Annotated in this window: 221 protein-coding genes, 4 tRNA genes, 3 pseudogenes and 1 riboswitch (1 of these 229 running past the window's edge); of the genes and pseudogenes, 113 read left to right on the top strand and 115 right to left on the bottom strand. The window is 57.8% G+C overall.

Features of this window, described 5'->3' with window-relative positions; all coding sequences use genetic code 11:
* From ACR0B5_RS07580 to ACR0B5_RS07560, 5 genes are all read right to left on the bottom strand, one after another.
* Nucleotides 1–616: the 5' portion of a DMT family transporter gene (locus ACR0B5_RS07580; RefSeq protein ID WP_475217778.1), read on the bottom strand. Its footprint begins 272 nt before the window's first position; the window shows 616 of its 888 coding nt (coding positions 1–616); its start codon is at nt 614–616; the stop codon falls past the left edge of the window.
* Between the two features lie 12 nt (nt 617–628).
* The gene (locus ACR0B5_RS07575; protein WP_170457942.1) at nt 629–898 is read right to left on the bottom strand and encodes a DksA/TraR family C4-type zinc finger protein; all 270 of its coding nucleotides are present in this window, start codon (nt 896–898) and stop codon (nt 629–631) included.
* A gap of 59 nt (nt 899–957) precedes the next feature.
* Complete coding sequence (locus ACR0B5_RS07570) at nt 958–1,932, bottom strand: Gfo/Idh/MocA family protein (protein WP_480539628.1); 975 nt, start codon at nt 1,930–1,932, stop codon at nt 958–960.
* Between the two features lie 166 nt (nt 1,933–2,098).
* Nucleotides 2,099–2,995: an RNA polymerase sigma factor RpoH gene (rpoH, locus tag ACR0B5_RS07565; protein ID WP_480539626.1), complete on the bottom strand. Its 897-nt coding sequence runs from the start codon at nt 2,993–2,995 to the stop codon at nt 2,099–2,101.
* 145 nt (nt 2,996–3,140) lie between these two features.
* Entirely contained in the window at nt 3,141–4,175 is a 1,035-nt protein-coding gene (locus ACR0B5_RS07560; RefSeq protein WP_480539624.1) for an RluA family pseudouridine synthase, read from the bottom strand.
* Between ACR0B5_RS07560 and ACR0B5_RS07555 the strand changes: the two genes are divergently transcribed.
* Nucleotides 4,174–4,482, top strand: coding sequence for a DUF6476 family protein (locus tag ACR0B5_RS07555; protein ID WP_170551447.1), 309 nt, complete (start codon nt 4,174–4,176; stop codon nt 4,480–4,482). The two genes, ACR0B5_RS07560 and ACR0B5_RS07555, sit on opposite strands and share 2 nt — an antisense overlap.
* Here ACR0B5_RS07555 and lipB read toward each other — a convergent pair.
* Both lipB and ACR0B5_RS07545 read right to left on the bottom strand, forming a co-directional pair.
* On the bottom strand, nt 4,479–5,135 hold the full coding sequence (gene lipB / locus ACR0B5_RS07550; protein ID WP_170642200.1) for a lipoyl(octanoyl) transferase LipB: 657 nt from the start codon (nt 5,133–5,135) through the stop codon (nt 4,479–4,481). The two genes, ACR0B5_RS07555 and lipB, sit on opposite strands and share 4 nt — an antisense overlap.
* A 39-nt stretch (nt 5,136–5,174) precedes the next feature.
* Nucleotides 5,175–5,834, bottom strand: a complete 660-nt coding sequence (locus ACR0B5_RS07545) for a DsbA family oxidoreductase (RefSeq protein WP_480539622.1) — start codon at nt 5,832–5,834, stop codon at nt 5,175–5,177.
* Nucleotides 5,835–5,964: 130 nt separating this feature from the next.
* Here ACR0B5_RS07545 and ACR0B5_RS07540 point away from each other — a divergent pair.
* Nucleotides 5,965–6,051: transfer RNA gene (locus ACR0B5_RS07540), tRNA-Leu, on the top strand.
* A 680-nt stretch (nt 6,052–6,731) separates the two neighbouring features.
* Here the strand turns inward: ACR0B5_RS07540 and ACR0B5_RS07535 are convergent.
* Nucleotides 6,732–7,148: an HIT family protein gene (locus ACR0B5_RS07535; RefSeq protein ID WP_480524535.1), complete on the bottom strand. Its 417-nt coding sequence runs from the start codon at nt 7,146–7,148 to the stop codon at nt 6,732–6,734.
* Between the two features lie 307 nt (nt 7,149–7,455).
* On the opposite strand from ACR0B5_RS07535, the gene ctaD reads away from it, so the two are divergent.
* From ctaD to ACR0B5_RS07520, 3 genes are all read left to right on the top strand, one after another.
* Entirely contained in the window at nt 7,456–9,114 is a 1,659-nt protein-coding gene (ctaD, locus tag ACR0B5_RS07530; protein ID WP_170470015.1) for a cytochrome c oxidase subunit I, read from the top strand.
* Between the two features lie 145 nt (nt 9,115–9,259).
* Nucleotides 9,260–9,859 carry a DsbA family protein gene (locus ACR0B5_RS07525; protein WP_480539620.1) on the top strand — a complete coding sequence of 200 codons (600 nt, stop codon included), beginning with the start codon at nt 9,260–9,262 and terminating at the stop codon, nt 9,857–9,859.
* Between the two features lie 44 nt (nt 9,860–9,903).
* Nucleotides 9,904–10,395, top strand: a complete 492-nt coding sequence (locus tag ACR0B5_RS07520; RefSeq protein ID WP_480539618.1) for a DUF2244 domain-containing protein — start codon at nt 9,904–9,906, stop codon at nt 10,393–10,395.
* A gap of 10 nt (nt 10,396–10,405) precedes the next feature.
* Here the strand turns inward: ACR0B5_RS07520 and ACR0B5_RS07515 are convergent, their stop codons facing one another.
* Complete coding sequence (locus tag ACR0B5_RS07515) at nt 10,406–10,891, bottom strand: GatB/YqeY domain-containing protein (RefSeq protein ID WP_480539616.1); 486 nt, start codon at nt 10,889–10,891, stop codon at nt 10,406–10,408.
* A 182-nt stretch (nt 10,892–11,073) separates the two neighbouring features.
* Between ACR0B5_RS07515 and carA the strand changes: the two genes are divergently transcribed.
* Together carA and ACR0B5_RS07505 are read left to right on the top strand one after the other, a co-directional pair.
* Nucleotides 11,074–12,240 carry a glutamine-hydrolyzing carbamoyl-phosphate synthase small subunit gene (gene carA / locus ACR0B5_RS07510; protein WP_480539614.1) on the top strand — a complete coding sequence of 389 codons (1,167 nt, stop codon included), beginning with the start codon at nt 11,074–11,076 and terminating at the stop codon, nt 12,238–12,240.
* 94 nt (nt 12,241–12,334) lie between these two features.
* On the top strand, nt 12,335–14,218 hold the full coding sequence (locus ACR0B5_RS07505; protein WP_480539612.1) for a glycosyltransferase: 1,884 nt from the start codon (nt 12,335–12,337) through the stop codon (nt 14,216–14,218).
* A 95-nt stretch (nt 14,219–14,313) separates the two neighbouring features.
* Here ACR0B5_RS07505 and ACR0B5_RS07500 read toward each other — a convergent pair whose 3' ends face one another.
* Nucleotides 14,314–14,961 carry a GntR family transcriptional regulator gene (locus ACR0B5_RS07500; protein ID WP_170470033.1) on the bottom strand — a complete coding sequence of 216 codons (648 nt, stop codon included), beginning with the start codon at nt 14,959–14,961 and terminating at the stop codon, nt 14,314–14,316.
* 100 nt (nt 14,962–15,061) lie between these two features.
* On the opposite strand from ACR0B5_RS07500, the gene ACR0B5_RS07495 reads away from it, so the two are divergent.
* From ACR0B5_RS07495 to ACR0B5_RS07485, 3 genes are all read left to right on the top strand, one after another.
* Nucleotides 15,062–15,706: a pyrimidine 5'-nucleotidase gene (locus ACR0B5_RS07495; RefSeq protein WP_170642214.1), complete on the top strand. Its 645-nt coding sequence runs from the start codon at nt 15,062–15,064 to the stop codon at nt 15,704–15,706.
* Between the two features lie 86 nt (nt 15,707–15,792).
* A complete protein-coding gene (locus tag ACR0B5_RS07490; RefSeq protein WP_170470040.1) occupies nt 15,793–16,041 on the top strand; it encodes a hypothetical protein in 249 nt (82 codons plus the stop codon).
* Between the two features lie 73 nt (nt 16,042–16,114).
* The gene (locus tag ACR0B5_RS07485) at nt 16,115–17,311 is read left to right on the top strand and encodes a UbiH/UbiF family hydroxylase (protein WP_480539610.1); all 1,197 of its coding nucleotides are present in this window, start codon (nt 16,115–16,117) and stop codon (nt 17,309–17,311) included.
* Nucleotides 17,312–17,322: 11 nt separating this feature from the next.
* On the opposite strand, the gene ACR0B5_RS07480 is transcribed toward ACR0B5_RS07485, so the two are convergent.
* The gene (locus tag ACR0B5_RS07480) at nt 17,323–18,450 is read right to left on the bottom strand and encodes an aminotransferase class V-fold PLP-dependent enzyme (protein WP_480539608.1); all 1,128 of its coding nucleotides are present in this window, start codon (nt 18,448–18,450) and stop codon (nt 17,323–17,325) included.
* Between the two features lie 231 nt (nt 18,451–18,681).
* On the opposite strand from ACR0B5_RS07480, the gene ACR0B5_RS07475 reads away from it, so the two are divergent.
* Nucleotides 18,682–19,383, top strand: a complete 702-nt coding sequence (locus tag ACR0B5_RS07475; protein WP_170470049.1) for a GntR family transcriptional regulator — start codon at nt 18,682–18,684, stop codon at nt 19,381–19,383.
* A 6-nt stretch (nt 19,384–19,389) separates the two neighbouring features.
* Here ACR0B5_RS07475 and ACR0B5_RS07470 read toward each other — a convergent pair whose 3' ends face one another.
* Both ACR0B5_RS07470 and ACR0B5_RS07465 read right to left on the bottom strand, forming a co-directional pair.
* Complete coding sequence (locus tag ACR0B5_RS07470) at nt 19,390–19,848, bottom strand: Lrp/AsnC family transcriptional regulator (RefSeq protein WP_170376412.1); 459 nt, start codon at nt 19,846–19,848, stop codon at nt 19,390–19,392.
* On the bottom strand, nt 19,845–20,300 hold the full coding sequence (locus ACR0B5_RS07465) for an Lrp/AsnC family transcriptional regulator (protein WP_480539606.1): 456 nt from the start codon (nt 20,298–20,300) through the stop codon (nt 19,845–19,847). Before ACR0B5_RS07465 ends, ACR0B5_RS07470 begins: the two co-directional genes overlap by 4 nt.
* A gap of 131 nt (nt 20,301–20,431) precedes the next feature.
* On the opposite strand from ACR0B5_RS07465, the gene ilvC reads away from it, so the two are divergent.
* Together ilvC and ACR0B5_RS07455 are read left to right on the top strand one after the other, a co-directional pair.
* The gene (gene ilvC, locus ACR0B5_RS07460; protein WP_170457922.1) at nt 20,432–21,454 is read left to right on the top strand and encodes a ketol-acid reductoisomerase; all 1,023 of its coding nucleotides are present in this window, start codon (nt 20,432–20,434) and stop codon (nt 21,452–21,454) included.
* Nucleotides 21,455–21,575: 121 nt separating this feature from the next.
* Nucleotides 21,576–22,478 carry a DMT family transporter gene (locus ACR0B5_RS07455; protein ID WP_480539604.1) on the top strand — a complete coding sequence of 301 codons (903 nt, stop codon included), beginning with the start codon at nt 21,576–21,578 and terminating at the stop codon, nt 22,476–22,478.
* Here ACR0B5_RS07455 and glmM read toward each other — a convergent pair.
* From glmM to ACR0B5_RS07415, 8 genes are all read right to left on the bottom strand, one after another.
* Nucleotides 22,475–23,818 carry a phosphoglucosamine mutase gene (gene glmM, locus ACR0B5_RS07450; RefSeq protein ID WP_480539602.1) on the bottom strand — a complete coding sequence of 448 codons (1,344 nt, stop codon included), beginning with the start codon at nt 23,816–23,818 and terminating at the stop codon, nt 22,475–22,477. The two genes, ACR0B5_RS07455 and glmM, sit on opposite strands and share 4 nt — an antisense overlap.
* Before the next feature lie 34 nt (nt 23,819–23,852).
* Entirely contained in the window at nt 23,853–24,851 is a 999-nt protein-coding gene (gene folP, locus ACR0B5_RS07445) for a dihydropteroate synthase (protein ID WP_480539600.1), read from the bottom strand.
* The gene (locus ACR0B5_RS07440; protein WP_480539598.1) at nt 24,848–25,768 is read right to left on the bottom strand and encodes a dihydroneopterin aldolase; all 921 of its coding nucleotides are present in this window, start codon (nt 25,766–25,768) and stop codon (nt 24,848–24,850) included. Before ACR0B5_RS07440 ends, folP begins: the two co-directional genes overlap by 4 nt.
* 163 nt (nt 25,769–25,931) lie before the next feature.
* Nucleotides 25,932–26,573, bottom strand: coding sequence for a cell wall hydrolase (locus tag ACR0B5_RS07435; RefSeq protein ID WP_480539596.1), 642 nt, complete (start codon nt 26,571–26,573; stop codon nt 25,932–25,934).
* Between the two features lie 186 nt (nt 26,574–26,759).
* Complete coding sequence (locus tag ACR0B5_RS07430) at nt 26,760–29,321, bottom strand: putative PEP-binding protein (protein ID WP_480539594.1); 2,562 nt, start codon at nt 29,319–29,321, stop codon at nt 26,760–26,762.
* Nucleotides 29,322–29,389: 68 nt separating this feature from the next.
* Nucleotides 29,390–31,609 carry a glycine--tRNA ligase subunit beta gene (gene glyS, locus ACR0B5_RS07425; RefSeq protein ID WP_480539592.1) on the bottom strand — a complete coding sequence of 740 codons (2,220 nt, stop codon included), beginning with the start codon at nt 31,607–31,609 and terminating at the stop codon, nt 29,390–29,392.
* Nucleotides 31,610–31,618: 9 nt separating this feature from the next.
* Complete coding sequence (gene gltS, locus ACR0B5_RS07420; protein WP_480539590.1) at nt 31,619–32,830, bottom strand: sodium/glutamate symporter; 1,212 nt, start codon at nt 32,828–32,830, stop codon at nt 31,619–31,621.
* 10 nt (nt 32,831–32,840) lie between these two features.
* Entirely contained in the window at nt 32,841–33,362 is a 522-nt protein-coding gene (locus ACR0B5_RS07415; protein WP_480539588.1) for a DUF6446 family protein, read from the bottom strand.
* Between the two features lie 79 nt (nt 33,363–33,441).
* Between ACR0B5_RS07415 and ACR0B5_RS07410 the strand changes: the two genes are divergently transcribed.
* On the top strand, nt 33,442–34,074 hold the full coding sequence (locus ACR0B5_RS07410; RefSeq protein WP_480539586.1) for a MarC family protein: 633 nt from the start codon (nt 33,442–33,444) through the stop codon (nt 34,072–34,074).
* An 8-nt stretch (nt 34,075–34,082) separates the two neighbouring features.
* Here the strand turns inward: ACR0B5_RS07410 and ACR0B5_RS07405 are convergent, their stop codons facing one another.
* Nucleotides 34,083–35,012 carry a glycine--tRNA ligase subunit alpha gene (locus ACR0B5_RS07405; RefSeq protein ID WP_480539584.1) on the bottom strand — a complete coding sequence of 310 codons (930 nt, stop codon included), beginning with the start codon at nt 35,010–35,012 and terminating at the stop codon, nt 34,083–34,085.
* A gap of 205 nt (nt 35,013–35,217) precedes the next feature.
* Between ACR0B5_RS07405 and ACR0B5_RS07400 the strand changes: the two genes are divergently transcribed.
* On the top strand, nt 35,218–36,957 hold the full coding sequence (locus tag ACR0B5_RS07400) for a serine protease (RefSeq protein ID WP_480539582.1): 1,740 nt from the start codon (nt 35,218–35,220) through the stop codon (nt 36,955–36,957).
* Nucleotides 36,958–37,017: 60 nt separating this feature from the next.
* Here ACR0B5_RS07400 and ACR0B5_RS07395 read toward each other — a convergent pair whose 3' ends face one another.
* The 5 genes from ACR0B5_RS07395 to metZ form a co-directional block, all read right to left on the bottom strand.
* Nucleotides 37,018–38,592, bottom strand: coding sequence for a 5-guanidino-2-oxopentanoate decarboxylase (locus tag ACR0B5_RS07395; protein ID WP_170642234.1), 1,575 nt, complete (start codon nt 38,590–38,592; stop codon nt 37,018–37,020).
* Nucleotides 38,592–40,040: a TrkH family potassium uptake protein gene (locus ACR0B5_RS07390; protein ID WP_480539580.1), complete on the bottom strand. Its 1,449-nt coding sequence runs from the start codon at nt 40,038–40,040 to the stop codon at nt 38,592–38,594. The genes ACR0B5_RS07395 and ACR0B5_RS07390 overlap by 1 nt, the downstream gene beginning before the upstream one ends.
* Before the next feature lie 51 nt (nt 40,041–40,091).
* Nucleotides 40,092–40,862, bottom strand: coding sequence for a hypothetical protein (locus ACR0B5_RS07385; protein WP_480539578.1), 771 nt, complete (start codon nt 40,860–40,862; stop codon nt 40,092–40,094).
* Between the two features lie 282 nt (nt 40,863–41,144).
* Nucleotides 41,145–42,248 (bottom strand): GTP cyclohydrolase FolE2, encoded by a 1,104-nt coding sequence (gene folE2 / locus ACR0B5_RS07380; protein ID WP_480539576.1) that lies wholly within the window; start codon nt 42,246–42,248, stop codon nt 41,145–41,147.
* Nucleotides 42,249–42,466: 218 nt separating this feature from the next.
* Nucleotides 42,467–43,660 carry an O-succinylhomoserine sulfhydrylase gene (metZ, locus tag ACR0B5_RS07375; protein ID WP_480539574.1) on the bottom strand — a complete coding sequence of 398 codons (1,194 nt, stop codon included), beginning with the start codon at nt 43,658–43,660 and terminating at the stop codon, nt 42,467–42,469.
* Between the two features lie 65 nt (nt 43,661–43,725).
* Nucleotides 43,726–43,803, bottom strand: a riboswitch (SAM riboswitch).
* Between the two features lie 132 nt (nt 43,804–43,935).
* On the opposite strand from metZ, the gene ACR0B5_RS07370 reads away from it, so the two are divergent.
* The 3 genes from ACR0B5_RS07370 to ACR0B5_RS07360 are packed head-to-tail and all read left to right on the top strand — an operon-like array spanning nt 43,936 to nt 46,465.
* Nucleotides 43,936–44,871: a DUF726 domain-containing protein gene (locus ACR0B5_RS07370; RefSeq protein ID WP_480539572.1), complete on the top strand. Its 936-nt coding sequence runs from the start codon at nt 43,936–43,938 to the stop codon at nt 44,869–44,871.
* Nucleotides 44,872–44,894: 23 nt separating this feature from the next.
* The gene (locus ACR0B5_RS07365) at nt 44,895–45,584 is read left to right on the top strand and encodes a glutathione S-transferase N-terminal domain-containing protein (protein WP_480539571.1); all 690 of its coding nucleotides are present in this window, start codon (nt 44,895–44,897) and stop codon (nt 45,582–45,584) included.
* A gap of 47 nt (nt 45,585–45,631) precedes the next feature.
* Nucleotides 45,632–46,465: a TPM domain-containing protein gene (locus ACR0B5_RS07360; protein WP_480539569.1), complete on the top strand. Its 834-nt coding sequence runs from the start codon at nt 45,632–45,634 to the stop codon at nt 46,463–46,465.
* Between the two features lie 30 nt (nt 46,466–46,495).
* Here ACR0B5_RS07360 and ACR0B5_RS07355 read toward each other — a convergent pair whose 3' ends face one another.
* Nucleotides 46,496–46,867 (bottom strand): OB-fold nucleic acid binding domain-containing protein, encoded by a 372-nt coding sequence (locus ACR0B5_RS07355; RefSeq protein ID WP_480539567.1) that lies wholly within the window; start codon nt 46,865–46,867, stop codon nt 46,496–46,498.
* 127 nt (nt 46,868–46,994) lie between these two features.
* Between ACR0B5_RS07355 and ACR0B5_RS07350 the strand changes: the two genes are divergently transcribed.
* Together ACR0B5_RS07350 and ACR0B5_RS07345 are read left to right on the top strand one after the other, a co-directional pair.
* Nucleotides 46,995–47,318 carry a 2Fe-2S iron-sulfur cluster-binding protein gene (locus tag ACR0B5_RS07350; protein ID WP_170376365.1) on the top strand — a complete coding sequence of 108 codons (324 nt, stop codon included), beginning with the start codon at nt 46,995–46,997 and terminating at the stop codon, nt 47,316–47,318.
* Nucleotides 47,319–47,383: 65 nt separating this feature from the next.
* On the top strand, nt 47,384–48,085 hold the full coding sequence (locus ACR0B5_RS07345; RefSeq protein ID WP_480539565.1) for an FG-GAP repeat domain-containing protein: 702 nt from the start codon (nt 47,384–47,386) through the stop codon (nt 48,083–48,085).
* 80 nt (nt 48,086–48,165) lie between these two features.
* On the opposite strand, the gene purD is transcribed toward ACR0B5_RS07345, so the two are convergent.
* On the bottom strand, nt 48,166–49,428 hold the full coding sequence (gene purD, locus ACR0B5_RS07340) for a phosphoribosylamine--glycine ligase (RefSeq protein WP_480539563.1): 1,263 nt from the start codon (nt 49,426–49,428) through the stop codon (nt 48,166–48,168).
* Between the two features lie 76 nt (nt 49,429–49,504).
* Here purD and xseA point away from each other — a divergent pair, with 76 nt between their 5' ends.
* Nucleotides 49,505–50,989, top strand: a complete 1,485-nt coding sequence (gene xseA, locus ACR0B5_RS07335; RefSeq protein WP_480539561.1) for an exodeoxyribonuclease VII large subunit — start codon at nt 49,505–49,507, stop codon at nt 50,987–50,989.
* Between the two features lie 3 nt (nt 50,990–50,992).
* On the opposite strand, the gene ACR0B5_RS07330 is transcribed toward xseA, so the two are convergent.
* A complete protein-coding gene (locus tag ACR0B5_RS07330) occupies nt 50,993–51,388 on the bottom strand; it encodes a hypothetical protein (RefSeq protein WP_480539559.1) in 396 nt (131 codons plus the stop codon).
* A 129-nt stretch (nt 51,389–51,517) separates the two neighbouring features.
* Between ACR0B5_RS07330 and ACR0B5_RS07325 the strand changes: the two genes are divergently transcribed.
* The 5 genes from ACR0B5_RS07325 to ACR0B5_RS07305 all read left to right on the top strand — a co-directional run bounded on the left by ACR0B5_RS07325 (nt 51,518) and on the right by ACR0B5_RS07305 (nt 55,731).
* Nucleotides 51,518–52,156: a lysoplasmalogenase gene (locus tag ACR0B5_RS07325; RefSeq protein ID WP_480539557.1), complete on the top strand. Its 639-nt coding sequence runs from the start codon at nt 51,518–51,520 to the stop codon at nt 52,154–52,156.
* A gap of 59 nt (nt 52,157–52,215) precedes the next feature.
* Nucleotides 52,216–53,331 carry a signal recognition particle-docking protein FtsY gene (ftsY, locus tag ACR0B5_RS07320; RefSeq protein WP_480539554.1) on the top strand — a complete coding sequence of 372 codons (1,116 nt, stop codon included), beginning with the start codon at nt 52,216–52,218 and terminating at the stop codon, nt 53,329–53,331.
* An 85-nt stretch (nt 53,332–53,416) separates the two neighbouring features.
* Entirely contained in the window at nt 53,417–54,319 is a 903-nt protein-coding gene (locus ACR0B5_RS07315) for an EamA family transporter (RefSeq protein ID WP_480539552.1), read from the top strand.
* 16 nt (nt 54,320–54,335) lie between these two features.
* Nucleotides 54,336–54,941: an inner membrane-spanning protein YciB gene (locus ACR0B5_RS07310; protein ID WP_170376332.1), complete on the top strand. Its 606-nt coding sequence runs from the start codon at nt 54,336–54,338 to the stop codon at nt 54,939–54,941.
* Between the two features lie 121 nt (nt 54,942–55,062).
* Complete coding sequence (locus ACR0B5_RS07305) at nt 55,063–55,731, top strand: Crp/Fnr family transcriptional regulator (RefSeq protein ID WP_170376330.1); 669 nt, start codon at nt 55,063–55,065, stop codon at nt 55,729–55,731.
* 222 nt (nt 55,732–55,953) lie between these two features.
* Here ACR0B5_RS07305 and ACR0B5_RS07300 read toward each other — a convergent pair whose 3' ends face one another.
* The 6 genes from ACR0B5_RS07300 to rpiA all read right to left on the bottom strand — a co-directional run bounded on the left by ACR0B5_RS07300 (nt 55,954) and on the right by rpiA (nt 62,137).
* Nucleotides 55,954–57,390: a Do family serine endopeptidase gene (locus ACR0B5_RS07300; RefSeq protein ID WP_170376863.1), complete on the bottom strand. Its 1,437-nt coding sequence runs from the start codon at nt 57,388–57,390 to the stop codon at nt 55,954–55,956.
* 185 nt (nt 57,391–57,575) lie between these two features.
* The gene (locus tag ACR0B5_RS07295; protein WP_170551592.1) at nt 57,576–57,770 is read right to left on the bottom strand and encodes a DUF2065 domain-containing protein; all 195 of its coding nucleotides are present in this window, start codon (nt 57,768–57,770) and stop codon (nt 57,576–57,578) included.
* Complete coding sequence (gene hflC, locus ACR0B5_RS07290) at nt 57,770–58,648, bottom strand: protease modulator HflC (RefSeq protein ID WP_170470136.1); 879 nt, start codon at nt 58,646–58,648, stop codon at nt 57,770–57,772. The genes ACR0B5_RS07295 and hflC overlap by 1 nt, the downstream gene beginning before the upstream one ends.
* A complete protein-coding gene (gene hflK, locus ACR0B5_RS07285; protein ID WP_170376323.1) occupies nt 58,648–59,793 on the bottom strand; it encodes an FtsH protease activity modulator HflK in 1,146 nt (381 codons plus the stop codon). Before hflK ends, hflC begins: the two co-directional genes overlap by 1 nt.
* A 72-nt stretch (nt 59,794–59,865) precedes the next feature.
* Entirely contained in the window at nt 59,866–61,224 is a 1,359-nt protein-coding gene (gene gor, locus ACR0B5_RS07280; RefSeq protein WP_480539853.1) for a glutathione-disulfide reductase, read from the bottom strand.
* Between the two features lie 124 nt (nt 61,225–61,348).
* The gene (gene rpiA, locus ACR0B5_RS07275; RefSeq protein WP_170457893.1) at nt 61,349–62,137 is read right to left on the bottom strand and encodes a ribose-5-phosphate isomerase RpiA; all 789 of its coding nucleotides are present in this window, start codon (nt 62,135–62,137) and stop codon (nt 61,349–61,351) included.
* A gap of 169 nt (nt 62,138–62,306) precedes the next feature.
* Here rpiA and ACR0B5_RS07270 point away from each other — a divergent pair, with 169 nt between their 5' ends.
* The 4 genes from ACR0B5_RS07270 to ACR0B5_RS07255 are packed head-to-tail and all read left to right on the top strand — an operon-like array spanning nt 62,307 to nt 65,781.
* Nucleotides 62,307–63,008, top strand: a complete 702-nt coding sequence (locus tag ACR0B5_RS07270; RefSeq protein WP_480539851.1) for a glutathione S-transferase family protein — start codon at nt 62,307–62,309, stop codon at nt 63,006–63,008.
* Between the two features lies 1 nt (nt 63,009).
* Complete coding sequence (locus tag ACR0B5_RS07265; RefSeq protein WP_480539548.1) at nt 63,010–64,383, top strand: L-serine ammonia-lyase; 1,374 nt, start codon at nt 63,010–63,012, stop codon at nt 64,381–64,383.
* Between the two features lie 21 nt (nt 64,384–64,404).
* The gene (locus tag ACR0B5_RS07260; protein ID WP_480539546.1) at nt 64,405–64,821 is read left to right on the top strand and encodes a GFA family protein; all 417 of its coding nucleotides are present in this window, start codon (nt 64,405–64,407) and stop codon (nt 64,819–64,821) included.
* 45 nt (nt 64,822–64,866) lie between these two features.
* Nucleotides 64,867–65,781 carry a DMT family transporter gene (locus ACR0B5_RS07255; protein ID WP_480539544.1) on the top strand — a complete coding sequence of 305 codons (915 nt, stop codon included), beginning with the start codon at nt 64,867–64,869 and terminating at the stop codon, nt 65,779–65,781.
* Here ACR0B5_RS07255 and ACR0B5_RS07250 read toward each other — a convergent pair.
* The gene (locus tag ACR0B5_RS07250) at nt 65,726–66,433 is read right to left on the bottom strand and encodes a thiamine diphosphokinase (protein ID WP_480539542.1); all 708 of its coding nucleotides are present in this window, start codon (nt 66,431–66,433) and stop codon (nt 65,726–65,728) included. The two genes, ACR0B5_RS07255 and ACR0B5_RS07250, sit on opposite strands and share 56 nt — an antisense overlap.
* Nucleotides 66,434–66,556: 123 nt before the next feature.
* Here ACR0B5_RS07250 and ACR0B5_RS07245 point away from each other — a divergent pair, with 123 nt between their 5' ends.
* The gene (locus tag ACR0B5_RS07245; protein WP_480539540.1) at nt 66,557–68,155 is read left to right on the top strand and encodes a hypothetical protein; all 1,599 of its coding nucleotides are present in this window, start codon (nt 66,557–66,559) and stop codon (nt 68,153–68,155) included.
* 178 nt (nt 68,156–68,333) lie between these two features.
* Nucleotides 68,334–68,894, top strand: coding sequence for a GNAT family N-acetyltransferase (locus ACR0B5_RS07240; RefSeq protein WP_170765697.1), 561 nt, complete (start codon nt 68,334–68,336; stop codon nt 68,892–68,894).
* A 291-nt stretch (nt 68,895–69,185) separates the two neighbouring features.
* Here ACR0B5_RS07240 and ACR0B5_RS07235 read toward each other — a convergent pair whose 3' ends face one another.
* From ACR0B5_RS07235 to nthA, 6 genes are all read right to left on the bottom strand, one after another.
* Nucleotides 69,186–69,944 carry a porin family protein gene (locus ACR0B5_RS07235; RefSeq protein ID WP_480539538.1) on the bottom strand — a complete coding sequence of 253 codons (759 nt, stop codon included), beginning with the start codon at nt 69,942–69,944 and terminating at the stop codon, nt 69,186–69,188.
* A 32-nt stretch (nt 69,945–69,976) separates the two neighbouring features.
* Entirely contained in the window at nt 69,977–70,213 is a 237-nt protein-coding gene (locus ACR0B5_RS07230) for a DUF2842 domain-containing protein (protein WP_480539535.1), read from the bottom strand.
* Nucleotides 70,213–71,508 (bottom strand): adenylosuccinate synthase, encoded by a 1,296-nt coding sequence (locus ACR0B5_RS07225; RefSeq protein WP_480539534.1) that lies wholly within the window; start codon nt 71,506–71,508, stop codon nt 70,213–70,215. Before ACR0B5_RS07225 ends, ACR0B5_RS07230 begins: the two co-directional genes overlap by 1 nt.
* 219 nt (nt 71,509–71,727) lie before the next feature.
* A complete protein-coding gene (locus ACR0B5_RS07220; protein WP_480539532.1) occupies nt 71,728–72,057 on the bottom strand; it encodes a nitrile hydratase accessory protein in 330 nt (109 codons plus the stop codon).
* The gene (nthB, locus tag ACR0B5_RS07215) at nt 72,054–72,731 is read right to left on the bottom strand and encodes a nitrile hydratase subunit beta (RefSeq protein WP_480539530.1); all 678 of its coding nucleotides are present in this window, start codon (nt 72,729–72,731) and stop codon (nt 72,054–72,056) included. Before nthB ends, ACR0B5_RS07220 begins: the two co-directional genes overlap by 4 nt.
* Nucleotides 72,728–73,342: a nitrile hydratase subunit alpha gene (gene nthA, locus ACR0B5_RS07210; protein WP_480539528.1), complete on the bottom strand. Its 615-nt coding sequence runs from the start codon at nt 73,340–73,342 to the stop codon at nt 72,728–72,730. The genes nthB and nthA overlap by 4 nt, the downstream gene beginning before the upstream one ends.
* Nucleotides 73,343–73,492: 150 nt before the next feature.
* Between nthA and secG the strand changes: the two genes are divergently transcribed.
* From secG to ACR0B5_RS07155, 11 genes are all read left to right on the top strand, one after another.
* On the top strand, nt 73,493–73,858 hold the full coding sequence (secG, locus tag ACR0B5_RS07205; protein WP_170376300.1) for a preprotein translocase subunit SecG: 366 nt from the start codon (nt 73,493–73,495) through the stop codon (nt 73,856–73,858).
* A gap of 160 nt (nt 73,859–74,018) precedes the next feature.
* Entirely contained in the window at nt 74,019–75,662 is a 1,644-nt protein-coding gene (locus ACR0B5_RS07200; RefSeq protein ID WP_170638994.1) for a CTP synthase, read from the top strand.
* Nucleotides 75,663–75,759: 97 nt separating this feature from the next.
* Nucleotides 75,760–76,536 carry an isocitrate lyase/PEP mutase family protein gene (locus ACR0B5_RS07195; protein ID WP_480539526.1) on the top strand — a complete coding sequence of 259 codons (777 nt, stop codon included), beginning with the start codon at nt 75,760–75,762 and terminating at the stop codon, nt 76,534–76,536.
* Between the two features lie 62 nt (nt 76,537–76,598).
* Nucleotides 76,599–76,892, top strand: coding sequence for a DUF1330 domain-containing protein (locus tag ACR0B5_RS07190; RefSeq protein WP_170642280.1), 294 nt, complete (start codon nt 76,599–76,601; stop codon nt 76,890–76,892).
* A gap of 42 nt (nt 76,893–76,934) precedes the next feature.
* The gene (locus tag ACR0B5_RS07185; RefSeq protein ID WP_170457878.1) at nt 76,935–77,384 is read left to right on the top strand and encodes a tellurite resistance TerB family protein; all 450 of its coding nucleotides are present in this window, start codon (nt 76,935–76,937) and stop codon (nt 77,382–77,384) included.
* 20 nt (nt 77,385–77,404) lie between these two features.
* Nucleotides 77,405–77,842 (top strand): tellurite resistance TerB family protein, encoded by a 438-nt coding sequence (locus tag ACR0B5_RS07180; protein ID WP_170487737.1) that lies wholly within the window; start codon nt 77,405–77,407, stop codon nt 77,840–77,842.
* A 5-nt stretch (nt 77,843–77,847) separates the two neighbouring features.
* On the top strand, nt 77,848–78,591 hold the full coding sequence (locus tag ACR0B5_RS07175; RefSeq protein ID WP_480539849.1) for a phosphate/phosphite/phosphonate ABC transporter substrate-binding protein: 744 nt from the start codon (nt 77,848–77,850) through the stop codon (nt 78,589–78,591).
* Nucleotides 78,592–78,701: 110 nt separating this feature from the next.
* Nucleotides 78,702–79,493, top strand: coding sequence for an ABC transporter ATP-binding protein (locus ACR0B5_RS07170; RefSeq protein ID WP_170376287.1), 792 nt, complete (start codon nt 78,702–78,704; stop codon nt 79,491–79,493).
* A 34-nt stretch (nt 79,494–79,527) separates the two neighbouring features.
* The gene (locus ACR0B5_RS07165) at nt 79,528–80,277 is read left to right on the top strand and encodes a transporter substrate-binding domain-containing protein (RefSeq protein ID WP_480539523.1); all 750 of its coding nucleotides are present in this window, start codon (nt 79,528–79,530) and stop codon (nt 80,275–80,277) included.
* An 81-nt stretch (nt 80,278–80,358) separates the two neighbouring features.
* A complete protein-coding gene (locus tag ACR0B5_RS07160; RefSeq protein WP_170376284.1) occupies nt 80,359–81,246 on the top strand; it encodes an ABC transporter permease in 888 nt (295 codons plus the stop codon).
* Nucleotides 81,243–82,049, top strand: a complete 807-nt coding sequence (locus ACR0B5_RS07155; RefSeq protein WP_480539521.1) for an ABC transporter permease — start codon at nt 81,243–81,245, stop codon at nt 82,047–82,049. Before ACR0B5_RS07160 ends, ACR0B5_RS07155 begins: the two co-directional genes overlap by 4 nt.
* A gap of 80 nt (nt 82,050–82,129) precedes the next feature.
* Here ACR0B5_RS07155 and ACR0B5_RS07150 read toward each other — a convergent pair.
* Together ACR0B5_RS07150 and ACR0B5_RS07145 are read right to left on the bottom strand one after the other, a co-directional pair.
* Nucleotides 82,130–82,206: transfer RNA gene (locus ACR0B5_RS07150), tRNA-His, on the bottom strand.
* 47 nt (nt 82,207–82,253) lie between these two features.
* Nucleotides 82,254–82,736, bottom strand: a complete 483-nt coding sequence (locus ACR0B5_RS07145) for a GNAT family N-acetyltransferase (protein ID WP_480539519.1) — start codon at nt 82,734–82,736, stop codon at nt 82,254–82,256.
* A gap of 78 nt (nt 82,737–82,814) precedes the next feature.
* Between ACR0B5_RS07145 and ACR0B5_RS07140 the strand changes: the two genes are divergently transcribed.
* Complete coding sequence (locus ACR0B5_RS07140) at nt 82,815–83,003, top strand: DUF6324 family protein (protein ID WP_170376278.1); 189 nt, start codon at nt 82,815–82,817, stop codon at nt 83,001–83,003.
* Nucleotides 83,004–83,009: 6 nt separating this feature from the next.
* Here the strand turns inward: ACR0B5_RS07140 and ACR0B5_RS07135 are convergent, their stop codons facing one another.
* Entirely contained in the window at nt 83,010–83,441 is a 432-nt protein-coding gene (locus ACR0B5_RS07135; protein ID WP_480539517.1) for an MmcB family DNA repair protein, read from the bottom strand.
* A 115-nt stretch (nt 83,442–83,556) separates the two neighbouring features.
* Between ACR0B5_RS07135 and ACR0B5_RS07130 the strand changes: the two genes are divergently transcribed.
* Both ACR0B5_RS07130 and ACR0B5_RS07125 read left to right on the top strand, forming a co-directional pair.
* On the top strand, nt 83,557–83,877 hold the full coding sequence (locus tag ACR0B5_RS07130; RefSeq protein ID WP_170677532.1) for an ArsR/SmtB family transcription factor: 321 nt from the start codon (nt 83,557–83,559) through the stop codon (nt 83,875–83,877).
* Nucleotides 83,874–84,299, top strand: a complete 426-nt coding sequence (locus ACR0B5_RS07125; protein WP_170677530.1) for an SRPBCC family protein — start codon at nt 83,874–83,876, stop codon at nt 84,297–84,299. Before ACR0B5_RS07130 ends, ACR0B5_RS07125 begins: the two co-directional genes overlap by 4 nt.
* A 213-nt stretch (nt 84,300–84,512) precedes the next feature.
* On the opposite strand, the gene ACR0B5_RS07120 is transcribed toward ACR0B5_RS07125, so the two are convergent.
* From ACR0B5_RS07120 to ACR0B5_RS07100, 5 genes are all read right to left on the bottom strand, one after another.
* On the bottom strand, nt 84,513–84,818 hold the full coding sequence (locus ACR0B5_RS07120; protein WP_170470220.1) for a hypothetical protein: 306 nt from the start codon (nt 84,816–84,818) through the stop codon (nt 84,513–84,515).
* Between the two features lie 59 nt (nt 84,819–84,877).
* Nucleotides 84,878–85,360: a transcription antitermination factor NusB gene (gene nusB / locus ACR0B5_RS07115; RefSeq protein WP_170677528.1), complete on the bottom strand. Its 483-nt coding sequence runs from the start codon at nt 85,358–85,360 to the stop codon at nt 84,878–84,880.
* The gene (locus ACR0B5_RS07110) at nt 85,357–85,908 is read right to left on the bottom strand and encodes a 6,7-dimethyl-8-ribityllumazine synthase (protein ID WP_170376267.1); all 552 of its coding nucleotides are present in this window, start codon (nt 85,906–85,908) and stop codon (nt 85,357–85,359) included. The genes nusB and ACR0B5_RS07110 overlap by 4 nt, the downstream gene beginning before the upstream one ends.
* A gap of 2 nt (nt 85,909–85,910) precedes the next feature.
* Nucleotides 85,911–87,032, bottom strand: coding sequence for a 3,4-dihydroxy-2-butanone-4-phosphate synthase (ribB, locus tag ACR0B5_RS07105; RefSeq protein WP_170665386.1), 1,122 nt, complete (start codon nt 87,030–87,032; stop codon nt 85,911–85,913).
* Nucleotides 87,033–87,141: 109 nt separating this feature from the next.
* Entirely contained in the window at nt 87,142–87,729 is a 588-nt protein-coding gene (locus tag ACR0B5_RS07100) for a riboflavin synthase (RefSeq protein WP_480539513.1), read from the bottom strand.
* A gap of 140 nt (nt 87,730–87,869) precedes the next feature.
* Between ACR0B5_RS07100 and ACR0B5_RS07095 the strand changes: the two genes are divergently transcribed.
* The 3 genes from ACR0B5_RS07095 to ACR0B5_RS07085 all read left to right on the top strand — a co-directional run bounded on the left by ACR0B5_RS07095 (nt 87,870) and on the right by ACR0B5_RS07085 (nt 92,388).
* Nucleotides 87,870–89,168 (top strand): capsule biosynthesis protein, encoded by a 1,299-nt coding sequence (locus tag ACR0B5_RS07095; RefSeq protein ID WP_480539511.1) that lies wholly within the window; start codon nt 87,870–87,872, stop codon nt 89,166–89,168.
* 79 nt (nt 89,169–89,247) lie between these two features.
* Entirely contained in the window at nt 89,248–90,381 is a 1,134-nt protein-coding gene (locus tag ACR0B5_RS07090; RefSeq protein ID WP_480539509.1) for a polysaccharide biosynthesis/export family protein, read from the top strand.
* A gap of 3 nt (nt 90,382–90,384) precedes the next feature.
* Nucleotides 90,385–92,388: a capsular polysaccharide biosynthesis protein gene (locus tag ACR0B5_RS07085; RefSeq protein WP_480539507.1), complete on the top strand. Its 2,004-nt coding sequence runs from the start codon at nt 90,385–90,387 to the stop codon at nt 92,386–92,388.
* On the opposite strand, the gene ribD is transcribed toward ACR0B5_RS07085, so the two are convergent.
* The 6 genes from ribD to ACR0B5_RS07055 all read right to left on the bottom strand — a co-directional run bounded on the left by ribD (nt 92,385) and on the right by ACR0B5_RS07055 (nt 95,970).
* Nucleotides 92,385–93,485 (bottom strand): bifunctional diaminohydroxyphosphoribosylaminopyrimidine deaminase/5-amino-6-(5-phosphoribosylamino)uracil reductase RibD, encoded by a 1,101-nt coding sequence (ribD, locus tag ACR0B5_RS07080; RefSeq protein ID WP_480539505.1) that lies wholly within the window; start codon nt 93,483–93,485, stop codon nt 92,385–92,387. The two genes, ACR0B5_RS07085 and ribD, sit on opposite strands and share 4 nt — an antisense overlap.
* Nucleotides 93,482–93,952: a transcriptional regulator NrdR gene (gene nrdR / locus ACR0B5_RS07075; protein WP_170376254.1), complete on the bottom strand. Its 471-nt coding sequence runs from the start codon at nt 93,950–93,952 to the stop codon at nt 93,482–93,484. Before nrdR ends, ribD begins: the two co-directional genes overlap by 4 nt.
* 118 nt (nt 93,953–94,070) lie before the next feature.
* Nucleotides 94,071–94,484, bottom strand: coding sequence for a secondary thiamine-phosphate synthase enzyme YjbQ (locus tag ACR0B5_RS07070; RefSeq protein WP_170639009.1), 414 nt, complete (start codon nt 94,482–94,484; stop codon nt 94,071–94,073).
* Between the two features lie 25 nt (nt 94,485–94,509).
* Entirely contained in the window at nt 94,510–94,908 is a 399-nt protein-coding gene (locus ACR0B5_RS07065) for a hypothetical protein (RefSeq protein WP_170639010.1), read from the bottom strand.
* A gap of 76 nt (nt 94,909–94,984) precedes the next feature.
* Entirely contained in the window at nt 94,985–95,530 is a 546-nt protein-coding gene (locus ACR0B5_RS07060; RefSeq protein WP_480539502.1) for a DUF4166 domain-containing protein, read from the bottom strand.
* Complete coding sequence (locus tag ACR0B5_RS07055) at nt 95,527–95,970, bottom strand: thiol-disulfide oxidoreductase DCC family protein (protein ID WP_480539500.1); 444 nt, start codon at nt 95,968–95,970, stop codon at nt 95,527–95,529. The genes ACR0B5_RS07060 and ACR0B5_RS07055 overlap by 4 nt, the downstream gene beginning before the upstream one ends.
* Nucleotides 95,971–96,253: 283 nt before the next feature.
* Here ACR0B5_RS07055 and ACR0B5_RS07050 point away from each other — a divergent pair, with 283 nt between their 5' ends.
* Nucleotides 96,254–97,291, top strand: coding sequence for a helix-turn-helix domain-containing protein (locus tag ACR0B5_RS07050; protein ID WP_480539498.1), 1,038 nt, complete (start codon nt 96,254–96,256; stop codon nt 97,289–97,291).
* Nucleotides 97,292–97,444: 153 nt separating this feature from the next.
* Here ACR0B5_RS07050 and rpoD read toward each other — a convergent pair whose 3' ends face one another.
* The 4 genes from rpoD to ACR0B5_RS07030 form a co-directional block, all read right to left on the bottom strand.
* Nucleotides 97,445–99,433, bottom strand: a complete 1,989-nt coding sequence (gene rpoD / locus ACR0B5_RS07045) for an RNA polymerase sigma factor RpoD (protein WP_480539496.1) — start codon at nt 99,431–99,433, stop codon at nt 97,445–97,447.
* Between the two features lie 114 nt (nt 99,434–99,547).
* Complete coding sequence (gene dnaG / locus ACR0B5_RS07040) at nt 99,548–101,497, bottom strand: DNA primase (protein ID WP_480539494.1); 1,950 nt, start codon at nt 101,495–101,497, stop codon at nt 99,548–99,550.
* Between the two features lie 80 nt (nt 101,498–101,577).
* Nucleotides 101,578–101,874 (bottom strand): hypothetical protein, encoded by a 297-nt coding sequence (locus tag ACR0B5_RS07035; RefSeq protein WP_170376237.1) that lies wholly within the window; start codon nt 101,872–101,874, stop codon nt 101,578–101,580.
* A gap of 117 nt (nt 101,875–101,991) precedes the next feature.
* Nucleotides 101,992–103,422, bottom strand: a complete 1,431-nt coding sequence (locus tag ACR0B5_RS07030) for a Glu/Leu/Phe/Val family dehydrogenase (protein WP_170376235.1) — start codon at nt 103,420–103,422, stop codon at nt 101,992–101,994.
* A 425-nt stretch (nt 103,423–103,847) separates the two neighbouring features.
* On the opposite strand from ACR0B5_RS07030, the gene ACR0B5_RS07025 reads away from it, so the two are divergent.
* The 3 genes from ACR0B5_RS07025 to ACR0B5_RS07015 are packed head-to-tail and all read left to right on the top strand — an operon-like array spanning nt 103,848 to nt 106,784.
* A complete protein-coding gene (locus ACR0B5_RS07025; RefSeq protein ID WP_480539492.1) occupies nt 103,848–105,536 on the top strand; it encodes a Tad domain-containing protein in 1,689 nt (562 codons plus the stop codon).
* Nucleotides 105,533–106,102: a TadE/TadG family type IV pilus assembly protein gene (locus ACR0B5_RS07020; RefSeq protein WP_480539490.1), complete on the top strand. Its 570-nt coding sequence runs from the start codon at nt 105,533–105,535 to the stop codon at nt 106,100–106,102. The genes ACR0B5_RS07025 and ACR0B5_RS07020 overlap by 4 nt, the downstream gene beginning before the upstream one ends.
* Complete coding sequence (locus tag ACR0B5_RS07015; RefSeq protein WP_480539488.1) at nt 106,092–106,784, top strand: TadE/TadG family type IV pilus assembly protein; 693 nt, start codon at nt 106,092–106,094, stop codon at nt 106,782–106,784. Before ACR0B5_RS07020 ends, ACR0B5_RS07015 begins: the two co-directional genes overlap by 11 nt.
* Here the strand turns inward: ACR0B5_RS07015 and ACR0B5_RS07010 are convergent.
* Entirely contained in the window at nt 106,773–107,240 is a 468-nt protein-coding gene (locus ACR0B5_RS07010; RefSeq protein WP_480539486.1) for a hypothetical protein, read from the bottom strand. The two genes, ACR0B5_RS07015 and ACR0B5_RS07010, sit on opposite strands and share 12 nt — an antisense overlap.
* 158 nt (nt 107,241–107,398) lie before the next feature.
* On the opposite strand from ACR0B5_RS07010, the gene ACR0B5_RS07005 reads away from it, so the two are divergent.
* Entirely contained in the window at nt 107,399–108,310 is a 912-nt protein-coding gene (locus ACR0B5_RS07005) for a pirin family protein (RefSeq protein ID WP_480539483.1), read from the top strand.
* Between the two features lie 24 nt (nt 108,311–108,334).
* Here the strand turns inward: ACR0B5_RS07005 and ACR0B5_RS07000 are convergent, their stop codons facing one another.
* Complete coding sequence (locus tag ACR0B5_RS07000) at nt 108,335–108,922, bottom strand: TetR/AcrR family transcriptional regulator (protein ID WP_480539481.1); 588 nt, start codon at nt 108,920–108,922, stop codon at nt 108,335–108,337.
* A gap of 99 nt (nt 108,923–109,021) precedes the next feature.
* Here ACR0B5_RS07000 and ACR0B5_RS06995 point away from each other — a divergent pair, with 99 nt between their 5' ends.
* The 6 genes from ACR0B5_RS06995 (at nt 109,022) to ACR0B5_RS06970 (ending at nt 113,857) form a co-directional block, all read left to right on the top strand.
* Nucleotides 109,022–109,270: a hypothetical protein gene (locus ACR0B5_RS06995; protein WP_170677845.1), complete on the top strand. Its 249-nt coding sequence runs from the start codon at nt 109,022–109,024 to the stop codon at nt 109,268–109,270.
* Nucleotides 109,271–109,396: 126 nt separating this feature from the next.
* Nucleotides 109,397–110,683 carry a homoserine dehydrogenase gene (locus ACR0B5_RS06990; protein WP_480539479.1) on the top strand — a complete coding sequence of 429 codons (1,287 nt, stop codon included), beginning with the start codon at nt 109,397–109,399 and terminating at the stop codon, nt 110,681–110,683.
* 71 nt (nt 110,684–110,754) lie between these two features.
* Nucleotides 110,755–111,738: a class II fructose-bisphosphatase gene (gene glpX / locus ACR0B5_RS06985; RefSeq protein ID WP_480539477.1), complete on the top strand. Its 984-nt coding sequence runs from the start codon at nt 110,755–110,757 to the stop codon at nt 111,736–111,738.
* Nucleotides 111,739–111,830: 92 nt separating this feature from the next.
* On the top strand, nt 111,831–113,573 hold the full coding sequence (recJ, locus tag ACR0B5_RS06980; protein ID WP_480539475.1) for a single-stranded-DNA-specific exonuclease RecJ: 1,743 nt from the start codon (nt 111,831–111,833) through the stop codon (nt 113,571–113,573).
* Between the two features lie 108 nt (nt 113,574–113,681).
* A tRNA-Glu gene (locus tag ACR0B5_RS06975) sits at nt 113,682–113,756 on the top strand.
* Between the two features lie 26 nt (nt 113,757–113,782).
* A tRNA-Glu gene (locus ACR0B5_RS06970) sits at nt 113,783–113,857 on the top strand.
* A 271-nt stretch (nt 113,858–114,128) separates the two neighbouring features.
* Here ACR0B5_RS06970 and ACR0B5_RS06965 read toward each other — a convergent pair.
* Complete coding sequence (locus ACR0B5_RS06965) at nt 114,129–115,532, bottom strand: MATE family efflux transporter (protein ID WP_480539473.1); 1,404 nt, start codon at nt 115,530–115,532, stop codon at nt 114,129–114,131.
* Nucleotides 115,533–115,846: 314 nt separating this feature from the next.
* Between ACR0B5_RS06965 and ACR0B5_RS06960 the strand changes: the two genes are divergently transcribed.
* The 4 genes from ACR0B5_RS06960 to ACR0B5_RS06945 all read left to right on the top strand — a co-directional run bounded on the left by ACR0B5_RS06960 (nt 115,847) and on the right by ACR0B5_RS06945 (nt 119,372).
* Nucleotides 115,847–116,407, top strand: coding sequence for a TRAP transporter small permease subunit (locus ACR0B5_RS06960; RefSeq protein ID WP_480539846.1), 561 nt, complete (start codon nt 115,847–115,849; stop codon nt 116,405–116,407).
* A complete protein-coding gene (locus tag ACR0B5_RS06955; protein ID WP_480539471.1) occupies nt 116,404–117,732 on the top strand; it encodes a TRAP transporter large permease in 1,329 nt (442 codons plus the stop codon). Before ACR0B5_RS06960 ends, ACR0B5_RS06955 begins: the two co-directional genes overlap by 4 nt.
* 65 nt (nt 117,733–117,797) lie before the next feature.
* Nucleotides 117,798–118,838: a TRAP transporter substrate-binding protein gene (locus ACR0B5_RS06950; RefSeq protein ID WP_170376212.1), complete on the top strand. Its 1,041-nt coding sequence runs from the start codon at nt 117,798–117,800 to the stop codon at nt 118,836–118,838.
* A 111-nt stretch (nt 118,839–118,949) separates the two neighbouring features.
* The gene (locus tag ACR0B5_RS06945) at nt 118,950–119,372 is read left to right on the top strand and encodes a VOC family protein (protein ID WP_170665402.1); all 423 of its coding nucleotides are present in this window, start codon (nt 118,950–118,952) and stop codon (nt 119,370–119,372) included.
* A gap of 86 nt (nt 119,373–119,458) precedes the next feature.
* Here the strand turns inward: ACR0B5_RS06945 and xylA are convergent, their stop codons facing one another.
* The 4 genes from xylA to xylF all read right to left on the bottom strand — a co-directional run bounded on the left by xylA (nt 119,459) and on the right by xylF (nt 123,957).
* Nucleotides 119,459–120,766 carry a xylose isomerase gene (gene xylA / locus ACR0B5_RS06940; RefSeq protein WP_480539468.1) on the bottom strand — a complete coding sequence of 436 codons (1,308 nt, stop codon included), beginning with the start codon at nt 120,764–120,766 and terminating at the stop codon, nt 119,459–119,461.
* Nucleotides 120,767–120,775: 9 nt separating this feature from the next.
* Nucleotides 120,776–121,573 (bottom strand): ATP-binding cassette domain-containing protein, encoded by a 798-nt coding sequence (locus ACR0B5_RS06935; protein ID WP_170551730.1) that lies wholly within the window; start codon nt 121,571–121,573, stop codon nt 120,776–120,778.
* Nucleotides 121,573–122,871, bottom strand: a complete 1,299-nt coding sequence (locus tag ACR0B5_RS06930; protein WP_170376204.1) for a sugar ABC transporter permease — start codon at nt 122,869–122,871, stop codon at nt 121,573–121,575. Before ACR0B5_RS06930 ends, ACR0B5_RS06935 begins: the two co-directional genes overlap by 1 nt.
* Before the next feature lie 66 nt (nt 122,872–122,937).
* Nucleotides 122,938–123,957, bottom strand: coding sequence for a D-xylose ABC transporter substrate-binding protein (gene xylF / locus ACR0B5_RS06925; RefSeq protein WP_170677484.1), 1,020 nt, complete (start codon nt 123,955–123,957; stop codon nt 122,938–122,940).
* Between the two features lie 153 nt (nt 123,958–124,110).
* Between xylF and ACR0B5_RS06920 the strand changes: the two genes are divergently transcribed.
* Nucleotides 124,111–125,328, top strand: a complete 1,218-nt coding sequence (locus ACR0B5_RS06920; RefSeq protein ID WP_480539466.1) for an ROK family protein — start codon at nt 124,111–124,113, stop codon at nt 125,326–125,328.
* Nucleotides 125,318–126,829, top strand: a complete 1,512-nt coding sequence (locus ACR0B5_RS06915) for a CRTAC1 family protein (protein ID WP_170677480.1) — start codon at nt 125,318–125,320, stop codon at nt 126,827–126,829. The genes ACR0B5_RS06920 and ACR0B5_RS06915 overlap by 11 nt, the downstream gene beginning before the upstream one ends.
* Here ACR0B5_RS06915 and ACR0B5_RS06910 read toward each other — a convergent pair.
* The 4 genes from ACR0B5_RS06910 to ACR0B5_RS06895 all read right to left on the bottom strand — a co-directional run bounded on the left by ACR0B5_RS06910 (nt 126,823) and on the right by ACR0B5_RS06895 (nt 130,993).
* Nucleotides 126,823–128,106 carry a cytochrome-c peroxidase gene (locus tag ACR0B5_RS06910; protein WP_480539464.1) on the bottom strand — a complete coding sequence of 428 codons (1,284 nt, stop codon included), beginning with the start codon at nt 128,104–128,106 and terminating at the stop codon, nt 126,823–126,825. The two genes, ACR0B5_RS06915 and ACR0B5_RS06910, sit on opposite strands and share 7 nt — an antisense overlap.
* A gap of 2 nt (nt 128,107–128,108) precedes the next feature.
* Nucleotides 128,109–129,035, bottom strand: coding sequence for an aldose epimerase family protein (locus ACR0B5_RS06905; protein ID WP_480539462.1), 927 nt, complete (start codon nt 129,033–129,035; stop codon nt 128,109–128,111).
* A gap of 303 nt (nt 129,036–129,338) precedes the next feature.
* Nucleotides 129,339–130,265, bottom strand: a complete 927-nt coding sequence (locus ACR0B5_RS06900) for an aminotransferase class IV (RefSeq protein ID WP_480539460.1) — start codon at nt 130,263–130,265, stop codon at nt 129,339–129,341.
* On the bottom strand, nt 130,262–130,993 hold the full coding sequence (locus ACR0B5_RS06895; protein WP_480539458.1) for a sulfotransferase-like domain-containing protein: 732 nt from the start codon (nt 130,991–130,993) through the stop codon (nt 130,262–130,264). The genes ACR0B5_RS06900 and ACR0B5_RS06895 overlap by 4 nt, the downstream gene beginning before the upstream one ends.
* Nucleotides 130,994–131,148: 155 nt before the next feature.
* On the opposite strand from ACR0B5_RS06895, the gene ACR0B5_RS06890 reads away from it, so the two are divergent.
* The 16 genes from ACR0B5_RS06890 to ACR0B5_RS06815 all read left to right on the top strand — a co-directional run bounded on the left by ACR0B5_RS06890 (nt 131,149) and on the right by ACR0B5_RS06815 (nt 148,519).
* Nucleotides 131,149–131,592 carry a glutathione S-transferase N-terminal domain-containing protein gene (locus ACR0B5_RS06890; protein ID WP_480539456.1) on the top strand — a complete coding sequence of 148 codons (444 nt, stop codon included), beginning with the start codon at nt 131,149–131,151 and terminating at the stop codon, nt 131,590–131,592.
* A gap of 5 nt (nt 131,593–131,597) precedes the next feature.
* Nucleotides 131,598–131,894 (top strand): glutathione S-transferase family protein, encoded by a 297-nt coding sequence (locus ACR0B5_RS06885; RefSeq protein WP_480539454.1) that lies wholly within the window; start codon nt 131,598–131,600, stop codon nt 131,892–131,894.
* A 153-nt stretch (nt 131,895–132,047) separates the two neighbouring features.
* Nucleotides 132,048–132,875 (top strand): AfsR/SARP family transcriptional regulator, encoded by an 828-nt coding sequence (locus tag ACR0B5_RS06880; RefSeq protein WP_480539452.1) that lies wholly within the window; start codon nt 132,048–132,050, stop codon nt 132,873–132,875.
* Nucleotides 132,876–133,023: 148 nt separating this feature from the next.
* Entirely contained in the window at nt 133,024–133,251 is a 228-nt protein-coding gene (locus ACR0B5_RS06875) for a hypothetical protein (RefSeq protein ID WP_480539450.1), read from the top strand.
* Nucleotides 133,248–135,707, top strand: a complete 2,460-nt coding sequence (locus tag ACR0B5_RS06870) for a trypsin-like serine peptidase (RefSeq protein WP_480539448.1) — start codon at nt 133,248–133,250, stop codon at nt 135,705–135,707. The genes ACR0B5_RS06875 and ACR0B5_RS06870 overlap by 4 nt, the downstream gene beginning before the upstream one ends.
* Before the next feature lie 4 nt (nt 135,708–135,711).
* Complete coding sequence (locus ACR0B5_RS06865) at nt 135,712–136,668, top strand: hypothetical protein (protein WP_480539446.1); 957 nt, start codon at nt 135,712–135,714, stop codon at nt 136,666–136,668.
* On the top strand, nt 136,668–137,873 hold the full coding sequence (locus ACR0B5_RS06860; protein ID WP_480539444.1) for a hypothetical protein: 1,206 nt from the start codon (nt 136,668–136,670) through the stop codon (nt 137,871–137,873). The genes ACR0B5_RS06865 and ACR0B5_RS06860 overlap by 1 nt, the downstream gene beginning before the upstream one ends.
* On the top strand, nt 137,870–138,121 hold the full coding sequence (locus ACR0B5_RS06855; RefSeq protein ID WP_209250349.1) for a hypothetical protein: 252 nt from the start codon (nt 137,870–137,872) through the stop codon (nt 138,119–138,121). Before ACR0B5_RS06860 ends, ACR0B5_RS06855 begins: the two co-directional genes overlap by 4 nt.
* A complete protein-coding gene (locus ACR0B5_RS06850) occupies nt 138,114–138,839 on the top strand; it encodes a hypothetical protein (RefSeq protein WP_480539442.1) in 726 nt (241 codons plus the stop codon). Before ACR0B5_RS06855 ends, ACR0B5_RS06850 begins: the two co-directional genes overlap by 8 nt.
* Nucleotides 138,836–140,245, top strand: a complete 1,410-nt coding sequence (locus ACR0B5_RS06845; protein WP_480539440.1) for a S8 family peptidase — start codon at nt 138,836–138,838, stop codon at nt 140,243–140,245. The genes ACR0B5_RS06850 and ACR0B5_RS06845 overlap by 4 nt, the downstream gene beginning before the upstream one ends.
* Before the next feature lie 11 nt (nt 140,246–140,256).
* Nucleotides 140,257–142,419: a DUF2853 family protein gene (locus ACR0B5_RS06840; RefSeq protein ID WP_480539438.1), complete on the top strand. Its 2,163-nt coding sequence runs from the start codon at nt 140,257–140,259 to the stop codon at nt 142,417–142,419.
* 29 nt (nt 142,420–142,448) lie between these two features.
* Complete coding sequence (locus tag ACR0B5_RS06835; protein WP_480539436.1) at nt 142,449–143,465, top strand: hypothetical protein; 1,017 nt, start codon at nt 142,449–142,451, stop codon at nt 143,463–143,465.
* Between the two features lie 44 nt (nt 143,466–143,509).
* Complete coding sequence (locus ACR0B5_RS06830; RefSeq protein WP_480539434.1) at nt 143,510–144,883, top strand: hypothetical protein; 1,374 nt, start codon at nt 143,510–143,512, stop codon at nt 144,881–144,883.
* 12 nt (nt 144,884–144,895) lie between these two features.
* Entirely contained in the window at nt 144,896–146,134 is a 1,239-nt protein-coding gene (locus tag ACR0B5_RS06825; protein ID WP_480539432.1) for a hypothetical protein, read from the top strand.
* An 8-nt stretch (nt 146,135–146,142) separates the two neighbouring features.
* Nucleotides 146,143–147,102 carry a hypothetical protein gene (locus tag ACR0B5_RS06820; protein WP_480539430.1) on the top strand — a complete coding sequence of 320 codons (960 nt, stop codon included), beginning with the start codon at nt 146,143–146,145 and terminating at the stop codon, nt 147,100–147,102.
* Nucleotides 147,092–148,519, top strand: coding sequence for a hypothetical protein (locus tag ACR0B5_RS06815; RefSeq protein WP_480539428.1), 1,428 nt, complete (start codon nt 147,092–147,094; stop codon nt 148,517–148,519). The genes ACR0B5_RS06820 and ACR0B5_RS06815 overlap by 11 nt, the downstream gene beginning before the upstream one ends.
* Nucleotides 148,520–148,742: 223 nt before the next feature.
* Here the strand turns inward: ACR0B5_RS06815 and ACR0B5_RS06810 are convergent.
* The 3 genes and pseudogenes from ACR0B5_RS06810 to ACR0B5_RS06800 form a co-directional block, all read right to left on the bottom strand.
* A pseudogene (locus tag ACR0B5_RS06810) lies at nt 148,743–148,951 on the bottom strand (IS6 family transposase); the annotation flags it as partial.
* Between the two features lie 135 nt (nt 148,952–149,086).
* Nucleotides 149,087–149,494, bottom strand: a complete 408-nt coding sequence (locus tag ACR0B5_RS06805; RefSeq protein WP_480539426.1) for a universal stress protein — start codon at nt 149,492–149,494, stop codon at nt 149,087–149,089.
* A 57-nt stretch (nt 149,495–149,551) separates the two neighbouring features.
* Nucleotides 149,552–150,001, bottom strand: a complete 450-nt coding sequence (locus ACR0B5_RS06800; RefSeq protein WP_480539424.1) for a phasin family protein — start codon at nt 149,999–150,001, stop codon at nt 149,552–149,554.
* Between the two features lie 200 nt (nt 150,002–150,201).
* On the opposite strand from ACR0B5_RS06800, the gene ACR0B5_RS06795 reads away from it, so the two are divergent.
* Nucleotides 150,202–151,359: a cation:proton antiporter gene (locus tag ACR0B5_RS06795; protein ID WP_480539422.1), complete on the top strand. Its 1,158-nt coding sequence runs from the start codon at nt 150,202–150,204 to the stop codon at nt 151,357–151,359.
* Nucleotides 151,360–151,374: 15 nt separating this feature from the next.
* Here the strand turns inward: ACR0B5_RS06795 and ACR0B5_RS06790 are convergent, their stop codons facing one another.
* Together ACR0B5_RS06790 and ACR0B5_RS06785 are read right to left on the bottom strand one after the other, a co-directional pair.
* Complete coding sequence (locus ACR0B5_RS06790) at nt 151,375–151,782, bottom strand: c-type cytochrome (protein ID WP_480539420.1); 408 nt, start codon at nt 151,780–151,782, stop codon at nt 151,375–151,377.
* Between the two features lie 160 nt (nt 151,783–151,942).
* Nucleotides 151,943–153,547 (bottom strand): Na/Pi cotransporter family protein, encoded by a 1,605-nt coding sequence (locus tag ACR0B5_RS06785; RefSeq protein ID WP_480539418.1) that lies wholly within the window; start codon nt 153,545–153,547, stop codon nt 151,943–151,945.
* Nucleotides 153,548–153,963: 416 nt separating this feature from the next.
* On the opposite strand from ACR0B5_RS06785, the gene ACR0B5_RS06780 reads away from it, so the two are divergent.
* Together ACR0B5_RS06780 and ACR0B5_RS06775 are read left to right on the top strand one after the other, a co-directional pair.
* A complete protein-coding gene (locus tag ACR0B5_RS06780) occupies nt 153,964–155,208 on the top strand; it encodes an APC family permease (RefSeq protein ID WP_480539416.1) in 1,245 nt (414 codons plus the stop codon).
* Between the two features lie 43 nt (nt 155,209–155,251).
* Complete coding sequence (locus ACR0B5_RS06775) at nt 155,252–156,868, top strand: MFS transporter (RefSeq protein WP_480539414.1); 1,617 nt, start codon at nt 155,252–155,254, stop codon at nt 156,866–156,868.
* Here the strand turns inward: ACR0B5_RS06775 and ACR0B5_RS06770 are convergent, their stop codons facing one another.
* Both ACR0B5_RS06770 and ACR0B5_RS06765 read right to left on the bottom strand, forming a co-directional pair.
* A complete protein-coding gene (locus tag ACR0B5_RS06770; RefSeq protein ID WP_480539412.1) occupies nt 156,869–158,461 on the bottom strand; it encodes a trypsin-like peptidase domain-containing protein in 1,593 nt (530 codons plus the stop codon).
* Between the two features lie 219 nt (nt 158,462–158,680).
* Complete coding sequence (locus ACR0B5_RS06765; RefSeq protein WP_480539410.1) at nt 158,681–159,184, bottom strand: Hsp20/alpha crystallin family protein; 504 nt, start codon at nt 159,182–159,184, stop codon at nt 158,681–158,683.
* A 278-nt stretch (nt 159,185–159,462) separates the two neighbouring features.
* On the opposite strand from ACR0B5_RS06765, the gene ACR0B5_RS06760 reads away from it, so the two are divergent.
* Nucleotides 159,463–160,767 carry a ferredoxin reductase family protein gene (locus ACR0B5_RS06760; RefSeq protein WP_480539408.1) on the top strand — a complete coding sequence of 435 codons (1,305 nt, stop codon included), beginning with the start codon at nt 159,463–159,465 and terminating at the stop codon, nt 160,765–160,767.
* Nucleotides 160,768–161,102: 335 nt separating this feature from the next.
* A complete protein-coding gene (locus tag ACR0B5_RS06755) occupies nt 161,103–161,666 on the top strand; it encodes a flavodoxin domain-containing protein (protein ID WP_480539406.1) in 564 nt (187 codons plus the stop codon).
* Between the two features lie 78 nt (nt 161,667–161,744).
* On the opposite strand, the gene ACR0B5_RS06750 is transcribed toward ACR0B5_RS06755, so the two are convergent.
* From ACR0B5_RS06750 to ACR0B5_RS06655, 20 genes and pseudogenes are all read right to left on the bottom strand, one after another.
* Nucleotides 161,745–162,590: a universal stress protein gene (locus tag ACR0B5_RS06750; RefSeq protein WP_480539404.1), complete on the bottom strand. Its 846-nt coding sequence runs from the start codon at nt 162,588–162,590 to the stop codon at nt 161,745–161,747.
* A gap of 88 nt (nt 162,591–162,678) precedes the next feature.
* Nucleotides 162,679–163,056: a SnoaL-like domain-containing protein gene (locus tag ACR0B5_RS06745; protein ID WP_170376164.1), complete on the bottom strand. Its 378-nt coding sequence runs from the start codon at nt 163,054–163,056 to the stop codon at nt 162,679–162,681.
* 88 nt (nt 163,057–163,144) lie between these two features.
* Nucleotides 163,145–163,261: pseudogene (locus tag ACR0B5_RS06740) on the bottom strand (IS6 family transposase); the annotation flags it as partial.
* Between the two features lie 87 nt (nt 163,262–163,348).
* Nucleotides 163,349–164,356 (bottom strand): LacI family DNA-binding transcriptional regulator, encoded by a 1,008-nt coding sequence (locus tag ACR0B5_RS06735; protein ID WP_480539402.1) that lies wholly within the window; start codon nt 164,354–164,356, stop codon nt 163,349–163,351.
* Nucleotides 164,357–164,361: 5 nt separating this feature from the next.
* Nucleotides 164,362–165,531 carry a dihydrodipicolinate synthase family protein gene (locus ACR0B5_RS06730; RefSeq protein ID WP_480539401.1) on the bottom strand — a complete coding sequence of 390 codons (1,170 nt, stop codon included), beginning with the start codon at nt 165,529–165,531 and terminating at the stop codon, nt 164,362–164,364.
* 4 nt (nt 165,532–165,535) lie between these two features.
* The gene (locus tag ACR0B5_RS06725; RefSeq protein ID WP_480539399.1) at nt 165,536–165,844 is read right to left on the bottom strand and encodes a Dabb family protein; all 309 of its coding nucleotides are present in this window, start codon (nt 165,842–165,844) and stop codon (nt 165,536–165,538) included.
* A gap of 2 nt (nt 165,845–165,846) precedes the next feature.
* Complete coding sequence (locus tag ACR0B5_RS06720) at nt 165,847–167,433, bottom strand: GMC family oxidoreductase (protein WP_480539397.1); 1,587 nt, start codon at nt 167,431–167,433, stop codon at nt 165,847–165,849.
* A 16-nt stretch (nt 167,434–167,449) separates the two neighbouring features.
* Nucleotides 167,450–168,208: a 3-ketoacyl-ACP reductase gene (locus ACR0B5_RS06715; RefSeq protein WP_480539395.1), complete on the bottom strand. Its 759-nt coding sequence runs from the start codon at nt 168,206–168,208 to the stop codon at nt 167,450–167,452.
* Nucleotides 168,205–169,695, bottom strand: coding sequence for a GMC oxidoreductase (locus ACR0B5_RS06710; RefSeq protein WP_480539394.1), 1,491 nt, complete (start codon nt 169,693–169,695; stop codon nt 168,205–168,207). The genes ACR0B5_RS06715 and ACR0B5_RS06710 overlap by 4 nt, the downstream gene beginning before the upstream one ends.
* A complete protein-coding gene (locus ACR0B5_RS06705) occupies nt 169,692–170,804 on the bottom strand; it encodes a sn-glycerol-3-phosphate ABC transporter ATP-binding protein UgpC (RefSeq protein WP_170470396.1) in 1,113 nt (370 codons plus the stop codon). Before ACR0B5_RS06705 ends, ACR0B5_RS06710 begins: the two co-directional genes overlap by 4 nt.
* 6 nt (nt 170,805–170,810) lie before the next feature.
* The gene (locus tag ACR0B5_RS06700; RefSeq protein WP_068340098.1) at nt 170,811–171,692 is read right to left on the bottom strand and encodes a carbohydrate ABC transporter permease; all 882 of its coding nucleotides are present in this window, start codon (nt 171,690–171,692) and stop codon (nt 170,811–170,813) included.
* Nucleotides 171,692–172,585, bottom strand: a complete 894-nt coding sequence (locus ACR0B5_RS06695) for a carbohydrate ABC transporter permease (RefSeq protein WP_170376146.1) — start codon at nt 172,583–172,585, stop codon at nt 171,692–171,694. Before ACR0B5_RS06695 ends, ACR0B5_RS06700 begins: the two co-directional genes overlap by 1 nt.
* A gap of 101 nt (nt 172,586–172,686) precedes the next feature.
* Nucleotides 172,687–173,925: an ABC transporter substrate-binding protein gene (locus ACR0B5_RS06690; protein ID WP_480539844.1), complete on the bottom strand. Its 1,239-nt coding sequence runs from the start codon at nt 173,923–173,925 to the stop codon at nt 172,687–172,689.
* Between the two features lie 68 nt (nt 173,926–173,993).
* A complete protein-coding gene (locus tag ACR0B5_RS06685) occupies nt 173,994–175,517 on the bottom strand; it encodes an aldehyde dehydrogenase family protein (protein ID WP_480539391.1) in 1,524 nt (507 codons plus the stop codon).
* 4 nt (nt 175,518–175,521) lie between these two features.
* Nucleotides 175,522–176,289 carry an enoyl-CoA hydratase/isomerase family protein gene (locus tag ACR0B5_RS06680; protein ID WP_480539389.1) on the bottom strand — a complete coding sequence of 256 codons (768 nt, stop codon included), beginning with the start codon at nt 176,287–176,289 and terminating at the stop codon, nt 175,522–175,524.
* Nucleotides 176,286–177,857, bottom strand: coding sequence for an acyl CoA:acetate/3-ketoacid CoA transferase (locus ACR0B5_RS06675; protein ID WP_480539387.1), 1,572 nt, complete (start codon nt 177,855–177,857; stop codon nt 176,286–176,288). Before ACR0B5_RS06675 ends, ACR0B5_RS06680 begins: the two co-directional genes overlap by 4 nt.
* On the bottom strand, nt 177,857–178,858 hold the full coding sequence (locus tag ACR0B5_RS06670; RefSeq protein ID WP_480539385.1) for a Gfo/Idh/MocA family protein: 1,002 nt from the start codon (nt 178,856–178,858) through the stop codon (nt 177,857–177,859). Before ACR0B5_RS06670 ends, ACR0B5_RS06675 begins: the two co-directional genes overlap by 1 nt.
* A 212-nt stretch (nt 178,859–179,070) precedes the next feature.
* On the bottom strand, nt 179,071–179,895 hold the full coding sequence (locus ACR0B5_RS06665) for a TauD/TfdA dioxygenase family protein (RefSeq protein WP_480539383.1): 825 nt from the start codon (nt 179,893–179,895) through the stop codon (nt 179,071–179,073).
* A 43-nt stretch (nt 179,896–179,938) separates the two neighbouring features.
* The gene (gene gloA2 / locus ACR0B5_RS06660) at nt 179,939–180,346 is read right to left on the bottom strand and encodes an SMU1112c/YaeR family gloxylase I-like metalloprotein (protein WP_480539381.1); all 408 of its coding nucleotides are present in this window, start codon (nt 180,344–180,346) and stop codon (nt 179,939–179,941) included.
* 609 nt (nt 180,347–180,955) lie between these two features.
* Complete coding sequence (locus ACR0B5_RS06655) at nt 180,956–181,933, bottom strand: serine hydrolase domain-containing protein (RefSeq protein WP_480539379.1); 978 nt, start codon at nt 181,931–181,933, stop codon at nt 180,956–180,958.
* 289 nt (nt 181,934–182,222) lie between these two features.
* Between ACR0B5_RS06655 and ACR0B5_RS06650 the strand changes: the two genes are divergently transcribed.
* Nucleotides 182,223–183,119 carry a hypothetical protein gene (locus ACR0B5_RS06650; RefSeq protein WP_480539377.1) on the top strand — a complete coding sequence of 299 codons (897 nt, stop codon included), beginning with the start codon at nt 182,223–182,225 and terminating at the stop codon, nt 183,117–183,119.
* Nucleotides 183,120–183,325: 206 nt separating this feature from the next.
* Here ACR0B5_RS06650 and ACR0B5_RS06645 read toward each other — a convergent pair whose 3' ends face one another.
* On the bottom strand, nt 183,326–184,030 hold the full coding sequence (locus tag ACR0B5_RS06645) for a helix-turn-helix transcriptional regulator (protein WP_480539375.1): 705 nt from the start codon (nt 184,028–184,030) through the stop codon (nt 183,326–183,328).
* A gap of 106 nt (nt 184,031–184,136) precedes the next feature.
* Between ACR0B5_RS06645 and ACR0B5_RS06640 the strand changes: the two genes are divergently transcribed.
* Together ACR0B5_RS06640 and ACR0B5_RS06635 are read left to right on the top strand one after the other, a co-directional pair.
* A complete protein-coding gene (locus ACR0B5_RS06640; RefSeq protein WP_480539373.1) occupies nt 184,137–184,574 on the top strand; it encodes a VOC family protein in 438 nt (145 codons plus the stop codon).
* 40 nt (nt 184,575–184,614) lie between these two features.
* Complete coding sequence (locus tag ACR0B5_RS06635) at nt 184,615–184,971, top strand: VOC family protein (protein WP_480539372.1); 357 nt, start codon at nt 184,615–184,617, stop codon at nt 184,969–184,971.
* Between the two features lie 878 nt (nt 184,972–185,849).
* Here the strand turns inward: ACR0B5_RS06635 and ACR0B5_RS06630 are convergent.
* From ACR0B5_RS06630 to ACR0B5_RS06620, 3 genes are read right to left on the bottom strand one after another with little or no spacing between them, the layout of a single operon-like run.
* Entirely contained in the window at nt 185,850–186,014 is a 165-nt protein-coding gene (locus ACR0B5_RS06630; RefSeq protein WP_480539371.1) for a hypothetical protein, read from the bottom strand.
* A 47-nt stretch (nt 186,015–186,061) separates the two neighbouring features.
* Entirely contained in the window at nt 186,062–186,373 is a 312-nt protein-coding gene (locus ACR0B5_RS06625; RefSeq protein WP_480539370.1) for a hypothetical protein, read from the bottom strand.
* Nucleotides 186,374–186,413: 40 nt separating this feature from the next.
* Complete coding sequence (locus ACR0B5_RS06620; RefSeq protein ID WP_480539368.1) at nt 186,414–186,857, bottom strand: hypothetical protein; 444 nt, start codon at nt 186,855–186,857, stop codon at nt 186,414–186,416.
* A gap of 781 nt (nt 186,858–187,638) precedes the next feature.
* Here ACR0B5_RS06620 and ACR0B5_RS06615 point away from each other — a divergent pair.
* Complete coding sequence (locus ACR0B5_RS06615; protein ID WP_480539366.1) at nt 187,639–191,238, top strand: adenylate/guanylate cyclase domain-containing protein; 3,600 nt, start codon at nt 187,639–187,641, stop codon at nt 191,236–191,238.
* 27 nt (nt 191,239–191,265) lie between these two features.
* The gene (locus ACR0B5_RS06610; protein ID WP_170376838.1) at nt 191,266–191,523 is read left to right on the top strand and encodes a DUF4242 domain-containing protein; all 258 of its coding nucleotides are present in this window, start codon (nt 191,266–191,268) and stop codon (nt 191,521–191,523) included.
* A gap of 96 nt (nt 191,524–191,619) precedes the next feature.
* Here ACR0B5_RS06610 and ACR0B5_RS06605 read toward each other — a convergent pair.
* Nucleotides 191,620–192,327: pseudogene (locus ACR0B5_RS06605) on the bottom strand (IS6 family transposase).
* Between the two features lie 137 nt (nt 192,328–192,464).
* Here ACR0B5_RS06605 and ACR0B5_RS06600 point away from each other — a divergent pair.
* Nucleotides 192,465–193,154 (top strand): GntR family transcriptional regulator, encoded by a 690-nt coding sequence (locus tag ACR0B5_RS06600; protein ID WP_480539364.1) that lies wholly within the window; start codon nt 192,465–192,467, stop codon nt 193,152–193,154.
* Nucleotides 193,155–193,348: 194 nt separating this feature from the next.
* On the opposite strand, the gene ACR0B5_RS06595 is transcribed toward ACR0B5_RS06600, so the two are convergent.
* Together ACR0B5_RS06595 and ACR0B5_RS06590 are read right to left on the bottom strand one after the other, a co-directional pair.
* Nucleotides 193,349–194,170: a phytanoyl-CoA dioxygenase family protein gene (locus ACR0B5_RS06595; protein ID WP_480539362.1), complete on the bottom strand. Its 822-nt coding sequence runs from the start codon at nt 194,168–194,170 to the stop codon at nt 193,349–193,351.
* Nucleotides 194,163–195,221, bottom strand: a complete 1,059-nt coding sequence (locus ACR0B5_RS06590) for an L-idonate 5-dehydrogenase (RefSeq protein WP_480539360.1) — start codon at nt 195,219–195,221, stop codon at nt 194,163–194,165. Before ACR0B5_RS06590 ends, ACR0B5_RS06595 begins: the two co-directional genes overlap by 8 nt.
* 69 nt (nt 195,222–195,290) lie before the next feature.
* Between ACR0B5_RS06590 and ACR0B5_RS06585 the strand changes: the two genes are divergently transcribed.
* The gene (locus ACR0B5_RS06585; protein WP_480539358.1) at nt 195,291–196,058 is read left to right on the top strand and encodes an SDR family oxidoreductase; all 768 of its coding nucleotides are present in this window, start codon (nt 195,291–195,293) and stop codon (nt 196,056–196,058) included.
* Nucleotides 196,059–196,106: 48 nt separating this feature from the next.
* On the opposite strand, the gene ACR0B5_RS06580 is transcribed toward ACR0B5_RS06585, so the two are convergent.
* From ACR0B5_RS06580 to ACR0B5_RS06560, 5 genes are read right to left on the bottom strand one after another with little or no spacing between them, the layout of a single operon-like run.
* The gene (locus ACR0B5_RS06580; protein WP_480539356.1) at nt 196,107–196,697 is read right to left on the bottom strand and encodes a LysE family translocator; all 591 of its coding nucleotides are present in this window, start codon (nt 196,695–196,697) and stop codon (nt 196,107–196,109) included.
* A gap of 16 nt (nt 196,698–196,713) precedes the next feature.
* Complete coding sequence (locus ACR0B5_RS06575) at nt 196,714–197,673, bottom strand: 2-hydroxyacid dehydrogenase (protein ID WP_480539354.1); 960 nt, start codon at nt 197,671–197,673, stop codon at nt 196,714–196,716.
* Entirely contained in the window at nt 197,630–198,478 is an 849-nt protein-coding gene (locus tag ACR0B5_RS06570; RefSeq protein WP_480539352.1) for a fumarylacetoacetate hydrolase family protein, read from the bottom strand. The genes ACR0B5_RS06575 and ACR0B5_RS06570 overlap by 44 nt, the downstream gene beginning before the upstream one ends.
* Before the next feature lie 11 nt (nt 198,479–198,489).
* The gene (locus ACR0B5_RS06565; protein ID WP_480539350.1) at nt 198,490–200,286 is read right to left on the bottom strand and encodes an IlvD/Edd family dehydratase; all 1,797 of its coding nucleotides are present in this window, start codon (nt 200,284–200,286) and stop codon (nt 198,490–198,492) included.
* Nucleotides 200,283–200,966: an SDR family oxidoreductase gene (locus ACR0B5_RS06560; protein ID WP_480539348.1), complete on the bottom strand. Its 684-nt coding sequence runs from the start codon at nt 200,964–200,966 to the stop codon at nt 200,283–200,285. The genes ACR0B5_RS06565 and ACR0B5_RS06560 overlap by 4 nt, the downstream gene beginning before the upstream one ends.
* 154 nt (nt 200,967–201,120) lie before the next feature.
* Here ACR0B5_RS06560 and ACR0B5_RS06555 point away from each other — a divergent pair, with 154 nt between their 5' ends.
* Together ACR0B5_RS06555 and denD are read left to right on the top strand one after the other, a co-directional pair.
* Nucleotides 201,121–202,005: an NAD(P)-dependent oxidoreductase gene (locus ACR0B5_RS06555; protein ID WP_480539346.1), complete on the top strand. Its 885-nt coding sequence runs from the start codon at nt 201,121–201,123 to the stop codon at nt 202,003–202,005.
* A complete protein-coding gene (denD, locus tag ACR0B5_RS06550; protein ID WP_480539344.1) occupies nt 202,002–202,970 on the top strand; it encodes a D-erythronate dehydrogenase in 969 nt (322 codons plus the stop codon). The genes ACR0B5_RS06555 and denD overlap by 4 nt, the downstream gene beginning before the upstream one ends.
* Here denD and ACR0B5_RS06545 read toward each other — a convergent pair.
* Nucleotides 202,967–203,617 carry a GntR family transcriptional regulator gene (locus tag ACR0B5_RS06545; protein ID WP_170376101.1) on the bottom strand — a complete coding sequence of 217 codons (651 nt, stop codon included), beginning with the start codon at nt 203,615–203,617 and terminating at the stop codon, nt 202,967–202,969. The genes denD and ACR0B5_RS06545 overlap by 4 nt on opposite strands.
* A gap of 198 nt (nt 203,618–203,815) precedes the next feature.
* Here ACR0B5_RS06545 and ACR0B5_RS06540 point away from each other — a divergent pair, with 198 nt between their 5' ends.
* From ACR0B5_RS06540 to ACR0B5_RS06495, 10 genes are all read left to right on the top strand, one after another.
* Complete coding sequence (locus ACR0B5_RS06540; protein WP_152458529.1) at nt 203,816–204,829, top strand: TRAP transporter substrate-binding protein; 1,014 nt, start codon at nt 203,816–203,818, stop codon at nt 204,827–204,829.
* 79 nt (nt 204,830–204,908) lie between these two features.
* On the top strand, nt 204,909–206,078 hold the full coding sequence (locus ACR0B5_RS06535; protein WP_480539342.1) for a mandelate racemase/muconate lactonizing enzyme family protein: 1,170 nt from the start codon (nt 204,909–204,911) through the stop codon (nt 206,076–206,078).
* A 16-nt stretch (nt 206,079–206,094) separates the two neighbouring features.
* Nucleotides 206,095–206,937: a TRAP transporter small permease subunit gene (locus tag ACR0B5_RS06530; protein ID WP_170558357.1), complete on the top strand. Its 843-nt coding sequence runs from the start codon at nt 206,095–206,097 to the stop codon at nt 206,935–206,937.
* Nucleotides 206,937–208,559, top strand: a complete 1,623-nt coding sequence (locus tag ACR0B5_RS06525) for a TRAP transporter large permease (protein ID WP_142634770.1) — start codon at nt 206,937–206,939, stop codon at nt 208,557–208,559. The genes ACR0B5_RS06530 and ACR0B5_RS06525 overlap by 1 nt, the downstream gene beginning before the upstream one ends.
* A 10-nt stretch (nt 208,560–208,569) precedes the next feature.
* Entirely contained in the window at nt 208,570–209,520 is a 951-nt protein-coding gene (locus ACR0B5_RS06520) for a phytanoyl-CoA dioxygenase family protein (protein ID WP_480539340.1), read from the top strand.
* A gap of 21 nt (nt 209,521–209,541) precedes the next feature.
* Entirely contained in the window at nt 209,542–211,044 is a 1,503-nt protein-coding gene (locus tag ACR0B5_RS06515) for a UxaA family hydrolase (RefSeq protein ID WP_480539338.1), read from the top strand.
* Nucleotides 211,041–212,045 carry a Gfo/Idh/MocA family protein gene (locus tag ACR0B5_RS06510; RefSeq protein ID WP_480539336.1) on the top strand — a complete coding sequence of 335 codons (1,005 nt, stop codon included), beginning with the start codon at nt 211,041–211,043 and terminating at the stop codon, nt 212,043–212,045. The genes ACR0B5_RS06515 and ACR0B5_RS06510 overlap by 4 nt, the downstream gene beginning before the upstream one ends.
* A gap of 91 nt (nt 212,046–212,136) precedes the next feature.
* Nucleotides 212,137–213,072, top strand: a complete 936-nt coding sequence (locus ACR0B5_RS06505; protein WP_480539842.1) for an NAD(P)-dependent oxidoreductase — start codon at nt 212,137–212,139, stop codon at nt 213,070–213,072.
* A 3-nt stretch (nt 213,073–213,075) separates the two neighbouring features.
* On the top strand, nt 213,076–213,957 hold the full coding sequence (locus tag ACR0B5_RS06500) for a DMT family transporter (protein ID WP_480539334.1): 882 nt from the start codon (nt 213,076–213,078) through the stop codon (nt 213,955–213,957).
* Nucleotides 213,954–214,817 (top strand): sugar kinase, encoded by an 864-nt coding sequence (locus tag ACR0B5_RS06495; protein WP_480539332.1) that lies wholly within the window; start codon nt 213,954–213,956, stop codon nt 214,815–214,817. The genes ACR0B5_RS06500 and ACR0B5_RS06495 overlap by 4 nt, the downstream gene beginning before the upstream one ends.
* On the opposite strand, the gene ACR0B5_RS06490 is transcribed toward ACR0B5_RS06495, so the two are convergent.
* Together ACR0B5_RS06490 and uxaC are read right to left on the bottom strand one after the other, a co-directional pair.
* Nucleotides 214,804–216,000, bottom strand: a complete 1,197-nt coding sequence (locus ACR0B5_RS06490; protein ID WP_480539330.1) for a mannitol dehydrogenase family protein — start codon at nt 215,998–216,000, stop codon at nt 214,804–214,806. The genes ACR0B5_RS06495 and ACR0B5_RS06490 overlap by 14 nt on opposite strands.
* Entirely contained in the window at nt 216,001–217,344 is a 1,344-nt protein-coding gene (uxaC, locus tag ACR0B5_RS06485; protein ID WP_480539840.1) for a glucuronate isomerase, read from the bottom strand.
* A gap of 123 nt (nt 217,345–217,467) precedes the next feature.
* Here uxaC and ACR0B5_RS06480 point away from each other — a divergent pair, with 123 nt between their 5' ends.
* From ACR0B5_RS06480 to ACR0B5_RS06450, 7 genes are all read left to right on the top strand, one after another.
* On the top strand, nt 217,468–218,484 hold the full coding sequence (locus tag ACR0B5_RS06480; protein WP_480539328.1) for a Gfo/Idh/MocA family protein: 1,017 nt from the start codon (nt 217,468–217,470) through the stop codon (nt 218,482–218,484).
* On the top strand, nt 218,481–219,482 hold the full coding sequence (locus ACR0B5_RS06475; RefSeq protein WP_480539326.1) for a Gfo/Idh/MocA family protein: 1,002 nt from the start codon (nt 218,481–218,483) through the stop codon (nt 219,480–219,482). Before ACR0B5_RS06480 ends, ACR0B5_RS06475 begins: the two co-directional genes overlap by 4 nt.
* Nucleotides 219,479–220,531 carry a Gfo/Idh/MocA family protein gene (locus tag ACR0B5_RS06470; protein WP_480539324.1) on the top strand — a complete coding sequence of 351 codons (1,053 nt, stop codon included), beginning with the start codon at nt 219,479–219,481 and terminating at the stop codon, nt 220,529–220,531. Before ACR0B5_RS06475 ends, ACR0B5_RS06470 begins: the two co-directional genes overlap by 4 nt.
* Complete coding sequence (gene uxuA / locus ACR0B5_RS06465; RefSeq protein WP_480539322.1) at nt 220,528–221,709, top strand: mannonate dehydratase; 1,182 nt, start codon at nt 220,528–220,530, stop codon at nt 221,707–221,709. Before ACR0B5_RS06470 ends, uxuA begins: the two co-directional genes overlap by 4 nt.
* A 224-nt stretch (nt 221,710–221,933) precedes the next feature.
* The gene (locus tag ACR0B5_RS06460; RefSeq protein WP_480539320.1) at nt 221,934–222,824 is read left to right on the top strand and encodes an NAD(P)-dependent oxidoreductase; all 891 of its coding nucleotides are present in this window, start codon (nt 221,934–221,936) and stop codon (nt 222,822–222,824) included.
* Nucleotides 222,825–222,835: 11 nt separating this feature from the next.
* Complete coding sequence (locus ACR0B5_RS06455; RefSeq protein WP_170665457.1) at nt 222,836–223,699, top strand: sugar phosphate isomerase/epimerase family protein; 864 nt, start codon at nt 222,836–222,838, stop codon at nt 223,697–223,699.
* A gap of 112 nt (nt 223,700–223,811) precedes the next feature.
* Nucleotides 223,812–224,231 carry a secondary thiamine-phosphate synthase enzyme YjbQ gene (locus ACR0B5_RS06450; protein WP_170473555.1) on the top strand — a complete coding sequence of 140 codons (420 nt, stop codon included), beginning with the start codon at nt 223,812–223,814 and terminating at the stop codon, nt 224,229–224,231.
* 30 nt (nt 224,232–224,261) lie between these two features.
* On the opposite strand, the gene ACR0B5_RS06445 is transcribed toward ACR0B5_RS06450, so the two are convergent.
* The coding region (locus ACR0B5_RS06445; RefSeq protein WP_480539838.1) for an SDR family oxidoreductase at nt 224,262–224,363 on the bottom strand (102 nt) is incomplete at its 5' end.

The raw sequence follows: 224,363 nt of genomic DNA, 5'->3' as shown, positions 1-224,363 counted from the left end.
ATGGTAGCAACAGTGCACCAGCGCAGACAAAAATTCCGAATAGAAAGTTCAATCGCTCGGCTGTTGAGGTCGAATTGCGCATGGCCCGGCTACTTGAAACCAGAAACACGGCCCAACTAAGCCCTGCGCCAATTTCCAAAAGATCACCGAACAAAGGCTCTCCGCCACCCTGAAAATCTCGGAACACGGTCAGGAACACCCCAAAAATCGCTAGTATCGTGGCGAGTACATCCACGCGCGTAACTGGTGTATCTGCAAAGAAATAAAGGAAAAGCAGCACGAAAAACGGGGCGGTGTTTTCCAAGACCATTGCATTGGCGGCGCCTGTATGTTCCAGCCCTATGTGAAACAGGACATAGTTCACGAAAGTCGACAGTACGGCTAGCCGAAAGTTCCAGTCTTTGTGTTCGATCGAAACGGGCACACGCATGACCCGCAAAATGCAATAAATCGCCAGTGCCGCGATGAACAAGCGGGTCACTGCGATCTGCAGTCCACCCAGATCGCTCGTCAGATAGCGTACGATTACACTATGCGTGCCCCAGAGAAACGCGGCTAGAAACCCAAGTAGCAACCCGTTCTGCATCATTGGTTGTTTCGCAGCAGAGTTAGGCATCTTGCGCCTAGCCTATTTCAACTGGCTGTCTTTTGATCCGCGCCGGTTGATGCCTGCCCGTTGCTGATAGGTCCCATCCCTATCCTGCTGGCAGTCCAGACACAGCTTGACACCGGGCAGCGCTTGGCGGCGCTTTTCGGGAATGGGTTCCTCACATTCCGCGCAATGGGTCAGGCTTTCGCCTACTGGGCGTTTTTGCGCCTGCATGCGGGCCAGTTCGTCGGAGATCGACGCTTCGATCTGTTCACTGACCGCACCATCGCGGGCCCAACCTCCGGCCATGACACCTCTCCTTTTGTGGATGCAGCACAGAATACGCGCTGCGGGCGACTGCTGGCAAGTCAGAGGGGAACGGCATCCGCGAACACGCGATCAATCATCTCTTGCGTCCCGCGCGAGAATTCCAGCGGGCATGGATAGGCCACCCCGTCGCGGACCGAGCGGCAGAAGGCCTCAACTTGCAGTTTGTAGTGATCGTCGCCTGGGAACCGGGTCACCTGAACCTCAAGCCCCGGTCGATGCACCTCGACCCGCGCCTCGCCGAACACCCGCGCGTTGAACGGGGCTGTCAGGCGGATAACACCGCCCTCGCCGTGAAACACCATCTCTTGATGCGGGTGCATCCGGATCGAGACATAGGCCGAATAGGTAAAGCTCGGGAATTGCGCGCGAATTTCGGTGAACGTGTCGATGCCGTCCTGCCAACGGACCGCGGACTGAACCGCGGAGGGCTCCTGGCCTGTGGCAAACCGGGCGCCGCCGATAACGTACACCCCGATATCCCGCAGCCCGCCCCCGCCGGTCTCTGCACGATTGCGAATGTTGGTCACTTCCTCTCGATTGTCGAAACTGAACGCGCCGGTCACATGGACCAGCTTGCCAATGGCACCATCAGCGATCAGTTTCTGCACGAACTGCCACTGAGGGTGATGCACGATCATATAGGCCTCAGCCGCCAGCAAACCTGTCTGATCGCGCTTATCGATCAGAGCATCGAACTCAGCCGCCTGCATCGTCATCGGCTTTTCACACAGCACATGTTTGCCCGCGTCCAGCGCCTTCAGGCTCCATTCGACATGCATGTGGTTCGGCAGCGGGATATAGACGGCCTCGATCTCGGGATCGTCCAGCAGCGCGTCGTAGCTGTCATAGACCGTCAGATCCGGGCAGAAGGCCTGAAACGGCTCGGCCTTCACCGCGTTCGAAGTCGCAAGCCCCGCCAAACGCGCGCCATCTGCCGCGTGAATCGCCGGAGCCATATACTGCCGCGCAAATTTGGCAGCCCCCAGAACACCAAATTGAACTGGTTTCTGCATCGCTCTCTCCCTGATCAAGCTATTTAGATGTGACGCAGACTCAAGACGGAGCCGGGTCAAGTGTCAACACACGATGAAAAGAGGATGAGGATTCAAATGCAAGGCATTAATTTTCATTGATATAAAAACAGCCCGCAGATATCTGCGGGCTGTTCGATCCTTGGACCTAGCGGGTCGCAAGCATTCCCTTTTCACGGGCCAGATCGCGCATTTTCTTTTGAAGTTTCTCAAAAGCTCGGACCTCGATCTGACGGATACGCTCGCGGCTCACATTGTATTGTGTGCTGAGTTCTTCCAAAGTCACTGGCTGATCCATCAAGCGACGCTGGGTGAGGATGTCCTTCTCGCGATCATTCAGCACCTCAAGGGAGGCTGCCAGCAGCTCACGCCGGGCGTCCAGCTCATCACGGGCTTCGTAGTCGCCCGCCTGATCGGCATCTTCGTCCTCAAGCCAGTCCTGCCACTGCATGGTGCCTTCACCCTCGGACCCGACGGTCGCGTTCAGCGAGGCATCGCCGCCCGACATGCGGCGGTTCATGCTGATGACTTCTTCCTCGGTCACGCCAAGATCATTGGCGATCTGAGCGACGTTCTCAGGACGCAGGTCGCCCTCTTCCAACGCACCGATACGCGCCTTGGCCTTGCGCAGGTTGAAGAACAGCTTTTTCTGCGCCGAGGTCGTGCCCAGCTTCACCAGCGACCAGGACCGCAGGATGTATTCCTGGATCGAGGCGCGAATCCACCACATTGCATAGGTCGCCAGACGGAAGCCCTTTTCCGGGTCGAACCGTTTGACCGCCTGCATCAGGCCCACATTGGCCTCGGAAATAACCTCGGCCTGCGGCAAACCGTAGCCGCGATAGCCCATGGCAATCTTGGCCGCCAGACGCAGATGCGACGTGACCATTTTATGAGCGGACTCGGTGTCCTGCTCTTCGACCCAGCGCTTGGCCAGCATGTATTCTTCTTCCGGCTCCAGCAGGGGAAACTTGCGAATTTCCTGCATATAGCGGTTCAGGCCGCCCTCAGGCGTCGGCGCGGGGAGATTTGCGTAATTTGCCATTTTGATGTCCCTCCGACAAATGTTTAGCTCTTTAACATACGATATGGGTAAGGAACCCATCCCTTTCAAGAGGTACCGTTAACAGTTTGAAATTAAGCTTGGGTAAAGGAAAGCTAAGAAACTCTTACTCACAGGAGTTTGCATATTATGACAGAGGCGTGCGCAGCGTTTCAATCAGGTCCTGCATGTCCTGCGGCAGATCCGCTTCAAATCGAAGGTTTTCGCCTGTTACCGGGTTTTCAAAGCCCAAAACGGCGGCATGCAACGCCTGACGCGGAAAGGCGCGGACGGCCTCAGAGCTTGCCGCACTGAACGCTTTGACCGCCAATTTACGTTTGCCGCCATAGACCGGATCACCGACCAGACCATGGCCTGCATGGGCCATGTGCACGCGAATCTGATGTGTACGCCCCGTTTCCAACCAGCATTCCACTAGTGCGAGCCCCGCCGGGGCACCAAATGTATCGACCACGCGCGCACGCGTCACCGCGTGCCGTCCTCCGTGAAACAGAACCGCCTGTTTCTGGCGGTCGGTCTTGTGCCGGGCAAGCTGAGTGGTCAAGCGCATAATGTTGCCCGGCTCGAAACTGACACCTTTGACACCCCGCAAGCGCGGATCATTGGCATCCGGCACCCCGTAGCAAACCGCTCGATAGTAGCGTTCAACACTATGCGCCTCGAATTGCGCCGCAAGCCCGTGGTGAGCTGCATCCGACTTGGCGACCACAAGAAGCCCACTGGTTTCCTTGTCGATCCGGTGAACGATGCCGGGTCGTTTGACCCCGCCTACGCCGGATAAATCCGCCCCGCAGTGATGAAGCAATGCATTCACAAGCGTTCCGCTTGGCGAGCCCGGCGCGGGATGCACGACCATGCCGGCAGGTTTGTTCACCACAATCAGGTCGTCATCCTCGAAAACCACCTCCAGCGGGATATCCTCGGGGCCGATATGGCTGTCTTCGGCTTCTGCAACCGTGATGACCACCACGGCCCCTTCCGCCACCTTGGCCTTCGGATCGCGCACCTCAGCGCCCTCGACCAGAACCGAACCTTCCTCGATCAAACGCGCCAGACGGGTGCGTGACAGGTTTTCCTCGGCTGGAACATCCCGCGAAAGCGCCTTATCAAGGCGAGGCGGCGGAGCGGCCGCGATCTGAAACTCAACCTGTCGGGTGCCCATGACTGTCCCTTCCGAACCTCAAGAAGAACCGCAGGAAACGCCACAGCTGAGGCTGCTTCGGCGCATGGTCATGTTGCTGACCGCGGTGATGATTGGCGGGGTTCTAGTGACATTCGCACTGATTGTCATCCGGCTATCGGACCGGACCCCAACCCTGCCCGATCAGATCGAACTGCCGGATGGAGCCAAAGCACAAGCGGTAACGATCGGGAACAACTGGTATGGCGTCGTCACTGACGACAACCGCATCCTGATCTTCGACAAAACCACTGCGAAACTACGGCAAGAGATAGTGCTGGAGCCCTAGGCGTCGGCTTGTTCGAAGACTTCCGCAAAGGTCTTTTGCAGGGCAGTATCCACATCTGCCATGGTCACCGGCAACCCCAAGTCAACCAGCGATGTCACGCCGTGTTCCCGAATGCCGCAGGGCACAATGCCCGAGAAATGGTCCAGCTCAGGCTCAACATTGATCGAGATGCCGTGAAAGCTGACCCATTTTCGCAGGCGCAGACCAATAGCGGCGATCTTGTCTTCCGCGGGTTGTCCAGTGATCGTCAGTGGCTTGTCGTCCCGCTGCACCCACACGCCAACACGTCCGTCGCGAATCTCGCCTTTGACGTTGAACTCGTCCAATGCGGCGATCACCCAGATCTCGAGCTGCTTTACAAACAGGCGCACATCACGGCCTCGCTTGTTCAGGTCGAGCATGACATAGGCGACGCGCTGGCCGGGGCCGTGATAGGTGTATTCCCCGCCACGCTTGCTTTCATAGACAGGGAACCGGTCAGGGTCGGTTAGATCCTCGAGTCGCGCAGACGTACCCGCCGTGTAAAGGGGTGGGTGTTCCAGCAGCCAGACGCATTCGTCAGCCTCGCCTGCCGCAATAGCCGCCACGCGCGCCTCCATAAAGGCGACGGCCTCCTGGTAGTCGGTCAGCCCGTCTGAGATCTTCCATTCCATGCTTGCCTCATACCGCGCCGGTTGGTTGGGGGAAAGAGGTCACGCGGCCTCTTCCAGACATTGCTTGAGGACATTGGCGTATGTCTCGACCCCTTGCGCCCCTGTAGTCAGGTATTTCCCGGCGAACACCATCGAAGGCACGCCGGAAATGCCGCGACTGGTCCAGAATTGCTGTTTCTCCCGCACCGAGGCCTGATGATCCCCGGATGCCAAAGCCGCCCGCGCGGCTTGCGGGTCCAACCCGGCAGCCTCAGCCGCGTCTGCAAGAACATCGATGTCAGAGACATCCTTTTGATCCGTAAAATACGCTTTAAAGAGCGCCAGTTTCAGCGGATGCTGCCGCCCCTGCCCCTCGGCCCAGTCCAACAACTGATGCGCCTGGAACGTATTCACCATGCGGCTGTCGTCGGTGAAATTGAAATCAAAGCCAAGCTCTGCCCCAATCGAGGTCAGCCTCTCTCGCGCCTGCGCGCTTTGCTCGGCGGTGCTGCCGTATTTCTCCATAATGTGTTCGCGCAGGTTCTGCCCTTCGGCTGGCATCTGCGGGTTCAGCTCGAACGGATGCCACCTGAGCCGCGCGAGTACGTTTTGCTGCTGCAACGCCTGATCAAGCTGTTTGAAGCCGACGATACACCAAGGACATACAACATCAGAGACAACATCAATCTGAACAACGGGGCGGGTATCAGGGGTGGTCATCGGGGGCTCCTACAAGGCGGTTGGCTGTTAAAGATATGAATGCCGGTGCTGAATTTAAACCAACGCGCTTTTGCCTCTTCACATCCGGGTTCCAAGGGTCTATACGCCGCGCTACCAAGTCATTGGCAGTGCGGTCGTGGCGGAATTGGTAGACGCGCAGCGTTGAGGTCGCTGTGGGGTAACTCCCGTGGAAGTTCGAGTCTTCTCGACCGCACCAACAAAAACAATAGCTTGGCCGCTTCCCCTCGATGCCGCGACTTTTCTTTGTAACTTAAAAGTTGCTTTGCGTTCGTCTTTGACGGATCACCATTGCCGCGCCTTAGCTTTCCTACTGTTGCATAGCAAAACGACTTGAGCGCCATGCAGGTTGTTCAAGGCACCTAGATACGCGATCTTGTTTGGCGGGCTGAAGGACCGGCGGCGCGTGGCGATAAGGTAGGACTAGCGCCCCAAGACGTTCCTGTTCGAAACCGCGTTCGTCGCACGCTTTTCCTATTGGCTATGCGTCCTGAGCCTAGCGCATCAAATGCCTTGATCGAATCGCTGAGGCGCCCAAATCCACGTACAATCCCTACGCACGCGCCCCTCTGTTTCCAAGCTGCAGCTATCGGTCATTTCAACCCTGCAATATTCGACAGCAATTGTGGCCATTTAAGTAAAAGCTTAACCAAATTCCATTAAACCGGCATACATTCGCCCGGTTAAAGAGTAACATTGTCCTACCAGTCTTGAGTGAGTGGTATGTTAACCGGTAACCCGGATCTGCTCCGGTGACCCGTAATGTGTATGAGTACGAGTCTGCCGTTCCGACCCCAAATCGGAACGGCAATTTCGTTTCCGGGCTATGCTTAAGGCAGTTCGGACGGCCCGATACCCGAATTCCCGCATCGCCGAGAGCTAGAGCGCCGCCTTGATCTGCTCGGCGTGTTTAGCGATCACTTCGAAATCTCCCATCTTGCCGGGTGCGCGCAGGGGTTCACCTTCATGTCGGGGCAGAATGTGGAAATGCAGGTGGAAGACCTCCTGCCCGCCTGCGGCTTCGTTGAACTGCTGAATGGTCACCCCACCGGCGTCGAACGCCCGCTTGGCAGCGCGGGCCAGTTTCTGAACGGTCGCCATAACGGCATTCAACTGCTCGGGCGTGGCGTCCAGCACATTTCGGCAAGGGGTTTTCGGGATGACCAACAGATGACCATCGGCGCGAGGCATGATGTCCATGAACGCCAGCGTCTCGTCATCTTCGTATACGCGGGTCGAGGGGATTTCGCCGCGCAGGATTTTAGCGAAAATATTGTCCGGATCATATGCTGACATGTCGGGCCTCTGAAATTGCAATGGGTTCAAAGGAGTTCTGCGGTTCGAACGTGCGTCGGTCAAGGCGGAACTCGGCCGATTCAGGCTGACGAACCTTCGTGACCTCTTGAAAGCTGGGATGAAATAGCCAGATTCGAGCCATCGATGATCTGAATTCGCGGCGCAGCGCTCTGCCCGCGACAATTATTCTTGATCCAGATCAAACTCGGCCATTGAAGGCAACCTCAACGCAATCTAAAACCAGCAGTAATCCCGCGCACCGGAGAGGTCTGGTTGCGCGGCGTAGTTGCAACAGGAGGCACCTAAAATGGCAGACGCAGCCATTCATGGCCACGATCATGAAGACGAGCGCTCGTTCTTTCAGCGCTGGTTCATGTCGACCAACCACAAGGACATCGGGATTCTCTACCTGATCTTCTCGGCTATCGCCGGGTTCATCTCGGTGGCAATGACCGTTTACATGCGGCTTGAGCTGATGCACCCCGGTGTACAGTACATGTGCCTGGAAGGCTTCATGGCCGATCCATGTACACCCAACGGCCATCTGTGGAACGTGATGATTACCTATCACGGTGTTCTGATGATGTTCTTCGTTGTCATTCCCGCCCTTTTCGGCGGATTTGGTAACTATTTTATGCCGTTGCAGATCGGCGCGCCAGATATGGCGTTTCCGCGGATGAACAACCTGTCCTTCTGGCTGTACGTCGCTGGTACCTCTCTGGGTGTGGCCTCGCTGCTCAGCCCCGGCGGTAACGACCAATTGGGTTCAGGCGTGGGCTGGGTTCTTTACCCGCCGTTGTCCACGACCGAGGGCGGCATGTCCATGGACCTCGCGATCTTCGCCGTTCACGTTTCGGGCGCGTCATCGATTCTGGGCGCGATCAACATGATCACCACCTTCCTGAACATGCGTGCCCCGGGGATGACCCTGTTCAAGGTACCGCTGTTCAGCTGGTCGATCTTCGTCACCTCGTGGCTGATTCTGCTGTCGCTGCCGGTTCTGGCGGGCGCGATCACCATGCTGCTGATGGACCGTAACTTTGGCTTCACCTTCTTCGATCCGGCTGGCGGCGGCGACCCGATCCTCTATCAGCACATCCTGTGGTTCTTCGGCCACCCGGAAGTGTACATCGTGATCCTGCCCGGCTTCGGCATCATCAGCCACGTGATTGCAACCTTCGCACGCAAGCCGATCTTCGGTTACCTGCCGATGGTCTGGGCGATCATCGCGATCGGCGTTCTGGGCTTCGTCGTATGGGCGCACCACATGTACACCGTTGGCATGTCGCTACGTCAGCAGGCCTATTTCATGCTGGCCACGATGGTCATTGCGGTTCCGACTGGTGTTAAGGTCTTCTCGTGGATCGCGACCATGTGGGGCGGCTCGATCGAGTTCAAGACACCGATGCTGTTCGCCTTCGGCTTCCTGTTCCTGTTCACCGTTGGCGGTGTGACAGGCGTGGTTTTGTCGCAAGCCGGTATCGACCGTGCCTATCACGACACCTACTACGTTGTGGCGCACTTCCACTATGTGATGAGCTTGGGTGCCGTCTTCGCGATCTTCGCTGGCGTCTACTTCTACTTCTCGAAGATGACAGGCCGTCAGTATTCGGAGTTCTGGGGCAAGGTTCACTTCTGGATGTTCTTCATCGGCGCCAACCTGACCTTCTTCCCTCAGCACTTCTTGGGTCGCCAGGGCATGCCGCGCCGCTATATCGACTACCCTGAGGCATTCGCTCAGTGGAACTTCGTGTCGTCGATCGGTGCTTTCGTGTCCTTCGCTTCGTTCCTGCTGTTCTTCGGCATCGTGTTCTACGCCCTCTTCCGCGGCGCAAAGGAAACCCGTCCGAACCCGTGGAACGAGTACGCGGATACTCTGGAATGGACCCTGCCGACCCCGCCGCCCGAGCACACGTTCGAGCAGCTGCCAAAGCAGGAAGACTGGGACAAAGGCCACGCGCACTAAGCCCGACCTGAGAAACAAAGAAACCCCGCCATCCCGGCGGGGTTTTTCTTTGCGCATTTACCTTTTGGAACAACACATCGCCAGATCGGGCAAAATAGGCTATTCTGGTAAGGGAAACTCATCCGGCAATCCGGGGAGGGTCCAGATGCCCGAAATTGACTTTTGGTATTCGATCGGCAGCACATACAGCTTTCTGACGATCATGCGCCTTGATGATTGGTGCACTGAGAACGACGCCTCAGTTCGTTGGCGCCCGTTCAACGTGCGCAGCGTGATGTCCGAACAGCAGAACGTGCCCTTTGCAGGTAAGCCGGTGAAATCTGCATATATGTGGCGTGATATCGAACGCCGGGCGGCCAAGTATCACATCCATGCCAAGCTACCTGCACCCTACCCCATTTCGGACCTGCCTCTGGCCAATCAGATCGCCCTACTCGGGATGAGTGAAGGTTGGGGCAAGGATTTCACCCAGAACCTCTACCGGATCTGGTTTGAAGACGGCGTTGAAGCAGGCAGTGAGACCGCTCTGTCAGAGGCCCTTTTGCGGTGCCAGCAAGATCCCCGCCTTGTCCTTTCCCGCGCGCGCAGCCCCGATGCCGTCGCGGCGCTAGAGGCTGAAACTGACCACGCAAAACGCCTCGGGGTTTTCGGCGCACCCAGCCTAGTCGTAAGGGGCGAGGTTTTCTGGGGCGATGACAGATTGGACGATGCGCTGTCTTGGGTCCGGGTTGGCCACGTCGTGTGATCTTTAGCCTTAGACAGCACATAACTTTGCGCTAGTTTTCCACTATGCCCTATCAATGGAATCATACCTCGGACACCGAACAGGAATTGCGCCTCTGGCCGCATAACTCATTGCCCCCGCGCGGCGCGATGATCGTGATCCTGTCGGTCTTCACGTTCGGCCTTATTCCCATTCTGGCCATGCTGGGATCGGTTGTCCTATGGGGGTTGCTGCCCTTCCTGTTGCTGACGGTTCTGGGCCTGTGGCTCGCGATCCAGACGAACTACCGTGCACGCAGCGCGGTCGAGGTTTTGACACTCAGCGGCTCCCAGGCGCGACTGGTCCATCAGTCTCCAGGAAAACAGCGGCAGGAATGGTCTTGCAACAGGTATTGGGCCCGCCCCGAGATGCACGAAACCGGTGGGCCAGTGCCGCACTACGTGACCCTGATCGGAGCTGGTCGCGAGGTCGAGATTGGCGCGTTTCTGTCCGAGGATGAGCGGATCACCCTCTATGACGACCTGATAGCAAAACTGCGCGGACCGGCCACGCAGTAGAGGTTCAGCCTCAGCAGTCGCCGTTCGAGGCGGCACATAGATGGTCTTTGACCATCGGACCGACCTTGCCGAAATCCATCTGACCGGTGTAGCGCGTCTTCAACTCGCCCATCACCTTCCCCATATCGCGGATCGAGCCCGCTCCGGTCGCAATGATCGCGGTCTGAATCGCTTTCGAGACCTCATCTTCATCCAGTTGCTTGGGCAGGAATTCCTCGATCACCGAGACTTCCAGCAATTCCCGTTCCGCCAGATCCAGACGCCCGCCCTCTTCATAGGCACGGGCGCTTTCCTTTCGCTGCTTGGTCATTTTACCAAGTATTTCAAGAACCTCGGCGTCACCGCAGCCCTTGGCCTCTTCGTTTTGCGAGCCGCGCGCGGCGATATCGCGATCCTTGATCGCAGCATTGATCAACCGCAGAGTCGACAACCTTTCAGCTGCTTTGTCTTTCATCGCTTGCTTCAGGGCGGCATTCACCCGTGATCGCATGTCCATATGGTTTGTCCATCCCCATGACAAAGGAACCCCGAACATATCCAAACAAAAAGCGTGATACAACAGGGGGCGAATACCGGTAAGCTATTGAAAAACAACAATAGCCTAAAAAATGATCAGACTTGACCCGAACGTATAACCCCCTTAGGTATGCGCCGATTTACCTGCAGGAGAGTTGCGCCATGGCCCAGAACGCCCCGTCCAAGCCCACCGCATGTCTGGCTTTGGCCGACGGAACTTTGTTCTACGGAATGGGATTCGGCGCCACCGGACAGACCGTGGCCGAGCTGTGCTTCAACACTGCCATGACCGGCTACCAAGAGATCATGACCGACCCCTCCTATGCGGGACAGATCGTTACCTTCACCTTCCCGCATATCGGTAATGTCGGCGTGAACCCCGAAGACGACGAAACCGGCGATCCGGTGGCTGCGGGCATGGTCGTCAAATGGGACCCGACCGAGCCGTCAAACTGGCGCTCGGCCGAAGAGTTGAAGGGATGGTTGGAGCGTCGTGGCCGTATCGCGATCGGTGGCGTAGACACCCGCCGCCTGACCCGCGCGATCCGCCAGCAGGGTGCGCCGCACGTCGCATTGGCCCACGACCCCGAGGGCAACTTCGATATCGAAGCACTGGTGTCCGCTGCGCGCGGCTTTGCGGGGCTTGAAGGGATGGACCTCGCGAAAGACGTCACCTGCGCCCAAAGTTACCGCTGGGATGAGATGCGTTGGGCCTGGCCCGACGGCTATCAGCGGCAAGAGGCCCCTGCCCACAAGGTTGTCGCCCTTGATTTCGGCGCAAAGCGCAACATCCTGCGCTGCCTGGCGTCGGCCGGATGTGATGTAACCGTTCTGCCCGCAACTGCCACCGCGGCCGAGGTTCTGGCCCATGAGCCCGACGGTGTCTTCCTGTCCAACGGCCCCGGCGACCCGGCGGCCACTGGCGAATATGCCGTGCCGATGATCAAGGAGATCCTCGACACCACCAAGCTGCCGGTTTTTGGCATTTGCCTTGGTCACCAGATGCTGGCCTTGGCGCTTGGCGGGCAGACCGTCAAGATGAACCACGGCCACCACGGCGCGAACCACCCGGTCAAGGATCTGGAAACCGGCAAGGTCGAAATCACCTCGATGAACCACGGATTTGCGGTCGACGCGCAGTCGCTGCCCGACGGCGTGGTTGAAACGCACCGTTCGTTGTTTGACGGCTCCAACTGCGGCATCCGTATGACCGACCGCCCGGTGTATTCGGTTCAATACCACCCCGAGGCCTCCCCCGGACCGCAGGACAGTTTCTATCTGTTCGAGCGTTTCTCCAGCGCAATGGCGGACGCAAAAACACAGGCATAAACACCATAACCCCTGTGTTTATCACAGTTAACCGCGTGTTAACCTTAGTTGATCAACCCTGACGCCAACAAAAGGCGTCGGGGTTTTTTCTTTTATGGTTGATTTGAACGCACAACAAATCTCTGCAACACATCCTATCCCGTCGCCTGAGCTTCGCAAACCCGTAGGGGCATGTCTGGTTGATGCAGGGGTGATCACGCAGGACCAGCTGGATCACGCGCTGGACCTTCAGGCCCGCCAGAACGCTCCGCTCGGAGAAATTCTGGTGAGTGAGGGCTGGGCCAGCCGCAAAGACGTTCTGGCCGCTTTGTCCGCGCAAACCAACCTGCAGATCGCCGATCTGGTGCAGACCCCGCCTTCTGCTGAGCTAAGCGCTCTCAAACCCATGGAGTTCTGGCTTCGCCACAATGTGATCCCTTGGCTACGGATCGGTCCGTTTCTATTTGTCGCCACCGCGCGCCCGGATCGCTTTGCCACGGTGTCGGTCGAAATGGCGGGCGGCGATTTAACCATCGTTCCGGTTGTCGCTGTTGCCGATCAGATCGACCGCTCGATTGCGCAGATCTTTTCGGACCAGTTGGCCCAAAACGCCGAGGCCCGCGTGACCGAGGATCAAAGCTGCCGCACCTGGACCGCCTGGAGCCGAACCCGCAGCGCCAGCATTGTTGCGCTGGCGTTACTGGCCTTCGTCTCGTTTCCGCTGACTGGAATGGCCGTTCTGGCGACCGCGGCTGTGGTGTCGCTGCTGTTGTTCATGATCGTGCGGTTCTTGGGCCTCTTGGCCTTTGCCCACCAAGCTTTGCGGCCGCAGCCTGCACCCTCCTCGCCGGTGACCGCTCTGCGGCAGCCCTGCGTGTCGATCATGGTTCCTTTGTACAAAGAGCGTGAGATCGCAGGAGCGTTGATCCGGCGCCTTCAGCGCCTGACCTACCCCAAGGCGCTTTTGGACGTGATTTTAGTGCTGGAGGAAAAAGACGATGTCACGCGGGACACATTGTCAAAGGTTGACCTTCCCGGTTGGATCCGAACCATCGAAGTACCTGAGCTGAACGGCCTGACCACCAAACCTCGCGCCATGAACTACGCTTTGGATTTCTGTCGGGGCGACATTCTCGGGGTTTGGGATGCCGAAGATGCCCCACAACCCGACCAGATTGAGCGGGTCGTTGATCATTTCACGCAGGCTGCACCTGACGTTGTCTGCCTCCAAGGCGCGCTGGATTACTACAACCCGCGCACCAACTGGCGCTCTCGCTGCTTTACCATCGAATATAACAGTTGGTTCCGCGTAATTCTTCCGGGGATCGCCAAGCTCGGGTTCGTGGTCCCTCTGGGCGGCACGACCTTCTTTTTTCGCCGCGACAAACTGCTGGAGCTTGGCGGATGGGACGCCCACAACGTGACCGAGGACGCCGATCTGGGCGTGCGCCTCTGCCGCGCCGGCTACCGGACCGAGATCGTGAACACCACCACCTTTGAAGAGGCCAACTTTCGCGCCTGGCCTTGGGTCAAGCAACGCTCCCGCTGGCTCAAAGGCTTCATGGTCACCTATCTTGTCCATATGCGTGCACCGCTGCGCCTGCTGCGAGATCTGGGGCCGCTGAAATTCATCGGCATTCAGGCATTTTTCATGGGTACGGTCGGGCAGTTTCTGCTGGCCCCCGTCTTGTGGATGTTCTGGCTGACCACCCTGGGGCTGAACAACCCGTTCCTTCAGGTGATCCCGATGCAGACCTTCAAAACCCTGATCTGGCTGTTTCTGGCCGCAGAAGCGTTGAATTTCATCATCGGCGTCATCGCCGTCTGGGCGAAAGAGCGGCGCTTTCTGCTACCTTGGGTGCCTACCATGATCCTTTATTTCCCGCTCGGGGTCGTGGCGGCCTACAAAGCATTGTGGGAACTGGCCGCCAAACCGTTCTTCTGGGACAAAACCCAGCACGGGCAGGCCTCCGAGGACCTGCCTCCGCAGAACGCCTAGATCGCTTTGCGTTTGATTTGAATCGAAATACGCTGCCTCTCCCTACGGTCGAACGCGCATTTCGAAAACTTTACCTGAGAATAACGCAAAACGCTTTAGCCGTCGCGCCGGATCGCATCCTGCTTCAAACGGGTCATGAACGCGACCGAGATATGCTCTTTCAGCGCTTTCGCCGCGCCCTCTTCGTCCCGCGCGGCGATGGCTTCGACGATACCCTTATGTTCGCTCTGCGCGATTTCACTGCGCCCTTGCGCCGCCAGAGACGTGGTCGCCATCAGCGCCATGGTCCGATGCACAAGGTCCAGTTGCTGCACCAGATAACGGTTGTGCGAGGCCAGATGGATCTGCTCGTGAAACCGTCGATTCGCGCGCGACAGAGCCGCCGGATCATCGACCAGCGCATCATCCTCGGCGACCATCTCCTGCAACACGCGAATTTCTTCCTCGGTCGCATGTTTAGCCGCGAGGCTTGCGGCCAACCCCTCCAACTCGCGCCGCACGATGTAAAGCTCGGCCATCTGATTGTGGTTCAGGGATGCCACGATCAGCGACCGCCCGTCCCGTTCCAGCAGAGACTGCGTTTCCAGACGTTGCAGCGCTTCGCGAATGGGGGTGCGGGATACACCAAACCGTTCGGCCAATTCGCTTTCGACCAGACGATCTCCGGGCTTGTAGATACCGACATCAATGGCGTCGAGTATCAGCGTATACGCGTCTTTGCTGGGGTGTCTGGATTGGGGCATGGGGCGATTGGTCTCCTCGTTCGAACCTGTCTATCCGTCCTGACCGCCTGCAATCAAGTGCGGCATTGAAAACTCGCCCGCAGCGCCCTACACCCAAGGCATGGTTAAACCGTCCTTCAGCCACGTCACGCAATGGGTGTTCGATTTGGACAACACCCTCTACCCGCCGCAGATGCGCCTGTTCGATCAGATCGAGGTGTTGATGACGGATTACGTCGTGCAAGCCATCGGCGTCGACCGGGCCGAGGCTGACCGTCTGCGCGGGCACTACTGGCGTGAATACGGAACCACTCTGGCTGGTTTAATGGCCGAGCATGATCTGGACCCCGACCCTTACCTGCATGCGGTTCACCAAGTCGACTTGAGCCATATGGACCCAGACACCGAACTGGCTGACCACATACGCGCCCTGCCCGGTCGCCGCATCGTCTACACCAATGGCAGCGCCCCTTATGCCGAGCGTGTCCTTGAAGCGCGTGGGCTGACCGGTCTGTTTGATGCCATCTACGGGGTCGAGCATGCCGGATATCGGCCTAAACCCGAAAAGGCCGCGTTCGAGGCAATCTTTACACAGGACGGGATCACAGCGGAGACGGCCGCGATGTTCGAAGACGACCCGCGAAATCTGGCTGCCCCACATGAGATGGGAATGCGCACGGTTCACGTCGCACCCGACCCGCATGATGCCGATCATATCCACCATCATACCGACGATCTGACCGCCTTTCTCGCCCGCCTGCGATAGGCTGTCACACTGCGACGATCTGTATATTCTGCAGCTGCAAAATCATCCCTATATGCCGGTCTGCGACGAACAGAACGGAGACCCTGATGACCGCGACAATGATGCCGCAGCGCCTGCCGATTTGGCAGCGCCTTCTCTTTGCAATTCCCCTCTTTGGCTGGATGGCCCGCGACGTGGCCGATGGCCGCCCCGAGGACCTGGGCTATACCGCCGCTGCGATTGTGAGCATGTGGGGCTGTTCGGCATTGCTGTTTGGTCTGCCGGGCCTATACATCCCTGCACTGATGATGGTTCCGGTGATGTTTCTGGTCCTCATCCTGATTTCGCGGGGCTGACACGCGGGACAGGATGTCGCTTGGCGCAGGGGCATGAACCGAACTAGGTTTTGCCGGGAACGGAGAATGCGCCATGACTGACAGCTGTGATATCCTGATTTCCGGCGGCGGCATCGCCGGGCTGACCGCTGCCGCCGCATTCGGCGCCGCTGGGTATAAAGTGGTATGCGTAGACCCAACACCGCCAATCACCGAACGCGACGTGGATGGCTCCGACCTGCGGACCACCGCGTTTCTGCAACCCTCCCGCATTTTGCTGGAACAATGCGGATTGTGGGACCGGCTGGACAGCCACGCCGCACCGCTGCAAGTCATGCGGATCGTTGACGCAGGCGGAGACATTCCCGAACCGCGCGTTGTGCGGGACTTCAACGCCTCGGACATTTCCGAGCAACCCTTTGGCTGGAACCTGCCCAACTGGCTACTGCGGCGCGAGATGGTTGCGCGTCTGTCAGAACTGACCAATGTCGATTTCCGTCCTGGCACCGCGACGGTCAGCCTGTTCACTCGTACCGCCGAGGCCCGAGTAGGGCTGAGCGACGGCAGCCGCATCCGCTGCAAGTTGGTGATCGCCGCGGACGGGCGCGACTCACCGATGCGTGAAGCCGCCGGGATTTCCGTTCACACCACGCGTTACGGCCAAAAGGCCCTGGCCTTTGCGGTGACACACCCCATTGCACATGAGAATGTCTCGACCGAGATCCACCGCTCTGGCGGGCCATTCACCCTGGTGCCCTTGCCCGATTGGCAGGGTCAAGCATCGTCGGCCATCGTCTGGATGGAGCGCGGCCCGCGCGCGGTCGAACTGCTGAACCTCGACGCGGACGCCTTTGAGGCCGCGATGACAGAACGCTCCTGCGGGTTGTTTGGACCTTTGAAGCTGGCCTCACGCCGCACAATCTGGCCGATCATCAGCCAATCCGCCGAACGGCTGTCGGGCGAACGTATTGCCCTGATGGCCGAAGCCGCGCATGTCGTGCCGCCCATCGGCGCGCAGGGTCTGAACATGTCATTGGGCGATCTGCGTACTCTGCTGGACCTCGCACAGGCCCGGCCAGAAGGTCTGGGCGACGCACAGATGCTTGAGGCCTACCACAAAGCCCGCCATACCGAGATCGAACTGCGGGTCAAAGGCATCGACCTTCTGAACCGCACCTCTATGCTTGAGGCGCGGCCCCTGAGGGACGCGCGTGCTATGGGCCTCAACGCGCTTTATTCCATGGCGCCGGTGCGCAAAACGTTGATGCAGATGGGCCTCGGTATGCGCTGAGGCCCAGTGGCTTACAGAACCTGATCCAACACGCGCTTCAAACGCGCAATCGTGCCATCGACATCATAGAGCTTGTCGAGCCCAAACAGACCCAACCGGAACGTGCTGAAACCGGCAGGCTCATCACATTGCAGAGGCACGCCAGCCGCGATCTGCATCCCCAAAGCGGCGAATTTCTTGCCGTTCTGGATCTCGGGGTCGGCCGTATAGCTGACCACAACGCCCGGAGCGCCAAAGCCCTCGGCCGCGACTGAAACGATGCCCTTGTCCTTCAGCATCGCGCGTACGCCATTGCCTAAGGCCCATTGCGCCTCACGCAATTTTTCAAAGCCGTAGTCCTGCGTCTCGGCCATCGTATCGCGGAACGCGCGCAGCGCGTCGGTTGGCATGGTCGCGTGATAGGCATGACCACCATCCTCATAAGCCTGCATGATTTGCCGCCACTTCTTGAGATCAATGGCAAAGCTGTCGGACTGGGTGTCCTGCAACCGCGCCTCGGCCCGGTCCGAGAGCATGACCAGACCAGCACAAGGCGACGCGCTCCACCCTTTCTGCGGGGCCGAGATCAGAACGTCCACACCGGTGGCCTTCATGTCGACCCACACGCAGCCCGACGCGATGCAATCCAGAACCATCAGCGCGCCGACCTCATGCGCTGCTGCGGCCATGGCCGAGACAAAGTCATCCGGAAGAATCACCCCGGCCGAGGTTTCCACATGCGGGGCAAACACCACATCCGGGCGCTGCTCGCGGATCGTCGCAACCACATCGTCAATTGGTGCGGGCGCAAACGGCGAAGGACTGTCGTTGCCTGTCTCACGCGCCTTCATCACCGTGACCGATCCAGTCAGAGCGCCGTTTTCGATAATCTGGCTCCAACGGTAGGAAAACCACCCGTTGCGCACCACCAAGACATTGGCATCACGGGCAAATTGACGGGCCACGGCCTCCATCCCATAGGTGCCACCACCGGGGATGATGGCAACGCCATCCGCATTGTAGACCTGTTTCAGCATGCCCGAGATATCGCGCATCACCTGCTGAAAGCTCGCAGACATATGATTCAGGGATCGGTCCGTGAACACAACCGAAAATTCTTCGAGGCCATTTGGGTCGATGGAATCCAGCAAGGCGGGCATTTGATGTCCTTTCAATCATTGTTGACGGCACCTTCAACACATTATCATTTCGGGTAAAGCGCATTTCCGACGAAAAGGTGACGCAAAGTCACCTTTGTTTTTCAGTAAAAATTAACACTCAAACACACCATTATTTTAGTATTGACGCCAACTAGTATCACACACCCTTTACACTTCTGCGTGCTTCTGCCCAGATGCATACACTTTTAAAACGAAGGGAAATTAAAACCCGTGACTGCAAATAAGCGGATCAGCTTTCAGAGTGTTCGAGATGAGGTAAAGCGCAGGATCGAAAGCCGAATTTGGCCTCAGGGATCATTGCTGCCTACCGAGACCCAGCTGGCGGAAGAATTCAATTGCGCCCGCGCGACCGTCAACCGCGCCCTGCGCGAACTGGCCGATCAAGGGGTCGTCGAACGCAAACGCAAAAGCGGAACACGCGTCAAGAAAGAGCCCAGCAAACATGCCAAGCTGGAGTTTTCGTTGACTCGTCAGGTGGTTGAAAACCAGAACGCGGCGTATCGCTATGCCCTGGTCGAGCGCAACGTTGTCACCAGCCCCGGCTGGCTGGCATCGCAGCTCAGCGTCGCGCCAGATGCGCGCATCCTGCACGTCATTTGCATGCACTACTCCGACAACAGACCGTTTCAGTTAGAAGAGCGCTGGATCAACCTAGAAACCGTCCCCGAAGTCGAGCAGGCCGACCTGAGCGACAATGGCCCGCACGAATGGCTGCTGAATGCAGCACCGTTCACCGATGCCGAGGTTGCCTTTTGCGCCGTGTCAGCCGACAGCCGATTGGCCGAGTTCATGGGCACCACCGCAGGCACGTCGATGATTCAATTGGAGCGCACAACCTGGAAGGATGAAAAACCCCTGACCTTTGCGCGGATGACGCATCATCCGGGCTTCTGCATCCGCACCAAATACTGATCCCGTTCAGCCGATCGGTCCGGGCAAACGTTCTTCGCTGAGCAAAACATTTGCCTCGACATCGCCGGCACCCGGAAGGGTCATGATCCGCCGCCGCAGGACCCGTTCGAAATCCGACAGATCTCGCGCCACCACGCGCAGGCGGTAATCGTATAACCCCAGAACGTGCTCGACGGTCTGTACCTCGGGGATGGCGCTGACGGCGCGTTCGAAATCCTCAAGACTCACCTGACCCTTGCGTGCCAGTTTAACTCCTAGGAAGACGGTGACGCCGAACCCCAAAGCCTCGGCATTCAGGCGAAGACGACGGCCCTTGATTACGCCCGCCTCTTCCAGCCGGCGAATGCGCCGCCACGTGGCGGGTTGCGACAGGTCCAGACGACGCCCAAGCGCGCCGGCGCTTTGGGTTGCGTCCTGAACCAGCGCGCGCAGGATCTTGCGGTCGATCTCATCCAGCTCGATCATACTGGCAGCACCTCGTCTCGTTTGAGGCGCGCGATGTGCATCAAGGCCTCGATATCGGCGATATGCGGTAGGGTCAGAATGCGGTCCCGATAGACCTGCTGATAGTGCGCCATATCCCGCGCCAAAACCGAAAGGCGCATATCCACGCGGCCAAGGAAGGTCTGAATTTCGATCACCTCGGCAACCTCGCGCGCGGCCGCGGTGAATTCGTCAAACGCCCGCGCCTGCGTCTTGTCCAGCGTGATCCGCAAAGAGACCTCAACCGCGTAGCCCAAAGCAGCCCAGTCGATCACGGCCTCTTGGCCTTCAATCACCCCTGCCGCCTGCATTTTTTCGATCCGTCGCCAGCAAACACCCGAACTGATGCGGCACCGTTCGGCAAGATCCGCTGTTGTCAGGCTTGGCTCCGCCTGAAAATGGCGCAGTATCCGCCGATCAACATCATCAAGCATGATTTTTTCACGTTTCCACAATTCAGAGAATTATTCTTCATCTTTTTTACAAATACTCAATCTCAACCCTATCGCCAATACCAAAGGCTCAGGCTAAAAGCACAGCAATCGAAACAGAAAGGACCAGCGAAATGCGCGTCTATTACGATCGCGATTGCGACATCAACCTGATCAAAGACAAAAAAGTTGCCATCCTGGGCTATGGCTCGCAAGGCCACGCGCACGCGCTGAACCTGCGCGACTCGGGTGCGAAGAACCTCGTTGTTGCTCTGCGCGAAGGTTCGCCCTCGGCCAAGAAAGCCGAAGCTGAAGGTCTGGAGGTCATGGGTATCGCCGAAGCGGCCGCATGGTGCGATGTCATCATGTTCACCATGCCCGACGAATTGCAGGCTGAGACCTACAAGAAATATGTGCATGACAACATCAAGCCCGGCTCGGCCATTGCATTCGCCCACGGCCTGAACGTCCATTTCGGCCTGATCGAGCCGAAAGAAGGCGTCGACGTCATCATGATGGCCCCCAAAGGCCCCGGCCACACTGTACGTGGCGAATACACCAAAGGCGGCGGCGTGCCGTGCCTTGTTGCCGTCAACAACGACGCAACCGGCAAAGCGTTGGAAATCGGTCTGTCCTACTGCTCGGCCATCGGTGGCGGTCGCTCGGGCATCATCGAGACCAACTTCCGTGAAGAATGCGAAACCGACCTGTTCGGCGAACAGGCCGTTCTGTGCGGTGGCCTGGTAGAGCTGATCCGCTGCGGCTTTGAAACTCTGGTCGAAGCGGGCTACGCGCCCGAGATGGCCTATTTCGAGTGTCTGCACGAAGTGAAGCTGATTGTTGACCTGATCTACGAAGGCGGCATCGCCAACATGGATTACTCGATCTCGAACACGGCTGAGTACGGCCAGTACGTCACCGGCCCACGTATCCTAAAATACGACGAGACCAAAGCGCGTATGAAAGAGGTTCTGAACGACATCCAGCAGGGTAAATTCGTTCGTGACTTTATGCTGGAAAACGCTGTTGGCCAGCCGACCATCAAAGCGTCGCGCCGTGCCAATGACGAGCACATGATCGAGGAAACCGGTGCCAAACTGCGCGCCATGATGCCCTGGATCTCGGCCGGTAAAATGGTCGACAAAGAAAAGAACTAAGCCCGGCTCCGTCGGCGAAAGGGCGGCCCACATGGCCGCCCTTTTTCATTTGCACCCACTTAAATTTCAACCCATAAGATCTTGATAAAAGACGATTTAACCCTATATCACAGGTACTACCATGGTGTCCCAGCCCACAAAACAGGATTGGATCGGCGTCTTCTCTCTTGGCCTTATCTGGGGCGGTACATTCATGGTCGTGGCCATGGCGCTTGAGGGGTATGGCCCGATCACGGTTGCAACGTCCCGCACTACGCTTGGCGCTTTGACGCTGCTTTTGCTGATGCGGATCACCGGACGCCGGTTTCCAACCCTCACTCCGGCGCTTGGCGGCTCGATCATCTTGATTGGCCTGCTGTCCACGGCGATACCGTTCATGCTGCTCAGCTGGGGACAGCAATTCGTGCCTTCGGCTTTCGCAGGCCTGTCGATGGCGGCCATCCCCTTGATGGTGCTGCCACTTGCGCATTTCTTCTCGGACGAACCGCTCAACCTGCGGCGCTTTTTGGGGGTGTGCCTTGGGTTTTCCGGAGCATTGGTATTGATAGGTCCGGGGCTTTTGCAATTGGGCCAAGGAACCGAGCCGCTTGCGCAAATGGCCTGCATCACGGCGGCATTGTGCTATGCGGTTTCATCCATCCTGACGCGGCGATGCCCTCCGATTGATCCGGTTGCACTAGCGGCCCTGACATTGCTGGTGGGAGCCGCGCTCCTGCTTCCGATTATGCTGATGACCGAAGGGCTGCCCGACTGGCAAAGCACCCGTCCCACTCTGGCTCTGATCGTCTTGGGCCTTGTTCCGACGGCCTTGGCAAACCTCTTACGCGTTTCGATCACGCGTAGCGCAGGGTCGGTGTTTTTGACCCTCGTGAATTATCAGGTCCCCGTCTGGTCGATGGTTTTCGGAGCATGGATTCTGTCCGAAGCCCTGCCCCTGCGATTCTACATCGCACTGACCTTGATCCTGACGGGCATGGCCATCAGCCAGTGGTTCAGCCTGCGCAAAGCTCTGATGGGCCGCTAGTACGCCGCCGCCTCAACCTCGGCCACGATGCCATCAACCACCTGCGCCAACAGGGTGGCGTCCTCGCATTCAGCCATGACGCGGATCAGAGGCTCGGTCCCTGACTTGCGGATCAGCAAACGACCCTGCCCGTTGAGGCGCGCTTCGGCATCGGCAATCGCTGCTTGAACGCTGGCCACCTCAAGCGGCAGTTGACCCTGTTGGTAGCGTACGTTTTTCAACAGCTGAGGAACCTTTTCAAACTGCTGCGCAAGCTCAGAAGCTTTGCGTCCGCTCAGAACCATCTCCGATAAGAAATGCAGCCCAGCCATCAGGCCGTCGCCAGTTGTGGCATAGTCGCTCATGACGATATGGCCGGATTGCTCGCCACCAAGGTTAAAGCCACCCTGGCGCATCCGTTCTACGACATACCGATCCCCGACCGCTGTCCGCTCCAGCCGCAGGCCTTGCCCTTGCAGATGCCGTTCCAGCCCGAGGTTGGACATGACCGTCGCTACCAGGGCACCACCACGCAGCTGCTCAGCCCGAGCCCAAGCCCCGGCCAACAGGGCCATCAGTTGATCGCCATCGGCAACCTTGCCATTTTCATCAATAACGACAACCCGATCCGCGTCGCCATCGAGGCAGATACCCACATCCGCGCCATGCGACACAACGGTTTCTGCAGCCACGCGCGGCTTGGTTGAACCACATTCGAGATTGATGTTCTTGCCGTTCGGCGACACGCCCATCGGGATAACTTCGGCGCCAAGCTCCCACAGGACCTCGGGCGCCGTGCGGTGGGCGGCACCGTTGGCGCAGTCGATCACCACTTTCAAACCATCCAGACGCACATCGCGCGGAAGCGAGGATTTGACCCGCTCGCCATAGCGGAACCGCGCGTCATCAACCCGGCGGGCACGCCCGATATTTTGCGCCTGAGCGGGGTTGACGCCTTCTTCGATCAAACGCTCAATTTCAAGCTCGGCCTGATCTGAGAGTTTATATCCGTCAGGCCCGAAGAACTTGATACCGTTATCTTCCGCTGGATTGTGGCTGGCCGAAATCATGACGCCCAGATCCGCGCGCATGGATTGGGTCATCAGACCCACCGCAGGGGTCGGCACCGGACCCAGCAGCAACACGTTCATACCGGTCGAGGTCAATCCCGCCGTCAGCGCGTTTTCCAGCATATAGCCAGACAGTCGCGTGTCCTTGCCGATGACCACGCGGTGAACCCCAGTCGTATCACGGCGAAAATAACGCCCAACCGCCGCACCTATGCGCAAGGCCATTTCTGCTGTCATCGGATGCGTATTAGCTGTGCCTCGCACACCGTCAGTTCCGAACAGCTTGCGCATAGTCGACTCTCCGTAAAATTTGCTTGTGACCGGATTAACGGACGGCAGCCCATAGGCGCAAGGCCTGAGCTGTCTCGGCAACGTCATGGACCCGAAGGATCTGCACGCCTTGGGACAATCCGTCCAGAGCAACCGCGATTGATCCCGGCGCGCGTGCGGTTTTTCGCGGCTCCTGCCCGATGGAGCCGATAAAGCCCTTGCGCGAGACACCCAGTAGAATCGGGCAGCCTAGACCATGGAACAGGCTTAGGTTACGTAGCAGGGTCAGATTGTGCTCCTCGGTTTTGCCGAAACCGATGCCGGGATCGACGATGATCAGATCTCTGTTCAGGCCTAACGCCTCGAGCCGTTCAATCTGACCGGCCAGGAAATCGTAGACATCCAGCACGACGTTTTCATAGACCGGATTGTCCTGCATGGTCGCGGGATCGCCCTGCATATGCATGACACACACAGGCGCGCCCAGCCCTGCGCAGAATGGCGCAAGCTCCGGGTCGAAGGTGAAGCCCGAGACATCATTGACCAGCCCCGCCCCGGCCTCGCAAGCCGCTTTGGCCACAACGGCCTTGCGGGTGTCGATTGAGATCAATGCATTCGTTTCAGCCCGGATCGCTTCGATCACCGGGCGGGTCCGGGCGATCTCTTGGTCTGCTGGGACGAAATCTGCACCAGGACGCGTAGATTCTCCGCCGATATCCAGAATCGTGGCGCCGTGTGAGACCATCTCAAGGGCTCCGGCCTGCGCGGCCTCGATCGAGCTGTGGATGCCACCGTCCGAGAAGCTGTCAGGCGTTGCGTTCAGGATACCCATTATATGAGGGCGCGCCATATCCAAACCGGACAGCGCCGCGCGCGGTCGGCTGATTCGGTGTAGCACATCCGCGGGGATATTCGCTGCGGCTACGACCTGAAACGCTCCATCGCGCGAAAGCACTGCGGCATGAGTGAACCAGAGCGACTGCCCGGCCAAAGGCACGGCTCCATCCGGACGAGCCGTACCGTGCTGTACCAGCGGTCGGTAGTAGCGGCTCACAATTGTGCCTGATCAATGGCCACAGCGCGCAGGGGCGTTTTCGGCTCTTTCGGCAAGGCGCCTCCGATCACCATCATCTCGCTGGCCTCAAAGGTGGCGGCAAACCATGCCGCCAGCGCGACCGCGTCGGAGGGCGCGGCCGAGGGGCCATCAACGGCATCCAGAACGATCTTTGACGGGGCCCAGACGCAAATCTGGCCATTCTTCATCGCCCAGTCCAGTTCGGTTCGGGTCGAGACGACCACGCAGCGATGATCACGCGCGGCCAGAACCCACGCGTTCTGTTCGATCGACAACAGGTCGATGCGGCGCTGGGTCATAGCGTGACCGGTCTGCGGCACCGGAAGGTCCGAGGCCCCGACACACAGGATCAAGGGACGCTGACGGTTTTCCAACTGATCGATCCAGCCGGTCAAATTATCCGAGACCATCGCCTCATTCGACAGGAAGACAAGACGCGGATGCGGGCGTTCCTCTTCGACGACGTCGTGGTGTACGGCGTCCTTGCCGCGCACGATCTCGACCCCAAGCGCACCGGGGCCACGATCCAGCTTTTCGATCCGGACAAAAACGCGAACCGCTTGCGGCTCCAGCAGGATACGTTCGGCCACGCGTTCGGCCAGCGTTTCCAACAGGTTCAGACGCTCGGCCGCCAGTTCATAGGCAATCGCCTCGGTCACGCGGTCATAGGACAGGATACGATCCACATCGTCGTCAATATCCGAGGTCAGCGGACGCACCTCAACCACGATATTGAAACAGATACGCTGGGTCGTGCCGCGTTCGGCCTGAAAGGCACCGATCTCGACCTCGACAGTATGATCACGCAACGAGATGCGATCCAAAGGCCCTCTGGGCGAGGTCGCCTCGGACCGTTCAGAGGGGTGCGCAAAAGCGAGGCGGATTTCAGAACTCATGGGTCAGGCCTTCTTGGGCTCGTTGAAACATTCGCCCAGTCTAGGCGTTTCGAGGGCCTATAGCATTCATACAAACGCCATTCCAACTGCTGATTTCGACGCTTTTTCTGCGTGCAATGGTATACGCTGCGCCTTGGTTTCAAGACGCAGCGCCGGTCCTGCTTCAGTTGCTCGCAGTGCGGTAATTGTGACGGTAGAAGATGTGAACGCCAATCTGCGCCGTCTGTTTATAGACCCGCGCCCAGGACGGGCGGACCGCAGTGGTATGATAGTGGGTCGCCCCTTCAGTCAGCTCTTTGGCAACGCCATCCATCGCCGCGCGGGCGACTTTCGAGACACGCTCAAAGGCTTTCTTCTCGTGGATCACTTCCTTGCGGCCATCACATGTATAGGTGAACTGGCACTGGTACTTTTTACCGGTCCCCTGACGGATCACACCGCAAAGGCTATCGGGAAAGCGGCTGCTCTTGACCCGGTTCAGGATAACCTCGGCCACTGCAAACTGACCGCGCACGCTTTCGCCGCGGGCTTCAAAATACAGCGCCTCTGACAGGCATTTCCAGCCTTCATCTCCGGACGCTTTGGGCTGTTGGTCCAGCCAATCCTTAGAATAGGACACTTTGATCGGTTCCACCACTTTACGCGGCTGGAACAATTTCAGATAGTCCCGAAAGCTCTGCCCCGGCAATTCACTGCGGGCAACTAGTTCTTTCTTATTGGCATCCGTAGCTTCCCTCTCAGCGTAGGACGCACTCGGCAGCACGGTTGCCGCCAATGTGGCAACAGCCATTATGTAACGTAGCATCAGATAACCTCGCACAGGCACTTCACGCGCCAAACCCTCCCCCGGCGGGCGCGACGAGGCATTTAGCGCAGTCTTGCGCAAAGGTCCAGATCAGAGGCAAATACAAGTGGAAATTCGCTCGTGGGGAAAAACAATTCCGCCACAAGTTCGCTTATTGACCACTAATCATGGGGTTTCAGGCTGCTGTCAACCCCCAAGTCTGGACGAAATTGCCAGTTGAGCGGCAGCCAGCCGAGCGACCGGTACTCGGAACGGAGAGCAGGACACATAGTCGAAGCCCAGATCGCGGCAAATGGCGATTGATTCGGGGTTTCCGCCGTGTTCTCCACAGACCGAAAGGGTCACATCGGGTTGGGCCGCGCGCCCCCTTTCAGACCCGAGCTTGAGCAATTCGCCCACCCCGTCCGCGTCCAGAACATGGAACGGGTCTTCGGTGAACACCCCCTGCCGGACATAGGCCGACATGAAACGCCCCGCGTCGTCGCGTGAAAGACCATAGGTCATCTGGGTCAGGTCGTTGGTTCCAAAGCTTAAGAAAGCGGTGTTGGGTGCAATCTCTTCAGCGCGCAGGCAGGCGCGCGGCGTTTCGACCATCACACCGAGGCGGTATTCGAACTCCTGCCCCTTTTCAGCTGCGACAGCGGCCGCCACCGAGTCGATGCGAGATTTTACCAGCTCGACCTCTCGCTTGGCCGAAACCAGCGGGATCATCACCTCAGGCACGACCGGTGCACCGTTCTTGCGGGCCTCAAGCGTGGCTTCAAAGATCGCGCGGGCCTGCATGTCGTAGATTTCGGGCACCGTAACACCCAGGCGAACCCCGCGAAGACCCAGCATCGGGTTGTATTCGGTCATTGCGGAGACACGACGCTCTACATCCGAGACAGGCAGATCCAGCGCTTCGGCCAGTTCGCGCTGGCCGCCGCGGGTGGTGGGCAGGAATTCGTGCAGCGGTGGGTCGAACAGACGAATGCACACCGGTTGCCCCTCCATGATACGGAAAAGCTGCACGAAATCGTCGCGTTGCATGGGCAGCAAACGCTCCAACACGGCGGCACGACCCGAGGAGGTCTGCGCAAAGATCATCTCGCGCATCACGATCAGGCGACCGGGGTCAAAGAACATATGCTCGGTCCGGCACAAACCGATGCCCTGCGCCTGAAAGTTCCGCGCGGTCTGCGCATCCGCAGGGGTATCGGCATTGGCGCGGATCTCGATATCCCGCTCGGCGTCGGCCCAGCCCATGAGCGTCTGGAAACAGTCGTCCAGCGCAGCCTCGAGCATCTCGGGCTGTCCCGCCAGAACCTGCCCCGAGCTTCCGTCGATCGTCAGAACGTCTCCGGTCTTGAACACTCGCCCATCCGGGGTCGTCAGCATTTTCTTCTTGGTCTGGAACCGCATCTCGGACGCGCCGACGATACAGGGCAAACCCAAACCACGACCGATCACGGCGGCATGGCTGGTCATCCCGCCCTTTTCGGTCAGAACGGCAACGGCGGCATGCATGCCCCGCACATCCTCGGGAGAGGTTTCGCGGCGCACCAGAACACAGGCCTCGCCCCGCGCGGCGCTGGCTTGCGCCTCGGCGGCTGTAAACACGATCTTGCCGGTCGACGCCCCCGGACTTGCACCAATCGCGGTGGTCAGCACATCCCGCTCGGCCTCGGGGTGGACTTGCCGGTGCAGCAGCTCATTCAGGGCATGAGGGTCCACGCGCATCACCGCCTCTTGTGGCGGGATAATACCGTCTTCAGCCAACCGCACTGCAATCCGCATCGCCGCGCGCGAGGTCCGCTGAACGCGCACGCCGTCCAGAATATGCACATTGCCGTTCTGGATCACGAATTCTACCTGCATTTCCTCGCGCAGCTTCTCGCGCATCAAAGCGGCCTGTGCTTTCAAATCAGCAAATGCACTAGGAGCCACTTCTTCCAGCGACGGCCCCCTCGGGTCTTTCTCAAGATAAAGCGCCGAGACGTCTTCGCCCAACGCATCCCGCCCCTGGCTCTGGCTCAGATACCGTCCGGTGATCTGAGGCATCCCGGTGGTCGGATCCACCAGTTGCAACACGCCCGAGCCGCATTCGCCCTGCCCGACGCCCGGGATCATCTCTTGGATGACGAGCCCCAACCCCGCATCGGCCGGAGCGCCCTTGGCCTGACGTAACAGGCGCGCTGAGGTGCCATCCCACGCCCGCGCCATCGAGCGCAAAACGCCAATCAACTGCTCACCGCGATCCTCAGGGAAAACCTCATCGGTCTCGTCCTCATAGGCGTGCAGAGTACGCTTCAACCCCGCGACACCATCCTCGTCGATCTCGTCGAACACATCCGCATCCAAACGCGCCACATGTATCGCATAGCTTTGCACAAAGCGCAGATACATGGCGGCGGCAGGCTCATCACCCATCGAGTTCGACAGCTCGGCAAACCGCGCTTCGTTCATACCGATATTCAGAACCGCACCGGGGCCGCCCCAATCGGGGTCCTCGGAACTGGGACGCACACACAACAAGGCCGTCGGCTCGAATTGCTCGAGGATTGCGGCCAGATCGGGGATTTGTCCTTCGGCGATGCGCTGCACCGCGTCAAAAGACAACGCGACCGTGCGCGGCACCGGCATCTCCAACCGGACCAGACGTTGCAGGCACTTTGCCCGCCCCCCATGGGTGTGCGGGGCAACGGGCGCGGTGGACGTGATGAGCGTTGTATGCGGATTATTCTGCACTGCGGCACCTTTTGGTTTCACCGCAGCATAGGCCCATGCGCCCGTCGCGCAAGGGTGATCTGGGCGCGCAAATCCGCGCGCCCGGGCCTTTAGCCTTCGATCTTGGTCAGATCGGCAACGCTGGAACAGACCGTGCGGATCTGGCTGAGCAAGTTCAGACGGTTGCGGCGGAGGATGTCATTGTCGGTGTTGACCTGCACATCCTCAAAGAACGCATCCACCGGCCCGCGCAGCGCGGCCATCGCTGCCATGGCGGTCGGGAAATCCTCGGCCTTGAGCGCCGGATCAATCTGCGCCTGTGCCGCGTCAAGCGCCGAGAACAGAGCCTTTTCGCTGTCGGTCTCGGCGAATTTCACATCCGCGCCGTAGGAGTATTCGACCCCGTCCTTCTCTTCGGCTTGCGTCAGAATGTTGTTGGCCCGCTTGAACCCCTGCACGAGGTTTTCCCCATCCTCGGTCGCGATCACCGCGTTTAGAGCACGGGCGCGTTTGACCAGCAAGTTGAGGTCGTCATTAGCCTCCATCGCGATACAGGCATCGATGATGTCGTGGCGGATGCCCTCATCGCGGAGGAAGACTTTGAGGCGGTCGTGGAAGAACGACAGAAGATCGTCAGATGCGTCTGGGACCTTTTTCTCAAGTTCAAGAAAGGCCGTAGCAGGCAAATCGTCTACTCTGTCTCTTACGGTCTGGAATGCAGCGCCAAAGACACCTCGTTCGGCGATTTCTTCCAATAGATCAAGAACGTTAGCCTCCGGCAGCGCCTCATTGATTGCGCTTTCTGCTCGTATCAGTTGGCTGTCAAAGAACCGATCCAAAGACAGCCGCAGATCGTTTTCGAGTATCAATCGAGTTACACCCAATGCGGCACGACGCAGAGCAAACGGGTCTTTCGAACCGGTCGGCTTCTCATCAATCGCCCAGAACCCGGTCAGCGTGTCCAGCTTGTCGGCCAGCGCCACAGTCACCGAAAGCGGTGCGGTCGGCACGTCATCTGACGGGCCAAGCGGCGAGTAGTGGTCCTGTGCCACGGCGGCCACGGCGGCGTCCTCGCCTGCGGCTTCGACGTAATAGCGACCCATAAGCCCCTGAAGTTCGGGGAATTCATAGACCATCTCGGAACTCAGGTCGGCCTTTGCCAGACGCGCGGCTTTCTCTGCCTGATCTGCATCCGCTCCGGTCACAGGCGCCAGTTCACGGGCCAGTGCGGCGATGCGGTCGATGCGCTCCGCCTGTGTGCCCAGCTTGTTGTGGAAGGTCACATTCTCCAGCGCGCAGGTCCATTGGGCGACGTCCGATTTGGCGACGCGTAGGTCGTTCTCCCAGAAGAACTTGGCATCCGCCAGACGGGCCGAAAGGACCTTCTGGTTCCCGGCCAGAATCGTCGCGCCATTGTCGGCAGTTTCGCGGTTGGCGACGGTAATGAAGCGCTCGATCCGACCGGTTTTGGGGTTCCTCACGGAAAAGAACTTCTGATGCTCTTTCATTGAGGTCTGCAGCACCTCGGGCGGCAGATCGAGGAATTCGTCGTCGATCTGCCCCATCAGCACTACGGGCCATTCGACCAGACCAGCGACCTCGGCCAGCAGGCCCTTGTCGTCGACCACTTCCAGACCAGCGGCAAAGGCCATGTTCTGGGCGTCGTTCCAGATATGCTCGGCGCGTTCCTCAGGCGACAGCACCACAAAGGCGCGTTTCAGCTTGGCGGCGTAATCCTCGAACGAGGTAACGGCAAAGCGGTTCGGAGCCATGAACCGGTGACCCTCGGTCGTGTCGCCGGAGGTGATGCCTTCGACCTCAAGCGGAACGACTTGCGCGCCCGCCTCATAGGTCAGAATGCACAGGATCGAGTGCAGAGGCCGCACCCATCGCATCGGGCCGGAGCCCCAGCGCATCGACTTAGGCCATGGAAAGTTGCGGATCGTGGCCTCAAGCACCTCGGCCACGATCTCTGCCGCCGGGCGTCCGGGCTTTTCGATCTGGGCGAAATAAACCGCACCTTTGGGGGTGTCGCGTTCCTCTAGCTGGTCACGGGTCAAACTAGCACCGCGCAGGAAGCCTTCGATCGCTTTGTCAGGTGCCCCGACCTTGGGGCCTTTGCGTTCCTCGCGGATCGTGGGGCTTTCCGCCAGCAACCCTTCGACTGCCAAGGTCAGTCGGCGCGGCGTCGTCCGGGCGGCGGCAGAGGCATAGGTCAAACCGGCCTCGACCAAACCATCGGTGATCCGCTTTTTCAGGTCCTCACCGGCGCGAGTCTGCATACGCGCGGGGATCTCCTCGGAAAACAGTTCGATCAGCAGGTCGGGCATTTTCGGTCCTTAGAAATTTACGATCGTCTGGATGACGATGGCATTGGCGATATCCACAAAGAATGCGGATACAAGGGGCAGCACGATAAAGGCAATAGGCGATGGGCCATATCGCTTGGTTACTGCGGTCATATTCGCAATAGCAGTGGGGGTCGCGCCCAAAGCGAAGCCTCCAAACCCTGCAGCCAACACCGCGGCGCGGTAATTTGAGCCCATGACCGGGAACAGCACCCACAGCACGAAAACCACCGTGAACAGGGTCTGGGCGGACATGATGACGACAATGGCCATGCCAAGCTCGGCGATGGTCCAAAGCTGAAGGCTCATGAGGGACATGGCCAGAAACGCGCCCAAGGCGAATTCCGAGATCAACGCCAGCGATGGCGTGCGCGATACCGGTGGGGCCGACGGTGCCACTAAGGCGCGTACATTGGCGATGACGATTCCCATGATCAAACACGGCACAAACAGCGGCAGCTTGAGACCAGCAGCCGAGATCGCTTCGTTCAGAGAATAGCCCGCAATGATCGCGAGGTTTAGATGCAGCAAAATGCGCATGATCGACAAGTGGTCGATATCGAGCGATTTGCCCTCTTTTTCGTCCGGCAGTCCGACACTGGGCCCTTCGTCTGGACGGTCGGGGCTGAGATTGCGCCCTTCAACCAGCAACCGCGCAATCGGTCCACCAACCAGGGCGGCCAGAACCAAACCCAGCGTTGCAACGGCAACGCCCAGCTCGGTCGCGCTTTCCAACCCTGTCGCCCGCGCAACTTCGGGCGCCCATGCGATTGCGGTCCCGTGCCCTCCGATCAGCGCCGCCGAGCCGAACAGAACACCCGCCTGCGCCGGATAACCAAACATGGAAGCGCCAACCGCACCGATCACGTTTTGCATAACGATCGTCACAAGGGTTAGGATCAGAAGCAAAAATAGTGGCTTACCGCCCGAAATCAGGTCCGACAGACGTGCATTCAATCCGATCCCGGCAAAAAATACGACCAGTAGAAAATCCCGCGTACCCAGCTCGAATGCGAGTTCAAGATCGAATATCAAATACAGCGCCAGAACGGCAAACGAAGCCAGCAACCCTCCGGTCACGGGTTCGGGGATGTTGAAATTGCGAAGTGCGGCGACGCGATCATTGATCCGTGCGCCAAGCAGGTAAACGGCAAAACCTAAGGTCGCCGTCAGAAACTCGGGGATTTCGACGACGTGCTGCATGGCGGTCTCCTTACTGCTGCGGTCTGGGTGGGCATTCCTCGCCGACCACGGTGCCATCATAGGCTTTTTCACCGCAATTGTTCAGGGAATGCCAGACAAAGCCCCGCCCATCTTCAGTGATCGCGACAATGCGGTCGACTCCGTAGTGGATATTCTTCGCGCTCATGTAGGCCTGCGCCTGCCCGGTTTTCAACGCTTCGGCCACGGCGGCCGCATCATAGCAATCAAACCAACCCGGAGCTGTCAGGGGCTCTGCATTCTCAGCAGGCACGAAGCCGGACAGCTGTTCTTCGGAGAGATCAGTGTTGAAACAGGCTCGATACCGGATCGGAGAGCTATCGGCATCAATCGCCTGGAAAGAAGAATAGGCAATCGGCTGGGGAGTTTCGCCATCCACAGGCAACAGGGCGACGTCCTGTCCGGGCTTCGGTTCGACCTCATAATAAAAGCCGTAGACTTGCAGGTAATACATGCCCGCCCCGGCCATCACAGCCGAAAGCCCCAGAATGATCGCAAGCAATTTTCCCGTCATTGTCTTAGGCTGCCTCTTTCAAGTTCCTGAAAAATCGGACAGGTTTCGGGTGGAAACTGGAAACCACAAGGGTGTTTTCATGGAATCGACCCTCGCCGTTGGGTTCTTTGGTGCACTGTTTGCGATCATGAACCCGATCACCAACCTGCCTGTGTTCCTGAGTGTTACGCAGGACCTGCCCCCTGCGGATCAACGTAAAGTCGCAGTCAAAACCGCGCTCTACTGTCTGGTCCTGGGCGGCGCGTTCGCAGCCATTGGCAGTCAGACGCTGAGCCTGTTCGGAATCAGCGTGGACCATCTGCGCGTCGCCGGAGGGTTGGTTGTGCTGATGATCGGCCTGAACATGCTGAACGGCAACGAAAGCACCTCGCATCACGGGACGGACGGAGAAAAAGAGGCCTATCCTGCGCCTGACACAGTCGCGTTCTACCCGCTGGCCTTTCCCATTCTGGTCGGTCCGGGCACCATCACAACCCTGATCCTGTACGCTCATCACGTCAACAAGCCGCTTGAAGCTGTTGTTTTCGCAGGTGTATTCCTGACCGTCGTCTCCTTGCTTCTGGTTACGTTCTGGAATGCCCCATGGCTGTCCAATCGTCTTTCGAGCAACGCACGCGTCATCATGAGCCGCTTCATGGGTATGATCCTCTCGGCCATTGCCATCGGCATGATTTCTGACGGCCTCAAGGCATTGCTGCCCGGATTGGCCTGAACGCTGCATCAGGCCTCGTACCCGGCGGCCTCAGTCAGGACAAACGCATCCGCGCATTGCTTGGCCAGCGCCCGGACACGGCCGATGTACGCCTGCCGTTCGGTCACCGAGATCACCCCGCGCGCGTCCAGCAGGTTGAAGATGTGGCTGGCCTTAATGCACTGATCATAGGCAGGGTGCGCCATCACGATGCGCTTGCCTGTTTTTGGATCATGATGCTGTTGCGCCAGAATGGTGGCGCATTCGGCCTCGGCCTCTTCGAAATGACGCAGCAGAACCTCGGTGTTGGCCACATCAAAGTTCCAGCGGGCGTATTCCTCTTCGGTCTGCTTGAAGATGTCACCGTATGTCAGCGGGCTTGGGGACTGAGGGTCGTTGAACGGCATGTCCATCACATGGTCGATGCCCAACACATACATCGCCAAACGCTCCAAACCATAGGTCAGTTCCCCGGAGACCGGCGTGCAATCATGACCACCGACCTGCTGGAAATAAGTGAACTGGCTGACTTCCATGCCGTCGCACCAGACCTCCCACCCTAGGCCCCAAGCGCCGAGGGTCGGGCTTTCCCAGTCGTCCTCGACAAAACGGATGTCATGCAGCTCCATGTCGATGCCGATGGCCTCGAGGCTGCCCAGATACAGTTCTTGCAGGTCCGGCGGGCTGGGTTTGATCAGAACCTGATACTGATAGTAGTGCTGCAGACGGTTCGGGTTCTCACCATACCGCCCGTCGGTTGGACGGCGCGAGGGTTGAACATAGGCCGCAGCCCATGCCTTGGACCCCAGCGCGCGCAGGGTTGTCGCCGGGTGGAACGTCCCTGCCCCGACCTCCATGTCATAAGGCTGCAAAATCGCACAGCCTTTCGAGGCCCAATAGGTCTGAAGCCGCAGGATGATCTCCTGAAAAGAACGAGGTGCGCTGGACTGATCGGTCATGACATTCCCTTTAGGCGCGCCTGCGCCCGGTTCCGATGGGTTTGGCCCTTCCTATGCAAGGGGCCGAGGGGCGTCAACGGGCCAATAGGTCCCTGCTGTATCTGCGCTGCCACACCGCAAATTCCCCGCATTCTCGCCATGGCTTTCGCCACCCGAAATCGGGTATTCTGAGCAAAAGCATCAAAACTGCATAAACGGGCAGAAAATGACACGAGTATTTACGGCAATTTTATTGTTTCTATTGGTCGGCCTGCGCGCCGCAACCGCCCAGCAAGATCAGGGCGTCTGGGTTCAGGTCGAGGCGCAGCCATCCCTGCGTGAGGCACAGGATCGTGCGCAGGATTACGCCCGCGCACTGCCTGACGTGAACGGCTTTCGCCTGGGCAGCGGTTGGTACGCCATTGTGATCGGCCCCTACCTGCGCAGCGACGCGGAACAGGTGCTGCGGGTTTACCGCGCCGAAGGACAAATTCCTCGCGACAGTTTCATCACCTTCTCAAGTTCCCTGCGGCAGCAGTACTGGCCGATCGGGGCAAATGTGCTGAACCGTGGCACCCTTGTTCCACCGGTCGAACCCGAACAGCTCACTGTCGACACGCTGTCAGACGCAACCCCGCAGCCGTCGGATGAAACCCGCTCGCAGGCGTTACAATCCGAACGTTTGCTCACGTCGCAGGAACGCAAAGACCTACAGACTGCACTTCAGGCTGCCGGATTCTACAACTCGACCATCGACGGAGCCTTCGGCCAAGGTACGCGCCGTTCCATGTCCGACTGGCAGAGCTTCAACGGATATGAGGCGACCGGCGTTCTGACCACTGTCCAGCGCGCCGCATTGATCGAGGACTATAACGCTCCGCTGATCAGCGTCGGGATGGCGCGATACACGGACGATCAGGCCGGTATCTCGGTTGATCTGCCTTTGGTGGCCATTGCCTTTGACCGCTATGAGGCCCCTTTTGCGCATTTCCAAAGCACATCCGACCTGAACGCACAGGCGCTGCTGATCAGTCAGGAGGGCAGTAAATCCACCCTGCGCGCGCTGTATGAGGTCATGCAGTCGCTGGAAATCGTGCCGCTGGTTGGCCCACGAGAGCTGCGCGGTGATCGCTTTACTCTGGAAGGGCGCGGCAAAGGCATCGTCTCTTACACCGAAGCGGCGCTGAAAGATGGCAAGATCAAAGGCTTCACGCTGGTCTGGCCCGAGGGCGATGAGGCCCGCCGTGCCCGTGTTCTGGCTGCGATGAAGGCCAGCTTTGCCACCACCGACGCGGTTCTGGATTCCAGCGCAGGCGCAGATGCTGAGCAGCGCGTCGATCTGGTCTCGGGCCTTCAGGTTCGCAAACCGCGCCTGTCTCGCTCGGGCTTCTTTGCGGATGCGTCCGGCACCGTCCTGACCGTATCCGAGGCCGCCGACAGCTGCAGCCGTGTCACGCTGGACGGCGATCAGGAGCTTCAAGTGGCCTGGACGGATGCCGATCTGGGTGTTTCCGTCCTGCGTCCGCGCAAGTCGCTTGCCCCGATCAACGTGGCCGAGTTCCGCACGGATCAACCGCGTATTCAGTCCGAGGTCGCGGTCTCAGGCTTCTCTTACGAAGGGGCTTTGGGCGCGCCAACGCTGACCTTCGGCCAAATCGCGGACGTGCGCGGCCTGAACGGTGAATCCGGTGTGAAACGTCTTGCTCTGGCCGCCCAACCGGGCGATGCCGGTGGTCCGGTCTTTGACGACAGTGGCAGCGTGGTTGGCATGCTGCTGCCCTCCCCGTCCGAAGACCGCACCTTGCCCCGCTCGGTCAGTCTGGCGGTTTCGACCGAAGGGCTGAACGACGTCCTGACCCAAGCAGGTATCACGGGTCAAGCGGCACAAGAGACGGCTGAAATCTCACCCAACGAGCTGAGCCGCCGCGCCAATGGGATGACTGTTCTGGTGCATTGCTGGGACTAAAAGCGTCTAAAATTTTGAAAAGCCGCTGCGCATCTGCGCGGCGGCTTTCCAGTTTCCCGACTAAAGAATGTCCGGCGTCACGTAGATCAATGTCGGTCCCGAGGCCTGAAACGCGGCGTTTACCGCCTCCTGCATCTCATCCACAGTTTTCGGCGCTCTGGATAGCGCCCCGAACGCCTCGGCCAGTTTGCAGAAATCAGGATTACGCGCCACAACAGCGTTAGGCGCAATCTGACTGCGGACCATGCTGTCCTCGATCTCTTTCAGCTTGCCGTTGTCCCAGAGGATAATCGGCAACGGCAGGCCCAGTTCCACCGCCACGCCCAGTTCTTGCATCGTGTACTGGAACCCATAGTCCCCGGCGATTACCGCCGTTGGCCGTCCCCGCCGCGCCACCGCGCCCCCAATACCGGCAGGCAAAGCGTAGCCCAATGTGCCAAAGCCGGTCGGATGGTGCCAATGATGGGGATAGGCCATATCCCAGACCTCTTTCGCGGCATAGGCGAATTGGGTCATGTCGGAATAGATCATGGTGTCGGCAGGCATCGCGGCGCGTAGCGCATCAGCGACGGGCACGATACGCGGGCGCTCAGCATCGACCTCGGCCCGCCAACGGGCGCGCGCCTCGGCAACTTCCTCAGCCGTCCAGCCTGTCGCAGGTTTGGCGCTTTCGGTGACAGCCCACAAGGCGCGGGCAAAGCTGGCACTGTCGGCCTGAATTTTGACGGCGGAGCGGTGGCGGTCGGACAGGACCTCGGGGTCCAAGTCGACGCGGACCAGATGCGCCGAATGGCCAAGCTCTTCTCTCCAGAGATCAACCTCGCCCAACTCGGCCCCAACAGCGATCACCAGATCGGCTGAGGCGATCACCTCGGCGCTGCCGGGCCGAGGCAGCATCGACCCAAAATCCAGAGGATAGTTCGCCCCAACCATGCCACGCCCTGCGTAAGTCGTGAAACAAGCTGCACCCAGCTGCGTCAGAATTTGCCGCCATTCGTTGGACCGGCAGCCACCCCCCAGAATGAACAAGGGCCGTTTGGAAATGTTCAACAAGGACACAACCGGCGCGACGTCCGGGGCAAACACCTTGGGGCGCAAGGCCGGTTGGTTCGGGAATGGCGCGGGATCCGCATCGCCCTCAAGCTGTGCAATCGGCACCTGTATGTGCTTTGGCCGCGGACGAGAAAGTTCGAATTCCTCAAACGCGCGCTCAACCAGACCATAGGCAGCCTGCGCAGTGTTCGCTTGCGCCGACCAATCCGTGACAGTACCCGCTGCGCCTTGCTGGTCCTTCATCTGATGCAACTGACCGCGCTGCGCCTGCGTCTCATCCAGACAGGATGACAGCACCAGCATCGGGACCGAGTCGCTATAGGCCTGCCCCATCGGTGTCATGATGTTGCACAGCCCCGGACCGGTGATCACATAGGCAACGCCCGGCTTGCCTGTCGCCCGCGCATAGCCATCGGCCATGAAACCCGCGCCCTGCTCATGCCGGGCCAGCACATGGGTGATCCCGGCCTCTTCAATGCCGCGGTACATTTCTTGATTATGGACGCCGGGAATGCCGAAAATCACATCCACGCCGCGATCCCTCAGCATATGGGAGATTTGCGCGCCAAGGGGTCTTTTCATCAGTCTCTCCAGAATTGGACGGTAAAGATTGCGTAAACGGCCAGCAACTCAAGCCGGCCGACCAGCATGCCTGCGGTCAACAGCCATTTTGCGGTGTCGTTTAGACCGGCAAAATTACCCGCCGGGCCAATTTGGTTCCCTAGGCCCGGTCCGACATTGGCCAGCGCTGTCGCAGCACCCGAAACGGATGTGATGAAGTCCAGCCCGGTCAGCGCCAGCGCCCAGGACAAAATCCCCATCGACAGGACGAAGAACATGAAAAAGCTCATGACCGAGGTCAGAACGTCCCGACTGACGGGGCGCCCGTCATAGAGCGGTACGAACACCCCATGCGGTGATCGAATGCGTCGGATTTGCGTTTTGATCGATGCAAACAGAAGCTGATAACGGAACACCTTGATCGAACAGGCGGTCGATCCGGCGCAGCCTCCGATCAGGCCGATGAGGAAGAACAGCATGATCGGGAAGCTACCCCACAGCATGTAGTCCACACTGGCGTAGCCGGTGCCCGAGATGATCGAGGTGATGTTGAACAACGACTCGCGCAGGGCCCTTTCCCAATGGTGCGGAAAGACCGAGGTCAGGAACACGGACATCAAGACGACCAGTACGAGAATGGTTGCCAGAAAGGCGCGGATCTGACTGTCCTGCCATAGCGACGAGGTGTTGCCATTGGCCAGTTGCACATAGCGCACGAACGGCAATGCCGCGAGGATCATAAAGACCGAGGCCGCGTATTCCGCCGGGCCGCTGAAGGTTGCAAACGAGCTGTCGTAATTCGAAAATCCCCCCGTTGCGATGGTGGTCATGGCGTGGACTGTCGCGTCAAAGAACCCCATCCCGACGGCCGCATAGACAAGGCCACAGGCCAGTGTCAGGAACACGTAGATCAGCGAGATCTGGCCCGCGATCTCCTGCGCGCGGGGAAGGATTTTCCCCATGGTTTCAAACCCTTCCGAGCGGAAGATTTGCATACCACCGACCCGCAGCTCAGGCAGGAACACCATAGCGACAACGATGATCCCGATGCCGCCCAGCCATTGCAGGATCCCTCGCCACAACAGTAGGCCCTGTGGCAGGTCATCGAGCCCCGAAATCACGGTCGATCCGGTGGTGGTCAGGCCCGACATCGCTTCGAAATACGCGTCGACAAAGCGCAGCTCGGTCTCGCCAAACAGAAACGGAATTGCTCCGAACACCGGCAGTGCCACCCAGACACCCGAGGTCAGCAAAAAGGTCTGACGGATGGTCAGACCTTCGCCCACACCATTGGCGCAGCTCAGCGCAAGGACAACGCCGGTCAGAACGGTGATGATCGCGCTTTCAAGAAAGACATGCCACTCGCCCCGCCCCTCGATCATGTCGGCAAGCATAGGCAGCAGCATGGTCGCCCCCAGAATGGCGACCAGCATTCCAATCACATATCCGACCGGGCGAAGATCCATCATGACGCGCAGCGTTGGCGCGCCAGCCCGACCGTGTCAAGCAGATGACCCCGATTACTCGTCGGATTTCGCTACGACCTTGGGCATCGCGGGCGGTTTAGACGGCGCGCGCGTCTTGCGAGGGGCCGGTTTAGGGGACTCTGTCGTCGCTGCAGCCGCTTTGGCCGGTGCCGCACTTGGTGCCTTGGCCGCGGGTTTTGGCGCAGTCTTGGGGGCCGCCGGAGTTTTGGCCGGTGCCGCCTTTTTAGCCACGGTTTTTGCCGGAATTGCCTTGGCCGCAGGTTTAGGTGTTGCGGGCTCAGGGGCAGCCTTGGCCGCGGGTTTGGATGTCGCCGGTGCAGGCGCTGCCTTGGCAACTGTTTTGGGCTTTGCTGCTACTGGGGTAGCCTTAGCAACCGGTTTGGGCTTTGCTGCCGCCGGCGCAGCCTTAGCCGCCGGTTTAGGCGTTGCAGGTGCGGGGGCAACTTTGGCGGCTGCAGGTTTTGCCGCCGGGCGCGGATTGGCGGTGAATTTTGCAACCGGTTCGGCCTTAGGCTTCGACACGGCGGGTTTGGGCTGCGCCTTCTTGGCAGTCGAGGCCCGCTTGGCCGGAGCAGGTTTTGCAGCCGGTTTGGCAACAGGTTTAGGTGCCGTCGCACGTTTTGCTGCAGGTTTGGCCGGCGCTGGCTCCGATGCCGTGTTGCGCAGCGCGTGCAAGGGCGCCATCGGCAGTTCCATGGCCGACAGGGCCATGATCTGCATAATCTTCATCTGGCTGACCACGGCGTATCCAGCCACGCGCATTGCAGCCGCCTGTAGCTCCAACGGTTGGGAAATTGGGTTCATGACATGTCTCTCCTGTAAAAGCGATGCAGCCGGAACACTGAGAGAGGGATGCCCAGTCCGCGCCGATCACTCGGGCGGTTGGCGGGGTCTTGCAGTCCAAGGCGTCGCACGTCTCGGCTTCCTTCCGGGGGCGGCACACCCGTTTTATAACGGGCAAGCGGCAGCTGCATTCCCTGCCTTGATAGCCCATTTACCACGCAGACGCAGCAGGTTTTGCTGCATTGCGGCGAAAAAGCGCTGTTTTTGAGAGGGCGCGGCTAAATTTTCCGCATCTCCGGAGGGTTAACCCACGTGGAATAAGGTCGTGAACAGACGCGGATCAAGGCTGGAGGTCGCAAATGTGGGCCCTTCCGTCAGGATCGAGACTGCATCATGGCTGTGCAGGCTTTCCTGATGGCTGGCGATCACACGGAAATCGCCCACGTGATGATCGGCCAGCAATTCGGCGCAGAACAGGCGCGCAGCGTCTTCGACAAAGATCGGATTGGCCGCGTTCAGTTCGGCAAAGGCCTGTTCATCCTCGCGCTTGACCATGACCTGTGTTTCCGTCGGAACCGCACGGCGGCACAGCTCGATCAGGTCTTCGAACCACAGGCAGTCGGCGTCGCAATCCACCAGTACCGAAATCCGCGCGACCGAGCGCTGCGAGTGCGGCGTCGCCAACTGTCCGCGCTGCGACCGGGCATGCTCGCTCAGTTCTAACGAGCAAGGACAGGTCGACGAATAGACATAGTCCAGATGCATGATCTTCTGGCGCACACCGTTCTGTTCGATCAGCTCCAGCGCGATGTCGTAATACTGGTAACCCTCGAGGCCAGAACGCAGGCTTTTGACCTTGGCCGGATAGGAAAAGCGCATCTGCAGACGCGCGTCGAAACTGTCGAGGTCGGTCAGATAGTCGCTTAGCGCAGCCTCCATCACCTCAAAGCTGAAGGTCCGCTCGGCGTGTTTGTAGAAGGACCGCATGATACGGGACATGTTGATGCCCTTCTTTTCTGCCTCAAGGCTCACTGTGCCGGTGACCGAAGTCTCAAGCGTCAGGTCGTCCCCATCTTTGCGGTGAAAACGGATCGGCAGGCGAAAGTTCGAGATGCCCACATGCTGGATCTGCTGCTTGGCCCCCCGGATCAGGCTGGACGGGCCGTTTTGCAGGTCTGGCAATGTGGCCCGATATGCCTCATCCGCGACAAAACCTTCGGGATATTCACGTGACAGGGACGGATAGTTCACCGCCGACATGCCGGGCACGAGCCGCGCCAAGGACGGGTCCAGCTGGCTGATCTCGGCCGCAGGCGCGGTCTTGGCCCATTGCCGCAGCAATTTCAGCGCTTCTGCGGCCTGTTCCCGGTTTGGGGCGTCGTCGATGTCACGGGGGTGAACATTCATAGGCTGAGGTTCCTCGGTTGGCCGTCGAAATTCAAACGGCTGAAGTTCAGTATCCAGTTTAACCCGATACGGGCCAATTAACAGGATGGATCGAAAAAACCCAGCGTAAATCCGGCATTCTGCGCGCGGCAGCGACACAGTTTACGCCAACCTCGGCGGATCAGAGAGGCAGGTTGCACCACCTCTCTGCCTGTAACATCACCAGTTCGAGGCGTTTTCTACTGCCCCTGCGAGACGTCCAACGCGTGTTGGATATCGGCCAACAGATCGTCCGCATCCTCGAGACCAATGGACAGGCGGATCAGACCGGGTGTGATGCCCAGTTCTTCTTTCTGCTCATCGCTCAGACGCTGATGGGTTGTGGTTGCCGGATGGGTCGCGATGGATTTCGCATCCCCCAGATTGTTCGAGATCACCGGGATCGTCAGCGCATTGAGAAACGCAAAGGCTGCGTTCTTGCCGCCCTTGATGTCCAAAGACAGTACGGTTCCGCCCTTGCCCCCGAGCTGCGTCTGCACGAGAGCGTTCTGCGCATGGGTTTTCAGGCCCGGATAAAGCGTCCGTTCCAGCGCCGAGTGACCTTCCAGCGCCTCGGCCACCGCCTGCGCCGTTGCAGCCTGGGCGTTGACCCTCAAGGCCATCGTCTCGAGACCCTTCAGCATGATCCAAGCGCTGAACGGGCTAAGTGCTCCGCCGGTATGCTTCATGTAGGGTTCGACCGTGCCTCGGATGAACTCCTTGGTGCCTAGGATCACACCACCCAGCGCCCGGCCCTGCCCGTCGATATGTTTGGTCGCCGAATAGATCACCACATCCGCGCCCTGTTCGACCGCGCGCGAGAACACCGGGGTCGAGAACACGTTGTCCACCAGAACCAAAGCTCCGACCGAATGGGCCAGTTCCGCAACGGCGGTAATGTCGATCACCTCGAGCGTCGGGTTCGACATGGATTCGAAGAACACGGCCTTTGTGTCCGGGCGGATCGCCGCCTCCCACTGGTCAAGATCTGTGCCGTCGACAAACGTCACCTCGACACCATAGCGGGTCAGGATGTTTTCCAGAATGAACAGACACGATCCGAACAGCGCCTTGGCCGAGACCACATGGTCCCCCGCTTTCAGCATCGAGGTCAACGCACCATTGACAGCTGCCATGCCGGACGCCGTGGCAAACGCATCTTCGGCCCCTTCCAGCGCCGCGATACGCTGTTCGAACATCGATACTGTCGGGTTGCCATAGCGCGCATAGATGAACTCATCCGGGCCACACTCCAGGAACCGGGCCTCGGCCTGCTCGGCAGTGTCGTATACGAAGCCCTGGGTTAGGAAAATCGCTTCGCTCACCTCGTTGTACTGACTGCGACGGATGCCGCCATGGACGGCTTGGGTGCGTTTGGTCCAGTTCTCGCTCATGTCATTCCTTTCGGCCTCGCTCCCCGAGGCGCATCAAAAAAACCCCAGACGCGGTCAAGCGAAAGGGGCCTTTCATCCTGACCTTTTAGCGGTGTTGTTTAGCGTGGCCCGCAATCCGGTAACAAATCGCCACGTGGTGTTGTTGCCCTTACGCCGCAGTTGCGAATTCGTCAAGCCCGACACCTGCAACGTCACGGTTCTGTAATCGTTCATTCACGGAAACGTCATAGCGCCATGACAAAGCGACACCACAACATCTTGTATGGGGCAGAGCTATGCCAGTAATCAGGATCAATGCTGTCAACGGACGTGCTGAGTTGCATGGTAGTTCCCGACCCCTGATCGAGGCTGTGCAAGAGGCCCAGCAATCCGACGGACCAGTCATTATCATGACCCACGGATACAAGTATCGGCCCGACGATGCAGGTGCCTGCCCACACCGGCATATTCTGTCGCTGCATCCCAAGGCGATGCCCTGGTACAGCCCCAGTTGGCCGCAACATCTGGGTTTTGGTGGCGGGTTTGAGAACGAAGGTCTTGCAATTGCCGTTGGTTGGGACGCGCGGGGCCCGCTCTGGTCAGCGCAACGTCGTGCCGTTGAAGCGGGCAAGGTACTGGCTGACGTCATTCGTCAAGTGCATCATTCGAACCCAAAGCGTCCGATCCATTTCATCGGCCATTCCATGGGTATCGAAGTGGCGCTGGAGGCTCTGCATCACATTCCACCCGGCGCGCTCAGCCGGATCATTTCTCTTACCGGGGCTGCCTATCAATCCCGCACCGTCGCGGCCCTGACCACACCTGCCGGTCGCGCGGCTGAGTTCATCAACATCATCAGCCGCGAGAACGATCTATTCGACTTTCTTTATGAAACCTTTATCCAGCCACCCCGTCGTGGTGATCTCAGCATTGGCGCGGGCCTGACGGCACCAAACTCGGTCACATTGCAGATCGATTGCCCTGCCACTGTGGATCACCTGTCGGCGCTGATCTTCCCGCTCGCCGCGCCCGACCGGCGTATCTGCCATTGGTCCAGCTACACGCGCCCCGGCGTGCTGCGCGTCTACAACGCCTTGCTGCGCGATCCCGAGCGCCTCAGTCTGCAAAGGCTCAAACACGGTATCCCCGAAAAACCGCACAGGCGCTGGTCACGGTTTTTTGCCCTACCCCGCCCACAGGGCCTCTTGCCGTTTGCTCAGAAAGCTTCATGATCCCCTCAGCTTGAGGAGACATCATGATCGACCTGTATTTCTGGCCCACCCCGAACGGTTGGAAAGCCTCCATCGCATTGGAAGAGATGGAGCTGCCCTACACCACCCATCTGATCAATATTGGCAAGGGTGACCAGTTCGATCCGGAGTTTCTGAAGATCTCACCCAATAACCGCATGCCCGCGATCGTCGATCCGGATGGGCCTGATGGTTCGCCAATCACGGTTTTCGAAAGTGGCGCGATCCTGATGTATCTGGCACGCAAGTCCGGTCGGTTTTATGGCGCGACCGAACGGGACAGGGTTGCGGTAGAAGAATGGCTGATGTGGCAGATGGGCGGCGTTGGTCCCATGGCTGGTCAGGCGCATCACTTCCTGAAATACGCCCCCAACCTAGAGCCTCCGCAAGACCTGCCCTACGCCAAAGATCGCTACCGGACCGAAGTCGCCCGGCTTTACGGCGTGCTGGATCGGCGTCTGGCCGAGAACGAGTATGTCGCGGGTGATTTTTACTCGATCGCGGATATGTCGATCTGGGGTTGGGCGAGCCTTTGGGAGGGTCAACAGCAGGTTCTGGACGACAAGCCTCACTTCACCCGCTGGCTAGAGGCCGTCAGCGCCCGCCCCGCCGTTCAAGCCGGACGCGCGCTACACGCCGAGCTGCGTGGGGATCACAGTAGCAAACAAGCGCAGAGTGTTTTGTTCAAGCGATGAATTGTCGCGTCTAAATGCAAACATATTGTTGAAATAATTCGATTTAAATGAGACTGATTCTTTTCCTTTTGTTTTTCGCTAGTGCAGCTGCGGCCCAAACCTATCCGGATCCGCAAACTACGACAGTAAACGATTTTGCTGATTTGTTAGCTGCACCTGAAGAGGTGTCTCTGTCCAAACAGCTTGATCGACTGCGCCATGAGACCGGCGTCGAAATGACTGTGGTAACTCTTGCTAGAAAGTCAGATTATTCTCAGAATCAAACCCTTGAGCAGTTTGCCACCGGGCTGTTCAACAACTGGGGAATCGGCAACGCCACACGCAATGATGGTGTTTTGATTTTGGTTTTGCGCGACGACCGCGAGATGCGTATCGAACTAGGGGCGGCCTATGCCCGGACGTGGGATTCTACCGCTCGGCATATCGTAAACAGCGATTTCCTGCCGGCGTTCAAAAACGGTGATTATCCTAGCGGGATCAAGACGGGAACAAAGGCAGTCATCGACGATATCATCATGCCATTTCGAGCCGGCGAAGACAGCCCGGTCAAATCTCAGGATGATGAACTTCCACTGTTTCTTTTTGCGGCGTTTGCAATCTTTGTTGTTGTGATGAAAGGGCGCGATTTTTTGGGCGATGTGCTGGCTCGTTTCCGCAAATGCCCAAACTGTGGTCAACGCAGCATTCGTCAGAGCCGTCGTGTCATATTGCGGCCGACCACCTCAATGCCTGGCTCGGGTGTGCGCCGGGTCGAATGTTCTTACTGTGGGTATAATGAAGAGTTTTCCTATTACATCGCACAGGTTTCCAATAACAGCGGCAGCAGTGGTGGTTTTGGCGGAGGGCGTTCAGGCGGAGGTGGCGCTTCGGGGCGGTGGTAATCGGCAGATAGGCTGTCGCCTTTGTAGACATCACCCCTCTCCCCGCACCAGAACATCCAGCATTCCCGAGATATCCTCGATCTCTTCCGCAATTACATGGATCACGGCGTCGGCCTTCTGCATTCGGCCCGTGACCCTCAGCAAACGCCCCGAGATCACCGCGCGGCGGAATTGTTCGTAGATCTTGCGCCAGACCACGATGTTCACGATCCCCGTCTCATCCTCAAGCGTCAGAAAGATCACCCCTTTGGCGGTTCCGGGCCGCTGTCGCAGGATTACCAGACCCGCCACCGCCACCCGCGCGCCTTCGGGTGGCTGATCCAGCCGGTTGGCGGGCAAACAGGCAGGCGGGCAGGGCCAGGTTCGGTTTGAAACATCAGGACAAGTCGCGGCAACAAGCATGAGAACAAAAATAGAACAATTGCGCAGAAAGTCCAGACGCGGCGCACAGAGTCGCAAATGAGGCTAGAAAGACCTAAATGCCTTGATTAAGGAAGAATTCGAACATCGCAAAAGGAAGACGCAAGCCATGGCAAAGATCACCTATGTCGAGCATAGCGGTACTGAACATACAGTCGACGTCGCCAATGGGCTGACCGTTATGGAAGGGGCCCGAGACAACAACATTCCCGGCATCGAGGCCGATTGCGGCGGCGCTTGCGCCTGCTCGACCTGCCACGTCTACATCCACCCCGACTGGGTTGAGAAAATCCCCGCCAAGGACGACATGGAAGAGGACATGCTGGACTTTGCATATGAGCCCGATCCCGCCCGCTCGCGCCTGACCTGCCAAATCAAGGTCACGGACGCATTGGACGGTCTGGTCGTGCAAATGCCGGAAAAACAGATCTGATGCATTCCAAAGCACCGCGTCCCCCCGTCCGCCCTTGGCACCGTCGGGCACGCGGCGCGACACTGATGCTGTGCCTATTGCTGGCGGGCGTGGCGTCTGCTGCGACATCAGGGGAAATCATCGAAGCCCGATTTACCGAACCCACAACACGCTATGCCCATGGCGTATTGGGGGACAACGTGGAATACGGCGCATTGAAACTCTGGGTCGAAACGCGCGGTTCAGACAATGTGCAAACATTGCGGACGATACGCCTGCCCCAAGATCGGGTTTTCGAAGACCTTTCTCCCCGACTGGTTGATATGGACTCGGACGGAGCGCCCGAAGTAATCGTAGTCGAATCCCAAGCTCAAATTGGCGCACAACTTGCAATCTACGACGCAAGCGGCACAAAGATCGCTGCCACCCCGCATATCGGAACCCGCTTCCGCTGGCTTGCCCCGATCGGAGCCGCCGATCTGGATGGCGATGGCTATACCGAGATCGCTTATATCGACCGCCCTCACCTCGCCAAAACCCTTCGCATCTGGCGCTACAAAGAGGGCGCGTTGGCCGAGATCGCTTCACTGCCGGGCCTAACCAATCACCGTATCGGCGAAGACTATATCTCTGGTGGCCTGCGTGACTGCGGCGAGACGCCAGAACTGATCACAGCCAGCGCCGACTGGTCACGCATCATCAGCGTCACCTACAACAGTGGATGGACCACGTCAGACCTCGGCCCCTTCACAGGCCGCCAAAGTCTGGACCAAGCCTTGAAATGCTGATCCGAGCTTCATCTGGCTAAAAATATCCTGGGGGTGAGGCCGCAGGCCGAGGGGGCAAAGCCCCCTGACCCACATCAAAGTCAAAGCGCCCGCCACCCAATATCGCGGCGATAAAAGCCCTCGGGCCAATCCACCCCGTCAACCATTTCATAGGCCCGATCCCGCGCCTCTTGCAACGTTGCGCCTCGGGCGGTGACATTCAGAACACGTCCGCCAACCGCTTGAATCTGGCCCTCTACGGCCTTTGTTCCCGCGTGGAACACCATGTTACTGCTGTCTTCAGGAAGGTTGTCCAAGCCCTTGATAACCGAGCCTTTCTCATAAGCACCCGGATACCCGTTGGCAGCCATGACAATGGTCATCGCATGATCATCGGCCCAGTTCACGCGCGTCTCATCCAAGCGCCCTTCGGCTGCGGCATGCATCAGATCCATCGCCTGCGCCCCAAGACGCATCATCAAAACCTGACATTCGGGATCACCAAACCGGACGTTGTATTCCACCAAACGCGGCCGCCCGTCCTTGATCATCAGACCAGCGTAGAGAACCCCTTGGAACGGCGCGCCCCGGCGCTTCATCTCGGCCATGGTTGGGCGGATGATTTCATCCATCGCGCGCGCCTCAATCTCGGCGCTCAGAACCGGAGCCGGGGAATAGGCCCCCATCCCACCGGTGTTCAGACCTGTATCCCCCTCGCCCACGCGCTTGTGGTCCTGCGCGGTGCCGATGGACAGGATGTTCTCTCCATCGCAGAGAACGAACAGCGAGGCCTCTTCGCCATCCATAAACTCTTCGATGACAACCTCGGCACCCGCCCCACCGAAGGCCCCGCCAAACATGTCGTCAATTGCGTCCAGAGCGGTCTGCTCGTCCATAGCCACAATGACGCCTTTGCCCGCCGCAAGACCATCAGCCTTGACCACGATCGGGGCGCCCTGCTCTTGGATGTAGGCCTTGGCGGGCGCGGCTTCGGTGAACCGTGCATAGGCGGCGGTAGGCGCACCGGATTCATCGCAAACCTCTTTGGTGAAGCTCTTCGAGGCTTCCAACCGAGCCGCTTCGGCAGAGGGGCCAAGCACCAGCACACCGGCTTCACGTAGCCGGTCGGCCACGCCAGCGGCCAGAGGGGCCTCGGGGCCGACGATCACGAAGTCTATCGCGTTGGCCTCGGCGAAATTGACCACCGCACCGCCATTCTCGATATCCAGCGAAGCGCATTCGGCGATCTGAGCGATCCCGGCATTGCCTGGCGCAACGATCAGACGGTCGCATTTGGGGTTCTGCATCACCGCCCAAGCGAGGCTGTGTTCACGCCCACCGCTGCCGAGAATAAGAATGTTCATTGGGTCATCTCCGATCTGCTTGGCCTCGCCTGCGCGGCGTTCTAAGCTGGCACGGCATTTGACACAAGGCGCTGAAATGTCCGACCTGCTTGACGACCCAATTCCCGGCCAAAACACCCCTGAATACTCGGTTTCCGAGATTTCTGGCGAGGTGAAGCGCACGCTCGAGGGCTCGTTCGGGCGAATCCGTGTACGCGGCGAGGTCGGTCGCGTGTTCAAGGCGCGCTCGGGTCACCTGTATTATGACATAAAGGACGACCGGAACGTTCTGGCCTGTACCACCTGGAAAGGTCAGATTTCCGGCCTGTCCGTTGTTCCCGAAGAAGGGTTGGAGGTCGTCGTCACCGGTCGCCTCACAGCATTCGGCGCGCAATCCAAATACAACATGAATGTTGATGAGGTCGCGGTCGCTGGCCAAGGCGCGCTGATGGCACTGCTGGAAAAGCGCAAGAAACAGCTAGCGGCCGAAGGACTATTCGCGCCCGAACGCAAGAAGCCGCTGCCCTACCTGCCCCAGATCATCGGCGTCGTCACCTCACCATCCGGGGCGGTGATCCGCGATATCCTGCATCGCCTGCGCGACCGGTTTCCCCGAAAGGTCCTGATCTGGCCTGTCGCCGTGCAGGGTGCAAATTGTGCGCCCGAGGTGACCCGCGCCATCGAAGGCTTCAACGCGCTGACGCCAGGTGGCGCGCTGCCCCGCCCCGATCTAATCATCGTCGCGCGCGGTGGCGGCTCAATAGAAGACCTATGGGGGTTTAACGAAGAAAACGTGGCCCGCGCGGCTGCGGCATCAGAAATCCCGCTGATCTCAGCCGTGGGGCACGAGACGGACACGACGCTGATCGACTTTGTCTCCGATCGCCGCGCGCCTACGCCAACAGCCGCAGCCGAATTGGCCGTCCCCGTGCGGATGGAGTTGATGGCCTGGACCAACGAACAAGGCGCGCGCCTTTCGCGGGCCGCCAGCGATGCGGTTCAGCGCCGTGCGCAACGCCTGCATGACGTCTCGCGCGCGTTGCCACGCCCGGATAGCTTGTTGAACTCTCCACGGCAACGTCTTGATCTGATTGCAGAACGCCTAACACCCGCCTTGAATCGCGGGGTGCAAAACCGCCGCCTACAACTGGTTGAGATGTCGGCTCATCTGCGTCCCTCGACTTTGCGAGGCGTCGTCTCCTCCCGTCAGGAACATCTGCGCAACCTGTCTTCGCGCCTCTCCCTCCGCCCGATCCAGCGCGAGATAGAACAACAACGTCAGGCTACCGCCCGACTGGCTGAGCGGCTGAACGCGGCCCAAACCGTCCGACTGGAGCGTCTGCGCCAACAACTGACAGCAACCGACCGCCTACGCGAAACGCTCAGCTACAAGGCAACGCTGGCGCGGGGCTATGCGGTTGTGCGCGCCGAGGGTGACGTCGTGACCACCAAGGCTCAGGCTGGCAAACACGCGGTGCTTGAGATCGAATTCTCGGACGGTCGCCTGACGACGGGCTCCGCTGGCCGCCCTGCCGCGAAAAAACCCAAACCCGACGCGCCGGATCAGGGATCGCTGTTCTAGAGGTTAAACCCCAACTTCAGGCCCCAGACACACCATCTCTTCCCCGAGGTCTTCCGCCTCATAGAGTTCAGTCGCCTGTGGGTCGCCTTCGAACTGCGCGATCAGACCACCGCCCGACTTGGTGAATACCCAGCATTGCGGGTCCAGCCGGTCCTCGTAGACGAAACAGATTTGATCCTCGCGCTGATACCAGACGCCTTCTTTGCACTGTCCGTCCAAAAACGACCAGATCACGCGGCGGTTGGGCAAGTATCGCTCAACCCCATAAACCTTCCCTTCAAAACCATAAAACAGGGTTTTGCCCCGCGTGTACTCATCGAACTCGGCCCCGGACAGCGCCGTTTGCGCGCCCGCCGTCTGCGCCGACAGCGCCAATAGAATCACGAGATGCCTCAACATGAGGCCATAGTGTCAGATGCGGGCGGGCATGGCCAATCACCACGCCGGTATTCGCCTGCCGCCACGTCATTATTGTGCCGCGTGCCACCGCAAAGAACAGTGGTCCCGAATTCGACAGAGGGGACCGAAGTGACACACCTGCTATTCTGGCTCGCCGCCGCTTGCGCCTTGGCCTATTTGCCGATGTCCCCGCGCCCGGCAAGCGCGCGCCGTACCGTTCTGAAAACCGCGTCGGTGGCTGTGCTGGCCCTCGTCGCCCTCTTCAGCGGTGGCGCGACCTTGCTGGTTGTCGCATTGGGCCTCTGCGCGGTTGGGGATGCTCTGCTGTCGCGAGAGTCCGACACCACCTTCATGGCAGGGATCGGCGCGTTTGCCGCTGGCCATATCGCTTATATCGCGCTTTTCCTGACGCACCCCAGCAGCAACTTTGACCTCATTCTGGAACGGCCGGGATATTTCTGGTCGCTCCTCATTCTCGGGATCGTTGCCGCCACTTTGCTCACCCCACGCGCCGGAGAGCTGAAACTCCCGGTTCTGATTTACATCCCGATCATCCTTGGCATGGGCGTTGCAGTTTTATCTTTGCCCGAGACCGGAATGCTGCGTTGGGCCTTACCTGCGGCACTGGCATTCATAGCCTCAGACCTCGTGCTGGCAACCGAGAAGTTTCTGCTGCCCCAAGACCACCCGGCGCTGAAGCTGACGCCCTATCTGGTCTGGCCGCTTTATTGGGGCGCGCAGGCTGGACTACTGATTGCTTTCACCTGACCCTTTGCAACTCCGGCAAATCCACATTAGGTGGAGGGGAACACCTGCGGAGACCGAAAATGGCGTTTTTTTCAAAGCTGAAGGACAAGCTGTTCAAATCCTCGTCTCGTCTTGAGGAAGGGCTGGACGCCATTGTCGAAGACGGAGGTGAAGAAACCACCGCACCAGAGCCGGTGGCGCAGACGCCTGAACCTGCTGCGCAACCGCAACCGCAACCGCAACCGCAACCGCAACCGCAGGAAGCTCCACCGCAACCCGACACGGCGCAAGAAGATCAGCCCGTACCCAGCGGATTGCTGGGTCGCCTGTTAAGCCGTACGGAAACCAAGGCCGAAATCCGCCGGACGCTGGATGACGATATGTTGGAACAGCTCGAAGAGCTGCTGATCGCCTCGGACATGGGCGTCGATACGGCCCTACGCGTTACCTCGAATATGGCTGAGGGGCGTTTTGGCCGCAAACTCTCGTCCCGTGAAATCAAGCAACTGCTCGCGCAGGAAGTGGCCCGCGTGATGGAGCCGGTGGCCCGCCCCCTGCCGATCTACCCCAAACGCCCGCAAGTGGTTCTGGTGGTTGGCGTCAACGGCTCGGGCAAGACGACGACCATCGGCAAACTGGCCAGCCAGTTCAAATCCGCGGGCAAGAAGGTCGTGATCGCCGCCGGAGACACCTTTCGCGCCGCCGCCGTAGAACAACTGCAGGTCTGGGGTGACCGCGCTGGCGTCCCGGTTCTGACCGCGCCCGAAGGTTCGGACCCCGCTAGCCTTGCCTTTGACGCCCTGACCAAAGCGCAACAGGACGGCGCCGACCTTCTGATGATCGACACTGCAGGCCGCCTGCAAAATCGTGCCGACCTGATGGAGGAACTGGCCAAGATCGTCCGCGTGATCCGCAAGGTCGATGAGACCGCGCCGCACAATACCTTGCTTGTCCTAGATGCGACCACAGGCCAGAACGCGCTTAGCCAAGTGGAAACCTTCCGCAAACTCGCCGATGTGTCGGGCCTTGTGATGACCAAACTGGACGGCACAGCAAAAGGCGGTGTGCTGGTCGCGCTGGCCGACAAGTTCGGCTTGCCCATCCACGCCATCGGCGTCGGAGAGCAAATAGATGACCTCGCCCCGTTCGACCCCGAAGAATTCGCGGCCGCGCTAACAGGTCTCGACCAAAACTGATCCGCCTCTTCATCTGGCTGAAAATATCCTGGGGGTCTGGGGGCAGACGGCCCCCAGCCTCGTCACACTGGACAAGTTCTGACAATTGAGCGACTGGCTGATCTCACTCGAAGGCACCGAAGCGGGCCACACCCTCGCCCTAGGCCTCGCCTTGATGGCAGCTTTTCTGCACGCGGTCTTCGGAGCACTGCAAAAGGGCCGCCACGATCCGTGGCTGTCTCGTGGGGCCATCGACGCCTGCTATTGCCTAATGGCGATCCCCTTTGCCCTATTCGTCGTGCCATGGCCCGAACCCTATATGTGGCCGATCTTCGGCATCGTCTGGCTGATCCACATCACCTACAAGATCCTTCAGGCCTTGGCCTATACCAAAGGCTCCTACACGGTGGTCTACCCGGTCGTTCGCGGCACCGGCCCGCTGTTCACCGTAATCGGAGCCTACCTTCTGTTCGGAGAAACCTTCACAGGCACGCAATGGTTCGGTGTGACCGTCCTTCTGGCCGGCATCTTCGGTCTGGCCGCGTATAATTTCCGGTTTCTGGAAACCAATCGTGAGACTCTAGGCATCGCTCTCACCCTGGCGATTGCCACCGGTCTCTTCGTAGCGCTCTACACGACCTATGACGCCTATGGCATCCGCGCCACCGCTGATCCGTTCACCTTTCTGGCCTGGTTCTTCATGATCGACGGCTTCGCGATGCCGATCTACGCGTTCCTCAGATGGCGCGCCATGATCAACCGCCCTTCCCCAGGTCCGCTGATGCTGCGGGGGCTTGCAGGCGGCTTGATCGCGCCACTGTCATTCGGAGCCATCATGCTGGCCACCCGATTGGACAAAGTCGGAGAAGCGGCTGTACTGCGCGAAACATCAACTGTATTTGCAGCCTTGATCGGCTGGCTGGTTTTGAAAGAAACCGTTGGCCCAAGACGCATCGCCCTGATGGCACTGATTGCATTGGGCGCTGTAATCGTTGAAATGGGCGGATGAACAGCAGGACACCACGATGACAGGCAAAAAAGAGATCAATCCGTTTCTGAAACAGGTGCTGGAGCTGGGCCCCCCGCTGGCCTTCTTCTTCATCTACCTGCGACTGCGTGATGACAGTTTTCTGATCGGCGGTATCGAGTATTCAGGCTTCATCATCGCTACTATCCTCTTTGTCCCGCTGATGCTGGCGGCAATGGGCATCTTGTGGTTTCTGACAGGCAAGCTCAGCCGGATGCAGATTTTCACCGCTTTCATGGTGATCTTCTTTGGTGGCCTGACCGCCTGGTTCAATGATGAGCGGTTCTTCAAGATGAAAACCACGCTGGTCTACGGGTTCTTCTCAGTCATTCTGGGGATCGGGTTGCTGCAGGGAAAGTCCTACCTGGCCTACGTTCTGGATGAAATGCTACCCATGAAACACGAAGGTTGGATGATCCTGACCCGTCGCCTCTGTGCCTGCTTTGCGGTTCTGGCCATCGCCAATGAGATCGTCTGGCGCACCATGTCCACCGATCTTTGGGTCAAGATCGAAACCTTCGCCTTTCCCATCGCGTTGATGGCCTTCCTGATGTACCAGTTCCACCGCTTGCAAAGCTATCTGGAAGACCCCGATCGCCAGTAGTCGACCCAAAGCCCCTTTGGTATCAGTTTGACACTCATCCAAGGAAACCACTTGGCTTGTTGACCTTGCTGTGAATAATTGAGTAACCACTCACCATCCTACTCCGGAGATTAGTACCCGAATGGCGGTATTCCCAAATAGCGGCTTCCTGTCCGATGCATCCGAAGGCCTGCGCGAGATGCTCTCGGCGCTGGCGACGGAAATCTCTTTGGATAAAAACGAAACCCTGTTCGATCAGGACGATGAAGGCGATGCGCTTTATGCCATCGTCGAAGGGACGCTCGAAGTGTCCTTCCTGGCCATGAGCGGCCGGAAGCTGGCGCTGACGCTCATGCGCCCGGGCGAGGTCTTCGGTGAGATCGCTCTGTTCGACAGCGGCCCTCGCACTGCCACTGTTGCGGCTGCTGAACCTTCTCGGGTTCTGCGCGTGCGTCGCAGGGACGTGATGGAGCAAATCCGCCAACACCCCGATCTTGCTGTTGATATGGTCCGTCTTGCCGGATTGCGCATGCGATCGATGAGCTCGCAGTTGAACGAGCAGGTCTTTCTGCCGATGCCGATTCGACTGGCGCGCAAACTGCTGCACCTATCGTCTCTGCAGGACGATCCCACGGAACGCATTACCCTGTCGCAAAGTGAATTGGCCGAATTCGTTGGGGCCACGCGTGAGGCCGTCTCGAAAACCATTTCGATATGGAAACGCGACAATGTGGTCGAAGCTTCGCGGGGCGGATTGCTGATCCACGACATCGAAGCTTTGCGCGCTTTGGCTGAATCGGACTTGATCTGACCTTTTGTGATCTTGTTCACAGACGACTCAGAAGTCAGTGCCCTAGGGTAAAACTGTTACCGTAGGAGGTCAGTAATCATCCCCGATATCTGTCCGCTGATCTCTCCCTGTACCTAAGCCATATGCCCAAAAGGCATATGGCTTATTTTCTTTCGGCCGGACCAAAAAGACATGAAAAGGCCGGGGAAATCCCAGGCCCTTTTCGGTAGCTATGTGATGAGCTTAGTTTTCAAGGCTCAGCGCGACAAAGCGCGGGTCGCCGCCACGGCGCACCAACAACAGCAGTGATTTGCGCCCGGCTTCAGTAGCTTCTTCAATACGCGCCTCAAGGTCACTGATGGATTCGACCTTCTGCTGCCCGGCTTCGGTGATCAGATCACCTGCGCGCAGACCTTTCGCAAAGGCCTCCGAGGCTTCGTCAACCTCGGTCACAACCAGACCGTCCGCCTCGGCATCCAGCCCCAGATCTTCACGCAGCGTATCTGTCAGCGGCGAAATAGTCAGGCCGAGAATGTCGGCGTTTTCATCGGTTGGCGCGTCCGGAGTATCTTCCTCACTCGTTTCGGCACGCTCCGCATCCTCACGGCGCCCCAGAGTGACCAGAATAGTCTGAGTGCCACCGTCGCGATGTACCACCACACGAACTGATTTGCCCACGGTCGTCTCACCGACCTGACGCACCAGACCGCGCGTGTCTTCGACCTCGACCCCGTCAAAGCTGAGGATCACGTCCCCTGCTTTCAGACCGGCCTCTTTCGCAGGACCCTCCGGTACATCGCTGATCAGCGCGCCACCGGGTTTATCCAGACCCATCGCCTCAGCCATGTCTTCGGTCACATCCTGAATACGCACGCCCAACCAACCCCGGCGGGTTTCGCCAAACTCACGCAGCTGGTCGACGACCTTGGTCACGACATTGGAGGCCATCGAAAACCCGATACCGATCGAGCCGCCATTGGGAGACAGAATCGCAGTGTTCACGCCAATGACCTGACCATCCATGTTGAACAGAGGACCACCCGAGTTGCCCCGGTTGATCGCCGCATCGGTCTGGATGTAGTCGTCATAGGAGCCGCTGAGCGCACGATTGCGGGCCGAGACGATCCCCGCGGAAACCGAGAATCCCTGCCCAAGCGGGTTGCCCATGGCAATCACCCAGTCACCAACACGCGCCGTGTCGCTGTCGCCGAACTGGACGTATTGCAGCGGCCCCGAAGCCTCGACCTTGAGCAGCGCGATATCGGTTTTCTCATCCGTGCCGATCACCTTTGCAGGCAGTTCCTTCACGGGCTGACCATCGCCGGGGAAGAATTCGATCAGGATCTCATCAGCCTCGGCGATGACGTGGTTGTTGGTGACGATAAAACCGTCTTCTGAGATCACAAACCCCGACCCCAGGGCATTACTACGGCGTGGGCGGTCGCCATTATCGCCGTTGCGATCCTGAAACTCGCGGAAGAAGTCTTCGAACGGAGAGCCCTCGGGCACGATCCCCTGCGGCCCGGTCTGGCCTTCGATCAGGGTCGATGTGGTGATATTGACCACCGCCGGGCTGATTTGTTCCGCCAGCGGCGCAAGGCTTTCCCCACGCGCATAGGCCGCAACCGTTTGCGCTGCTATCAGAACCATCGCTCCGAAGGTCAGCCACATCAGTCGCATGAAACCAACACTATCGTCCCGCCGGACGGAAATACTGCGCGCTTGTGCCTGCACTTGGGAACTCCTTGTCGTCAATTTCTTACAGACCGCCTTTAGGCAGACTATCTTTCCACCCAATGTAGTCGGTTTGATCACGCTCGCAACTGAGGATCGCGGGGAAATCACCGGCAAGTGAGGTCAATGGGTCAAAACCCCAGCTGATAGGCGCCCCAAAGCAGCACAAGACCGCTTACAACACAGAGCAGCCCTGCCAAACGCCGCGCCTGTTCTGGCAGCGTGCGCAGCGCCTCTAACATACGTTCAATAAGCGAAGGGGCCAGCGCATAGGCCAGCCCCTCGACAATCAACACCAGCCCAAAGGCCAGAAGGACCATTCCCATTACTGGGTCGCCTGCCCGGTGGGCGATTTCAGGTAGTTGAAGAACTCCGAATCCGGGCTGAGGACCATTGAGCTGTTCCCGCCCTGCAGTGCACGCTCATAGGCGGACAGCGAGCGGTAGAATTCAAAGAACTCTGGGTCTTGTCCAAACGCTTCAGCGAAGATCGCGTTGCGTTCGGCGTCTGCCTCACCGCGGATGATCTCGGCCTCGCGGTTGGCGTCCGAAACAAGTTCAACCACGGTCCGGTCAGCCTGCGCGCGGACACGCTGCGCGGCTTCGTTACCACGGGCGCGTTCGTCGGTTGCTTCCCGTTCCCGTTCGGCTTTCATCCGATCAAAGGTTGCCTCAAGGTTTGCCTGCGGCAGGTCGGTGGCTTTCAGGCGCACGTCAATGACATTAACGCCCAGCGCCCGCGCTTCGGCAATTGCGCTGTTGCGGATCCGCAGCATCAAAGCCGCTCGGTCAGAGCTGAGGATATCACGCGAGGAGACCGAACCCAGAACTTCCCGGGTTTCCGCACGTAGGATGCGGTCCAGACGGTCCTCGGCAACCGGAATACCACCAACACCAACGGCCTGACGGAACTGCTCCAGATCCGAAATCCGGTAGCGTGCGAAGGCATCAACCACCAGACGACGGTCATCAAGAGGTGTTACCTCAAGCGGCTGCACGTCGATCGACAGGATGCGGTCATCATAGCGCACAACCTCTTGAATCAGAGGGATTTTAAACGCCAATCCGGGCTCTTCCTTGACCGCGACAACGCGACCAAACTGCAGAACCAGAGCGCGTTCACGCTCATCCACGATGAAGATCGAGGACAGAACACCGACAATCGCGAGGAAGACGACGGGTAGGATAAATGTCGTTTTACGCATCAGTTGCTCTCCGCTGCAGGGGTACGACGCAGTTCGTTCAACGGCAGGTACGGCACAACGCCCTGCCCCGAGCCGCCGGTGTTTTCGTCAAGGATGATCTTGTCCACGTCACCCAGAACCTGCTCCATACGCTCCAGGTACAAACGCTTGCGGGTCACATCTGGCGCTTTGGAGTATTCCTCCAGAACCGCGCTGAAGCGGCTGGCCTCACCTTGGGCGCTGTTGATCTGTTGGGCGCGATAGGCTTCGGCCTCTTCCAGAACCTGAGCAGCTTCACCACGCGCTTCCGCTAGAACACGGTTGGCGTAGGCATCAGCGACGTTTTGCAGACGATCCCGTTCCTGCGCAGCGGCCTGAACGTCACGGAACGCGGCAATCACGTCCTGCGGCGGGTCAGCCTTGTCGAAGTTCACACGAACGATGTTCACGCCCGAATCGTAGCTGTCCATTGTCTGCTGAATCAGCTCTTGCAGTCGTTCTGCGATAATGCCGCGATCTCTGTTCAGGATCGGAGCAAGTTCGCTTTGCGCGATAATCTCACGCATCGCCGATTCCGACACCGCTTGGATCGTTTGGCGCGGGTCACGCAGGTTGAAGAGGAACTTGGCGGGGTCGTTGATGTTCCAAACGACCTGATAGTCGATATCGACCACGTTTTCGTCACCGGTCAGCATCAGACCATCATCGCTGCCACGAGCGCCGCCCATGTCTTCGTTCTGTTCCCGTGTAACAGGGATGACTTCGGCAGTTACGAACGGCCAAGGCGCAAAATTCAGACCGGGATTTCCGACAGCCGAGAACTCGCCAAGGAACAGTTCAACCGACTGTTCTTCGGGCTTAACGGTGTAAAAACTGGCCGCAGCCCAGAGGCCGATCGCCACCAATGCACCAATCGCCACGGTGCCCTTGGTAAAGATCGGACCACCACCGCCACCGCCTGAACCATTGCTGCCACGGCCACCGCCGCCGCGACCGCCCATGAGGACGCGCAGCTGCTCTTGCCCTTTTTTCATCAGCTCATCGATTTCGGGGATCTGCGGGCTCTCCCCTTCGGGAGGCTTGCGCCCGTCGCCGTTATTACCCCGATTTCCTCCACCACCAGAGGAGCCTCCGCCCCCCCAGGGGCCACCGCTGTTGCCCGCCATATGTGTCTATTCCCTTGTGTTTGACCGTGTGATCACGGTGTTCCTTGTAACTTGGTTGCGCGCAGTTGCAAATCAAGCCGTGCGTACAGGTTGCCGCATTGTCACCAGTTCTTCGGCCATGACTGGGTGAACTGCAACCGTTCGGTCGAAATCTTCCTTGGTCGCGCCCATTTTGACGGCAATGCCCGCCAGCTGGATCATCTCACCCGCGCCCGGCGCCACGATGTGGCAACCCAGCACCGTGCGCGTCGCCTGAGACACGATCAGCTTCATCAGAACCCGCTGAGTGCCACCGGCAAAGGATTTCTGCATCGGCTTGAACGAGGTCGCATAGACCTCAATCGGTTCCTGCGCTGCGGCCTCTTCCTCGCTGAGGCCCACGGTGCCGAATTCGGGCTGGGTGAAAATCGCGGTCGGGATCAGCTCATGATCCACTGGGGTCGGGTTGCCTTTGAAGACGGTCTCAACAAAAGCCATGCCTTCGCGGATCGCAACCGGGGTCAGGTTCACGCGGTCGGTCACATCGCCAATCGCATAGATTGAGGGCACCCCGGTCTGACTGTATTCATCCACAACGATTTCACCCTTGCGACCCCGTTCGACGCCCACGTCCTCAAGCCCCAGATTGTCCGCGTTCGGAGTGCGCCCGGTGGCATACATGACCACGTCGAAATGATCCTCGGTCCCGTCGGTGGCTTTGACCCGGATCTTGTCGCCCTCTTTCGTCATCTCAAGCACATTGGTGCCCAGACGCACGTCGATACCGTTCTGGCGCATCTCTTCGCAGATCAGGCCACGCGCTTCTTCGTCAAAGCCACGCAGGATCTGCGCACCGCGGTAGAACTGAGTGGTTTTGACGCCCAGCCCGTTCATGATCCCGGCGAATTCACTGGCGATGTAACCGCCGCCGACGATCAGGATGCTTTCGGGCAGCTTCTCAAGGTGGAAGATTTCATTCGAGGTAATCGCCAGATCCGAGCCGGGGAAGTTCGGCACAACCGGACGGCCACCCGTCGCAATCAGGATATGCTTTGCGGTCTTGCGTGTGCCATCGGCCAGTTCAACCGTATGCGGATCAACCACATGGGCACGCTGATCAAAGCTCTCGACACCGTTGTTTTTCAGGATGTTGCGGTAGATACCTTCCAGCCGATCCAGTTCCGTCACCAGCTTGTCGTGGAAGGTGTTCCAGTTGAACGCTCCGGGCTGAATGTCCCAGCCATAGGCTTGCGCGTCACCGACCATCCCCGAGTATTCGCTGGCGAAGACCATCAGTTTCTTTGGAACACAGCCACGGATAACGCAAGTGCCGCCGTACCGATCCTCTTCCGCCAGAGCCACTTTGGCACCGTTTTCGCCCGCCGCTACGCGCGCCGCGCGGACCCCGCCCGAGCCTCCGCCGATTACGAAGAGGTCATAGTCAAAGCTCATGCTGGGTTCCTTCATTCAGCTTGCAAAATTCTTTGGATATCTGGGCGCGAAAACCGCCCTGCCAACCCCCAAAGGCGTAAATTTCCAGTATATTCCAACACGTCCTTAGGATGGCGCCTTCCACTCAGTCCGAAAAATCCGAAAACAGGTTGTCCTTGGCGCCATCAAGGAACTGGTCCAACTCAACGGTTCCGGCATTGATATCGCGCAGCTCAACCCGACCATCGCCATAGCCCACAACAACCTTGTCGCAGATATCTATGAACAGCCCGTTCTCGACGACACCCGGCACCTGGTTCAAAACCAGCGCCATCTGCCGGGCATTGCCGATCCGCTGCAGATGCAGGTCGAGGATATGGTTACCCTCATCGGTCACAAACGGGGCCTCACCATTCATGCGAAGGGCTGAATTGGTGCCAAGCACATCCATCGTATCCAGAACTTCTTCGATCAGCGTTCGAGTGGTCTGCCAGCCAAAGGGGATCACCTCGACCGGCAGCGGGAATGCGCCGAGCGTTTCGACCTCTTTCCCGGCATCGGCGATCACCACCATCTGATCGCTGGCCGTTGCCACGATTTTTTCCTGCAGATGCGCGCCGCCACCGCCTTTGATGAGGTTCAGATCACCGTCGAACTCATCCGCGCCGTCAATCGTCAAGTCCAGCCATCCGGCTTGATCTAGCGACACGACCTCGATCCCGACTTCACGCGCCAATTGCGCGGTTCGGGTCGAGGTGGGTACGCCCTTGATACGCAGGCCTTCTTGCTGGACACGCTCGCCCAGACGGCGAACAAGCCAGGCGGCGGTCGAGCCGGTGCCCAGCCCCACCCGCATTCCGTCTTCGACCATGTCGGCCGCGCGGTACGCCGCAACGTATTTGGCTGTGTCGATTGGCGACAAATCCGCGGTCATTGGCAGTCTTCCCCAAATAGTCTGCAAGACTTATATGCAATGCTCCCCCCAACTTCGAGACCCAATTCACGTCGCCCGGATGCGAAAGATGTCGCTCAATTGCGCGTTTCCTATCGGAAACGTCGCAAACAAGGCTTTTCCGGTTTCCGTTGCTGTATATCTAGTCCGTATGATGACGCCCTATCGCCTGCACTATGCCCCTGACAACGCCTCGCTGGTGATCCGGCTGGTGCTGGACGAAATGAGCCAGCCCTATGAGACGGTGCTGGTTGATCGTCGTCAGAACGCGCAAGACAGCGCAGCCTACCGAGCGTTGAACCCGAACGGGCTGATCCCGGTTCTCGAAACCCCTCAGGGGCCGATATTCGAGACGGCAGCCATTCTGCTGTGGCTGGCCGACAGCCATGAGCAACTTGCGCCCGCGTCAAACAGCCCTGATCGGGCCGCTTTTCTGAAATGGCTGTTTTTCGCGTCCAACACGCTCCATGCCGATCTGCGTATCCTTTTCTATGCCGAGAAATACATAGACCCAGAACAGGCCGAGACCCTGCGGGCCGGAATACGCCCAAGGCTGCGCACTCATCTGCAAAATCTGGACGCGGTCGCCGCGCAGGCACCGGAATGGCTAAGCGGATATCAGCCGTCAGTTCTGACATACTATATCGCCTGCATGATGCGATGGATGGCGCTTTACCCATCCAATGCTGACCGCAGCTGGTACCAACTGGCCGATACGCCCTATCTTCAGCGCATCCTGACACAGCTAGAGATGCGCCCCGCAACGCGAACGGCCATAGCCGCCGAAGGTCTTGGGGCCACGCCGTTCACATCACCCATCTATGCCAACCCTCCTGAAGGCTCAGCTATCTGACATGTTCCTCTCTGTCTTCGATATGTTCAAAGTGGGCATCGGCCCGTCCTCCTCCCATACCATGGGTCCCATGGTCGCCGCCGCACGCTTTCTGGACATGATGCGCGCGTCGCCATTTGAATTTGCCGGGCTGCGCGGATCGCTACACGGCTCGCTGGCCTTTACCGGAGTGGGTCACGCCACCGACCGCGCCACCATTCTTGGCCTCGCCGGATTCGTGCCGGACACTTACAACAACGACAAGGCCGAGGCCGCACTGGCCGCGATTGCGGAAACGCACACGGTTGCGCCCGAGGGGCTGCCGACTCTGGCCTTCAACCCCAAAACCGATCTGGTCTTTGACTACGACCACAATCTGCCCGGCCATGCGAACGGCATGATCCTGATGGCGACCGATGCGCAGGGCGATGTGATCCTGCGACAGGTGTTCTACTCAATCGGTGGCGGCTTTGTTCTGACCGAAGAGGAACTGGCCGCTGGCAAGGCCACCGACGAAGGCGCCCCAGTGCCCTTCCCCTTCAAATCGGCTGTCGAGATGTTGGAGATGGCCGAGTCCAGCGGCAAATCCATTGCCGAAATGAAGCGCGCCAACGAAATCGCGCGCGGCTGCGCGGATAGCTTTGCCAAAGGCTCTGCCCGGCTGTGGCAGGTGATGAACGACTGTATCGAGCGTGGCCTGACCACCGATGGCATCCTGCCCGGCGGCCTCAGCGTGCGACGCCGCGCCAAGGGTATATATGATGCGCTGATGGCCGAGCGTGGCATGAACCTGACCGCACCGCACACCATCAACGACTGGATGAGCGTCTATGCCATGGCCGTGAACGAGGAAAACGCGGCCGGAGGCCAGGTGGTCACCGCGCCTACCAACGGCGCGGCAGGTGTTCTGCCTGCAGTGCTGCGTTATTACCTCGACCACGTGCCTGGCGCGTCGGAAAGCCATATCGAGGATTTCCTTCTGACCGCAGCCGCCATTGGGGGGCTGGTGAAATTCAACGCCTCGATCTCGGGGGCTGAGGCTGGATGTCAGGCCGAAGTGGGCAGCGCCTCAGCTATGGCCGCGGCTGGTCTCTGCGCCGTCATGGGTGGCACGCCCGAGCAGGTCGAGAACGCCGCGGAAATCGCGCTTGAACACCATCTGGGTATGACCTGCGATCCGGTTGCAGGGCTGGTTCAGGTGCCGTGCATCGAGCGCAACGGCCTTGGCGCGATCAAGGCCGTTTCGGCCGCGTCACTTGCTTTGCGCGGGGATGGGCAGCATTTTGTACCTCTGGACGCTGTGATCGAAACCATGCGTCAGACCGGGCATGATATGCATGAGAAGTACAAGGAAACCTCATTGGGTGGTTTGGCCGTAAACGTCCCGAACTGCTGAGGTCAGACAGGAGGTAACGAAATGCGAGGACATTGTTTGTGTGGCAAGGTCGCGTATGAAGTTGATCCTCCGGTCTTGTCCTGCGTCTCATGCCATTGCGACAGTTGCCGCCGCCAGTGTGCCGCTCCGATGACGACCTATTTCGGGGTGCGCGACGGCCAGTGGCGCTGGACCGGAGAAGAACCGAAGCGCTTCAACTCTTCGCCTGGGGTCGAGCGGAGCTTCTGCCCACATTGCGGAACACCGATCTCATTTCGGTCGACCAAGATGTCGGACGTTCTTCACCTCTATGTCGCGACGCTAGAGAGCCCCGAAGCCCTAGAGCCAACTCTTCATGTGTCACATGAAGAGAAGCTGAGTTGGCTGAAACTGGGCGATGATTTGCCCACCTGCATCGGCCCGGACTACACCAAGGTTCAACCCCTGCCGGAGGCTTGAGAACAGAGCTTTTCTCGGCCCCGGGAAACAGCTAGCGTCGCGCCCATGACTCAGGATCGTCCCGTATTCGGCATCGTACTGATGCTTGGTTTCTGTGTGCTCGCCCCGATGGGGGATGCGCTGGCAAAGCTATTGGGGGAAACAACCCCACTGGCGCTGTTGGTCTTCGTGCGTTTTGCCATTCAGGCGGCGATCCTTGTGCCCTTGGTCGCCATGACCGGCAGGCCATGGCGCATGCGGGGCCGTGTTCTGCGTCTGACCGTGATCCGCACGCTTTTGCACATCGCGGGCATCACCGCGATGTTCTCGGCGTTGCAATTCCTGCCCTTGGCGGACGCGGTCGCCATCGCCTTCGTGATGCCCTTCATCATGCTGATGCTCGGCAAATACATACTGAACGAAGAGGTCGGGCACCGCCGCCTTGCGGCCTGTATCGTCGGGTTCGCCGGAACGCTTCTGGTCATTCAACCCAGCTTTGCCGAAGTAGGGCTGCCAGCGCTTTTGCCGCTGATCGTCGCAGTTGTCTTTGCGTTGTTCATGCTGGTCACGCGCCAGATCGCAAAAGAGACCGACCCGATGTCGCTACAGGCTGTCTCGGGCGTGTTTGCCACAATCCTGCTGCTGCCCCTTCTAATCTGGGGAACGCAGTCTGAGATCTGGGAGCTGTCATTCACCCTCCCCTCGGGTAACGAACACTGGCTGCTTCTGTCGATCGGATTGCTGGGGACCGTCGCCCATCTGTTTATAACATGGTCGCTGCGCTATGCGCCCTCAGCCACGCTGGCACCGATGCAGTATCTGGAAATCCCCGTCGCCACCCTGATCGGCTGGCTGATCTTTCACGACCTGCCGAACGGTCCGGCTGCGCTTGGCATCCTGATCACGATCGCCGCAGGGCTCTATGTTATTCTGCGTGAGAGGGCCACGGCGCGCTCTGCCCCGACAGAAACGCCTGCATGACCTGATCCAGAGCGCTACGAGGCACCATCACCAACATTCCCGGGCCGTCCATCTGAAGCTCAAGCCTTGAAATGACACGGTTCGAGGTGCCCACCTGCCCGCTCGGATCGAAGTAAAGCCCCTCGATCGGCCACTCCAACCCGCGGCTGCGCCCGGTGACTTGTTTCAGAGGAAAGAGAGAGACGACCTCGCCTGGCGCCAGATCCAATACGATGCTGGGCGGTGCGTGGAAAACCACCTCATGTGCGCCGATCAGAACGCAGGCCCTGTCCGGATACTGGACCAGAGTGTTCAGGACTGCCAATTGATGGTCTAGCCGCCCGCCAAGGAAACCGGCGCCCAGAACCAAAGGGGCCTGCACGTTGCGCAGAGCCTTGTCGAAATCCGTGCTGTCCTGTTCCGCAATCGGAAAAAGGCGATCCTGAGGAATGCGAGCTCTAATTTCAGGTGACAACGAATCGAAATCACCAATCACGGCATCCGGAATTCGCCCCGAATCGACCAGAACCGAGGCTCCACCGTCGGCCGCGACCGCAAAACTGACGCGATTCAGCACCAAATTCAGGTCTTCAGGGCCGATCTGCCCCCCTCCAAATAACCCGATTGGGCCATTTGAACGTACAATTGCCCCATTTTTTCTAAGACTGATCATTTTTCCCGGATTTGGACACATTGAGACCACAAAATGATAGGTTCATGCAGTTAGTTCCGAGTCGATCGGGTTGCCCCTGTCCGGGCGGATCGGCTCAGTTAGTTTGTAAAGGACGCATGTCTGATGGTACAGAACAACAAGGTATTGACCGTTTCCTATGGGACTTTCTCGTGCACTTTGGAAGGGTTCGACGACTCTTTCGAGACTATGAAAGCCATAGCCGAATACTTCCGCGATCTTGCGGCAGAAGACAGATACTTTGGATCTGAACCCCCGCAACCTGACGCCGAAATGCTGACGCGGATTGCACAGCGCGACAACGTGCAAAAGGTTGAAGCGCGCCCAAGCGATACCGGCCTGCTTCTGCGCGCCACGGAAACACCCCCCCGTACTGAAACGCCGCCCGCCCCTGAAGCGACCCTGCCACAGGATAACGCCATGCCCCAATCGCCCGATCTGAATGTTGTCCAGCCGACCCCCTCTGCGACACCTGAAACAGACTCTGCCGCATCGTTCTTTTCCGAAGCTGCGCCGGTCGATGCCGACGCGGACCCGGCGCCCGATAGCCTGGCCGCCAAGCTGCAACGCATCCGCGCGGTTGTTTCTCATTCGGACGTGGATACGGACAACTATGCCGAGGAAGAGGTCGCCCCCCTAACGGCCGACGCCCCCGCGCCGATGGACGCTGTCTCAGCCGCCTTTGCAGCAGGTTCGCTGAGCCCCGAGGATCTGGCCCCTACCGAGGCACCTGCCGTCGAAGCTGTAGAAAAGTCACACGCGCCGGAACTACCGGGTGCGCCAGCCATGGAATCGGCGCCGCTCGATTTGCAAGATGAGACCCCAATGCAAATCGAGTTTAAAGACTCAGAGGAAGAAGAGGCCCCCGAGGTGATCTTCGACGAAGACACCGAGACGGCGACCGATGACGGCGATGAGGTTGAGAATATCCTTAGCCCAGCAGACGAAGCAGAAGACGACCAGCAAGGTGTTCTGACCGCTGAGGATGAAGAAAGCCTATTCCTCGAGATTGACGAGATCGAAGAGGAAATGGATGCGCAAGCGACCACGACGTCCTCGGATCTGGATCAGGATGTCTCGCGCCTGATGGCAAAAGCAGATGAGCAGATGGACGACCCGGCTACTAGCGGCACGCGTGAGGCCTATTCCCATCTGCGTACGGCCGTTGCTGCAACCTCGGCGGAAGATGTGGCCAAGCAGGCCGCGACTGATGAAGAGTATCGTGGCGATTTGGCCTCGGTCGTCAGCCCCCGACGTCCGGATGATGTTCAGGTTACCAGCAAACGCCCTGATGCAGACATGGCGGCCCCTCTGAAGCTGGTCGCCGAGCAGCGTATTGACGCGCCCAACGCGGATACAGGCCCGGTGACCCCCCGCCGTGTCACCTCGGATCAGTCCGAGGACGCGTCAGAAGAAAGCGGCTTTGCACAATTTGCACAGGATCAAGGCGCGCAGTCTCTGTCCGACCTTCTGGAAGCAGCTGCGGCCTATTTGTCCTTCATCGAAGGGCAGGAACAGTTCTCGCGCCCGCAATTGATGAACAAGGTCCGCTCGCTGAAACAGGATGAGTTCAATCGCGAAGAAAGCCTGAAGTCCTTCGGGCAGCTTCTGCGCGACGGCAAAATCGAAAAAGCTGGCGGAGGGCGCTTTGCGGCCTCAAGTGACATCGGTTTTCGCCCGGAAGGTGAGCGCGCCGTAGGCTGATATCCTTCATTTCGCTATCGAGAGTGGGTCGGAAATTTCTTCGACCCATTTTCTTTTTGCACTTACCCTACGGAATCTCGATGCGGACATGATGTCGCTATGCTGCACTGCAGAAAAATGATATCGTCTGAGTAAAGGTAACAGATCTTTCAGTTCGTGTTCAAATCAAGGCTCCGCCATGTATGAACTACCTATTCGACGCCTCAGAGCATTCGACAAACCCAAAATAGAAAGCCATTTCAAGAGTCTCGATGCAGAAGCACTGACATCTCGATTTGGCGTACCGGTCAGCCCGGCCTTTGTTGAGAATTATCTCTCAGGCATATTCAAAAATTCTGCGCTGGTATTTGGCGCATTCCCCGATTCCTGCCTGCGTGGTGTCGGAGAGTTGCGGGCTGTTCCTGACAGCCACAACCATGTGGCTGAACTGGCCTTTACCGTTGAAACAGTCTGGCAGGACCTGGGGATCGGCGATGCACTGCTGTCGCGGATAGTCACTGCAGCCCGCAATCGTGGATTTCGCGAAGTCCATATGTTGTGTCTGGCCACCAATCAAAAAATGCGCCGTCTGGCTGCAAAACACGAGGCCGAGCTGAAACTGACGACAGGACAGATCGAGGCGACGCTGACGGCGCCCTGGCCCACCCCCTTCAGTGTCGCCGAAGAAATCTCGGGCGAGTATCATGCCATGGCCCGAGCAATTCTAAGCTGGTCGGGAAACGATCGACGAACCGGCTAAGAACAGACATAGACGCGCAGCGCCTTTGACGACCATATGCGCTCTTAGAACCGGACAGCCCGAAGCTGTAACCTCGGATTTGCCCTCATCTCGCTGTTTCTGTGTTGCGTAGGGAAATGACGCAAGCCTGTGACCCAAGCAGAGATACTGATCGGTCGGGCTTCTGGTCAGGGTCTTCTTTCCCGACGCCCTTAAACACGAACTTGATGGCATCATAGTCAACAAAAGGCCGGGTCATTGCACGGACTTTTTTTGTATCACAAACCGTGACACCGCATATTCGGTGAAAGATCAGAAGTTGAACGCAAGCGCGACGTAAGGGCCTGTCAGGATCAGGTCTATGACTTCTCCGCCGTCTTCGAAATCAACGCTCAAATGGCGATACCCACCAGCGACATTTACCCGGTCCGTCCACTTCCAAGAAGCCTGAAGAACGGCTTCCCACTGAAAACTCGAGCCAACATCGAATCCGCCGATATTGCCCATTGCGGCGAGGGTCCAACGCGGATTGACCGCATGCGTATGTCGGGCGCCGACTATAGGGTCTGTCCAACTCTGATCTGTACTTGCGGTAAAGCCGCTTACCGTCGTGGACAGGTCCAAATCCCAGTGCCGCAATCCACCAAATAGTTCGGTTCTGGACTGATCTTTTTCCGAAACGGTATAGCCGACTACAGCCGAAACCATGATACCGTCCAATTCCCACTCGGCGCCGAGGCCGAAGGGCCCGTCCACTTCGTCGCCGAGGTTGAGATAGTTGAACTCTCCACCAATCGCCCACGGGCCATTTCGCGCCTCACCCGCGATCAGGAATGCGCTGTTGAGAATATTGAAGATAGAAGTACTGCCGTCTACCGGTGGGTTTCGACCGATATCAAGTGATGTTCGGAAATCCGGCCCCCAGATATACGGCGCTATGGTGTATTCCCACTCGCTTGCTTTCGCCGGACTAGTCAGGGCAAGCCCACCCAAAAGCACAGAAACAATGCTCTTTTTGTTAAAATCTAGAAACATAATCTGCCCCAATTTAGCTTGGGGGCAGAGTGTCATGGCAGTCGCACCAAAGCAACTACCGCTTGAGTTCAGGACTCGTCCGGGTCTTCTTTCCCAACACCCTTGAACACGAACTTGAAGGGCAAAGCCCACAGGATGCCCAGCGCAACGTAAACCAGCAGCTCAAGCCAGATCGGAGGACGATCAAGCCAGTTCACCACCGTGACCACGGCGACAATATAGACAGGCAGGCCAATCACCAGAATGAACAGAGACCAACGCCTGCGCGCCTTGTAGCTAAGGCCGGGTGTCTTTTCGCCCGACATCAGTCTGCAAACGGGTCGGTCACCAGAATGGTGTCGTCCCGCTCCGGGCTGGTGGACAGCAGCGCCACAGGGCATTCGATCAACTCTTCGACCCGGCGCACGTATTTGATCGCGTTTGCGGGCAGATCCGCCCAGCTGCGCGCGCCTTCGGTGGATTCGCTCCAACCGGGCATCTCTTCGTAGATGGGCGTGCTGCGCGCCTGCTGATCGGCTGCGGTCGGCAGATAGTCCAGACGCTCGCCATCCAACTCATAGCCGGTGCAGATCTTGAGCGTTTCGAACCCGTCCAGCACATCCAGTTTGGTGAGAGAGATCCCGTTCACCCCGCTCGTCGCGCAGGTCTGGCGCACCAGACAGGCATCGAACCAGCCGCAACGGCGCTGACGACCGGTGGTCGTGCCGAATTCGTGGCCACGCTCGCCCAGTCGCTGACCGTCAGCATCCTCAAGCTCGGTCGGGAACGGCCCCTCTCCTACACGGGTGGTGTAGGCTTTGACGATTCCCAGCACGAAGTCGATCGAGCCCGGCCCGATCCCCACACCGGTCGCCGCTTGACCGGCAATCACATTCGAGGACGTCACGAAAGGATAGGTGCCAAAGTCGATATCCAGCAGCGCACCTTGCGCGCCTTCGAAAAGGATACGTTTGCCCGCCTTGCGCTTTTCGTTGAGGACCTTCCAGACCGGAGCCGCAAAAGGCAAAATTTCTGACGCAATTTCTTTCAGCTGTGCCAAGAGAGCATCGCGGTCAACAGGTTCAATCCCCAGACCTTTGCGCAACGGGTCGTGGTGCTGCAACGCACGATCAACACGGGCTTCCAGCGTCGCCTCATCAGCGAGATCAGCTACTCGCACCGAACGGCGACCGACCTTGTCTTCGTAAGCCGGGCCTATCCCGCGCCCCGTGGTACCAATCTTGGTTCCCTTGCTCGCGGCTTCCTCGCGCGCGCGGTCCAGCTCGCCGTGGATCGGCAGAATCAGAGGGGTGTTCTCGGCAATCATCAGCGTCTTAGGCGTGATCTCAACGCCCTGAGCGCGCACAGTCGCGATTTCTTTGACCAGATGCCACGGGTCCAGAACCACGCCATTGCCGATCACGCTGAGCTTACCGCCGCGTACAACGCCCGAGGGCAACGCGTGCAGTTTGTAGACCTCGCCATCAATGACCAGAGTGTGGCCAGCATTGTGCCCGCCCTGAAAACGCGCGATCACGTCTGCTCGCTCGCTGAGCCAGTCGACGATCTTGCCTTTTCCTTCGTCACCCCATTGGGCGCCGACAACAACCACGTTGGCCATATCCGGTCCTTTTCGCGAAAAGATATCAAACTCGGCTGATATAACGAGGCTCAGACGGTAGGGAAACCGATATTTCGCCGCATCTGAAAATCGCGCGGCGCGCAATGCCTCCGGCGGGGATATTTTTAGCCAGATGAAGAACGGATCCCCTGCTTCATCTGGCCGAAAATATCTCGGGGGAGTCGCCAAAGGCGGCGGGGGCAGCGCCCCCAACTCGCTTTACGGCAAACGGACCGGTTTACCATGCGGCGTGGTCATGTAAGCCCTTTCCCAAGCGCCCTGCAGCAAGGTGACCTCATCTGAGCGGGCATCTCCTTGTTCAGCCAACAAGGCCTCAAGGGTTTCAAGCCATGCGTGGAAGTAGTCGTCCCCGCCATCCAGTTCTTTGTTCAGACCGTTCCGCTTCAACGTGTTCGAAAACCGGGCGGCCCAGTCGGACCAGTCAAAACGCCCAGCCTCGTTCAGCGCGACGGTGACTGCAAAGACCTGCGCATGCCAGGGTTCTAAGAACACAGGCTCTGGCGCGGAGGCTGTGATGCAGTTGCTCATGCAGGCTCCAGATAGGATTGCCACAGATCCAGCACCACTTCATCCTTGGGGTGTTCCGGATCGGTCCATAGCTCGGACGCCAGGAAAGATACGGCATAGAGAGGTTCTGGGGCTTCTCCCAGCCCGTGGGCATTGGAATCGGGTAGAACATGTGTGCCGTGCAGGCGAACGATCCGCCCTCGGGCCCCAGCGGCATAGTTCGGCAAACGTGTGTGCCCACCATCCACCAAACGGTTCGCGGCGGGTCGCACTGTTTGCACCATCTGCCCGATCTCGAACTGCGCCGCGATGTTCGAATTGCGATCAGCGGGGCCGCCTTTGGCCAATGCAGCTGCGACGGCTTCGACTTTCAGCATGCGGTCCGTCAGTGGATGATCACCAACTGAGGTTTCTCCGCGCAGGTCTTCGAGGGTCAGCACCCCTTTGGCGACCAATAGATCGGCCAGCCCAGAGATCCATTTCTCATAGTAGGAAAACCGGGTGTAGTCCTTCGGCGACAGCTGCTCACGCGCGTGGCGCGATGTGTCGATGTGCCATTGCCCCAAAAAGCCCGAGGCCAGCGTCACCGCTAAGGCCCGCGCGTGCCAGTCTTCGGCAAAGATGGGGGCGTCTTCGGCTTCCGGGTTGATCGGGCCGTCGCCAAACCGCCCTCCCATATCATGAACGCGCGTCATGATGCCTCCTTGGGCAGGCCCGTGCCGATCATGCTGTCGCGCGTGACCAAAGCCGCGAGTTCCTCTTCGCCCAACCCTTCAGTCCCCTCGGGACGCATGGGCAACACAAGATAGCGAATCTCGGCCGTGGAATCCCAGACGCGTACCGCCGTATCCTCGGCCAGCGTCACACCAAACTCCGTCAGAACCCTGCGCGGCTCGCGCACGGCGCGGGCGCGGTAGGCGTCGGATTTATACCAGCCGGGCGGAATACCAAGTAGCGGCCACGGGTAGCAACTGCAGAGCGTACAAACGATCATGTTGTGTTGCTCCGGCGTGTTTTCGACCACCACCATATGTTCGCCCTGACGACCATAGTAGCCAAGCTCAGCCACGACCGGCGATGCATCTTCAAGCAATGCCGCCTTGAAGGCAGGATCGCTCCAGGCCTTGGCGACAACGCGCGCGCCGTTCTGCGGGCCAATCTTGTTCTGGTAGGTGTCGATGATTTCATCCAGCGCCGCCGGGTCAATCAAACCTTTCCGAGTCAGAATCGTTTCGAGCGCTTTGACGCGCAGCGCAGGTTCGGGGGGCAACAAGGCGTGCGGGTGGTCAGAATGATCATGAGGCATGGCCGCAGGGTGCGCCAAGCTTGACCGATCTGTCCAGTCCCTTTGGCGTGATGTGCAACATCATCAACTGTGATGCCAACTCGTGACTTGCCCCCAGAACCAAACTTGCATAAGTACCACGCGATACACGCCACGCTGTACAGGACCACCATGGAAAACGTCGTTCTCATCATCCATCTTCTTCTGGCTTTGGGCCTGATCGCCGTCGTTTTGATGCAGCGGTCCGAGGGTGGCGGTCTTGGCATGGGTGGCGGTGGCGGCGGCGCCATGACAGGCCGCGCAGCTGCAACGGCCCTGGGCAAAGTGACATGGATCCTGGCCGCCTGCTTTATCGTCACCTCGATCACCTTGACGATTCTGGCAGCGCAGAAGTCCTCGGGCAGCTCGGTCATCGACCGTTTGGGCGTTCCGGCCCCGGCCGCGACTGAAGAAAGCGCACCTGCGGTTCCGTCCGCAGATGACCTGCTGCCTCCGGCGCAGGGCGACAACGCTCCGCTAATCCCGCAGGCCGACTAAGCCACAAAACCTAGAAACCTGAAAGAGAACTGCAACAGCATCTTGCGGTTCTCTTGCGCTATTGGCGCGAATCCTTTATACGTGAAGTCCCGTGATGCAGCGGTTTTTCGGAACCGTCGGGCAGCTGATTTTGACGTCTCACGGGAGCAGCCGAAAAAACATGGCGCGTTTTATTTTCATCACTGGTGGTGTGGTTTCGTCCTTGGGTAAAGGACTGGCTTCGGCGGCTCTGGGATCGCTGTTGCAGGCGCGGGGATACTCGGTGCGTCTGCGCAAGCTGGACCCCTATCTGAACGTCGACCCTGGCACCATGTCGCCTTTCGAGCATGGCGAGGTTTTCGTCACCGATGATGGCGCCGAAACCGATCTGGACCTAGGTCACTATGAACGCTTCACCGGTGTGGCCGCACGCAAGACCGACTCGGTCAGTTCGGGGCGTATCTATTCCAACGTGTTGGAAAAAGAACGCCGCGGAGATTATCTCGGCAAGACCATTCAGGTGATCCCGCACGTCACCAATGAGATCAAAGACTTCATCGCGATCGGTGAGGATGAAGTTGATTTCATGCTGTGTGAGATCGGCGGTACCGTGGGCGATATCGAAGGCCTGCCCTTCTTTGAGGCTATTCGTCAATTCAGCCAAGACAAGCCGCGCGGTCAGTGCATCTTTATGCACTTGACTCTACTGCCCTACATCAAAGCCTCGGGTGAGCTGAAAACCAAGCCGACCCAGCACTCGGTGAAAGAGCTGCGCTCGATCGGCCTGGCCCCCGACATTCTGGTTTGCCGGTCCGAGGGGCCGATCCCCACGAAAGAGCGCGAAAAGCTGGCCCTGTTCTGCAATGTGCGCCCCGATAGCGTGATCGCGGCGCAGGACCTGTCCACCATCTACGACGCGCCTCTGGCCTATCATAAGGAAGGTTTGGATCAGGCGGTTCTGGACGCATTCCAGATCAGCCCTGCCCCCAAGCCCGATCTGGCCAAATGGGAGGACGTCAGCGACCGCATCCACAACGCCGAAGGCGAGGTGAAGGTCGCGATTGTAGGTAAATACACACAGTTGGAAGACGCCTATAAGTCGATTGCCGAGGCGCTGACCCATGGCGGCATGGCGAACCGCGTTAGGGTCAAGATCGAATGGGTCGATGCCGAGGTGTTCGACCACGAAGATGCCGCCCCCTATCTGGAAGGCTATCACGCTATCCTTGTCCCCGGCGGTTTCGGCGAACGTGGCACCGAGGGTAAGATCAAAGCCGCGCAATATGCGCGTGAACACAAGGTGCCCTATCTGGGCATCTGTCTTGGCATGCAGATGGCCGTGATTGAAGCCGCGCGCAACGCGGCTGGCATCACCGAGGCGGGCTCGGAAGAGTTCGACCACGAGGCTGGCAAGAAACGGTTTGAACCGGTGGTCTACCACCTCAAGGAATGGGTTCAGGGCAACCATAAGGTCGAACGCAAAGTAGGCGACGACAAAGGCGGCACCATGCGCCTTGGGGCCTATAACGCGGTTCTCGCCGAAGGCTCGAAAGTTGCGAATGTCTATGGCGGCACCCAGATCGAGGAACGCCACCGCCATCGCTATGAGGTCGACATCAAATATCGCGATCAGCTTGAAAAAGCGGGCCTGAACTTCTCGGGCATGTCCCCCGATGGCCGCCTGCCCGAGATTGTCGAATGGTCGGATCACCCGTGGTTCATCGGCGTTCAGTATCACCCCGAGCTGAAATCCAAGCCGTTTGACCCGCATCCCCTGTTCCGCGACTTCGTGCGCGCGGCCAAGGACAGCTCTCGACTGGTCTGATCCGGTCGCTGCAACGTGATGTACCGACACAATTAACCGCTTAGGATTCTGGCGTCATGGGATTAACTGTTGAACGAGTTTCGACAGGAGATACCCCATGACGACCCAAGCCCAACGTGCTGAAACCTTCACGCGACTGCATGTCAAAGGCGAACCGGTCATCCTGTTCAACATCTGGGACGCGGGCAGCGCCGCCGCCGTGCGCGACGCAGGCGCGCAAGCGATCGCAACAGGCAGCGCTCCGGTCGCGATGGCGCAAGGCTATGCGGACGGGCAGCACATCCCAATGGAAGCCGCGCTGGACAACGCAAAACGCATCGTCAGCGCCATTGATCTACCCGTCACGCTGGACTTTGAAGGGGCTTATGCCGTCGATCCTGCAGGCATCGCCGACAACACGGCGCGCGCTTTGGATTGCGGTGTTGTTGGCTTCAACTTCGAAGATCAGATCGTCGGCAGAGACGGCCTTCACAGCATTCCCGATCAAGCCGCGCGAATCGAAGCGATGCGCAAGGCCTGCGACGCGGCCGGTATCCCCGCCTATATCAATGCACGCACGGATATCTTCCTGAAAGCACCGGCCGACACGCATGATTCTACGATGTTGGAAGACGCCATCGCCCGCGCTACGGCCTTCCAATTCGCAGGGGCCAGCGGGTTCTTTGCCCCGGGCCTGAAAGATGAGGCCATGATCCGACAGCTCTGTGAAGCCACCGAGTTGCCGGTCAACATCATCGCTCTGCCGGGAACACCAGACTCAGCGACACTCGCCAAGCTTGGCGTGGCCCGGATCAGCTACGGCCCGGTGCCCTATCGCCAGATGATCGCATGGCTAACCGAACAGGCGCGTCAGGCCATCGGCTATGCCGGATAGGAGCGACTTGCAATTTATACGCAAACTTCGCACCTTGCCCTAAACCGATGCGGGAGAGCTGCATGAGCAAAGGCTACTGGGTGGCCCATGTCGATGTCGACGATATGGAGACATACAAAAACTACATCGCTGCGAACGCTGAGCCTTTCGCTGCCTACGGCGCCCGCTTTCTAACACGCGGCGGTTTGCGCGAGGTCAAAGAGGGCGCAGCCCGGGCAAGAACGGTTGTGATCGAGTTTCCCAGCTACGAACAGGCCCTCGCATGTTACGAAAGCGAAGGCTACCAAAAGGCCAAAGCGCTGCGCGATCCTGTCTCGCTCGGCGATCTTGTGATCATTGAGGGCTATGACGGGTAGTCTCAACTTGGCGCGCCACAAAATATGGATTAGATTGGCCTCATGTTGAAAAAATTCTTCCAAGCGTTTCGACCGCCACAGACAGAACACCTGCCCGACCCCGACGCCGAACTGGCGCTGGGTGCGTTGATGGTGCGTGTTGCGCAGGCTGATCGGGACTACAAACTGGAAGAGATCAGCCTGATTGATCGCATCCTGGCCCGCCTCTATCAGCATAACGCGATTGAGGCCGCCAAGGTTCGTGCCACCTGCGAGAAACTTCATGCGGCGGCACCGGACACCGACACGTTCGGCAAGCTGATCCGCGAAACCACCGACTTGAACGAACGCCTCGCCGCGCTAGACGCGCTGTGGGAGGTCGTGCTGGCCGATGGCGACACGGATGAGGGTGAGATCAAGATCGTCGAAGAGGCCCGCATGGCAATGGGCCTGAGCTTCAATGATAGCAAATCCGCCCGTGAACGCGTGCAAAGCCGCTTGGAAGCTCACTAACCTGCCTCTATATCTGTCTCATGTTTCGTGATTTTCTGTCCCGGCTGACACAGCCTGACCCCGACCCACTGGCCGAAGATGACGCCCGCCTGGCGCTGACGGCGCTTTTGGTGCGTATCGCCCGGTCCGACAATGACTACGCCGACTCGGAAATGGCCCGAATCGACAAGGTCTCGGTCGAACGCTATGGCCTCTCACCTTTCGAAGCTGCAGGCCTGCGCGCCCGCGCCGAAGACCTTGAGGCCGAGGCGCCCGATACCGTCCGCTTCACCCGCGCGATCAAAGAGGCCGTCGCCTACGATGATCGTTTGGCCGTTGTACAGGCCATGTGGTCGGTCGCCCTCGCAGATGGGCAAAGGACCGGCGAGGAGGATTCGCTGCTACGCCTCGTGGTCAGCCTGCTGGGTGTCAGCGATGTGGATTCGGCCCTCGCCCGTCAGAAGGCAGCCAAAGCGTGACAGCGATGCTGGGCATGTATGACATGCCTGCCCTGCGCGCCTCCAACGATCGCTTCTGGGATCTGATCAGGACGCATTTGGGGTTCGGTCCCGCCAGTCTGGAGCGGTCCCGAGATTTCTGGGAAATCTGGCGCGATCCCGATCTGATCTTTGCCCAAACCTGCGGTATGCCCTATCGAACGCACCTTCACGATGCTGTGCAACTGATCGGCACGCCGGACTATGGTCTGCCCGGCTGCCCAGAGGGTTACTACAGATCTGTCTTTGTCGCCCGTGCCGATGATCCGCGCAGTCTGGCGGAGCTGACGGACGGGGTCTTTGCCTATAACGAACCCCTCTCTCAATCCGGCTGGTCCGCGCCGATCACCCATTTGTCCCGAATGGGGCTTGCACAGAAACACCTGCAGCAAACCGGAGCGCATGCCAATTCGGCCCAAGCCGTGGCCGAGGGCATGAGCGATTTCGCCGCGCTCGATGCGCTGACCTGGGAGCTTCTCAAGGCGAATACCGATCTGGGAGACGCATTGCGCGACGTTGCCAAAACCGAACCGACCCCCGGACTGCCCTATATCACGTCGAAATCGCAGGATGCGCCTCGGATCGCAGCCGCGGTTCAGGCCGCCATTGATGAACTGACGGATGAGGATCGAGGCAATCTGCGCATCCGTGGGTTGATCAAAATTCCCGCAAGCGCGTACCTCGCCATTCCAACTTCGCCTTCGCCCGAAGCACAGTTGCGCAGCAGCTAACCAATTTGATCACGACCTTTGGTCATTTTGATTGATTCCCCGCTCGAATCTGTGTTTTGCGCATTGCATTGCGCCGGATTTTCCGCCCTATTACCGCACCAACACCACTCATGACTGGAGCTTCCGTGACAGACGCCTCTGCCGTAATCGAGATCAAGGACCTTCACAAAAGCTTCGGTAATCTCGAGGTGCTCAAGGGCGTGGATATTACCGCAAAACGTGGCGATGTGGTCTCGCTCATCGGGTCTTCTGGCTCGGGAAAATCCACCTTACTGCGGTGCTGCAACCTTCTGGAAGACAGCCAGCAGGGGGAGATCACGTTCAAGGGCGAACCCGTTAAATGGAGCGGCTCGGGCAGCGCTCGTCGTCCCGCCGATCCTAAACAGGTCCTGCGCATTCGTACCAATCTGTCCATGGTGTTCCAGCAATTCAATCTGTGGGCGCACATGACCATTTTGCAAAATGTCATGGAGGCCCCGGTGACCGTTTTGGGCCGTGACAAGGCCGAAGTGGAAGACAGCGCGCGCAAATATCTGGAAAAGGTCGGCATCGGCGACAAGTGCGATGTCTACCCGGCACAACTGTCCGGTGGTCAGCAACAACGCGCTGCCATCGCACGCGGCCTGTGCATGGAGCCCGAAGCACTGCTGTTCGACGAACCCACCTCGGCGCTCGACCCCGAACTGGAGCAGGAAGTGATCAAAGTGATCAAGGATCTCGCCGCCGAGGGCCGGACTATGATCATCGTAACCCATGACATGAAGATGGCCGCCGATATCTCAAGCCACGTGGTGTTCCTGCATCAGGGCCGGATCGAAGAGGAAGGCAGCGCCGAGGATATCTTTACCGCGCCTGAATCCGAACGGCTTCGGGGCTTTCTTTCCGCCACTCAGGCGGCATAAGTTTCAAAAACAGAACCAAACTGGGGAGTAACCAATGAAAAACCTGATTCTGTCCACCGCGGCACTGGCGCTGACCGCCGGCATCGCAATGGCCGACACCGTCCGCATGGGCACCGAGGGCGCCTACCCTCCGTACAACTTCATCAATGATGCCGGCGAAATCGACGGGTTCGAGCGTGAAGTGGGCGACGAGCTGTGCAAGCGCGCAAACCTGGAATGCGAGTGGGTTAAGAACGATTGGGACTCGATCATTCCGAACCTGGTCTCGGGTAACTACGACACCATCATCGCAGGCATGTCGATCACCGACGAGCGTGATGAAGTTATCGATTTCACGCAAAACTACTTCCCTCCTGCGGCGTCGGCCTATGTTGGCGCATCGGACGGAGTTGACGTAGGCGGCGGCATCGTTGCTGCACAGACTGCAACCATTCAAGCTGGTCACGTAGCTGAATCCGGCGCGACTCTGGTCGAGTTCGCGACCCCCGAAGAAACCATCGCAGCCGTACGCAACGGCGAAGCAGACGCCGTGTTCGCCGACAAAGACTTCCTTGTGCCGATCGTCGAAGAATCGGGCGGTGAGCTGGTCTTCGTAGGCGATGACGTCCCGCTGGGCGGCGGTATCGGCCTGGGCATCCGTGAATCCGACGGCGAATTGCGCGGCAAGTTCGACGAAGCAATCACCTCGATGAAAGCGGATGGTTCACTGAACGAGCTGATCGTCAAATGGTTCGGCGAACGCGTTCCGACCTACAACGCCGACGGCTCTGTCGTTTCCAACTGATCTGCACGAAAAGGTTCGGCGTATTGAATGCGCCGAACCTGCCCCGGCCTCGCGCCGGAATTGACGTTCGAAAGACGCCACATGTTTTCCTATTGCGCTGATCCCGACACGCTGGGCACGTTCCGCTGGTTTTCGTGCTATTTGACCAACGGCGTGCATTGGTCGTTTTACCTGTCCTTTCTAAAGGTGCTTGGCTTGCTTGCCGTGACCGCCCCGGTCGCGCTGAGCTTTGGCTTTGCGGGCGCGATGGCAGCCAGGTCACATGTCGCGCCGCTCAGTTGGCTGGGCAAAGGGTACATCGCCATCGTGCGCGGCGTCCCGGACATCGCGTTTTTCTTGTTTTTTGTCATCGCCCTGGATCAGGCCTTTGAGTGGACACGCCACCAGGTCATGTGTCCCGAATGGACAGATCCGGTCCGTCAAGGCAATGACTTCATCGTCTGTCAGGCCGCCAAACTGCCCTTGGGCAGCGCCCCGGAATGGGTCCACGAGACCTATGGGTTCTTCCTGGCCGTTGTCACCTTTTCCATCGTTTTTGGCGCGTTTGCGGCCAACGTTCTGTTCGGCGGTATGCGCGCCGTGCCACATGCTCAGCTTGAAACGGCCGAGGCCTATGGCATGACCCGCCGCCAGACATTCTGGCGAATTCTGGTACCGCAGATGTGGGTCTATGCCCTGCCCGGCCTGTCCAACCTGTGGATGGTGCTGATCAAAGCCACCCCGCTTCTGTTCCTGCTGGGCATCGAAGATATCGTCTATTGGGCGCGTGAGTTGGGTGGCACCAAGACGTCACGCTTCACCGATTACCCCCATGGCGACTGGCGCATGTGGTATTTCCTGTTCCTGCTGATCTTCTACCTCGGCATGACCCGCGTCTCGGAAATCGTGCTTGAAAAGCTGATGCGCCGCCTGTCCCACGGTCAGGCCACATCCGGCGGAGAGCTGCTGCGCAAGGAGACGACGGCATGAGCTGCATCCAGACGATCCAGGACTACGCCCTGCGCTCTGTCGGCCTTGGCGAACGCCTGCTACCCAAATCTGACTTTACCCTGTGCGAACAGTTCACGCTGATCGGCTCGGGCATGATCTGGAATGTCTATTTCGGCATCATGGCCCTTGCGACTGGCTTCTTTCTGGCCACCGCGCTGGCCGTCGGCAAAGCATCTCCGAACAAATGGCTGCGCAAACCTTCGGAATGGTTCATCTTTCTGTTCAGGGGTTCTCCGCTGTTCATCCAGTTCTTTTTTGCCTATTTCTTCTTCCTGTCGCTGAAGAAGCCGTATCCGATGTTCGACGCCCTGACGTCGGCCTGGTTGGGGGCATTGATCGTGCTGTTCCTCAACACAGCCGCGTACACCGGCGAGATCTTCTATGGCGCACTGCGCTCAATCCCCAAGGGTGATATCGAGGCCGCAGATGCCTATGGCATGACCGGCTGGGCTCGCTTCCGCCGGATTGTCTGGCCGACCATGCTGCGACTGGCTTGGCCCGCCTATACCAACGAGGCGATCTTTCTGTTCCACGCGACAACGCTGGTCTTTTTCTCGGCTTTCCCGGCCTGGCAGCAGCGCGGAGACGCCCTGTATTACGCCAGTTATTTCGCGGACAAGACCTTCAACCCGTTCATCCCCTATCCGATTTTGGCCTTCTATTTCATCCTGCTGACGCTGGTCATCATCTGGGGCTTTGGGCAGGTCAACAAGCGACTGAACAGGCACCTGCCCGCCGCCCGGAAAAGCAAAATGAAGTTGCGCGTTAACCTGGCGCGCTGATCTCCAGCGCGCCTGAGCATCAAAATCAAGCACTCTACGCCGCGCTTACAGCGCGGTTTTTTGTTCGAAAATTTGGGAAATGGTACCGCCTCCCTGGCTTGAACAGGGGACCTCTGGATCCACAATCCAGCGCTCTAACCAACTGAGCTAAGGCGGCACTTGTGAGGGGCGATGTACCGAACACGCCACGGGAATGCAAGAGGATTAAAGCCGAATTTTCCAGCTTTGTTCGACGAGATCGACGCCGAAAGAATACACCGGCTTGCTTTCCACCAGCTGCCATCCCGTGGACCGGTACAAGGCGCAGGCGGCCTTGTGGCTTTCATGGGTCCAGAGCTGCATTTGCTGGTATCCCGCTGCCTTGGCAAATCCCATACAAGTGCCAAGAAGCCGCTTTCCCAGCCCCAGACCGCGCGCCTCAGGCACCAGAAGGAACAGGCGCAGTTTTGCGGTCTGCACGTCGAGTTTGACACAGAAGATGCTCCCCAGTCTTTGGCCCTCTGCCTCGGCGATCCAACCCCTCTCGCACGAGGGGTCATGATCGGCAATAAATCCATCCAGAATGCGCGCGACCAGCGGGGCGAAGCTGTCATCAAACCCCTCATCGCGGGCATAGAGGGTTCCATGACGCTCAACCAGCCAACGCGCGTCCTGGGGCTTAAAGGGTCTGATCCTTACGTTCTCCATACCGCATCAGAGCGCAAAGGCGGCTTGATTCTCAACCCCGTGCGCGCTAGCAGGAACGCTCAGATCCCGGAGGCGAGTATGGGTATCAACACCGAACGCGACATTCAGGCCAACCTTCAGATCGGCCCTACCGATCAGGGTATGGTGCGTCTGTTTATCGAGGCCGACGGCCTCGAGATTCCGATGGATTTCGATCCCGAGGAAGCCGAAGAGATCGCAGATGAGCTGCGTGCCGCCGCACAAGCTGCCCTAGCCGTCAAAGGCTGATCTGCGTTACAGCCGCGGGTCGCGCAGCGCCTGCAATCGACGTGCAGCATCTGTGGCGAATTTCTGGATCATCTTTTTACGCCGGGCCGGAGGCAGCTTGTCCTCGGGTGCCATGCGAATGATCTCGGCATCGTAGGCGTCTGCGATAATCAGACCGGTTTCCTGAGGTAAAAGGTCCGTTGGGAACTCGGTATCGACGGCCCAAAAGAATCGATCGCACCACTCCAGATAGCCTTGCCACTTCGCATCTGACTGATAGTCGGCACGGCTGGATTTGCACTCGATCACCCAAAGCTCGCCCTTTGGACCCAACCCCATGACATCAACACGCAGCCCGCGCGTCGGCACAAATTCTTCAACGGAAACAAAACCGTGGGCGGTGAGATGGCGCGCGACGCCGCGCGCAAGTTTCTGTCCAGGCTGTAAATCCAGTGTCATGCTGAGAATGTGAACAATTAGTGAACAAAAGTAAAGTCTTCGCTCAACACTTGACATGATACCATATGGTATCTCATTAATATGATACCAAGTGGTATCTTTACCGAGGCGACAAATGCAAACTCTTACCCAAAACGCGTTTCGTGCGCTGGCAGACCCAACCCGTCGGGACATCATCAAACTGCTTGCCTCTCAGGACATGACGATCGGGCAGTTGACGAACCGGTTCGACATGACGAGGGCTGCCGTCAAAAAGCACCTGACGGTCTTGTCTGATGGTGGGCTGATTACGGTGGAAGCCCGCGGCAGAGAACGCATCAACCGAATTGAACCACAGGGCATGGCCCCTGTCTTGGATTGGCTCAGCTACTTTGACCAGTTCTGGGACGACCGCCTCAACTCTCTTAAGGAAGCTATTGAAAGGAATAAAGAATGACGAATGCCGTATTGCAAAAGACGATTTTTCTACGGGCCGATCCAGATATCGTCTGGGCCTATCTGACTGAGCCCGAACGGCTGGCAGAGTGGTTTCACAAACCGGATCGCACGTTGACCAAAGGAAGCAAACTGCAAATGTTCGGGACCACCAGCAGCGACCTGCTGATCTGGGGCGAGGTACGGGAAGCACGTGCACCTGAATATCTTGAATACACATTCACTGTGAAGCCAATGGGAGACGCGGTCAGTCTAGTCAAATGGACTCTGACCCCTGTCGCAGGCGGTACAAAGCTTAGCCTTCAACATGAAGGTTTGCCTCAGGGTGCGGATGCGTTCGGCCTGATCCTTGCGCTCGACAACGGCTGGGATGAGCATTTCGGCAAGATGCGCACGGCGCTGCACGAAACTGTTGACGCCTGACCCCTTGTGTAAACCCGCCGGACGCCCTACGTAGGCGCTTGGCGGGTTCTGCCCTTCTTGTGACTGGTAGCATTCTGGTGGCCTTAAGCAATTCCGAGGGGGCTGGCTCTGTTCAGGTCCTGGCCTGATTACCTGGCGCCCACCTGTACATACAGGTCCTCGGGAATCACACCGCACGGTTGACTGGTGGTCCCGCCACATTTTCCATGAAATTCAGCGCTCTGCGCGCGCTTCCTGCTTGGCCAATGCCGGCTTGAAGCTGTCGACCACAGGCGAGCCGCGACGTGGGCCGCCAGGTTTTTCTGCCATGCTCATGATCTTGTAGCCGAACTGAACACCGGCAAATACGATCCCGTTCATGAACCAGATCATCACAAGCGCGACCAGACCGATTTCCGAACTGGTGATCAAATGACGGAGGTTTGCCACGTTAAATGCTAGAAGCACCCCTACAAACACGGCCGAGATAACGAAACCCCAGGCGACTTGCGTGATATACAGGCGGATCAGTTTGGGCATGGCGAACCTCATTGCGCTATGACATTCAGGTTAGCGCATGTTTGGTTCGAGTAAAGGCGTCAGAATGCCTCGGGCTGTGCCTCACGGGCCATGTGATCCAGCACGGCGTTGACGAATTTCGGCTCTTTGCCTTCAGGGAAGAAGGCGCGTGCAACGTCAACGAACTCGGTGATGACCACTTTGGGCGGCGTGTCGCTTTGGGTCAGCTCGGCCCCGGCGGCACGGAACAGCGCTCGCAGGGTTGGGTCGATGCGTGAGATCGGCCATTTGGCGACCAGAGCACGGTCGGTCATCTGGTCGATCGGTGCCTGATAGTTCACCGCATTGTCGACCAGCGACCGAAAGACGCTGATGTCGCCGTCCAACATTTCTTCGCCCTCATAGACGGCGCCGAACCGGTGATCCAGAAACTCATTCACGACCGATTCGGTCGTCTGCCCTGATTGCTCCATCTGGAACAGCGCCTGAACGGCATAAAGCCGAGCGGCGGATTTCATCAGGCGTTTCTGGTTGGCCGGTTTCGGCGCGTCTGTCTGGGTCATGCTGTCGTGGATCCGTTGCTGTCGCCCGCCACAAGGATGGACTCGGACGGCGGCTTAAAGCCCACGCCCTTTTTGGAAGAGCCCCACTTACGGCTGAGCGCGATCAGATGCAAGGCCGCAGCAGCTGCTCCGCCACCTTTATTCATCTTTTCCGGGTTGGCACGGACTTCGGCCTGATCGTCATTCTCGACGGTCAGGATGCCGTTGCCGATGCAAAGCCCCTGCAGCCCCATCAATTGGATCGCACGGCTGGAGTCGTTGCAGACGGTTTCATAGTGCGTGGTCTCGCCGCGAATGACACAGCCCAGCGCAACATAGCCGTCGAAGTCGCACTGACGGTCGGCCATAGCGATGGCGGTCGGAATCTCCAACGCGCCGGGAACTTCGACGACTTCGCAGTTGCCGCCAGCTGCTTCGATCTCGGCCTTCGCACCTGCAATCAGGTTGTCGGCAATCGCGCGGTAGAAAGGCGCCGCGACGATCAGCAACTTCACCGGCTTGTCGAAGCTCGGTGTCGGCAAAATGCCATGTTTGTCTTGCTCAGCCATGATTAGTCTTCCTTCAGGATCGGACGGGTGCCAACGATGGAAAGCCCAAACGCGTCCAACCCCAGATATACGGTTTCGGGCGAGTCGGTCAGCAGGACCAGCTCTTGAATGCCCAGTTTGGACAGGATCTGAGATCCCAGACCGGTTTGCTTGATGGTCCGCGGGCCTTCATCTTCGGCTGCATAGAGAGAGTTGCGCGGCTGGCGGAACAGACAGACGACCCCCCGGCCCTCTTCCGCGATCTTCTCCATCGCGCGCGGCAATTCACGAGAAGATTTCGGACCGAGGCCCAAGATATCCGGCGCTTCGTGCAGCGCGTGGGTACGGGTCAGGACAGGCTCGGGCGTCGTGATGTCGCCTTTGATCATGACGACGTGTTCGATGCCGTGAAGCTGATCGGTGAACAGGCGCATTTCCCATTCGCCGCCGTATTCCGACGAGACCATCTCACGCGAGGTTTCGACCACGAGGTTATCATTGCGCGAGCGGTAGGTGATCAAGTCGCTGATCGTACCGATCTTCATGTCATGGGTTTTGGCGAACTCGACCAGATCGGGCAGACGGGCCATGGTGCCGTCGGGTTTCATGATCTCACAGATCACGCCCGAGGGGTTCAGCCCGGCCAGGCGTGAGATATCCACGGCAGCCTCGGTGTGGCCTGCACGGACCAGCACCCCACCCCGCTTGGCGCGCAAGGGGAAGATGTGCCCCGGTGTTGCGATATGGGCCATCGTGTTTTGTTCATTGATCGCAGTTGCAACGGTCAGTGCGCGATCTGCGGCGGAAATGCCGGTCGACACACCTTCACGCGCTTCGATCGAAACCGTGAACGCCGTTTCGTGGCGGGATGAGTTGTTCACCGCCATCATCGGCAGCGCCAGTGCTTCGACCCGTTCAGCCGTCATCGGCAGGCAGATCAAGCCACGCCCATGGGTAGCCATGAAGTTGATCGCCTCGGCATCGGCAAACTCTGCGGCAATGACCAGATCACCTTCGTTCTCGCGATCTTCATGATCAACAAGGATATACATCCGGCCTGCGCGGGCCTCTTCAATGATGTCCTCGATCGGGCTGATCGCGTCGCGCAGCTGGGCCTCGACCGGGCCGGGGGTTTCAAAGCTCATGGGGCAGCCTTTCACAAGAGCATTTCTGCAAGGCGGGATAGACCACCCCGCATCCAAAAGCCAGAGCGCAAACGGCCTGAGCGGGCTCAGACGCGACGTATTCTAACGCTCAGACGGTCTCGGCCAGGCGGGCAACGTAGCGGGCGAGAGTGTCGATTTCCAGATTCACCCGATCCCCTACGGCGACATCACCCCAGGTGGTGACCTCTTTGGTGTGGGGGATGAAGTTGATGCCGAAATCGCAGCCCTCCACATCATTCACGGTCAGAGACGTCCCGTTCAACGCAACCGATCCTTTGGGTGCAATAAAACGCGACAAGTCCTTGGGCGCTCGCAAGGTAACGCGGGTGCTGTCGCCTTCGTCGCGTAGATCGACAACTTCGGTAACGCCATCCACATGGCCCGACACGATGTGACCGCCCAGTTCGTCGCCAACTTTCAGCGCACGCTCAAGGTTGACGCGCTTGCCCAGCGCCCAGCTGTTCAGGTTGGTTTTCGAGACGGTCTCGGCGCTGATCTGAACGTCATACCAGTCATCACCCAGCGCAATCACGGTCAGACAAACACCATCGCTTGCAATCGATGCGCCAATGTCAATCGAGGCCGTATCATAGCTCGTCTGGATGCGCGCACGCAGGTCGCCTTGCTGGTCCAGCTCGGTCACTGTTCCGATATCGGTCACGATCCCTGTAAACATTCCGTCAACCCTCGCGTTCTACCCTGTCTCAGACTATCAGAGCCGAGGTAAGCTGATCCGCGCCGCCCGGCAAGCCCAACCTTGCCGAGAAATCCTAAGGCGGGCATAGTTTCGACAAGAATATTGGCTAAATCGCGCAGATGCACCACCCAGAACAACACGCTGACCCTCGGGTCTTTCTGTTCCTGCAAGGCCCGCATGGCCCGTTTTTCAACGCGTTGGGCCGGATGCTACGGGCCTCGGGGACGCAAACATGGCGCGTTGGCTTCAACGCGGGCGATCAGGCGTTCTGGTTCGACAGGAAAAGCTACATCCCCTATCGCGACGCGCCAGAACACTGGCCCGAGGTGCTGCTGGCGCTGATTGCCGAGAAACAGGTGACAGACATCGTTCTATACGGTGACACCCGCCCGATTCACGCCAACGCCGTCAGGATCGCCAAGTCACGAGGCATAACTGTGCACGTGTTCGAGGAAGGCTACCTGCGCCCATGGTGGGTCACCTATGAGCGGGGCGGCTCAAACGGCAACTCGCGGCTGATGTCTCTGGATCTGGACCAGATGGCGCAGGCACTGTCGCATTCGGGCGCGCAATCACCACCGCCGCCGTCTCACTGGGGTGACATGCGTCAACACATTTTCTACGGCGCGCTTTATCACTGGTTCGTGCTGTTTCTGAACGGGCGCTATCGCAATTTCAGACCGCACCGCGCACTGACGGTCTCGAAAGAGTTTCGCCTGTATTTCAAACGCCTTATGCTAATGCCTTTCCACCGGCTGCAACGAAGTCTGGCAACGGCGCGGGTACGTAGCGGGGCCTTTCCGTATCACCTTGTGCTGTTGCAATTGGGTCATGACAGCTCGGTCCAATCCCATTCAGACTATTCGGGAATGTGCGCTTTTTTAGAACAAATGATGGAGGGCTTCGCCAAAGGCGCCCCCGCACATCACCACCTTGTAATCAAGGAACATCCGCTTGAGAACCACCGCGAACCCCTCCGTCGACGTGTTCGGGATTTGGCGCTCAGATTCGGGATCAAGGGACGGATTCACTACGTCCCCGGCGGCAAATTGGCGAAACTGCTGGATGATGCCAGCTCAGCCGTGACAATTAACTCGACCGCAGGGCAGCAAGTGCTGTGGAGAGGCATCCCCCTGCGGATTTTTGGTCGTGCCGTCTATGACAAGCCAGAACTTGTGTCACAACAGGAGGTTAGTCGATTCTTTGCCGCCCCCGAATTACCCGACATCGAGTCCTATCAGTTGTATCGACGGTTTCTGCTGGAAACCAGTCAGGTCCCGGGCGGCTACTATTCTCGGCGCGGACGTCGGCAATTGCTGCGCCGCGCTGTCGACATGATGCTGAGGGCTGATGATCCCTATCAGGCCCTGCTGTCCGACGACGCGACCCCAGAGCCACAGTTGAAAATCGTTGAGTAGACCCGGCCATCCTTCTCTGGAAGTTGTAGCGATAAAAGAGTAGTTTTCCGAAAAACAAGTAGAACTGAGGTTATCGGCAGTGCATCGCTTTCCAATCCGTTGGGTACGGGGGGTCGCCCTTGTGACCTTACTCGTCGTGCTGAGTGCGTGCCAGTTGCCCAAGGCGGGCCCAAATAAGAACGAGATTCTGGCCGGCTCCGTCAATAATGGCGGCAATGCGTTTGTGGTGGAAGTCGATGACCGCGTTTCACGGGCAACGTCATCCGTGCCGCAGTTTGGGTTCTCTTCGTCCTTTACTTCAGCCCCGTCGCTGACCGCAGATACTGTGCGCCCAGGGGACGTTTTGGGCTTGACGATCTGGGAGAACGTCGATGACGGTCTGCTGGCTGGCGAAGTCGGTTCCTCGACCGCGCTGGAACAGGTTCAGGTCGACAGCGAAGGCTTTATTTTCGTCCCTTACGCGGGCCGTTTGCGTGCGGCAGGTAACACTCCGGAAGAGTTGCGCGGGTTGATCACCGATGAGCTGGAAGAGCAAACTCCTGACCCTCAGGTCGAAGTACGTCGCTTGGCCGGAGACGGGTCGACCGTTTCGCTGACGGGCACCATCGGCGCTCCTGGTATTTATCCAATCGAACGTCCAACCCGCACTCTGCTTGGCATGCTGTCTCAGGCCGGAGGGGTTTCAGTGGCCTCCGATATCGCGTTGGTAACCTTGATCCGAGGCGATCAACGCGGGACAGTCTGGTACGAGGACCTGTTCCGAAACCCCAAGCTGGATGTTGCGCTGCGCGGCGGCGACCGCATTTTGGTCGAGGAAGACAGCCGTTCCTATATCGCGCTTGGCGCAACCGGTGGGCAATCGCGCGTCGCCTTCGACAGTCAGGACCTTTCAGCGCTTGAGGCTCTGGCTCAGGTTGGCGGCCTGGTATCCGTCTCATCTGATCCAACAGGTATCTTCGTCCTACGCCGCGAACGTCAAGACATCGCCCGCCAGGTGATGGGCCGTTCCGACCTGCAAGGCGATCAGCGCATGATCTATCTGCTGAACTTGACCGCGCCCAATGGCCTGTTCATTGCGCGTGATTTCGTGATCCGCGACGATGACACAATCTACGTGACCGAGGCACCGTATGCGCAATGGACAAAGTCGATCTCTCTGATCGCCGGGGGCCTGACGCCGGTTGCGAATGTCGCCACCCTGACCGGCAACTAAACCATGACCCATGGGGACCCCACCGCAACTGGCGCGGCGCGGTCCCAGGCATTTGTCTACAATGGCGGATTTCTGACCAACGGGCGCGTCCGGCGCATTCTTTCCCTTTCGGGATATGACATCCGGCTGGGCCTGCCCCGACCCGAAGACACCGTCGCCATTTGGGGCAACAGCCCTACCGCCCATCGCGGGCGACGTATCGCTCAGGAGCGGGGCACGCCTTTGCTGCGAGTCGAGGACGCCTTTCTACGATCTCTCCATCCCGGCCGCGAGGGCGAGCCGCCTCTGGGTCTGCTTCTGGATCGCTCGGGCTTGCACTTTGACCCGGCCCAACCGTCGGATCTGGAAACGCTTCTAGCGACACATCCGCTGGATGATACCGCGCTTCTGAACCGGGCGCGTGGCGCGATTGAGCGCCTGAAAGAACTGAACCTCAGCAAATATTCCGCCTTCGACCCCGACGCGCCGATCCCCGACCCCGGTTACGTGCTGGTGATTGATCAGACGGTCGGCGATGCCTCGGTCACGGCCAGCCGAGGGGACCGTGCCCGGTTTCTTGAGATGCTGGTGATCGCACAAGAAGAAAACCCCGGGATGCCGGTTCTGATCAAGACCCATCCCGAAACGCTGGCTGGTCACCGCACCGGCCACTACACCGAACAGGACCTCTCAGATCGCGTTTCCTTCGTTGCGGAGAACATCAGCCCTTGGCCGCTGTTGGACGGCGCGGTCAGTGTCTATACACTCTCGTCGCAAATGGGGTTCGAGGCAATTCTCGCCGGTCACAAACCCCGCGTTTTCGGGCAGCCATTCTATGCCGGATGGGGTTTGACGCAGGACGAAAACCCCGTTCAAAGCAGACAACGCAATCTGACGCGCGCCCAGCTGTTCGCTGCAGCCATGATGCTCTACCCCGTTTGGTATGATCCCTATCGGGACCAGTTGTGTGAGCTAGAGGTCGTGCTGGATACGCTTGAGGCACAGACCCGCGCGTGGCGGCAGGACCGTTTGGGATGGACCGCGTCGGGCATGCGGATGTGGAAGCGCAAGCACCTGCAAGCCATGTTCGGCCAGCACCAGAAGATGCGGTTTTTGCCGTCGCCACCAGCCCTATCCAACCGCCCCCACATGGTCTGGGGCAATCACGCCCGAGAGGCCGAGCGTGTCACCCGTATCGAGGACGGCTTTCTCCGCTCACGCGGATTGGGCGCCGATCTTGTGCCTCCCCTGTCGCTGGTCACGGATGATCTGGGGATCTACTACGATCCGACCCAAACCAGCCGGTTGGAAGAGTGGATATCCAAGCGCGAAACGCTGCGTTCGGATCAGGAATACCGGGCCGAGCGGGTGATCTCGGCCCTCGTCTCCGAAGGGCTGAGCAAATACAACACCGGCGGCGCTGCGCCAGCTCTGCCCAAAGGTCACCGCATTTTGGTGCCGGGGCAGGTCGAGGATGACGCGTCTATCCTGTTGGGCACCAGCACCATCCGCACCAATCTGGACCTGCTGCGCGAAGTTCGGGCCGCCAACCCCGATGCGGTGGTGATTTACAAACCCCACCCGGATGTCGAGGCCGGACTGCGCTCGGGCCGGATCGACGCTGAAGGGCTGGCGGATGTGATCGCAACTGAGACCGACCCGTCAACCTTGCTGTCCGAGGTGCAGGAGGTTTGGACCATGACCTCGCTTATGGGGTTCGAGGCACTGCTGCGCGGCATTCCGGTGACCACTTTTGGCGCCCCCTTCTACGCTGGTTGGGGCCTGACCGCGGATCTGGGCAGCGTCCCGGCCCGTCGCGGCGCGCGTCCGTCTCTGCTGGGTTTGGTGTATGCCAGCCTGATCGACTATCCCCGCTATCTGGACCCGGTGACCGGCGCGCCGTGTCCTGTCGAGGTCGCCATTGAACGGCTGGCCCACGGTCAGCCCCCCAAACGCGGGCCGCTGAATCGCGCCTTGTCGAAGCTACAGGGTGCTTTTTCCACCCATGCCCATCTCTGGCGACGCTAATGCGTCGTTCGGGCCCAACGGTGTAATACGTCGCCGCCGACCGGGTGCGCCTCGATCAACTCGAACCGAGGGGCGCTGTCCAGTTTTTCCAGTCCTAATGCGCCAATCGCCGAAAGGCCCTCGGCACCGATGGTCAAACCGGCGGTAAATCCAACTAGCTCATCGACCAGATCTTGCGCCAGCAACGACGCCGCCAAAGCCGAACCGCCTTCGCAGAAGACACTTGTCAGACCTTCCTGGCCCAGCTGCTGCAGCAGGTCGCGCGCATCAACCTGATGGTCGTGCAACGCACAGGGCAACAACCGCGCGCCCAACCCCTCCCACGTGCGGGCGCGCTCGGCGTCGGGATGCGGGCCATGACATAGCCAGACGGGCGTTTTTGAGGCCGTGCGCGCCAGTTGACCCATTAAGGGTAAATCCAAATGGCGCGAGACGACAACGCGTACGGGCTGACGCTCGATCCCCAGATCTCGAACCGTAAGCGAGGGGTCATCCGCGCGCGCCGTGCCAGCGCCAACCATGACAGCATCGTGACGGGCGCGCATCGCGTGCACCTCGCGTCGCGCGGTTGGTCCAGTGATCCACTGGCTATGTCCGGTTGACGTGGCAATTCGCCCGTCAAAGCTGTTGGCCAGTTTCAACGTCACAAACGGACGGCCCTGTTCGGTTTTCAGAAAGAACCCGGCCAGATCTCGCTCGGCCTCTTGCGCCAGCACGCCGGTTTCAACCTCGATCCCGGCCTCGCGCAGCATGGCAAAGCCCTGCCCGGAAACGCGAGGATCGCTATCTTCGATCGCCGCAACAACGCGGGCCACACCGGCGGAGATCAACGCCTCGGCACAGGGTGGTGTCTTGCCATAGTGGGCGCATGGCTCCAGCGAGACATAGGCCGTGGCCCCATTTGCCTGCGCGCCCGCTTGCGCCAAAGCCTCAGGTTCTGCGTGGGGACGCCCGCTAGGTTGAGTCCACCCTCGCCCGACAATCCGCCCGTCGCGCACGATGACGCACCCGACGGCCGGGTTGGGCCAGCACGACCCTTGACCGCGCCGACCCAAAGACAAGGCCAGCGCCATAAATCGCTTATCTGTTTCGCTCACTCGTCCGTCGAAGGCTGCGGCGGGCGCAGTTCGTGGACAAACTCCTCGAAATCATCGGCCGCCTGGAAATTCTTGTACACACTCGCAAAGCGAACATAGGCGACGGTATCGATCCGCGCCAGAGCTTCCATGACGATCTCGCCAATTCTGTTGGACGGAATATCCGTGTCGCCCATGCTTTCCAGACGCCGCACAATTCCCGAGATCATCTGATCAATCCGTTCAGGATCAACCGGCCGTTTCTGCATCGAGATACGGATCGAACGTTCCAGCTTGTCGCGGTCAAAATCTTCGCGTTTTCCGTTGGTTTTGATCACTACCAGATCGCGCAATTGAACCCGTTCATAGGTCGTAAAGCGCCCCCCGCAGGCCGGGCAAAACCGACGTCGGCGTATTGCAACGTGATCCTCTGCCGGGCGTGAATCTTTCACCTGAGTGTCGATATTTCCGCAAAACGGGCAGCGCATCCGCCGTCTCCTCGTCCCTAGCTGGCCTCTTTTGTAAGCGCTTTGGCTTACTTATCCACAACTATAGGGCAGCCGCTAGGATTTGGGTAGTCGGAATTTCGCACCCCAAAATAAAGGGTCAGGAAAGATGTGCCGCGACCAGCCGCTGATGCGGGGCGCGGCGGTGTTCAAACAGGTAAATCCCCTGCCATGTGCCCAAAACCATCCGACCCAGACGGACAGGAATGGAAAGGGAAACCGGCATCATCGCCGCTTTGATGTGGGCTGGCATGTCATCCGGCCCTTCATAGGTATGGCGCAGGTAAGACATTGAGGGATGATCAGACGGAGGCACAAGACGCTCAAAAAACGCATGCAAATCCGTCTGCACCTCGGGGTCTGCGTTCTCTTGCACCAGCAAAGAACAGGAGGTGTGCCTGACGAACAACGTCAGGACACCATCCCGTTCAAGGGAATTAAGCCATTCTGCAATCTGGGACGTGAATTCGTACAAGCCGGGTCCATTGGTCTGGAGCGCGAATTCCGTCTGCATTGCGTTTTGGCCTTTGCTTTAGTTGTTAGAAAATCTGCCGGCGACCGCACCGCGCATTTGCACCCTGCACGGAAATGCTGGAGCCGACAACGAAGGGGCCCCGTACGCCACCGGTTTGTGCCGGAGCATCAGCCGGAGGCGGTTTCAACGAGAACTGAACCGCTGTTACACGCCCAGTTGTTACACTAGGTCCGTAGCCGCGCAACACATAGATGGGGTCCTGCCAACCTGCCCCGAGACTGCGGCGCGCGAAATCTGCCGCCTCGCACCAATACCCGTCTGTGTCATCGCGTGTACGGGGAATGACTTCAAAGTCGGTGCTATTGATTGCATTGGCTTGAAAACCCAAACGTGCCGCGTCCGCCGTTGCCGGAACACTCAGGGCAAACACCGCCAAAGCGGCGCAATATTGTAACTGTTTCATAATACTCTTTCCTCACTTGCTGCTCCCCTTAGTTTAGAGGTCATCGCGTCCGCGGAAAGCAGGTCTCACAATCATTTCAACCAACTTGCGCCTCAACGTGAAGCGGCGTGAGCCAGCCGTGGTAGCGGATCAGCAACCCCAATCCCGGCATCGAGGCCGCTACATCAAACCGAAAGCGCCCCAAATCATCCTGCCATTCACTCGTTGACGATTGCGGTAGCAAAACCCGAGGGACCGGCACGCCGAAAACCGTCAGGCGATGGATATGAACCTCCAGCCCTCGTTTCGACGCCGCAGGCCTGAGCCAGACCGAAAGCGGCCCGAAACGCTCATGAACATCGCCCGTTTTTGCATCGAACCTCAGCTCTGACGTTGTTTTGTGGCCCCCGAAGTCTCGCAGCCAGCTGTGGTCTTTATCCTGAGTTTGGGTCACCAGTCGAACGGGCACATGCCGGCTTGCAGGGGGAAACTGCCCCAATTTAAGCGCGAGTTGAATGAGAATACCCTTGCCACGTTCGATATCGCATTCGCCGACATATTCACCTGGGCTGTGATGCAGGTCTCGCACGGATTGGGGCAGAACACTTGGGTCCGCCAAAGCCTGAAGAAACGGATCCGTCACGCGTCAAACCCCTGCTCGGCAAAACGCTCAAGGAGAGCAGCATCCGGCATCATACAGGTATCATACCGCCCGAACAGGGCATACCGATTGCGGGCGATCGAGAAATACAGCGGGTCTTTCACAGCGGTCGGCAGGAACCTTACAAGTGACAACAATGGCCATAGCGCCGGCAGAGCGCGCATGGCTGCCGCAAAGGCATCAAGCTGCTGAAAAATCTTACCATCTAAGATCACGAGGTTGGTATCAAAATCCGTAACAGGCAGATTCAGCGCCGTGTACATCCTTTGACCAAGCGGAGACTGCGCTGTTGCAAACTCAAAGCGTCTGGCTTTGTCGCGTTTCAGCATGAACCGGAAAAAGCCTGAACACAGAACGCATTCTCCGTCAAAGACGATCAGGTTGCGTCCGTCGAACAGATCGGTCGTGTCAGTCCCTGCCATGGCGCCGCTACCTACCCAAGCTTGCACAAACAGCGTGGCATAGGGCCACCAGGTGGACAATGCGGCAAGAAGGAGAAGTGTGCCGGGGAACCCGGTGACCGGTTGGTAAGACCGGCGGTGGCTCTGACCTCATCCCCAACAAGGTACTAACCCGGCAACGAAAAGGATATAGGCAGGAACGTTTGACCAGGCTTGTTGCCAGCTGCCAAATCCATTCGAATTTCTGACAGAAAAGCAGTATGCTGGAACGGCCCCGGTCCAGAGAAAGGAAGGCTTCGCTGCGATGAATGTGGATATTGACCGCCTTCACTTTCTGCGCGATGCGCTCGACGCAAGATTGGAAAAACGGAACAGCTTGGAGGTGCTGGATCGCAGCGGACTTGGCCCGCGGGATCTGCCGGAGGATGCGACTTCCTTTTGCGCCCACAAAGAGGCGCTATTTGTCCGCTATGCCTGCGACGCTCTGAACGATATCACATTTGCGGCAAGTGTCGGGCTTGGCGTCACGTCCTCATCGACCTTGACGGCCTACATCAGCAAATACTCACGAGACCTGGAGCAGGTTATTGAAAACACGTCTCATTTCCACGACATGATCGACCCTGCTATCGCCTTCAGCCTGCGCGTTTCGGGGAATTTCGCCGCGTTAGAGGCCCGGTGGAAAGACGCCAGCTTTGCTCGCTATCACCGCCGAACTGAGTTCTTGATGTTTGCCGCCGTCGCCCGAATGCGCAACCTGACACAGACCGATTTCCACCCTATTGAAATCCGTTTTCAGCATGAGGTTGGGGATCATACCCATGCCTTCCAGCAACTGGCAGGTTTTCCGGTTGTCTTCGGGTCTGAAAGCCTTGAGATCGTCCTGTCCCCGGCCTCGCTGAAACTGCCCGTCCCGACTTACGACCCCAGCCTGCGCGCCCATCTACTAGAATACGGGGAACGCGTTCTGGCCGAGCGTCGCTTTCCGAAGCAATTGACTCGCGCCAAGGTCGAAGGGCTGATCACCCGCTCACTGCCGGGCAAAATCCTCAGCGCAGATGATGTCGCGGCAAAACTCGGAATGAGCGCCCGCACCTTTGCCCGCCGGTTGCAAAGCGAAGGCACCAGCTACCGCGACATCACCGAGGATCTACGCTGCGATCTGGCCCAGACCTTCATCACCAATGGAATGAACCTGTCCGAGATCGCTTATTCTCTGGGATACGCCGATCAATCCGCGTTTTCTACGGCGTTCAAGCGTTGGACAGGTCAACCGCCGAGCGCCTTCAAAACGCGAGTTGAGCGTCCGCTGACGCTTGGAAACCGGGGGTCATCAGCATAGACACCTCGCCCCGGCCCGCCCCATGAGTGGACCAGACAGATATAGAAACTGACACGCCGCAACAAATGTGAAGTCGCGCCAATGTGTTTGGCGACTTTGCCAATGTGAACCGTGAAACGAAAAAAGGCGCCTCCGTCCGGGGCGCCTTTGATCTTATTGATCCAGGAAGGACCGTAATTTCCGCGATCTGCTGGGGTGTTTCAGCTTCCGCAGGGCTTTCGCCTCAATCTGACGGATACGTTCGCGGGTCACGCTGAACTGCTGACCGACCTCTTCCAGAGTGTGGTCGGTGTTCATGCCAATGCCGAAACGCATCCGCAGAACCCGCTCCTCACGTGGGGTGAGCGAGGCCAGAACCCGGGTTGTCGTTTCCTTGAGGTTTTCCTGAATGGCGCTGTCCAGAGGCAGCACGGCATTTTTGTCCTCAATGAAATCACCCAGCTGGCTGTCTTCCTCGTCACCGATTGGCGTCTCAAGGCTGATCGGCTCCTTGGCGATTTTCATCACCTTACGCACTTTCTCAAGCGGCATTTGTAGCTTTTCGGCCAATTCTTCCGGCGTCGGTTCACGGCCGATTTCGTGCAGCATCTGACGACCGGTCCGAACCAGCTTGTTGATCGTTTCGATCATATGCACAGGAATACGGATGGTCCGCGCCTGATCCGCAATCGAACGCGTGATCGCCTGACGGATCCACCAGGTCGCATAAGTCGAGAACTTGTAGCCGCGGCGATATTCGAACTTGTCCACCGCCTTCATCAAGCCAATGTTACCTTCTTGAATAAGATCAAGGAATTGCAGACCACGGTTCGTGTACTTTTTGGCGATCGAGATCACCAGACGCAGGTTGGCTTCGACCATTTCCTTCTTGGCCTGACGCGCCTCTTTCTCGCCCTTCTGGACCTGTTGCACGATGCGGCGGAATTCGCTGATATCCAGACCGACATACTGACCGACCTGAGCCATATCGCTGCGCAATTCCTCGACCTTATCGGTCGAGCGTTCGATGAACATCTGCCAACCCCGGCCCGGCTTTTCCGCCATTTCGGCCAGCCAGTTCGGGTCCAGTTCACGCCCGCGATAGGCGTCAATGAACTCCCGACGGTTGATCCGGGCTTGGTCGGCCAGTTTCACCATCGAGCTGTCCAGAGACATGACGCGGCGGTTGATGCCATAGAGCTGGTCGATCAGCGCCTCGATCCGGTTGTTGTGCAGGTGAAGCCCGTTCACCAGTTCAACAATCTCGGCCCGCAGCTTCTGATAGGTCTCTTCGTCTTTTTCACTGAACGAGCCATCTTCGTTCAGAGTCGCCGAAATCCGGCTGTCCTGCATCTCTGACAGCATCGAGAAGTCGGTCGAGATGCGTTCCAGCGTCGTCAGAACCTGATCCTTGAGGGCGGCTTCCATCGCGGCCAGCGACATGTTGGCCTGATCGTCCTCGTCATCATCATCGTCATTGCTCAGCGGGTTGCCATCGGCGTCCAACTCAGGCCCGGTGTCTTTGGCAGGTTTGGCTGATTGCACAGCCGAGGTATCGACGACCGGCTCTTGCACGTCACCATCTTCATCCATCTGGTTGCCAAAGGTGGTCTCCAGATCAATGACGTCGCGCAGAAGAATGTCTTCAGACAGAAGTTCGTCATGCCAGATCGTGATCGCTTGGAAGGTCAGAGGGCTTTCGCACAGACCCGCAATCATCGTGTTCCGGCCTGCTTCGATCCGCTTGGCGATGGCGATCTCGCCCTCACGGCTCAGCAGTTCGACCGAGCCCATCTCACGCAGATACATGCGGACGGGGTCGTCGGTGCGGTCCAGTTTTTCAGTCGCAGCACCTGCCAGAGCCACCTCACGGTTGTTGTCCGTGGTGGTCAGTTCGGTCGAGCCTTTGTTTTCTTCTTCCTCGGCCTCTTCATCTTCGATGATGTTGATGCCCATTTCGGACAGCATCGACATAACGTCTTCGATCTGTTCCGAGCTGACCTGATCAGGCGGCAGAACCTGATTGAGCTGGTCGTAAGTGATGTAACCTTTCTCGCGGGCCTCGGCGATCATCTTCTTGACCTGGGCCTGGCTCATGTCCAGCGAGATTTCCTGTTCCTGCTCGTCTGACTTGCGATCTTCTGACGTGTCTTTGGCGGCCATTCAATGCTCCTGCAGGGATGGGTGATTCGTTTGATCCGAATCATTAGCGCGTGAAACTGATTCGGCCACCCGTTTACCTGTTTTTCTTTTCCAGTGCTTTACGAAAACATCACTTCAGCGACGTTTCCGTTCGAAATTGATCCCGGACATGATTGCCTTGAACGCATCCTTTTCGTCGCGATTGATTCGCGCGCCATTGTCGGCAATGTCGAAAACGGCCCTGTCCTCATTCTGACTGCGGCTTGTGCGGTTACGCTCTTCGGCGGCTTGCGCCAGCCGATATGTCAACGCCTCATCGGCCAGATCAGACAGTTCCTCTGCGGCTTCGGCAATCTCAGCATCCAACCCCCGGAGCGCTTTGATTTTCGCGAGTTCCTCGGCCAGTGTCATCTCGGCCTTTTCAACGTCGCCTGGTTTGAACACACAGGGGATGACTGCGACATGGCGAAGGCTCAGCAGGTTTTCAAGAGGTTCGGCCCCCAAAGTTTCAACGATGTGGTCCCGAAGGTTTTCAGGATCATCAATCGCATGGCGCAGAATGGCATGACGCAAGGCCGCATGATCAGGGTCGTGACAATCCATCTCTTCCAGCTGCGCCTCAAATTGCACCACGACCTGCGGGTTCAGAATCGCAATGGCCAGAATCGCGGCTTCGCGCAGATGGATGTCCGCATTGTCCGAGGACGCCAGGAACGAGGCCCGCGCGCCCGCGGTCGCAGGCTGTTTCTGCGGCTGCCACTTCCCTTTTGGTTGCCACGCACGGTTTTGTGACTGCCTCTGCGGGCGAAACAATTGCCAGCGCAGATCTTTGATCTCTTGCCCGTAATGTGATCGGATCGAGGGGTCACGGATCAGCTTGATCTTGTCCCGCAGCACCTTGTCGAGCGCAGCTTTGCGTTCAGGGCTGTCAAAAACCTTGCCCTCAGTCTCGCGCTGCCAAAGCAACTTCACCATCGGGATGGCCCCGTCCAGCACGGCCTGTACAGCCCCCGCCCCGTCGGCCCGTAGCAGATCATCCGGGTCCTTCCCCTCCGGCATCAGCGCAAAGCGCAGGGACTTTCCGGCCTCAAGTAGAGGCAAGGCCAGGTCAACTGCCCGCATCGCCGCGCGCAGGCCCGCGGTGTCGCCATCCAGCGCAATGATCGGCTCATTCGAAATCCGCCAGAGCAACTGCAACTGATGTTCGGTAATCGCCGTTCCAAGCGGAGCAACCGACGCGCCGAACCCAGCCTCGGCCAGCGCGATCACGTCCATGTAGCCCTCGGCCACGATCAGCGGCTGCCCCTTCCCGGCCGCCTGCCGCGCAGGCCCGTGGTTATAGAGGCTGCGGCCCTTATCGAACAACTCGGTTTCGGGTGAGTTCAGATACTTGGCATTGTCATTCGGGTCCATCGCCCGGCCGCCGAATGCGATACACCGACCGCGCGGATCACGGATCGGGAACATGATACGGTTGCGGAACGTGTCATATGGTTTTTTGCCCTTGTTCGACGGCTTGGCCAGACCCGCCCCGAGGATCAGATCTTCGGCTACGTTCTTTCCAGTCAGATGATCCCACAAGGCCTGCCAGCCGTCCGGGGCAAAGCCGATCTCCCATCGCTGCAACGCCTTGGCGTCCAAACCCCGACGGGCCAGATAGTCGCGCGCCGCACTGCCTGCCCCGGTCTTGAGTTGCAGGCGAAAGAACTGAACCGCCTGCTCCATCACCTCGGCCAATTGCGTGCGGCGGTCTTGTTTCTCTTGCGCTTTGGGGTCGCGCGCTGGCATGGGCATGCCAGCTTCGCGCGCCAGAATTTCAACGGCCTCGATGAACGAGACATTCTCGGTCTCTTTCACGAAGGTGATCGCGTCCCCTTTGGCATGACAACCAAAGCAGTAGTAGAAGCCCTTTTGGTCATCCACATGAAAAGACGCGGTTTTTTCGTGGTGAAATGGGCACGGCGCCCACATGTCCCCCTTGCCCTGATTGGATTTTCGCTGATCCCACATGACTTTACGCCCAACAACCTGAGACAGACTCAGCCGTGTGCGCAGCTCATCGAGAAATCCGGGGGGCAATGACATGGCTCAAACCTGCCAGAAATGAAAACGCGCGCCAAGGGGATTACGCGCGGTTGTCCACAGGGAAATTGCTGAGCTGTGGATTATTGCTGCAAACACAGCTCAAGCCACGCCGCACCAAGATCCTTTTTGCGCACGTCGCGCATCTTTTGTTCATAGACCCAGGGCGTGATCAACGGAATCGCCGCGTTGTAGTTCTCGGGCCATGTGGGGCTGGTTTCAGCCACGGCTTCCACAACGTCGCGCTCTTTCACCTTGTCCAGACGCGCTTTCTGGATCGCGGCCACCACATCGGCCTGATACTGGCAGCTTTGTTCCTTGGTTTCGGCGGCGGCCAGAGGCGTTGCAAGCAAGGCTGCAGCGATGGCGATACGCAACATTGAGGTCTCCTGGATTCGTTTGTCTTAACGCAGCTTACCCGCCAGTACCGTTTTCGCAATCGAAGCGCTGCATTCAGTTTGCGCACGGGGCAGAAAAGCCACCCCGTGCGCCGGGTGTCACAGGCCTTTGGCCCGGTAGCTTTTGGCCACGCGATCTATTGCAACGATATAGGCCGCGGTGCGCAGATCCTCGACATCGTCGCGGCTGTGCCAGACCTCGCGCATGGACTGGTAAGCGATCCGCATCGTGTCATCGAGGCCCGAGCGCACCAACTCCAGCTCATCCGCGCCTTTGAGGTACTTGGCCTTGAAGTCCGGCGACATTGACCAGGCATCGCCAAGATAACGATCCAGCCGTTCAAGTTCACTGACGATCAACTCATGCCGCGCCTCTTCCTGACGGCGCTGCATGCGACCAAATCGAATGTGGCTGAGGTTCTTCACCCATTCGAAATACGAGACCGTCACACCGCCCGCATTGGCATACATGTCAGGAATGATGACGGTGCCCTTCTTGCGCAGAATTTCATCTGCACCTGCGGTCACCGGACCATTCGCGGCCTCGATGATCAGCGGCGCCTTGATCCTGTCGGCATTGTCCAGATTGATGACACCTTCCAGAGCCGCCGGGATCAGGATGTCGCAGTCTGCCTCAAGCACCGAAGCGCCATCAGTTGAGTGGGTCGCGTCCGGGAAATCCTTCACGCCACCATGTTTGACGATCCAGTTGCGCACCGCCTCAACGTCGATACCGTCCGGGTTATACAGCGCGCCGTCCCATTCGATGATCCCGATAATACGCGATCCGTCTTCTTCAGCGAGGAACTTGGCCGCGTGGTAGCCCACGTTACCCAACCCCTGTACAACGACACGCTTGCCGTCCAGTTTGCCGGACAAACCGGCCTTGGCGATGTCCTCAGGGTGGCGGAAAAACTCGCGCAGTGCATATTGGATGCCCCGCCCCGTCGCCTCGACCCGCCCGGCAATGCCGCCTGCGTTCAACGGTTTGCCCGTCACACAAGCGCGTGCGTTGATGTCGGTGGTATTCATCCGAGCGTATTGGTCAGCCATCCAGGCCATCTCACGCTCACCTGTGCCCATGTCAGGGGCCGGAACGTTTTGCGATGGATTGATCAGATCACGTTTGGCCAGCTCATAGGCAAAGCGTCGGGTTATCTGCTCCATCTCGTGTTCTTCGTATTTGCGCGGATCAATGCACAGCCCGCCTTTCGAGCCGCCAAACGGCGTCTCAACCAGCGCGCATTTGTAGGTCATCAGCGCAGCAAGCGCCTCAACCTCGTCCTGGTTCACCGCCAAGGCATAACGAATCCCGCCCTTGACCGGCTCCATATGCTCGGAATGGACGGAACGGTAGCCGGTGAAAGTATGAATCTCACCGCGCAGACGCACCCCGAAACGAACCGTGTAGGTGGCATTGCAGACCCGGATTTTCTGCTCCAGACCGGGCGGCAGATCCATCAGGGACGCCGCCCTGTTGAACATCAGATCCACACTTTCACGAAAGCTCGGTTCTTTGGTGCTGGTCATTAATCCCTCCGTACCGGTGAATGACGAACGTTATGGCGTTTTGTCGCACCACTGGCCCGAAGCTGCAATCATTTATGATGAAAATTTCATCACTTTATAAACGAGTGATAAAACCCTCCTACTGAGTCGCCTTGGAAATTTTCGCGGCGACCATTGTCGACACAACAGAAACAAAGCGCCCGCCATCCTGCCAAATGCAGTGGTTTGCCGTTCAATCCCAGCAGCATAGTGGCAAAGTCGCCCAAATCTCGCCACGTTCGCCGACTACATTCTTTAAGTTGATATGACCCGCCTTCCGTGCGCCGGATTACCTGCAGGGACTAGATATGAGAAAAGTGTTTAGGAATTCTGAACCCAGACGAACTGAGCAATCCAGCCGCTCCAACAAAGGTGCTGCGTCGTTCCTGCGTTCGGAGCGCGGGACCATGACCATCCTGACGCTGAGTTTGATACTCATCATCTTCACGGTTAGTGGATTTGCCGTCGATATGATGCGCTATGACCATGAAAGAGCCCGCCTTCAGTATTCGCTGGACCGCGCCGTTCTGGCCGCCGCGGACCTGCAGCAGGATCTTTGCCCCAAAGACGTTGTGCAGGACTACTTGGTCAAAGAAAACCTGGACAAGTTTCTCGACGGAGAGGTTAAGGTCACCCCAAGATCCTGCGATGATGACGGCAACAAGTTGATCGTGGGACAGCGCCGGGTCGAGGCAAGTGCGACCATGCCCGTTGGCATGCATTTCATGCAATGGTGGGACGTCGACTCGATTGACGTGAACGTCGTCAGCGTCGCAGAAGAGTCCATCGGCAACGTCGAAATCGCTATGGTTCTGGATGTTTCAGGCTCCATGAGAGGGTCGCGCCTGACCAACCTGAAAGGTGCGGCCAAAAGCTTTGTCACCAAAATGTATGAGAACACGAGCTCTGACAAACTCTCGATCTCGATAATTCCTTACGCGACGCAAGTGGGTGTCCCTTCTGCCGTCATGAACCAGCTTTCGACCGCTGGCTCCAATAGATTTGCCAACTGTATCGACTTTGAAACCTCAGATCTGGCAGCAGGGGCATTCGATCTTTCAAAGACCTACAATCAATCGTTGTACTATTCTCGCTACGGCGGGGATCAGCGCCCCTCAGGTGGGTTCAGTTCACCGCGCATCGACGAACGGTGCCGTTCTGAGGCCAGCCGTCAGCTTGTTGTTCACCAGAATAACGAAACGAACCTGCACACTTACATCGACTCGTTTTACGCGCGAGACAACACCTCGATCAATGTCGGTATGAAATGGGCGCTAACGGTGCTGGATGAAAACTTCCGTCCCGTTGTCACCAACATGATCGCAAACGGGCAGATACCGGCAGATTTTGCGGGTCGCCCCGCTGACGGCGTTGGTAGTGACACTATGAAGGTCATCGTTCTGATGACCGATGGCGAGAACACCTCTCGCACATGGGTGAAACCGCCATATAACGATGGTCAATCGGGCATCTGGTGGAATGGGGATGAAGAAGTCTATTCCGTCAATGTGAACCACTATGACGAGAACGACGATAGCTTCAGATATGCGTGGCTGGGTGTAGACAGAGCATTTTGGGACAGCAGTCGCGGCAGATACTGGGTGCGCGACGAGTTTCAGGACCACGCGTACGGAAACGACACTTTCAATGTCTACCTTTGCGAAGGGAATTACTACAGCAGCGGCTATTGCGACAACCTCAACCGCAGCAAGGTTCAACAACTCGATGAAGATGGAAGCGCGCTGTCACTGACATGGCCTGCCTTGTGGGAGCGCACCTCGCGATATGAAATCTATCGGTTGCTGTATGATTCCGTCGGCTCGAGCGACGCATACAACTGGTACTACGCGGCGACTGAGACCGAAAACCGTTCTACAAAAGACGATCAGGTCGAAGCGATGTGCGACTATGCAAAGTCAGGCGCAAGAAACATCCTGATCTTCTCGGTCGCTTACGAGGCCACCACCAACGGTCGAAACCTCCTATGGTACTGCAAATCGGATGAAAACGCATATTTCGCACCGACAGGATCCGAGATTGGCGAAGTCTTCGACGATATCGCGGCGAGCATCCAGAATCTGAGGCTGACCCAATGATCCGACATCTGAAAAACATGCTGCGAAGGTTTCGCCGCGAAGAAAAGGGGATGGCCACAATCGAATTTGTGATGTGGTTTCCCATTTTCATCATGACAACCTATACCGGCGTCGAATACGGGATTCTGGCGTGGAACCATGCCAATCTGGAGCGCGCGCTGGACTCCACAATCCAGGATGTGCGTATGAATCGGATTGATCTTTACGAAGGCGAAACTGGCTGGACGCACGATCTGATAAAGCGGATCATCTGTGAAGAGGCCGGAGCCATTCCAGACTGCCAGGAAAACCTGGCCGTTGAGATGACAAGGGTCAATCAATTCGACAGTAGTGCAGTCCTTTCTGGCGATTTTGATAAACCGTTTTGCGTCGATACCCCTGAAGAAATTCGTGGTAAAGACGACCAGATATTTTCACCCGGAACAGCAAATGAGTTGATGATCATACGTGCTTGTGTTGAGGTATCGCCTTTGTTCATTGGCACAACGTTTGGCTACCTAGTTCGTCAAGATCCCGACGGCCAATATGAACTGCATGCAACGACGGTGTTTGTCCATGAACCTTAAATCACTCTTCAAAAAGCGCTTTGGCGATACTGCCGCGCGCTTTCTTCAGAAAGAAGATGGCGTCGTCAGCATCGAAGCTATTATGGTGTTTCCCCTACTCTTCTGGTCAGTCTTCACGGCCTATTCCTATTTCGACGGATATCGTCAGGGCGCCAGCAACCTGAAAGCAGCCTACGCCGTTGCCGATATCCTGTCCCGAGAGAAAGACACGGTGACGGATCAGTACATCACATCAATGTACGACCTGCAGAATTACATGATCGAGGAAGGCAACGGATTGTCTTTGCGGATCTCTTTCGTGCGCTGGGATACTGGCGACGAAAGCACGGACACTGATGATCGTCACTTTGTGGAATGGTCCTGCACACGCGGTGAAGGGTTAAAGCGGTGGTCCAACGACACAGTTGAACAGGTCTCGGATCGCATTCCGATCATGGCAGACAATGCCACGATGATTTTGGTCGAGACGAGGCATCACTACGTGCGTCCGTTCAAACTCGGGTTCGGCAGCAACGACTTCTTCATCGACAAGTTCATCTTCACGCAACCCCGTGGGTACACTTTCATCGAAGGGCCAGACTCATGCAAGGACGCCAACAACGTGGACGACGGCACGGTTGATAGCGGACATGACGACAGTACTCCGGAAGATAACACCACTGTGGAACCGTCAACGCTCTAACACCATAGCCGACAGTATCTCTGACATGAACTTGGCCTCGGCGGACGCTGTCATGCCGCCGACGCCAACCCGGCGGCCCAGCCGCCACCACAGACCGGGGGCCCAGACATTGCTGGCCTTTTCACGCGTTCGCACCAGAAACCCATTTGACGGTTTGAACGCGAAAACACCCCGGTCCACAGCTTCGATCTCCTCGACCCGTGCAATCACTTGCCCCGATCCGGTGCGCAGTTCAGACGTAGTCAGTTCAATCCTGTCCTGAGTGGCCATCCAAACACGATAGGCCAGCCACAAGGACGACGCGCCGACCGCCAACAAAAACACCTGCCAGACGAGTTCAGGCGGAGAAGCCAGCGCCACGTAAATCACCAAAACACCTACGCTGCCCAGCATAGCAACACCGGCCACCCGTCTTGGGGATGATGCCTCGATCGTTGCCAGCACTTCGTCCTGCATGACTGCCTCCTGTCTGTCTGCTGTCTCGTGTATCCGCTTTGCGCAGAAATAAACAGGCCCTCCCCTTCCCTACATTTGCGCACATTCATGGTGCCCCTGCGCAAATTGACCAGTCCCCGGCCGGGCATACATGCTGCAAACAAATGAAGGAGGTCGCCATGTCCCTCAGACCCACATTGGAAACACGCAAGGCCGTACCGACGATGGAAGGTGCGGGCGTCAAGCTGCATCGCGCCTTCGGGTTTCAGGACCCTTCCGAATTGGACCCGTTTCTGTTGTTCGACGACTTTCGCAATGAGCGCCCGCAGGACTATCAGGCCGGCTTTCCCTGGCATCCTCATCGCGGGATCGAGACGATCACCTATGTGCTGTCCGGTACCGTCGAGCATTCGGATTCGCTGGGCAACAGCGGGACGCTCGGTGCGGGTGATGTGCAATGGATGACGGCGGGGTCGGGCATTCTGCATCAGGAAATGCCGCACGGCAATACGTCGGGCCAGATGCATGGGTTTCAGCTCTGGGGCAACCTGCCCTCGGATCAGAAAATGACCGCTCCGCGCTATCAGGACGTTCAGGCCAAAGAGATCCCCGAGGTCATCGACGATGACGGTACAACAGTGCGCGTTATCGTGGGAGAGTTCTGGGGCAAAACCGGCCCGGTGGACGGTATTGCTGCAGATCCCCAATATCTGGACGTGCAAATTCCGGCCGGTGTCAAAAAGACCTTCAAGATCGACACCTACCGCCGGGCCTTTGCCTATGTGTTCCAAGGTCAGGCGGCCTTTGCCGATGCGTCCCAGCCGACCGGAGTTTTATTGGAAAAGGAAGTCGCCGGACAAGAGGTCAACATCCGCGACATGTCCGGAGACCGCACTCTGGTGCGGTTCGGCACCGGGGATGAGATCACGGTTCAGGCCGGGCCCGAAGGTGTTCGCTTTCTGCTGATCTCGGGTGCTCCGATTGATGAGCCTGTAGCTTGGCACGGACCCATCGTCATGAACACGCGTGCCGAATTGGAACAGGCGTTTTGTGAGCTCCGCAATCGAACCTTCATTCGCCCTGCCCACTAAAGCCAAGCCTGACCCGATTATGGGTCAGGCCGTCACTGCGCGGCGAACCATGTCCCAATAGATCTGCTCGACCTCGTCCAGCGATAATCGCCCACCCGAGCGATACCAGGTCATCACACCATTCAGCATCGCAATCACCGCCAGCGTGGCGATCTTGGTGTCCGAGATCGCGAAGTGACCGGCTTTCTGGCCCTCACTCAAGATCCGCTCCAGAGAATCCTCGTAGGCGCGGCGCAGATCCTCGATCTCTGCGAAGTTGTCCGGCGTCAGGTTGCGCAGCTCCATATAGGCGATGAAAACCTCGTCGGGGCGTTCCAGATGAAACCGGATGTGGAACCCGACAAAGCGGCGCAGAGCCTCTTGCGCATCGCCGGTTTCACCAAGGGCATCATAGGCTTGCTGCAACTCCTGCATGTGGTCGCGCATCAGGCGAAACAACAAGCTTTGCTTGTCGGGCGTGTAGTTATACAGCGCCCCGGCCTGAACGCCGACCTCTTTGGCGATCTGGCGCATCGAAACGGCGGCATAGCCATGGCGCGCAAAAAGACCCAACGCTGCATTGCGGATGCGCGGGCCGGTTATGTCCGAATGTGATCCCTGTGTACGAGCCATGGACCGACACTATCTGAACGTATGTTCAGATAGAACCCCGCTTGAACAGATCGGGTAAAAGAGGCATCACAAGACCAGTCCCTTGTGAAAGCACCTGTTATGAAGCGCCTGCCAGTTCTGGTTCTGATCCTGACCCTTGCCGGATGCACAAACTTCCCTGAGTTGGAAGGCAGCGAATCCCGCGCGGTCAAGACGGCGCCTTACCCCAAGCTTTTGCCCCTACCCAACGTTCTGGGCGCGCCTGCCGATCCGGTCAGCGAAGCATCTGCCGTTGAGCAGGACCTTAGTGCCCGAAGCGAGGCTTTGGCGAAGAAAGCCGAAGCGCTGCAAAACGCTCAGATCAACTAAAGATCGGCTTTTCCCAGCCCCTGCTGGCGCGTGACGGATTGCGCCCGTGCCCTGAACCAGCTAAGGCAGCGCTGAACGGGTAAAAGGCCCGAAATCAGACTGGTGCGAGCGAAAGGAACCCACGGGATGACACAGGCGCTGCGGCTTGGAATTGTGGGCTTGGGAACTGTTGGTGTGGGTGTTGTCCGGATTGTCCGGCGTCATGCCGATCTGCTGCAGTCACGCACCGGACGCCCGATCGAAATCGTCGCCGTCTCGGCCCGCGATTCAAGCAAGGACCGGGGCGTGAACCTGTCAGATTATGCGTGGGAAACCGACCCTGTGGACCTGGCGAAACGCGATGACGTGGACGTGTTTGTCGAGTTGATGGGCGGCGAAAACGGCCCGGCCAAAGCCTCGGTCGAGGCAGCGCTGGCCAGCGGCAAGGATGTTGTCACGGCCAACAAGGCCCTGCTGGCCATCCATGGTCAGGAGCTGGCCGAAAAAGCCGAAGCCGCAGGCCGCGTGATCCGGTTCGAGGCCGCCGTCGCCGGAGGCATCCCGGTGATCAAGTCCCTCACCGAAGGTCTGGCTGGAAACGAGATCACCCGCGTGATGGGCGTGATGAACGGCACATGCAACTACATCCTGACCCGCATGCAATCGCAGGAAAAAGGCTATAACGCGCTATTCGATGAATGCGCTGAACTGGGTTACCTCGAAGCGGATCCGAACCTGGATGTTGGGGGCATTGACGCGGCGCACAAACTGGCCCTGCTGTCTTCAATCGCGTTTGGCACGAAGCCGAATTTCGACGGGATCGAGATTGAAGGCATCCAGCACATCAGCCTCGACGATATCCATCAGGCACATGACATGGGCTACCGGATCAAGCTGCTGGGTCTGGCCCAACGCACTGCACGCGGTCTGGAACAGCGTATGCAGCCCTGCCTCGTGCCCAGCGACTCGCCGCTTGGTCAACTCGAAGGCGGCACCAATATGGTGGTGATCGAAGGCGACGCAGTTGAACAAGTGGTACTGCGCGGCCCCGGAGCGGGCGAAGGACCAACCGCAAGCGCAGTGATGGGCGATGTTTGCGATCTGGCACGGGGTCTGAAAATCTCGACCTTCGGGCGCCCTGCGTCCAGCCTTCAAGACGCCACCCCAGCCATCACAGGCCTGCCTGCGCCGTATTACCTGCGTCTGGGCTTGCTGGACAAACCCGGAGCGCTGGCCAAGGTTGCGGCCATTCTGGGAGATGCGGGCGTGTCGATTGACCGGATGCGGCAGTACGGCCACAGCGACAGCACAGCCCCCGTTTTGATTGTCACGCACAAAACCACGCGGGCCACTCTGGATGTGGCGCTGGACGGGTTCCGGACGACCGATGTTGTCGCGGGCGAGCCTGTCGCGCTGCGCATCGAACAGGTCTGAACCCTTGCAGCCTGCGCCATCCGCAGGCTATGCCAGACGAAACGCCATTGCCTGCCAAAGGAATACAACGCATGAACCCTGCCAAAATCGATTTTAACGACCGCCTGCTGTCTTTGGGCCTAGCACGGGTCGCGGAACAGGCCGCGCTTGCCTCGGCCTCGCTGGTGGGGCGTGGTGACGAGAAAGCTGCCGACCAGGCCGCCGTGAACGCGATGCGCGAGCAGTTGAACCTGCTGGACATCGCGGGAGTCGTAGTCATCGGCGAAGGCGAGCGTGATGAGGCCCCGATGCTCTATATCGGCGAAGAGGTCGGCACCGGCGAAGGCCCCGGTGTGGATATCGCTCTGGACCCTCTGGAAGGCACTACGCTGACCGCGAAGGACATGCCAAACGCACTGACCGTGATTGCCATGGGCCCGCGCGGCTCGATGCTGCATGCGCCGGATGTGTATATGGACAAGCTGGCCGTTGGCCCCGGCTACCCCGAAGGCGTTGTCTCGCTCGACATGAGCCCGCGCGAACGTGTTGAGGCGCTGGCCAAGGCCAAGGGCTGTGAGCCGGCCGATATTACCGTTTGCATTCTGGAACGTCCCCGCCACGAGGCCATGATCGCCGAGGTGCGCGAAACCGGTGCCTCGATCCGTCTGATCACTGACGGCGATGTGGCAGGTGTTATGCATTGCGCCGAAAGCGAAACCACCGGCATCGACATGTATATGGGCCAGGGCGGCGCGCCCGAGGGCGTTCTGGCCGCTGCTGCTCTGAAATGCATGGGCGGTCAGATCTTCGGTCGCCTCCTGTTCCGCAACGATGACGAGCGTGGCCGCGCCGCCAAGGCAGGCATCACCGATCTGGATCAGATTTATGCTCGTGACGAGATGGTGACGGCGGATGTGATCTTTGCCGCTACTGGCGTAACCGGTGGCTCGCTGCTGCCGCGCATCAAGCGTGAACCGGGCTGGGTTGAAACCACCACCCTTCTGATGCGCTCAAAAACCGGATCGGTTCGCCGCATGTCCTACCGCACGCCAATGTGGTCGCACGACGAAGCCTAAGCGGCTTGCGCCGATACCTTCGGCGGGAGTATCTGTGCAAAGATGAAGAGGCCGGGTCCAAATGGGTCCGGCCTTGGCATATGAGAGGCGCGATGAGTTTTCTTGGGGTTGAGCAATCTTTGACAGGTCGGCGCTGGGTGGGGCCCGCGCCCGAGGTTGAGCGCGCGACTGAAATGTTGGTGCAGCAGGCCGGTTTGCCGCGTGCCGTTTGCCAAGTGCTGGCGCGGCGGGGCGTCCCTCCGATGGAGGCTGCCGGTTTTCTGGAACCAAAGCTGAAAGAGCTTTTGCCCGACCCACGCAGCATGAAAGATATGGAAGCCGCTGCGACCCGGTTTCTGAAAGCGGTGCGCGAAAAGCAGCGGATCGCAGTTTTTGCTGATTATGATGTGGATGGAGGCAGTTCGGCGGCGTTGCTGCTGGTCTGGCTGCGTCAGATGGGTCTGCAGGCGACGCTCTATGTGCCGGACCGCATCGACGAAGGCTATGGGCCGAACGTGCCTGCGATGCAATCGCTGGCAGCGGCGCATGACCTGATCATCTGCGTGGATTGCGGCACGCTGAGCCATGATCCGATCGCTGCAGCAAAAGGGGCTGATGTGATCGTGCTGGATCACCATCTGGGCGGTGAGACTTTGCCGGATTGTGTGGCCGTGGTGAACCCGAACCGGCAGGATGAAAGCGGCGATCTGGGCTATCTCTGTGCGGCAGGCGTTGTCTTCCTGATGCTGGTCGAGGCTGGCCGGCAAATGCGTGAGGCTGGCGCCAAAGGGCCGGATCTGGTGCCTCTGCTGGATTTGGTTGCGCTGGCGACTGTCGCCGATGTTGCCCCGTTGATCGAGGCGAACCGCGCTTTGGTCCGACAAGGTTTGAAGGTCATGGTAGGCCGTCAGCGCCCCGGCCTTGTGGCCCTGTCGGATGTCGCTCGTATGGATGCCGCGCCAAACAGCTATCACCTCGGGTTTCTTCTGGGGCCGCGGGTGAACGCTGGGGGACGCATTGGACAGGCCGACCTTGGAGCGCGGCTGCTCAGCACCGACTCTTTGCACGAAGCGCAGGCTCTCTCCGAACGGCTAGACGCGCTGAACTCTGAACGGCGCGATATCGAAAATGCCGTACGCGCTGCGGCGCTTGAGCAGGCGGAGGAGCGCGGTTTGGACGCGCCCTTGGTCTGGGCTGCTGGCGAAGGGTGGCATCCGGGCGTCGTCGGCATCGTCGCCTCGCGCTTGAAGGAAAACGCCAATCGCCCGGCGATTGTGATCGGCTTTGACGGGGATGAAGGCAAAGGATCAGGGCGATCGGTGTCGGGCGTTGATCTGGGGGCCTCGATCCAGCGGCTGGCGGCTGAGGGGTTGTTGGTCAAAGGTGGCGGTCACAAGATGGCGGCCGGGCTTACCGTCATGCGCGATCAGTTGGAACCGGCCATGAGGCGCCTGTCAGAACTGCTGGAAAAACAAGGCGCAGGTCAAGGCGGTCCCGCAGACATGAAGCTCGACGGGGCATTGATGCCCGGCGCCGCAACAGTTGAACTGATCGAACAGATTGAGAAAGCCGGGCCTTTTGGGGCCAGCGCCCCTGCCCCGCGCTACGCCCTTCCTGACCTGCAGGTGCGTTTTGCCAAACGGGTCGGTGAGTCGCATCTGAAACTCTCGCTTGCGGATGGTCTTGGCGGAGGGCTGGACGCGATCGCATTCGGAGCCTTCGACGGGCCGATGGGCGAAAAGCTCTCAAATCACGGTGGAGCGCGCTTTCATTTCGCCGGTCGGCTTGAGGTAAACACATGGGGTGGTCGCCAAAACGTACAGCTTCGTCTAGAGGACGCAGCCGAGGCGAAATGACAGGTTTCAAGGCAACGGTAGGACAGGTCAAAAAACTTTCGCATCCCTGCATTTTTCGGCTTGCGGGGGTCGGGGTGAAACCGTAAAAGGCCCTCCACAAGCTAGCGTGGCCCGTTCGTCTATCGGTTAGGACGCCAGGTTTTCAACCTGGAAAGAGGGGTTCGATTCCCCTACGGGCTGCCATTTTCGCTTGTGAGCCAAGGCTTAGTGGCCCGTTCGTCTATCGGTTAGGACGCCAGGTTTTCAACCTGGAAAGAGGGGTTCGATTCCCCTACGGGCTGCCACTTCACTAGCATTCAATATCTAGAAGAAAATCAGAAGTCTGGTTTCAATCTTGAATTGTTTTCTCTTTGTTGCCTCTTGCTGTGGCTTCTATTGATGCTTTTCCAGTTGTGGTTGCCCAACATCTATTTGTGCAAAACACTCAGGCAACCTTTCGTTATAGAACCCCAAACCTCCGCCAGATTATCTCGCTTTTCAACCGTTTCGATCTCAAACAGATCGTTGAATCAAACGGCTGACGCAGGGCTATGGTTCACCGGCACACGCCTGGTGCTACCAACCGCGACGGCCGAATAGGGAATGCAAGCGGTTCTGACCTGCAAACGGGTCGATCGCCTGCGAGCGCTCCAGACCAGAAACAACGCGGCCAACCAGTATCCAACTGATCGCGGCGAAGATGATGCCGCCGAAAGCCTGCCCCAACAGAACTCCGGACGCCCCGGCCAGTGCCGATCCGATTGAGGCAAAGACCCATGTGCCCACGGTGTGGCGACCCCAGTTGATCCATGTGGAATAGACCGGGTGGCCAAGGTTGTTGAAGCTGGCATTGGCGACGAAGATGACACCGTTGAAGAAAGACGCCAGCGCCAGAGGCCCGCAGAACAGGTAGATCAGCACGCGGGTCTCGCCCTCGGCCGCGAACAAATTCGCGATTGGTGCGCGCAACAGGAAAAGGACCGCCGCCATCCCAAGAACGTAGATCGCAGTAAATTTGATGCCGGCCAGAAAGGCTTCGCGCACGCGGGTGAACTGCTCGGCCCCGAAGTTTTGCCCGATGATGGGACCGATTGCCCCAGACAGCGCAAAGATGACCGAGAACGCCACGGGCAAAAGCCGCCCGATCACAGCCATTCCGGCCACCGCATCCGTTCCGTACTCGGCGATTTCACGCACGACGATGGCATTGCCGATCGGCGTTGCCACATTGGTCAGCACAGCCGGGATCGCGATGGCCCGGACTGGCTTAAGATCGGATGCGACTTGCCGCAGCGATGGGCGGGCAAAGCCTCGGTTGACACGCAGGGCGGGCCAAAGCGCAGCGGCGAGCATGCAAATCCGCGCCAGCACCGATGCAATCGCTGCACCGTCGAGCCCCAAACCAACCCCGAAGATCAGGATCGGGTCGAGAACCGCATTCACCACACCGCCATAGATCGTGGCCATCATGGATCGCCGGGCATCCCCATGAGCCCTCAGAACCGCCATTGCGACCATCGCAATCGCCATCACCCACATAGTCGGCAAAATGATTGACACATAGCGTGTGGCGAGCCTCAACACCTCGCCTTCAGCCCCCAATAACGACAACAGTGCGCTGAGGTTCCAAAGCACCAGAACCGGGGTTACCAGCCCGACGCACAGACCCAGCGTTGCCACGCTGGAGGCATATTTCCGCGCCTCCTCCGGCCGCCCTGCCCCCAAGGCCCGTGCCGTTAACGCTCCGGCCGAGATCGACAGGCCGATATTGATTGCATTGGTGAAAAACAGAAGCGTTCCGGCATATCCCACCGCGGCGGCCAACGCGTCATTGCCAAGCATCGAGATAAACACCATGTCGACGAAATCGACCGCAAAGATCGCCATCAGACCGATGCTTGTCGTCAAAGACATGCGCGTGACATGTCGCATCAGGCTACCACTCAGGAAAACGGCTTCGCCTTGGGATTGATTGGCCATGTTTTACCTGCTCTGCGACGGCGTTTGAGTTCTGTCACCTTCTCAGATGGCAGCGCAGCGTCAACTGTTTCGTTTCGCCCAAAAGGCGAGTCATTTTCGGGCAATCATCACTGAGTCGGGTTTTGCAAGCCCTGAGCCGAAGCCGTGCTTGACAGAATCCAACCATCTCGTTCTGATACCAGCGTGAGCAAAAACACTGAATCAAACCAATGCATTGCCCGGATCACGCGCTGCTGTCAGCATCGCTCTCGGCATGGTTGCGTTCGGTCTGATGACCCCAAACGCCTGAAAGTCTGCCTCTCGTGACAGGACCCATGATGACTTATGTGCGGTTCATCGACCGCGCCAACCGGATACTGGGTCGCGTGATCATGTATGGCATCTTCGTGATGATGGCGATCCTGCTGTATTCCTCGGTCTCCAAGACGTTCTTCGTGCCGTCCCTCTGGACGCTGGAAATGGCGCAGTTCGCAATGGTGGCCTATTACATGCTGGGTGGGCCTTACGCGATGCAGATGGGCGCGAATGTTCGGATGGATCTGCTCTATGGTGAATGGACGGACCGCAAGAAAAGCCAGATCGACGCGCTGACCGTGTTGTTTCTGATTACCTACCTCGGCTTTCTGCTTTGGGGCGGCTGGGACAGCCTGATGTATTCCTTCCAATATGGTGGAGAACGCTCCTCCTCGGCATGGCGGCCCTATATCTGGCCGATCAAGACCATCATGGTTATCGGCATCTTTCTGATGCTGCTTCAGGCGATATCGGAACTCTGCAAAGACATCCTGCGTCTCAAAGGCTTTGACATGGGCAAAAAGGATGATGAGCCCGTCCACATGGCCCCCGAAGACCTTGAAGGAGGGCATCGCGGGTGAGCTATGAACTGATTGCTGCGCTCATGTTCTCGACCATGATGCTGATGCTGCTGACCGGTCAGCGGGTCTTTGGCGCGATTGGCTTTGTCGCCGTAATCGCCGCCTTCTTCCTGTGGGGCGACCGCGGAGGATACGATCTCGGTTTTGCGGCGGCGATCAAGGTGATGCGCTGGTATCCCCTTTTGACCCTGCCGATGTTCATCTTCATGGGCTACATCCTGTCCGAGTCCCGGATTGCCGATGACCTCTATCGGATGTTCCACGTCTGGATGGGTGGACTGTCAGGAGGACTGGCCATCGGCACCATCGGCCTGATGGTTCTGATCTCAGCGATGAACGGGCTGTCTGTGGCTGGTATGGCGATCGGAGCCACCATCGCCCTGCCCGAGCTTCTACGCCGCAACTATGACAAGCTGATGGTCACCGGCGTGATACAGGCCGGATCGTCTTTGGGAATTCTGGTCCCGCCGTCGGTCGTGCTGGTCCTCTATGCCATGATCGCGCGCCAACCGGTCGGGCAACTCTGGCTGGCCGGCGTGATCCCCGGTCTGATGATGGCCACGATGTTCATCATCTACATCGCCATCCGCTGCCGCATAAATCCGGCGCTTGGCCCCGTGATGAGCGCGGAGGAACGCGCAGAGGTCACATGGGGCGAAAAGATGCGTCTGCTGGGCGCTGGCTTGCTGCCGCTGGGTATCTTCGCCGTGATGATGGTGCCCTTTGTCAACGGCTGGACCTCGTTGGTTGAAAGTTCGGCCCTTGGAGCCATCGCGGCTTTTCTGGCGGCCGTTCTGAAACGCCGCATGACGTGGCAGGTCTTTGAAACCTCGATCAAGCAGACCTTGGGCATCACCTGCATGTTCATGTGGATCATCCTGGCCGCGCTGGCCTTTGGCGCGGTGTTCGACGGGCTGGGCGCGGTCAAAGCAATTGAGAATCTGTTTACCGTTCAACTCGGTCTGAACCCGTGGATCATCCTGATCCTGATGCAGTTGAGCTTTCTGCTCATGGGAACATTCCTTGATGACACGGCCATGCTGGTCATCGTGGCCCCACTTTACGTACCGCTGGTCGGCGCGCTTGGGTTTGACCTGATCTGGTATGGCGTGCTCTACACGATCACCTGCCAGATAGCTTATATGACACCGCCTTTCGGGTATAACCTGTTCCTGATGCGGGCGATGGCCCCGCCTGAGGTGACGATCAAAGACATTTACCGCTCAATCATCCCGTTTGTCTGCGTGATGGCTGTGGCACTGGGATTGGTGATGACCTTCCCCGACATTGCATTGTGGCTTCCGGGCGTCGTCTACGGAAACTGAGCATACAAGAGAAGAAGCCGGATAAACCGGTTCGATTTCAACAAAAAGCACAGGAGAGGAAGACTATGACCACAACAAGACGCAGATTTTTACGCACTGCAGCTTTGGCCGCGCCTGCGACGCTGGCAGCGCCCGCAATCGTCAAAGCGCAGGCCCCGATCAAATGGCGCTTTCAGACCTACGCAGGGGGTGCATTGGGTGAGCATGTGACCAAACCGGCCATCGACTACATCAATGCCAATGCCAATGGCGAGCTTGAGATCGAGCTGTTCTATGCCGACCAGATCGTCCCCACCGGAGAGCTGTTCCAGGCGCTTCAGCGCGGCACCATCGACGGTGTGCATTCGGACGATGACTCGATGGCCTCGCCCACGCCGCTGCGCGTATTCGGAGGGTATTTCCCTTTCGCAACCAAGCACATCCTCGACGTTCCTGTCCTGTTCAACCAGTACGGTCTGGCCGATATCTGGCGCGACGAATACGCCAAAGTCGGTGTGCAATGGCTGTCCGCCGCCGGTCAGGACCCATGCAACTTTAACACCAAGAAGGAAATCACCTCGGTCGCTGACTTGGATGGTTTGAAGCTCTATACCTTCCCGACCGCTGGTCGCTTCCTTGCCAAGTTCGGCGTGGTTCCGGTGAACATCCCCTATGAGGACGCCGAAGTGGCCGTTCAGACAGGTGAGCTGGATGGCATGGCCTGGTCTGGCATCACCGAAGACTACACGGTCGGCTGGGCTGATGTGACCGACTACTTCCTGACCAACAACATCTCAGGCGCGTGGATCGGATCGTGGTTCGCCAACCAAGAGCGTTGGAACGAACTACCGGATCACCTGAAGTCTGTCGTGATGGCGGGTATCGAGGCTGGGCACACCTATCGGAACCAGTGGTACTGGGGTGGCGAAGCGGCGCTACGGGCCAATGGTGACAAGCTGGAGCTGCGCTCGGTTCCGCCCGGCGAATGGGCCGAGGTGGAGAACGCGGCCAAAGAATTCTGGGACGAGATTGCTCAGGAAGGCGAAGTGCACCAGAAGATCATCGGCATCTTCCAAGAGTATAACAGCGTCATCAATCAGGCTGGCGTGCCCTACAACTTCGAATAATGAAACGGGCGACCCCGCGTAAAGGGGTCGCCTTGCCAATTTGCCATCCACAGAAACCAACCGACATGCTAGAGGTCCCAAGACACCGAATGTTCAGGGCAAGGGCAGAGCATGAAACTGGAATTCCATCACATCAACTTCGTCGCCGATGATGTTGATCGCATGCACGATTTCTACACCAAAGTGCTGGGGCTGGACAACATCCCGCAAGACAATTTCCCACGGACTGAGGCCAATGAGGACAGCGGTTATGACGGCAAGATCCGCTTTGCGACCGAGGGCCACATGCAAATGCATCTGGCCGAGCGCGCCTTTGACGTCGCCTTCAAGAACGGGCAAGTGATCAACCCCGTGGAACGCGGCCATATCGCCTTTCGTACCGACGATCTGCCAGCGTTCCTGAAGCTGCTGGACGAGCGCGGCATCCCCTATTCTGACTACGGCACCACCTTCGCGAAAGAATGGCATCAGGTCTTCTTTCAAGACCCCGAGGGCAACGTGATCGAGGTTCATCAACAGGTCGACCCGAGCTAATAATCACGAAAAGGCCCGCGCACTCAGGTCGTGCAGCGGGCCTTTGAAAGAGTAGTTGGGCGGGAAGTCCGCCCAAGCGTGGCGGTTCAGACGAACCTGTTGACGTAGTTCTCGAGAATTTCCTGTCGACCGGAGCGAGGCTGCGGGTTGATATCCTCGGCTAGGACGCGGGCCGTGATCTCATCCAGACCAGAGGACAGCATGGATTGTGCAGTGTCCGACGACCAGCCCGCGTATCTGTCCGTCAGCGCGGCCTCTAGCCCGCCATCTTCGATCATGGCGGCGGCCGCTTTCAACCCGCGCGCGCAGATATCCATACCACCCACATGCGCGGCGATCAGATCCTCGGCGTCGATCGACTGACGCCGGATCTTCGCGTCGAAATTGGTGCCGCCAGTGGTGAAACCTCCGGCCTTCAGGATATGATAGTAGGCCAAGGCGACCTCGGGCGTGTTGTTGGGGAACTGGTCCGTATCCCAACCCGACTGATAGTCGTTGCGGTTCATGTCGATTGAACCCAGCATGCCTTCGGCCGTCGCAGTTGCGATTTCATGCTCAAAGCTGTGACCGGCCAGAATGGCGTGCCCCTGTTCGAGGTTCAGCTTGACTTCGTCCTCAAGGCCGTACTTGCGAAGGAAGCCAATGCAAGTGGCAGCGTCGAAGTCATACTGATGCTTGGACGGCTCCTGCGGTTTGGGTTCAACCAGAATGGCGCCCTTAAAGCCGATCTTGTGCTTGTACTCGACCACCATGTTCAGGAACCGGCCCATGTGATCAAGCTCAGCCCCCATATCGGTGTTGAGCAACGTCTCATAGCCTTCACGCCCGCCCCATAGGACGTAGTTCTCGCCCCCCAGCTTGTGGGTCGCGTCAATGCAGGATTTCACCGTGGCGGCAGCAAAGGCAAACACGTCCGGATCAGGGTTCGTGCTGGCACCGCCCATCCAGCGGCGATGGCTGAACATATTGGCCGTTCCCCAAAGCAGCTTGGTTCCCGAGACCTGCATCTTCTCACCGATATAGTCAGTGATCTCTTCCAGAGTTCTCAGGTTATCAGCGTAGTTGCCCTGTTCAGGTCGGATATCCGCGTCGTGCCAGCAGAAATAGGGCTGCCCGAGAATGTCGAACATCTCGAACGCGATGTCGGCTTTCATCTTGGCCCGGCCCATATCATCCTGCGGATGCCAGGGACGCTCAAGCGTCGGGCCGCCAAATGGATCGCCGCCTTCCCAGGCAAACGAGTGCCACCACGCGACGGCGAAACGCAGGTGATCCTCCATGCGTTTGCCCATGATGAATTCATCCGGATCGTAGTGACGGAAGGCGAGCGGGTTCTTGCTGTCTTCGCCTTCGTACCGGATCTTTTCGATCTCTTGAAAGAAACCACTCGCCATTGTCTTCCCTCACTCAGTCTTTTCGCCGGGCTTTTTGCCCAGAATAATCATCGACAGCAGATCATCATCGGTGACATCGGGGATGTCGACGGTTCCGACCAATTGACCGTTCTTCATGACCGAAGCTCGATCACAAAGCTCCATAACAGCATGCACATCATGGTCGATCAGGAAAATCCCAATCCCCTGCGCCTTGAGTTTCTGAATCAGTTCCGCAACCATCTGGGTCTCATGCGGTCCCAATGCAGCTGTGGGTTCATCCATGATCAGGATGCGCGCGTTGAAATACACCGCCCGGGCAATCGCAACCGACTGACGCTGACCGCCAGACAGGGCCGAGACCGGGTCATTGAACTTCTGGAAATTCGGGTTCAGCTGGCCCATGATCTTGCGGCACTCGGCCTCCATCGCGGCGTCGTTGACCAAGCCCATCGGTGTCACCATCTCGCGCCCGAGAAACAGGTTCGAGCTGGCGTCTAGGTTATCGGCCAAAGCGAGCGTCTGATAGATCGTCTCGATATTGTTGGCCCGCGCGTCCCGAGGGTTGTTGATCTCGACCTTTTCACCGTCGATCCGGATCTCGCCGCTGTCCATCTGGTAGGCACCGGACAGGACCTTGATCAGCGTGGACTTCCCTGCCCCGTTATGGCCCAGCAAGCCCACAACTTCGCCGGGGTAGAGGTCGACCGACACGTGATCCACCGCCTTGATGCCCCCGAAGGAAATCGAGATGTCGTTCATTTCGACCAAAGGTGGCTGGCCTGAACCGCGACCCGAATTTGTGTTCTGCGTTTCTTCAGCTTGCATCATTTCGCTCCCAAACGTTTGCGATAGACGATGTCGATATAGACAGCCAGGACGAGCACAGCACCGACGACGATGTTCTGGAACGGAGCATCCACGCCGACCATAGCCATCCCCGATTGCAGCGCCTGCATGATCAAGGCACCCAGTATTGCGCCATAGATCGTCCCCAGACCACCGGACAGGGCTGTCCCACCAATTACGGCTGCAGCAATAACACGAAGCTCATCCAGCGTACCAATGTCGTTCGAGTGGTTGGCCAGACGGGCCGAAGCCACAACAGCGGACAGCGCACACAGGAAACCCATCAAGGCAAAGATCTTGACGGTCATCATGCGGGTGTTGATACCCGAAAGCTCTGCCGCGTCGGGGTTGCCGCCAGTTGCAAAGATATAGCGTCCGAACCGGGTCTTGCGGGCCACGACGGTCAGTGTGACAGCTACCAGGATCAGGATCAGAACCGAGATCGGGATGCCGTAGCCGACGACCAGACCCTCGGGCATGATCTCACCGCGCGCTTCGAACATGCGCTCGAGCCGACGTGTCGGGATGGCGTAGCTGTTGACGATGAAGACATAGCCCATGATCGCGATGCCGATGATCCCGGCCAGCGTTGTTTCAGCCCAGACGGGTTTGACGGGGAAACCATGTGCGGCCTTGGACCGGCGCGCACTCCAGAGCGCCCAGATCGCGGCGGCTGTGGCGGCAAGGCCGAACAGAAGACTGGCCGTGGTGCCGAGCGTTCCGTTGGTGCCACCGAACATCAGGAACGTGCTGTCCAGCGGGCCAATGGTCTGGCCATCGGTCATGTACCAGGCGACGTTGCGCCAGACCAGAAACCCTCCGAGGGTCACGATGAAGGCGGGAATTGTCAGGTACCCGATCATCCAGCCTTGAAAGGCCCCGATCAAGGTTCCGACCGCAAGCCCTACGACCAGAGTGATCGCCCAGGTGGCCGGGTTGTTCAGGCCCATGCCCAGCATGTTCGGCAAAAGCTCGGTCTGGGTCATGGCCATCACGGCGGATGTCGTCGCCAGCAAGGCGCCGACAGAAAGGTCGATGTGGCGCATCACGATGATGAACACCATGCCACAGGCCATGATCGCAACCGACACGGTCTGAATGGACAGGTTGAACAGGTTGCGAGGGGTCAGAAAACGCCCATCAGTGACGATATTGAACCCGATGCAAAGGATGATAAACGCGCCGATCATACCCAATAGCCGCATATCCAGCTCAAGCTGCTGGAACAAGTTTTGCTTGCTTTTCTGGGGTACCGGCTGAGACGAAGTTTCGGTCATATCCGATCTTTCATGTTCAGCGATTGGGATCCCGGCCCGCCTACGCAGGCCGGGAATTATAGTAGTTTAGTTACAGGGGGCTGGGCCGTTTTCCACGCCCTGGCACAGGTCTTCCAGCGGAATCCAGCCTGCGTCCACAACAACCGAGAGGTTGTCTTTTGTGATCGGAACCGGTGCCAAGAAGACCGAAGTCATCTCGGTGCCACCGGGCGACGTCCAGCTGACCGCGCCTTCAACATCTCCTGCAGCCGTGCCACCACTCAGCGCGACTGCGATCTCGCCTGCGGCTTTGCCCAGTTCACGCGCGTCTTTCCAGACGGATACGGTTTGAGTGCCCAGCGCGACGCGGTTCAGCGCGGCATGGTCACCGTCCTGACCCGAGACAGGGATACCTTCCATGCCCTGCGCCGTCAGCGCAGCAACAACACCACCAGCAGTACCATCATTCGAGGCAACCACGGCGTCCACGTTGTTTTCGTTCGCCGTCAGAATCTGCTCCATGTTGCGCTGTGCGTTGGCGGGCAGCCAGCCATCGGTATAGGCTTCGCCAACAATTACAACGTCACCGCTGTCGACAGCGGCCTGAATGATCTCTTGCTGACCACCGCGCAGGAAGTCTGCGTTCGGGTCAGTCGGAGAGCCCTTGATCATGACGTAGTTACCCTTGGGCATTGCGTCGAACACCGCGCGGGCCTGCATGCGGCCAACTTCGACATTATCGAAGGTCAGGTAGAATGCACGGTCATCTTCGATCAGGCGGTCATATGCGATAACCGGGATACCTTCGTCTGCTGCGGCCTGAACCGCCGGGCCAATCGCCTGCGAGTCCTGTGCGAGGATGATCAGAGCGTCCACGCCCTGGGCGATCAGGCTTTCAATATCCGCCAGCTGCTTTGCAGAAGACGACTGCGCGTCGGCAGAGATATACTCGGCCCCACCCGCCTCAAGCGCGGATTTGATCGCGGCTTCGTCAGTCTTCCAACGCTCTTCCTGAAAGTTCGACCAGCTGACGCCAACGACGGTTTCAGCGAAGGCAGCCGTGCTCATCAGAGCAGCCGCGACTGAAATGCTTAGGAATTTCTTCATGCTTTCCTCCCGGTTGTTCGAGTCCCTTCGAAGTGATTCGAGGACTTCACCTACCTGAGTAGCACATTTATTTCAGTCGGCAAAATATTTATGCTATCGCTAACATGGGAATCTGACTAAGGTGAATGCCAAGATGAGATTCGCGAGGGCAAGATGCTGAAAAACAAAGCCTCTTCTATCTCTACCGAGCAGCGGAACGTAACGCGGCTGCGCGTGCTGGAGCATATCCGCCGCAAGGGGGCGATCTCGCGCATTGATATTGCCGGTGCTTTGCAGACCAGCCCCGCCACCGTCACCACCGCAACGGCAGACCTGTTGTCTGCGGGGCTGATCCACGAGGTTGAAGGCGACCCGCAGTCCGGGTCCCCACGGCGCGGGCGGCCCCGTGTATTGCTCAAGCTGAACGGTGGATCACTGCTGATTGCGGGGTTCAAGGTCACACGCCACTATGTCTCGGTTCTGATCGCAGATTTCGAAGGGCTCGAGATTGCGTCGATCAAATACCCGCTGGTCGAAGCCTGCATGACCCCGCTCGACTTTGCCAAAACCATCCGAAAGGCGCTGGAAAGAGCCTGCGCGGCTGCGTCCATTGCGATGTCGGATATCTCGGGCGTCTCGATCGGGATCGCGGGCCTGATTGATGCCGAGCATAACTTTGTCCATTGGTCCTCCTCGATCTCGGAACGGAACGTGCCCCTTGGCCCGCTTCTGCAGCAAGAGGTTGATTGTCCTGTTTTCATTGAAAACGACGCCAATCTTGTTGCAAAGGCGGAACAATTGTTCGGGTTAGGCAAAGGTCTGCGGAACTTCCTTGTCATAACGATAGAACACGGCGTCGGCCTAGGGATCGTGCTGGGCGGCAGGCTCTACCGGGGCGAGCGCGGATGCGGGGCTGAATTTGGCCATACCAAGGTGCAACTGGATGGCGCGCTCTGCCAATGCGGCCAGCACGGATGTCTTGAAGCTTATGTCGGGGAATACGCCTTGATCCGAGAGGCCTCGATTGACGGTCAGGATCGCGACCAGATCACCATTGCCGATCTGCATGAGAACGCGCAGTCCGGTGATCAACATGCCTTGTCCGTGCTAGACCGGGCCGGTCAGATGTTCGGCATGGGCGTTTCGAACCTGATCAACCTTTTCGATCCCGAATGCATTATCATCTCCGGCAGTCAGATCAGCTTTCAACACCTCTATTCCGAAGGTGTGATGGAGAGGATACGCGAGGGGGTCGTTAAGGTGGATGCCCCCCTGCCCGACATAAAAGTCAACCAATGGGATGACACCATGTGGGCAAAAGGCGCAATTGCCTATGCCATCGAACAGGTCTCAACCTTGAAGATACGCGAGATGCCGACCCATGCATCGTGAGTGCGCCCTCCTACTGGCAAGCGCTACAGTTGTTGCGGCCGATCAGCCCGTACCGAGCTTTAAGCAGATCGAGGTTGCCGCGCATGTCTATGACGGCGGGTGGGAACATTTCGTGGGCGGAGGCGTGGCGGTGTTCGACTGCAACGGCGACAACCTGCCCGACCTCTTCGCTGCAGGAGGATCAAACCCGTCCCAACTATTTCGCAACACCTCGGACGGCGATCTCTCTTTCCGCGTCGAAACGCCAGAGGCGCTGTCACTGACCGGTGTGACCGGGGCCTATCCACTGGATATCGACGGCGACGGCTTTCAGGATCTGGCGGTTCTGAGGGTTGGTGAAGACCTTTTGTTGCGCGGACAACCTGACTGTCAGTTTGCCCCTTTTGCCGATCTGAACTTTCAATCAGATGATCATTGGACCACTGGTTTCTCGGCCACTTGGGAGGACGGCGAGACGCTGCCAACGCTGGCCTTCGGAACCTATGTCGACCGTTTTGACCCTGAGGGCCCGTTCGAGACATGCGGTCCGACGCTCCTTTTTCGCCCCGAAGGATCAGGATACGGGGCGCCGTCACTGCTAGAGCCGGGCTATTGTTCATTGTCCATCCTGTTTTCCGACTGGGCGCGCACGGGTCGGGCGGATCTGCGGGTCAGCAATGATCGCCACTACTACGTGCGCGGCGGGCAGGAGCAACTCTGGGCGATGGAGGCTGAACCGCGGCTGTACACTGAAGACGACGGATGGCTGCCCTATTCGATCTGGGGAATGGGGATCGCCTCGCGCGATCTCACGGGGGACGGGTTCTCCGATGTCTACCTGACGTCGATGGGCGACCAGAAGTTTCAGGTGTTTGACCCCTCCAACGATAGCCCCACCTGGCGCGATGCGACCTATGAGAAAGGCACCACCGCGCACAGACCGCATGTGGGCGGCGATGGGCGACCTTCGACTGGATGGCATGCGCAATTCGGAGACGCCAACAACGACGGGCTGGACGATATTTTCGTGACAAAGGGCAATGTCGAACAGATGCCGGTCGCGGCCTTGAACGACCCGAACAACCTGATGCTGCAACAGCCTGATGGCACCTTTGTCGAAGCCGCTGCCGAGGCGGGCGTGGCCTCGATGGCCAAGTCGCGCGGCGGCGCTTTGGCCGATCTGAACAATGATGGCCATCTGGATTTGGTTGTCGTCAACCGGGGCGCGCCGTTGGAGGTTCACCAGAACACAACTAACGCTGGAAACTGGGTTCTTGTCGATGTCTCTCAGAACACCTCCAACCGTGCTGCGGTGGGCGGGTTTATCGAGATGCGAACACAGTCTGGCCTGCAGACCCGCGAGATCACCATTGGCGGAGGCCATGCCGGGGGGACCTCAGGCCTGCATCATTTCGGATTGGCATCGGCCGAGACGATCGAGCTTCGGATGATCTGGCCCGATGGCTCCACAAGCGACTGGCAGGCGTATGACGCCAACCAGATCATCCGCCTCCATCACTGATCCACAGGCAGCCCACTGGGAACGGTTTCGGGAACACCAAGCCTTTGGGCCGGATCTTCAAGGGTGTTCAGAAAACTGAGGATCGCGTTTACCTCATCGTCGCTCAACGCAACCGGGACCAGGCTGTTGGCGGCGGCGATTGCTTCGGTCGTCTCAATCAAGGCCCGCTGATCATCTGCACCCGGAAACTCGGGCAGACGTGCTTGTTCCAGCGAATACCGCTGCAACGACCCCACGGGATCAAGGTGGTGGCGCACCACATCCTCCAACTCGGCATAGGCACCGCTATGGCCATACGGGGCGGTCAGGGTCACATTGCGCAGTGACGGCGTGCGGAAGGCAAAGGCGTCACCGGCCTCACCGGTCACCCGCATGCGTCCATCGTCACGCGCGTGACTTTCGAACCGCGCACCTTTACCCGGCCCGATCTGAGGCATCGCGATGGCGTGGAACCCATGATCCGTCTGGAGCCATCCGGAATGGCAGGCGCTACACCCCGCCTCACCGTAAAACAGATCCAACCCTGCCTGCGCCTCGGGCGGCAGCTCTGCCTCTCCGCGCATCGCCTGATCAAACAGGCTGTTGTCGGCCCGCCATTCGAAGGCGATGAAATCTGCAAGCACGTTGGCGATCGTCGTAAAGGTGATCTCCTCGCCCGGCAGAGCGTCTTCGAACCGTGTCTGGTATTCGGGAATGGCTGCGACACGCGCGGCGATCAGGTCCCAGGCCCCGCCCTCTTGCGCCAGCAGACCCAGACGCACTGCTTTGCTGATTTCATTCTCGGAGTAATGCCCGGCCATCTCGTCCGGAGACAGCACCGGAAACATAGCCTGCGCCGCAAGGGCGGATTTGAACCCCGGCCGCATATGCGTTCCCAACGGAGTGCGGATGCCGTTCGGGCGGCTTGGGTCGGCCTCGAGCCGCCCGTCATGGAAGAAAACCGTGAACTCGTCCGCGCCAAGGTTCCACAAGGCCGGAGAGTTGCGAGGAATGCGTTGTTCCGGGCGGTTTTCGGGGTCCAAAGCACGTGTCACTCCCAGCCCGATGCCGCCCTCACCCACGCCCAGCGACAACCCGTCGGACGTGCCCAGACGCGGATGGTGACACGACCCGCAGCTGATGTTGCGATTTCCCGACAGGATCGGATCGTAAAACAGCAACTGCCCCAGCTCGACAACGGCCAGATCGGGTTCCGCGAATTCGGGGGGCGGGCCAAGCTCTAGCGCCTGCGCGGCCGAGGCCAATCCCATCATTCCAATCGCCGAAACTACCCTCATGCCTAAGTCCCTGTGAGTTTGAGTGTAAGTGTCTGATGATAGGGCCGCTCAGGTGAAAAAACCATGCTGGGGAACGCGTTGATGTTGGGCGCGTTGGGATAGCCTGATGGCTCAATACACAGACCAGCGCCGGTTTGAAACGGTACCCCCAATGAGCCAGCAGAATATACCTGCGCCCCGGCCTGATCAGAGAATAAACGCAATCCAAGCCCATTTGCGGCGTCAATCGCCGCGATTGGCTGCTGCGCGTCGCGATCGCTGTCGAACACGTAGAAATGATCGATGTTTTTGCCCGGGCGGCCCGGGTGCGTGAAATCTAGCGCCGTGTTTTGTACGTCTTGCAGGTTGCCGGTTGGCACACCCTGCGCATCGGTTTCCAGCACATGATCGGCATTTATTCGGAGGCTGAAATCCTCAACACCCATAGGACTGCCAAGTTTGTAGTAGTTATGTTGCGCAATGCTAATCGGTGTTGGTCGGTCCGGCTGGGCCGTAATTTTATAGGTCAGATTTGGAAAACTGAGCGAGACATTCAGCTCAAACTTGACCTCTCCCGGAAAGCCGCCTTCGCCGTGGGGGGAGAGGTAAGTCATCACCGCCTCACGATCCGATAGCTGCTGCAGTGTCCAGATTTGGCGGGACAGGCCCTCGGCCCCGCCATGCAGTGTGTTGGCGCCCTCGTTCGGGTCCAGCCGGTATCGCGTACCCGCGAGGTCAAAGCTCGCGCCCTTGATCCGGTTTGCCACGCGCCCAACAATCGCCCCCTGATAGAAGGGATCGCCCAGATAGGCCTGAGGATCGTCATATCCGAGGATCAACGGCGTATCGTCTATCCACCACCCTTGGGTGATTGCGCCATAGTTCAGAAGGCTGACGGACATGTTTTTGTCTTGCAACCGCACCTGTTCGATCTGCAATTCCACCCCCATTTTTCCTTCGGACCGCTCAGTGCCGCGACACCTGTAATCCTGTCCAAAGGCAGCCTTGAAGACCAACCCGAGTTACTGCGCTCATAAGACCCCGAACAGGTCCCAACTCCACCCAAGGTTTCGAATGCCGTGAGGCCCGCACCTGCATGGCGACTACTCGCCTCGATGGTTAGCGCTATCATAAGTGTTGTCAAACGCCTAAACCAGATGAAAAGTGTTTTTCACCCGCACTTCATGGCTCTTATTTCCTAGAGGCAGAACAACCCAACAAGCGTGATCACGACCCCGCTGGTTGGCAAAGGATCACGTTTGCGCGGCGACGTTCCGGGCGACCAAATCCTTGTACAAGGCGCGGATGCGCAATGTCACCGGACCCGCCTTGCCTACTCCGATCTGTTTGCCGTCGATCTCGGCCACCGGGGTCTGCGCGCCGAAGGTGCCGGTCAGAAACGCCTCATCCGCGCCGTAGGCTTCATAGAGAGAGTAATTCTTTTCAAAAACCGGAACGTCATTGGCGCGGCACAGGTCGATCACCTTCTGCCGGGTCACCCCGTTCATGCAATAGTCCCCGGTCGAGGTCCAAACCTCACCCTTGCGCACGATAAAGAAATTGCAGGCGTTGGTGGTGTTCACAAACCCATGAGGGTCCAGCATCAGCCCCTCATCGGCGCCTGCCTGTTCCGCCTGCAAACAGGCGATGACACAGTTCAGTTTGGAGTGGCTGTTTAACTTCGCGTCTTGGCTGGTCGGCAACCCCCGCACCTGGGGCACGGTCGCCAGACGGATACCCCGCGCGGTCAGCGCCTCGGCGGGTTTGGAGTGTTCGACGATGGCCACGATCGTCGGTCCCCAGCGCGACAGCTTGGGATGCTGAAACGGCTTGGCCTTCCGACCGCGTGTGATCATCAGCCGCGCGTGGGCATCGGTTGTCGCGCCATTGGCGGCGGCGGTGACGTCCAGAATCTCGCGGATTTCCTCGCGCGTTTTTCCTATGTCCAGTGACACGGCCTTGCAGCTGTCAAACAGCCGGTCCATGTGTTCATCAAAAAAGGCCCAGCAGCCATCATAGAGCCGCAGCCCTTCCCACATGCCGTCGCCCAGCATGAAGCCGGAATCATAGACCGAGACCTTGGCCTCATCCTTGTGAACCAGCGCGCCATCGACCCAGATTTTCAGGTCCTCGTTGCGGGCATCGTATTCCGCGTCATGAGTTGAGAGTTCGGTCGTCATGCATCACCTTCCAAAACAAGCGCATCAGCCTTGAGCCGCTCATAGTGAGGCATCGCAGCGTCGCAGACGGATTGAAGCTCGGGCGGCAAGGTCGGTAGCTCTCCCTCAGCGCCCGCAAACCCGGTTGAGGCATGAACGGTCCCGTACCAGTGGCTGGCCCACACACCGTCCGAGGGATGGCCGCCCGCAGCCCAAGACAACATGGCCGGGTCAAATGGCAGATCAATTGCCGCACATAGTTTCTGCAACATCTGTTCGGGCCTCTGACGGATGTCATAACTGTCGACGATCACCCCTGCCCCAGTTCGCGCGCGGATCAGATCGTAAATCTCGGCCTGTTGCACAAAACCAATATCCTCGAGCGTCGGGTTTTCGCGTTTTGCGGCATAGCTGGCCAACACACGCGCGGGGTGGCGGATCAGAAAGATATGTTTCAGCCCATCCATCCAGGGCTGATCCAAGCCCCAAACCATATGCTGAGTCATGTGTTTCTGGTAGATATGCGCCTTGCCCTCTGGCGGCTGCGCTGCGCAACCCTGTCCGACTTGAATGGGGTCCGTTTCGCCGGCAGCAATGATTTCCTCGCCCATTGGGTGATCCAGCCCGGTCTCGGCCAGATAGGCCGCGTAGAACGGCTCATCCCAGACGGCGCAATCCTCGCGCGCGCCGAAAGCATACATCATCGCAGTGGACAGATTTCTGGGGCCAGACCAGCAGGCTATGTTCATTTCTCAAGACCCCTCAATCGGGTTGACAGATGGTATCGCGGGCGCATGCCAGCACGAAGTTTTAGCATGTTCTGCGGCCACATAAGGACACAACTTCAAGTTCACACACGTCCCCTCTGCTTGTCGTAGCAACACCCCGATCTTGTCAACATCGAGTGTTCGGAGAGAGACGCAAACCGACCTCAGGCAAACGCCAGTTTCACATCACGGTTCTCAGGTTGAATTTCGCTACAGATGTAACAATGCTGCAGCAACGACGGGATGATATCACGAAACTCTATTCCTACTGGCGCTCAACGACTTCGTTCCGAGTTCGCATCGCCTTGAACCTCAAAGGCCTAAGCTACAACTACTGCCCGGTCGATGCAGTCGCTGGCGAGCAAAGCGAACCCGGCTACACCGCGCTCAACCCCGGCAAGGGTTTTCCGACCCTGGTTCTAGAGGACGGCACGGCCCTGACCCAGTCGCTTGCAATCATCGACTATCTGGAGGCCATTGCGCCAGAACCTCGGCTGCTTCCGACCCAACCTCTGCTGCGCGCGCGCGTCCAAGCCGCCGCGCGCACCATCGCCATAGACATCCATCCGATAAAAACCTGAGGGTCATGACCAACCTCAAATCTCAAATGGGAATGGACTCTGCCGGTCAGACCGCTTGGTTCCACCATTGGATGACCGAGGGGTTTGCCACCTATCCGGCAATGTTGCCCGACGGTACTCGGTTCAGCTTCGCAGACACTCCAACCCTCGCCGATATCTGCCTTGTCCCCCAGCTCTATAACGCGCATCGCTGGGGGGTGAACATGACACGCTTTCCCCGACTGCTCGAGATCGAAAAACACACGCTGTCCCTTGCCGCCTTTGATCAGGCGCGCCCGGAAAACCAACCCGACGCGAGCTGACAAGTTTACGTAAGGGCAAGCGGATTATCGCCTAAACCTGTTTTCGCGCCCATAAAAGGCCAAGACGGGCCTTAGCAAACCTTGCCCAACAACTATCCCACGCTGTACGCTCGGAGGCTTATTCTACTAAAATTTGTTTTACCGGAGGTTTGAATGCGCTGGATCTTCCTGAATGGTCACAGCCTGGTTGGTGCGTCCGGAACGGTGAAAATACCGTCAGGCGGACTTTGCACTTTGGCTGCGATGCTGGTGTTGAACCATGGCCGACCCGTGGGCCGCGATCGGATCGAAGAGACACTTTGGGGCGAAGCAAGCCCGGAAAAAGCAAGGGACCGTCTGAACACGATGCTGTGGCGCCTGCGCAAGCTGCTGCAAGCTGCGGGCGTGCAAGGTCACACGATCACCAACGGCCGAGACGCCCTCACCTATGCCGCGCCCGAACCGTTCGATTGTGACGTGATCGCTTTGGGTGACATGGCCCGATCCGTCCTGCGCAACAACCTGACCACAACCGATGAGGCAGATGCAGCTTTTGCCTGTATCGACGACTGCAATACCGAGTTTCTGCCCTTCGCCCAGGATCACTGGAGCCTCGTAACCCGCGAGTCCCTCCGAAGCGCTCATTTGACGATCATCGAGTCTCTGCTGCGCTACATGCGCAAACAGGAACGCTGGGCTCGCGTTTCGGAACTGGCCGAGCGGCTGCTGCAGCTAGAGCCAACGCTTGAGACCGGGCACCTCGAACTGATCGAGCTTCACGGGCAAAGGCACCAGTTCAGCGCGGCAAAGCGTCAGTATGACGTCATGCAGAAACTGGTCGATCCGGGGGCAACTCTGGAAACGGCCAGCGCGTTGGATGCTTTGAAGATTGCGCGGAAGGCTCGAAAATCTACCGTCGTCATGCGCCCTTCTATCAAGGCGGTCGAGTCCGCGATTGACCATATCGAAACTGCTCGAGACACGTTGCTGGGCAAGGCCTAACCCTCTTAAACACCTGCCATATAAACGCATTCTCAGGCCCCTTTTCCGCAGGGGCTTTTTTTTCGTGCCGCCCGCTGCCTTAATCCTGTGTGAGACGTGTTAGAGCCGTGTGAGACCAAGGTTAGAGCGCCCGGTCACGCTGGTTTCCATGACAGCCGAATCGTCTGATAGCGACAGAGCGCCGCGACGAAACCGCCGATTTCTGGTTTCGATCTGGCAGCGACCGCAGTCCAGTGGCGACGTCGTTGAAGGCGCCATCTGGGAGGCCGACCCAAAGCTGCCCGGACGCATAGCCGAGCCAGCCCCGTTCCGGAAGCTGAGCGACCTGCCCGCGATCCTTCAGGCCTTTTTGGCAGATGAAGAGACGCGCCGATGATCCAGCTTCGCCCAACTCGTATGACCGTCACGGACCAGCGGCCCACGCTCAGCTACCACGTGGCCGTGAACGCGCCGTCGATTGGTCGGCAGTTCTGGTTGGAGCTGGTCCTGGCGATAGACCCCGGGCTTTTCGTTCCCAAAGCGACCCCAGACCGTTCTGAGGCGAATTTCATAACCTTCTCCGGCCGATTTCCGGTTCATGGTGGCGACGCCATTGTCGAGATACCGCCCGGCAAGCTGATCAAACTCAAATCCGCCGACCGGATCTATGCCGCCGCCGCTCTGTTCGATACGCGCCAGGACGGCAATCGCCTCGCCCTGTTTCGACCAGACGCCGAGGGCGTTTACGTCAGCGCGTCGCATTTCACAGGTGCCGGGCTTTATCGCCGGTTCGGTTTTGCCAACCGGACATCCTCGCAAACGGAAGAGGCGCCTCTGCACTGGGCCGGAGATCAGCCCGACCCTGAAACGCCCTCTTCTGCAACCCCACTTTCCCGTCCTGCCAACCTTCCAAGCGCGGGCCTTCCACGAAAGGGACCTGATCCAATGAACCAACAACCCAGCGGATTCATGCACCAATCCCACAATCAGGCACAGGCCCCCGCGCCTGTCACCTCGCAACCGGCGCAGCCTGCAATGGATTACGATGACGGCTTTGGCGCGCCTCCCCCTGCAGCCCCCCCTCCGGCCGCCGTGATGCCCGGGCAAGCGACCCCGCAACCCATGCCCGTGATGCCGGGCGATGCGGCACCCGCGCCCATGCCTGTGATGCCCGGACAGGCTGCGCCCGCCCCAATGCCGGTCATGCCGGGCCAAGCCGCACCCGTGCCTCAACCCGTGATGCCGGGCCAAGCCGCACCTGTGCCTCAGCCCGTGACGCCGGGCCAAGCCGCCCCAACTCCAGCCGCTCCGGCGATGCCACCTCAGTCTGCGCCCGCCCAGCAAGCCGCCTACGCACGCCCGTTCGACTATGTCCTGCCCGAGTTCGACAGCCTGAACCCGCTGGATATCATCAACAAGCTGCGCGAGGCGTGGTCGCGCTACGAATCCTTTACAGCCGGGGTCAATGACACGCGGGCCTTCCCGTTTTCTGCCATCGCGTTGCTCGAGATGGAGGCACGAGCCAAGTCAGGAAATCACACCGCTTCCTTTACCGGAACCGGGTTCTACATTGCACCGAACCTGATCCTGACCAACGCGCATAACTACGCGGAAAGCCGCAGATACAACATGGCCCATACCGGCAAGGTGTATGCGGCCGTGAATTCAAGCGACGGAACACTGAACGCACGCGATGCGATCAGTGTCGAGACAATCACACCCGCCTCGGATGTGACGATTCACCCGCTCTATGATGGCTCTGACAGTGACACCAGCATGGGGCATGACCTAGCCATTGTACGTGTCGCAAACGCGGCCCCGAATGGTCAGTACTTCCGGATTGCCAATTTCAGCCCCTCCCAGGACCTGCAAATTGCCGTCTGCGGCTACGGAGCCTCGAGCAGCGCACAACGCGACAACGACTTTGACTGGCAAGACCTGCTGCCGACGGCGCAGGCTGACTATCGCCAGCGTATGGATGCCGACATCATCCGTGAGATCGCCCATGGTGGGGAGTGCATCCTCTACAATCTGCAGACACTGTCGGGCAATTCGGGATCGCCGGTCTTCATCCAGGGCGATGGATCTGACACCGGCGCGATGCCCGTCGTTGGTGTTCATTCCTCACGTGTACCGGGCAACCAGTTCCGCAATCGCGGCGTCTGGTTGACGCCAGCCAAACGCGACTGGGCCCTGTCCGGAGGCAACACTCCTTTGGCATCCTCACAAGGTTACTATCCATCCCATCCGCACCGCCCCCAATACGGCCATGCAATGACCGGAGGTGCGGGCGCTGCCGCCGCCGTCGCGGGTGTCGAGATACTGGCCGCCGCCGGGATCGCCGCCTTCCAAAGTTCATCCGGCGACATCACTTGGAACCTGTCGAACATGGCGGGCTGGTTGCCTGCAGGCGGTCACCCGACGCCGGATATCCCGGTCCCTCGAGATCAGCTGCGGCAAACCAACCTCGAGGTCGCCTCGCCCGTCTACGATGGCGGTGTGCGGACAATGTATGCCCATTTCAACATGCGGTTCCTGCATGATGGAACAGGCGTTGGCGGCATCGTGATCGAACCCGCGCCACATGTCCTGAACGATGCAATGGGCGGCGCACTGCGGATCGACATGCACATTGAGCCGCTGCTGGAGACCGCCAATTCCACCCGGCAGACCGGTGTGAATGTGGCCGTGGTCAAGGTGACGATGATCTACAACTTCAACTGGACCTTCACCGAAGACACCGTGATCGTGGACTATCGCCTCTATGGCGACGGCACCTACGAATCCTCGGTACGCGGCGGGCGGGCCAAGCTGGACGACACCGATACGTCCTACGCGCCGCACCGGAGGTAATCAGATGTCGTATGTCACCTCGCATACCCTCCGCTGTCATCTGCCGCCCGGCAGGGCGCGGCATGACCCCGGTCTTGCGCACCAGATGTCCGCCCCGGCCAGAGGTGCCACGCGCACCCTGCCGCCCACCTATCAGCGCGCCGGCGCCGCCGCGGCACCCGCCACGTCGCTTGCCGCCAACGGCATCAGGCGGCATCTGCCCGCCCCTGTCTCGCGCGCCATGACTCAAGCGACAATCGGAGGGCACCCCCTCCCCGAGGATAGGCCCGGCTCTGCAATGACAGACACCCAGCAGGATACGGTGGTCGCCGACTCCACCGTAGCTCAGAGCCGGGCCATCGACATTCCTGTACCCGCCCTTCTGAAGATCGTTGAGCGTACGGCCATCGGCATCTCGGGCCAGGCGGGCTATGCCTTTGCCGGGGCCGAACCCGAAGGTCCGGGGCTGAGGTTTGGCTTGCTGGGGCTGCGGCTCGATACCGGAGACATGGGCGACATGCTGCGGCTGGCGCTGGAGCGTGATGCGGAGTTGTCCGGTCTGCTGGGCGATGCCGCGCCCGAGATTCTGGACCGGGTTCTAGGCACCGACCCCGCGGCGCGCATGCGCCCCATGCAAGACGGCAAGGGCCTTTGGGACGCGCCTTACAAGACGCTTCTGTCCGCGCTTGGCCAGCACCCGGCCACAAAAGCCGCGCAAAACCGCTTTGCCGTCGAGGCGTTTTTGATACCCGCCATCGACCTTCTGACCCGCAACGAGGCCCCCATCACTGGCCCGCTGCTGGCAAAAACCCTGTCCGTTATCGCCGCTCTTGGGCGCGAGGCCGGTTTGGCCGCCGTTGCCTCCGCAGGCGCGGCCAACATAGCAGCGGTTCTTCTGGCGGCCTGCCCAGCCTGTACCGAGCACTTCACCGCCCTCGACCGTGACGCCATTTTGGCAAACTGGACACCCGGAGCAGCCTGATGATGACCCCTCGCGCCATGCCGGAAGATGCTGCAACGGCCCTAAAGGCCGCCCATGCAGCCCTGCCCCATGCCGCAGCTTTTCAAGCCATGCCATCAGCGGATCGCACCGCTCTGCAAACCAACCTCAGCCGCGTCCGGCAGGCGCTGGTTGCCCGGCCGCAAAGCCTGACGCACCCTTCAGACCCGTATGACAGGGATGTCTTGGCGGGCGCGATGATCGGCCCACAAACTGGCTATAGCCGGTTTGGCACGCAGCCCGATGCGGCCCCCGCACCAGACGAACCGACCCAGCCGCAATCATTGCTGCGGACAATCAACGACATGCCTGCCGCGACCGGTGCGATGATGGATGAGATCGGGTTCGCAGACTTCGTCGCCTCGCTGATCCACGGCACGTTTGATGCGATTGTCGACAGTTCGATCCGGCAGATGGAGGCGTTTGCCGATCTCGTCTCCTCCCTGTCGAAGACCGTTGATGATTTCAGCCGGGACAACGTCACCGATAATCAGGTCAAAGACTGGCTGATCGACCGCTACCCCGCCGATCTGCAACTGATCCTGCCCACGGCCTCGGGCGAGGTTCCCCGCGTGATGCCGCGCACCGCGGACGACGACTGGGGCGCAAGCCCCGCGTGGTTGGGCGAGTTCGATCTGACCGGAGAAACCCTCAGCGAAGAGCTGATCGAGACCCGCCTTGTGCCCGCCGCCCGCAATCGTCTGGGCGAGGATCGCATGCGCTCGCTCGCCTCCATGGCGTTGATGGGCCTCCACAAGGTCAAGGTCGAGCGCGGCGAGATCAATGCCAGTGTCCGCATCCGCGCCAAGGCCCGCGACGCAGCGCGGGTTGGTTTTGCGCAAGATCAGGATCCGCAGGGCTCCAGCTGGTCTGGTCGGTCCGGTTTTTCTGCGCCCGTTGCGCAGGCCATGGTGTCGACCTCGGTGAACGCTCAATCGGATGCCGCCATTCAGGCCGAGTTGAAAGGCGAGGTGCGCGTCGTTTTCGCGTCGGAAACCGTACCGCTGGAGTCCTTCATCTCGGACGCCCAGCGCGTTTTGCTGGAACGGACCGCACGGCAATCGCAACCGGCTGCAGCCTCGCCGCAGGCCTCTGTCACGGTTGACCAAACGCCAGCGCAGCTTCAGCCGCAACCACCCGCGACGCCTGAGCCTGAACCCCAGCCCCCCGCAGGAGGCAGCGCATGACCCAGGATCTGTCCCAAACGCTGACACAGCTGCTGCAGGATCTGACCCGGTTGGACGACCTGCGACTGCGCGGGCTACGCCGGGTCGAGGCTGATCTGCCGATGGAATTCGGGCTTGTACCGGTTCAGGGCGGCGTGACCTTCAGAACGCTGCCCCCCACCGCCACACAGTCGAGGGATCTGGCCGTGCCAACCGGCGCGCTCAGCTTTTCCGTTGACGTCTCGGAAACAGGAGGTCGCGATGATTGACGCCGAAGGTGCCCTGCCCCTTGAAGACCTGCTGAACGCAATCTCGGCCCAGTTGGATCGCGCGCAGGCGGCGCTGGCTTTGAAGACCGAATCCACGGGCCTGACCTTTGCGGTCAAGGAACTGGGCCTTGATCTGAAGGCCGATATCGGCATCCAGGACGCAGCGATCATGGTGCGCCCTGCCGCCCCGGGTGAGCGGGACGTGTCGACCCTGAAGCTCAGCTTTACGACGGTCACGCGGCAGATGCTGGAAGAACACGCCGTCGAGATGCAGGCCGAAGAGCCAGACATTTCCGACGCGATGGACGATCTGTCGGATGAAGAGATCCGGCGGCTGGAATGGATCGGCGTGCGCAACCTCAACGATCTGGACGCCGCGCAATCCAAAGGCGGCGCGGCAAGCATCCGCAAGCTCTCGCGCCTGCCAGCAGCGCGGCTGAAACAGGCTCTGGATCTGGCAGGACAACGGCGCGTTCAGCGTGTCACCCGCCTTGGTCGCGACGACGTTGGGCGTATGCGTCTGGCCGTACAGGGCCGCAACCTCGCCCGAGGCGGCCTGCCCATGGCGAGCCTCGCCGGTACGCGCGCCGAAATCATCGACGAAGGGGCCCAAGGCCTTGTGGTGGCCGCGCCCATTAGTGCGACAGCCTCGGCTCTGACCCTGCAATGGCCCGACGGCACGACCTCGGACACTCCGATATCGGAGGGCGCGTCATGACCGGCTGGCTGATGATGCCCTGGGCACCCGAAGCGCGCCTTTATTGCGCGCCGAAGCGGTTGCTGTTCACCCTGGCCTTGGGGGAAGACCCCGACCTACCCAGCCGTGCGCCGGTGCTGGCCGGAATGTCTCAACCCGCGCAGAAAACCGGGCATGGCGCGCTGGACCGCATTCTGGGTGTCTTTGGCGGCAATGTCCGCCTTGCCCGCCTGCACAGCCCGGCCAATCAGGCCAGCGGGTTTGACCTCACGGAACATGCCAGTGGCATGAGCCGGACCTATGTGGCCAGCTTTTCAGACTACAGCCGTATTGATCAGGCGGCGGACGCGTTGCGGCAATTGGCAGTCGTGACCTCGGCTAGCGCGGATTACTTTGTCGTCAGCTCTGACGCACCTTTGACCGGCACGGCGACCGAGGCCCCCGAGTCGTGGCCCTGGGATATGATCGGTGCCAACCGAAGGGCCTCGGCCGAATTCGGCGACCCGGCCATAACCACGGCGGTTCTGGATACCGGGGCCGCGCGGCGTCATGCCGAAATCTCGGGGCGGTTGTCTTCCGGCTTTGACACGGTGAATTTCGCCGGGGCCGAACTGGCGCAAGGGCTGTCTCTGGTTGGCGACTACGGCACACGGGACACGGACCCGGACGAATCCAACAACCCCCATGGGACGGCCTGTCTGGCCCTGATTGGCGGCAACGGGCATGGCATGCCTCAGGGGCTGGCCACGCAGACCTCGCTTATGCCGGTGCGCGTTCTGGCCTCGGCCCGGACACCGCGACGCGGCGACGCAGACAACATCGTCGGGGTCGGCGCGCTGTCGGATATCGACTGCGGCATCAAACGCGCGGTCGATTTGGGGGCGAAGGTTCTGAATTGTTCGTTCGGTACAGCAGAAAGCGCGATCAGCCCCGGTGATCCCATGCCGCATGCCGACACAACGGCCTATGCCCTGGCGCGGGGCACGATCGTTGTCGCCGCCTCGGGCAATTCGGGCAAGCGCGAACGTTACCACCCCTCCGCTGCTGAGGGCGTGATCTCGGTCGGCTCGGTCGGACCGGACGGCAAGCCCTCGCAATTTTCGACAACGGGCGACCACGTGGCCCTGTCGGCCCCCGGAGAGGCCATTCGAACGCCGCATATCGAGGGCTACCAATTGTCGACCGGAACCAGCTTTGCGGCGCCCTTTGTCGCCGGTGCCGCGGCCCTTCTGGTCGCGCGCGCGCGCCGTGGGGCGCAACCAATCGACGGGCCCAAGGCCCGCGACATCCTGACCGCAACCGCGCGCCCCTTCGACACGCCAACGCGCGGCAGCGGCGCGGGCATTCTCAACCTGCCAGCCGCGCTTGCAGCCGTCGACCGACTGTCTGCGCATGCATCCACCCTGGGCAAAACGCCCCTGCACTGAAAGGACCGAAAATGGAAGGTTCGAAATTTGACAAGGCAGTCGCCCGATACCGCGCGCATCTGACCGACATTTTCCGGGTCACTGTGGATGAGCCTCTGCTAGCCGCCATCACCAAATGGCAGGGTCCGAACAACTACATAGCCGACAACGCACGGGTCAGCACAACCGACCCCGACGAGATGGCGCGCCTGTCGGCAAGCCTGATGAAACGTCTGGACCTGGCCGAGGACGACGACGGCCTGCCCGAACAGATCAGCACGGTTCTGGCAGGCTATGGCACGTCGAACCGGGACAAGTTCCGGGTCGTTGTCGCCTACATGATCACCACACAGCTCGGCAAACGCGAGGCTTTTGTCGACCCCGCAAGTGAAGATTCCAGCTCAGGCCCGAATGACGCGTCGACCGGGAATGGCGGTTCGGATGGCCGGAACAATGGCCAGGACGACGGCGCAAACCATGAAGGAGACCAGAAAATGCCCATCGTATTCATTGACGCCCGCGACTCCGAACGACGCGACACGCGCCGTCTGGACAAGATGTGGAAGGACTTGCAGGCCCGCAAGGAAAAGAACGCCAACCTCAGCAAGGATGAGGAAGCGACGCTTGAGCTTCTGACGCAGCTTCTGGAGGACCCGCCGAATTTCGCCCTTGAGAACACTTATGTCACGCTGCGCCAGGAACTGTCCAATGTGCTGGTGACGAAAGCGTTCCCACGGCTGAAGGACGGCATGATCGACGAGGCGTCGATTGACGACATCACCCGCGAGGCCCTGCTGGTCGCCGCTGTCTGGGGTGCCGTCGAATCCGAGGGGATCGTCACGCCCGGCATTAAAGACGGCAGTCTGATCCTCAACGACAACGGTGTCATCACCGGCATCAAGCTTGAGAAACCGACCGCGCGGTTCGGGCGGGTCATGACCTCGGCCGTGGCGCAAGTGAACAGTCATCTGGACCTGTTCCGCGCCGTTCTTCAGGTTATGGCCGAGGCCCCCGATGTGAACACCACCGGCCAGCTGAGGGCAAAGGACTGGCTGGCCGTAACGCGCAACCTGATTGCCTCGGGCGTCGAATTCGGCATGCCCGGCCTGCAGGGTCGCATCCGTGCCGCGATCGAGGATCGGCTGTCCCCTACGCGTGAAAAGGTCACCGCCACGGCCGAGATCATCATTCCCGACCTCGAACAACACACCGCGCAAGAGGTGCAGCAGGTCAATCTAGAAGCCGCGCAGGCGCTGTATTTTGCTGCAATGATGGACGAAGCCCGCGTCTTCGACTGCGTTGATAAACTGGCCGAACTGTTCCAGATCGGTGCTGTTCCGCTGGAACGCAGCTCGGTCAGCGAGTTCCTCTATCGCTACATCCGACAGACCCCGGAACGCATCTCCGCCTATGAACGCCGCAACCACTTTGCCCGTGTGTTCGGCGCAGCCGTAGGCGACCCGGATGCCGCCGGTGCCCTGTTCCGCAACTTCGACGACCTCTGGCTGCGCTTCGTCTCGGCCGTCTCGGACTGGTTCCGCAAGCAACAGGTCGAGTCCCTGATCGCCAGCAAAGGATCCTTTGTCCCCAGTCAGGAGCAAATCCGGAAATCCGGCCTCGATCTGGCGGCCAACCTGTCGCTCTATTGCTATGGCGGCACGTGGTTCGTGGCCTCTGAGTTGCAGAAAGATATCTCGAACTATGTCGACCTGTTGTCGTCGCCCGAGATCAAGCACCTCTACGGTGCGCGCGATATGTGGCAGGTGATCGACCAGATCTCGACGCTGGAGTTCGGACGCCCCGTCAACACGATCCGCGCCCGGACCATGGCGAATGCCGGTGCCACGATCATCGCATGGCTCGAGAAGAAATCGGATGCGCTCAGCCAGGTTGGCTCGATCCTGTTGAACCCGGTGGAAATCTCGAACCCGCCGCGTCGCACCGCATCAAACGCGATCAACGACCCATCGGATTTCGACCTGCTGACAGCCTGCGAGCAATGGCTGGCCGTAGAAGGCGTGGCCGAGGATATCGTCGAAGTGAAATCTGGGGCGTCGCCCTCTGCCGTGACGCAAACCGCGCCGGTTCGCATCCCGCCTGCCGCGCAGAACATTCTGGGCGCGTTCGGGTTTTCCCATCAGGACGACCCGTCGGGCCACGCAAATGGGCACTACGCAAACGGCCGCATGAACTGAATGCCCAGCCCTGAGAAGGAGATGATCTCATGAGACCTCTAGTTTCCGATCAGGTCGGCAAAACCCTGAGCCACGCGGCACACCGGCTTGGCACCGCCAATCCGATGCGTCTGATCGGCGGGGCCGTTCAGGACGCGTTCAGCATGTCGGTCGGCGACGACCGGTACCGACACAACTCGCTCAGCCCCGGTGTGCCCGCGTTGGAGGCATCGTTCAACGAAACCGAACCCTATGGCCTGCGGTTCACGATGGAGCCGTTGGACCCCGGCGCCTCGGCAGCCATGAAACGGGCCGAAGCCTCGCGCCAGGTGCGTCGCTGGATCTTGCCGATGTTCGGGCGTGACGCCCTCTATTGGTTCGACCGCGTATCCGAGGATTTCCGCGGCACCTCGGGCGGTGGCGGGCTGCGCTTTGGCGGCTGGTTCGGCGGCAGTTTGGACCGCGACGGGCTGTATAACTCGCGCGCCTACTATGAGCTGAATAACCAACAACTTGCCGAGCTTCCACAACCCCTGAAGCAGTATATCGAAACCGCGCGAGGGTATTTCCCAAGGCTACAACCCCTGTTCGCGACCATTTCCGTGCGCCAGCGCAGTGGCCGGGAATGGGCGACCTTCCGGGTCATGGGGGCGCTACAGATTGAGGCGCTGCGCCCGATGCTCTCGGGCCTTGGGCTTGAGGCCAAAATGGCGCAACTGACCCGGCTGTTCGGCCTTGCCCTCGGCGGCGCGTTCGAGGCCCCCGATGGCGGCGTGCTGATCGGCATCACCGCAGGTCCGGACGGCCCCGAGCTGACCGTGGACCTGCTACTGGCCGCGATCCCCGAAATACCCGACAGCTTTGTCGAGCTTCTGCGCCTTGGTCTGGCCGAACGGCCCAGACACCTGCGCGCGCTCGACACCTGGATTGATGCATTCACACCGCAAGGGGCCCAGACACCCGGCGATTTCTCGGTGCTGTCGATCCACCTGAAAAACTCCGCACCTGCACAGGTTTCCCTGCATCTCAGGCCCATGGGGTTCGAGATCGCGGATGAGATCGCCTGAGGCCTTACCGCCTGCATCGCGGACGGAACCGATTGGAGAAGGATATGAACGCGCAAACGCCAGCCGTCCCAGCACATGCCCATACACCGCAGCCCGAGGACATCACCTCGCTCAATGAAACGCGGGTCAAGGTCAGGAACATGCTGATGCGCAGCCCGGCCTTTCTGGCGCTACCCCCGGAGGAACGCAGACGTGTCGCCTATGACACGGTGAATGTGTTCCACTTCCTCGGAGATGACGCACCTGTCAGCGCCATGACCGACCCGATGGCCACCGCGCAGTCCATGGCTCCGGCCATGGCGATGAACCGTGGGCGAAGCGGCGTGAATACCGGAGCGGCGGCCGGACGCGTGCCGGTCACAAACGTTCAGCACACCTCTGCCGAGCCACCCGAGGGCGAATTCCGCGCAGGCGCCGCCCGCGAAGGGGCCGCCGTTGCGGGTGCGTTGCTGCAATCCGTCAATTTCGTCGAATTCGTCGGCGGCCTGATCCAGAACGTCTATGTCGCCATTGTCGATGCCTCGATCAAACAGATGCAGGCCTATGGCGAGATGGTCGCCTCGGTCTCGAAATCCGTGGATGAGTTCAAGCGCGACAACATCACTGCCAATCAGGGGCGCGACTATCTGACCGATCAATTCCCTGACCTGTTCGATATCTCGACCGAGGCGGATTTCTTTGGCGAGGGCGGCGGCGAGCCACGCGTTGTCCTGCGGGACGGCGTTGATGAGCGCGAAGCTGCGGAACGCGTCGGGCGTGATCTAAACCTGACCGGAGATCAGGCCCCGCGCGCCTTGGACAGCGATACGTTGGAACAGATCATCGTACCCGCTGCGCAGATGCAACTTGCCCTGTCCCGGCATCGTCTTCTGGCCACTATGATGTTGATGGGGCTGCAGAAAATCGTGATCACCGATGGCCGGATCAGTGCGAAGGTGATGTATAGCTTCAAGTCGAAAGACGTGTCGCGGATGAAAAAGCGGGCACAGGAATTCGACTACGGCGACCAGATGAAAACCACGCGCCGAGGGGCATGGGACCGGGGCGATGACGGTACGAGCTACGAATCCAGCGGCTCCGGGAGGGATCGCGAAACCAGCTATAATCGCGGCAAACGCTGGTCGAAGGGTCACTATCAATCCGTGCAGGAGCCAGTGATCGAGATGCAAAGCGTGACCACCGAACAGACAAACGCCGCGTTGCAGACACAGGCGCAACTGGCTGGCTCGGTGGATATCAACTTCAAATCCGAAACGGTCGATCTGAACCGCATCGCGGATTCAATCCAGATGAACCAGATCCAGGATGCCGCCGGAATGATGCAGGCGGCGCAACCGGTTGCCGGATCACCCGGAACCGCCGCCGTTCAGCAACCTGCGCCCCAAGGTCAGCCTCAACCCGCAACGCCCACACAGTAAGCGGGGCATCACATGGAACACCCACAACCTGCCACCCCGATAGACCGCGAGACGCTGGACACCACGCGGATCAAGGTCCGTGAAATCCTTGGCCAGTCGCCCGCCTTTCAGGCCTTGCCGCCCGACGAACGCGCGGCCATCGCGCATGACATGGTGCGGGTGGGCAGCTACATGGCAAACCCGGACGGGTTGTTAAAAGACGCACCGGCGCGGCCTGAACCTCTGGCGCAGGCGCAATCCGGGACACGCCCCTCGACCAGAGGGGTCCGTGATGCCTCGCGCCGCGCTTCAGGAGACCACGGGTTTGCGGGTGAGGATTTTGAGGGCGGCGCAATCCGCCAAGGCACCGAGCAGTTCGGGGAACTCATTGGAAAGGTTGACTTTCCTCAATTCGTGGGTGGGCTTGTCCAAAATGTCTTTCAAGCGATCGTCACCTCGTCGATCGAACAAATGCGCGCCTATGCCGAGATGCTGAAAAGCGTCTCACAATCGGTTGATGATTTCGCCCGCGAGAATATCACCGAAAACAACGCCCGGGACTGGCTGACCGATACCTATCCCGACCTGTTCGACGTCTCGGTCGGCGGAGACGAGTTCTCGTTTGACGATGGCGGTGGCGGCCAACCCCGCCTCGTCACACGCGGCGAAGAGGTCGAAGGGCGTCTTGCGACGGTTTCGACCGATCTGGAGCTGGACAAACCGGTCACCGATGTGTCCGATCCCGAAAGCGAGGCCAAGCTTGTGCGCGGCGCACGGCTTGCGATGGCGAAAAGCCGAATGCAATTACTTGCTTCCATGGTGGTACTTGGCATCAGCAGGATCGTGGTGACCGATGGCTCCATCCGCGCCAAGGTGGTGTTCGGGATGCGCGCCTCGGATATCGCCCGACGAAGGTCGAAGGCGTCGCTCTATGACCGCCAAAGCTCTCGCAACAAAAACGTCAGCGGGGCGGCGTTCGGGTTCTTTGGCATCGGCGGCGGGTCGGTGAACGTCAATGAGCAGAGCCACATGACCACAGTCGGATCTTCGCTGGATGAAAGCTCATCCAGTTCGGCTGCGCTCAAGGCGCAGCTTTCGGGGGATGTGCGGGTGAATTTCAAATCGGATTTCCTGCCGATGGAGAAACTCGCCACACCGGAGATGATGGCCGCCATTCAGGGCAATGCGATGCCGCAACAACCGCCCCATCTGGCCAATTCCGAAACCACGACCCCGCCGACTGACCAGAACCAGACCAGCACACAAGGATGAACGCGGGCATGAACGCGCATGCCACATATCCTGACGACCGCAGCGATGCTCAGCACATCCATCAGTTGGGCGCCTACGCGCAGCAATGCCTTGGCCGGTCCTCGCCTGCACTGGTTGCGCTTGCCCTGATCGACCTGCCGGTCTTGCCTGACGTTCAGATCGCCGACGCGCGCGACGGAGAGATCCTGCATGCCGTCGCCCCACTCTATTTCGCGATGGAGGTCGAAATGACCGGCCTCACCGCCGCCTTGTCGCGCGTCGCGGGCTATTACGCATCCGGAGGGCTGCGCCTGCCCCGCGGCCCGATTGCCAGAAAATTGATATCGCATCACCGGGAATACGAAACGCGCAGGCCCTCCGATGACCGATATGCCGCCTATCTCAGGCTGTTTGGCAACGCACCCGAAGGTGCGGTTCCTTTTGCCATGCAAGGCGGTGTGAACGGAGCTTTCGACGAAGACATGCTGCAGCTGGCCGAGGCGTTGCACCGCTTTGCCTCCTTGTCTGCGACCGAGCTTTCGCCAAATGTGGCCCGGCGCGAGATTGCCCGCGCGGCCCACAGTTTGGCGATGACGCTATTGGCCCATGCGGGCGGCGCGACCCACTACCTTGCCGACGAAGCCCTGGCTTTGATCCAGCGCGCAACGGACATCTTCGGGGATCGCAGCTTGCAGACCGCCCTGGGCAGCGCGCGGTTTTGGGATGCCGTTTCGGCCAGTCTGTCTGCAGGCCATGGTCGGCCCGGTTTTCGCGATCCATCCTTGACGGCAACGGCAAGGCAGCATCTGGCGCGCGGTCGGGCCGGCATGATCCTGATCGAATGGGTGGCAAGTCAGTTGAGCGATTTGGGCGGTGTCTCGCAGCTGCGCCTTGATCGGTCCGATCCTGTTCTGACCGAAGGCACGCGTTGGCTTGAGGCGACGCTTGACCTGCTGTCCCATGCCGAGGCGATGAACCATGGTCTCTGACACCGCACGCCCCGAACAACGCAATAGCGTCCGCGCCGCCGTGCGTGGCTTGCTGGAGTCGAACCCCGCCTACGCCAATATCCCCGAGCCGGACCGTAAACGCCTGGCCCAAAACCTTGTTCAACTGACCGAAACCTCGCTGGAGCTGCTGCGCGAGGAAGCCGCCACCGCGCCCCGCCCTGATCCTCCGCTGGCGACGGCCATGTCCGAACCCTTTGATCCGGCGGCCAATCGGCAGCTTTCGGACATCGCGCAGGCCACTTTAGAGGGAATTGCATTCCCTCGATTCGTGACCGAACTCGTGAACGGAGTTTTTCGAGGTTTGATTGATGCAAATGCCCAGCAACTACAGGCTTATGTCGAGATGATCTCGGGCGTTACGGCGGCCTCGGCCGATAGCCCGGCTGCCACCGGGCCGGATCAGGCGCGGGTCTGGCTGGTGCAACAGTTCCCGGATGCCTATGAGCTGGGCACTTCGCAAGACGACTGGGGCATCGAAGAGGAAAACGGTTCCACTGTCGTGCGGTTGCGCGAAGGGCGGGACGGACCACCACGGGAAGAGGTCGCGGCGTTGTTGGAACTGACCGGCGATGAGGCCGAGGGCTTTGACACCGAAGACCCCGAAGAGAGCCTATTGGGCCGCGTTCGCGCCTATCTGTCGCGGAAAAAGCAGAAGGTGATCGCCTCGCTCCTGACGCTTGGAATGAACCGTCTGGTAATTGATCACGGCAAGATCAAAGCTGGCATGAATTTTTCGATTGATGCGCGTTCGGCAGCCGAGGAAAACCGCGCGCGGCGCTTTGAGATGAAGCACACCTCGACCATGGGCGGTTCGGTGGGGTTTGGTCCGTGGTCGGTCAATGCCTCGATGACCAATTCGATTGGGATCGTGAATACCAATCAAAGCCACCGCAGCGAGGAAATGAACCAGAACGTCAATATGAACGCGGATGTCGAACTGCATTTCCACTCGGACTATTTGCCGCTGAACCAGCTTGCAGCGGCCGACAGTGTCAATCGCATTCGCGCCGTCAGCTTGAACCCCAACGCTCCAGCGCAGACGCGCGCGCCGCGGCAACCCTCGGCGGCTCAGGTCGCGGCGCGTTCAGTTGTGAATACACCGATTCAGCATGCCGAAACGCGCGATCCGCCTCAGATCCGACAGCATCCAACGGGCAATCGGGATCAGGGCAGCGACACCTCTCAGGGGGCGTCATCAGGCAGTGAACAGCCCTCGACGACGGATCGTCAGACGCCTGAGTACACTGATGTAAACCAGACGGTTTCAACCCCTGACAGCCAGACTGCGACGCCCACCCAAGGTGAAAACAGGACGCCATCCAGCCCGTCCGACACGACCGCTGACCAAGGCAACTCGCAAACCGATGCGAGCGCATCAACGACTCCGCAGATTTGATGGAAACGGGTATCTAAGAAACTTGCGATGGCACTGGTGGTGCTGTTGGACAATTTCGAAGCGGTCTCGTTTAGGCCACTAAAGCTGCCTTTTTTGCCACGCCAAGTTCGCTCCATTCCTTAGGAGCGGCAGATTTTGTCAACTGGATGGTGTCTTGGACGGTGAGAGATCGCCCCCAGTTGAAATGATTGTAGACGAAGGAGTGAACGGCGGCGAACTTCGCGTTCGCCCGCAACTGCTGGATCCGTTTTCTCCGAATGTCCGACCCGAATACTGGGCCAAACCTGTGCCACCAGCAACGAACGATCTCGCGGCTGACTTTGATGCCACGCTCATGCAGCAGGTCTTCTGCACGACGAAGCGACATAAGAAACAAAACAAATCGCATCACCGCCCAGCGGATAGTTCCGGTCTAGGCTTTAAGTACTTGAAGGAAAATCATCATTTCACGAGAGGAGACTGCGAAAGCCCCCCACCCGACTCAAGACAAGTTCCTCTGACAAGACCTTTATTTTGGCTCAGCAAGAAAGGGGCCAATCCACAAAATCTCGCATCGCTAGTTTTGGATCACCGAATTACGTGAACCGAACACTTGGCATGATGCACGACTCTGTTCGCAGTGGAACCTAGAAATATGTCCTCGAATCCTGGCTTGTGTGACGCTAAGACGATGCAATCAACGTCGTTCTGATTTGCGAAGTCAACGATAGCCCTACCCGCGTGTCCAGAGATGAGCTGTACCTTCGCGTCTGGAATTTCAGAGGCAGTCTGATGCAGGCTCTCCAGTATCTCATGCCGCGTGTTTGCAAGCACTTCGCTTGGAATCTGAGACCCTACGTACGCCGGAATAGGCTCTTGTACGTGCACAACGGTGAAAACAGCGTCGGTATCAGCCAATTGGCGCGCCGCCTTAAACGACGCTTGAGTGTCGTGTTCTTTGTCCAGAGCAACCGGGATCAGGATATTCTTGTACATTTGACCTCCTATCTACTGCTCAGATGATTTCGGTTTAGTTTTTCGGCAGCAGGAACCCTACACAGGCTCAGACTTCGAAGATTTCCCCGCGCTCTTTGTAGCGGCTGCAACATCACCAACTGTTTTCTCGACAGCTTCAACTTCGGTTTCAGCGACATAAGACGCACAACGGGACACGGTTTCGAACCATTCCTGCGCGTCAGCAACCAACCGCTCAGCCGAATGGCGCTGCCATTCTGCCATGCTCTGAAAGGCTTTCGATGGATCGGACGGGTTTGCCGAAGACACATTGCGTGCAGCTTGTAGAGCCGTCCGGACCGCTTCATGACGCCGTTCAAACCAATGCTGCGCAAAGGCCTCTGTTTCTTCGAGCAATTTTTCTTGCGCGTCCCAAAATTGTTCGATCTGGGCTCCGAAGGCCGGATTGCCAGACATGGGTGGCTGCATTTGCTTGAAAACTTCCAATAGCGAGGTCGGGCTATTTGTGTTGGATTTCTTTGTCGGCATCGAAAGTTCCTCCTCATTTCCTGAATGAGTTATTGTGCCACTTGCGGCGCGCTTTCGCCTTAATACAGATCAATATCCCTTATTTTTCGGGTCTTCGGCTTAAGCTGCGACAAGACACTCGCATTCTCTCCGACATCGGTTCCTAGAAGGCGGGGTTGGGGTTAGAGTAGTTTAAACAAGAACTTAACGCTCGGATTTCTATGCACATTGCCGGCTTTCTGATTACTCTTGGCGTCCTCTTTCTAGCCGGATTGGCGGCCGACCAAGTAGGTCGGGCCACGCATCTTCCTCGTGTGACAACTCTACTGTTCCTCGGTCTGATCGCCGGGAACGCCGGATTGGGGTTGATCCCACTCGACGTTGCAATGTGGTTCGACGAGATTTCCATTGTGGCCTTGACGATGGTCGCGTTCCTTCTTGGAGGATCTTTGACCCGCGAGAACCTGGTTCGGCACGGCCGAGCCATTCTGACGATTTCGATTTCAATCGTGATTGCAACTCTTGTTATCGTGTCTGCTGGATTGACCGCAATCGGCGTACCCTTCGGGCTGGCATTGGTGCTGGCGGCAATTGCCACGGCTACAGCTCCGGCCGCCATGACAGACGTGATCAAGCAATCTGGAGTGTCTAACGGCTTCACTGAGACACTAAAGGGCGTCGTCGCAATTGATGACGCTTGGGGTCTGATCGTTTTCAGCATCGCCCTGGTTCTGGCCGGTCATTCGGACGGTTGGACCACCGTCACGACCACAGCAATGTGGGATTTCGGAGGGGCGATTCTTTTGGGTGCCGCACTGGGCGTGCCATCCGCTTACCTGACCGGCCGCTTAAAACCGGGAGAGCCAATGCAGGCAGAAGCAGTGGGCATAGTCTTTCTGACAGCGGGCCTCGCGCTTTGGCTGGAGGTTTCCTTCTTGGTAGCAGGCATGGTTGCGGGCGCAGTTATCGGGAATCTTGCCCGCCATCACGACCGTGCTTTTCATGAGATCGAGCACATTCAGTGGCCATTCATGATCCTGTTCTTCCTGTTGGCTGGCGCCACGTTGGATATCGAAGCCTTCGGCTTTATGGGCTGGGCTGGTGCTCTTTTCCTGATCTTACGCGCCGTGGCCCGTCTTGTAGGAGGGTATTGCGGAGCGAGACTGGGCGGCCTGCCTCGCCATCAGACCCGCTGGTACGGCCCCGCTTTGTTGCCACAGGCTGGTGTCGCGGTAGGAATGGCCCTCGTTGCCGGAGAGCAATTTCCGAACTGGGCATCGTCCATCATGGCCTTTACTCTTGCCAGCACTGTGGCCTTCGAAGTGTTGGGGCCGCCACTGACTCTCATGTCAATCAGACGCACGGCTGATACGGACTAGCAGATTGGTCCGTGACTAGTCGGCTTGGATCGAGTCCAAAAAGGCGAGCAAATTCGCCAACGGCAGGCCAACCATCATTCGTTGCCCGTTGGGCAAAGCCACCGCGATTTGTTGGTCTGTTTCAAACACCGCGCCAAAGATCGGCATTTCGCCCCCATGCGCGAGCAATTGGGATCGACCATCAATCTGTTCAGCTATGCGATCTGTCGGAAAAACACTGTCGTTTTGGCCCGCTAATTTGGTAAGGTCGGGCGTTCGAATAGCCATCATTTCCGCCATCGGCCCGTCTCCGGTCGCTTCGAAACCGTGACATTGCCAGCAATACGTCCGGTACAAATCACGCCCTTCGTCGACGCTGACGTCCTGCGCCAGTACAGGTCCCGTGACGAACAGTGCCAGTAAAACCCCGCGAACAATCTTCATATGCTCCTCCAATTTGCTGCCCCGGATGCAGATCTTATTAAACCGCATCCTTAAGAAACTTCTTTGACCTTGCTCATGTTGCACGCTTAAGCACGAAGATTGCCGTTTCAGCCGAAGAACGTTTGAGCTAGTGCCGAATCTAATCCAGGCTAGCCTCCAACTACGCCAGTTCGTCATTGACCTCACCACCCCTGCGCCCAGACGGCGCTCCTTCCAATGCGTTCAAATGCCAACGAATGCGCCAGAGGTGATAAGACACGCGATGTAACCATCTGAGGGCATCCAGCCGAGCCCAAACCACGTCGTCCGGCAGATTGTCAGTTGCCGCGTCGGAAATGAGCAAGTCTCTGCGAAGTTTCCTCTGTCGCCGCAGAAAACGGCGAAGACGGTTCAGCGTGTTTTCACATTGCACCGGATTGTCGATCTCTAAATAGCCGTCAGTTGCTGCAATCAACACCGAAGCAAGCCGCTTCAAACGCCGGTCTTTCGGTAACTCGCTTATCCGATCATCTTGGCTACACCGGTAAAGCAGCCGGTCAAGATGGTCGAGGACATGGTACATACCCTTGATGCTGGATATCTCTGCCTCGGACCTGCTGGGCAGTTCAATCTTGTCTAGGTACGAGCGCGCCTCAGAAACAGCTGTCTCAATGCTGTCCCGCCCATAGCCGGGTCCGCTTGGCAGAGATGCCCCCATACATGACCGAAGGTGCCCCACTTCGGCCCTTACAATTTGTTCGACTGAAGCTTTTGCTGCATCCACCGCTATTTCCGGCACCCCAAGAACCAGCGGATCCAGAGATCGCGTTAAGTCAGCACCCCTGTCGGGTACGAGCGCCTCGATAATTCTGGCGAAGGGTTTCGCGAACGGCAAGATCAGCGCTACGCCTATGGCGTTGAAGAAACTATGGAACGCGACAAGCGCAGTCAGTGAGTTTCCGGCCCCCGTCCCACTTACAAAGACCGAAGTAAACGGCCCCAGCAGAAAAAATGCCATTACTCCTGTCATCACATTGTAGATCACATGCGCAAAACCGGTTCGACGCGCCATCGTGCCCCCACCCAAGGTGGCCAGAACAGCGGTGAAAGTTGTCCCCACATCCATTCCAATGACGAGAGCCGCTGCTTGAGGGAAGTTCACGGCACCCGCGCTTAACGCAGCCAACGCTGTTGCTACACCAGCACTCGAAGACTGCGTCACCATCGTGATAACGACACCGATCAATACAAGCTTCAGCCTGCCCAGTAGTGTATCTGGCGGAAAATCGGCAGGGGTAACTACGCCGCGAAAGGCGTCAAGCCCGGACTTGAGTTGTTCGATTCCAATGAAAATCAAGCTGAACCCGGCCAACGACAGCCCAAGGCCGGCAACCGCTTTTTTTCCTGAAAGCGCCAGCAAAGCCCCAACAAAAACAACGGGCAACATTACTTGCCCCAAGTCCAGCTTGAACCCCAAGAGCGCGACGAGCCAACCTGTCATGGTCGTTCCGATATTGGCCCCAAAGATGATCCCAAGCGCTTGGGGAAAGGTGAGCAGGCCAGACGCGACAAATCCGACGGCCGCGACAGTCGTCGCGCTGGAAGACTGGATCGCAGCTGTCGTGACCGCGCCTGTTATCGCCCCGGTAAACGGTGTCGACGTGAACCGACCCAAGATATCTCGCAGTCGCGCCCCTGCCAACGCCTTCAAACCGTCCGTCATCAACAGCATGCCGATAAGGAACAGGCCGATGCCGCCCAGTGCTGGTAACAGGTTCCAGAGCATTGCGAATTGCCTTCCACCCTAAATCTCAAACCGCCTGACATGTTTGCTTTGCCTTTAAGTTCGACGGCAAACGACAGTTGGTTGGGATTCAGCCTCGCAGACCGGCGACCGCGAGTTGATTGACATAGATCAAAGCACCAATAGGAATCACATAGTGAAATACGAATGTTTCAGCTTGTTCTACGTTCACCGGTCTGTCCCCAAGCAAACACAAAGGTGAACGGAATTCTGAAGGAGTGGAAGTTCCACCCATTGGGGGCTCGGCAGAAGTGGTGGCGAGCCCCCAGTTAGTTGATTGGCGCCCAATGCGCCCAGACGTTGAGACACAAGGCATTCGGTGCAGCTTTGACCATCGGATCGCGCCGCTCCGCCAATCGCGGACAAAACTGGGAAGGACGCCACTGACGACGTTCTGAATGAGCAGTTGGTGGAAATCGCTTATGAACTCTGTTTATCCAAACGAACAGAAACTCAGACGAGCCCTTACTACCCCGTTGCTCACGCTCTATGGCCTCGGGGTAACGGTCGGAGCGGGCATTTATGTTTTAGTCGGTGCAACAGCAGACATTGCCGGACCGTTTGCAGCGTTTTCGTTTGTTGTAGCCGCCCTCGTCGTATCACTCACCGCGCTTTCGTATGCTGAACTCGCAACACGGTTTCCCGTCAGCGCAGGTGAAGCAGCCTATGTTGAGGCGGGATTTCAGAAAAGATGGATGGCGGTATTCGTCGGGCTCGCGGTCGCAGCTTCGGGGACTATCTCTGCCTCTGCAGTTGCAATTGGCGCAGCGTCATACCTGCACGCTTTAACCGGTTTTGCGATCCCTGTTTTGACCGTCAGCGTCGTTTTGATCATGGGTCTAATCGCGCTCTGGGGGATCACTGAGTCGGTCTTTGTTGCGGCTGTCATTACGATCATCGAGATCGCAGGCCTTCTCTTTGTGATGGGCTGGGGCATGTCGGTTCAGGATCCGCAGGGATACGGGATCAGTTCGATGCTTCCGCCGCTTGAACTCGACGCGTGGAGAGGAATTTTCGCGGCATCACTTCTCGCCTTCTTCGCATTTGTTGGCTTCGAGGACATGGCCAACGTCGCGGAAGAGGTCAAAGACCCCGTGCGCACCATCCCAAAAGCGATTTTACTAACCCTCGTTCTGGCCACCGTATTGTATCTAGGAACCTCACTGACTGTTCTACTTGTTGTTCCGATCGATGTTCTTTCTACATCCGCAGCGCCCCTCGCGCTTGTGTTTTCAAACGCACCCGAAGTGATCAAACAGGGCTTTTCCGCTGTCGCGATTGTGGCGACAGTCAATGGTGTACTGATCCAGATGATCATGGCCTCGCGCGTGATCTACGGCCTGGCGGACCGTGACCATTTGCCAAAGGTTTTGGCGGTTGTCCCGAAAGCAACTCAGACACCAGTTGTCGCTACTTTACTGGTCGTGGCGATCATCGTTCTGCTGACCCAAACTATACCGATTGGTACTCTGGCAGAGCGCACGTCTCAGATCGTTCTAGGTGTCTTTGTACTGGTCAATGTCGCGCTGATCCTGCTGAAGATGAAGCCGGACGAGGCCGCCAAACACTTCCGCGTTCCTCTTGTGGTACCAATCTTTGGGGTGATCACCAGTGCATTGCTTTTCGGATCTGGATTTTTCTAACTAGATACAACGACCCAAAGGCCTCAACGAGCTGCCACGGCATATGACGACTGACCAAACTTCCATAGGATCAAAGCTTTCGGCCTGGTGGCATAGAACGTTTGTGGATCTGGCTCAGCAGCTGCAATGGTCTTATTTGCCGCCACTGATGGTCTATTTCGCGGCTGGCGTGTCCGGCCTGACCTCGGTCGTCGGCGCTTTTTTTCTAAAAGATTATCTCGATTTATCCGCCTCTTTCGTTGCAGGACTTGCATTTTGGGCCGGTCTCCCTTGGATCCTCAAAATGCCACTTGGCCATGTCGTGGACTTGTTCTGGCGTTGGAAGTCCTTGCTGATCTTGTTCGGCGCATCCCTGATCACTTTGTCTTTGCTCACAATGTACGGTCTCGTGACCGCGCCTGCACAGATGTCCAAGTTCATGCCGTTGGAAGACTGGTATGTTGTTGCCCTCCTCTTGGCGCCTTCCGGCTACGCCATTCAGGATGTTGTCGCTGACGCCATGACTGTTGAGGCGGTCCCAAAGGTTGACCAGCGCGGCCTACCGTTTACGCCAGAAGAAACCCGTGCTCAGCACACGACGATGCAAACCTTGGGCAGAGTTTCGATCATTTCCGGGTTCGCGGCGGTTGCGGCTGTAAACATCTGGATATTCTCTGGGACCGAAGAACTGCGAAAATCCGAACGCCTTGCGCTTTATGGCCAAGTATACCTGATAGCTCTGGCCATACCGGTGTTGTCCGTCAGTGGAGTGGTTCTTCACAGCTTTATCCAGCGTCAGCTTGTCAAGCGCGGCCACCCGCCACATACGCCGGATGAAGCCACCGAAGTCAGATGGTCCATATTGCTCGGCGGTCTTGCATTCGTTTTGCTTAGCATCGTGCTGGGAACCGCGGATTTCGAATTTGCGCAAGAGACCGTTTTTGCGGTTTCCCTGACGGTGATCCTCTACCTCATGTCGCGTCTGCTGAAAGAGTTGGAACCGGCCCAAGCCAAAGCCCTAATCGGGACAGCGACAATCATTTTTGTATTCCGCGCTGTGCCGCTACCGGGACCAGGCCTGACATGGTTTGAAATCGATGAACTGGGGTTCGATGAACAGTTCCTGGCAATCCTGGCTTTGTTGACTTCGCTGCTGGCCCTGCTCGGGTTAATCGTCCTTCGACCATTTATGGCCAATCGCTCCATTGCGCATGTGGTGGTGTTGCTGACGATTGCGGCGGGCGTACTCGCCCTGCCCAATCTTGCCCTCTACTACGGCGTGCATGAATGGACGGCGGCGCGTACCGGCGGTGTTGTCGATGCAAGGTTCATTGCCATTCTTGACACAGCCGTTGAGTCGCCGCTTGGACAGATCGCCATGGTCCCGATGTTGGCTTGGATCGCACGCAATGCCCCTGTTCAGTTGAAAGCGACCTTTTTTGCGGTGATGGCATCGTTCACAAACATGGCTCTGTCAGCCAGCAGCCTAAGCACCAAATACCTCAACCAGACATACGTCGTCACGCGCGCTGTCACAAACCCGGAAACCGGTGAGGTCACATCAACCGCGGACTACAGTCAACTTGGATACTTGCTGATCTCCGTGGCCGTGATCTCGGTGATCGTTCCACTGGTCACAGTGTTTTTCGTTCAAAACTCGCGCTTCCGAACGAGCGAATGATCACTGACTTTCCGCCTCTTCCAGCAGAGCTCGGAGATGTGAGACCGGGACGCCGATGTTTGAGCCACCAAACTCGGGCAGGATCGCAGCATTGATGGCAACGACCTCACCCCGCCGATTCAATGCTGGCCCCCCGCTCCCACCGGTCGTGGTCTCAGCGTCATAAACGATGGCGCTCCCACTTGTCCGCGCAACAATCCCCCGGCTTGCTAGCGGGTGTATCTTGCTTTGTGTAGAAAGCCGGGACGCGATCGACCAGAAGTTCAACGTTCCTTCTGCTTCCAGTTCCTCTAGAAAGCCCGGACCGGCCTGCGCGATCAAAGCTTTCAAACCCGTTGGATATCCCAACAGATACAGCTCTTCACCTACGCGCGACGTGGCATCCGCCAAAGGAATTCCGAGGTCCTGAACGCGGCTTGGCTCAACTGCCAAAATCGCCAAGTCTGCCGCGTCGCTGAATCGGACCAGACGCGCCTCTATTGGTTCCGTTTGATCAGGCAAGTAGGCCAGCAGCCTCAACATCTCTGGCTCAAGACCCGCGTCCATCAGCGCTTGCTCTCGGTTCCCTGAAGTCCAAGGCAAAGCGACATGGCGATTAGTGGCCATCAACGGTACCCCAGCAATCAAAAAGCCCGTTCCGGTGAATTGAAATTCTGCGGGTTCGCCGGTCCCGTCCGGTTCGATCCAAGGCTGGCCAAACGGAGTTTTCAGGTTTTCTCCGTTCGGTCCCAACACATGCCGCAAAATCTTGCCGCTTTCCACGTGGCGCAGCCCATAAGCCCCCTGGAGGAAAGCGACGGATCGAATTGACGCAGCGATCACGCGCGTGGGTGCTCCCGCACGCTGTTCCAAGGTTCCAAGACGCTCCTCGGTCGACAAGACCTGGTTCTCAAAAGCGTCACGCAACGAAGCCAGGTCATCAGGGGTAAGTGCGTCTTCTCGCGTCTGGGCGAGCATAACCGCGATCGCTTCGATCTTGCGGGACTCCTGTTCGATACTATCCGCCAAGCGCCGGTCGTTTTGGTAAAGCAGGTACCCAAACCCCGCGACCACAAGAAGCGTCGCAAGAACCGTGATCCTGAACAATATCGTGGTTTGAGAGGCAAGCCGCCGCCCGCTATCGCGTAGGGCACCAGACATCTTTTTAGCGAAAGGTCGGCGGCTCATTCGGGTGTAAGCATATGCATCACTGAGGATATCCTCGACTGTATGGTGCGCGGGAAATGAGTGATCGCACAGCCTGTATCGAGACATAGGACCCTTTTCACCGAACTCGATCATGTCGCCATGCCTAAGAGACGCTAACGAGGCTTTTTGCCCGTTTACCCACACATTGCGCCCAACGGACGCGGTTATCGTGTAACCGTCGTCAGCCCACTGCAGTGTGGCAATATCGTTATCATGTGGAGGCAGGTCGTATTTGGGTCGAATGCTTAACACCCTGCCATCGTCAACAGAAACGGTCAGGGCATTATCGACCAGCCAGTTCACGTTTCCGCGCGAAGGTCCGGTCAGGCTCTCCAGAAAGGCCCGCACCTCACCTTCACCGGCATGTCCTGAGGGTGTCATGCCACTCTCTTCTGGTTTTCGCATTGTGGCCCCCTACCCAAACGCGTGAGGGCATTCTACCACGCTTCAACGCCAAACCCATGGTCTGGTACGAATGTGCAAGAAACACGTTTTTACAAACACTTAAGATGTCCGCCCGGATTCAACCAAAGACACTTTTCAGGCCGCAACTCTAGGAAGGCCGATCCATGATCGACCCTCTACCTTGGCATTTTTATGCACGGCATCGAGCCACCAGACCGTCTATTTCGAAGATACCTTGATCTTACGGCTTGGATCCTGAGGTTCAGTCTTCGGCATTTCTACATGCAGAACGCCCTTGTCGAATGTGGCTGAAATCCTGTCGATTTCTACAGTGTCCGGCAGCGACATGGCTCTGGAAAAGCTGCCATAGCTTCTTTCGCTGACACGCAAATCGCCCGTTTCATCATGCGCAATCTTCTTCTGACCGCTTAAGATAAGCCTGCGGTTCTTGATTTCAATTTCCACATCATCCTCTTCGAGCCCCGGCAATTCAACCGTCAGGACAATCGCAGAATCCGTTTCTTGGACATCGATTGCCGGTGAAATCGCACCCGTCATATCAAGAGACGGAAAACCCGTGCGTTGCGCAGCCGTTTCCATCGGCAGTAAGGGTGATCCTCCCCCCAAAAAACGCGACATCAAGGTTTCCATTTCACGCCGAAAGTTGTCAGAGAGCGGATGCATTCCAGTGAAAAGTTGCGGTGACTTTTTGTCTTCCAACATTTTGAGCCTCCTCCTTTGTTCGGATTTCGCGCGCGCAACATTATGACAGGAAAAGCGGTCAAGGACCGTGATCTTGCGCAAGCATGCAACCTCAGCATCAGCCAGACTGAACGCAGCGGCTGAACGAACTGAAACGGGAAACGTCGCCCACTAAACTTGCCTCGTCGCGCCAGAGTTAACACCAATCTCAGTAGTCTTGATCGGAATCCCTGGTCAGCTTAGCGTCTATTTTGAATGAGCCCGAGCTGCCCAGCTTTAGCACAGTGGAGCAAAACTGTATGAAATGGCCTTATCTGGCGCTGATTTACGTTTTGCTGATTTTGGCTCCCTTGGGTTTTTCTTGGTCTTTGGGATGGCCCCCACGATCGTTTCATCAAGAGCTCGCGTCCGGGCTTGGGATGCTTGCTTTTTCAATAATCTTAGTCGAGTTCCTGCTGTCTGGGCGGTTCAGGTTCATCTCTTCCGGACTGGGTATGGATGTAACCATGCGCGTGCATCAGTTGATGGCGCGTACAGCGCTGGGCTTTGCGCTGATACACCCGCTGCTGTATCAGGGCACGCCCTCTGGCGGACGCCGCCCGTGGGATGTAACAAGCCAACTTACGATTTCGACCGACTTTTCTACGCTGGTGTCGGGCATCGGCGCATATTTTTTACTATTCATCCTGATCGCCTCGGCAATTGCCCGCAAATCCCTTGATTGCAAATACGAAACATGGCGCCTCTTACACGGGCTGGGAGCCTTGGTGATCGCATGCCTGCTGTTGCATCACACGGTCTATGCTGGGCGCTACGGTGGGCATCCGCTGTTGATGTATCTCTGGCTTGCCCTGACCAGTATTGCAGTTGGAACTTTGCTTTACGTCTATCTCGTTCGCCCTTTACGTCAGAGGAAAAGGCCGTGGCGCGTCACGTCTGTGTCTCGACTATCACCGAAGCAATGGGAGTTGCGCCTCAAGCCCCATGGTCACAACGGACTAAACTTCGAAGCAGGGCAGTTTGCCTGGCTAAACGTCGGCCACAGTGCTTTTTCGCTGCATGAGAACCCATTCTCGATTAGTTCGGCACCAGCCGAAGGCCCTGAGGTTTCATTCGTGATAAAGGAGCTTGGGGATTTCACATGCGGCCTCGGACAGATCGCTCCGCAAACCACGGCCTATCTGGATGCCCCGCACGGGAATCTGTCGATCAGCCACCGCACTGAGACAGGTATTGTTCTGATCGCAGGTGGTGTCGGGATCGCGCCCATGTTGAGCATTATGCGTCAAGTTCGACTGAGTGGAACACAGCACGATCTCAAGCTTATCTATGGCAACCGGGTGGAGGAGCAGATTGTTTTTCGTCAGGAGTTGTCCAAAGAAGACACAGTTTTTGTTCTATCCGAACCGCCAAAGGATTGGTCCGGAGAGACAGGCTTAATCAACGGTCCCCTCTTGGACCGCAATTTGTCTTCTGAACAATTTGAAAGCTGGCTTTTTGTTCTTTGCGGCCCCCCTGCCATGATGGACACCGTCGAAGATCATCTGATTGAGCGTGGGACCGCGTCACACCGGATTTTGTCTGAAAGGTTTGACTATGACTAGACTTCTCAGAAACCTGCCCGCACGCAAACAAGTAAAATTCGCAGTGTGGTTCATCAGTTTTACAGTCTTCGTCGCTGTCTTGGCCTTTTGCTTAAGGTAGCAAGCTAGACCACAAGGGATTGGCTAGCTTCAAAGCTGCCGGCCGAAAGGGCAGGTTTTCTTGGAGATGGATGTCGTCGCGAACTTCCTTAAAACATGCCCTGCGTAAACAGCCAAAGCGCACAACAACGATCTCAATGTGGTCTCAAGAAACGCCTTTGATGGAGATCAAGGGCAACGCACGTCACTTATTCATAATAAGCAATCTATTCAGACCGATTTATGGGAGGATCGGAATGACTGTACTTATCGCCTTCGCCACGGTCGAAGGCCAGACAGCAAAGATTGCGCGCTTTATCAGCGATGTCGCGAAGAATACCGGTTTCGACGCAAAGCTGATCAATACCGATGAAATACCCAGCCACGTTTCGCTTGACGATGTGGTCAAGGTTATTCTCCTAGCCCCTGTCCACGAGCGTAGGCACCCCAATTCATTCGAGGCATTTATCGCTTCAAATAGAGATGCCTTAATGAAGCGAAAGTCTCTCGTGCTTTCCGTCGGTTTAAAAGCTGCTTTCGCGTCAGGTCGAGAAGAAGCACGCGACTATCTTGACGAAATGCTTCTTCGAACAGGTTTTGAACCAAATGCAACGGCTTTGATCGCAGGCGCGGTAAGGCCCGAAAACTACGGGTATTTTGAGAGGGAGATCCTTAAGCACGTCGTCTTGCTCGGTCGAAAAATCGATCCACGAGAAGGGGCAAGGGAGTTTACTGACTGGGATGAACTAAAGTCAATTGTGATAGCGTTCCTTGGCGAAAACGGTCGGGCAAGCACGCTTCAACCTCAAGCAAACTCTTAAAAAATGGTTTCTTAACTATTTAACGATGAATTATTATAGCTATGGCTTCCCGAAAGTCACAGTCTTCGGCTCACTTCATCAGTGTCCGAAAAGCACTGGTAAACTTGTCTGCTCCAACATTGCGTGCGTCGTGCCCCCAAAAACTGACTCTCGCAAACGGGAATGCCCATAGGCGCCCATAACAATGAGATCGGCCCCCGCTTCGCTTGCTCGTTCTTGAATGCAGTCTGCAATTGAATTCCCCCCGCACTGGAACTGCGACACGGTCAAGTTGCAACCGTGATGGCCGAGCCATTCAGCTAGGTCAGTTCCCGGCACACTACCTTCTACGTCCTCAGGCAACGGCAAATCAAAACACCCAATCACGACTTCTTTGGCCGCCAGTAGAATGGGTAAAGCTAAATGCGTTGCCCTGGACGCAGGCAAGCTGTCATTCCATGCCAAAAAAACGCGGTCGCGTTGGGCATACGGATCACCATTGACCATTAGTGCCACCGGCGAATGAAACAATACTCCGCACGCGATCTTGTGAAATAAATCGGGATCTCTTCGCAATCCAGCGTCTAGAAAAGCGATATCAGAGCATTTGGCTTGTTCTGCTACAAGTTGCTGCAACTCTGCTCCAAGTCCCATGAAGCCAGTTACATTTGCAGATACGCCCTGCCCAGCAAGAAGCGCTTCAACTTCAGTGGCCCGAGACTTCAAGGCGGCATTTTTCGCGTGAAGAACGTCCAACCAGTTCGAGGGAAGACCTGCTTCAACGAACCTGTTTGATCCATACTTCAAGTAAGGCAGGTTAGGTAAGGCCGCGATCAATACGCAATTCAAGTGGTCGTTCTGGATACGGGCAATTTCAGCGCATTCCAAAATCGACGCGTCTTCAGCATCAACTCCCACAAAATATGCCACAGTTCTGTGTTGCATTCCCGACCTCCGTCCGGAATTTAACTTTGCCCAAAAGCGGTGTGTACTGATTGAGCCAACAATTAGCTGATGTTGTTAGTCACTCTTCTCACTTCGGCAACATGAAAAACTCTTCCAGCACAATCTTGCCTTCCGCCACCGAATACACTGCGATCTCGCGCAGGGTCATACGCTCACCCGTGGCCTTCTGAACGACTTCGGCCCTGAAACGGACTCCAAAGCGGTTGGGTGGGTGGACGTAGGGGCCATCCACTTCTAGTTCTTGGATTTCATGCGATGCCAACCAATCCTCTCTTTTTCCCTTGATGGCTTCGCGACCCTTTGAAACGCGGAATTGTCGAACCGGAGGCACAACGGCCTCTATCGACTGTGCGTTTTCGGCATACATTTCATCAACACTGCCAAGGCCTCTGCGTTCACGCATGGCCTGGACGAAGGATCTACCGATTTCAATCAACTCTTCCATGAATCCCCTCCCCTAGATTGCCATTGAGTGTACCACTTCTTACCCCCTCAATTCTTGACAAGGATCAATAAGCACATTGGTGGAAATTTTCGGGGCTCACGTCGATGCCACGCTTGTGCAGCAGATCTTCGAGATTCCGAAGCGAGAGCGGGAAGCGGATGATCTCGGGACTAGATTCAAAGTGTTTGAAAAAGTCGGGTCTGGTCGTGGCAAAAGCTGCGCAACCGCCATGCCCCGCTTTACCAAAGTTCTTCTGACAAAACCTCTCGACAAAGGCTGGTATAGTCTTTTGCTACACCGTGTCTTTCGTAGTTTGCCTCAATACCAAGCGCGTTGTAGTTCGCGTGTGTTGCGCAGGCGCGACACCATCCTGCAACCACAGCAAAACAGTGTCCGCAACTTGTTCTCCAAACTCAGAGACGCCGCAATGTACTGTAGACAAAGCTGGCCAGCATTCTGATGCTTCCTTGATGTCGTCGAAACCGACAATCTGAAACTCCGTTCCAATCTTGACCTGAGTTTCATGGCAGGCATTAATCATCCCAAAAGCAACGAGATCATTGAAACAAACTGCGGCATCGCACGCAGGATGCTCTTTGAAGAGGCGGACTGTTGCTTCATGTCCAAATGATCGGCTGGATTCCCCTGTTTTTACAATAGGCTGCAAGTGGTTGTCTGTCATAGCGCTGATATAGCCGGACAGCCTTTCCTGAGTGACTTCGGCACCATCCAAACCACCAACAAAGGCGATGTTCCGCGCGCCTGTTTCGATCAGATACTGCGTTGCCGCGCGTCCACCCTCTGCGTAATCAGGAGCGATAAAGGGAAACCTGCCCGTTTCGCTTTCAACTTGTCGCAAGACCTGCATCAATGGAATGCCAGCTCGCTCTACCGCGGAGAGGGTGTTTGTGACATCGCCATAAGCTGGCGAAAGGATCAAGGCAGAAACACCGTGCTCGAGCATTGCGCCCACCACCTGATCCTGAAGTTCAGGGTCTTCGTTTGTGTTAGCCAATACAACTGCATAGCCTCGGGACCCCAACGCCATCTGCAACGAAGTCGCAAACTCGGTGAAAAACGGGTTGGTTAGGTCGTTGATCACCAAACCTATTAGCGCCGTTCCCGTGGATCGCAGATTTGCCGCCGATCGGTTGTAGACATACCCAATCTCTTTCATCGCGGTATGGACGAGCTTGCGTGTCTCCGGCTTCACCTGCGGGCTGCCCTGCAACACAAGGCTTACCGTCGACTTGGAAACGCCCGCCGAGTTGGCGACATCTATGATCGTGGGTCTTCGCATTCAGGCTATTGTTCAACTCCATGCAAGCTGAGAAGCGTGGTCATCCGTGCTTTAGCCAGTTCAGGATCCGAGAGTAAACCGGCCTGATCCGCCAATCTGAACACTTGCGCGTAGTGGCAGATGTCACGGCTGGATTGGAACCCACCCGGCATGATGAAATGGGACTGGGCTCCGTTCAGCCATGCCAGATAGGCAATACCGGCTTTGTAGAACCGCGTCGGAGCCTTAAAAATCTCTCGACTGAGGGAAACGGTCGGTGCGAACAGCGCGTTGTAGCGATCCATATCGCCCATAGCCAACGCCTCAAGCGCCTGGCTGGCGGCGGGGGCGATAGCAGCGAAAATGCCAAGCAGAGCGTGGGAAAAATGCGTTCCATCCCCGGCAATAAGATCAGCGTAGTTGAAATCGTCACCTGTGTAGAGGCGCACACCGTCTGGCAACCGTGCGCGGAAGGCTTCTTCATGAGCCTGATCCAGCAGGGATATTTTTATCCCATCAACCTTGTCAGGGTTTTCGTTGATCAGGGACAGCACAAAGTCGCTGGCCGCGTCGACATCCGTGCTACCCCAATAGCCCGTCAATGCAGGATCGAACATATCGCCCAGCCAGTGCAGGATTACTGGGTTCGCCGCCCCATCGATAAGCGCGCGATAGACGTCGTGGTACGTGTCTGGACCCGCGTTGATCGCTGGAAAGGCGCGTGACGCCATCAGGATCAATTGCCCTCCGGCGGCTTCGATCGCCTCGGCCTGGTGCTCGTAGGCTGACAGGATTTCACCTGCGGTGTTCAACGCGTTCAGAGGCAGATGATCAGTCCCTGCCCCACAAGCCACCCGAGGCGACAACGGATGCACCTGCGCCGCCTTCATTGTGCGCTGGATCAACTCCAACGCGGTCTCCCAATCGACGCCCATACCCCTTTGTGCGGTATCCATAGCTTCGGCCAGACCCAGCCCCTGATCCCAGAGCCCCTGACGAAATCGCAGGGTCGCTTCCCAATCAACTGTGGGGCGCCCATCCCAGGGGTTACGTTCTGCCAGCGGATCAGAAACCACATGAGCCGCTGCAAAGGCCGTGCGCGTCAGAGGCACCTGCGGCGCGCGCGGTAATAGCGGCGTTCCGGTCAGCGCATAGGGTTCCAATTGCCCCTCAGGGTTTGGCAAAATCAATTTCATTTTCTCAAACCTCCAAATCCAGAACCAGAATGCCGTCGATACCAGCCACGGCGTTCTCAACCAGCTGCGCGCCCAGCGCCTTGTGCGTTTCGTTGTTCTGATAGGCCTCCAGCGCGGCCCAATCGTCGAAATCGATCACGAACCCATGCATGTATCCGCGCTCGATCTGCTCGGGGCTTTCACTTCGGCCCCCGGTGAACCCGCTGGCTCCGGGAAGGGCCTTGGACACGTCCTCGAGGCCTTTGTAGATGGCTCCGATTGTGTCTTCGGCTACGTCGGCGCGGAATTTGGTCAGTACGATGTGGCGGATCATTTTTAGAAACCCTGATCTTGTTTGATCATGTCGGCAGCTTTTTCCCCGATCATGATCGTAGGTGCATTGGTGTTGGATGAATTGACCGTCGGCATAATCGACGCATCCGCGACGCGAAGCCCTTCGATCCCATTGAATCGTAGGCGCGGGTCCAGAACGGCTTCGGCGTCACTGCCCATACGGCAGGTTCCAGCGCAGTGGTGCGATGTTTTCGAATGTACGCAGATAAAATCGAAATACTCCTGCTCGGTCCGAACGTCCGGGCCCGGCAAACGTTCTGCCAGGATGTATGGCTTCAGCGCATCCTGTGCGAGGATGTTCTGCACCAGTTTCAGCCCCCGAATGGACATCTCGCGATCGTAAGGATCCGCCAGATAGTTGGGATCAATAAGCGGCATCACCGCAGGGTCTGAGCTTTGTAGCCGGACGGTTCCGCGTGACCTGGGGCGCAGGAAACAGGCGTTCAGCGTAACCCCGCCGTTGGGCATCGCCTCGACCCCAGCCTCAATGCCGGTACCAAGCCCCAGATGCATTTGAAGATCCGGCGAGCGCGCATCCGGGTCTGCGTACCAGAACCCACCCGTTTCAAACAGGCTGGACGCGACCGGTCCCTTGCGGGTGAAAAGGTATTGCAAGCCTGCGAAGGCTGAAAGGTGAAGCTTGGCGAAACGGTCGTAGGTGTGCGGGCCAGTCACTTCGCAAATCGAGTACAAATCCAAATGGTCTTGCAGGTTCGCACCAACTTGAGGTTGATGATAAACCGCGTCGATACCTAGACTGTCCAAATGATCCGCTGGGCCGATACCCGACAGTTGCAATAAGCGTGGCGAACCGATGGCACCCGAGGACAGAATGACCTCTTTCGCGGCGGAGATCTTGTCCCCGTTCAACATCTCGACACCAGTTGCCCTGCCCTTGTCCACCATGATGCGGCGGACCTGTGCGCCGGTGCGCACCGTCAGGTTCGGGCGGCTGCGGTTTGGCGCGATAAACGCCATCGCGGCAGATGAGCGTCGCGCATTGCGTTGGGTCAGCTGATAGTACCCCGCGCCATCCTGCTTCGCCCCATTCACATCCCGCGTTTCGGGAATCCCCACTTCCCCTGCGGCCTTGATGTAGGCATCGCAGATTGGCAAAGGTGCTGCGGGCATGGACACGCCCAGCGGTCCGCCCTTGCCGTGATATTCGTCGTCGTAGGTGTCGTTATCCTCGGACTTTTTGAAGTAGGGCAGCACGTCGGCATAGCTCCACCCTTCGCACCCCATCTGTCTCCAGTCATCGTAATCCTGAGCTGCACCCCGCGTGTAGATTTGCGCGTTGATCGCAGACCCCCCGCCGATAACCTTGGCCTGGGTGTAGTTAAAGACCTTGTTCTGCATGTGCTTTTGCGGAACCGTCGACCAGCCCCAGCTGCCGATACCCTTGGTCATCTTCGCGAACCCGGCTGGCAGGTGAAAGAACGGGTGACGGTCGGTGGAGCCAGCCTCTAGCAACAGCACACGCGCCGAGGGTTCTTCGGAAAGACGTGCAGCGATCACCGAGCCTGCCGAGCCGCCCCCAATGACAATGAAATCATATCCTTCAAACATTCTTGTGCGCCTTGATTTACAGACGTGAAATCGACAAGCCGCCATCCACCGGGATGGCGGCGCCGTTCGCAAAGTGCATCTGCCCCTGAACCATTGGGACCACAACGGACCCAATATCCTCGGGCGCACCCCAACGTGCCGCGGGAACAAGGCCGCCTTCGATACGGTCGGTATACTTGTCGCGCACGCCAGCCGTCATCTCAGTCGCGATGATTCCCGGTCGCAGCTCAAAGACGCCGATGCCTTCGGGGGCCAAGCGTACTGCGAACAACTGAGCCATCATCGCTGCGGCCGCCTTGGACACGCAGTACTCGGCACGTTCGATCGACACCATTGTCGCGCTGACAGAGGTGACAAAGATGATTGATCGATAGGTATCTTGCGGCTGCTCCAACATGCGCCGAGCCACTTCTTGCGCCAGAAAAAACGCGCCACGCAAGTTGATATTCTGCACGAAATCCCAATTCTCGGGCTTCAGATCCAGCATGTCACCACGCACTGGCGCCCCTACGCCTGCGTTGTTTATCAACGCGGTGATCGGGCCCAAATCGGCTTCGATCTGATCCAGTAGCGTCGGAACGTGATCAATGTCTGATACATCGTGCTGCACATAGATTGCGCTTGGGCCAAGCTCTGCCAAAGCCGCCTGAACCACTGGTTTGTCGCGCGCCGAGCGAGAGGCTATTGCGACCTTGTACCCCGCCGCGATCAAGGCGCGCGCCACCCCGAGACCAATGCCCTGTTGTCCTCCGGTCACCAATGCTGTTCCGGTCATGCGGCGAACTCCGTTTCAATAATGTGACGCCCTGCACGGAGTGCGAGTGCGGCTATCGTGAGGGCCGGATTCACCGCCGCAGAAGTCGGAAGAACTGACGCGTCGACGATGAACAAGTTCTTGTGGTCGTGGCTACGGCAGAACGTGTCGACGACACTGCTTGACGGATCATTGCCCATCCGCGCTGTGCCGCATTGATGTGACGGAGTGCGCCGATCAAATGGTCGCGACAATACAACAGGAAACCCGGCCTGCTTCAGATGCGCCTTTAGCCGCGCAACCAAGGCCTCGTGCGCGGCCCAATTCGAGCGTTTCCAATCCAGCCTGATCTGGTCACCTTCGACCGTCACCCGGCTGTCTGGGTTCGGCAGATCTTCGGACATAGCATAGAAATCAAAACTGCGATTGGCGATCAGTGCTGCAATTGGACCCGGTAGATGGGTTTGCGACGCAAGAATCGGTCCAGTGATCTTTCCCAACATCTGAATGTTGCCCAAAGGCAAACCGCCCTGTCCGTCGGTGTTGTAATAGTCGTTGAACATCAATGTCTTTTGATAGACTGCTCTGTTTCGACGCAGCGGATGAAGGGCCAGCACCGCCGAGCAATTGTGGTTCATGAAGTTGCGCCCGACCTGATCGGACCGATTGGCAAGACCGGCTGGGCAATTGTCGTTCGCGGACTGCAGCAACAGGACCGAGGACTGTACCGCACCTGCCGCGAGCACGATGACCGGCGCACTAAGGGCACCGTGGCCATCAACCTCGACGCTTGTGATGCGACCAACGGCATCAGCCTTCAGTTTACGGACACGCGCGTCAGTCAGCAGTTCGACATTGCCGTGCTTCATTGCTTCGGCAAGCGCACAGGTTTCGGCATCCATTTTGCCGCCGCATGTATTGGGAAACGCATCCCAAGTTGTTTGCCCGGCCTCTAGCCAGGTTTCAATGTCCACACCCAAAGGCACTGAGGATGGCGTCAGGCCTGCTTGGCTTAGCCGGTTCCTCAGGTCTGCAATATCAACCTCATCTGGCACAGGTGGGTGCGGGTAACCCCCACTGTGCGGCGGTTCGGTTGGATCTTGTTTGGTGGTGCCACGCGCTTCGTAAAGCTGTTCCGCGGCGGTGTAGTCCGGCTCCAGCTCTTCGTAGGGCATGGGCCAGCCGTGAGAGTAGCCACCCATATGCTGACGCGGCTCAAAATCCTCTTTCCGATAGCGTATTAAAGCTGCGCCGTAGAACTTGGAATTGCCACCGACGCAGTAGTAGTTTCCAGGGTTGAAAGGTTCGCCTGCTCCATCCAGCCATGTTTCATCGGGGCGAAAGTGCCCATTGGCAAAGATCGCCCTTGGGTCTCGGTCCTGAGGCGAGGGTTGCAACCGCTTTCCTCGTTCAAGGATCAGAATGCGACGACCGGACGGGGCCAACGCCGCAGCCAGCGTTGCCCCCCCAATACCCGACCCAATGAATATGACGTCAGCTCGATTCATGGAAGGATCCGCATCTCGCTTTCAGGATCGAAAGCCACGGCCTTTTCCATGTTCACAGCAAAGTTGAAATCCTGACCCGGTGCGACCTCGGCATCCGAACGCATACGCGCGATCACATCTCGTCCGCCCAATTGCATCGAGACGAAGGTGTCCGATCCAGCGGGCTCCGTCACCACAATACGGTTGGTCATCTGCGCGATGTTCGACGACTTTCGATCCGCACCATCCATATCGGTGATGGTCTCAGGGCGGATTCCCAACAAAATCTCGCGCCCATCCCATGCGGCCAAGTTGTCTTGGCTGAACGGAAGTTGCGCCATTGATCCGTCGTGAACGGCGACCTCTGCATGGGGGCGGCCATTCAAGACCGTAACCTTGGCCGGTACCACGTTCATCGCAGGCGAACCCATGAATGTTGCAACGAAGATATTCGCAGGCGTGTCATAGATTTCCTGCGGCGTACCCAGCTGCTGGACATAGCCGCCGTTCATCACGGCGATGCGGCTTGAAAGCGTCATCGCCTCGATCTGGTCATGCGTCACGTAGACGATGGTGGTCCCGAGGTTCTGATGCAGCTTCTTGATCTCGGTCCGCATATCAACGCGCAGCTTGGCATCGAGGTTCGAGAGCGGTTCATCGAACAGGAAGACATCAGGATTTCGCACCAGCGCGCGACCCATTGCAACCCGCTGACGTTGACCGCCGGACAACTGCCCGGGCTTGCGATCCAGCAACTGCTCGATCTGCAAGAGCTTGGCAACTTCTTGCATCGCTTTGTCGCGTTCAGGCTTAGGCACGCCATGCATCTCAAGGCCGAAAGTGATGTTCTGCCCGACCGTCATATTGGGATACAAAGCATAGCTTTGGAAAACCATGGCAATGTTGCGGTTGGACGGGTGCACCCCGTTCATCACCTGATCCTTGATGCGGATTTCGCCGCTTGTGATCTCTTCCAGCCCCGCGATCATGTTCAGCAGAGTGGATTTGCCACAGCCCGAGGGGCCGACCAGTACCAGGAACTCACCCTCCTGCACCGAGATATCCACTTTGTGCAGAACCTCGACCGCCCCGTAGGATTTGGTCGCGTTGTCAATGTCTAGAAAACCCATGAGGTCTTATCCTTTCACCGAACCCGCCATCAGGCCGCGGACGAAGTATCGACCGGCCACGATGTAGACGAGCAGAGTTGGCATGGCCGCCAGAATGGCGCCTGCAAAATGAACGTTGTATTCCTTCACACCGGTTGACGACTGCACCAGATTGTTCAGTGCCACCGTCATCGGTTGGCTGTTGGCATCGGCAAAGGACGCGCCGAACAAGAAGTCATTCCAGATGTTGGTGAACTGCCAGATGATCGAAACCACGGCGATCGGCCCGGAACTGGGCAGAAGAATGCGCCAGAAGATCTGGAAGAACCCGGCGCCATCAATCTGCGCCGCGCGGATCAGCTCGGTCGGGAACACAGCGTAGTAATTGCGGAAGTACAGCGTGGTGAAGCCAATTCCGTAGACAACGTGGACAAGCGCAAGACCCCAAGTGGTGCCAGCCAGCCCGATTATGCCCAACATCCGCGCCATTGGGATCAGAACAATCTGGAACGGAATGAAGCAGGCGAACAGCATCAGACCGAATAGGATGGTGTCGTACTTGAAGCGCCACTTGGTCAGCACATAGCCGTTCAACGCCCCAAGAATGGTCGAGACAATCACCGCCGGAACCACCATCTTAATCGAGTTCCAGAAGTAAGGCTTCAAACCCGTCGGATCGACGCCGATCTGCGCCGAAGACCACGCCTTGAGCCACGGCTCAATCGTGAACACCTGCGGCAGGTTCATCATGCCGCCGCCGGTGATCTCTTCCAGTGGCTTCACCGAATTCACCAGCATGACGTAGAGCGGCAGCAGGTAGAACAGACCGAACAGAAGCAGCACCAGATAGATCAGCGTGCGCGTAACGCGGCCCGTGCGGATTGCGGTATCCTGAGTTGCTTGTGACATCAGCGTTTCTCCCGCAATTCGGCGTAAAGATACGGGATCATGATCGCCGCGATGGTCATCAGCATGATCGTGGCCGAGGCCGCACCGATCCCCATCTGGTTTCGCGTGAACGTGTATGAGTACATAAAGGTCGCGGGCAGTTCGGTTGCGCGACCGGGTCCACCCCCGGTCAGGGCAATGACAAGGTCAAAGGTCTTGATCGCCAAGTGGCTTAGGATCACAAAGGCCGACAGGAATGCGGGACGCAGTTGCGGGATGATGATCCGGCGGTAGAGGTTCCAGTTAGAGGCGCCATCCATTTGCGCCGCGCGCAGGATTTCATTGTCGATTCCACGCAGACCGGCCAGAAACATTGCCATTACGAAGCCGCTGGTTTGCCAGACGGCCGCTAGAACCACCGTGTAGATGGCGTAATCACGGTTTTTTATCCAATCGAACTCGAAGCTGGTCCAACCCCATGTATGCATGACGTTTTCCAACCCGATGCCAGGGTCAAGGAACCATTTCCACGCGGTGCCGGTGACGATGAAGCTCAGAGCCATCGGATAGAGGTAGATGGGACGCAATAGCCCTTCGCCCCGGATTTTCTGATCAAGGAAGATCGCCAGACCCAGGCCTATACAGGTGCAGATCACGATATAGAGGCTCGCGAAAATCCCCATATTGATCAACGAGGTTTCCCAATGGCTCAGCCGCCACAATTTGTCGTAGTTTTCCCATCCGACCCATCCAAAGGACGGCAGGATGCGACTGTCGGTGAATGACAGGTAGACCGAAAACAGAATGAACCCGTAGACAAAGACCAACATCATCGCTAGCGACGGTGACAGGACCAGCTTGGGTATCCAGTTCTGAAGGCGTGTCTTAAAATCCGCGTCGGCTGAAGCAGCCATGGCGCGCCCTCCTCGTTCGAGTCGTGTTAGATCGGAGCTTTTGCGCCCACTTGGTGACAGGGCGGCCAGACCGCCGCCCCATCGGGAGGATCACTTGTGGATCACTTGGCGATCGAAACGGCGTCAACCAGTTCGGTCACAGCATCTTCGCTGCCGTACTCGCCGTTAAAGTGAGCGGTCACCACGTCATAGACGGCGTTCTTGACAGACGCAGGCGCGGCATGTCCGTGCGCCATCGAGCCGAACAAGTTGCCTGACGAAGCCGCGGCAGCCAAATCTTTCATGCCCTGCTGACCACACGCATCCAGATCACTGCCGTCCACGTCAGTACGAGCCGGGACGGAGCCCTTCACCTTGTTGAAGGCAATCTGGAAGGAAGGCGACAGGATCGCGCTGGCCAGCGCGGCTTGCTCGGCCGATACCGTACCGCCCTGGTCAAACATCATGAATTGGTCAGCGTTGAAGGTGACCTGATCCTGAGTGCCCGGGAAGCGGAAGCACAGGAAGTCCTCACCCGGCACTTTGCCCGCGTTCAGGAATTCGCCTTTGGCCCAGTCACCCATCATCTGGAAACCGGCCTCACCGTTGATGACCATTGCTGTCGCCAGGTTCCAGTCACGACCCGAGAAGTTCTCATCCACGTTGTCGCGGATAAAGGCCATTCGGTCGAACGCTTCTTTCATCGCGTCGCCACCCAGCGTTTCCTCGTCCAAGTCGATAAAGGCCGCTTTGTAGCCGTCAGGCCCCAGCGTCGACATTGCGATAGCATCGAACACGGTCGCGTCCTGCCATGCCTGACCACCATGCGCGATCGGAGTGATCCCGGCAGCTTTCAACGCCTCAACTGCTGCGACGAATTCGTCCCAGTTGGTGGGCTGTGCAATACCGTTGGCGTCCAGAACCGCTTTGTTGGCCCAGACCCAGTTGGTCGAGTGTACGTTCACAGGGGCCGAGACCCATTTGCCGTCATGCTTGGCAAAGGCCTTCAGTGCCTCTGGGACGACGTCATCCCAACCTTCCTGGGCTGCAACTTCGTTCAGATCGGCCAGCGCGCCCTGATCGGCCCAGTCCAGAATGTCAAAGCCCAGAGCCTGAACGGCAGTAGGAGCGTTGCCTGCGGTGACGCGGGCGCGCAGAACGGTCATCGCCTGCTCACCACCGCCACCGGCTACAGGCATGTCGGTCCAACCGATGCCCTGTCCGGACAGGTCGTCCTTGAGTACGTTTAGTGCTGCGGCCTCACCGCCAGACGTCCACCAGTGCAGAACTTCCACGTCTTCAGCGTGCGCAAGGCTGGTCGTGCACAGCAGACCTGCTACAAACAACGATTTTGTCTTCATAAATTTACGCATTCTTGTTTCCTCCCTTAATGCGTTATTCTCAGTCGGGACCAATTCGGTGCCCGTTCTTAGTCTTGCGGAACCCATGGCGCCCGGCTGTTGCCGACACGCATGACCACTGATTTCACTTCAAAGAATTCCTCGAACCCATATCTTCCGATTTCCCGCCCCTGCCCGGATTGTTTGACCCCACCGAAAGCGACCTCGGGGAACCCGTCCATCCAGGTATTGGTCCAGACCGTTCCCGCTTCTGCGCGGCGGGCAAACTCTAGGCAGGTGTGAACGTTTTCGCTCCATACCCCTGCCGACAGACCGTAAGCGCTATCATTGGTGAGCGCGATGGCTTCGTCCAGTGTTTTGAAAGTCAAAACAGACAGAACAGGCCCGAATACCTCATCGCGGGCAATGGGCATATCAGGCGAGACGTCAGAAATCACCGTCGGCTGATAGAACTGAGCGCCGAGGCCTTCGACCTCCAGCGGCTCACCACCCAGATCAATAGTCGCACCCGAAGCCTGCGCCTGTTTGACATACGCGTCGATTTTTGAGTTGTGCTCGGACGTTACGATAGCCCCAACCTGCGTTGTCGGGTCCAAAGGATCGCCGAATTTGACTTTGCGCGACAGGGCGACGACACGTTCGCGGAATTCATCAGCAATGTCCTCATGCACGATGATACGACTGCTTGAATTGCAGCACTGGCCAACATTGAAATAGACACCGAACACAACCGCATCAGCGGCTGCATTCAGATTGGCGTCGGGAAAGATGACCTGAGGGTTCTTGCCCCCAAGCTCTAGCGCGACTTTCTTGAGCGTATCCGACGCTACTGCGCTGATCGTCTTGCCTACAGCCGTAGAGCCCGTAAAGCTGATCATGTCCACGCTGTCATGGCTCGACATCACGCTGCCAACGGGAACTCCGTAACCCAGAACGATATTGCATACACCGGCGGGCAATCCGGCTTCGATCAACAATTCGCCCAGCATCAAGGTTGTCGACGGTGTCATCTCAGACGGTTTCACAACAACTGTGCAACCAGCCGCTAACGCGAAGGGCAGCTTCTGACTGAGAATCCAGAACGGAAAATTCCAAGGCGTGATGATGGACACGACACCGATGGGTTCCTTCAGCACGACACCCATCATATCTGCGCCAAGAGTGTTATGACTGTCGCCGTGCGTGCTGCGTGCCAATGAGGCCGCATAGCGCCAAAGGTCTGCTGCACCGCCGACCTCGCCCTTGGATTGGCTGATCGGCTTACCGCTTTCCAGCGTTTCGATCAGTGCAATCCGGTCGACATTCTGTTCAATCAGGTCGGCAACCTTAAGCAAAACGGTGGCCCGCTCTTTGCCCGATGCCCGACTCCACACACCGCTGTCGAACGACTTGCGTGCCGCCAAGATCGCCGCCTCAGCTTCAGCTTCGCCACCCAAGGCTGACTGGCTGACAATATGCCCGTGCGACGGCGAGCGCCGTTCGAACGTCTCACCCGATGCGCTATTCTGCCACCTGCCATCGATGAGATGCCGACCTTCGAACAACGGCGGCAGCTCGAACGGGATAGCAGGGTTGATGGTGATATCTTTCATATTGTCAAAGGCCCGAGAATGTGGGGTTACGTTTTTCCATGAACGCAGCAACGCCTTCTTCGCGGTCCGCTGAGGCCGCAATCGCTGCGCTACCAAGGGCTTCGACCACGGCATGAGTGTCTTCACCGACCGCTGCATGGATCATGTTTTTTGAGATTTCGGTGGCGCGAGGCGAAAGGGCACTGAGTTCTGTGGTGATCTCAAGCGCGCACGCCAGAACGTCGTCAGTCACCTCGGTCGCATAGCCCAAGGCCAACGCGCGGTCGGCACCGATACGGCGCCCAAAGAGTGCCATCTCTTTCACCGAAGCTTCGGGGATCAGACGGGTCAACCGCTGTGTCCCGGACCAACCCGGCACGATCCCAACCCGAGCTTCGGGCAAAGCCAACGTGGACCGCGGGGTCATCAGGCGCAGATCGCAGCAACTGGCCAGCTCTAGCCCGCCGCCGAATGCGTGACCGTTGATCGCTGCAATTGTCGGCTTGCCGATCCGCGCAAGGCGGTCAAAGATACGATGTCCATCACGGACCCAATGGCGCGCGAATTCAGCAGGGCTCAGACCACCCCAAGCGCCGATATCAGCACCGCAACAGAACGCTTTTTCACCCGCGCCGGTCAGAACGAGCGCACGAATGGACGCGTCACGCTCGACGTCTATCAGGCCAGCCTCCAGCGCGTGCAGCATATCTACAGTTAGCGCATTGAGCTTGGCCTCGTTGTCCAAAGTCAGGACGGCGGTTGCACCCTCGATATGAATGCGAAGCTTGCTCACAGTGTCATCCCCATCGGGCCAACTGCGAATAGCGACTTGGGCATCTGAACCGCGTTTTCTGCGACTTTGACGCGACCGCCCGAAGCTTCGACAATATCGCGCTGCGCCTCAATGCCGGGCATGATTTCCGTCGCAACCAGCCCCTGATCTGTTGGGCGAATGACGCAGCGCTCGGTCACATAGAGCACATCCTGACCGGTTTCCCGGGCACGGCGGCCCGAGAATGTGACATGCTCAACCTGATCCACCATCTTGGTGAACTTTCCGGGGGCATTCACTTGAATACCGTCATCTGTCAGGTCGATCTTGGCACCGGCTTCGAACCAGCCAGAGAACACGATCTTTTTGGCACGCGCTGTGATATCGACAAAGCCACCGCATCCTGCAGTCAGGTAGGGCTTCTTGCCAAGTTTGGAAACGTTCACATTGCCTTCTACATCGACCTCGAGGAACGAGAGGAACGACATGTCGAACCCGCCGCCCTGGAAATAGATGAATTGCTGTGGTGACGGTACGAAAGCATGTGCGTTGGATGCGCACCCAAAGGCAAAGCCGGTCAATGGGACGCCGCCAACGGCGCCCTGCTCAATTGCCCATGTCACCGCCTGAGGATGGCCCTCCTCCAACAAAACACGCGGAACCAGTGCGCTGATGCCAAAGCCCAAGTTGGCGCTCATGCCGCTGCGCAGTTCTTGGGCGGCACGACGCGCGATGACCTTTTCGACACCATGCTCGGCCAGTGAAAAGCTGTCCCAAGGGCGCATAATCTGGCCAGAGATCGCAGGGTCATACGAGGTCTCTGTCGTTTGCATCTGCTCTGGGTCTTCAACGATCAGATCGACCAAATGACCTGGCACGCGCACGTCATGGGGGCGCAAGCTACCCGCGGCAGTCACACGTTGAACCTGTGCGATCACGAGCCCACCGTGGTTGCGTGTGCAAATCGCTTGCTCCAATCCGCCCAGATAGGCACCTTCATGTTCATAGGTCAGGTTGCCAAACTCATCCGCCGTGGTTGCGCGCAAAACGCACACGTTCGGATTGATGTTCGGGAAGTGCAACCAAGTCTGACCGTCGAATTCTGTTCGGTTAACGATTGGAGCTGCCGCACCACGCGCGTTCATCGCGCATCCTTCGCGAACAGGATCCACGAAAGTCTCAAGCCCGACCTGCGTCAGAACACCAGGCCGATGCGCTGCGGCTTCGCGGTGCATGTCAAACAGAATTCCAGACGGCACGTTGTAAGCGGCCACCCGATCCTCGACGATCATCTTCCAGATTTCCGGCATCTCAAGGCTGGAAGGGCCGGACGGGTATGAACCGGCGAGAACGCGGCTTAGCAGTCCATCCTGCGCCAGATAATCCATGCCTTTCACGCCATACATATCCCCTGCAGCGATTGGGTGCAGCGTCGTAATGTTGCGCGGATGCCCTTCAGTGCGAAACCGCTCTCCAAGTTCCTTCAGCACGAGGTCAGGGCACCCCAGCGCAGAGGACGACGACACGGTGACAACCGCATTGTCTGGGATACGAGAAACGGCCTCGGAAACGGAAACAAGCTTGGTCATCAGAAACCGCCATAATCTATGTTGATACGCTTGCCCGACGCCGCGGCCTCACGAACGCTCAGCGCGATTGACAGCGATTTCACTCCATCAGGCCCGTCGGCAGCAGGACGGCCTTGTCCCGCAGCTGCAGTGACAAATTCCGATACGCCTTGAACGTAGAGAGAGTGGTCCGAAAACGGGATCTCTTCACTTCCGGCTTCAGTCACCAGTTTAATTGCCCCAACTGGGCGCTGCGTCATGATGCCATCCGCAAAAATCGAGCCCTCGGTTCCATGCACCTGCAGGCCAGACCCGGCAAAGGGGTGCGTAAAGCTTTCATGCGTCATGACCATCGCGCCCGAGGGCGTCGTCCAGACGGACATGCACGAGTCTTCGACACCCTGCCCCATCCCAGAGTTGGCCATTTGCGCGACGACAGACACCGGGTCTTCATTGAGCAGGAAGCGGCTGACATCCGCGTCATGAACAACGATGTCAGGGATTACGCCACCGCCAGCATCGGCCGAGTTGATACGCCACCCCTGCAAGTTCTCGGGCAAATGTACTGCGTGATGGATGCGCAGCGAAAGAACCTCGCCCACGCGCCCGCCTGCAATGAGATCACGAATGGCACGATGACTGCCAGAGCATCGCAGGTGGTGATTAGTACCAAAAGTCACGCCAGCCGCGTTGGCCGCGCGCACCATTTCGACAGCTTCCGCTTGCGTCATCCCGAGCGGCTTTTCACAAAGAACATGCTTACCAGCCGCGATGGCAGCCATCGCCTGACCATGGTGCTTCTCATTGGTTGAGGAAATGTAGACGGATTTCACGCCATCGTCTGACAGCGCCGCGTTCAGATCTGTGGTTGCATTAAGAATACTGTGTTCCTTAGCCCAGGTTTGCACCCGGTCAGGAGAATTACTGACGACCCAGGTCACGTCGTTGCCTGCCTGCTGACGCACCGCGTCCAACATATATTGCGAAGCTATAGTGCTCGCTCCGACAAATGCCCAGTTCATCTGATTTCCCCGAATTTTGGAACGTTCCAAAATGTGTAATGGAACGTTCCAAATTTGACAAGAAAAAACTCTGCGCCCACCTTAAAGGCAAGAAAACATGGATAAAAACGCGGCGCTCGATGCCTCATCCAAAACTATCACCGGGAATCGAAGATATTCACACCGTGTCAGCACTCTGACTGAGTCGCAGAATTTGCCGAGCGTCACTCGCTTCATTGCGTTAGAGCAACACCTTCCACCGTCACCCTGTGCATAAGACGTCGAAACCCATGGTAGTCGTTGATCGCTTTGTGCCACGTCGCTCTGTTATCCCAAATGGCGATATCCCCTTCCTGCCAACGCAGACGACATTGGAATTCAGGCTGCTTGCAGTGATCATAAATCATACCCAGCACTGCGGCAGACTCATCCACGCTCAAGCCTTTGATTTCGGTCGTGAACACAGGGTTGACGAACAACCCGCGCCTACCGCTGAGAGGATGCGTGATGACAACGGGGTGCAAAGCGTCTTGCGTGGCAGCTTCGGCGTTCCCCAACCGGCCGCTTTTCGCGGCTTCTGTGTCTACGATGCTGACTCCAAAGACATGGCGAGAGGAATGCACCGCCCACAAACCATCTAAGAAACTACGCATCGTGGGCGACAAAGCTTCGTAGGCGGCAGCCATCGACACAAACAACGTGTCGCCACCATGGGGCGGAACCTCCAGGGCGTGTAGGATCGAGCCCATAGCAGGCTCCTGATCATAGGAGTGGTCAGTATGCCACCCCTCTCCCACAGCTTCTTTCTGATCCTTCTCTTTCAACACCATGGCAATCTCTGGGTGGCCGTCCACCGGTTTGAAAAATCGGTTCACGTTGATTGGGCCGAACCTTCTCGCAAAGGTCAGATGCTCTTGCGGACTAACGCTTTGGCCCCTCAGTGCGACAACGGAATGCTTTGCGAAGGCTGACATAATTGCGTCGAATTGATCTTCACGCCGGATGTCCGCCCCGACGATTTCCGCACCCAATCCACCGGTGAGAGGTTTTACTTCCATGCGCCTTCCTCCCTGCTTCGCTCAGCCTAAAAGACGAGAAATATCACTTCAAAGCAATCGGCTTGGCTTCATACAACTCCAATGGCAGATCGTCCGGGTCGCTAAAGAAAGCAAACCGATGGCCGGTATACTCGTCAACACGGATGTCTTCGACGAGGACACCTTTCTGTTCCAGGCTGTCTTTCAGCGCTTCGATATCATCCACAACAAACGCAAGATGCCGCAAACCTCGCGCTTCGGGGCGAGACGTGCGTTGGGGCGGGTTGGGAAAGGAAAACAGTTCAATCTGAGAGCCGTCCGGCAACGCCAAATCCAGCTTCCAAGACTGACGTTCAGCCCTGAAATTCTCGGCAACAATCCTCAATCCAAGGGTCTCTGAATAGAATGCCTTGGAGCGTTCATAGTCCGAACAAATGACTGCAGCATGGTGGATTGCTTTCAGACCAGTCACGGGCATTTATCCTCATTAAATCAATTATCTAAGCCAAAATCTTAAGGCAAATCTTCGCTTCACTTTCAATACTGATCGAGAAAACGAAGAGGTATTTGGTCAAATTTGGCAAACGAACAATACAGGAAAACAGAGCAGTATTCATCAAGCGTCTGTGAACTCACGGTCGACGTTTTGTGCAGCTCCTGCCAGTGGTCGCTTGCGGCCCGAAAAACACCTTCTAAAAAGACGCTTCGTGATTTCCGATTTGAGAGCCAATGCCGCCACTCTCGGTCGCCTACAAAATCTTTTGAAAGAACTGAGCATTGCTCTCAGACAAATTCGAACCGGTCTCAATTGCGCCAGCTATAACAGTCCTCAACGCCGCGCAAAGATCGCGCCTGTCAAGCAAATTCAATCTGAACTGGCTCTTTGATCGGCCTGACTGGACCCGCAAAGCGAGATTGTGGGAACATAAGCAAGCTGGCCACCGCCTCTTTCACCTTTCAGAAGAGTAATTTGCTCTGCTGTCCAGATGCTCCTCTGTTCCACCGAAGAAGAAGGCTGTTTGTTTGTCCCACGCCGTTTAGGCCAAACGTGACCAACCCCAAGTGGGTTGAAAAAAAGCCCCTAGGTCGCGTTCAAAATCGGCCCATCCAACAATCTGACCAAATCTCCAAAGTATCCTCCAGAACGCGCGGGACGCGTAGGGTCAGAGGTGATTGCGACGGCAAGGTTTAGCTCAGGATGGGCCGCTATGATTTGGCCTCCGTACCCACGCGCCAATGCATAGCCGGATGGGGACAGAAACCAGCCATAGCCGTAGTCCAATCCAGAGAAAGGCGAACGGCCGTGTGGCTTGGTGGATTCCAAAACCCAACGCTCAGGAATGATTTGCGTGTTGGCAAAAGCCCCGCGGTCCCGAAGCAACACCGCGATCTTCAACATTGACCTCGGCGTAATCGCCATCTCATTGCCACCCAAGTAGTAGCCCTGTGGATCCCTCGTCCAAGCAGGTATCTCGATACCAAGTGGTGCACCCAGCCTCTCTCGCGTCAGTCTCAATAGACTTCGTCCGGTTGCCACGCTCAATGCTGCGCCAAGCACGTGGGTCGATCCTGTGGAATAGAGCATCTGCTCTCCGGGTTCAGCAACCATCGGTCGCGTCAGCGCGTCCGCGATCCAGTTGGGAGAGTTGATCCATTCTCCGTAGTTGCTGCCCGAGGTTCTTTCGAGCCCTGCCCGCAGCGTTACCAGATCCTCCATCGTAATGCTTTCGGAACCGGGTGTCGCGTTAGCGGGCAAAAGCCGCGGAGCGACCTCCTGCAAGGTGGCATCTACAGATGGGATTTCCTGCCGGTCAATCGCTGTCCCCAACAGCAAAGCCACAATGCTTTTCGAACACGACTTTATGTTGGCCGGTCTATCCAGGCCTGCACCCCGTTGGGCCTGCGCGAAAATGACCTCGTTTCCACGTTGAATTTGAAGTGAATGCAACTGCGGAAGACCGCTGATTGCATCATTCAGCGCCACCGTTTGTCCCCGCGCAATAAACGGAGCACAAATTGCGGTTGCGGTTGCCAACACGAACTTGCGACGTGTAATCATGGCCTTCATTTGGAAGCAAATCTCGGAATGTCCAGACACCTGCGCAACATCCTAGGATTTATTGTCCAAGATGTAAGAAAGCCTCCGCAAACGAAAAGTGGGATTTGAGGCAACAGGAGGCTTCGCTTGTAAACTTGGCCAGCATCCTAGCGCGCAAGAACTGTGGTAGACTGAACCCGAGGACATTCTAGCAGGAGATTTCCCGTTGCTACCGAATTCACTCCGTCTCGCATTCTCGGTCATAACAATCGCCATGTCGGTGGGCGCCCTACCGGACCGCGCCAATGCGATGACGCAAGATGTTCCAGCGTGGCTACAAAAGCACGTGGGTACAGGTGAAGGGCAAATCGCGCCGATCGTTCTGGAAAGGGCACGAGCGCTTTACATCAAGAAACTACGCCGAGGCGAAGTCAGGAACCCTTGCTACCTTGCCAAGGACGCAACCCGCCCTAGCACTGCAAGAAACGGCAATCCGGGTAAGCGTTTTTATGTCATCTGCGAGTCACAAAAGTCTTTCCGAGCGGTTTCGTCCGGCTATGGCAATGGCCGAAAACTCCAGCGCGCCAATTTTTCGAATGGCCGGCAATGCGCGAAGAACTTCAGCAATGCAGAGGGCTCTAAACTAACGGCCGGAGGCGCCTATGTGACGGCTGAAACCCGCACGTCCTTCAAAGGTTACCACAGTCATTCCGGCAAAACGCAGCCGTTCTATCGCACTTTCCTTTTGTTTGATGGTGAAGGAGAAACGAGCAATGCTCGCGAGCGCGCCATCGGAGGCCATCCGGCTGTCTTCCTCAAGTGGCAATGCAGGTTCAAAAACCCTCAAAGCACTCATGCAGACAACGATGGCTATGTCCCTTACGGAAGGCTTGTGAACTACACTGGTGGTCGTAGCAATGGTTGCACAACCTGGTCACAATCCGCCTCAAAAGAGATCTTGGCGCTCGTAGAAGGAAACCCGACAACCCTCTACATCTACCCAGAATCTAAAGACATAAACGCTGTCGCCAAGGCAGTAAAAAAGGGAAAATCACTTTCTCGAGCTGGAGTTTACTGGAACGCAGCTTGCCTAAAAGCGATTGGCGAACCAAAGTTTTGGCCCAAAAGCAGCCTACAGCCGATCATAAATAGTTGGAGAGCATCTTTGCCCAAACAGCCGCCACTGGAATTGCCGATCTGCAAGTAAACTGCAAAGCAGAACCTATGCGCGCTGCCCTTCAAGCCTTTGTGCTGTGGGCTCGATGCTGGCGTTCAGTGAATTTCGCTCAATATCTGCTTTGCGGACGAAGCCATCCTTCGGTCCACTCCAAGAAACTGACGGTTCCGCCCCAAACGTGCCGTTGCTAAAGCGGCGCTGCGGCTTCCCAAAGCGGTCCTTCGGCACGCCCCGCCCTATGCCCCCTCCTCATAGCGCTTTCGTTCTGCATCCGTTGCATCGCGCCACTCCGCGCGGAGTAGGTCCATACGCCGAGGAATACTGTCTTCGAGGACCTCCGCCTCAATGATCCGCTCTGTCCGAAAGTAACGAAAACCTTCTCGCATCTCGCACCATGCGGCGATGATGCGGCTGGTGTCTCGGTAACCCAGCAGTATGGGCCATATCACACGACGGGACTTTTTGCCTGAGTGGTCTGAATATTTCAATGCTATCTTTTTGCGGCACCGAATGGCCAGACGAATGGCCGCCGCGCCGAGCATTTCATCCGGCTGTGTGACGGGCGCGACGCTGACCGCCGGCTGAAGGAATGACGTCCGGAACTTGTCAGGAGCGACAGCTTCCAGCTTGGTGATCAGCTTCTCAGCCGCCAGCGCAAGTTCGGGTTCGCCTCGGGTCTGGACCCACAGCACACCAAGCGTAACGGCCTCGATCTCATCCGGGGTCAGCATCAGCGGTGGCATATGAAAGCCGGGCTCCAACACATAGCCGACCCCGGCCTCGCCATTGATTGGCACGCCCTGCCCAATCAGCGCAGCAATGTCGCGGTATACCGTGCGTTTGGTCACGCCCAGTTCTTCACCAATGGACTGGGCTGAGATCGGGCCTTTGGCGCGTCTCAGAATCTCGATGATTTCAAATAGCCTGTCGCCGCGCCTCATGTGATCTCCTTTCTAAGAAACAGATCATACTGACACCATGCTGACAACACGCTGTCAGCATAGGCGCGGTAAAAGCAGGAAAGGCATCGAAAAAGGAGATCAGAATATGAGACGATTCATTGCCCTAACCCTCGCCGCTGTTCTACCAACAGCGCTCGCAGCGAAGTCGTCCGAGCAGCAGGGAACTGCGCCGATCATAGCTATGGGTGCCTATGTGCCGACGGACAACATGGAGGAATCGGAGGCCTTCTACCGCGCCCTGTTCGACAGTGAACCGACAATCGGGCTACCAGAATTCGTGGCGTTCGACGTGGCTGGTGGCTGGTTAGCGATCGTGTCACGGGATAAGTACGCACCGGGGGCCGAGGCAGGTTCGGGCGCAGTTCCCTACCTGCAATCCGCCGATCTTGAGGTCCTGCACGCGCGCGCCATTGCCGCCGGAGCGACCACCCCAGAAATCATTGAAGAGCCTGGCATCCACCTGCTCAAGATCACCGATCCGAACGGTCAGCTGATCGAGTTTTTCAAACTGACAGTTAAGTGACACTCTCAACACTCAGCACTATTTCAATGGACATCGCACCATGCAAATGAACTACTTCGTAGTCGGTACCAACGACATGGCCGCCGCTACGCACTTTTATGACCAGCTTTTTGGTCAAACGGGTGTGGAGCGTGTATCGCCCACCGACAGAATGACATACTGGCTCGGACCTGGCTTTGCCTTTGCAGTCGCCATCCCGTTCGACGAAAACCCTGCCACCAATGGAAACGGAACCATGGTCGGCTTCAGTGTCGGGTCGACTGAAGAGGTCGAAAGGCTTTATGCATTGGCCATCGAGCTCGGTGGCACGAGCGAAGGCGAACCGAACCAACGTGGACCGCGCTTTTCGGCCTACGTCAGGGATCTGGACCGCAACAAGATTTGCCTCTCCGCCTGAGCGCAGGTCGCAAGTGCAGCTTCTTATTGAAAGGAGAGGGTTTTTAAGCTCGTTCTTTTGGGCGCGAATCGCCGGACAGTTAAGCTTGTCCTCGATGCTGCGCTCGCAAAGGATTTAGACGTCACAGCGATCATACGTTCTGCAGACAAGGCACCCGATCTCAAAAAAGGCTGCACGTGGATGTCGGTGAACCCTGTGACCCTATGTTCCTCGCATCAGTGTTTCGCAACCATTACGCCGTCACTTCGAACTTGGACGGTCGGCTGCCTTCGAAAGGCGCGACGTCGGTGTACTACCGATCTGCAGCTACGATCCTCAAAGCTGCGTCTCGGGTTAGCCCTTCGACCCGTAAGGCCAGATTAGGTTCAGAATTAAGATTGCAACGAATAGGGTGACAAACTTAAGCACTGTTGCTTTTCGTTTCGGCATGTTCGCAAAAAGTGTCGTCTGGTCGAGGCCCCAGAGGACAGCAAAACTGATTGCTACGGTGACAATTATATGTGGAATATCAAGGCTCACAGCGTCCCTTTCAAATAACAGAAATGATGTCTACTGGCGTCGACTTATGCGACGGCAAAGCAACGTTAGGATTACAAGATTGAGCGCAGGAGCCAGACTCGCAAGCCAAGGGCGCCAAGACTCTGGAAAACCATCTGTCAAAAGAACCCATGGCAAGCCTAGGGGCAGCAGGAAGATACCGGACAAAGGGTCTCGCTGCTGACCAAAAAGCCCGAAGGTGCCGACCAGAAACAGCGCGAGTGCAATGAGGTACAAAACCCTTAAGGTTCGAACAACCCAACGACAGGCGGTTGCCGATCCTGACACTGCCTATTCCTTTCGGTATGAGTAAGTGAAACTCACCGGGTGCCGCTGTCAGACTAGTTGCACGCCGGATAATTCGCGCGATCCGCTTCCGATACATCCACAGGGCATTCGGTGTTCCGGTTTGCTTCGGAAATATCCGCTTCCGTGGTGAAGGATTGCTCTTCTGCACATCCTGCCAAAACGACGAGCAGTGTTGCGGCTGCAAGCGTGTACTTCATGAAACTTCCTTTCGATCAGACAAAGTACTCAGCCACGACCTAAAGCGTTAGCAATCTGCGGCGGTCAGCATCGTGACATCCGAATAACGGCCATTGGCAGTTGTGATTCGCGCGCAGGCACCCGTGCTGGGGTTAAACCAGAAGGCGGTTAGACCGTCTGTCCGGATCAACTCGTAGCCGAGGTTTTGAATGCCCATCTCGGCCTGACCGGCCCGCGCACCTTCAAATGCGGACAAATCGGTGGAGCTTCCCACGGACGGCTGGTCAGTTGAAGGTGCAGTGGGGCTTGATGTCTCCACGCAACCCGCCACCGCGCCGAGTGTCGTAAATGCACAAACCAGCATAAGCGGATTCTTCATGGATGCTCCAATTTGATACGGAGACTCTTCCGTAGTCATGTCATTCGATGCCAAAGATCACGTTGTAGGACTGTGCACCGTTCGAAGTGTTGTAGACTTCGATCACGTGATCTCCCGACTGCCAGAGCTGCCCACGATACTCTTGTGCCGCGCCCGTTTCATCGAGCAGCACAGACCCGTCCGGATTATAGATCACATAGGTCATTCCGGGTCCGTTCGCGGCGAGACGGAAAAAAAGGAACTGACCGTCGCGTGCACCCAGGATATAACGCAGACTCTCTTGTGGCAGGAGAGAGCCGGTCAGCTCCGCACCGGAAGTGCCACTTGCGAACTTCACACGCTCCGTGCTTGGCGCGCCTGTGCCAGAAGAGCCCGCCATCGCACCACCGCCGTCATCTGCGGCTTGTGCAACGCTCAATTCGGCAACCTGACCATCGTTTGAGACAAGGCATCGCCAGATTGTTTCGCCTCTATCTTGCAACATGACAAGCGAGTTTGCTTCGGAAAACTCGGTGGAGAGCACCGTGCCACCTTGTCCATCTGGCCCTCCGACTTCTCGCAATTGGTCGATACAGCCGTCAATTGCTTCCTGCCCAACATCCGCGGCGGCCGCGAGCGTTGGCAAAGCACAAATACATACAGTCAAAAACGTCAATCGCATTATTAAAAACTCCCAAGGGAACCACGGAGAACTTTTAATACTAAAACAACGCAAACTGTCGCACGCAATAATAATGTAAACACCACTCCTGACTCAAAGCGGCCGACCAAGTCACAATTCACTCAGCGAGTTTTGCGATTGTTTGTCGGTCTTTTGGGCGTCAAAAACGGTTGTTTTTGGCCCCCTTCCCGAGAGTAGACGTTCTTGCGCAGTGCAGCACCCGGCAAAGTGGGCTCACAACCGACTTCAGAGTCAGTACAGCATCTGTAGTGGTGTGCCGGGTTGGTTCATCTTGGGCGGCGCAAAGCTGCCCTAAGTAGCTGAGTCTGTATGCCGCGTCACGGCCCATCAAAGGAGACGCTCACTACGCTAATGTAGCCTAGCGCTGCGCGCAATCACACATCGCGGACAAAGCTCTCTTCAGAGACAAATCATCAAATACGTGCAGCAAATTAGCAAGTTGCGCAATTCTGGAATGCTTGGGCACGAACCGACTTAGTCGGTTGATCTGAAGGTAAAGGTAAACTGTAGCTTTTCATTGGAGGACATCCCGATTTTAATACGTATTCTTGATTAGTGATCCGTATCCCAGCATGATCCAAAGATGTCGGTCGAAATTGTAAAGTGGTTGAAAGATCTCGAACTGAGCCAGTACGCAGATGTTTTTGCGGCAAATGATATCGATGCGCGTGTATTGCCACTTCTGTCAGACGACGACTTAAAAGAGCTCGGGGTGAGCCTTGGCCACCGCAAGATCATCCTCGCCGCAGTGCAAGAGCTAAGTGGCCAGCAACGCGCAACTTCATTGCCACAAGCATCCCGTGAACACCCCCCGGAAAACGTAAACGCGCCCATCTCAAACCATTCACAAAGTGACGATCCACTCAAAAGTAAGCATGGTCAGCCCGCCACTGCTGAGAAGCGCCACGTAACTGTTTTGTTTGCCGATCTAGTCGGCTCGACGGAACTCACCAATCGTTTCGACCCCGAAGATATGCGGGACTTGCTACAGAACTACCAAGACGCCGTTGCGGGCGCCGTAAGTCGATATGGTGGCTATGTTGCAAAATACTTGGGCGACGGTCTTCTCGTGTTTTTTGGCTGGCCGAGGGCCTACGAAGATCACGCAATTCGGGCGATCAAAGCCGGTCTTGAGGCCGTTCATCGCGTCAGCGAACTCAAAACCCCGGACGGAGAGCGCTTGTCAGTAAGGCTGGGTATTGCGAGTGGTGATGTCGTTGTCGGCGATAATATCGGTGAAAATACATATGAAGAAGGGGCCATGACGGGCCCAGTTGTCAATCTTGCGGCACGGATTCAAGAATTTGCGGAACCAAACTCGGTCGTGTTGTCGGCAGAGGAAACTGAGACCGCTTTGCATCGGATTTTTGAATACAAATCTCTTGGCAAGAAAGAGTTAAAGGGTTTTGCTGAGCCTCGGACTCTGCTGAAAGTGGTGTCGGAACGCAGTGCGGAAAGCCGGTTCCGAGCCGCACATCGCGATGAAGTCGACAGTGTTATGATCGGCCGGGACTACGAAAAGGGTATTCTGCTGCAATCATGGCGACGTGCCCAGAATGGTCATGGAGAGGTTGTGTTGCTGTCCGGTGAAGCCGGGATTGGGAAATCGCGACTTACAGAGGAATTTCTCGCAGATATCACCGCGAACGACCAGGCAGATATCATAAGGCTGAATTGCTCTCCTTATCTCAGCAGTAGCCCCTTTCATCCCGTTGCCCAACGGATATCCCAGGACGCGGGTGTCGAACCGGACTTCGACGACAATCTGATCCTTGAACATGTCAGGAAGATGCTGGAAAGACGGCCGGGACTGGACTGGGAACAAGTTCTACCTGTCTTCGCAGCTTTGGTTGCACCTCGTAGTGCGCAGGCCCAAAAGGTGCTCGAGATGTCGCCGCAGGAGCAGCGCGACATCACAATCCAAACTTTGATTCACACAGTGCAGGTGCGATCAGACGTGTGCCCAGTTGTTCTGTGTGTCGAAGACGCGCATTGGATCGATCCTTCCACACAAGCCTTGTTGGAGCGTTTTAAGTCGATATCCAGCGACCTTCCTTTGATGATCTTGATTACCCACAGACCTGGGTGGGAATTGGCCCGCGACGATGGGGACACGCACGTTCAGTCACTCGTACTGCGTCGGTTCGATTCTGCGCATGTTTCACACCTCGTCGAAAATATCACAGGGAAGAAACCGGACGATGCTTTGATTGCCAAAATCATCGAAAAGACCGACGGTGTACCTTTGTTCGTGGAGGAATTGACGCGAACGATTGTGGAGGCGGGTGAGCAAGGACAAATCCATATACCCTCGTCTTTGAAAGGCGCGTTGATGGCGCGTCTTGATGCGGTTTCGCCTAAGGCGAAACAGGTCGCGCTAACAGGTTCTGTTATTGGCAGAGAGTTTGAGCCGAGCATTTTGAATGCGGCGATGCGTGTTGCAAATTCTGATATCAACACTTGCCTAGAAGAACTTTCGCGAACAGGCATAATCTTCGAAAGCGGACACAATCGCGGGCATTTCGTATTCCGTCATGCCCTTATTCGCGATACTGCCTATCAGTCCATGCTAAGCTCAACTCGAAAACAACAACACGCAGATGTGGCGCGTGCGTTGATAGAGACAAGGTCCGCCGAGATCGCGCGTCGTCCCGAACTGGTCGCCCGCCACCTTTCAGAAGCTGAGGATTGGAGGGCTGCGTTCGAAAAATGGCAAATTGCGACAGAAATGGCGTTGGCGCGATCTGCCAGCCAGGAGGCGATGACGCACGCCAGAGAAACGCTGCAAGCTGCTGAAAAACTTAGCCCTGACTCCAAAACAGAATTAATCCAAGGCAAGATCCTTGTTGGCCGCAGCCACGACAGCCTGGGTCAATTGCCTGAAGGGATTGCAGTTCTGAAAGACGCCTCCAACGCGGCGCGGGCGGTGCACGATGTGGAGTTGGCCGCTGACGCGGCCAACCATTTCGCTGACTCATGTATGATGTCCAGCGAAAGGCACAATGAAGCAATCGATCTCTGTGACAATGCACTGAAGGATTTGCCCGATGATGATGAAGTCCGTCGGTGCAGATTGATGAGCCAGCTTGCGCGCGCCCACATGTTCGTCGGTCAGTTTTCCGAAGGTGCGCGTTTCGGCCAGCAGTCCATGGAGCTGGCCGCAAAACTCGGAGACTATAAATCCCAGTTCTCGGTAATGATGATGCATTTTGGGGCCCCATTCGTTGCGCGTAAGGGGAGAGAAGCCCGCCATTGGCGTGAAAACCTGGAGGCGATGCACGGTGTGGCCGAGCATCTTGGAAGTATCGACCAAGGGCGGGACCGAACTCTGAGCTTGTTTGTAGGCGCCGAGATGGCCGACCGTGAGTTGATGGACCATTCTCTGGGTTTACTTACTGAGATTTCGGAAAAGGACAATCATCTGCAGCTCTATTGGGTTCAGAAACACGCACGCGCCATGGTTGCAATTATGGACGGTGATTTTGAGCAAGCCGAGAAACACGCCACCGAGGCGGTGAAAATTGGTCGAAAGACCCACGGCGAACATGTTGAGGGCGTCTTTGGAGTTCAGATGTTCACGATCCGCCGCGAGCAAAACCGACTGCACGAAGTTGCGCCTGTGATTAAGAAACTGATGACAGACAGCCCCGAAGACATTTCTTGGAAGCCCGGTTTTGGTCTTATCGCTGCAGAACTTGGGTACAAAGAACCCGCTAAACGAATACTGAATGAAATGGCCGCCAATGGCTTCGACCTTCCACCCGACGCCATGTATTCAACGACATTGTCCTATCTGGCTGACATATGTGTCGCTATTGAGCATCAGGAACACGCCAAGACACTCTATGAAATGCTTGCTCCTTATGAAGACCTTACGATCACCGCTGGTGCCACTACAGTATGCACTGGCGCAGCTGCGCGACGCCTCGGAAGTCTGAGTACGGTTCTGAAGGACTGGGATGCCGCAGAGAAGATGTTCGAGAAGGCCATAGAAATTGACACGCGCATGAAATGTCCACCTTGGGTCGCGCACAGCAAGGCGGCATATGCAACTGCACTAAGGCGACGCGGGCGCCCGAATGATGTGGAACAGGCGTTTCAACTGGAAGGGGAAGCGTTGGCAATTTCACAGAAATTGAGTATGGTTTCCCTTAGATCAAAGCTCGAAGGAGTAGCGAGTTAAGGTAATTAATCTGGTTTGGGGGACTTTATGCCAAGGTACATAATTGAAAGAAATTTCGCCGAGCAGCTCAACGTCACAGACGATGACAAAATTCACATAAAAGAGATCAATGACGAAGTCGGCGTCGAATGGATTTTTTCGTTTCTCAGTGCAGATAAGCGCAAAACGTACTGCTTATACGAAGCACCGGATGAGGAAAGCCTCAGAAAAGCGGCAGAACGCCTGAACATTCCCGCCGATGTGATAACGCCTGTGGATCGGATTGATCCGGCAATTTTTGCCTGATCAGCATCGTATTTTACCTAGTTCCGCGAAGCCCCTGCGAGGGGGTGCTGTCAGAAAAATCCGAACCAGTCTCAGTTTCCCGCGGGAACCGAGAACCTACCCGGAACAAAGTTGACGCTGCTCGGTGAGCGCGGCGGTGAATTTCAGATTGTGGGTATCTCTGCTAGCGAGCGATCTTTCTTAGTTTAAGCGGCGATGGACAGATGAGAGGACGGAGGCGAATTTCTGCAAACTTCGCATCCGCCTGAACCGAAGCATTGCGCGTTCTCGTCGTCGAAACGGGAAGTGTGAGTTCTCAACCCGGTTATAGAGCCACCTGCCCGTCTTTTGCTTTTCCGTCACACGAAGTTCTCTGAGTGCCACCCAGTATGACGCGAAGCGATCTGTGACCAACTCGTTTGCTGCGCCGTGCGGCTCTATTAATTTCCTGAGGAATTTCAACGCCGCCAGCTGGTTTCGACGTTTGGTGACCACGGCTTCCAGCACCTCGCCTTTATAATCTACTGCGGGCCACAGACGATGCCGCTTGCCGTCTACCTTTTCGAAGACTTCATCCAAATGCATTTCGATTTTGAGTTTGCCCGCAGCTGTTGGACCCGTTTTTTCCGGATTTCCGCTGCTAGTATCGGGCCGAAGGGGTTCCACCAATACCGCACGGTCTCTTGGCTGAATTCGATACCAAGCCTATCCAGCAGGTCTTCTACATTTTCGGAGCGATAGCAGGAACTGAACGTCCACGATCGCCGCTAGGCGGATTGTCTCAGGACTGATCTTATAATACTTGAAAGAGGCGGGTCTAGTCATCGGCACAAGCTACGCAACCACCCTGCCCTGCTCAATAAAAGTTAATCTGACAAGACCGCGCAATAGTCTTTGGGCACTGACCCTAACACATTGAATGCCAATGCTTCGGTTGATACAGTCCTGATAGGGGAAACGAAATGGCTCTGTTCAACCGCCCAAAATCATTAACCGAGTTAGTGGCTGAAAACCTGAAAGAACGCATTGTAAGCGGCGAGTTCGATCTAGGTGAACAGCTTTCGGAAGCGAAAATAGCCAAAGAACTGGAAGTTAGTCGAACGCCAGTACGTGAAGCGATCAACAGACTTGAAATGGAAGGGCTATTGGTCGTCGAACCCCAACGTGGATCATTCGTATTTGACCTTGAACCTGACGAACTTGACAAACTAATCGATGCGCGCGTTTGCCTAGAAACCGCGGCGTTAAAATACGCTATGCAAACCGACAGCAAGAGGCTCTACGCCGAACTGGAGAAATGTGTTCAAGAAATGAATCTGGCAAGAGACTCCGGAAATGATGCGGAATACCTTCGTAAGGACACTATCTTCCACCAGTGTTTTTTCGATTGCGCAAACAACAGGTTCCTCAATGACGCCTATCAGACAATAGCTTTGAAAGTCTCAGCCGTGCGCAACAGGCTAGGCCGCCACCCTCGGCATATGTCGAGATCCCACAAGCAGCACATTGAACTCGTTAAGTCAGTGAAGCAGGTCGATTTCCAAAATGCTTTCAAAGTTTTGGAAAACCACATTGACAAAAAAAGTGGTTCATATTGGAGCGAAGTAACTGAAAAGGTCAAAACAATGGAAGAGGCGCTGAGCGCAAATTAAAAACTAAACAGAATACTTTAAGAGCTTGCGGTGACTATTTTGATTTCGAGCTTGCCGTAGACTTCCTCTACTACTTTTCGCCCAAATGGAAGTAAGGCTGAGTTGCGACGAGAACTTTTGAATATCCACTAGTATTCGCGATTTAGGTCGGCTTTCGGGCCGAAGTAACATTGGTTCTGAGCTTGCCAAAGGCGTCACTTTACTCCTGCGAAGAGTATTTGTTTTTTGCGGTCTGCATCCCTTTGACACACAACGAAATCCTCCTCATGCAAAAAGCCCTGAGGGGAGGACGCAACTGAGAAATGCCCAAAATCATCTCGCCCTGCGACTAGCGCAACCAAAGTTTTCACGCCATTTTGCTGTTTCATTGAGGGCTTTATGAAACGCAACGCCGCACCGATGCGTCTATCGTCTGTGTTATTGGGCCCTGATGCATGGAAAAGATGCCCGTGATGCATGGACGCCTGCCCTGTACGCAATTCGGCAGCGACTGCATCTTTTTCGTTCACATCGACTGCGATTTCCTGCCCTCGTGACAGCAGATTGTTTTCGCTGAAGGTGTCTACGTGAGGCACGATACGGCTTCTATGGCTGCCAGGAACAAACTTCATACACCCGCTTTGCTCAGACGCTTCTGAAATCGCAACCCAACAAGTAACCTCTTCAGCATCGTCCAAGCCCCAATAGGTCAAGTCCTGGTGCCACGAGACTATTTTCGATGACCGCGCTTCTTTTACGAAAAGTGCACCGCTCCAAACCATGAGGTCCGGCCCTAACACCGTTGAAGCAGCCTCAATCAGCTTCGGATGGCGCAGAAGTGCATCGAATGATGGTATCAGCCTGTCCGGATAAGAATAAAGAAGCTTGAGTTTCTCTCGGTCGTCTCTGAGAATGCGCTCTGCTTTCTCAAAATCATCGCGTAGCGTTTGGACCTCGGAAGCTGTCAGGATATCCAGCGGAGCTACGAAACCATCTCGTTCATAAGTCTTTGCAATATCACGCGTTCGTCTATCCATTGTCACTATCCGGAAAAGTTAACTGCACCTTCATTGATTGACTTCGATCAGACGCGATCTCGAAAGCCGTGACGGCATCGCCAACCTCGAAGGAATGTGTCACCAACAGGTCGACATTTATTAGTCCGCTTCGCATCATCTCGACCGCGACTGAGAACTCGGAATGGAAACGGAAAGACCCGCGAAGCATTATCTCTTTCGCAGTCAACGCCTGCATCGGCACTGTCATATCTCCGCCCAGACCAAGCTGAACCAATGTTCCACCCGGTCGCAAGCAAGCGACACCAGAAGCCAGAGCCGATTGAGCCCCGGAACACTCTAGTTGGACATCAACCTGGCCCTTGTCCTTTTCAAACTGCTCCAGTTTTTGCGGATCGGCGTAGGTGTTGATGACATCGTCTGCCCCGCATTCACGCGCCAAAGCGAGGGTCTGGTCCGAGATATCCGTCGCCACTATTCTGGCCGCTCCAGAACGACGTGCCGCCAAGATCGTGAGGCAGCCGATCGGACCGCATCCCGTGATAAGTACCGTTTTGCCTAAGAGGTTCCCGGCTTGTTTAATCGCGTGCAAACAGACCGCCAGAGGTTCGGCCATGGCGGCCTGCGCGGGACTCAACCCATCTGCTGGAACGCATTGACTGGCCTTCGCCACGAGTTTGCTTTGAAAAGCGCCTTGGATATGTGGGAACGGCATCGCGCTGCCATAGAACTTCATATCAAGACAGTGGTTTTGCTGCCCGTTCAGGCAATAAGTGCAGGCTTGGCAAGGGCGGGATGGAGAAACTGCAACCAGTTGACCTAGGTGTAACCCCTGCACGCTTGACCCAACTTTCACGATTTCCCCTGCAACTTCATGCCCTAGCACCATCGGTTGACGCAGCTTGATCGCACCGAAACCACCGTGGTTGTAATAATGCAGGTCAGAGCCGCAAATCCCACCCGCGCGCATGGCAATCAAGACTTCGTCCGACCCCACGTCGTGAACGTCCCGGTTTTCCAACCTCAGATCTTTTGCGGCATGGATAACAACAGCAACACTGGCCGAAGACATTGCACGGACTCCCTATACAGATTGCCAAAAGATACGGATAGTCGGTGCTGACAACCAAGGGATTTTTGCATGACGCTTGAAATGTTCAACCTAGAGGGAACGCGCGCACTCGTAACAGGCTCTAGCCAAGGCATTGGATTTGCGTTGGCTCGTGGCTTGGCTGCCGCCGGTGCGCAGGTCGTTTTGAACGGGCGCGATACCGCGAAATTAGCGGCAGCCGCATCGGAGTTGAGCGAAACAGGCGCCTCGGTACGTGAACTTTCGTTCGATGCGACCGATCATGAAGGTGTTCGATCTGCCGTGGACAACTTTGAAGAGAACGTCGGTCCCATAGACATCCTGATAAACAATGCCGGAATGCAACATAGGACGGAGCTACAGGATTTCCCCGCTGATGCGTTCGAGCGCCTGCTACAGACAAATGTCGCGTCGGTCTTTCACGTCGGTCAGGCTGTGGCACGGCACATGATTGAAAGAAAGTCAGGAAAGATCATTAACATTGCGTCGGTTCAATCCGCATTAGCAAGACCGGGTATTGCGCCTTACACGGCGACAAAAGGTGCCGTGACCAACCTTACAAAAGGCATGGCTACTGATTGGGCTAAGTATGGTCTGAACTGCAACGCCATTGCGCCCGGGTATTTCGATACACCTTTGAACGCCGCATTGGTTGCTGACCCAGAGTTCAGTGCATGGCTCGAGAAACGTACCCCGGCCGGTCGCTGGGGCAATGTAGAAGAACTTGTCGGTGCCGCCATATTCCTTGCCTCCCCCGCTTCCAGTTTCGTCAATGGACATACTCTCTATGTCGATGGTGGAATAACGGCGTCACTTTGATTTGTGGCGTTCAATCGTCTTCTAAGCGCGACTGACGGTAGATGCCGTCTATAGCGCCGACGCCAGTGCAATCACCACAACAACCATCAACGAAGCCGCCATCGCAAAGTTGATCCATTGATGCGATCTCTCGCTTAAATCAAGGCTGCCCACCTTTGCGCCGGCACCCAGCCAAATCATGTGCACTGGCACCCAAATCATATTGAAAACTATGATTTTTATGACGACCTCCCAAACGGGCGCATCGGGCAAAAAGGCAAACCCTGAAAACAATGCTGTGCCGACCACGTAAGCCTTGGGATTAATGAACTGAAGTGTCAGCCCGTTCGCAAAACCAAGTGGCGAGACCGCAGGGGAAAACCCGACCTTTGAGCCAGCGCTCGCAATACGCCAGGCGAGAAATCCTAAATAACCGACAGAGGCAAATAGCAGGAAAGTTCTAAGCACCGGAATGGCCAAAGCTACCGCCGCGACACCAGAGACAACCAACATCATGTTGATGAACCCGCCCAGCATCAAACCGGCCACAAAAGCGAGTCCAGCTCGAAAACCAAATGCTGATCCAATGCCTGCAGTTGTTAAAACACCTGGGCCCGGCGTAATCAGCAGAAAGAAAACCGCAACAGCAAACTCAAACACTTTTCAGATCAGCCTGTTACAGATTTCTGCATTCTGGCACAGCTGTGATCACCGTTCCGTCCTTAATGTGTTGCAGCAGATTTTCGACAGTTAGGTCACCCATTGCTGCTCGCGTCTCAATAGTCGCGCTACCAGCGTGAGGGAGCAGAGTGACATTGGACAGCTCGCGCAATGCTTTTGGAACACGCGGTTCGTCCTCAAAAACATCAAGCCCCGCCCACCCGAGCTCACCGTTTTGCAATGCATTAATTAGGGCAGTTTCGTCGACGACCGAACCTCGGCTAACGTTTATTAAAGTGCCGCCTGCCCCTAACGCGCGCAGCACCTCAGCGTTGACCAGCTTATTCGTCGACGGACCGCCGGTAGTGATGCATATGAGGACGTCCACATGTTCTGCCATTTCAACCAAATTGTCGAAATACCGGTATGGGACATCCTTTTGATTGCGGGTGTGATAAGAAATTTCGGGGGCCCACGGCTCCAACTTATCAACGATCGCCTGACCAATGCGACCAAGACCAAGAATGCCTATTTTTTGATTGTCCGCAGACCGCGTCAAAGGGGCATTGCCTTCAACTTCCCACCGTCCGGACCGAACGTAGTCATCGTCACGTATGAGTTCTCGGTAACATGACAGCAATAGCAGAACGGCGGTTGTTGCGACTTCTTTGTTCAACACATTGGGTGTGTGCGTCACAACAATCCCACGCTCAGCCGCGGCGTTCGCGTCGACGGCGTCGTAGCCGACCCCATAGACACTGATCATCTTCAGATTACTGAGTGATGTCATCAGGTCATGCGGAACACCATCGTGCCCGTTCGTAACGATATGCGTAACATTTTCCGCGTCGAAATCGTCCAATTGATGGATGTCGAACGCTGCGGACAGGCGCTCTCGCATCCGTTCAGTGATCCCTCCGATTTGCAATAAGTCAGTCATCTTGGCCGACCTCTTGCCGCTGAACACCAAGTCCATCGATGCGAAGCTCCATGACGTCGCCTTTTTTCAGGTAAATGGGTTCCGGTTTGATCCCCATTCCAACACCGGGCGGTGTTCCAGTTGAAATGACGTCACCTGGGTACAGTGTGAAAAGTTGACTTAGATGCTCAATGATCTCGGCAACGGAAAAGATCATCGTAGCAGTATTCCCGGTTTGCATGCGCTGACCGTTTACATCCAGTGACATCCCAAGGCTTTGAGGATCAGGCACCTCATCCCGGGTCACTAGCCACGGACCAGTAGGGCCGAATGTGTCGCAAGACTTGCCTTTGGTCCATTGACCGGTCAGTTGAGTTTGAAAATGTCTTTCCGACACGTCGTTTACGATACAATAGCCCGCAACATGTTCGAGCGCGTCGGCCTTGGAAACGTATTTGGCCGTCTTACCGATGACGACACCCAGTTCACATTCCCAGTCAGTGTGTGTAGATCCTCGCGGCATGACAACATCATCATATGCCCCAATGACCGCTGAGTTAGCCTTAAAAAAAAGTATCGGATGCTCGGGAATATCTGCGCCGGTTTCTGCGGCATGGTCCGAGTAGTTCAAACCGATGCAGAGAAACTTACCAATGTCACCGACACATGGTGCGATACGAGGATCACCCTCCACAATTGGCAGGTTGTTCGGATCCAACGAACGCAAATTATCAAGCGTTCCATCATCCAGCACGTCACCCGTGATATCGTTGATACGGGCGGACAGATCCCGCAATTGACCCTCAGAGTCGACCAAGGCCGGCTTTTCCGAGCCCTCGGCTCCGTAACGAACAAGTTTCATTTCTGTTCCTTTTAGTGGTTATCGCGTGGCATAAAACCTCGCGCGATATCGCGGTAGTTTTCTGCGCCCTTGAGTGTCATACCGCGATCCAAGCGATCTACTTTTTCGCGGAATATTTCCTGCCACGGGGATTGGTTGGGCGGCATTGCATACCCACCCTTTGCCTCCAGGTCGCGGGCGCGTTCATGCAGCTCTTCGAGCGAAACCAGCATATCTGCTGTGCCTTTGCCAAGATCGATGCGCAGTCGGTCGCCATTTCGCACCAAGGCTAACCCACCACCCTCTGCAGCTTCGGGTGAGGCGTTCAGGATAGACGGACTTCCTGATGTACCGGATTGCCGTCCATCACCGATGCAAGGAAGGGCTTCGATGCCTTGCTTTATCAAATATGCGGGCGGACGCATATTCACGACCTCTGCAGCACCCGGGTATCCTTTTGGTCCTGCTCCGCGCATGATCAGAATACAGTTTGCGTCGATGCTTTCTGCGGGATCATCGATCCGATGGTGAAAGTCCTCAGGCCCATCAAACACAATCGCCCTGCCCTCAAATGCGTTAGGATCATCCGGGTTCGACAGGTAGGTCTCTCGAAATGCCTTTGAGATCACAGATGTCTTCATAATCGCGCTTTCGAACAGGTTGCCCGAGAGATTGATGAACCCCGCCTGTTGCTTGACCGGGCTGCCGACTGGCTTGATTACTTCGCTATTTTGAGACCGGCGCGCCGAGCAATTATTGCCCATCGTCTTGCCGTTCACCGTTATCGCATCTGGATGCGGCAGCAATCCAGCATCCAGAAGCTCTCCGACGACGGCGGGAACACCCCCGGCCTGTTGGTAATCTTCGCCCAGATACTCACCCGCAGGCTGCATGTTAACCAACAGTGGAACGTCGTGGCCAAGTTTCTGCCAGTCGTCGTTATTCAATGGAACATCAAGATGCCTGGCGATTGCATTCAAGTGGATCGGCGCGTTCGTCGATCCACCAATCGCTGAGTTGATAACAATCGCATTCTCAAAAGCCTGACGTGTCATTACATCGCTGGGGCGCAGATCTTCCCAGACCATGTCCACAACACGTCTGCCGGTTTCATAACTGATTTGGCCGCGCTCTCTATACGGGGCTGGTACGGCTGCTGATCCGGGCAATTGCATACCCAAAGCTTCAGCGAGCGAATTCATGGTCGTTGCTGTTCCCATCGTATTGCAATAACCGACCGAAGGTGCTGCGGCGGCTGCGATTTCCATGAACTCATCAGTGTCAATTTCATCAGCCGCAAGGTCTTCGCGCGCTTTCCAGATAACCGTGCCCGATCCGGCGCGTTCACCTTTCCACCAACCGTTCAGCATGGGGCCGACCGACAGGGCGATCGCCGGGATGTTGACAGTCGCAGCGGCCATTAGAAGTGCGGGCGTGGTTTTGTCGCAACCAATGTTCAGAACAACGCCATCAATCGGATACCCAAATAGACTCTCAACCAATGAGAGATAAGCCAGATTGCGGTCAAGTGAGGCCGTTGGCCGTTTACCGGTTTCTTGTATCGGGTGGACCGGTATTTCGATGCACGTTCCCCCGGCGGCGATGATTCCGTCGCGAACGCGTTTGGACAACTCGATATGATGCCGATTACAGGGGCTCAAATCACTTCCGGTTTGAGCAATGCCAATGATCGGTTTGCCTGATTGCAGCTCCGCACGGGTCAACCCGTAATTCAGGTATCTTTCCAGATACAATGCAGTCATCTCAAGGTTCTCGGAATTCATAAACCACTTGCGAGATCGCAGATCGTCCTTTGATACTTTTGTCATTGGGCTGACAAACCTCCGTCAATTTTATGTGTCTGTACTGTGGTGCATGCACTCTCATCCCATGCCGGATAGACGATCAATGCAGCAATCTCTTCCGCTTTCACTACGCGCCCGGCAGGTTGAGGCGGCACGAATTGAGCGAGCGCTTCTTCTCTGCTGCTCAGCTGATCGCCAAAGGCTTCTACGTGGTCACGCGAACTGGGACCGTCGACTGTTCCTGGGCAAATGCAATTGCACCGAATTCCTTGCGCTATGAAATCCACGGTCACCAATTTCGTCACCCCAACAACGGGAGCCTTTGTCGTCCGCACCATTGAGCGCAGATTGAGGTCCATGGCGAAATCCCATTCACCATCCGTTGCATCAAGAATAGTTCCGTGATGCACGAACCCGTCGCCGTTGAACAAAACATCTGGCTTCAATCGCGCGACCCCATGATGAATACTGCTATTATTCGCCACATTCATCTCGAAAATTTCGGGATTTTCGAGATTCTGCCCGCGAATCGAATTTAGATTTTCGGAGTTTATAGCCGGCGCATAGACTTTCGAACCCTTTCTTGCCAATTCATACGTGCTTGCAGTTCCGATCACTTGTGCGGCGGCTGTGGCTAGTTCTTGCTCCTCCTTAAGCCTTTCTAACATATAAATATTCCAACTCTTAAAGTGGCGGCTGAACAAGTGCTATTTCGTTCCACGGGTCAACCGAGAAGCAAAGAAACCTTGGCGGTTTCGCAACGACTTCTGGCATGTGGGCCCAGAGCCGTTAGCGTATGACAGAGATTTTGGTTTGGCCATAACCATGCGTGGCGCACCTTCGGAAGGACAGTAGATGATGAGCAAGCAGTTCAAAGTAGCTCTGTTGGGAACCGGCCTGATGGGTGCCCCCATGGCGAGGAATATTTTGCGCGCCGCATTTCCGCTCACTGCATGGAACCGCAGCTTGGAAAAGGCGAAACCGTTAGCAGCAGAAGGCGCGACATTGGCGGAAACTGCGCCGCTGGCGATCTCGGATACAGACGTAATAATAACCATGCTCTCGGATGGATACGCGACCCGCGCGCTGCTTTCTGACGAGGCTTTCCGCGAACAACTCAAACCGGGGATGATCTGGATTGATATGTCCAGCGCCAAACCCGAACACGCCAGAGAGCAATCCGCGCAATTATCCTCGATGGGGGTGCAGCATCTGGATGCCCCGGTTTCCGGCGGCACCAAGGGTGCCGAAGCTGGCACCCTCGCGATCATGGTCGGTGGCGATCAGGACGTTATGGAGCGCGTGCGACCGGTTCTGACAGCAATGGGGCGCCCTGTGCATGTTGGCCCAAGTGGCTCCGGTCAACTATGCAAATTGGCCAATCAAACAATTGTCGCTGTGACAATATCGGCTGTCGCCGAAGCGACATTGCTGGCTCAACAAGGCGGTGCAGACCCGACCGCGTTGAGGGCCGCACTGAAGGGGGGCTTTGCGGATAGCATTATCTTGCAACAACATGGCGAACGCATGTCTGATGGAAATTTTGTACCCGGAGGTTTGTCTAAGTTTCAAATAAAGGATTTGGACAACACACTAGAGGAAGCGCGCAGCCTTGGGGTCGAGCTACCCAGCACCCAATCCGTGCGCGACCGTTTCGAATATCTGATAGACGAAATGGATGGGGCCGAGCTGGATCATTCGGCTTTGTATCTGGAACTCAAAAAACGGAACGGAATGCTGTGACGCGGATCCTTGTTATAGGCGGTGGAGGAATGCTTGGCCAGAAACTGGCCCAACGCGTTTCGACCCAAGAAATTTTTGGAGCAGGTGCTCAACTCTCACTGTTCGATCTCTCATTCCCGCTCGACGGTGCGCCAGGTAAGCAAATTGAGGGGAACTTGACCACGTCAGGCATCGCCAAGTCGGTTGCAGCTCAGCGCCCGGACGTCATATTTCACCTTGCAGCTATCGTTTCAGGCCAAGCTGAAACTGACTTTGCGTTGGGCTGGGACGTCAACCTTATGGCAACCTGGGCACTGCTAAACGCACTCAGAGATGAACACGAGGCATCAGAAGGCGAGTACACGCCTCGTCTCGTTTTTACCTCATCGATAGCGGTTTTCGGGGCACCGTACCCCGACAAGATAAACGATGAGTTCCTCTCGGCACCTTTAACCAGTTACGGAGCGCAGAAAGCGGCCTCTGAATTGATGATTACGGATTTCAGCAGGAAAGGATATATCGACGGTATTTCCTTGCGCTTGCCCACTTTGTGTGTACGCCCAGGCAAAGCGAACGCTGCCGCTTCGTCCTTCTTTTCAGGTATAGTCAGAGAGCCATTGAATGGGGATGAGGCTATCTTGCCAGTTGCCGAAACTGTTCGCCACTGGCACGCCAGCCCCCGCGCCGCTGCGACTTTTTTAACCCATGCAGCAACGATGGACACGCAGCTTTTGAACGACAGACGCGCGTTGAACATGCCGGGCGTAAGTTGCACCGTCGCCGAACAAATCGAAGCGCTGCGCGCCGTGGCCGGTCAAGATGCAGTTGGCCTTGTCAGGCGAGAACCCGACGAGGCAATCGAACGAATAGTCAAGAATTGGCCGCGCGATTTTCAAACAGATCGCGCTCTGGAGTTGGGGTTCGAGGCGGAATCAAGCTTCGACGAAATCATTCGGGTGTATTTGGAAGACGATTTTCGGCTTTAGTCGCCCATCGTCTTTCCAGTTAGGTGGCGTTTCAGATGATCGTGAATTTTCTCTCGTGTTAACTGCTCATCCCCTGACAATGCTGCTTCAAGTATATCGGCATGGTGTCTTATGTTCTGAGAAATGAACTCAAAGTTCCGGTCTGCCACCATCAACTGCTGTCTGAATTGCGCGTAAACTCGGCCATGCATTTGTTTTAAGGTTTCCGAGCCACAGGCAGAAATAAGCGTTTGGTGAAACTCCTTCTCCGAGGCAAACCATATCTCGATAAGGCCGCTCGGGTCGTCTGTGGCGTGAATGCGTTTTTCGATATGGCTGAGTTTGTGATGCGCGGCCGTCAGTCTTGCTTCCCAATCCACCCCGCCACTACGGATCGACATTGCCGTACCTTCGGCCTCCAACAAAACACGGACATGTGTCAATTCGATAAGCTTCTGCGGCGAACGCATTGGCACGCGGAAACCTTTTTGTTCCTGAAAGTCCACCAAGCCTACAGCGGACAAACGAAAAAGGACTTCGCGAACTGCACTCGCAGAACAGCCATACTCTTTACGTAATTCTTCGGCCCGCACCTTGGCTCCATGCTCGAATCCATTCGAGATGAGGCGCATTTTAAGATCTTGATAAATATCGACTTCTTCTTTCATCCCGGTATGCGCCTTCAATTTTTGCCCAAGTAGGGTCCTAAGCCTATTTTCGAGTTTACGCAAGAATCTCGAAATTTTTAGAAATTTCAAATTCTTCTTGTTGCATTCGATTCGTCGGCTTAACGTTTATCTGCGTGACGGCAAAGGAGGCGGCAAGATCTCCCTCTCCGCGCAACGCTCAACGTCTGGGAGGACAATATGAAAATAGTCAAGACAGCGGCCGTGGCGGCCGTAGCCACGACAATGGCAGCTGGTTTCGCAATGGCAGAAACCACGAAGCTTAGAATTCAAACCCATTTTTCGCCCGAAACTCTGTCTGGCCAGATGGCTGCAAAATTCGTTGAAGACATTCAGGAGATGTCGAACGGCGAAATCGAAGTTGAAATGTTCTATTCCTCTTCGGTGGTCAAATCAGTTGAAACCTTCGACGCCGCAGCTACCGGAATTCTGGATTGCGACATGACGGGTGGCGGCTATCAGACCGGTAAAAATCCGGCCTTCCAGTTCGCGGGCGACCTGCTCGGTGGGTATCAGAACCCATATCAGCAAATGGCCTGGCTCCTTCATGGCGGCGGAAGAGAAGCTGTAAATGATCTGTACAATGGCTACGACATGGAATTCATTGGATGGTGGATTCCCGGGCCAGAGTCGCTGTCTTCGACCAAGCCGATCGCAAAAGTGGAAGACTTCAAAGACTGGAAGTTCCGCTCGCCTCCAGGCCTTGCAACCAAGGTGTTCGCGGAACTTGGTGCTTCTCCGATCGTGATGGACTTCAACGAAATCTTCACGGCTTTGGAAACCGGCATCATTGATGGTGCGGATGCTGCGAACCTGACGAACAACGTTGGTCTGGGTCTGTACGAGATCGCAGGTCACACAAACTATCCCGGTTTCCACTCGATGCCCGCAGATCACCTCGCCTGTCGCAAAGACGTTTGGGAAGCTATGCCTGCACACCATAAGAAGATCATGGAAGTCGCAATGGACAGCTTGGCATTGCACAATGCGACCATCAACGAAGTGCAGAACGCTCAGACTGCAAAAGACCTGAAGGCAAAAGGTGTTCAGTTGTACGAATGGTCGCCTGAAGACTTGGCAGCCTATCGCGCGGCCGTTCAGGTCGGTTGGACTGAGTTCGCAACGACCCCTGAAGCACAGGCGCTGCTGGAAAGCCACATCAACTTCCTGCGTGACCTGGGCGCAATGCAGTAATCAGGCTGCGACCGACTTACGACACACGGAAAGGCCGCGCTTGCGGCCTCTCCGGTTCGGCGCCGGGATCCAGAGCTTCATGAAAATCACCAGAATAATAAGCCACGTACTGCAGTACGACATGCCGGAAGTTCTGGGCTACTCGCAACAGTACTATGACAAACGCACTACCCATCTGGTCGAGATTCAGACAGATGAAGGGGTAACTGGTTGGGGGGAGTGCTTTGGCCCCGGAAACGTAGCCATTGCCAACAAATCCATCGTGGAAAAGGTCATCCAGCCAATGGTCCTTGGCATGGACCCTGTGGACAAAGACGTGATCTGGCACAAGGTGTACAACCTTTTGCGAGACCATGGCCAAAGCGGAATGCCAATACAGGCTTTGTCCGGCGTGGACATCGCACTTTGGGACATCACCGGCAAAGTCTCTGGCCTCCCCCTCCATAAGATTGTCGGCGGCGCGCATCGTAATAGCGTGCCTTGCTACGGCTACGGCATGATGCTCAGGGATGAACCGATTTCTAATTTGGCCAGCCGTTTTGAGGATGAAGCCGCAAATATCAAGGAAATGGGTTTTACCGCCACCAAAATGAAAACGGGCTTTGGCCCGAAGCCTGATGTGAAGCTGTGCGAAGCTGTTCGACGCGGAATTGGTGACGACTTTCCTTTTATGGTCGATGCAAACCATGCCTATACGACTTCGGACGCATTTTATGTCGGTCGGGCGCTGGAAGAACTGGAGGCATATTGGTTCGAAGAACCGGTCGCGCCGGAAGATCTGGACGGATACCGCGAATTGCGCGCTTCGCTTAAAGTGAATATCTCGGGCGGAGAAGCGGTATTCAATCGCTGGGCTTGGCGCGGTCTTCTTGAAAATCGCGGAATAGATATAGCGCAGCCAGAAGTTTGCGCTTTGGGCGGTGTTTCAGAGTATCTCAGGGTACTGGCCTTATGCCACGCACATTTCACTCCGGTCGTAAATCACGTCTGGGGTAGCGCCATCGCTGTCGCAACAAATCTGCATTTACTGGCGGCCATGCCCGCGATTCCAGGCGGCTTGCGCCCATGGGAGCCGATGCTGGAGTTCGACACAACGGACAACAAGTTTCGGGACGATCTGCTGACCGTACCGCTGGAAATTCAAAATCAGGTCAAGGCCAATAACGGCCGTGTCGTGATCCCGACTGGCCCCGGACTGGGTGTCGAGCCGGATCGAGACTTTATCGATCACTACAGGATCGAAGGATAGGGACGAGGGTTACGCGATGCACAAGAATTCAGGCGGACCAATTGAATGGCTCATACCGTTGGCCTTCGTCGCGACGGCCAGTTGGCTTGTTTGGCATCTCCCTGCGTTCCTACTGGATTGGCTGCCGTACACCTCTGAATCCCTGAAAAGTCAGGTAACAGAAATATATCTGCGCAGCGACATCACGCCCGAATTGTCTGGCGTGTTCGGGGGGTATGTCGACATCATCGACGTGGCCGCGCTCGTCCTTCTCCCGTTTCTTGCAGTGATTGGTACCAAGACCGTGCGCCCAGCGACGATGGAGTTCGAAGGCACGACGGTTATGGATCGTTTCGCCCTGTTCATAGGCCGAGTGACGATGATGATGATCGCAATCATGACTGTCGTCATGCTCTACGAAGTCTTCATGCGCTATATCCTGGAAAAGCCGACCGAGTGGGCCAATGAAATGACACTCTGGTTCGCCAGCTTTGTGTTTTTGATGTCTGGCTACTACGCCATGCAACAACGCAGTCACATTCGAATATTCCTGCTCTACGACGCAGTTCCACGATGGCTTCAGCGCGTTTTTGATACGGTCTCGACGATACTGATCGTGCTGTTTGCCTTCTTTCTGGTCTACGGCAGCTACAAACAGGTGTTCGTCAACAAGCTCTATAAATGGGAGCTTTATGGCTCTGCCTTCAATCCTCCGATCCCGGCGACGTTGCAGCCGATGGTGCTGATCGTAATTACGCTCGTCGCAATGCAAGCAATTTTGAACTTGATCGCGGATTGGAACAAAGAACCGGAAATCCACACAGATGAACCGGACGAAGACGAAATTGAAATGATCAAACGAGCGGTGGGACAAGACTGATGGATATTGGAACAATCTCACTCATCCTGATGGTCGCCCTGATCGTGCTTCTGGCGATCGGGATGCCTTTGGGTCTGGCCTCAGCTTCCCTTGCGGTTCTGGTTCTTGTCCTGAAGTTCGAACCGACACTGCTTTTGAACCCATTTTCATTCGGCGACGGGGTTCTCACCGGTCGGCCAGGCACTGGACCGCTCTATATTCTGGCGCAGAAGATATACGGGCTCTTAACGGACTACGTGCTCATATCAGTGCCATTGTTTATCTTTATGGCGTCGCTGTTAGAGCGATCCGGGATCGCGCGTGACATGTATTCGTCGTTGAATGTCTGGCTGTCCAGAACACGCGGCGGCATCGCAATCGTGACCTCGATCATGGCGGTGATCATGGCGGCCATGTCCGGCATCATCGGTGGTGAGGTTGTCTTGCTAGGCCTGATCGCCCTGCCCCAGATGCTGCGCCTAGGCTACGACCAGAACCTCGCGATCGGCGTCATCTGCGCCTCGGGGTCGCTGGGGACAATGATCCCGCCCTCGATCGTTCTGATCATCTATGGGCTGATCACCGAAACCTCGATCAAGTCGCTGTTCACGGCGTCTTTCATTCCCGGCTTCATGCTGGCCTCGATGATCATCCTGTACATCATCATCCGCACGCAGTTGAATCCTCATCACGCTCCGCTGCCGGAACCGGACCCAAACGACCCAGAACCCGCCGAAAAACGCAAATTGTTTGGGGCCTTCATGAGCATCGTCGTCGCCGGGTTTTCCACAGTTCTGTTTATCCGGGCCGCGTTCTTCGAGCTCTCAGGCTCGAACGCTGCCAGCCAGGGCGAGCCCGCGAGGCTGGGAACAGCAGACTACCTGCCCTGGTTTGCCGGCATTACAATCGTTGCCCTTCTGCTGATCTTCTTCGTCTTTGGCAGAGAGCGCGCCAAAATCGGGTGGGAAATGGGCAAAGGCCTCGTTGCGCCGCTGGTCGTCATCGGCGTCGTTCTCGGCTCAATCTACGGCGGGATCACAGGCATCACCGAGGCTGCTGGTATGGGCGCCTTCGCCGTCCTGATCATCGCCATCCTGCGGGGTGAAGGATCGTTCGAGCTGGTTTGGGATAGCTTGATGCGAACCCTAAAATCCACAGGCACCATCATCTGGGTTACGATCGGGGCCGCCGCGCTGGCGGGTGCCTACACAATTGCTGGCGGGCCCCAATACGTGGCCGACCTAATCGTCGGCCAGGAGCTGCCGACCATGCTGGTCATTCTGGTGATGATGCTGATCTTGCTGTTCATGGGCGCATTCATGGATTGGGTCGGCATCGTGCTGCTGATCATTCCGGTCTTTCTGCCGATCGTCCTGCGCCTTCCTATCGAAGAAATCGGTGTCTTTGGCCAGTTGGAGCCGAGTCATGTCGCCATCTGGTTCGGCGTCGTGTTCTGTATGAACATGCAGGTCAGCTTCCTGTCGCCCCCTTTCGGCCCGGCGGCGTTCTACCTGAAGTCGGTGGCCCCGCCGCATATCAGTCTGACGGATATCTTCCGCGGCTTCCTGCCATTCATCGGGATCCAGTTGCTGGCGCTTTCCGTTCTTCTGATCTGGCCGGGCATCATCGCGCTGCTGTTGTGAGGTCGCACCCATGCTGACACAAAATCAGATTGGCAAGTTCCAGACGGACGGATACCTCGTGGTCGAGGATGTAATTCCCAGCGATGTGCTGGATCGGGTTCAGGCCGAATACTCGGATGTCCTGAACCGGCTCTATGACGGTTGGTACGAAAACGGGCTGGTCAAGGAAGAACCGTCAGGAATGACCTTCTGGGACAAACTTCTGTCCGCCTATCAGGCCGGTTGCGACTATTTCCAGCCGCTGGACATCTCGTTGCCCGGCGATCGGATCATGGCGGACACACCGTTCCATATTGGACCCGCAGTGTTCGACTTGCTGACGGCCCAACCCTTGCTTGACATTGTCGAGCAGTTGATCGGGCCAGAGTTGGTCAGCAATCCGATCCAGCACGTTCGGCTGAAGCCCCCTGCTCTCAAGCTGTCCAAGGACGAGGTGCGCGCGCATATCACCGCAACGGACTGGCATCAGGACCGGGCGGTTGCGTTGGAGGATGCGGACCAGACCGACATGGTCACGGTTTGGATTGCCGTCAACGATGCAACGGTCGAAAATGGCTGCCTGCAAGTGCTGCCAAAGGCACAGGACCAATCCATTCTGCCACATTGCGCGCGAACGCAGACAGGCATTGCCGACGGGTTCATTGACGAAGGCCGAGCTGTGCCTCTGCCTGTCAAGGCGGGCGGGATCATCCTGTTTCACCCTCTGACGCCACATGCTTCGCTGGTCAATGAAACGGACCGGTTCCGCTGGTCGTTCGATATCCGCTTTAGTGCGGTGGGCCAGCCCACTGGTCGAGACCATTTCCCCAGCTTCGTCGCAAGGTCCAGATCGCGCCCCGAAACCGAGCTACGAGATTGGCGTGTCTGCAAATCCAATTGGGAGGCGGCGCGAGCAAGGCTGTCTGGACAGCCGCATATAGATATTCACCGGTGGACATCGGACTCGCCGTTCTGCGCCTAGCTGCCGCCAGGAAAGCTGATTATGACTTTTGTACGTTTAGATCGAACGGATAGCGTGGTGGTTGCAACTCGGCCCCTGGAGGTCGGCAATATGGTCGAGGATGTTACAACCAATGCGCGCATCCCCTCGGGACACAAGGTCGCCACGCGGGTTCTTGCACCCGGCGATCCGGTCAGAAAGTACTCGCAGATCATCGGTTACGCCACCCAACCGATCGAACCCGGCGACCATGTGCACACCCACAATATCGAGTTCCGCAACACCAGCGTGGACTACGAGTTTGCGACGGATCACAGGCCTACGAAACCCGCCACTTCGGTCGATACTTTCATGGGCTACCACCGGGACAGCGGTCGGGTCGGTACGCGCAATTACGTCGCGGTTCTAACCACCGTGAACTGTTCAGCGACTGCGGCCCGGATGATCGCCAACCACTTTACGCCGGACAAGCTGGCCGAGTTTCCGAACGTCGACGGCGTGGTGGCCTTTGTCCACGGAACGGGCTGCGGAATGGCCGATTCCGGCGACGGCTTCGAAGCTCTTCAACGGGTCATGTGGGGGTTTGCGAAACATCCCAACCACGCTGCTGTTCTGATGGTCGGTCTGGGCTGCGAGATGAACCAGATCGACTGGCTGTTGGACGCGTATGGGCTGAAGCAGAGCCCCACCTTCCAGACGATGAACATCCAGAACGTCGCCGGATTGCGCCGGACCGTGGAAATGGGCATCAGCAAGATCAACCAGATGCTTCCCATTGCTAATGAGGCGCGGCGCAGCGAAGCCCCGGCGTCTGAACTGATGGTTGCGCTGCAATGCGGTGGGTCGGACGCTTGGTCAGGTGTGACCGCGAACCCGGCGCTCGGATATGCCTGCGACCTGTTGGTCGCCCAAGGTGGCACAGGAGTCCTTGCGGAAACACCCGAAATCTACGGAGCCGAACACCTTTTGACCCGCCGCGCCCTTGGTCGCGCAACTGGGGAGAAACTGATCGGACTGATCGATTGGTGGCAGGACTATACCGCCCGCAATCACGGTTCGATGGACAACAACCCAAGCCCCGGCAACAAGCAAGGCGGTCTGACGACCATCCTTGAGAAGTCGCTGGGTGCAGCGGCGAAGGGCGGAACCACCCCATTGACCGGTGTATTCAAATACGCCGAACCCATCACCGCCAAAGGCTTCACCTTCATGGACAGCCCCGGATATGACCCGGCCTCGGTGACCGGGCAGATCGCAGCCGGTTGCAACCTAGTGTGTTTCACCACGGGGCGCGGCTCTGCCTTTGGGTCGAAACCGGCGCCTACGTTGAAAATCGCTACTAACTCTGAGTTGGCAGCGCGCATGCCCGAAGACATGGACGTTGATGCGGGCGACATTCTGACCAAAGGTGCCAGCGTCGAAGAAAAAGGACAGGAAATATACCGACGGCTTCTGCAAGTCGCATCGGGCGCACGGACCAAGTCAGAGGCGCAAGGCCTGGGTGACTACGAATTCGTTCCCTGGCAAATCGGAGCGGTGATGTGAAACGGATCCTTATAGCCGGCGGCGGATTGATCGGTATCCGCCACGTCCGCGCCGTTATTGAGCATCCCGGCTGCATGTTGGTCGGATTGGCCGATCCAGACGGCTCGATCCAGATCGACGCGCCGCGTTTTGCCAGTATGGACGAGGTGCAGGACCCGGTGGATGGCGTCATCATCGCGACGCCGACCCGCCTGCATGCCGAACATGGCATTCTGGCCGCATCCCGCGGTTGGCACATGCTGATCGAAAAGCCGGTTGCCGCATCGATCGATGATGCCCAGCGCCTTAGGACGGCCGTTCGCAAGGTCGATGTCCGCAGCCTTGTAGGCCACCATCGGCGATATCACACAACCTTACAGCACCTGAAAGCGGTGATCGCGCAAGGTACGATCGGACAAGTCATCAACGTCTCGTTGCTGTGGGCCATGCGTAAACCCGAAAGCTATTTTGAACAGAACTGGCGGACTTCCGATGGCAGTCCAGTCATGATCAATCTGGTGCATGATATCGATGTCTTGCGCTTTGTGATCGGAGAAATCTCGGATGTCGTCGCCCTGCCCGGAGCATCAATCCGCGGATCGGATAGGATAGAAAGCGGGGCTGTTGCGATCGCGTTCGAAAACGGCGCGACGGGGACTATCAGCTTTGCCGACACCGCACCCAGCCCTTGGGGGTTTGAGGCCGGAACCGGCGAAAACCCGAATATCGGCACGACCCACCAGGACATGATGTGGATCACGGGAACCAGCGGCGCTGTCAGTTTTCCCTCCATGACACTGTGGCGCGGAAAGGATTGGGGCACTGCGGCCCAGAAAGACCAACTTACACGACCGGAACAACAACGCGCACCACTTGAGGCGCAACTGGATCACTTCCTTGACGTGATCGACGGCGCCCCTCCACTGATCGACGTCGAGGACGCAGCCCGGACGCTCGAGGTCACATCATGGATCGAACAAGGGCTAAAGGCGCGAACAGCTCGAGCGCGGGCACCGGCGTGATGATCATACGGCCCGGCAAAATTCCGGACCACTCAAAAACCAATAATTATCGGCCGGGCAATGTGAGCATTCAAACTGCAAAGCCGCCCGCATCAGACACAAGAGTGAAAACCAGACACATTCACGGAAAGGGAAACCAATGAGCAAACCATCAATCGGGTTTATCGGCTTGGGACTAATGGGCGGAGCCATGGTGAGCCGACTGTTGGACCAGGAATACTCGGTCGCTGTATTGGGAAACCGCGACCGCACATACTTGGACGCTGCGATTGACCGGGGCGCCCGCGAGATGCAAAACGCCCAAGAACTGGCTCAGGCCAGCGACATCGTGATGTTGTGCATGGGCACCTCCGAACAAGTCGAAGGCCGTATGCGCGGCGCAGATGGAGTGATTGCGGGATTGAAACCCGGGGCGATCGTCATCGACTTTGGCACCTCGCTTCCGGGCAGCACACGCGCCTTGGCCGAGGAGGTTGCCGCAGCTGGCGGAAGCTACCTGGATGCACCACTTGGCCGGACGCCTTCGCACGCGCTAGAAGGCAGGCTCAACATCATGACGTCCGGCGACAAGGCGGCCTTTGACAAGGCTGAGCCGACACTTAAAGATTTGGGCGAAAACGTTTTTTTCCTTGGCCCCGTTGGCTCCGGACACACGATCAAGCTGATCAACAACTTCTTCGGAATGACCGTCGCAAACGCGATGGCCGAAGCCTTCGCCATGGCAGATATCACCGGAGTTGACCGCAAGCAGGTGTATGACGTTATGGCCGCTGGGCCGCTGCATTCCGGAATGATGGATTTCGTCAAAGCCTACGGCGTCGAGAATGATCCAAACCAGCTGGCCTTTGCCATCAAGAACGCGGCAAAAGACCTCGGGTATTATGACCGTATGGCACGCGATGCAGGCGTCACCAGCGTGATGTCGCAGTGCGCGCTTTCGGCGCTGAATGACGCGCGCGACCACGGTCAGGCGGATGACATGGTCAGCCAGATGGTTGACTACTACGTCAAGCGTTTCAACACCTGATCGATGGCCGTCACCGCCAACCCCAATGCGGACCTGCCGCGCCTTGGCATCGTGCTGATGCTGACGGCGTGGCTGTTCTTTTCGCTGGTTGACCTTGGGGCCAAATGGTTGGCGTTGGCCGGCGTGCCGGCATTTCAGTTGGCGTTCATGCGCTATGCGGGGCACTTCGTGATCTCAGTGGGGGTGATCGCCAAGGGCGGGATTGAGGCCAACCGGTTCAAGACCGACCATCCATGGCAGGTCATTAGCCGGGCCTTGCTGCTGATCTCGGCGACCGTTTTCAATTTTTATGCCCTGCGGTTTTTGCCTCTGACCGTCGTGTCGGCAATCATGTTCTCAAGCCCGGTCATCGTGTGCTTCCTGTCCGTTTTCGTGTTGAAGGAGAGAGTGGGACCATGGCGTTGGGCGGCTATCATCCTGGGCTTTCTGGGGGTGTTGGTTGTCGTGCGGCCGCTTGGTTCGGCCTTTCATCCGACCATGTTACTGATCGTCTACAACGCCACCGCTTTGGCTTTGTACTCGATCATGACGCGCAGGCTGTCCGGGGTTGTTGCCGTGGACACCATGCAATTCTACCTCGGGCTTACCGGTACGTTGGTCCTGCTGCCCTTCGCCATCTGGTTTTGGGCCCAGCCGGAAAACACGTGGAGCCTGATTGTCCTCATCAGCCTTGGCGTCTTTGGCTGGTGCGGGCATCAACTGCTGACGAACGCGCATCGGTTCGGAACTGCGAACCAGTTGATGCCATTCACCTATTCGTTCCTGATCTACGTTGCGATCTGGGGCTACCTTTTCTTTGACACGGTACCGGACGCATTCACGTTGGCAGGAGCTGCGTTGATCATGGTCGCCGGGCTCATCATCTGGAAAAGAGAAAAGAAATGACGCGAATTGCCTGCATCGGCGAAGCAATGATCGAATTGTCCATGCTGGACACCGGCGCAAAGGTGGGCGTTGCGGGGGATACGCTGAACACGGCCATCTACATGCACCGCGCCGCTCCTGAGCTGCAGGTGGAGTATGTGACATGTCTGGGCGACGATCCATTCTCGGAGCGCATCGCCGACTTCATCGCCAGTCATGGCATCGGGACATCTGGCATCCGCATCATTCCGAACGCCTCTCCGGGACTATACGCGATCACGACATCTGCGGACGGTGAACGCAGCTTTACCTATTGGCGCAGCGAGGCGGCCGCCCGCCAGCTTTTTGCTGATCACGACTTCAGCCTTCTGAACGGTTACGACGTGCTGTACTTGTCAGGGATTTCGGTGGCCATTCTTCCGCAATCTGTGAGGCTTGCGCTTCTGGATTGGCTCGAAGGCTCTTCAGCCCGGTTGGTCTATGACAGCAACTTTCGTCCGCGTCTTTGGGACAGCGTCGAACACACCCGGCAGATCAACCAAAGGCTTTGGCAGCGTGCGGATATTGCCCTACCGTCCATTGACGACGAGATGGCGCTGTTCGAGGAAAGCGCGGATCAGGTGACGGTACGCTTTGCCGATCATCACGGTGTCGGTGCCTTGAAGCGCGGAGAGAATGGCCCACTGTCCATCGGTCAGAACATTGACCAAACCTATGAACCTGCCAAAAATGTGCTGGACACCACAGCGGCGGGCGACAGTTTCAACGGTGGGTACCTCGCGGCCTTGCTGACAGGAAAATCACAGGCCGAGGCCCTTATAGCCGGACACAATCTGGCGTCCACCGTTGTTCAGTTTCGCGGCGCGATCATTCCCGGATAAGTGGCGCGAGATCTTCGGCACCGACAAGACGCAACAGCGGCACTACCGGATCTGGCTGCTTGACAGCCGAGGCGATTTCCAACGCGCAAGGATCGTTCAGCGCCCTACCTTTCGCAGTTTCGGAAATGCAATAGGAGATCCAGGCCCGCAGGCCCGCAATCGCCGCCTGAGATCCGGTCTCACGGAGTGTGGGAACAAACCGATACGGCAGCTTCTGGCTGCCATCCATCGCGATTTGGTCCAGACGGTGCGCCAGCTCGGGGTTTTCAAAGCGCTGCAACAGAGCCTCGGCATAATCCGTAGCTTGTGCTTGTAGTGCTGCGGGTAGCGTTGCGCCCGCATCCTTCATCAACTCGGAAACCAGCGGGCGCAGAACCGGGTCTCGAACCGCTTCGTGGACGTAGGTCAGGCCGCGCTCCAACCCGGCATAAGCCAACAGGGAATGGGCCCCGTTCAACATGCGCAGCTTTCGCATCTCGTGCGGGGCTACGTCATCGACCAGTTGCACGCCCGGCCAATCCGGGTGAGGACCGGCGAAATTGTCTTCGATCACCCACTCCGAGAACGCCTCGGTCGGAACAGCCATATGGTCTCCGCTGATTGCCCGAACGGCGTCCGTGGTGGCCGGGGTGATCCGGTCGACCATCGCGTTGGGGAAGCGTACGGCACCCCAATCCATGTCCAGACCAGCTGCTTCCGCAAAATCGGCGACTGCCGTTTCGAGCGTATTGCCGTTTTCCATTCGGTTGTCGCAGCTTAGCACCGTCACAGGCTTTCGCCGTCCCGCAAGGCCGAAAGCTAGAAACCCGATCAGCGTCGAAGGCCCCTGCCTCGCCAGATCGGCGGCAACCGCCGGGTCCTGAAGGTTCAGATTGCCCGCGGCGTCCAAATGGTAACCTTTCTCGGTGACGGTCGCCGAAATGATCTCGGCATTCGCCATCACATCGAAAATCGCTGCGCGATCATTGGGCGCGACCAGAACGTCACGCAGCGCTTTGATGTGCCGGACGCCCTGCCCCTGTACGCACAAATCGTACTCGAAACCTTGTCGCGCCAATCCATCCCGAACCGAGGATGAACGCAGGCTGACGCCGACAACGTCCCATCCGCCCGCTTGATCGGTGTAGTCCAGCAAATGCGCCCGGGCGAAGTTTCCAAGGCCAAAGTGAAGAATTGTACCCATCTAGATATGCAATCCGTAAACCTGTTTCGCCAGATCGACCGCAAGCAACCGTGCAAGATGCTCGGCACTATCCCGACCGAAGTAACCACGCCCAACCTGCTCGGCCAAATGAATCGCAACACCTCGTCGCCACAGATCGTGCCGCGCAGGAATGGACAGAAAAGCCCGCGTGTCGTCATTGAACCCGGCCAGATTGTAGTATCCGGCCGTTTCAACTACCTGGTCGAAATACCTCGCAATCCCGGCTGGGCTGTCGTGGAACCACCAAGGCGGCCCGATCCGAAGGCACGGCCAATGTCCTGCCATAGGGGCCAGTTCACGGGCGTAGGTGCCTTCGTCCAATGTAAAGAGTATGATGCGCAGTTCGGGCGAGTTTCCGACCCGGTTCAGCAGCGCCTCAAGGCCCGTGACCCAATCCATCGCGATTGGAATGTCGGCCCCCTTGTCCCGCCCGAAGTCCCGCATTACCTCGTCGTTCGTGTTGCGCTTGCTGCCAGCATGTATCTGCATGGTCAGGCCATCATCGACAGACATCTGCGCCATTTCGATCAGCATATGACCGTAGAACCGGCGAGCATCCTGTTCAGTCCCGTCCTGCCGTCTCAGCCGTTGGTACAGCGCATCCGGGTCGTCCAGCCACTCAGTCTGCACGCGTTCGATACCGTGGTCGGTGGCCGTACATCCTAGTTGGACGAAATAAGCCCGCCGCATCCGCAGCGCATTGAGGTAGCCATCATAGCTGCCCAGATCGCAGCCTGTCAGCTCGGCCAACTTGTTCAGGTTCTGTACAAACTCCGGGTCCGCCCCATCCAAAACCCCGTCTGGGCGGAACGTCGGAATAACTCGCCCGCCCCAACCGCTTGCACGGATATCCCGATGCTCCGCGAGGCCGTCGAGAGCGGAATCCGTGGTGGCCAGAACTTCGACCCCGAACCGGTCGAACAAAGCCCTCGGGCGAAAATCGGGTTGCGCCAGCTTGTCTGAAATCATGTCATAGATCAGATCTGCCGTGCGCGAAGACAACTCCTCAGACACGCCCAGCGTTTGATGCAGCACGTAGTTCATCCAGATCCGGGAAGGCGTTCCCAGAAACAGATGCCAGTGCTCGGCAAAGATGCGGAAAACGGCGCGAGGATCCTTCTTTCGCCCCTCTTCCCCAACGCCGAGTTCCGACAAGGGAACGCCCTGCGAATAGAGCATACGGAACACGTAATGGTCGGGAACCACAAGCAGCTCTGCCGGGTTGGGAAACGGCGCATCGGTTGCGAACCACCCCGGATCGCAGTGACCATGCGGAGACACGATTGGCAGGTCTTTGATGCCCAGGTACAGGTCTTCTGCCATCCCATTCAAATTACCAGTCAATTCTGCCTCCGATACTTCTGCCCGCAATTGTTAGCACAGTTTTTAATGGTTGCATCTTTCCCGTTCGGACCCGCAGACTGACCGGGTGATCCGGGGGAATGAATGAATATTGCGCTGATTGGTTTGGGAATGGTTTCGGGCACGCATGTCGCTGCCATTCAGGCATCGGAGCAAGGCCTCAATCTTGCCGGCGTCCTCGGGCGCAATCCTGAAAAAGCAGCTGAGTTCGCGCAGCGAAACGACACCCGCGCGTACAGCTCGGTCGAGGAAATCGCCAACGACCCAAACGTCGACTTTGCGATCATCGCAACCCCGCCCGATCAGCGCACAGAATTGGTTCGGGTTCTTTCGACCGCTTCGAAACCGATCCTGATGGAAAAGCCTATCGAAAGAACGCTGGACGCCGCGACAGCCATTGTCGAGCAGTGCGAGGTGTCTGGTGTGCCGCTGGGCATCGTTTTTCAGCACCGCGCCCGCGCCGCCTCGCAGGCGCTGAAATCAGCCATTGAACAGGGGGAACTGGGCGCGATCGCCACAGTGGAGATCCGCGTCCCCTGGTGGCGTGATCAGAGCTACTATGACGAGCCAGGTCGCGGCACTTATGCGCGCGACGGAGGCGGTGTCATGATCTCGCAGGCAATCCACACGCTTGACCTCACGATGTGGCTGCTGGGGCCGATCTCGGACATTCAGGCTGTAATGAGAAAAACTCCACTACACGATCTCGAGGCCGAGGATTGGGCAGGTGCAGTCTTTGAAATGGATAGCGGCGCGGTGGGAACTTTGATGGCGACTACTGCCGAATATCCTGGGGCCGCTGAGTCCATAACCATTCATGGAACGCGCGCCAAAGCGCATCTGGAGTCAGGTGTCCTGACCTTGACCACTTTCGATGGTCAGATATCCACGGTTGGCGAAATGTCCGCCACAGGCGGAGGGGCCGATCCCATGGCGTTCACCCATGCATGGCACCAGTCGGTCATCGAGGATTTCGCTGAGGCCGTTGCCGGTGGAACGCGGCCCATGGCAACCGGACGCAGTGCCCTTTTGACCCACGCCGTCATCGACGCGATGCAGATCGCCAATCGAACCGGCCAGAAAACACGAGTCATCTCATGAACCTGACCTGCGTCGCCCTTGGCCTGGACCACCGCCATATCTATGGCATGACGGAAAACATGCGCAAAATCGGAGTGGACTGCGTTGGCTATTGGACACAAGGCGAACCCGAAACGCTGGCGGGCTACGTCAAAAGGTTTCCCGATATTCCGCGGCTGGCCCGACTGGAAGACGCCCTAACTTGCGGGGCGGATCTAGCGCTTATTTCCGCAGTTCCGGCAGATAGAGCCGCGTTGACGATCCGCGCCATGCAGAACGACATGGACGTCATGAGCGACAAGCCGGGCTGCACGACTTTCGAACAGCTCGACCAGATCAAGCGAACTGTCGCGGACACCGGTCGCATCTGGTCGGTGAATTTTTCCGAACGGTTTGAAACGCCTGTCAGCACCCGGGCGACCGAGTTGGTCGAGGCCGGTGCCATCGGGCGCGTAATCCAGACGGTCGGACTTGGCCCCCACCGATTGAACCGGGCAACCCGGCCGAAGTGGTTTTTTCAGCGTGACCGCTATGGCGGTATTCTGACCGACATCGCCTCGCATCAGATTGACCAATTCCTGCATTACACAGGTTCAAAAACCGCAGAAATCACAAACGCCTATGTGGCGAACTATGCAAACTCCAACGATCCCGGATTGCAGGATTTTGGCGAGGTCAATCTACGAAGCGAGAATGGCACCGGTTACATCCGGGTTGACTGGTTCACTCCGGATGCCTTGCCAAACTGGGGGGATGGCCGCCTGACAATCCTTGGCACCGAAGGCTATATCGAGTTGCGGAAATACGTTGATGTGGGTGGGGCCAAAGGGACGGACCATCTGATCCTCGTCAATGGTGAAACCTGCCAAAAGATCGACGCAACCAACGCCGGCCTTCCCTACTTTTCGCGCCTCGCCGATGACATCCGTAACCGGACCGAAACCGCGATGACGCAGACCCACTGCTTTACGGTCATGGAACTCGCGCTGCGCGCGCAGGAAATGGCGGAACGCAGATGATCAACGTTGCGATCCTTGGCGCAGGTATCGGTGCGCAACATCTGGACGCGCTGGAACGGCTTGACCGCACATTCCGCGTAGCCGCCGTGGTGGAACAGAATACGGACCGGATCGAACAGATTCGACAGAACGCGGATTTTCGGGCACTGACCAACATTCAGGACGCGCTGGATGATCCGGCGATTGACGTCATCGACATCTGCCTGCCGCCCCATCTGCATGTGCCGACCACTCTTGCGGCACTGGCCGCAGGAAAACACGTTGTCTGCGAAAAACCCCTTGCGACCTCGATGCAGGACGTGGATCGGATCACGGCAGCGGCCCACAGCGCGGGCAAGCACGTGTTTCCAGTTTTTCAATACCGGTGGGGGCCGTCACTGGCCCAATTGCGCCACCTGCAACGCGCCGGCCTGACCGGAGCAGTCCAAACGGCCGCGCTTGAAACCCATTGGTCCCGAGGGGCAGACTATTACGCGGTGCCGTGGCGGGGAACATGGGCCGGTGAACGCGGCGGCGCAGTGCTGGGCCATGCCATCCACAACCATGATCTGCTGACTCATATCGCGGGTGATATAGCCTGGGTGTCCGCAATGGCCACAACGCGGGTCAACCCGATCGAGACCGAAGATTGCGCAGCGATCTGCTTTGGCATGACTTCCGGAGCATTGTGCACAAGCAATATCACACTAGGCGCCGCCACGGACGAAACCCGCCTGCGGTTCGTCTTTGAAAAGGTGACCGCCACCTCAGGTACGGAACCCTATGCCCCAGGTCAATCGCCCTGGGCATTCGTCGCGCGGGACCCGGTGGATCAAGCCGCTATCGACGAGGTTCTTGCGGCCGTCGCCGCCGAGCCAATTGGTTTCGAAGGCTTCTTTGCCGAAGTCGGCAAGGCACTGCGGTCCGAGGCAAATTCGGCCGTTACGCTGCAGGACGGCGCTGCGTCCATCGGCATTGTGACGGCGATTTATCACGCGGCGCGCACCGGGCAGCGTGTTGCCCTTCCCATCAGGCCCGATCACCCGCTGTATGAAGGATGGCTGCCATGAAACAATGCTGGCGTTGGTTCGGACCTGATGATCCGATCGCCCTGGCCGATCTCCATCAAGTCGGGGTTCAGGGCATCGTCACCGCACTGCATCACATCCCCCCGGGACAACCCTGGGACGAACCGAGCATCGCCGATCGGCAGGCCGTTCTGGCTACTGCCGGGTACAGTTGGGACGTTGTCGAAAGCCTGCCCGTCTCCGAGGCGATCAAAACACAGTCCGCAGACATGGCTGAACATCTGCAGGCGTATAAGTCCAGCCTCAGGTCCCTATCCGCCCGTGGCATCAAAGTCGTTTGCTACAACTTCATGCCAATCCTGGACTGGACGCGCACCGCCCTTCGCGCCCCGCAGCCGCACGGCGGAACGGCCATGCTGTTCGACCTGACCGATTTTGCTGTTTTCGACATACATATTCTCAAGCGACCGGGCGCGTCCGAAGACTATTCCAGCGTCGTCGAGCAAACGGCCAAGGATCGCTTCTTGCGCATGTCGGATGAATCCAAGGCCCAGTTGCAACACAATGTCACTGCGGGGCTGCCCGGCGCCAACGATCAGTGGAGCGTGCAGGACGTGCGCGCTTTGTTGCAGACCTATGCTCATATAGACCGTGACCGGCTTCGCGCAAACCTGATCGACTTCCTGTCAGAAGTCGCACCAGTCGCCCAAGAACTGGAACTACGCTTGTGCTGTCATCCGGATGATCCGCCGTTCTCCTTGCTTGGTCTGCCGCGGATCATGTCCAGTACCGATGACTACGGCGCCGTTCTGGATGCGGTTGATTTGTTGGCGAATGGCGCAACGTTGTGTACCGGATCGCTGGGAGTGTCCCCCGAATTCGATGGGCCGGACTTCGTGCGCAGGCATGGCGACCGAATTCACTTTGTCCATCTGCGGAATACCCAACGCATCGCCGGGTCAGACAGTCAGAAGCCGGACTTTTTTGAGGCCCCGCATTTGGAGGGCGACACCGACATGGTCGGCACCATTCGCGAGTTGATGAACGAACAACGCCGCCGCAAATCCCAGGGGCGGGACGACTGGCAAATTCCGATGCGGCCTGACCACGGACAAGAACTGCTGAGCGATCTCGGCGGACACAGCACTCCCGGTTATCCGCTGATCGGACGAATGCGCGGGCTGGCGGAACTACGCGGCATAGTGGCGGCGTTTTCCTGACGCGTCGGATCAGGCAGTTTCTTTCCGCCCGTAACACTTCTTTGCTTGCCTGAGCGCTGCATTCTTCGTTTACTTACGGCACGTAAACGGGCAGCGGGGTGTCTTCCGGACTCGCCCGACGTCTGCTCAAGACGCGTGAAACTCCCGCGAAAACCGATGCGATTGGGCATCATTTTTCGAAACGTCTGCCATACGGAAATGGCGGAAAAACGGGAGGAATCCAAATGAAAACAGCAGGCGTAATCGGCCTTGGTGACATGGGCAGCGGCCTTGCCAAGAACCTGATCAAGAATGGCTTTGAAACATCCGGTTTCGACCTGAGCGAGACACGCATGACGGCATTTACCGACATGGGCGGCCTGGCCAAGGACAGCGTGGGACAGGTCGGCCGTCACGCCGCCGCTGTGTTTGTCATGGTGATGAACGGAGATCAGGCCCGCGATGTCATTCTGGGTGAAGATGGCCTGGTTGCGAACATGGCCAAAGGCGGAACTGTCATACTATCGGCGACCATTCCCCCGGCAGAAGCGACCGCTATCGGACAAGACATGGAGGGGTCGGGCATCCACCTGATCGACACCCCGGTTTCGGGTGGTTTTCCCGGCGCGCAGAACGGCACATTGACGATGATGGCTGCCGGAGCTTCGGATGTGCTGGACCGAAATGCCGAAATCATGCAGGCAGTGTCGGCAACCATTCATCGGGTCGGAGAAAACGCAGGCGACGGGCAAACCGTGAAAGCCTGCCTACAATCCCTTATCGGATCGATCTTTTCCGCCACGTTCGAGGCTGCGGCTCTCGCGGCCAAAGCCGGTGTCAACGGTCAGGCATTGATTGATGTGTTCTCGTCCTCCAGCGCTGGGTGCGGCGTCGTGAATACCGCCCTTGAAAACATCATTGATCGCAAGTTCGAAGCCACCGGTAGCCATATCGCAACCATGCATAAGGACCTGACGATCTCGCTGGCACTGGCCGGTGCGTTGGGCGTTCCCATGCACACAGCGTCATCCGCAATGCAGATCTTTCATGCGGGAAAAACCAAATACCCGAATGGCGACAACTGGGTATGTACCCGCGTCATCGAAGAAATCGTTGGCGCAGAATTGCATCGCTGAGGGGGCCGGACATGAAATTAGGAGTGATTTGCGACGGCATTTCCCGCGATCTGCGGCATGCGGTGGACGTTATGGACGAATTCGGTCTGGACTATGCAGAGCTTCAGTTCGTTGGCGATACGGAGGTCGGGGACCATTCCCCACAGGAAATTGCCGAGATCGACGCGCTCTTGCGCGACCGGGGCAAGCCTGTGTCGTGTCTGTCGCGCCATATCTTTGCAGGGATGACAGCTGCCAACAGACCCGGCGACGACCTGCACACTCGGCATATGGACGCTTTGAAACGCGTGATCGACATGGCACATGTTGTTGGGTCTCCGCTCGTCCGGATCATGACCCAAAGAAAAGAGCAGATACTCTGGGGAAAAAACGGCGCCGAAAAGTGGAATGTAGCGCATGGGGTATGGGACACGATGCCGCCTCTGATCGCGCCGGCGGTTGAACTGGCAAGAGCTGAGGGCGTGACTCTCGTCGTGGAAACCGGAAACGGCACGCTGGTCAATTCCAACTACACAGCCCGCAAACTGATCGACGAGTTGGACGCAAAAGACAGTTTGAAAGTGCTGTGGGACCCCGGAAACAACTGTTGGTGCCATGAACTGGCATACCCAGACGGTTATGAAGAACTGCGCGGCGGCTACTTGGGTCACATTCACATCAAGGACGTAAAGGTCGACACACCGCGGGCAACGCTGGAAGTGCGTCGAATGGGGGAAGGTCAGCTTGCGCCTCTGTTCCAACCCATCGCGGACGCGCTCCGATCCGACGGCTATGATGGCGTCATTTCCTTCGAGAGCGTTTATCACCCCGGCAACGGAAACTTCGAAGATGGTTTTCGTCTGTGTGTGGACAGGTTCAAAAGCCTGTTTGCATAAACGTACAGTCAATATACGTTCAAAATCATATACTTGAACCCCGCTACTGAACGCCAAGCGGAGTGTAGAAAGCTGGGCGCGTTCGCGTTAAATCAAGGAAAGGGCCAGCTGGATGAAGCAAGAGTTTTTTGAGCTGTCCATTGAAACTCCCGGCAAATCCCTTACCGACATCAGTGGGAAGGTTCAGCGTGCGGTGTCCGAACATGAGTTTGTCTCGGGCCTGCTGACCCTTTGGTGCGTCCACACGGGTGCTGCGCTTTTGGTGCAAGCCAATGCCGATCCCGAGGTGCTCAAGGACATCGAGACGTTCTTTGAGAAACTGGTACCCAAGTCACCAGGCAAGTATCACCACCGCCCGACCGAGGACGACAACGCTCCGTCGCATCTGCGGGCGCTGTTGACGCAAACTCAAATATCCATTCCGGTCGAACAGGGGCAGCTTCCGCTGGGCCGCGTACAAAGCCTGTACCTGTTCGAACATCGAGAGGCGCCAAAAAATCGCCGATTGAAGGCTCACTACATCGGGACTTGAGGTTTCGGGTCAAATAGAGCGTTGGCGGTGCTACCGCCCCATCCAGCCCCCGTCGACTACAAGGATTTCACCGTTGACGAAGTCCGACGCGGCAGAGGCCAGAAAGACCACCGGTCCGGCAAAATCATCAGG

The organism is Ruegeria sp. AG1 (assembly GCF_056541705.1).
Note: the sequence above shows the minus strand (reverse complement) of the source record. Positions and strands in the feature narration are given on the sequence as shown.

Excerpts from the sequence above, each read along its gene's own strand:
- ACR0B5_RS07575 (WP_170457942.1), bottom strand. The coding sequence starts at position 898 with ATGGCCGGAGGTTGGGCCCGCGATGGTGCGGTCAGTGAACAGATCGAA.
- ACR0B5_RS07570 (WP_480539628.1), bottom strand. The coding sequence starts at position 1,932 with ATGCAGAAACCAGTTCAATTTGGTGTTCTGGGGGCTGCCAAATTTGCG.
- rpoH (WP_480539626.1), bottom strand. The coding sequence starts at position 2,995 with ATGGCAAATTACGCAAATCTCCCCGCGCCGACGCCTGAGGGCGGCCTG.
- ACR0B5_RS07555 (WP_170551447.1), top strand. The coding sequence starts at position 4,174 with ATGACTGTCCCTTCCGAACCTCAAGAAGAACCGCAGGAAACGCCACAG.
- ACR0B5_RS07560 (WP_480539624.1), bottom strand. The coding sequence starts at position 4,175 with ATGGGCACCCGACAGGTTGAGTTTCAGATCGCGGCCGCTCCGCCGCCT.
- lipB (WP_170642200.1), bottom strand. The coding sequence starts at position 5,135 with ATGGAATGGAAGATCTCAGACGGGCTGACCGACTACCAGGAGGCCGTC.
- ACR0B5_RS07545 (WP_480539622.1), bottom strand. The coding sequence starts at position 5,834 with ATGACCACCCCTGATACCCGCCCCGTTGTTCAGATTGATGTTGTCTCT.
- ACR0B5_RS07535 (WP_480524535.1), bottom strand. The coding sequence starts at position 7,148 with ATGTCAGCATATGATCCGGACAATATTTTCGCTAAAATCCTGCGCGGC.
- ctaD (WP_170470015.1), top strand. The coding sequence starts at position 7,456 with ATGGCAGACGCAGCCATTCATGGCCACGATCATGAAGACGAGCGCTCG.
- ACR0B5_RS07525 (WP_480539620.1), top strand. The coding sequence starts at position 9,260 with ATGCCCGAAATTGACTTTTGGTATTCGATCGGCAGCACATACAGCTTT.
- ACR0B5_RS07520 (WP_480539618.1), top strand. The coding sequence starts at position 9,904 with ATGCCCTATCAATGGAATCATACCTCGGACACCGAACAGGAATTGCGC.
- ACR0B5_RS07515 (WP_480539616.1), bottom strand. The coding sequence starts at position 10,891 with ATGGACATGCGATCACGGGTGAATGCCGCCCTGAAGCAAGCGATGAAA.
- carA (WP_480539614.1), top strand. The coding sequence starts at position 11,074 with ATGGCCCAGAACGCCCCGTCCAAGCCCACCGCATGTCTGGCTTTGGCC.
- ACR0B5_RS07505 (WP_480539612.1), top strand. The coding sequence starts at position 12,335 with ATGGTTGATTTGAACGCACAACAAATCTCTGCAACACATCCTATCCCG.
- ACR0B5_RS07500 (WP_170470033.1), bottom strand. The coding sequence starts at position 14,961 with ATGCCCCAATCCAGACACCCCAGCAAAGACGCGTATACGCTGATACTC.
- ACR0B5_RS07495 (WP_170642214.1), top strand. The coding sequence starts at position 15,062 with ATGGTTAAACCGTCCTTCAGCCACGTCACGCAATGGGTGTTCGATTTG.
- ACR0B5_RS07490 (WP_170470040.1), top strand. The coding sequence starts at position 15,793 with ATGACCGCGACAATGATGCCGCAGCGCCTGCCGATTTGGCAGCGCCTT.
- ACR0B5_RS07485 (WP_480539610.1), top strand. The coding sequence starts at position 16,115 with ATGACTGACAGCTGTGATATCCTGATTTCCGGCGGCGGCATCGCCGGG.
- ACR0B5_RS07480 (WP_480539608.1), bottom strand. The coding sequence starts at position 18,450 with ATGCCCGCCTTGCTGGATTCCATCGACCCAAATGGCCTCGAAGAATTT.
- ACR0B5_RS07470 (WP_170376412.1), bottom strand. The coding sequence starts at position 19,848 with ATGATCGAGCTGGATGAGATCGACCGCAAGATCCTGCGCGCGCTGGTT.
- ACR0B5_RS07465 (WP_480539606.1), bottom strand. The coding sequence starts at position 20,300 with ATGCTTGATGATGTTGATCGGCGGATACTGCGCCATTTTCAGGCGGAG.
- ilvC (WP_170457922.1), top strand. The coding sequence starts at position 20,432 with ATGCGCGTCTATTACGATCGCGATTGCGACATCAACCTGATCAAAGAC.
- ACR0B5_RS07455 (WP_480539604.1), top strand. The coding sequence starts at position 21,576 with ATGGTGTCCCAGCCCACAAAACAGGATTGGATCGGCGTCTTCTCTCTT.
- glmM (WP_480539602.1), bottom strand. The coding sequence starts at position 23,818 with ATGCGCAAGCTGTTCGGAACTGACGGTGTGCGAGGCACAGCTAATACG.
- ACR0B5_RS07440 (WP_480539598.1), bottom strand. The coding sequence starts at position 25,768 with ATGAGTTCTGAAATCCGCCTCGCTTTTGCGCACCCCTCTGAACGGTCC.
- ACR0B5_RS07435 (WP_480539596.1), bottom strand. The coding sequence starts at position 26,573 with ATGCTACGTTACATAATGGCTGTTGCCACATTGGCGGCAACCGTGCTG.
- glyS (WP_480539592.1), bottom strand. The coding sequence starts at position 31,609 with ATGCCCGACCTGCTGATCGAACTGTTTTCCGAGGAGATCCCCGCGCGT.
- gltS (WP_480539590.1), bottom strand. The coding sequence starts at position 32,830 with ATGCAGCACGTCGTCGAAATCCCCGAGTTTCTGACGGCGACCTTAGGT.
- ACR0B5_RS07415 (WP_480539588.1), bottom strand. The coding sequence starts at position 33,362 with ATGACGGGAAAATTGCTTGCGATCATTCTGGGGCTTTCGGCTGTGATG.
- ACR0B5_RS07410 (WP_480539586.1), top strand. The coding sequence starts at position 33,442 with ATGGAATCGACCCTCGCCGTTGGGTTCTTTGGTGCACTGTTTGCGATC.
- ACR0B5_RS07405 (WP_480539584.1), bottom strand. The coding sequence starts at position 35,012 with ATGACCGATCAGTCCAGCGCACCTCGTTCTTTTCAGGAGATCATCCTG.
- ACR0B5_RS07400 (WP_480539582.1), top strand. The coding sequence starts at position 35,218 with ATGACACGAGTATTTACGGCAATTTTATTGTTTCTATTGGTCGGCCTG.
- ACR0B5_RS07395 (WP_170642234.1), bottom strand. The coding sequence starts at position 38,592 with ATGAAAAGACCCCTTGGCGCGCAAATCTCCCATATGCTGAGGGATCGC.
- ACR0B5_RS07390 (WP_480539580.1), bottom strand. The coding sequence starts at position 40,040 with ATGATGGATCTTCGCCCGGTCGGATATGTGATTGGAATGCTGGTCGCC.
- ACR0B5_RS07385 (WP_480539578.1), bottom strand. The coding sequence starts at position 40,862 with ATGAACCCAATTTCCCAACCGTTGGAGCTACAGGCGGCTGCAATGCGC.
- folE2 (WP_480539576.1), bottom strand. The coding sequence starts at position 42,248 with ATGAATGTTCACCCCCGTGACATCGACGACGCCCCAAACCGGGAACAG.
- metZ (WP_480539574.1), bottom strand. The coding sequence starts at position 43,660 with ATGAGCGAGAACTGGACCAAACGCACCCAAGCCGTCCATGGCGGCATC.
- ACR0B5_RS07370 (WP_480539572.1), top strand. The coding sequence starts at position 43,936 with ATGCCAGTAATCAGGATCAATGCTGTCAACGGACGTGCTGAGTTGCAT.
- ACR0B5_RS07365 (WP_480539571.1), top strand. The coding sequence starts at position 44,895 with ATGATCGACCTGTATTTCTGGCCCACCCCGAACGGTTGGAAAGCCTCC.
- ACR0B5_RS07360 (WP_480539569.1), top strand. The coding sequence starts at position 45,632 with ATGAGACTGATTCTTTTCCTTTTGTTTTTCGCTAGTGCAGCTGCGGCC.
- ACR0B5_RS07355 (WP_480539567.1), bottom strand. The coding sequence starts at position 46,867 with ATGCTTGTTGCCGCGACTTGTCCTGATGTTTCAAACCGAACCTGGCCC.
- ACR0B5_RS07350 (WP_170376365.1), top strand. The coding sequence starts at position 46,995 with ATGGCAAAGATCACCTATGTCGAGCATAGCGGTACTGAACATACAGTC.
- ACR0B5_RS07345 (WP_480539565.1), top strand. The coding sequence starts at position 47,384 with ATGCTGTGCCTATTGCTGGCGGGCGTGGCGTCTGCTGCGACATCAGGG.
- purD (WP_480539563.1), bottom strand. The coding sequence starts at position 49,428 with ATGAACATTCTTATTCTCGGCAGCGGTGGGCGTGAACACAGCCTCGCT.
- xseA (WP_480539561.1), top strand. The coding sequence starts at position 49,505 with ATGTCCGACCTGCTTGACGACCCAATTCCCGGCCAAAACACCCCTGAA.
- ACR0B5_RS07330 (WP_480539559.1), bottom strand. The coding sequence starts at position 51,388 with ATGTTGAGGCATCTCGTGATTCTATTGGCGCTGTCGGCGCAGACGGCG.
- ftsY (WP_480539554.1), top strand. The coding sequence starts at position 52,216 with ATGGCGTTTTTTTCAAAGCTGAAGGACAAGCTGTTCAAATCCTCGTCT.
- ACR0B5_RS07310 (WP_170376332.1), top strand. The coding sequence starts at position 54,336 with ATGACAGGCAAAAAAGAGATCAATCCGTTTCTGAAACAGGTGCTGGAG.
- ACR0B5_RS07305 (WP_170376330.1), top strand. The coding sequence starts at position 55,063 with ATGGCGGTATTCCCAAATAGCGGCTTCCTGTCCGATGCATCCGAAGGC.
- ACR0B5_RS07300 (WP_170376863.1), bottom strand. The coding sequence starts at position 57,390 with ATGCGACTGATGTGGCTGACCTTCGGAGCGATGGTTCTGATAGCAGCG.
- ACR0B5_RS07295 (WP_170551592.1), bottom strand. The coding sequence starts at position 57,770 with ATGGGAATGGTCCTTCTGGCCTTTGGGCTGGTGTTGATTGTCGAGGGG.
- hflC (WP_170470136.1), bottom strand. The coding sequence starts at position 58,648 with ATGCGTAAAACGACATTTATCCTACCCGTCGTCTTCCTCGCGATTGTC.
- hflK (WP_170376323.1), bottom strand. The coding sequence starts at position 59,793 with ATGGCGGGCAACAGCGGTGGCCCCTGGGGGGGCGGAGGCTCCTCTGGT.
- gor (WP_480539853.1), bottom strand. The coding sequence starts at position 61,224 with ATGAGCTTTGACTATGACCTCTTCGTAATCGGCGGAGGCTCGGGCGGG.
- rpiA (WP_170457893.1), bottom strand. The coding sequence starts at position 62,137 with ATGACCGCGGATTTGTCGCCAATCGACACAGCCAAATACGTTGCGGCG.
- ACR0B5_RS07270 (WP_480539851.1), top strand. The coding sequence starts at position 62,307 with ATGATGACGCCCTATCGCCTGCACTATGCCCCTGACAACGCCTCGCTG.
- ACR0B5_RS07265 (WP_480539548.1), top strand. The coding sequence starts at position 63,010 with ATGTTCCTCTCTGTCTTCGATATGTTCAAAGTGGGCATCGGCCCGTCC.
- ACR0B5_RS07260 (WP_480539546.1), top strand. The coding sequence starts at position 64,405 with ATGCGAGGACATTGTTTGTGTGGCAAGGTCGCGTATGAAGTTGATCCT.
- ACR0B5_RS07255 (WP_480539544.1), top strand. The coding sequence starts at position 64,867 with ATGACTCAGGATCGTCCCGTATTCGGCATCGTACTGATGCTTGGTTTC.
- ACR0B5_RS07250 (WP_480539542.1), bottom strand. The coding sequence starts at position 66,433 with ATGATCAGTCTTAGAAAAAATGGGGCAATTGTACGTTCAAATGGCCCA.
- ACR0B5_RS07245 (WP_480539540.1), top strand. The coding sequence starts at position 66,557 with ATGGTACAGAACAACAAGGTATTGACCGTTTCCTATGGGACTTTCTCG.
- ACR0B5_RS07240 (WP_170765697.1), top strand. The coding sequence starts at position 68,334 with ATGTATGAACTACCTATTCGACGCCTCAGAGCATTCGACAAACCCAAA.
- ACR0B5_RS07235 (WP_480539538.1), bottom strand. The coding sequence starts at position 69,944 with ATGACACTCTGCCCCCAAGCTAAATTGGGGCAGATTATGTTTCTAGAT.
- ACR0B5_RS07230 (WP_480539535.1), bottom strand. The coding sequence starts at position 70,213 with ATGTCGGGCGAAAAGACACCCGGCCTTAGCTACAAGGCGCGCAGGCGT.
- ACR0B5_RS07225 (WP_480539534.1), bottom strand. The coding sequence starts at position 71,508 with ATGGCCAACGTGGTTGTTGTCGGCGCCCAATGGGGTGACGAAGGAAAA.
- ACR0B5_RS07220 (WP_480539532.1), bottom strand. The coding sequence starts at position 72,057 with ATGAGCAACTGCATCACAGCCTCCGCGCCAGAGCCTGTGTTCTTAGAA.
- nthB (WP_480539530.1), bottom strand. The coding sequence starts at position 72,731 with ATGACGCGCGTTCATGATATGGGAGGGCGGTTTGGCGACGGCCCGATC.
- nthA (WP_480539528.1), bottom strand. The coding sequence starts at position 73,342 with ATGCCTCATGATCATTCTGACCACCCGCACGCCTTGTTGCCCCCCGAA.
- secG (WP_170376300.1), top strand. The coding sequence starts at position 73,493 with ATGGAAAACGTCGTTCTCATCATCCATCTTCTTCTGGCTTTGGGCCTG.
- ACR0B5_RS07200 (WP_170638994.1), top strand. The coding sequence starts at position 74,019 with ATGGCGCGTTTTATTTTCATCACTGGTGGTGTGGTTTCGTCCTTGGGT.
- ACR0B5_RS07195 (WP_480539526.1), top strand. The coding sequence starts at position 75,760 with ATGACGACCCAAGCCCAACGTGCTGAAACCTTCACGCGACTGCATGTC.
- ACR0B5_RS07190 (WP_170642280.1), top strand. The coding sequence starts at position 76,599 with ATGAGCAAAGGCTACTGGGTGGCCCATGTCGATGTCGACGATATGGAG.
- ACR0B5_RS07185 (WP_170457878.1), top strand. The coding sequence starts at position 76,935 with ATGTTGAAAAAATTCTTCCAAGCGTTTCGACCGCCACAGACAGAACAC.
- ACR0B5_RS07180 (WP_170487737.1), top strand. The coding sequence starts at position 77,405 with ATGTTTCGTGATTTTCTGTCCCGGCTGACACAGCCTGACCCCGACCCA.
- ACR0B5_RS07175 (WP_480539849.1), top strand. The coding sequence starts at position 77,848 with ATGCTGGGCATGTATGACATGCCTGCCCTGCGCGCCTCCAACGATCGC.
- ACR0B5_RS07170 (WP_170376287.1), top strand. The coding sequence starts at position 78,702 with ATGACTGGAGCTTCCGTGACAGACGCCTCTGCCGTAATCGAGATCAAG.
- ACR0B5_RS07165 (WP_480539523.1), top strand. The coding sequence starts at position 79,528 with ATGAAAAACCTGATTCTGTCCACCGCGGCACTGGCGCTGACCGCCGGC.
- ACR0B5_RS07160 (WP_170376284.1), top strand. The coding sequence starts at position 80,359 with ATGTTTTCCTATTGCGCTGATCCCGACACGCTGGGCACGTTCCGCTGG.
- ACR0B5_RS07155 (WP_480539521.1), top strand. The coding sequence starts at position 81,243 with ATGAGCTGCATCCAGACGATCCAGGACTACGCCCTGCGCTCTGTCGGC.
- ACR0B5_RS07145 (WP_480539519.1), bottom strand. The coding sequence starts at position 82,736 with ATGGAGAACGTAAGGATCAGACCCTTTAAGCCCCAGGACGCGCGTTGG.
- ACR0B5_RS07140 (WP_170376278.1), top strand. The coding sequence starts at position 82,815 with ATGGGTATCAACACCGAACGCGACATTCAGGCCAACCTTCAGATCGGC.
- ACR0B5_RS07135 (WP_480539517.1), bottom strand. The coding sequence starts at position 83,441 with ATGACACTGGATTTACAGCCTGGACAGAAACTTGCGCGCGGCGTCGCG.
- ACR0B5_RS07130 (WP_170677532.1), top strand. The coding sequence starts at position 83,557 with ATGCAAACTCTTACCCAAAACGCGTTTCGTGCGCTGGCAGACCCAACC.
- ACR0B5_RS07125 (WP_170677530.1), top strand. The coding sequence starts at position 83,874 with ATGACGAATGCCGTATTGCAAAAGACGATTTTTCTACGGGCCGATCCA.
- ACR0B5_RS07120 (WP_170470220.1), bottom strand. The coding sequence starts at position 84,818 with ATGCCCAAACTGATCCGCCTGTATATCACGCAAGTCGCCTGGGGTTTC.
- nusB (WP_170677528.1), bottom strand. The coding sequence starts at position 85,360 with ATGACCCAGACAGACGCGCCGAAACCGGCCAACCAGAAACGCCTGATG.
- ACR0B5_RS07110 (WP_170376267.1), bottom strand. The coding sequence starts at position 85,908 with ATGGCTGAGCAAGACAAACATGGCATTTTGCCGACACCGAGCTTCGAC.
- ribB (WP_170665386.1), bottom strand. The coding sequence starts at position 87,032 with ATGAGCTTTGAAACCCCCGGCCCGGTCGAGGCCCAGCTGCGCGACGCG.
- ACR0B5_RS07100 (WP_480539513.1), bottom strand. The coding sequence starts at position 87,729 with ATGTTTACAGGGATCGTGACCGATATCGGAACAGTGACCGAGCTGGAC.
- ACR0B5_RS07095 (WP_480539511.1), top strand. The coding sequence starts at position 87,870 with ATGCACCACCCAGAACAACACGCTGACCCTCGGGTCTTTCTGTTCCTG.
- ACR0B5_RS07085 (WP_480539507.1), top strand. The coding sequence starts at position 90,385 with ATGACCCATGGGGACCCCACCGCAACTGGCGCGGCGCGGTCCCAGGCA.
- nrdR (WP_170376254.1), bottom strand. The coding sequence starts at position 93,952 with ATGCGCTGCCCGTTTTGCGGAAATATCGACACTCAGGTGAAAGATTCA.
- ACR0B5_RS07070 (WP_170639009.1), bottom strand. The coding sequence starts at position 94,484 with ATGCAGACGGAATTCGCGCTCCAGACCAATGGACCCGGCTTGTACGAA.
- ACR0B5_RS07065 (WP_170639010.1), bottom strand. The coding sequence starts at position 94,908 with ATGAAACAGTTACAATATTGCGCCGCTTTGGCGGTGTTTGCCCTGAGT.
- ACR0B5_RS07055 (WP_480539500.1), bottom strand. The coding sequence starts at position 95,970 with ATGGCAGGGACTGACACGACCGATCTGTTCGACGGACGCAACCTGATC.
- ACR0B5_RS07050 (WP_480539498.1), top strand. The coding sequence starts at position 96,254 with ATGAATGTGGATATTGACCGCCTTCACTTTCTGCGCGATGCGCTCGAC.
- rpoD (WP_480539496.1), bottom strand. The coding sequence starts at position 99,433 with ATGGCCGCCAAAGACACGTCAGAAGATCGCAAGTCAGACGAGCAGGAA.
- dnaG (WP_480539494.1), bottom strand. The coding sequence starts at position 101,497 with ATGTCATTGCCCCCCGGATTTCTCGATGAGCTGCGCACACGGCTGAGT.
- ACR0B5_RS07035 (WP_170376237.1), bottom strand. The coding sequence starts at position 101,874 with ATGTTGCGTATCGCCATCGCTGCAGCCTTGCTTGCAACGCCTCTGGCC.
- ACR0B5_RS07030 (WP_170376235.1), bottom strand. The coding sequence starts at position 103,422 with ATGACCAGCACCAAAGAACCGAGCTTTCGTGAAAGTGTGGATCTGATG.
- ACR0B5_RS07025 (WP_480539492.1), top strand. The coding sequence starts at position 103,848 with ATGACCATCCTGACGCTGAGTTTGATACTCATCATCTTCACGGTTAGT.
- ACR0B5_RS07020 (WP_480539490.1), top strand. The coding sequence starts at position 105,533 with ATGATCCGACATCTGAAAAACATGCTGCGAAGGTTTCGCCGCGAAGAA.
- ACR0B5_RS07015 (WP_480539488.1), top strand. The coding sequence starts at position 106,092 with ATGAACCTTAAATCACTCTTCAAAAAGCGCTTTGGCGATACTGCCGCG.
- ACR0B5_RS07010 (WP_480539486.1), bottom strand. The coding sequence starts at position 107,240 with ATGCAGGACGAAGTGCTGGCAACGATCGAGGCATCATCCCCAAGACGG.
- ACR0B5_RS07005 (WP_480539483.1), top strand. The coding sequence starts at position 107,399 with ATGTCCCTCAGACCCACATTGGAAACACGCAAGGCCGTACCGACGATG.
- ACR0B5_RS07000 (WP_480539481.1), bottom strand. The coding sequence starts at position 108,922 with ATGGCTCGTACACAGGGATCACATTCGGACATAACCGGCCCGCGCATC.
- ACR0B5_RS06995 (WP_170677845.1), top strand. The coding sequence starts at position 109,022 with ATGAAGCGCCTGCCAGTTCTGGTTCTGATCCTGACCCTTGCCGGATGC.
- ACR0B5_RS06990 (WP_480539479.1), top strand. The coding sequence starts at position 109,397 with ATGACACAGGCGCTGCGGCTTGGAATTGTGGGCTTGGGAACTGTTGGT.
- glpX (WP_480539477.1), top strand. The coding sequence starts at position 110,755 with ATGAACCCTGCCAAAATCGATTTTAACGACCGCCTGCTGTCTTTGGGC.
- recJ (WP_480539475.1), top strand. The coding sequence starts at position 111,831 with ATGAGTTTTCTTGGGGTTGAGCAATCTTTGACAGGTCGGCGCTGGGTG.
- ACR0B5_RS06965 (WP_480539473.1), bottom strand. The coding sequence starts at position 115,532 with ATGGCCAATCAATCCCAAGGCGAAGCCGTTTTCCTGAGTGGTAGCCTG.
- ACR0B5_RS06960 (WP_480539846.1), top strand. The coding sequence starts at position 115,847 with ATGATGACTTATGTGCGGTTCATCGACCGCGCCAACCGGATACTGGGT.
- ACR0B5_RS06950 (WP_170376212.1), top strand. The coding sequence starts at position 117,798 with ATGACCACAACAAGACGCAGATTTTTACGCACTGCAGCTTTGGCCGCG.
- ACR0B5_RS06945 (WP_170665402.1), top strand. The coding sequence starts at position 118,950 with ATGAAACTGGAATTCCATCACATCAACTTCGTCGCCGATGATGTTGAT.
- xylA (WP_480539468.1), bottom strand. The coding sequence starts at position 120,766 with ATGGCGAGTGGTTTCTTTCAAGAGATCGAAAAGATCCGGTACGAAGGC.
- ACR0B5_RS06935 (WP_170551730.1), bottom strand. The coding sequence starts at position 121,573 with ATGCAAGCTGAAGAAACGCAGAACACAAATTCGGGTCGCGGTTCAGGC.
- ACR0B5_RS06930 (WP_170376204.1), bottom strand. The coding sequence starts at position 122,871 with ATGACCGAAACTTCGTCTCAGCCGGTACCCCAGAAAAGCAAGCAAAAC.
- xylF (WP_170677484.1), bottom strand. The coding sequence starts at position 123,957 with ATGAAGAAATTCCTAAGCATTTCAGTCGCGGCTGCTCTGATGAGCACG.
- ACR0B5_RS06920 (WP_480539466.1), top strand. The coding sequence starts at position 124,111 with ATGCTGAAAAACAAAGCCTCTTCTATCTCTACCGAGCAGCGGAACGTA.
- ACR0B5_RS06915 (WP_170677480.1), top strand. The coding sequence starts at position 125,318 with ATGCATCGTGAGTGCGCCCTCCTACTGGCAAGCGCTACAGTTGTTGCG.
- ACR0B5_RS06910 (WP_480539464.1), bottom strand. The coding sequence starts at position 128,106 with ATGAGGGTAGTTTCGGCGATTGGAATGATGGGATTGGCCTCGGCCGCG.
- ACR0B5_RS06905 (WP_480539462.1), bottom strand. The coding sequence starts at position 129,035 with ATGGGGGTGGAATTGCAGATCGAACAGGTGCGGTTGCAAGACAAAAAC.
- ACR0B5_RS06900 (WP_480539460.1), bottom strand. The coding sequence starts at position 130,265 with ATGACGACCGAACTCTCAACTCATGACGCGGAATACGATGCCCGCAAC.
- ACR0B5_RS06895 (WP_480539458.1), bottom strand. The coding sequence starts at position 130,993 with ATGAACATAGCCTGCTGGTCTGGCCCCAGAAATCTGTCCACTGCGATG.
- ACR0B5_RS06885 (WP_480539454.1), top strand. The coding sequence starts at position 131,598 with ATGACCAACCTCAAATCTCAAATGGGAATGGACTCTGCCGGTCAGACC.
- ACR0B5_RS06880 (WP_480539452.1), top strand. The coding sequence starts at position 132,048 with ATGCGCTGGATCTTCCTGAATGGTCACAGCCTGGTTGGTGCGTCCGGA.
- ACR0B5_RS06875 (WP_480539450.1), top strand. The coding sequence starts at position 133,024 with ATGACAGCCGAATCGTCTGATAGCGACAGAGCGCCGCGACGAAACCGC.
- ACR0B5_RS06870 (WP_480539448.1), top strand. The coding sequence starts at position 133,248 with ATGATCCAGCTTCGCCCAACTCGTATGACCGTCACGGACCAGCGGCCC.
- ACR0B5_RS06865 (WP_480539446.1), top strand. The coding sequence starts at position 135,712 with ATGTCGTATGTCACCTCGCATACCCTCCGCTGTCATCTGCCGCCCGGC.
- ACR0B5_RS06860 (WP_480539444.1), top strand. The coding sequence starts at position 136,668 with ATGATGACCCCTCGCGCCATGCCGGAAGATGCTGCAACGGCCCTAAAG.
- ACR0B5_RS06855 (WP_209250349.1), top strand. The coding sequence starts at position 137,870 with ATGACCCAGGATCTGTCCCAAACGCTGACACAGCTGCTGCAGGATCTG.
- ACR0B5_RS06850 (WP_480539442.1), top strand. The coding sequence starts at position 138,114 with ATGATTGACGCCGAAGGTGCCCTGCCCCTTGAAGACCTGCTGAACGCA.
- ACR0B5_RS06845 (WP_480539440.1), top strand. The coding sequence starts at position 138,836 with ATGACCGGCTGGCTGATGATGCCCTGGGCACCCGAAGCGCGCCTTTAT.
- ACR0B5_RS06840 (WP_480539438.1), top strand. The coding sequence starts at position 140,257 with ATGGAAGGTTCGAAATTTGACAAGGCAGTCGCCCGATACCGCGCGCAT.
- ACR0B5_RS06835 (WP_480539436.1), top strand. The coding sequence starts at position 142,449 with ATGAGACCTCTAGTTTCCGATCAGGTCGGCAAAACCCTGAGCCACGCG.
- ACR0B5_RS06830 (WP_480539434.1), top strand. The coding sequence starts at position 143,510 with ATGAACGCGCAAACGCCAGCCGTCCCAGCACATGCCCATACACCGCAG.
- ACR0B5_RS06825 (WP_480539432.1), top strand. The coding sequence starts at position 144,896 with ATGGAACACCCACAACCTGCCACCCCGATAGACCGCGAGACGCTGGAC.
- ACR0B5_RS06820 (WP_480539430.1), top strand. The coding sequence starts at position 146,143 with ATGAACGCGCATGCCACATATCCTGACGACCGCAGCGATGCTCAGCAC.
- ACR0B5_RS06815 (WP_480539428.1), top strand. The coding sequence starts at position 147,092 with ATGGTCTCTGACACCGCACGCCCCGAACAACGCAATAGCGTCCGCGCC.
- ACR0B5_RS06805 (WP_480539426.1), bottom strand. The coding sequence starts at position 149,494 with ATGTACAAGAATATCCTGATCCCGGTTGCTCTGGACAAAGAACACGAC.
- ACR0B5_RS06800 (WP_480539424.1), bottom strand. The coding sequence starts at position 150,001 with ATGCCGACAAAGAAATCCAACACAAATAGCCCGACCTCGCTATTGGAA.
- ACR0B5_RS06795 (WP_480539422.1), top strand. The coding sequence starts at position 150,202 with ATGCACATTGCCGGCTTTCTGATTACTCTTGGCGTCCTCTTTCTAGCC.
- ACR0B5_RS06790 (WP_480539420.1), bottom strand. The coding sequence starts at position 151,782 with ATGAAGATTGTTCGCGGGGTTTTACTGGCACTGTTCGTCACGGGACCT.
- ACR0B5_RS06785 (WP_480539418.1), bottom strand. The coding sequence starts at position 153,547 with ATGCTCTGGAACCTGTTACCAGCACTGGGCGGCATCGGCCTGTTCCTT.
- ACR0B5_RS06780 (WP_480539416.1), top strand. The coding sequence starts at position 153,964 with ATGAGCAGTTGGTGGAAATCGCTTATGAACTCTGTTTATCCAAACGAA.
- ACR0B5_RS06775 (WP_480539414.1), top strand. The coding sequence starts at position 155,252 with ATGACGACTGACCAAACTTCCATAGGATCAAAGCTTTCGGCCTGGTGG.
- ACR0B5_RS06770 (WP_480539412.1), bottom strand. The coding sequence starts at position 158,461 with ATGCGAAAACCAGAAGAGAGTGGCATGACACCCTCAGGACATGCCGGT.
- ACR0B5_RS06765 (WP_480539410.1), bottom strand. The coding sequence starts at position 159,184 with ATGTTGGAAGACAAAAAGTCACCGCAACTTTTCACTGGAATGCATCCG.
- ACR0B5_RS06760 (WP_480539408.1), top strand. The coding sequence starts at position 159,463 with ATGAAATGGCCTTATCTGGCGCTGATTTACGTTTTGCTGATTTTGGCT.
- ACR0B5_RS06755 (WP_480539406.1), top strand. The coding sequence starts at position 161,103 with ATGACTGTACTTATCGCCTTCGCCACGGTCGAAGGCCAGACAGCAAAG.
- ACR0B5_RS06750 (WP_480539404.1), bottom strand. The coding sequence starts at position 162,590 with ATGCAACACAGAACTGTGGCATATTTTGTGGGAGTTGATGCTGAAGAC.
- ACR0B5_RS06745 (WP_170376164.1), bottom strand. The coding sequence starts at position 163,056 with ATGGAAGAGTTGATTGAAATCGGTAGATCCTTCGTCCAGGCCATGCGT.
- ACR0B5_RS06735 (WP_480539402.1), bottom strand. The coding sequence starts at position 164,356 with ATGCGAAGACCCACGATCATAGATGTCGCCAACTCGGCGGGCGTTTCC.
- ACR0B5_RS06730 (WP_480539401.1), bottom strand. The coding sequence starts at position 165,531 with ATGAAATTGATTTTGCCAAACCCTGAGGGGCAATTGGAACCCTATGCG.
- ACR0B5_RS06725 (WP_480539399.1), bottom strand. The coding sequence starts at position 165,844 with ATGATCCGCCACATCGTACTGACCAAATTCCGCGCCGACGTAGCCGAA.
- ACR0B5_RS06720 (WP_480539397.1), bottom strand. The coding sequence starts at position 167,433 with ATGTTTGAAGGATATGATTTCATTGTCATTGGGGGCGGCTCGGCAGGC.
- ACR0B5_RS06715 (WP_480539395.1), bottom strand. The coding sequence starts at position 168,208 with ATGACCGGAACAGCATTGGTGACCGGAGGACAACAGGGCATTGGTCTC.
- ACR0B5_RS06710 (WP_480539394.1), bottom strand. The coding sequence starts at position 169,695 with ATGAATCGAGCTGACGTCATATTCATTGGGTCGGGTATTGGGGGGGCA.
- ACR0B5_RS06705 (WP_170470396.1), bottom strand. The coding sequence starts at position 170,804 with ATGGGTTTTCTAGACATTGACAACGCGACCAAATCCTACGGGGCGGTC.
- ACR0B5_RS06700 (WP_068340098.1), bottom strand. The coding sequence starts at position 171,692 with ATGTCACAAGCAACTCAGGATACCGCAATCCGCACGGGCCGCGTTACG.
- ACR0B5_RS06695 (WP_170376146.1), bottom strand. The coding sequence starts at position 172,585 with ATGGCTGCTTCAGCCGACGCGGATTTTAAGACACGCCTTCAGAACTGG.
- ACR0B5_RS06690 (WP_480539844.1), bottom strand. The coding sequence starts at position 173,925 with ATGAAGACAAAATCGTTGTTTGTAGCAGGTCTGCTGTGCACGACCAGC.
- ACR0B5_RS06685 (WP_480539391.1), bottom strand. The coding sequence starts at position 175,517 with ATGAAAGATATCACCATCAACCCTGCTATCCCGTTCGAGCTGCCGCCG.
- ACR0B5_RS06675 (WP_480539387.1), bottom strand. The coding sequence starts at position 177,857 with ATGACCAAGCTTGTTTCCGTTTCCGAGGCCGTTTCTCGTATCCCAGAC.
- ACR0B5_RS06670 (WP_480539385.1), bottom strand. The coding sequence starts at position 178,858 with ATGAACTGGGCATTTGTCGGAGCGAGCACTATAGCTTCGCAATATATG.
- ACR0B5_RS06665 (WP_480539383.1), bottom strand. The coding sequence starts at position 179,895 with ATGGAAGTAAAACCTCTCACCGGTGGATTGGGTGCGGAAATCGTCGGG.
- ACR0B5_RS06655 (WP_480539379.1), bottom strand. The coding sequence starts at position 181,933 with ATGATTACACGTCGCAAGTTCGTGTTGGCAACCGCAACCGCAATTTGT.
- ACR0B5_RS06650 (WP_480539377.1), top strand. The coding sequence starts at position 182,223 with ATGACGCAAGATGTTCCAGCGTGGCTACAAAAGCACGTGGGTACAGGT.
- ACR0B5_RS06645 (WP_480539375.1), bottom strand. The coding sequence starts at position 184,030 with ATGAGGCGCGGCGACAGGCTATTTGAAATCATCGAGATTCTGAGACGC.
- ACR0B5_RS06640 (WP_480539373.1), top strand. The coding sequence starts at position 184,137 with ATGAGACGATTCATTGCCCTAACCCTCGCCGCTGTTCTACCAACAGCG.
- ACR0B5_RS06635 (WP_480539372.1), top strand. The coding sequence starts at position 184,615 with ATGCAAATGAACTACTTCGTAGTCGGTACCAACGACATGGCCGCCGCT.
- ACR0B5_RS06630 (WP_480539371.1), bottom strand. The coding sequence starts at position 186,014 with ATGAAGTACACGCTTGCAGCCGCAACACTGCTCGTCGTTTTGGCAGGA.
- ACR0B5_RS06625 (WP_480539370.1), bottom strand. The coding sequence starts at position 186,373 with ATGAAGAATCCGCTTATGCTGGTTTGTGCATTTACGACACTCGGCGCG.
- ACR0B5_RS06620 (WP_480539368.1), bottom strand. The coding sequence starts at position 186,857 with ATGTTGCAAGATAGAGGCGAAACAATCTGGCGATGCCTTGTCTCAAAC.
- ACR0B5_RS06615 (WP_480539366.1), top strand. The coding sequence starts at position 187,639 with ATGTCGGTCGAAATTGTAAAGTGGTTGAAAGATCTCGAACTGAGCCAG.
- ACR0B5_RS06610 (WP_170376838.1), top strand. The coding sequence starts at position 191,266 with ATGCCAAGGTACATAATTGAAAGAAATTTCGCCGAGCAGCTCAACGTC.
- ACR0B5_RS06600 (WP_480539364.1), top strand. The coding sequence starts at position 192,465 with ATGGCTCTGTTCAACCGCCCAAAATCATTAACCGAGTTAGTGGCTGAA.
- ACR0B5_RS06595 (WP_480539362.1), bottom strand. The coding sequence starts at position 194,170 with ATGGATAGACGAACGCGTGATATTGCAAAGACTTATGAACGAGATGGT.
- ACR0B5_RS06590 (WP_480539360.1), bottom strand. The coding sequence starts at position 195,221 with ATGTCTTCGGCCAGTGTTGCTGTTGTTATCCATGCCGCAAAAGATCTG.
- ACR0B5_RS06585 (WP_480539358.1), top strand. The coding sequence starts at position 195,291 with ATGACGCTTGAAATGTTCAACCTAGAGGGAACGCGCGCACTCGTAACA.
- ACR0B5_RS06575 (WP_480539354.1), bottom strand. The coding sequence starts at position 197,673 with ATGGACTTGGTGTTCAGCGGCAAGAGGTCGGCCAAGATGACTGACTTA.
- ACR0B5_RS06570 (WP_480539352.1), bottom strand. The coding sequence starts at position 198,478 with ATGAAACTTGTTCGTTACGGAGCCGAGGGCTCGGAAAAGCCGGCCTTG.
- ACR0B5_RS06565 (WP_480539350.1), bottom strand. The coding sequence starts at position 200,286 with ATGACAAAAGTATCAAAGGACGATCTGCGATCTCGCAAGTGGTTTATG.
- ACR0B5_RS06555 (WP_480539346.1), top strand. The coding sequence starts at position 201,121 with ATGAGCAAGCAGTTCAAAGTAGCTCTGTTGGGAACCGGCCTGATGGGT.
- ACR0B5_RS06545 (WP_170376101.1), bottom strand. The coding sequence starts at position 203,617 with ATGAAAGAAGAAGTCGATATTTATCAAGATCTTAAAATGCGCCTCATC.
- ACR0B5_RS06540 (WP_152458529.1), top strand. The coding sequence starts at position 203,816 with ATGAAAATAGTCAAGACAGCGGCCGTGGCGGCCGTAGCCACGACAATG.
- ACR0B5_RS06535 (WP_480539342.1), top strand. The coding sequence starts at position 204,909 with ATGAAAATCACCAGAATAATAAGCCACGTACTGCAGTACGACATGCCG.
- ACR0B5_RS06530 (WP_170558357.1), top strand. The coding sequence starts at position 206,095 with ATGCACAAGAATTCAGGCGGACCAATTGAATGGCTCATACCGTTGGCC.
- ACR0B5_RS06525 (WP_142634770.1), top strand. The coding sequence starts at position 206,937 with ATGGATATTGGAACAATCTCACTCATCCTGATGGTCGCCCTGATCGTG.
- ACR0B5_RS06520 (WP_480539340.1), top strand. The coding sequence starts at position 208,570 with ATGCTGACACAAAATCAGATTGGCAAGTTCCAGACGGACGGATACCTC.
- ACR0B5_RS06515 (WP_480539338.1), top strand. The coding sequence starts at position 209,542 with ATGACTTTTGTACGTTTAGATCGAACGGATAGCGTGGTGGTTGCAACT.
- ACR0B5_RS06500 (WP_480539334.1), top strand. The coding sequence starts at position 213,076 with ATGGCCGTCACCGCCAACCCCAATGCGGACCTGCCGCGCCTTGGCATC.
- ACR0B5_RS06495 (WP_480539332.1), top strand. The coding sequence starts at position 213,954 with ATGACGCGAATTGCCTGCATCGGCGAAGCAATGATCGAATTGTCCATG.
- ACR0B5_RS06490 (WP_480539330.1), bottom strand. The coding sequence starts at position 216,000 with ATGGGTACAATTCTTCACTTTGGCCTTGGAAACTTCGCCCGGGCGCAT.
- uxaC (WP_480539840.1), bottom strand. The coding sequence starts at position 217,344 with ATGGCAGAAGACCTGTACCTGGGCATCAAAGACCTGCCAATCGTGTCT.
- ACR0B5_RS06480 (WP_480539328.1), top strand. The coding sequence starts at position 217,468 with ATGAATATTGCGCTGATTGGTTTGGGAATGGTTTCGGGCACGCATGTC.
- ACR0B5_RS06475 (WP_480539326.1), top strand. The coding sequence starts at position 218,481 with ATGAACCTGACCTGCGTCGCCCTTGGCCTGGACCACCGCCATATCTAT.
- ACR0B5_RS06470 (WP_480539324.1), top strand. The coding sequence starts at position 219,479 with ATGATCAACGTTGCGATCCTTGGCGCAGGTATCGGTGCGCAACATCTG.
- uxuA (WP_480539322.1), top strand. The coding sequence starts at position 220,528 with ATGAAACAATGCTGGCGTTGGTTCGGACCTGATGATCCGATCGCCCTG.
- ACR0B5_RS06460 (WP_480539320.1), top strand. The coding sequence starts at position 221,934 with ATGAAAACAGCAGGCGTAATCGGCCTTGGTGACATGGGCAGCGGCCTT.
- ACR0B5_RS06455 (WP_170665457.1), top strand. The coding sequence starts at position 222,836 with ATGAAATTAGGAGTGATTTGCGACGGCATTTCCCGCGATCTGCGGCAT.
- ACR0B5_RS06450 (WP_170473555.1), top strand. The coding sequence starts at position 223,812 with ATGAAGCAAGAGTTTTTTGAGCTGTCCATTGAAACTCCCGGCAAATCC.